Here is a 227,001-nt window from a genome sequence, read left to right as displayed (position 1 = left end):
GCTGCACGCGCGCCGGGCGGCGCAGGCCCGGCGGGGTGACGATGTGCAGCGCGATCGGCTCCACCTGCCAGTCGTCCATCGCCGTTTCCAGGCGGCCGGCGCGCAGGTCGTCCCAGACCATGAACTCCGGTTGCAGGGCGAGCCCGAGCCCGCCGCGCAGTGCGGCGGCGAACACTTCGGCGTTGTTGGCCTGCAACTGGCGCGGCACGGTCTGCGCGTACTCGCCGTGGCGGGGATGGCGGAAGCGCCAGGTGTTGCCGCCGCGCGTGTAGCTGTACTGGAAACCGCGGTGGCCGGCCAGGTCGCGCGGATGCTGCGGCCGGCCGTGTTCGGCGAAGTAGCCCGGCGCGCCGACCAGCAGGATCCGCACCTGGCACAGGCGGCGCGCGCGCAGGCTGGAGTCGGCTAGGGTGGAAATGCGCAACGCCAGGTCGAAGCGCTCGGCCACCAGGTCCACCTGCGCGTCGCTGAGCTGGATGTCCAGTTCCACGTCCGGATGCGCGCGCATGAATGCGGGTAGCAGCGGCGCCAGCTGCGCCACGCCGAACGACATCGGCGCAGCCACCCGCACCAGCCCGCGCAGCGTGGTCGAGCGGTCGGCGACCTCGGCCTCCACCGCCTCGCCCTCGTCGAGGATGCGCGCGGCGCGCTCCAGCGCCGCGGCGCCGGCATCGGTCAGCGACATGCGCCGCGAGGTGCGGTGGAACAGGGTGGTGCCGATGCGCGCTTCGAGCCGGGTGATGGCCTTGGACACGGTGGCCTGCGACAGCCCCAGCGCTTCGGCCGAACGGGCGAAGGAGCCGGCCTCGGCGACCCTGGCGAAGATGGCCCAGGCTTCCAGGTCGGGCAGTTGGCTCATGGCGGAGACCGCGGGGGGAGGAGATTGGATCATGGCATAAATGGAAAGAATGTCTTTTCATTCCTTCCATTCCGAATGTAAAGGCGCGTGCCTAGACTGGCCCCCATCGCAACCACCCCGCAGGACAGGACCATGATCGAGCGTCGCCCGTTTGCCACCCTTGGCGGAGCCAACCACGGTTGGCTGGATGCCAGGCACCACTTTTCCTTTGCCGGCTACCACGACCCGGCGCGCGTCCACTGGGGCGCCCTGCGGGTGTGGAACGACGACACCATCCAGCCCGGCACCGGCTTCCCGCCGCATCCGCATGCGGACATGGAGATCGTCACCTATGTGCGCGAGGGCGCCATCAGCCACCAGGACGACCAGGGCAACAAGGGCCGTACCGAGGCCGGCGATGTGCAGGTGATGAGTGCCGGCACCGGCATCCGCCATGCCGAGTACAACCTGGAGCCGGGGGTGACCCGCATCTTCCAGATCTGGATCATCCCGGATGCGCGCGGCGGCGCCCCGGCGTGGGGCACCAAGCCCTTCCCCAAGGGCGGGCGCCCCGGTCGCTTCATCGCCCTGGCCAGCGGCATGCAGGGTGACGAGGAGGCCCTGCCGATCCGCGCCGATGCCCGCGTACTGGGCGCGTCGCTGAAGGCCGGCGAGAGCACCGAGTATCACTTCCGCGACGCCACCCGCCACGGCTACCTGGTGCCCAACACCGGCAAGGTGGAAGTGAACGGCGTGCTGCTCGAAGCCCGCGACGGCGCCGCCATTGCCGGCGAGGGCAGCATCACCGTCCGCGCGCTGGAAGATGCCGAACTGGTGCTGGTGGATACCGCCACCTGAGCGGCGGGACCGCTTGATGATCGACGCAAGGGCGCGGGCGACCGCGCCCTTGCCGTCGTCCGCGAAGGCAAGCCGGATGCAGGAGCGACGCAAACACCCGTGCCTTCCGGTAAAACCCGGGCGCCACTGCCGCTGCGGATTCGCCGTGACATTCCAGGCGCCGCGCGGGTTCTCCCCTGCATGACGTATGAACGCGGCCGCGTCAGCGCATCGCTTCGCGACGACGGGTCGGAGGCGACCGGCCTGCGCATGCGCGGACAGCGCCGGGCCGTGCAACCGCAGGAAGCAGGCCCCTCGTCCGCCGATCCGTGCATGGCGCCACAGGCAGCGGTTGCGCTTGCCGCCATACTGCGGATTGGCCGGCCACGGTACCGCGACGACATGCGTGACTTCCTCTACTACTCGTTCCTGCTCCTGCTCGGATTCGCCTGGTACCGGTTCGGGCAGAAACAGCTGCGCAAGGCGCCGTTCGACGAGAACGGCGCGCCCACCCAGGGACTCGTCGGGCCGGTAGGCTTCCTGATGAGCGTCGGCGTGGGCGGGGCCATCGTGTTCTTCATCCTGCGCGCGCTGGCGCGCGGCGAAGTGCCGTGCGTCGGCAAGGGCTGCGCCGGGCAGGTGTATACCCTGGCCGCGCACGCGAGCGCCTACTGGGCCAATGTCCTGTTCCTGGTGTGGCTGGCGCTGGCGCTGGGCTATGCGCTGTACGTGACCCTGAAGATCTGGTTCCGCTGATGGTCCATCGTGGGCTTTGCGGGTAGCGCCGGCACCGGCAATGGCGGCATGCGCGGTCCCTGCCTAGACTGCTTTCCTTGCCAACCCGGGAATCCCGTCATGCAGGCCAAGGGCGAGTTCGACATCACGCGCGTCCCGCAGGAATCGCTGGACATCGGCGGCGGCGCGGTCGTCGGCCATGTGCGTTTCGACAAGCGCTTCCATGGCCCGTTGGACGCCAGCAGCGTGGTGCACATGCTGGCGATGATGTCGCCGGTATCCGGCTCCGGCGCCTACGTCGCCCTCGAACGCATCGAGGGCACCCTCGACGGCCGCCGCGGCAGCTTCCATGCCCAGCACAACGGTGTCATGGACCGCGGAGCGCCCCGGCTCGACCTTACCGTGGTGCCCGACAGCGGCACCGGCGAGCTGGCCGGCCTGCACGGCCGCATCGCCATCGACATCGTCGACGGCAGGCATTTCTACACCTTCGATTACGGCTTCCGCGATACCTGAGGCCGCCGCAAAACCCGGCCCGGCCGGACGCGGGAAGAAGGCGCGCCAGCCGATCCCGCGCTGGCAGGCCGGTGCGTCGCGGGGTCGTCCGTGCGGGCCTGCAGGCGGAAGACCGCGGCGCTGGCAGGCCTTTCCGCCTCAACGCGTCCTGTGCGCCGCATAGGTCCCCGCGCCGCGGACCAGGTCGAATCCCGCGATCGTGCCGGCACCGTCCTGCCGGAAGCGGATGCGCATGTCCTGGGCGGTCATGAAAAAGGAATCCTCCGACTCGCGGAACAGTTCCATCCGCCCCGCGCCGAACAGATCGCTCTGGAAGTAGAGGCGTTCGCCTTCGGCGACGACGTGGGCGGGCTGGTCGAGCAGCCGATAGTCGCCGGCCAGCAGCCGGTTGGTCGCCACGTCGGTGGGAATGGCCGTCTTCTCGACGACCTGGAACTCGGGCCAGCCGTACTCGGCGGCGATGCTGCACAGGATCTCGTCGATCAATGCGGCGCCGTTGATGCTGTTGGTCATGATCACCGCGCCCTGCCCGGAGCGGGTATAGCCATAGAGCTGGGAGCGGAACCCCTCGGTGCCGCCGCTGTGGCTGAAGCTGGTGCGGTCGCCCAGGTCCTCGACGAAGAAGCCCAGGCCGTACTCGCCCAGGCCGCGCGTCAGCATGGTCGAAACCATGTCGCGCGACAGGATGCTGCCAGGTCCGCCCGCCTCGGCCCGCTGCACTTCCAGGATCACCTGCGCCAGGTCGCTGGGGGTGCTCCACAGGCCAGCGGCGGCGGATTCGGGGTACAGGCGCCACCGGCCGGCGAGGACCTGGCCGTTGCCGTCGTGGGCGGCGCCCGCCTGGCTGGCCACACTTTCCGGCGGCGGCACGGCATAGGTGCTGTGCGCCATGCCCAGGGGCTGCAGGACCGCCGTTTCCAGGTACCGGTCGAACGGTTGCCCGCTGGCTTCGGTCATCATCAACTGCACGATGCTGTAACCGCCGCCCGAATAGCGCCAGGCGCTTCCGGGCGCGATATCGACGCGGACCGGCTCGGAGTTCGCCGGCGCGATGCCATCGAGCACCTGCAGCAGCGTGGGCAACGGCTGCCCCGGTGCGTAGCCGTCATAGCCGTGCACCGTCACCCCGGCGCTGTGGTTGAGCAGCCTGCGCAGGTTGATCGTGCCGGCGCGGGTGAACGCGCTCTGCGGAATCTTCCACGAAGCCAGCTGGCCGTTCGCGTCCGCGTCCAGCGAGAGCCGGCCCTGCTCGACCAGGCGCAGCGCGCCCAGGGCGCTGAGCGGTTTGCTGATGGAGCCGGCCTGGAAGCGCGTGGTGGTGGTGGCGGGCTGCTGGCTGGCGGCATCGGCCACGCCATAGGCGCGCGCCCACGCGATCCGGCCCTGGTCGATGAGCGCGATGCTGACCGCCGGCACCCGGTGGAAGGCCATGCGTTGTTCCAGCGCCATCCTCCGCTCCGGCGAACCCTTGACCACGATGCGCGTGGAAAGCCCCTGCTCGACTCTGGAAATGCGCGCCTGGAGCGTGGATGCCGGCGCCGCGGTGGACGCGGACGCCGCGGCCGGCTGGGCGGCAGCGCACAGGCTCCACAGCAGGAGTGTCGTGCAGGACAGCAACGCAGGGTTCTTCATGGAAGTTCTCGCCATCGTGGCAGCGTTGCCGGGCCAGGGAAGCAGTGTGACGGACATGTGCCGGCTGATGTGACAACCCATGGCACGGGAGCGGACAGGTGCGGCCTACTTCTTCCTGCGTCCGCCCGTGCGTGCGGGTCTGCGCGGAGTGGCCGCGCCATCGGCGTCGCCGCCGGTGGCCGCGCTGCCGCCGAGCTGTTCCAGCCACGACAACGCGTCGGTGTAGGCGACGAAATGCTGCAGGTAATCCGGGCAGACCTCGCGCATCAGCGCCATGGCGCGGTAGGTGAGCACGCTGGAATGCAGCGGGCCGGCGTCCTCGGGCAGGCCGTCGAGGCAGTGCCGCAGCAGGCCGTCGATGCGGATGCGGGTCCACAGCTGCTGGAACTCGTCCAGTACCGGCATCGGCGCGGCCAGATCGACGACCGGCGCTGCGTCGCCGGCATCGCCCGCTGCGCCGGGCGCAAGCGGGGCGACGGCCTGCGCGGGTGCATCCACGGGCCGCGCATGGCCGAACCGGTCCAGCAACTGCCGCAAGGGGCTGGCCTCGGCCGCGTGCGTGGGTGCCCGCGCAGCGCCCGGCGGCGGCAGCGCGGCATAGGCATCGGCCAGCGCCTGCAGGCGCGCATCCAGGCGCTGCCGCAGCGCGCCGTCGTGGCGCGCCGCATGCCGCGCCAGCGCGCGCATCACCGCGAAGCGCAGCGGATCGATGCGGTCGGCACCGTCCCGGTGCCAGGCCTCCAGCCGCGCGTGGACGTCGCCGGTTTCAGCGGGCATGGGCCTTGCCATCGGGCGTGTGACGCGGGATCGGCGCGATCTCAACGCGGCGGTTCCGGGCGCGGCCGGCTTCGTCGTCGTTGGCGCTTACCGGCTGCTCGGCGCCGAACGCGGCGGCGAACACCGACGCGGACGGCACGCCGTCGGCGATCAGGGTGCGGGTGACGGTGAGCGCGCGCGCCGCCGACAGTTCCAGGTTGTCGGCGAAGCGGGCGTTGGCCGCGCGCACCGGCTGGTTGTCGGTGAAGCCGCTGACCATCAGGATCTCGTCGCGCGCGGCCAGGTAGTCGCGCAGCGGCGCGGCGATGCTCTGCAGCAGTTCGCGGCCTTCGGGCTGCAGCTGGTCGGAGTTGAGCGCGAACAGCACGCTGCCGCTGATGCCGATGCGGCCGTCGATCACAGTCACCCGGCCGGCCGCCAGTGGCGCGGCCAGCGCCTGTTCCAGGGTCTTCAGCCGCGCGGCCTCGGCCTGGCGCTGCTTCACTTCCTCGTCCAGCCGGTTGTGCAGCAACAGCTGGATGCCGATGACGCTGGCCAGGATCAGTACGAACGCGCCCAGCAGCACCGACATCAGGTCGCCGAACGCGGCCCAGGTGGTGGCGCTGGATTCGGCATCGAACTCGATCTCGTCGCTCATGCGCCGGATGCCCCGTCGCGGCTGCCGGCCAGTTGCTGCAGCTGGCCGATGATCTGCTTCTGCGACAGCATGCTCAGCTCGATCACTTCGCGCGCCTGCGCCACGTAGTAGGCCAGCTGCTCGTCGCTGCGCGCCAGCGATTTCTCCAGCGCCGATTCGATGCCCTGCAGGCGTTCGTTGAGGCTGCCGGTGGCGTCGCCGAACGCCTGCACCGCGCCGCCGAACGCCTCGCCCAGGCTCGCCACTTCCAGCGCGCTGCCGCTGACGTGCGCGGCGGCGGCGTCGAGCCGGCCAGCCTCGCCTTCGACCTGCGCGCTGAAGCGGCTGCCGACCCGCTCCAGCAGCTCGGCCGAGGTCGAGACCAGTGCGTCGATGGCGCCGCGTTGCTCGCGCGATGCATGGTTGACCGCGTCGAGCAGGGTCTGCAGGGTTTCCAGCAGGCGCCCGCGCTCTTCCAGCATCGCGGTATCGCGCACCATGCTGTCGGACAGCTTCTGGCGCAGCTCGGCGACCACTTCGGCGGCGGCACGCGGCGCTTCGGAGGCGGTGGCGACCAGCCGCTCGATCTCGGCCAGGGTATCGCGTGCCTGCGCCTGCGCCTGCGCGTGGATCGCCTGGGTGGTCAGCGCCAGCGTGTCGCAGACCTGCTGCTGCTGCGCGGCGACCTGGGCGCTGCTGTGTTCCCAGCGCTGGCCGAACTCGCCGGTCAGGGTGGCGAAGGCGTCGCGCCATTGCGCCAGGCGCTGCGCGTCGCGCGCCTGCAGTGCGTCCTGCAGTTCGCCATGCGAACGCTGCAGGGCGTCGATCATGGCCTCGCTGCGCAGGGCGAAGGCGGCGGCCGCGTCGGTCAGCGCCTGGGCGTTGCCGGCGATGCCCTCCAGCGCGCCGCCGGCCGCGGCCTGCAGCTGCGCCGAGACCTCGCCCGCGGTGCGGGCCAGCGCGTCGCAGACCTGCTGCTGCTGCTGCGCGACCTGCGCGCCGTTGCGCTGCCAGTTCTCCTCCAGCGTGGCCAGCATCGCCGCCAGCGACTGCGACCAGTGCGCCAGCCGCTGTTCGTCGCGCGCGGCCAGTGCCGACTGCAGTTCGGCGTGCGCCTGGCCCAGGCTGTCGACCAGCGCGTGCGCATGCCGGTCGAAGTGGTCGGCGGCGGCAACCAGCGCCTGCTCGTTGCGCTGGGCCAGCGCCGCCTGGGCGTCGAGCTGGCGTGCCAGCGCGCTGTTCCAGGCATCGGCGGTCCGGCGGGTGCTGTCTTCCAGCCGCGTCGCCACGCCATCGACCAGCGCGTCCGAACGCTGCCCGAAGGTGGCGGCGAACTGCTGCAGCGCCTGCTGCAGGCCGTCGGCCAGTGCGGCGTTAACGCGCTGCTGCTCGGCGACGGCGGCGCTCCAGCTGTCGCGGGCGGCGCTGGCCGCACCCTGCACGGCACTGTCCAGGCCGTCGAGCTGGCGGCGCACGGCCTGTTCGATGGCCGCATGCAGGTGCCCGGATCGGTCCGCCAACCCGGCCATGGTGGTATCCACCACCGGCTGCAGCGCGGCACCGACGGCGTTGGCCTGCTGGGCGATGCCGTCGCGCAGCGCCTGCTGCAGCGACGCGGCCAGTTGCGTCCACGCGGCCTCGCTGCGCTGGTGGAACTCCTGCTGGCTGGACTGCAGGCGTTGCCCGGCGTCGTGCTGCTGGCGTTCCAGGGTGCCGGCCAGGGCCTGCAGGCGCTCGACCAGTGCCGGCATCAGCGCGTTCTGTTCCTGCAGCAGGCGGAAGGTCTCGCGGCGCTGGACCGCGTGCGACAGGTGCCCCAGCTGTGCGGCGATGCCCGCATCCAGCTGCTGCACGGCCTGCGCGCGCTCGCGCCGCAGCAGCGCCGACAGCAGGCCCAGCGCGGCCGAGCTGGCGACGCCGGCGATCGAGGTGCCGAAGGCGAAGCCCAGGCCCTTGACCGGTGCGGCCAGCGAACTGCGGATGGCGTCCAGGTCGGTGGCGCTTTCCAGGGCCAGCCCGGTGCCGCGCAGGGTCGCCATCATGCCCAGCAGGGTGCCGAGCATGCCCAGCAGGACCAGCAGCCCGACCAGGTAGGGGGTCAACGCCGGCGCCGGCAGGCCGACCCGGTCGCCCTCGATGCGCAGCCGCACGCCATTGCGCAGGCCCGGCTGCAGCCGCGACAGCCAGCCGTCGAGGTCGCCGGCGGCCTCGCCGAGCGATGGCAGCGCCTGTACCAGCGTGGCGGTGGCCTGCCGGTAGCGCAGCAGCTCGAAGGCGCCGGCCAGGTAGCAGGCGGCGATCAGCGCGGCGACGGCGGTGGCCAGCGGGTGGCTGCCGAGGTAGCCGATGCCGATCCAGCACACGGCCAGCAGGCCGGCAAGGAACACGACGGGAACGATGGGATTTCTGGACATGGAGATGCGGTTACCGGGTGCGCAACGCGGCGAGCAGGCCGTCGATGGGGTGGAAGCGGACTTCCAGTTCGGCCAGCAGCGCGGTGCGCATGTCCTGGCGGAACCGTGCCAGCCAGGGGCCGGCGGCGGGAGTGGCGGGGGTGTCGTCCGGCGCCTCGGCGCCGGTGGATTCGGGCAGAGCGGCGTCGCGCAGGCGCTGGTAGTGCAGGCCGAGCAGGCCCGGCACGACGGCCAGCAGGGCCTGTTCGCGCGGGCTGAGCGTGGCTTCCATCACCGCGTCCACCTCGGCCAGCCGCGCCTTGGCCGGCGATTGCAGCGCCAGCATGTCGCGCAGGCGGCCGCGCAGCAGGCCGGTGGCCGCCTGCATCGCGCGCTGCATGGCCAGGCAGTGCTGGCGGTAGGGCAGGTAGCCGGGGTCGACCGCGGCGGCGCTGGCGTCCTTGCGCCGCGGCGCGGACAGGTCGACGTCGGCGTCGATGGCCTCCCGCAGCGAACGCCGCAGGCGTGCGCATTCGGTTTCCTGGGCGTCGTCGAAGCCGGGGCCGTCGGCCGCTTCGGGCAGGCGGTTGTCCAGCGCGCGCGACAGGGTGATGGCGCGGTTCCAGTCGAACCACTGCGCCAGCCGCTCGGTCAGCACCGGTGGCGTGCGCGGGAGGTCGGCGTCGCCGAAGCGGGCCAGCAGGCGAATGAACGCCGGGCCCAGCACGGGCGCCCGTGTGGAAGCTTTCGCCATGGTCCTGGCCGAAAAATCGGGCATTTTACATGGCCCGCCAAGGGGTGCCCCGGCGGCCCGCATTCATGCCCGGCGGGCGGCCAGCGCGGGCTTCAGCGCGCGTGGCGCTTGAGCAGTTCCAGCAGCACCCCGGCCTCGTCCGCGCGCCGCGCCGGGTCGGGCTCGGCGACGACGTGGTCGCTGAGGTGGCCGGCCATCACTTCCAGCATCAGCCCGTGCATGGCGCCCTTGGCCGCGGCGATCTGCACCAGGACCGCATCGCAGTCGTCGCCGGCTTCCAGCGCCTGTTCCAGCGCCGCCACCTGGCCGGCGATGCGGCGCACCCGGGCAAGCAGTTTCTTCCTGTCGCGCTGGATGTGTGCCATGGCGCTTATCGTATACCCTATGGGGGTATCTGAGAAGGCCGCCACGATGAACCTCGAAACCCTTGCCGTGTCCCGCCGGCACAGCCATGTCTTCAGCCAGGGCAACCCGATGGCGGAGAAGAACACCCGCCGCGCCATGATCCTGACCGTGCTGATGATGGGGGTGGAGATCGCCGGCGGCTGGTGGTTCAACTCGATGGCGGTGCTGGCCGACGGCTGGCACATGAGCTCGCATGCGCTGGCGCTGGGGCTGGCCGCGTTCGCCTACGCCTGCGCGCGGCGCTACCGCGACGATCCGCGCTTCGCCTTCGGCACCTGGAAGATCGAGATCCTGGCCGGCTACACCAGTGCGATTCTGCTGCTGGGCGTGGCCGGGCTGATGGCGTTCGAGTCGATCGCGCGCGTGTTCAAGCCCAGCCCGATCCACTACCAGCAGGCCATCGCCATCGCCGTGGTGGGGCTGGCGGTGAACCTGCTGTGCGCGTGGTGGCTGCGCGACCAGCACCACCACGGTCACGGCCACGGCCACGGCCATGACCATGGCGATCACCACGACCACGGCCACCATCACCACCACGGCCATCACCAGCATGACCTCAACCAGCGCTCGGCCTACCTGCACGTGCTGGCCGATGCGGCCACTTCGGTGCTGGCGATCATCGCCCTGCTCGGTGGCCTGTACTTCAACGCGTCCTGGCTGGATCCGCTGATGGGCATCGTCGGCGCGGTGCTGGTGTCGGTGTGGGCGTGGGGCCTGATCCGGCAGACCGGGCGGGTGCTGCTGGACGCGGAGATGGACGCGCCTGTGGTGGCCGAGATCCGCGAAGCGGTCGAACAGGGGCCGGTACCGGCCCGGATCAGCGACCTGCATGTCTGGCAGGTCGGCCGTGGCCGCTTCGCCTGCGCGATGGAGGTGGCGACCGCGCCGGGCGTGGAGGCCGAGGTGTTCCATCGCGCGCTGGCGATCCACGAGGAGATCGTGCACGTCACCGTGGAGGTACGCAGCGCCGCCTCGTGAGGGCGACGGCGCTCAGATGATGCGCAGGGTGATCGCCTTGAGCACCGCGCGGGTGCGGTCGCGGGTATCGAGCTTGTCGAGGATGGCCGAGACGTAGTTCTTCACCGTGCCCTCGGCCAGGAACAGGCTGCCGGCGATCTCGCGGTTGCTGTAGCCGCCGGCCATCAGCCGCAGCACGGCCACCTCCTTCTGGCTGAACAGCTCCCTGGGCGCATCGTCGGCGTGGTAGCGATAGCGTTGCCGCACCGGGTCGGTGCTGACCGGCTGCAGCAGGGCCTGGCCGGCGACGATGCGGACGATGGCCTCGCGCAGGTCTTCCGGCGCGGCGTCCTTGAGCAGGAACCCCTGGGCGCCGGCCGCGGTGGCGCGCAGCAGCAGGTCGCTGTCGTCGAAGGTGGTCAGGAACAGGCAGGGCGTGGCGTCGCCGCGCGCGCGCAGCGCCTGCAACGCCTGGATGCCGTCCATGCCCGGCATGCGGATGTCGGAGACGACCAGTTGTACCGGCTGCAGCGCCAACCGGGCCAGCAGTGCCTCGCCGCTGTCGGCTTCGAACACGATGTCGATGCCCTGCTGCTGCAGCAATGCGCGCAGCCCGGCGCGGATCAGGGCCTGGTCGTCGACCAGGGCGATGCGTGGGGCGCCGCTCACGCCGCGAACTCCGCCTGGATGTGCAGCGCGCCGGATGCGTTGCGCTGCAGTTGCAGCCTGCCGCCATGCTCGGCGACCCGTTCGCGCATGCCGGTCAGGCCGTTGCCCTCGTGCAGTTCGCCGCGCAGCCTGCCGTCGTCGTGCATGTCCAGCAGCAGGTGCCCCTCGTGCCGCCGCAGGGCGACGTGCAGCACCTGTGCTTCGCCATGGCGCGCACTGTTGGTCAGCGCTTCCTGCACGCAGCGCAGTACCGCCTCGGCCAGCGCGGTGTCGTGCAGCTGCACGTTGTCGTCCAGCTGCAGGTGCAGGCGCGGCCGCGGCAGCGGCGCGGCCAGCGCGTGCAGGGCGGTGGCGATGTCCAGCCCGTCGCTGTCGCGCAGCGACTGCACCACCGCGCGCAGGTCGCCCAGCAGTTCGGCGGACAGCCGTTCGCACAGTGCCAGCCCGGCGGGCGCGCCGGCCTCGCCGGCCAGCGCGCGCAGCTGCAGCCGCAGCGCGGTGAGCTTGTGCCCGGCGACATCGTGCAGTTCGCGCGACAGGCGCAGGCGTTCGGCATCGCGCGAACTGTCGGCCAGCAGCGCGCGGGTGGCCAACAGGTCGGCGTTGACCTGCGCCAGCCGGTCGCGGGCCTGCTCGGCGCTGCGTGCGTAGTGCGTGGTCAACATCGCGAATGCCTGGAACCCGGCGAAGATCAGCACCACCACGCCGGCATGCCCGTTGACCTCGCGCAGCACGAGGTACATGCCCAGATCGAGGGCGGCGACGGCCACCACGGCGCTGCGTGGCGGCCAGCTGGCGGCGACCTGCGCGGCCAGCATCACCAGCAGTGCCGGCGCCACCCCGCTGTGATGGGCCAGGCGGACCAGCGCCAGCGCCGCGGCGGCTTCGACCAGCAGCAGCGTGGCCCGCTGCCAGGACGCCCGCGGCAGTGCGGTTGCCAGCAGGAACGCGGCCAGGAACACCAGCGCACTGCCCCAGCGCCATGGCTGCGATGGGGCGTCGCCGTAGGGCAGGGTGAAGGCCACCGCACACCAGGTGAGCAGTCCGGCCAGATTGAGGGGGTGGAGAAGTCCGCGCCAGCGCGACTGCGAGCCGAGTTCCATGTGTGCATGCTGGTGGGCGCGCCGGCCGGCGGCAAGGGGGACGCCGCAGAAAGTGACTTCCGGCAGGGTCCGGAGGTGACCACGGCGACTGCCGTGGCCGGCGCCGTTCAACGAACCTGTGCACGCGCCGCCGCATTCCGCCGGCCGCCATCGGAGGAGGTCACATGCCTGGGTACTCGTTGTTCGTCGCGCTGCACGTGCTGGCCGGGGTGGTCGCGCTGGCCGGCTTCTGGTCGGCGGCGCTGATGAAGAAGGGCTCGCCGCGCCATCGTGCGCTGGGCAAGGTGTACCTGCTGGCCATGGCGGCGATCGTCGCCACCGCGCTGCCGATCACCGTGGAGTACGCCGTGTTCCGCCGGCAGCCGCTGTCGGCGCTGTTCCTGGCCTACCTGATGGCCCTCACCGGCAACGCCGCCTGGCTGGCCTGGCGCGCGGTCACCGACAAGCGCGACTGGAAGCGGCTGGTGGCGCGGATCGGCTGGAAGCTGGCGCTGTGGCCGATGCTGCTGCTGGCGCTGGCCACGCTGCTGGTGGGCATCGGCATGCGCCAGCCGCTGTTCCTGGGTTTTGCGACGATCGGCCTGTGGGTGGGCTGGCGCATGTGGAAATTCGCCCGCCGCGGCCCGTCGCGTGCGGACTGGGCACTGCGCCAGCACTACCAGTCCATGCTGGGCGCGGGCATCGCCACCCACGTGGCCTTCCTCGGCATCGGCATGCGTCCGGTGTGGCAGTGGCTGCAGGCGCACGCCGCGGTGCCGCCGCTGCTGGTCGAACTGTTCCCGTGGACGGCGCCGCTGGTGGTCGCGGTGGCCATCGGCATCCGCCTGGACCGCCGCTACGGCCGCCGCCATGCACCGGCCGCCACCCCGCCGGCGCCTTGAGCGACCGGTTCCGGGAGCGTCAGCAGAAGAGCCGCCCGCGGGCGGCTCTTTCACTTTGGGTGTGCTGCGATACGCCGGTTCAGACGTCGCCGCCGGCGGCCCAGCCTTCGCCGCTGCCGCGCTGGAACACGCGGTCGCCGTCCTGCACGTCGCCGGCCGGCAGGTGCGCCTGCCCGGCGAGCCGCGCGTAGATCGGGGTGAAGTCCGGTTCGGTCGCCGCCATCAGCTGCTCGAAACTGTCGATGACGAAGTAGGTCTTCTGGAAGGTATCGATGCGGTAGCGGGTGCGCATGATCCGCTCCAGGTCGAAGCCGATCCGGTTCGGCGCCGCCGATTCCAGCGAGTACAGCGATTCGCCCTTGGAGGAAACGATGCCGGCGCCGTAGATGCGCAGGCCGTCGGCGGTATCGATCAGGCCGAACTCCACCGTGTACCAGTACAGGCGGGTGAGGTTCTGCAGCGCGTCCGGGCCGATGGCGTGGGCCTTGACCCCGCCGCGGCCGTAGGCGGCCATGTAGTCGGCGAATACCGGGTTCATCAACAGCGGCACGTGGCCGAACAGGTCGTGGAACAGGTCCGGTTCGGCGATGTAGTCGATCTGGTCGGGGCGGCGGATCCACCACGTCACCGGGAACCGGCGGTTGGCCAGGTGCTCGAAGAAGTCCAGTTCCGGCAGCAGCCCCTCCACGCCCACCAGGGTCCAGCCGGTGGCGGCACCGAGCACCTCGTTGAGCTGGTCGAAGCGCGGGATCATGTGCTCGCTCATGCCCATCTCGTCCTGGGCATCGAGGAACTCGCGGCAGGCGCGGCCGACCAGCAGCTCGCGCTGGCGCCGGTACAGCGTGCTCCAGGTGGCATGGTCGTCGGCGCTGTAGCCGTCCCACGGCTGCTCCACCACGGCGGTGGTGTAGACCGGCACATATCCCTTGTCGGTCTGCTGGTGCTCTACGCGGCGCGGGGACGTGTCCATGGGGCGGTTCCGGAAAGTAGATCGCCTTGATGGTAGAAATCCGCACGCGCAACAGGTGTGCGAAATTGCGTCGAGCGACTGCCTTGACGCAAGATTGTTGCGTCGATTCGATGTTGCGAGGCAACAAAATGAATGCCATCTCCCTCGACCGCACCGATCTGCGCCTGCTGGCGGAAATCCAGCAGCATGGCCGCGCCACCAATGCCGAACTGGCCACGCGGGTGAATCTCTCGCCGTCGGCCTGCCTGCGCCGCGTGCAGCGGCTGGAAGCGGACGGGGTGATCGCCGGTTACGGCGCGCGCCTGGAGCCGCGCGCCATCGGCCTGGGCCTGCAGGCGTTCGTACGCGTGCAGCTGTCCAAGCACGGGCAGGCGGCGATCGGCCATTTCGTCGAGGCGGTGCAGCTGTGGGACGAGGTGGTGGCCTGCCACGCGCTCACCGGCGACATGGACTACCTGCTGCACATCTACGTGCGCGACCTGGATCACTTCTCGGCGTTCCTGCTCGACAAGCTGCTCGACGCCACCGGCGTGGCCGACGTCAATTCCAGCTTCGTACTGCGCACGGTCAAGGAGTTCCGCGCGCTGCCGCTGTCGCAGCTCGGGCGCGGTTGACCGGCCACGCCGCCTCGGCGGCGGCAGGGTGATGTAGCGGGCTTGATCCAGGTCAATGCCATTCAAATGAGAATGGTTATTGTTACGTTGACTCTCATCGGCCGCCACCCGCCGGCAGCGCGGCTTCATTCCAGAGGAAACACGGACCATGACTCCACGACACTCCCGGCGCGTGTCGGGCGCCCGCACGCGCCTGTCCGCCGGTATCGGCCTGGCATCGATGCTGGCGCCGGGCATCGCGCTCGCCGCCGCCAACTCAGCCGCCGTTCCCACCGACCTTGATGCGGTGGTGGTCACCGCCACCGCCAGCGAGCGCAGCGTCGAACGTGCGCCGGCCAGCGTCACCGTCGTCAGCGGCGAGGAACTGCGCACGCGGCCGGCGCGCGACGTACTCGATGCGATCCGCGACACGCCCGGGCTCAACATCCGCGCCGTCGGCAGCCTTGGCCGCCGCGTGGTCAGCGTCCGCGGCATGGAGAGCCGGCATACGCTGGTGCTGGTCGATGGCGAGCGCATCGCCGCCACCGACCAGGTATTCGGGTTGAGCGACCTGCAGTTCGGCTGGATCCCGCTGGAGGCGATCGAGCGGGTCGAGATCGTGCGCGGGCCGCTGTCCTCGCTGTACGGGTCCGATGCGCTGGGCGGGGTCATCAACATCATCACCCGGGGCCCCGGCACGCAGTGGGGCGGCGCGCTGCGCACATCGCTGGGTCTGTTGCCCGAAGACGATGGCGGCCGCTTCCAGCAGGCGGCCGCGCATCTGGCCGGGCCGCTGGGCAAGACCTTCGCGCTGGCCGTGGATGGCGCATGGCAGAAGCAGCAGCCGGTGCCGGAGCCGGACCAGCCGCGGCTGGACCAGCGCGAGGGCCAGGAGCAGGCCACGCTGCGCGCGCGCCTGCAATGGCAGCCGGCGCAGGGCCAGCGGCTGGCATTCACCGCGATGAAGAGCGACGAGGACCGCTGGTACGGCACCCGTACCGGCACCGGCCTGTTCCATCGCCAGTCCTATGATTTCGACCGCACCCAGATCGGACTGGGCTACGACGGCGGGATCGGCGGCGGCCAGCTGCGCCTGGCCGCGCAGGTCGCCACTATCCACCAGCGCCAGCGCAACACCGGCGGTGTGGCGCCTTCGCCCGAGCAGGAAGCCGGCGAGGCTTCGCTCAACGGTCATTACGGCATCGCGCTGGGCCGCAGCCACCGCCTCACCAGCGGCTTCGAGGCGCGCGAGGAACGGCTCGAACACCCTTCCTTCGCCGGCGGCGAGGAAACGGCCAGGCAGTACGCGCTGTTCCTGCAGGACGAGTGGGCGCTGACCGGCAGCGTGGACCTGGTGTACGGCGCGCGGGTGGACAAGCACGACCTGTTCGGCAGCGAGGTCAGCCCGCGCGCGTACGCGGTGTGGCAGCCGGCCGACCGCTGGACGGTGAAGGGCGGCTACTCGCGTGGCTTCAAGGCGCCGATGCTCAAGCAGATCTCGCCGGACTACCGCTTCGACGGCCCGCACAGCTTCATCGGCAACCCCGGCCTGCAGCCGGAGAAGAGCGACAACCTGGAGCTGTCGGTCGGCTACGCCGGCCAGCGCCACTGGTGGCGCGCCACGGCCTTCCGCAACACGGTGCGGGACCTGATCGACTCGGTCTGCCTTGAACGCTGCACCCTGCCGCTGCGGCGCCTGTACCGCTACGAGAACGTGGACGACGCGCGCATCCGCGGTGCCGAGCTGGAAGCGGGCGTGGAACTGCCGGCAAACCTGCGCCTGGCCGGCAACTACAGTTACAACGACGCGCGCGACGAAGCCGACGACAGGCGCCTGGCCGAACGGCCGTTGCAGAGCGGCAACGCGCGGCTGGGCTGGAGCAGCGACGACCGCGGCTGGCAGCTGGAACTGCGCTACGACCATGTCGGCCGCCAGCTCACCGCCGCCAGCGTGCCGCAGGAGCAGCCGTCCTACGGCCTGTGGGGCGCGTCGGTGAAACGGCGCCTGCCCGGCCGGGTGGACCTGCAGCTGGGCGTGGAGAACCTGGCCGACCACCGCGTCGAGGACCACGGCATCTACAACTACCGGGAGCGCGGGCGCTACCTGTACGCGATGCTCGGGATCGGGTTCTGAGCATGGCCGGTTGGCGATATGCGATCTGCGGGCTGCTGCTGGGCATGGCCGGCATGGCGACGGCCATTGCCGCAGCGGCGGCGGATGCGGCCGTCCAGGATGCGGAGCCGGCGCGGCTGGCGCTGGTCGGCAGTGGCTTCTTCGCGCAGGGCAAGCTGGCGCTGTACCGCCAGCTTGCCGCCGATGAAGGCGTGGCGCTGGACTACGTGGCCGCACCGCTGGGGCCGGACGCGCTGGCCACGCTGGCGGGCGCCGACCTGGTGCTGGCCGAGCTGCCACCGGTGCAGATGTACCGCGACGAAAAGCTGCCCGGGCAGCTGGCCCTGCTGCCACGGAGCCTGCTGGTCGAACGCGATGGCGAGCGCGGTCGCGGCATGGATGACGGGCAGGCCGCGCTGCTGGCGGCGTATGCGCGCAACGGCGGCGAGCGCAACCTGCGCGGGCTGCTGCGCTACCTGCACCGATGGAAGGCGCAGCGCAGCCCGCCGGCCGATCCGCAGCCGCCGCTGGTGATGCCGGGGACCGGCATCTACCACCCCGACTACGGCGACCTGGCCTTCGCCACGCTCGACGACTACCTGCACTGGCTGGGGGCCAGGGTACGCCCGGGCCAGCCGGTGGTCGGCATCGCCATGTTCGCCTCGGCGATCGGCTCCGATTCCACCGCCCACATCGATGCGCTGGTACGCGAGGTCGAGGCGCGCGGCGGCATCGCCCTGCCGTTCTTCCGCGACACCGATGCCGGGGTGCCGGTGGACACGCTGCTGTCGCGCGACGGAAAACCCTTCGTCGACGTGGTCGCGAACTTCGAGATCCTCTACCGCAGCGATATCGGCGCCGACTACGCGCGGCTGGGCGTGCCGGTACTGCAGGCGATCACCTACTGGGACGGCGTGGAGGCGGCGTGGCAGGCCGACCGCCAGGGCATATCGCCGGGCGCGACCTCGTTCTACCTGGCGTTGCCCGAGCAGGCCGGATTCATCGACCCGCTGATCGTAGCCGCCGGCAGGTCGCGCACGCCGCCGCAGCCGATTCGTGCACAGATCAAGGCGCTTGCCGACAAGGCGTTCAACTACGCGGCGCTGCGGCGCATACCCGCGGCCGACAAGCGCGTGGGCATCGTGTTCTACAACTACCCGCCGGGCGAAAAGAACCTCGGTGCCTCGGGCCTGAACCTGCCGCGCAGCCTGCACGCCACCCTCGTCGCGCTGCGCGAGGCCGGCTACGGCGCCGATCTGCCCACCGAGCCGGCCCTGCTGGAAACGCTGCAGCGGCTGCTGGCGCCGGCGTACCGCGGCAGCGCGGAACTGGACGCGCTGCTGCGCGATGACCTGGCCGGCTGGCTGCCACTGCACGACTACCGGCGCTGGTTCGATGCGCTGCCGGCGGCGGTACGCGCGGACATCGTCAGCGCGTGGGGCGAGCCCGACGCCAGCCCGTGGCTGCGGCGGCGCGGCGGCGAAGCCGGCTTCGCCATCCCGCGCCTGCGCCTGCGCAACGTGACGCTGCTGCCGCAGCCCACGCGCGCATCGCCGGGTGCCGACAGCACCGGCAGCGCCGGCTACCACGACATCAAGCGCCCGGTGGATCACTTCTATCTCGCCGCGTACCAGTACCTGCGCGAACAGGCCGGGCGCGACGCCATCGTCCACTTCGGCACCCACGGCACGCAGGAGTGGAGCTACGGCAAGGAGCGCGGGCTGTCGGTCTACGACAACCCCATGCTGCTGGTGGGCGACGTGCCGGTGGTCTATCCCTACATCGTCGATGACGTGGGCGAGGCGCTGCAGGCCAGGCGCCGTGGCCGCGCGGTGATCGTCAGCCACCAGACCCCGGCGTTCGGCAGCGCCGGCCTGCACGGCGAGCCGTTGCGCCTGCACCAGCTGATCGAGGAGTACCAGCAACTCGACCGGGGCGCGGTGCGCGACACCGCCGCGCGCCAGTTGCGTGAACTGGCCGCCAGCAGCGGCATCGCCGCCGACCTGCAATGGGATGCGGCGCGGATCGCGGCCGATCTCGATGGCTTCCTCGTCGAACTGCACGCCTACCTCGACGCGCTCGGTGGACAGCCGCAGCCACAGGGCCTGCACGTATTCGGTACCCGCGCCGACCCCGCGCGCCGTGGCGACACGCTGCGGCTGATGCTGGGCAGGCGCATCGACCAGGCGCTGGGGCTGGGCAACGATCCGCACGCCGCATCGGCCGAATACCGTGCACGCGGCGACGAACCTGGCCGACGCTGGCTGCAACGTCACCTGTACGACGGGCAGCCATTGCCGGACGACGCACCGCCGGCGCAGCACGAACTGCTGGACGCCGCGCGCCGTGCCGATGCCACGCTGGATGCCGGCAGCGAACTGACCGGGCTGCTCGATGCGCTGGCCGGGCGCTATTCCACGCCGGGGCTGGGGGGCGACCCGCTGCGCACGCCCGAGAGCCTGCCGACCGGCCGCAACCTGTACGGCTTCGATCCGATGCGGGTGCCGTCGCGCGCGGCCTGGGACGCCGGCCAGGTGGCGTTGCGGCAGCTGATCGACAGCTACCGCGATACCCACGCCGGGCAGTACCCGGACAAGCTCGCGTTCTCGTTGTGGGGGGTGGAGACCATGCGCCACAACGGCATCCTCGAAGCCCAGGTATTCGCCGCGCTGGGCGTGCGCCCGGTGTGGGACGAGGGCGGGCGCATCGGGAAGGTGGAACTGATCCCCGCCGCCGAGCTGGGCCGGCCGCGGATCGACGTGGTGCTGTCGGCCACCGGCCTGTACCGCGACCAGTTCGCCACGCTGATGCAGCGGATGAACGAAGCGGTCGCACTGGCCGCCGCCGCCGAGAACGGCGACAACCCCATCGCCCGCCACACCGCCGGCGTGCGCGCGCGGCTGCTGGCGCAGGGACTGGCCGAGGACCTGGCCGACCGCTATGCGCGCACCCGCATCTATTCCAGCGCGCAGGGCAGTTACGGCAGCGGCCTGGGCGGCACGGTGCTGAAGACCGGCCAATGGGATGCCGACACCGAGCTGGCGCAGCGCTATCTGGCGCAGATGCAGTACGGCTACGGACCCGATCCGGCGCACTGGGGCGAGGTTCCCGCCGGCGTGAACGCCTACGCCGAGCACCTGCGCGGCACCCGCGCCGCGGTGCTGTCGCGCTCGTCCAACCTGTACGGAATGCTGACCACCGACGACCCGTTCTCCTATCTGGGCGGGTTGTCGCTGGCGGTGCGCCACCTCGATGGCGCGGCGCCTTCGCTGTACATCTCCAACCTGCGCGACCCGGCCGGCAGCCGCGTGGACGCCGCCGCGCGTTTCCTCGCCGCCGAACTGCAGACCCGCCAGTTCCACCCCGGCTGGATCACGCAAATGCAGCAGGAAGGCTATGCGGGCACCCTGGAGATCGTCGCCTCGATGGACAACTTCTGGGGTTGGCAGGCGGTCGATCCGGGCATGGTCCGCGACGACCAGTGGCAGAGCTTCCACGATGTCTACGTCGCCGACCGCCTGCAGCTGGGCATGCGCGATTGGTTCGAGCGCGCCAATCCGCATGCGCTGGCGCAGATCGTCGAACGCATGCTCGAGGCGCAGCGCAAGGGCTACTGGAACGCAGACGAAGCGACCCTGCGCAGCCTGGTGGACACCTGGACCGAACTGGATGCGCGCCACGGCGTGCTGCCGGGCAGCGACAAGCTGCGCCCGCACGTCGCGCGGCTGGCCGCGGCGTTCGGCCTGCAGCCGCGCGGCGCAGCGCCGCCGGACGCGCCGGTGCCGGCGTCGCCCGCTGCCACTGCATCGCCACCGGCAACAGCGCCCGCCAACGCCCCGCCACCGCCGGTTCGCGCTCCGGCCAAGGTCAGCGGCATGCAGCTGCAGCGCGTGCCACCGCCGGCGCCGCCGGTACCCGGCGCATGGTGGCTGGCGCTATGGCCGGCATTGCTGGCGTTCGCCGGCGGCGGCTGGCGACAGGCGCGCATGACCGCCTGATTTCCCTTCCCTCCTCGAACGAAGAACCGACATGAACCTGATCGAATCCCTGTTGCACCAGCTTTCCGGCTGGTTTCTCGCGCCGGTGCTGCTGCTGATCCTGGCGCTGTTCCTGTACGCCTGCTACGCGCTGGGCATGTTCGCGGTGGAGGCCGTGCAGCGCCGCGGCGACCGCATGCATGCGATGGAGCGGCACTGGCGCCGCAACGGCGGCGGGCTGGAAGACATGGAACTGTGGACGCTCAAGCGCCTGGAGCCGCTGCGCATCGGCAGCCGCACCGCGCCGATGCTGGGGCTGGTGGCGACCATGATCCCGATGGGGCCGGCGCTGGCCGGGCTGTCGGACGGGCGCATGGATGAGGTCGCGCGCCACGTCGGGGTCGCCTTCGCCGCGGTCATCGTGTCGCTGCTGGCGGCCTCGGCGATCTACACCGTGCTGGTGGTGCGGCGGCGCTGGCTGCTGCAGGACCTGCGCCGGATCGAGCTGGCCATCGCCGGCGCGGAGGGCTGAACCATGCGCCGTCGCTATCTCGACGAGGACGACCAGGACGATCCGGTACTGTCGGTCGTGAACCTGATCGACGTGTTCCTGGTGATCGTGGCGATCCTGTTGATCGCGTTGATCCGCAACCCGCTCAATCCCTTCAGCCACGACAAGGTGGTGATGGTCGCCAACCCCGGGCAGGCCGACATGGAGATCGTGGTCAAGGACGGGCGCACGCTGGACCGCTACAAGGCCAGCGGCAGCATCGGCGAAGGCGAGGGCACCCGCGCCGGCACCGCTTACCGGCTCAAGGACGGCAGCATGATCTACGTGCCCGAAGGCGGTGACGGGAGCGAAGCCGCCGCGTCTGCGGAACAGGGACAGCGCTGACCGCGTGGCTTGACCGGCGTCATGGTGGTCGCGGGGGGCGGCGCGGAGGATGGCGCCATTCCCCCAAGGAGCATCCGCCATGACGATCCGCCTCCTCCATGCCCTGCCGCTGTTGCTGGTCGCCGCCCCGGTGCTGGCCGCCGATGCCGGTGGCGCGCCACTGCTGGACCTGCGCTACCGCTACGAGCACGTCGCGCAGGATGGCTTTGCCCGCGACGCCGACGCCAACAGCGCGCGCCTGCGGCTGGGCTATCGCACCGCGCGCTGGCATGGCTGGTCGGCGCTGGCCGAGGCGGACGGCGTCGCGCACCTGGGCGGGGAGCGGTTCAACGACACCCGCAACGGCCGCACCGGCTACCCGACGGTGGCCGACCCGGACTACGCCGAACTGAACCAGGCGCTGCTGCGTTACGACGGCAGCCGTGCCAACGTGCAGTTCGGCCGCCAGCGCATCAACCTGGGCAACCAGCGTTTCGTCGGCGGCGTGGGCTGGCGCCAGAACGAGCAGACCTATGACGGCGCGATGATGGAACTGGCGCCGGACGCGCGCTGGAAGCTGACCTACGCCTACGTGGCCAACATCAACACGGTGTTCGGCCCCGATGAACCCAAGGCCCCCAGCCTCACCGCGCCGGCCAACATCCACGGTGACAGCCACCTGCTGCAGGCGCGGTTCGCGCCCGGCCCGGCACTGGCGCTCACCGGCTACCACTACCGCCTGGACCTGGAGAACGTGGCGGTGGCGGCGGGCGCGCCGCGCGGCACGCTGTCGGGCAACACCACCGGCCTGCGCCTGCAGGGCAGCCACGGCGCTTTCGGCTACGTGCTGGAACATGCGCGGCAGGTCGATGGCCGCGGCAACCCGTGGTCGCTGGACAGCCGCTACTGGCTGGGCGAGGCCAGCCATGCCGCAGGCGAAGTGAAAAGCACGCTCGGCTACGAAGTGCTCGGCGCCGGCGAGGGCGGGCCCGGCAACCGTGCGTTCCAGACGCCGCTGGCGACCAAGCATGCGTTCCAGGGGTGGGCCGACCAGTTCCTGACCACGCCCGCCGATGGTCTGCGCGATGCGTATGCGGGCGTGGTGGTGCCGCTGGCCGGCGGCAAGGCGCAGGCGTGGTACCACGACTTCCGCAGCGATCGCGGCAGCTACCGCTACGGGCGCGAGTTCAACCTGTCGTGGGAGCGCGCCGTTCCGCAGCTCAAGGGCCTGAGCGTGCTGCTCAAGGCCGCGCGCTACCGCAGCAGCGACGAGCTGCGTACCCGCGATGCCGACAAACTCTGGGTGCAGCTGCAGTACACCCGGTCCTAGCCGCGTCGCGGCGGCAGCGCGGCTTCAGCGTACCGGTGCCGCGCAGCTGCCTTCCTTGCCGCGCAGCTTGTCCAGCCGCGAGCGGCCGTCCAGGCAGCGCTGGTAGGCCTCGGTCGCGGCCGCGCTGGCCCTTGCATCGGCGTTGCGCGCGCTGGCCGCATGCGCCTGCTGCAGGCGGGCGATGCCGGCGCGGATCTGCGGCATCGCCGCCATCGCCGCCTTCTCGCCTTCGAGGATGGCGCGGCCGCGCTGCTCGAAATCGGCCGCGCCGATGTCCAGCACCTGCGGCCGGATCACCACGTCGGCGCGCGCCAGCTCCTGCTCGCCCAGGCGCTGGCCCATGATGGAGATGGACTGGTTCAGCGTGCCCAGCAGGCCGCTCGGGCGCTGGCCGCTGGCCTTGCTGGAAATGTCCACGGCGATGACGAACTCGGCGCCGAGCTGGCGCGCGGCATCCACCGGCACCGGGCTGACCACGCCGCCGTCGACGAAGGTCTTGCCGCCGATGGTGACCGGCTCGAATACCCCCGGCACCGAGCTGGACGCCCGCACCGCCTGGCCGACGTTGCCGCGCACGAACACCGCGCGCTCGCCGGTCTCCAGCTGGGTGGCCACCGCCGCGAACGGCTTCTTCAGCTGCTCGGCAGGCTTGTTGCCGACCTGCGCGTTGACGTAGTCCTGCAGCTTCTGGCCCTGGATCAGGCCGCCGGAGAACAGGCGCACGTCGCGGATGCTGGCCTGGTCCAGCGAGACCGCCTTCTGCTGCATGTCGAAGGCGTTCATGCCGCTGGCGTACAGGGCGCCGACCACGCTGCCGGCACTGGTACCCGATACCACCACCGGCTCGAACCCGTTGGCCTCCAGCATCTTGATCACGCCGATGTGGGCGAAGCCCTTGGCCGCGCCGCCGCCCAGGGCCACGCCGATCTTCACCGGCTTGGCCGCGGTGACCGGCCGGCTCGCGGCCGGCGCCGCGGGCTTCACGTTCTCGCCACCGCATGCGGCCAGCAGGCCGGACAGGGACAGGGACAGCAGCAGGCGGGCGGTGCGCGGCTTCATGATGAACGGGCAGGGGTGTTGAAAAGGGCGCCAGCATAGCGCTTTGCGCCGGGCACGGGCCGCGCCGGCCGCGCGGCCGTTTAGGCGCCACTTCGTTGCCGCCGCGTGGTGGCGGTCAGGCGTCGCCGGTCAGCAGCACCAGGCTGGCCAGCGACATCAGCCAGAACAGGCCGCCCGGCACCAGCCAGAGCCAGTTGGCCACCGTCAGCCGCGCATTCGCCGCGCCCGTGGCGTCGCCGCTGGCCAAGTTGGCCGCGCGCTGCGCGTGGACCATCGCCAGGGTGCCGCCGGCCAGGCTCAGTACGATCAGCCCGAAACCCGGCCCGAATGGCAGCACCGAATCGGGGAGGCGGCTGATGATGCGGCCGGTGATCGCCGAGACCACGAACAACGTGGCCCAGGCGCCGGGTGACCAGGCATGGCGGCTGCCGGATCGTTGCAGCCGCTGGTCGATTTCGCGGTTCAGCCCGTGGGCGAAGAAGATCGAGAAGAGGGCGCGCGGGACCGGCCAGATGTCGAGCTTCCTGTCGAGCTTGTGCAGTTTCCAGTGACGCCAGAACCAGTACAGCGAATACAGCCCCACAGTGGCGAACGAGAGCAGTACCAGCTTGGTGACGGACACCACGTAGAACGGCGGCAGGCGCGGCCGTTCCGTGGGAGCGGCGACCAGCGCCGCCCGTGGTGCCGCGTAGACATCGTCCTGCGCGTCCATGCCACCCATCCATCCCTGCAGGTGATTGCGGCGAGTATGCGAGGGCCCGCGCACGCCGACAAGCGGCGCCGGCCCGCGCGCCGGGCGGTCCTGCAGCGCCGGCCGCGTGCCCGGGCGCTGCGCGCCGCGGTGGCTCAGAAGCGGTTGTCGCCGTCCAGGATGCGTCCCAGCCCGCCCAGCACCGAGCCTTCGCCGCGGCTCTGGCCGCCGCCCTGCGGCGCGGCCGCGTACATGCGTCCGGCCAGGCGCGAGAACGGCAGCGACTGCAGCCACACCTTGCCCGGTCCGGTGAGGGTGGCCAGGAACACGCCCTCGCCACCGAAGAACATGCTCTTGAGCCCGGCCACGCGGCGCACGTCCATGTCCACGCCGGCGTGGTAGGCGACCACGCAGCCGGTATCCACGTCGATGCGCTCGCCGGCCGCCAGTTCGCGTTCGACCACGCAGCCGCCGGCATGCACGAATACCCAGCCGTCGCCTTCCAGCTTCTGCATGATGAATCCCTCGCCGCCGAACAGGCCGGTCATCACCTTGCGCTGGAGATGCACCCCGACCTGCACCCCGCGCGCACCGGCCAGGAAGCTGTCCTTCTGGCAGATCAGCTTGCCGCCATGCTCGTCGAGCTTCATCGGCAGCACGGTGCCGGGGTAGGGCGCGGCGAAGGCGACCCTGGCCTTGCCCTGGCCGCCGTGCGTATAGAGCGTGGCGAACAGGCTTTCGCCGGTGATCACGCGCTTGCCGGCCGACAGCAGCTTGTCCATGAAGCCGGCGCCCTCGCTCTCGTGGCGGCCATCGCCGAACACGGTATCCATCCGCACCGCGGCGTCCTTGTACATCAGCGCGCCGGCCTCGGCGATGGCGCTTTCGCCCGGATCCAGCTCGATCTCCACGAACTGCATCTCGTGGCCGACGATGCGGAAGTCGATGTCATCGGCGCGGTTGCGGCGCCCGCCCACCGGCGGCGGCATCGGCGGCGGCGACGCCTGGCCGCCGAGCTCGGGCAGCGAGCCGGCCGGCTGCCAGCCCTGCAGGCCCTCGCGCCAGGCCAGCGCATCGCGGTGCAGCTGGGCGTGGCGGCGGGCGGCCTCGTCGTCGAGCGGGCCGATACGGTCGGCGTGTCCGGGGGTGTGGAAGTACCACTGGCTCATGGGTGCGCCTGGCGGGAAGAAGGCCACCAGTCTATGACGCGGCGCCGCTGCCGGGCATGACCCGGCGCGGCATCCGCGCAGGTGGCGGCCAGGGTGTGTCGCGTCGCCGGGCGCGGGTGGCCGCTCAGCGCGCGTCGGGCAGGCCGGTCGCCAGCGCCGCGGCTTCGGCGGCGCAGTCGCGTGGCAGCGGCCGCGGGTGCACGCGCGCGGCGGCGAGCTCGCGCCGCGCCGCGCCCAGGTCGGCGACGAACCCGGGGTTGTCGTGCAGGCGCGCGACCGTGGCCGCACCCAGCGTCTGGGCCTGCTGCACGTCGCTGTACCAGTGCACGTTGCACACCAGCCGGCTTTGGCCGTAGTTGCGCCCGCGCTCGAGCAGCGCGGTGGCGCGCTCCGGGGCGATCTCCGACAGGATCAGCGCCCATGCCCAGCCGATGGCGGTGTGGCCGGACGGGTAGGAGCCGCTGCCGCGCAGGTGCGGCTCGTCGTCCGGGGTGCAGGTCGGCTGGCCGTTGACCATGAACGGGCGGGGCCGCCGGTAGTGGTTCTTGGCCGCGCGGGTGGCCGCGCTGGCGTCGATCAGGCTGCGCTGCAGCAGGCGGTACAGGGCCGGAGTGTGTTCGCTGTCCACCGCAACCCCCAGCGCGCAGCTGAACTGCCCGGCGCCGGCGGGAAAGCGCAGGTCGGCGTCGGCGCCCGCCTGCGCGAAGCGCGCGCTGCCGCGCAGTGCGGTGGCCTGGCGGGCGATGGCCTCGTCCAGCGCCGCCCAGGCCGAGCCCGGTGCCGGTGGTGGCGGGCTCAATGCCTGGCTGTCGGGAATCGCCGCGCCCTGCAGGTAGCCGGTCGGTGCCGGCTCGGCGGGCGCGCCGTGGCCGCGGGCAACGGGGGCGGGCGTGCTGGCGCAGGCCGCGAGCGCGGCGGCCAGGACGGAGGCCGCGCCCAGGCGCAGCGGAAACGGGGAACGGGACATCGTGCAGGCGTGGATCGGCGGAACGGGCCGGCATCATCGCACCGATGCCCCGGCCCACCTAGATGGCGCGGACCCACGCGCTGAGCCGGCCGTCTTCCTCCCGCACCTCGATCGGGCCACCGAACACTTCGGACAGCGGGCCGGCGCGCAGCAGCTCGCCCCGCCTGCCGTCGGCGAAGATGCGGCCGCCCTTCATCAGCACCACCCGCTGGATCTCCGGGATCACTTCCTCGATGTGGTGGGTGACCAGCACCAGGGTGATGCCCTGCCCGGCGAGGTGGCGCATGGTGTCGATCAGGTGCTGGCGCGATACCAGGTCCAGGCCGGTGGATGGTTCGTCGAGCAGCAGTGCGCGCGGCTGGTTCACCAGTGCGCGGGCGATCAGCACGCGGCGGGTCTCGCCGGCGGACAGTTCGGCGTAGCTGCGGCCGAGCAGCGGCAGGGCGCGTGCCAGCCCCAGCGCGTGGCGCGCGCGGGCGCGCATGTCGTCGCTGACGTCGCGGTGCGCCGGCACCACGTAACTGGCGAAAAAGCCGGAGATCACCGCCTCTTCCACACCCAGCCCCGGCATTTCGGCCAGGCTGCCGGACAGGTCGCCGCTGACGATGCCCAGCTGCGAGCGCAGCCGGTCCACCTGCCAGCGGGTCTGGCCCAGCACCTTGACCGGCACATGGCCATCGGCGCGCGCCAGCGGGTACAGCTCGCGGGTGATCAGTTTGATGAAGGAGGATTTGCCGCAGCCGTTGGGGCCGAGGATGGCGGTGTGCTGGCCCTGCTCGATGCGCAGGTCCAGTTCGTGCAGGACCCGGACCTGGCCGCGGATGACGCAGGCGTGGTCCAGTTCGATCAGGGGAGCCGCGGCGGCGGCAGGGGCGGTGGGCATCGTTCAGGCGGGAGCGGGGCAAGGGGCGCGCAGCTGAAGGATTGGACCAAAGTCGGGCGCCGGGTGGATGAAGTTTGCCGCTGCAGGCCCCATCATGTGTATCCACAGTTTCATATGCCACCGAACGGCCTGGAGTTCCGCGATGTCCGACACCCTCCTCGACTTCCTCACCGGCGGCGTCGCCGGCCTGGGCTGGTGGGGCATGCTGGCGGTGCTGCTGGTGTTCACCCAGCTCACCATCTTCGCGGTCACCCTGTACCTGCACCGCAGCCAGGCCCACCGCGGCGTGGATTTCCACCCGCTGATCGCGCATTTCTTCCGCTTCTGGACCTGGCTGACCACCTCGATGATCACCCGCGAGTGGGTGGCGATCCATCGCAAGCACCACGCCAAGGTGGAAACCGACGAGGACCCGCACAGCCCGGTGACCAAGGGCATCGGCCGCGTGTTCTGGCGCGGCGTCGAGCTGTACCGCGAAGCCCGCGCCCAGCGCGCGGACATCGAGCAGTACGGCCGCGGCGCGCCCGAGGACTGGATCGAGCGCCACCTCTACACCCCGCACGCCAACCTCGGCCCGGTGGTGCTGTTCGCGCTGGACTTCGCGCTGTTCGGCCTGCCCGGCATCGCCCTGTGGGCGATCCAGATGGCGTGGATCCCGTTCTGGGCCGCCGGCGTGGTCAACGGCCTGGGGCACTGGTGGGGTTACCGCAACTTCGAATCGGCCGATACCTCGACCAACCTGACCCCGTGGGCGTTCTGGATCGGCGGCGAGGAGCTGCACAACAACCACCACGCCTTCCCCAGCTCGGCGCGTTTCTCGATGCGCCGCTGGGAGTTCGACATCGGCTGGCAGGCGATCCGCCTGCTGCAGGCGCTGGGCCTGGCCAAGGTGCTGCGCGTGGCGCCGACCATGGACATCCGCCCGAACATCGCCGTGCCCGACACCGACACGCTCAAGGCGCTGCTCTCGCACCGTTTCCAGGCCATGACCGACTACCAGCGCAACGTGTTCGCCCCGGCCCTGCGCGAAGAGGCCGCCATCGCCGGCGCCAAGCTGCGCAAGATGCTGCCGCGGCGCATGCGCAAGGGCCTGGTCAACGATGGCCGCTGGCTCAAGCCGGCCTGCCGCGAACAGCTGCAGCAGTGGGTGAGCCAGCGCCCGCGCATCCAGCTGCTGGTGGAACACCGCGCGCGGCTTTCGGCGCTGCTCGAGGCACGTACCCACGACGCCGCCGAGCGCCTGCGCCACCTGCAGCAGTGGTGCCACGAGGCCGAGGCCAGCGGCGTGGCCGCCCTGCAGGCGTACGCGGCGCGACTGAAGGGTTACTCGCTCAGCGCGGCATGAGCGCCCGCGCCGCCGCACCGGTCACGGGACGCCGCTTCGCGCGGCGCCTGCCGGTGCTGCTGGCGGCGCTGCTGCCATGGACCGCGACGGCGCAGGTGCAGGACGCCGGCGACTACCTGCGGCGCATGGACCTGGACGGCGACGGCCGGGTCGCGCCGGACGAATACCAGCGGTGGATGCGCTACGCCTTCGAGCGCATGGACCGCGACGGCAACGGTGTGCTGGAGCCGGCGGAACAACCCGGCGGCCGCGGCCGGCCGATCACCCGCGAACAGCACGGGCAGGTGATCCTCGAACGCTTCCGCAGGCAGGATGCCAACGGCGACGGCTACCTGGACGCGCGCGAGCTGATGGCGCCACCGCGTTGACGCGCTGCCGGCGTACGACCGCAATGGCGCACCCGAACCATCTGGGACATCGGCGATGAAGCCCTTGTCCGTACCATTGCCGGCCACCACGTCGTTGCGATTGCCGGGAGCCGCGCTGTCGCTGGCGCCGGGCAACCAGCCCATGTGGCGCTTTTCCAGTTGCGCGTGGGCCGCTTCGGCTGCATGCGCGCGCGGCCAGGCCCGCCCGGACCCGCGTTCCGGGGGGCGCGAATAACAGGATCGAGCGATGCCGGAACTGCCCGAAGTAGAAACCACCCGCCGCGGCCTGGAGCCGCACCTGCAGGGGCGTCGCATCCACGGCGTGATCCTGCGCCGGCCGGACCTGCGCTGGCCGATTCCGCCGGACATCGAGCGGGCGCTGCCCGGCCAGCGCATCGCCGCGATCCGCCGCCGCGCCAAGTACCTGCTGCTCGATACCGATGCCGGCAGCGCGCTGCTGCACCTGGGCATGTCCGGCAGCCTGCGCGTGCTGCCCGGCGACACCCCGGTGCGTGCCCACGACCACGTCGACATCAGCCTCGAGGATGGGCGCCTGCTGCGCTTCAACGACCCGCGCCGGTTCGGTTGCCTGCTGTGGCAGCCGCCGGGCGAAACCCACGAACTGCTGCGCGGGCTCGGCCCCGAGCCGCTGGACGCGGCGTTCGACGGCGACTACCTGTTCGCGCGCAGCCGCGGCCGCAGCGCACCGGTCAAGAGCTTCCTGATGGACCAGCGCATCGTCGTCGGCGTCGGCAACATCTACGCCGCCGAAAGCCTGTTCATGGCCGGGATCAACCCGCTGCGCGAGGCCGGCAAGGTGTCGCGCGAGCGCTACCAGCGCCTGGCCACGGCGGTGAAGGACATCCTCGGCTACGCCATCACCCGCGGCGGCACCACCCTGCGCGATTTCATCAGTCCCGACGGCGCCCCCGGCTACTTCGAGCAGGAGCTGTCGGTATACGGCCGCGAGGGCCAGGCCTGCGTGCGCTGCGGGCGCCCGCTGCGGCATGCCAGCATCGGCCAGCGCGCCAGCGTGTGGTGCGGCCACTGCCAGCGCTGAGCGGCCGCGGCGGGCCGGCGCGCGGCCGGGTCGGCCTTCACCCGCGGCTTACCTTCGTTCACCCGCCGCTGCCTATCATCCGCCCACCCCTTACCGGACGACCGCATGGATCGACGCGACTTCCTCCAGCGCGCCTCGCTGGCCCTGGCCGCCTTCGGACTGCCGGCGCTGCCGGCCTGTGCCGCCGCCGAACGGCAGTTGGGCCTGCGTCGCATCGGCCAGCCGCAGCCGTTCGACTTCGCCGCGCTCAAGGGCCAGGCGCGCGCGCTGTCGCAGGCGCCGTACCGCAGCCACAAGCGCACCCTGCCGCCGGAAGTGGAGGCGCTGGACTGGGACCAGTACCAGTCCATCCGCTACCGCCAGGACCACGCGCTGTGGGCCGACCAGCCCGGCAGGTTCCAGGCCAGGTTCTTCCACCTGGGCCTGTATTTCCATTCGCCGGTGCGCATGTTCGACGTGGTCGACGGCAAGGCGCAGGAGCTGGCCTACGACGGCGCCGCGTTCGATTACGGCAACAGCGGCATCCACGGCGGGCGGCTGCCGGCGGACCTGGGCTTCGCCGGCTTCCGCCTCAACACCCGCAGCGATACCGAACGCGACTTCGCCGCGTTCCTTGGCGCCAGCTACTTCCGCGCGGTGGGCAAGGAAGGCCAGTACGGCCAGTCCGCGCGCGGGCTGGCGATCGACACCGGCACCGGCAGGCCCGAGGAGTTCCCGGACTTCATCGCCTACTACCTGGAGCAGCCGGCGCGCGACTCGGACACGGTGGTCGTCCATGGGCTGCTGGATTCGCCGAGCGTGACCGGTGCCTATCGCTTCGCCATCACCAACGGCGACGTGCTGCTGATGGATATCGACAGCGCGCTGTACCCGCGCCGGGAGATCGAGCGGCTGGGCATCGCCCCTTGCACCAGCATGTACCAGGTGGGCGAGAACGACCGCCGCATGGGCTGGGACTGGCGCCCGGAGATCCACGACACCGACGGCCTGTCGATGTGGAGCGGTGCCGGCGAGTGGATCTGGCGCCCGCTGTGCAACCCGGCGCAGTTGCGCTTCAACATGTTCGTGGATGACAACCCGCGTGGCTTCGGCCTGCTGCAGCGCGACCGCGACTTCGACCATTACCAGGACGACGGCGTGTTCTACGAGAAGCGCCCGTGCCTGTGGGTCGAGCCGAAGGGGCAATGGGGCGAGGGCTCGGTGCAGCTGGTGGAGATTCCCACCGTCGACGAGACCTTCGACAACATCGTCGCGTTCTGGAACCCGAAGCAGAAGCCGCAGCCGGGGCAGGAACTGCTGGTCGGCTACCGGCTGTACTGGGGCGCGCAACCCCCGGCACGGCCGCCGCTGGCGCACTGCGTGGCCAGCCGCACCGGGCTGGGCGGGGTGATCGGCAAGAAGCGCGAGTACTTCTCCTGGCGCTTCGCGGTGGACTTCGAAGGCGGCGAACTGGCCGGCCTGATCGACAAGGCCGAGGTCGAGGCGGTGGTGGAAGCCAGCAGCGGGCGGGTGGAGGTGGTGTCGGCGCGCCCGTTGCGCGAGATCAACGGCTACCGCGCCATGTTCGACCTGGTGCCGCCCGACGGCGGCACCGGGCAGATCGACATCCGCCTGTACCTGCGCAGCGGCGGCAAGGCGCTCACCGAGACCTGGCTGTACCAGTACAGCCCGCCGCCGGCGGACCAGCGCACGCTGTACTGACGCGCCGCGTCCCGGCGTGTCCGGCAGCGCGCGGCCGGGGGCTGCGGCGCAACGGCCGGGCCGTCGGCCGGCGCCGTGCACGCGCGCTGACCGGTGCATCGGCAGGCATCCGTTGACAGCATCGCCGGATCGCGCCTAAAACGGCCGACGGTCCGTCATCGCCCGCGTGTGCGTGTGCGTGTGCGCGTGGCGTGGCGGGACCGCGCACGGGGCATCCCGTGGGTCCGCAGGGGACGGGCGCGGCGCGCCCGCAGTGACGACGACAACGAGACCGGGATGCCATGACGCAGAAAACCCGCTGGTCGCAGTTCGGTGTGCTCATCACGGTGTTCTTTTTCTGGGGCTTCGTCGCCGCCAGCAACGACATCCTGATCCCGGTCTTCCAGAAGGCCTTCGACCTCAGCCACGCGCAGAGCCAGCTGGTGTCGTTCGCGTTCTACATCGCCTACACGGTCGGCTCGCTGGCCTATTTCGGCATCTCCCGGCTCGCGGGCCAGGACCTGCTCAACCGCATCGGCTACCGCAACGGCATCTGCCTGGGCCTGCTGGTGTCGGCGCTGGGCACGCTGCTGTTCTACCCGGCGGCCAACAGCGGGTCGTTCGTGCTGATGCTGTCGGGCCTGTTCATCGTCGGCCTGGGATTCTCGCTGCAGCAGATCGCGGCCAACCCGCTGGCCATCGTGATGGGCAATCCGGCCACCGGCGCGCAGCGCCTGACCCTGGCCGGCGGGGTCAACAACTTCGGCACCACCATCGGCCCGCTGCTGGTCAGCGTGGCGATCTTCGGCAGCGTGGCCAGCGGCAACACCGAAGCCAGCATCGAGAGCGTCAAGATGCCCTACCTGGTGCTGGGCGTGGCATTCGTGCTGGTGGCGCTGTTCCTGAGATTCTCCTCGGTGCCCAACCACATCGACCTGGAGGGCGTCGCCCGCAGCGAGGCGCAGGACACCGGCAGGCTCCCGCACAAGGCGTCGGCGTTCGCCTACCCGCAACTGCTGCTGGGGATGGTGGCGATCTTCCTCTACGTCGGCGTGGAGGTGTCCACCGGCGCGCACCTGCCGGCCTACATGCGCGAACACCTGGGCGTGGATACCTCGGCGGTCGCGCCCTACGTGTCGCTGTACTGGGCCAGCCTGATGATCGGCCGCTGGACCGGCGCGGCCGGCGCGTTCGAGATCGGCGCCGGTGCCCGGCGCATGCTGACCCTGGTCCTGCCGTTCGTCGCCTTCGGCGTGTTCCTCGCGGTGAACGCGGCGCTGCGCCACGAGGTGGCGCAGTTCTACGGCTATGCCGGAGTGATCGTGGTGATGATCGCCGCCACCCTGCTCAGCCGCGGCAATCCGGCGCGGATGCTGCTGTACTTCGCGCTGTGCGGCATCGCCGCGCTGCTGGTGGGCATGTTCAGCGACGGCAAGACCAGCGCCATCGCCTTCATCAGCTCCGGACTGTTCTGCAGCACCATGTGGCCGTGCGTGTTCGCGCTGGCCATCGCCGGACTCGGTCGCCACACCAACCAGGGCAGCAGCCTGCTGGTGATGATGATCATGGGCGGCGCGCTGGTGCCGCTGCTGCAGGGCGTGCTGGCCGATACCGCCGGCATCCACATGAGCTTCTGGGTCGGCGTGGCCTGCTTCGCCTACCTGGCGTTCTACGCGCTGCGCTCGGCCGCGCTCCTGCGCCGCCAGGGCATCGACCTGGACCGGCTGGCAGCCGAAGGCGGGCATTGAGCCACCCGGCGGCGGCCGCCACCGCGGCGGCGCCCGCTACAGCGGCAGCGGCGCCTGCATCGGGTCGATCCGGCCTTCGCCGCGGGTGATCTTCTTGAACTCGGCGCGGCTGACCGACACGTAGCGGTCGTTGCCGCCGATCTCCACCTGCGGGCCGTCCTGCACGGCGAAGCCGTTCCCGTCCACGCGCACGGTCATGGTCGCCTTCTTGCCGCTGTGGCAGATGGTCTTGATCTCCTGCATCTCGTCGGCCCAGGCCAGCAGGTACTGGCTGCCCTCGAACAGCTCGCCGCGGAAATCGGTGCGCAGGCCGTAGCACAGCACCGGGATGCGCAGCTGGTCGACCACCTCGCTCAGCTGCCACACCTGCGCCTTGGTCAGGAACTGCGCCTCGTCCACCAGCACGCAGCCCAGCCGCCCGTGCGCGGCGATGTCGCCCTCGACCAGCCGCTGCAGGTCGGTGTCGTGGTCGAAGGCGGTCGCCTCGGCCTGCAGGCCGATCCGCGAGGCGACCACGCCGCTGCCGGCGCGATGGTCCAGGCGCGGGGTCAGGATCGCCACGCGCATGCCGCGTTCGCGGTAGTTGTGCGCCGATTGCAGCAAAGTGGTGGTCTTCCCGGCGTTCATCGCCGAGTAGTAGAAGTAGAGCTTGGCCATGGAGCTGGGAACGAGTGGAAAGGGGCGGGTCGAGGCAACGGCCGACCCTGAGGGGTGACAGAATACCCGCCGCCGGCCCACCCGGGCTTCTCACGTTTCTGGTTCCCGTCCCTTCGTTCCCATGCTGGATTCCCTCAATCCCCCCCAACGCGCGGCGGTGCTGCACACCGAAGGCCCCCTGCTGGTGCTGGCCGGTGCCGGCAGCGGCAAGACCCGCGTGATCGTGGAGAAGATCGCCCACCTGATCGGCAGCGGCCGCTACAGCGCCCGCCGCATCGCCGCGATCACCTTCACCAACAAGTCGGCCAAGGAAATGCGCGAGCGCGTGGCCAGGCGCCTGCAGGGCGGCCAGGCCGAGGACGTGACCATCTGCACCTTCCACGCGCTGGGGCTGAAGTTCATGCAGATCGAGCACGCCGCGGTGGGCCTGAAGCGCGGCTTCTCGATCTTCGACGCCGACGACGCGGCCGCCCAGGTCAAGGACCTGCTCGGCGGCGGCAACGCCAAGCCCGACGACATCGAGGACATGAAGAACCTGATCTCGCGGGCCAAGAACGCCGGGCTCTCGCCCGAACAGGCGATGGCGGCCGCGCGCAGCAACCGCGAGAAGGACGCGGCGATGGTCTACGCGCTGTACCAGGCGCGGCTGACCGCGTTCAACGCGGTCGATTTCGACGACCTGATCCGGCTGCCGGTGCAGGTGCTGGAAGAGAACCCGGACATCGCCGCGGCCTGGCGCGAACGCATCGGCTACCTGCTGGTGGACGAATGCCAGGACACCAACGATGCCCAGTACCGGCTGCTCAAGCAGCTGGCCGGCGCGGCCGGCAACTTCACCTGCGTGGGCGACGACGACCAGTCGATCTACGCCTGGCGCGGCGCCAACCCGGAGAACCTGCAGAACATGGCGGTGGAATACCCGTCGCTGCAGATCATCAAGCTCGAGCAGAACTACCGCTGTTCCAACCGCGTGCTGCGCGCGGCCAACGCGCTGATCGCGCACAACCCGCACGAACACCTGAAGACGCTGTGGTCCGACCAGGCCGACGGCGAGCGCATCCGCGTGTGGGAGTGCCGCAACAGCGAGCACGAGGCGGAAAAGGTGGCCGCCGAGATCCAGTTCATCGCCACCAGCCGGCGCGTGCCGTGGAGCGATTTCTGCATCCTGTTCCGCGGCAACTTCCAGAGCCGGCCGCTGGAGAAGGCGCTGCAGATGGTCGGGGTGCCCTACCACCTGACCGGCGGCACCGTGTTCCTGGAACGGCAGGAAGTGAAGGACACCCTGGCCTGGCTGCGGCTGCTGGTGAACCCCGATGACGACACCGCGTTCATGCGCTCGGTGCAGGCGCCCAAGCGCGACGTCGGCGCCGGCACCCTCGCCAAACTCGCGGAGCTGGCCTCGGACAAGGGCATGTCGATGGCGCAGGCGGCCGAGGCGATGGGCGCGCTGGCGCAGCTGCCGCCGCGCGCGGCCAACAGCCTGAGCCGCTTCACCGACATCCTGCGCGCGCTGCGCATGGACATGCGGCAGATGTCCTCCGGCGACCTGGTGCGGCGGGTAGCCAAGGATTCGGGCCTGCTCGCCGAACTGCGCCACCAGGCCAAGGACACCGCCGGCTATGAACGCCGTGCCGCCAACCTGGAGGAGCTGGCCTCGTGGTTCGAGAACGGCCCGCGTGGCGCCAGCGCCGCGGACATGGCCGCGCAGCTGGCGCTGATCTCGCGCAGCGACAAGGACGACGGTGGCAACCAGGTGCGGATGATGACCCTGCACGCCTCCAAGGGCCTGGAATTCCCGTACGTGTTCATCGTCGGCTGCGAGGACGGCGTGCTGCCGCACCAGGTCAGCCTCGACGAGGGCAACCTGCAGGAGGAGCGGCGCCTGCTGTACGTGGGCATCACCCGCGCCAAGATCCAGCTGTGGATGAGCTACAGCCGCCTGACCCGCAAGTTCGGCGAGCACGTGCGGCTCAAGCCCAGCCGTTTCTTCGACGAGCTGCCGGCGGCCGAGATCCAGCGCGACGGCGCCGACCCGGTGGCCGACGCCGTGCACAAGAAGGAGCGCGCGCAGGCCGGGCTGGCGGCGATCCAGGCGCTGTTCGACTAGCCGCCAGCGGGCTTGCGCCTATGCGTGCGTGGAGCGACCCTGCATGGCAACGACCGCGGCGGGGCAGGCGATGCTGATCGAAACCGAACGACTGCGCCTGCGCCCGCTGCGCGATGACGACGGCGATGCCGCGGCGATGCTGGAGCTGCTCAACGAGCCGGGCTTCCATCGCTACATCGGCGACCGCGGCATCCGCACGCTGGAGCAGGCGCGCGGCTGCATCCGCGACGGCCCGCTGGTGAGCTATGCGCGGCACGGCTATGGCATGTATGTGGTCGAGCGCCGCAGCGACGGGGCCTGGCTGGGCAATGCCGGGCTGGTGCACCGGGCCGCGCTGCCGCATGCCGATGTCGGCTATGCCCTGCTCGAGCGCCATACCGGCCAGGGCTATGCGCTGGAGGCGGCCCGGGCGGTGCTGGGCCATGCGCGCGATACGCTGGGGCTGGGCGCGCTGTGCGCGATCGTGACGCCGGGCAACGCGCGTTCGGTCGCATTGCTGGAAAAACTCGGGTTCCGGGCCAATGGCAGCGTGCGTCTGCCCGGCAAGGACGAGGACCTGCTGCTGTTCATCAACGAGCCTGCAACCGGTTAGCCCGGGTCATACCCGGGACCCGCCAGTGCGGCGGGACGTGCATGCCGGAGGCATGGCCGCGGCATGCATCGCTGCGCAGGCGACGGGCCCTGGCCCTCGCGGGGCATTCCGGCGATGCCCCCGCGGGGCAGGCCCCGCAGCTGCGCCGGCTCAGTCGTCCAGCCGGGACTGCAGCCGCGCCAGCTGTTCCTGCAGCGCCGCCACCGCCGCTTCGAGCTGCGCCACGCGTTCTTCCAGCGCGCCGTTGTCCGCGGCCGCGCCCGCGGGTGCGCGGAACTGCGCCGCCAGCGCGTCCACGTCCACCGGGCCGCCGAGCAGGTGCATGTAGCGATCCTCGCGCTGGCCGGCCGCGCGTGGCAGCTGCACCGCCAGCCCACGCTGGATCAGGCGCCCGAGCTGGTGGCGCAGGTCCTCGGCGTCGGCGAACTTGGCCATCCGCTCGCTGCGCGTGGCCAGTTCGCCGGCGGTCTGCGCGCCGCGCAGCAGCAGCAGGCCCAGCAGCGTGACCTGCTGCCGCGGCAGGTCGAGCTTGGCGCCGAGCAGGTGTTCGTAGCGCTCGGCGCGCGCGGAGAAATGCTGGCGGGCCAGGCCCATCGCCTCCAGCTGGCGCAGTGCGTGCTGCACGGTACCGGCGTCCAGGTTCATCACCGGATCGCGTGCGGTCTTCTGGTTGGCCGCGGTCTGCGCGGCGTTGACCGTCAGCGGATAGGTCTCGGGCGTGGTCGCTTCCTTCTCGACCAGGCAGCCGAGCACCCGCATCTGCGCGGCGTCGAGCACGGGAACGGGCAAGGGGGCAGGGGTGTCGGTCATCGTCGGCGTCCGGTCGCGCGAGGGGGGCGCAAGCATAGCCGAGGGCCCGACAGAACCGGGGTCGGAGTCGGCTTGCCGCAAAACCGACGCCGCCCCTGGTTTTGCCTGCTCTCGGCGCGGGCCGGGTGGGGAGCCGGTAAACTTGCCGGGTTTTCGTTCTGTCCGGTAGCCGTGCCCATGTCCCGAATCCCCCCCTCCCTCCTGCTCGCCGGCGCGCTGTTGTCGCTGGCCGCGTGCAGTACGTCCCGCCCCCTGGTCCACGGCGAGCCCGCCGTCCCGGCCCCGGCTACGGCGACGGTCGCCGTCGAGGGGGCCAACGACAACCTGAATGCGGTGCTGTGGATGCAGCGTTCGCAGGAATACCGGGCCAATGCCCTGCAGACCTGGCGCGCCGCCGCCGCGCAGCTGGATCGCGCGCTGGCCGACCGCTCGTGGACCGCGCTGCTGCCGCAGGAAGGCGGCAGCCAGCAGTCGGCCAGGTTGAAGCCGGCGGTGGTGGTGGACGTGGACGAAACGGTGCTGGACAACTCGCCCTACCAGGCGCGGCTGGTGCGCAACGGCGGCAGCTACGACGACGTCAGCTGGGACGCCTGGGTGTCCGAAGGCAAGGCCGGTGCGGTGCCGGGTGCGGTCGAGTTCGCGCAGGCCGCGGCGGCCAAGGGCGTGACCATGATCTACATCACCAACCGCACCGAGCACATGAAGGACGTCACCCTGGCCAACCTGCGCCGGCTCGGCTTCCCGGTCGCCGGCGACGACGTCTACCTGGGCCTGGACAAGTACGTGCCGGGCTGCGAACAGGAAGGCAGCGAAAAGGCCTGCCGCCGCCAGCTGGTGGCGCAGCAGTACCGGGTGCTGATGCAGTTCGGCGACCAGCTCAGCGACTTCGCCGCGATCGGGGTCAATACCCAGGCCGGCCGCGATGCGCTGCTGCAGGCCCACCAGGGCTGGTTCGGCCAGCGCTGGTGGATGCTGGCCAACCCGACCTATGGCGGCTGGGAGCCGGCGCAGTTCAACAATGCCTGGTCGCTGCCCGAAGCCGAGCGCCGCGCCGCCAAGCGCGCCGCGCTGGACCTCGCCCAATGAGCCGCGGCCCGCTGCCGCTGCGCACCGACGAGCGCCTGATCTTCGCGCTGGATGTGCCGGGGCGTGCCGAGGCCATCGACTGGGTCGAGCGGCTTGGCGACGCGGTGTCGTTCTACAAGATCGGCATGGAACTGCTGGCCTCGGGCGAGTACTTCGCGGTGCTCGACGAACTTGCCAGGCGCGACAAGCGCGTGTTCGTGGACCTGAAGTTCTTCGATATTCCCGCCACTGTCGCCGGCGTCATCCGGCGCCTGTCGCAGTGGCCGGTGAGCTACTGCACGATCCACGGCTGGCACCCGGCGATGATGCAGGCCGCGGCCACGGCCAACACCTCGGACATGCGCCTGTTGGCGGTGACCGTGCTGACCTCCATGGGCCGCCCCGACCTGGCGCAGATGGGCATCGACCGCGAACCGGTGGAGGTGGTGGTCGAACGCGCACTGGCCGCGCAGCGCGCCGGCATCGACGGCGTGATCGCCTCCGGCCAGGAGGCCGCGCCGATCCGCGCCGCCACCGGCAGCGGCTTCTCCATCGTCTGTCCGGGCATCCGTCCCGGTGGCCCGGTGGGTGACGACCAGCAGCGCACGGTCGGCGTGGCCGAGGCGTTCAGCGATGGCGCTGACGCCATCGTCGTCGGCCGGCCGATCCGGCTGGCCCCGGATCCGCGGGCGGCGGCGCAGGCGATGCAGCGCGAAATTTCAGATTTCTTTCATTAAAAATCAATAACTTATATATTGATTCATGAAGTGTTGCATTAACTGAAGCGGGCGCGTAGGCTGTGCCCGTCCCGGCATTGCCGGCGATGTGTCACATGTCCCCGGCTCCGCCGGCTTGAGGAGGTTCGCCACCGGCAACGGGGCGGCCTCTTTTTTTTTGCGCGCAGACCGGCGCCGCTTGCCGCTGTCACCTTGCTGGCCGCAAGATGCCACGGCCCGGGGGAGGACCAACGACGCCATGCCACGCCGTTCATCTCGCAGCCGTTCGCGTCTCGTCTTGCTGTCGCTGTGCGCGGTGGTCGTGTTTGCCGCTGGCTGCCGGCGCTCGCAGGAGCCCTTGCCGGGCGCTGCCACCGAGCCGGCCGCGGCCGTGCGCCAGCTGGTCCAGCACCTGCACGACAACGACCTGGCCGGCTACGCCCGCGCGGCGGTGCCGCCGGCGCAGTACGCGGAACTGGAGGCGGCCTGGGCCCAGGGCCACAGCCGCTGGCCACTTGACCAGCTGCCGCTGCACGACAAGCTGCCGGCGCTGCTGGCCACGCTGTCGGCCGCCGACGCCGAGACCCGGCTGCAGCGCGCATTCAAGGCGCAGATCGCCGGGCAGGCGGCCGGCGTGCGCCAGGCCGCGCACTCGCTGGGCCTGTTCGGCGAGCAGTACATCAGCCGCCAGGGCGACTACAGCGACGACGAGCGCGCCCACTACGTGCAGCTGGTCAAGGCGCTCAGTGCCTGGGCACAGGCCGCGCCGCTGTCCGATCCCAAGCTGGCCCGCTCGGCCATCACCACCTTGACCACCGCCGCGCGCGCCACCGGCCTGGACAGCGACGCCGCGCTGCAGGCCGCGGGCATGGGCGGCAGCCTGCAGCGGCTGTCGCCGTTCGCCGCGGCCAGCAAACTGGTGCTGGCCAGCTACGGGTTGTCGCTGGACGAGAGCGTCGCGCAGATGCGCACCGGCCTGAGCAGCCAGGACGGCGACCACGCCGTCGTCCACGTGCAATACCCGCTGGCGGGCCACGACATCGACCTGCAGGTGGCGCTGCAGCGCCGCCAGGGGCACTGGTACCTGGCCCGCACCCTGGCCGAAGTGGATGCCGTGCTGGCCGCCGCGCGCGCCGCCGCCCCGCCGCCGGTGGAGGGCGAGGCGCCCCGGTCCGGCTCCGGTTCCGGTTCGGGCAACGACGCAACCACCGGCACCAGCACCGGGGACAGCCTGGCGGCGGCAGCTAAGCCATAATGTCGCCGATGTCGAAACAGAACCCACGGCCCGAACAGGGCGAACTCCTGCCGTCGGGCGAGGCCAGCGCCCCGGCCGCCTCCCCCCTGCCAGCCCAGGCCGGTCGGCCGCCCGTACGCCCGGGCCGGCGCCCGCTGTGGGCGCGCCTGCTCGGCCGCCTGATCGAGCCGTGGCTGGGGCTGAAGATCGAGCCCGAGCAGCTCCAGCACGACCCGGCGCAGCCGGTGGTCTACGTACTGGAGGACTACGGCCTGTCCAACGCGCTGATCCTGGACAAGGCCTGCCGCGACGCCGGGCTGCCGTCGCCGCTGGTCCCGCTGGCCGGCGACCCGACCGGGCGCAAGCGCGCCTATGTCGCGCTGTCGCGGCGTTCCAGCAACAACGCGCTGATCCCCGAGCAGCGCGGTGCCCGTACCCATTCCGACTCGCTGGCGCGGCTGCTGCAGGCGCATCGCGCCAATCCGGCGCTGGACGTGCAGCTGGTGCCGGTGTCGATCTTCGTCGGCCGCGCGCCGGACAAGCAGAGCGGCTGGTTCGCGGTGCTGTTCTCGGAAAACTGGGCGCTGGTCGGTCGCTTCCGCCGCCTGCTGGCGGTGCTGCTCAACGGCCGCGACAGCATCGTGCGCTTCGCCGCGCCGATTTCGCTGCGCGAGACCGTGGAAGAGGGGCTGGAGCCCGAACGCACCGTGCGCAAGCTGCAGCGCGTGCTGCGCGCGCACTTCCGCCGCATCCGCGAATCGATCATCGGCCCGGATCTTTCCACCCGCCGCCTGCTGGTGGACAAGGTGCTGGAAGCCGAGCCGGTGCGCGAGGCCATCGCCGCCCAGGCCAAGCGCGACAACTCCAGGCCGGCCGATGCCTGGAAGAAGGCGCAGGGCTACGCCTGGGAGATCGCGGCCGACTATTCCAGCCCGGTGGTGCGTTCGGCCAGCTTCATGCTGACCCACGTCTGGAACCGCATCTACGCCGGCGTGCTGGTCCACCACCTGGACAAGTTCAAGGAAGCCGCGCCCGGGCACGAGGTGATCTACGTGCCCAGCCACCGCAGCCACATGGACTACCTGCTGCTGAGCTACCTGCTGTACGACCGCGGCATCGTGCCGCCGCACATCGTGGCCGGCATCAACCTCAACCTGCCGGTGGTCGGCACGCTGCTGCGCAAGGGCGGCGCGTTCTTCATCCGCCGCAGCATCCGCGGCAACGCGCTGTACTCGGCCGTGCTCAGCGAGTACGTCGCGCAGCTGGTGGCCGGCGGCTACTCGATCGAGTACTTCGTCGAGGGCGGGCGCTCGCGCACCGGGCGCCTGCTGCAGCCCAAGGGCGGCATGATCTCGATGACGCTGCGCGCGTTCCTGCGCCAGCCGCGCAAGCCGGTGCTGTTCCAGCCCATCTACATCGGCTACGAGAAGCTGATGGAGGGCAACAGCTACCTGGACGAACTGTCCGGGCGGCCCAAGGAAAAGGAATCGATCTGGGCGCTGCTGTGGGGCATCCCCAAGGTGCTCAAGCAGAATTACGGCCAGGTGGTGGTGAACTTCGGCGAGCCGATCGCGCTGAACGACGTGCTGGCCGAGAAGGCGCCGGAGTGGGATGGCCAGCCGGTGTCCGAGGACGAGAAGCCGTCCTGGCTGTCGGGCACGGTCGATACCCTGGCCGAGCAGATCCAGGTGCGCATCAACGGCGCCGCCGACGTCAACCCGATCAACCTGCTGGCGCTGGCGCTGCTGTCCACGCCCAAGCACGCCATGGGCGAGGCCGACCTGGTCGCGCAGATCGAGCTGTGCAAGAAGCTGCTGGTGGAACTGCCGTATTCGGACCGGGTGACGGTCACCCCGCATTCGCCCGAGCGCATCATCGCCCACGCCGAGGAGATCAACGTCCTCACCCGGGTCAAGCATCCGCTGGGCGACGTGCTCAGCGTCAGCGGCGACACCGCGGTGCTGCTGAGCTACTTCCGCAACAACGTGCTGCACCTGTTCACCGCGTCTTCGTGGGTGGCCTGTTGCTTCCAGAACAACCGCCGCATGAGCCGTGCCGGCCTGCTGCGGCTGGGGCGCGGACTGTACCCGTTCCTGCAGCAGGAGCTGTTCCTGCCGTGGACCGAGGACGAATTCGCAGCGCGCATCGAGCAGACCATCAACGTGTTCGTGCGCGAAGGCCTGCTGCAGCAGGTGGGCGAGGACGAGGGCGGCATGCTCGCGCGCAGCACCGGCCAGACCGACGAGGTATTCCGCCTGCGTGCCATCGGCCATTCGCTGCAGCAGGCGTTCGAGCGTTACTACATCGCCATCTCGGTGCTGGTGAAGAACGGCCCCGGCGTGCTCGGCGCGGCCGAACTGGAAAGCCTGTGCCAGCAGGCCGCGCAGCGCCTGAGCCTGCTCTACGCCCCGGCCGCGCCGGAGTTCTTCGACAAGACCCTGTTCCGCGGTTTCATCCAGAAGATGCGCGAACTGCGCCTGGTCTGGCCGGACGAGAACAGCAAGCTGCTGTTCGACGAGCGCCTCGATGCCTGGGCCAAGGACGCCAAGTTCATCCTCGGCCGCGAACTGCGCCACACCATCGAGCGGGTGAGCCCGGAAGCGGTCAAACCGGAGGAACCGGCGGCGGGTTGAAGCTTCCCAGGCACCGGACAACGGAGGGCAGGGTGATGTGGCAGACAACGTTCTTCGCGTCGGTGGCGACCCTCTGCGTGCTTGCCGCGGTGCACGCCATGCGCCGCAAGCCGCGCGATGTTTCCGCCTTGCCCGACCCGTCGGACGCGGTGAAGGCGCTGCTGCGCAGCGGGAACAGGATCGCCGCGATCCGGGCCTGCCGCCGGCAAAGCGGTGCATCGCTGCTGGAAGCGAAGCGGGTCATCGCCCGCCACGCGGCCTGAGTGGCGGGCGTGGCGGCGCTGCGGTTCAGGCCGGCTCGTCGGGAATCAGCATGCTTTCCAGGCGGGCGATGCAGTCCTTGAGCTGCAGCCTGCGCTTCTTCAGCCGCTTCGCGTCCAGTTCGTCATCCGGGTTGGCGGCGAGCCTGCCGATGCGTTCGTCCAGGCTGCGGTGCTCGGACCGCAGTTCGGCGATGCGCTGGCTGATCTCGGCGAGGGACGGCAGCTCGGACATGCCGCCAGCTTAGCCGGTCAGCGGGGCCAGTTCACGTACACCGGGTTGCCCAGCATCAGCAGGCTGCCGTCGCCATCGCGCGCATCCACGCGCAACCAGTGCCGCTTGCCATCCGAGCGCCAGCGCAGGCTGGCCCGGTGGCTGCCGTCCGCGCCGGTTTCCACCGTGGCGGGGTGGCGCTGGCCGTCGATGACGAACTCGACGCGCAGCGGGCGGGGATAGTCCAGCTCTGCGTGCACGGTGGCCCACTGTCCGGCGGCCAGGTCCCGTTGCTGGCCCATCCCGGTGCTCTGGCCGTCCTCGCCGCGCAGCCACAGGTCCAGCCGGCTGCCGGCGACGTTGCGCACGTCCACCACCACCCGCCCCTGCCTCAGCGCGGCCAGGATGGCGTCGCGCGACAGTGCCGGGGCATGCACCAGGGTGGCCGGCAGACCGATCGGCGAAGGACCCTCGGCCGCGCCCGGATCATGGCTGTCGCTGCCGCCGATGGCGGTCATGCGCCGGCCCTGCTGCAGCTGCTGCTCCCAGAAGCCGACGCCCGCGCGTGGGCCGTCGGCCTGGCTGGCGTTGACCACCTCCACCGCGGCGACCGCGTCCATGTCCACCGGTTCGGCGGGGGTCCAGCCGCAGCCCATGCACGCCTCGCCGGAGGCCAGCGCCGGGTGGTTGATCGACAGCAGCGCACCGCTGTCGTTGACCTGGCGCAGCAGCGGGTTCCAGTCGGGCAGGGTGTCGCCGAGCCGGAACGGCAGCGGCCCGTTGATGCCGAAGACGTTGGCGTGGCCCTGGAAGGTGGTGACTTCCATGCCCGGAATCAGCAACAGGCGATCGAACCAGGGCTGGTGGCGGGCGAGCTCCTCCAGGTGCGAGGCCGTGTTGTGCTCGGTGACGGCGACGAAATCCAGGCCCTGGCGTGCCGCGGCCTGCAGGCTCAGGAACAGCGGGCAGGGCACCTTGTTGCCCTGTTGGCTGCTGCAGCTGCCGTCGCTGTGGGTGCTGTGCATGTGCAGGTCGCCGCGGTACCACGCCGGCCCCTCGCGCAGCACCTGCGGCGCGCGGTCCCTGCCGGCCTGCACTTCATCCTCGTCCCACAGGGTCACGCCGACGGTGTAGGGCGTGCGTGCGCCGGCACGGATGTTGGGAATGCCGAGCAGCACCTTCCACTGGCCTGCCGGCAATGCGCCGGGCAGGTAGCCACCGCTGGCGTCGTAGCGGGAAACCGTGACCGCGCGGCGCGAACCGCCGCTCCAGCCGCGAAAGCCATGCGTGTCCAGCAGGCCGAGGTCGATGACGGTACGCTCGCCGGCGCCGTCATGCCGCAGCGTGACGTCCACCCTGGCGGTGCCGTCGGGCACCGTGAACGGCAGTTCCAGGTACCGCTGATGGTCCTTGCCGCTCAGCGTGCCCTGCAGTTGCAGGGTCTGCGCAGCGTGGGCGCAGGGGCTGGCGGCAAGCGCCGCCAGCACCACCGGGAACAGGGCGCGCATCAGAACCGGTACATCAGGGCCAGGCGGTAGTTGCGGCCCAGCAGCGGCCGCGCGATGAAGGCGCTGGCGCCCGCGTCGCTGCTCGCGAGCTCGCCGGCACGCGGATTGCCCTCGGTCAGGCCCAGCGAGTTGGTGACGTTGTCGACGTAGCCGTACATCGACACGCGCTCGCTCAGCTCGTAGCGCGCGCTGAGGTTGAGCAGCTGGTAGGACGGCAGGCGCACCGAGTTGGCGGTGTCCACGTAGCGCTCGCCCTGGTGCTCGGCGGCGGCCTGCAGGCGCAGGCGCTGGTCGAGCAGGTTGATGCCGGCGACCACGCGCGCGCCCAGCTCCGGCACGCGGATCAGCTGGTTGCCGACGAAATCGCGCAGCACCGGCGCGCCATTGACCAGCTCGCTGTAGCGCAGGTCGCGGTACTGCGCATCCTGCCAGGTGGCGTTGACGCGCAGGTCGAACCAGTCGGCGGGGTACCACGCCGTCTCCAGTTCCAGGCCGAACGTGCGGGTACTGGCATAGCCGGCTTCGCGGGTGGACACGCCGGTGTCCGGGTTGAAGCGGTAGTTGCTGAAGCCGACGTTGTCGTACTTGGTGTAGAACGCCGTGGCGTAGGCGCTGAACAGCGGGTTGGCGAACTTGAAGCCGACTTCGGCCAGGTCCATCGTCTGCGTGTCGGCCGCCTTGCCGTTGGCGGATGCGCAGGCGGCGACGGTCGCGGCCGAGGTCGCGTCGCAGTTGTCGTTGCGGGTGATGTAGTTGCCCAGGCTGGGCAGGCGGAACGCCGAGGTCCAGCGGCCGAACACGCCCATGCCATCGTTGAACTGCCAGTTGGCGCCGATCGACCAGCCCAGGTCGTCCGACTCCAGGTCGTGGTTCACGTACAGGCCGGAACCGGCAAGCATCTGCGAGGTCGCCAGGGTGCCGCCGTCGACGCTGCGGCGCACCTCGTTCCAACCGCTGCTGCTGGCCTTCTCCCAGCGCAGGCCGCTGTCGATGCGCAGCCTGTCGTTGACCTGCCACTCGTCGCTGACATAGAAGGCCTGGGTCTTCTGTTCGCCCGAGGCGTTGTTCCATTCGTAGCCATAGCGCCACACGCCGTTGTCGCTGAGCGTACGCACCACGTTGCCGTTGGCATCCAGTGCGACCAGGTCGAGCAGGCGGGCGTTGTCGGTGGCGTCCATCAGCACCGAGGACGAGTAGCGGGTGTAGTCCTCCCGGGTCGAGGCCAGGTAGTAGCCCAGGGTCAGGTCGTGCTGCTGGCCGCCGAGCGCGAAGCTGCGCATCAGCCGCGTGTCGCTGACGAACTCGCGCACCGGGATGTCCAGCCCGCGCAGGCCGCCGATCACCAGCAGGCCATTGCCGTTCTGGCTGGCGCTATCGAAGCCGCCGCTTCCATTCACGTAGCGCAGGCCCAGCGCGGTGGCGCCCGGCACCGACGCCAGCAGGTTCTTCTGCCCGGCGAGGAACGTGGCCGCCGGCGTCAGCGAGTTGGGGAACACGCCGTTGCGGATGGTGTCGGTGCGGCTGAAGCGCGCCGATTGCGCCAGTTCCCAGTCGCCGCCCAGCCCGGTTTCCAGCTTGAACGTGAGCTGGTCGCGCTTCACATGGGTGCCTTCGCTGTTGTCGAAGTCCCAGCCGCGGCCATCGGCGGTCTTCATCGACAGGTAGCGGGTTTCCGGACCGGCCAGCGTCCCGTGGTTGCCATCGAAGCCGGGCACCGCGCGGATGTCGCCGTTGCCGTTGGTGTACATCGGGATGCCCAGGTACAGGGCGACGCGGTCATCCATGCGCTTGGCGTCGATGCTGAAACGCCCGCCCTCGAACTCCCTGGCCAGGTTGAGGCGGAACTGGCCGCCATCGTTGCTGTTGAAGCCGGGATCGCGCACGCCGTCCTCGACCCGGTAGAAGCCACCCAGCAGCAGCTTCCAGCCATTGGCCAGCGGGCTGCCGTAGGCGAAGTCCAGGCGGTTCAGGCCGTTGTCGCCGACGGTGTACTTGAATACGCCGCTGGCGTCCTCGCCGACCTGGCGCGGGATGAAGTTGATCGCGCCGGCCGGGGCGTTGGAGTACATCACCGATGCCGGTCCGCCGCGTACCACCTCGATGCGTTCGATGGTCTCGTCCAGGCGGAATGCCTGGTCGCCGTTGAGGTAGCCCAGCGCCGGGTCGTGCACCACCGGGATGCCGTCTTCCAGCAGGGTGACCGAGCCGAAGCCGTCGACCGGGATGCCGCGCGCGCGGATGTTGCCGCTGGCCTCGCCGCCGGAGGCTTCCACCCAGAACCCGGGCACCGACTTGAGCGCCTCGGTCACGCTGGTCGGCGCCTGCATGCGCAGCTGCTCTTCCTCGATGTTGGTGATCGAGTAACTGGTCTCGGCCTTGGTGCGCACGCCGGTGCCGCTGCGGCCGGTGACGATGACCGTATCCAGCTCCTTGGCGGAGGAGCGGGAAGCGTTGGCCGCATCCTGGGCAAGCACGGAAGCCGGGGCAAGGGCGGAGGACAGCAGCAGCGCACGGCAGACGGCGGAAGCGAGACGGTTATCGAGCACGATGGACCCAGGGGCTGGACGGGGGAGCCCGGGATGCTGTCAGTGCGGCGTGACGTCGCCATGACGCTTTTGTGCCAGCCCATGTCACCCGCCGCTGTGGAGCGCGGGGCCAGCCGGTAGAATGCACGCGATGAGTGCCGTCATTCCCCTTCCCGATCCCGCGCCGCGCGCCCGCGACCCGCGCGTGGCCGAACGCGAACACCACAAGCTGGGCAAGCGCCTGCGCCGCCAGGTCGGCCAGGCCATCGCCGACTTCGGCATGATCGAGGCCGGCGACAAGGTCATGGTCTGCCTGTCCGGCGGCAAGGACAGCTACACCCTGCTGGACATCCTGCTGCAGCTGCAGAAGAAGGCGCCGGTGCCGTTCGAGCTGGTGGCGGTGAACCTGGACCAGAAGCAGCCCGGATTCCCCGAGCATGTGCTGCCCGGGTACCTGGCCGGCATCGGCGTGCCGTACCACATCATCGAGCAGGACACCTATTCGGTGGTCAGCCGGGTGATCCCGGAAGGCAAGACCATGTGTTCGCTGTGCTCGCGGATGCGTCGCGGTTCGCTGTACAGCTACGCCGAGGAGAACGGCTTCACCAAGATCGCGCTGGGCCATCACCGCGACGACATGGTGGCCACGTTCTTCATGAACCTGTTCCACCACGCCAAGATCTCCGGCATGCCGCCGAAGCTGCGCAGCGACGACGGCAGGCACGTGGTGATCCGCCCGCTGGCCTACGTGCGCGAGAGCGACATCATCGACTACGCGGCGGCGCGGCGGTTCCCGATCATTCCGTGCAACCTGTGCGGCAGCCAGGAGAACCTGCAGCGCAAGCAGGTCGGGCTGATGATGAAGCAGTGGGAAAAGGACCACCCCGGACGCATCGAGCAGATCTCGCGCGCGCTGGGCGACATCCGCCCCTCGCAGCTGGCCGATCCCAACCTGTTCGACTTCATGGCGCTGGGCCGCCGCGACGACGCGCCGCTGCCCGACGCGCATGCCTGGCTGGCCGGTGGCGACCCGCAGGGCGTCCCGCAGCCGGAAGAAGACTGAGGCGGCGCGGCCACCCTGATTCCGGCGCCGCGTCGCGGCGTCTTTTCCAGGCGGGAGGCATGTTCCCGCCGATCACGTATTCCCCAGGACCTCCATGTTTTTCAAGAACCTCACCCTGTTCCGCTTCCCCACCTCGGTCGATTTCTCCGAAGTCGATACCCTGCTGCCGCACGTCGTGCTCAAGCCGGTCGGCGCGCTGGAAATGAGTTCGCGCGGCTTCATCTCGCCCTTCGGGCGCGAGGAGAAGGCGCAGTTCTCGCACCGCATCGGCGATGCGCTGTGGCTCACCGTCGGCGGCGAGGAGAAGATCCTGCCCGGCGCGGTGGTCAACGACCTGCTGGCGCGCCGGCTGGAGGAAATCGAGGAAAAGGAAGGGCGCAAGCCCGGCGGCCGCGAGCGCAAGCGGCTCAAGGACGACCTGCTGCATGAACTGCTGCCACGCGCCTTCGTCAAGAGCTCGCGCACCGACGCCTTCCTCGACCTGCAGCACGGCTACGTCGCGGTGGACAGCTCCAGCCGCAAGACCGGCGAGAACGTGATGAGCGACATCCGCGGCATGCTCGGCAGCTTCCCGGCGATGCCGTTGAACGCCGAGGTCGCGCCGCGCGCGATCCTGACCGCGTGGATCGCCGGCGAGCCGCTGCCCGAAGGCCTGAGCCTGGGCGAAGAGTGCGAGATGAAGGACCCGGCGGAAGGTGGCGCGGTGGTCAAGTGCCAGCACCAGGAACTGCGCTGCGACGAGATCGACAAGCACCTGGACGCCGGCAAGCAGGTGACCAAGCTGGCGCTGGTGTTCGAGGACAACCTGTCCTTCGTGCTCGGCGACGACCTGATCGTGCGCAAGCTCAAGTTCCTCGACGGCGCCCTGGACCAGCTCGAACACATCGACGAGGAAGGCCGCCGCGCCGAGCTCGACGCCCGGTTCGCATTGCAGAGCGGCGAGATCCGGCGCCTGTTCCTGCTGCTGGAGCAGGCGTTCAAGCTGAGCAAGGCCGACAGCTGAACGGGCGATCCATCGACCCGCCCGGCGCGCGGGCAGGGACTATGCTGGACACATGGCCAACCTGTTCCGCCGCCTGACCGCACCCGCCGCGCCCGTTATCCAGCGCGACACCGTGCGGCTGCGCCTGGACGATGCCGAGATCGACGTGCTGCGCGTGCGCGACCCGCGTGCGCGCCGGCTCAAGCTCAGCGTCGATGAGCGCGGCGCGCGGCTGACGCTGCCGCTGCGCGCCAGCCTGGCATCCGGCGAGCGCTTCCTGCAGGCCAACCGGCAATGGCTGCAGCAGCAGCTGGCGCGGTTCGATGGCGAGGGCCTGCTGGCGCCGCCGCTGGCATTGCGCGAACCCGGCGTGCTGCCGCTGCGCGGGGCGTTGCTGCCGGTGCGCTGGCAGGAAGGCCGCTTCACCCGGATCGAGGTGGATGCCGAAGGCGCCTGCATCCAGCTGCCGGCGCGGGCCGGCGATGCCTCGCTGCGCCGGGTGCTGCGCGAGTTCTACGAAGCGCGGATGCGCGCCGACGTCGGCCGCTGGCTGCCCGCTTACCTGCCGGGGCTGCCACGCGCGCCCGCGCGGATGCGGTTGAAAGTGATGTCCTCGCAGTGGGGTTCGCTGGCGCCGGACGGTTCGCTGGCGCTGGACCTGGCGCTGGCCTTGGCACGGCCGGCGGCGTTCGAGTACGTGCTGGTCCACGAGTTGTGCCACCTGCTGCAGGCCAACCATTCGCCGGCCTTCTGGGCCGAGGTGGAGGCGCGCTTCCCGCAGTGGCGGCACGAACGCTACTACCTGCGCGAGGAAGGCCGCCGGCTCAAGGCGACGCTGCGGCAGCTGCTGCGCGGCGCCTGACGCACCGGTGGTACCGGGCGCGATCCGGGCCGCCCGCCCCGCGCCCCCGCGGTTGCGCCGGCGCGCGTGCGGGTACCTGCCCCGGCATCAATGGCGCGGAACCGTACCGAGGAAATCGCGGACCACCGCCGCCACCGCTTCGGGCTGGTCCATGTGCAGGTGGTGGTGGCCGGGCAGCGTGTGCAGGCGGCCATGCGCCAGCAAGGCCGCGCGCTGGCTGCGCCCGGGCTCGGGAAAGTAGGGCTGCGCCGGCGTGGCGTAGATCACCTGCGCCGGGCATTGGATGGCGGCCAGCACGTCGCGCACCTGGTCCTCGGTCATGCGTACCGCGGTGGGCAGCATCAGCCGCGGATCGCTGCGCCAGCTCCAGCCGCCGGCGACCGGACGCACGCCACGCTCGACCAGCAGCCGCGCCGACGGCTCGTCCAGCTGGTTGGCCAGCATCCGCGCGCGCACCGGCGCGGCGATATCGGCGAACACGCGCAGCTGTTTGTCGCTGAACGCGGCCAGCGCCGCCACGTGCGCGCGCAGGCGTTCGACCGTCTGCGAGGCGGGTGCGGCAAGGCCGCCGAGCGCCTCGATGGCGACCAGCGCCTGCGCCCGCTGCGGCGCCACCGCCGCCACCAGGCTGGTGATCGCCGCACCCATCGAGTGGCCCAGCAGCACGCAGCGCTCCCAGCCCAGCGCGTCCATGATCGCCAGTACCTGCACGATCGCCTGCGGCGTGGTGTAGGCCGCGTCGGCAGGCAGGGGGTCGCTCAGGCCGTGCCCGGGCAGGTCCACCAGCGCCCAGTCCAGCTCCGGCAGCCGCGCCGCCAGCGGGACGAAGCTGGCGGCGTTGTCGAGCCAGCCGTGCAGCGCCAGCACCGGCATGCCGCCACGGCGGCCGGCGCGGAGCCCGGCCACGCGCAGGCCGCCGGCATCCAGTTCGAACGGCGTGGTCATGCGTCCTGCGCGGTGGCCAGCGCAGCCAGTGCGCGGGCATGGGCAGGGCTGTCGTTCAGGCAGGGGATGTAGCGCATGGTGGCACCGCGCTCGGCGACGGTGGCGGTGAAGCCCATCGCCACTTCCTCCAGCGTTTCCAGGCAGTCGGTGGCGAAGCCCGGGCAGACCACGTCCAGCGTCCGTACGCCGCCTTCGGCCAGTGCCCACAGCGTGGGCTCGGCATAGGGCTGCAGCCAGCGCTCGCGGCCGAAGCGCGACTGGTAGGCCAGCTGCCAGTCGCCGTCGCCCAGTTCCAGCGCCGCGGCGATCGCGCGCGCGCTGGCCTCGCAGCGCTGCGGATACGGATCGCCAGCGTCCGCCAGCCGCTGCGGGATGCCATGGAAGGAGAACACCAGCCGGTCGCCACGGCCGTGCGCCTGCCAGTAGTCGCGGATCGAGCCGGCCACCGCCGCCACCCACTGCGGGTCGTCGGCGTAGTCGCGGATGGTGTGCACCTGCACGTCGCGATGGCGGGCCTGCCACTGCTGCACCTTGTCCTCGACCGAAGCGGTGGTGGTGGTCGAGTACTGCGGGTACAGCGGCAGCACCACGATGCGCCTGGCACCGGCCGCGGCCAGCGCGTCCAGTGCCGGCTGCAGTGCCGGCTGGCCATAGCGCATGGCCTCGCGTACCTGCCAGTGCGGCAGTTCGCGGGCGATGTTGGCCACCAGGCGGCGGGTATGTACCGCCAGCGGCGAGCCCTCCGGCATCCACACCTGCGCGTACTTGTGCGCGGAGCGGCCGCCGCGCAGCGGCAGGATCAGGCCGTACAGCAGCGGCTTCCACAGCAGGGGGGGAATCGAGACCACGCGCGGGTCGCCGAGGAACTCGGCCAGGTAGCGACGTACCGCCGGGGCGGTGGGTGTCTCGGGCGTGCCTAGGTTGACCGCGAGCAGTGCGGTAGTGGGTGCGTCGGACATGCGCGCATTGTGGCAGAAGGCAGTGACCGGTTTGCAGTGGCCGGCAGCCGCGAACGGGCCCGGGTCGCGGCCACGCCGGCTGACGCGCGCGGGTACGGGCCGGCGCCGCTCACTCCCTATTCATGGCGTCGCTTCCAATCTCCAGTGCTTGCCGTATCTTTCCGTGCATCGACCTGTGGAGTCCGCCATGCGCCGCCTGCCGTACATCGCCCTGCTGCTGTCCGCGAGCCTGTTGTCCGCCACCGCCCTGGCCGGGCCGCAGGAGGACCAGCGCGCCCGCAACGCCGTGCGCGTGCTCGGCGAGATCCAGGAGATTCCCGAGCAGGCCATTCCCGACAAGCTGCTCGACGAGGGCCGCGCGATCATCGTCATCCCCGATACGATCAAGGCCGGCCTGGTGCTCGGCGGCCGCCGCGGCCATGGCCTGATGTCGGTGAAGATGCCCGACGGCAGCTGGTCCAACCCGGTGTTCGTCAAGCTCACCGGCGGCAGCATCGGCTTCCAGGCCGGCGTGCAGTCCTCCGACGTGATCCTGGTGTTCCGCAACAACCGCAGCCTGGACAACATCGTCAACGGCAAGTTCACCCTGGGCGCCGACGCCGGCGTGGCCGCCGGCCCGGTCGGCCGCAGCGCCGCTGCCGCCACCGACGGCCAGCTCAAGGCCGAGATCTGGTCGTGGTCGCGCGCCCGCGGCCTGTTCGCCGGGGTGGCGCTGGACGGCGCGGTGCTGTCCATCGACGATGCCGCCAACCTCGACGCGTACGGCCAGGGCACCACCCCGCGGATGATCCTCGAGGGCCGCCTGAATGCGGCACCCTCCAGCGACGTGGTCGCGTTCCGCGACCGCCTCGAGGAATCCACCTACGCAGCGCGCGAGAAGCGCGGTACCCAGGGCGGCACCGCGCCGGTGGCCGCGTCCGCGCCGCGCGCGCAGGCGGTCACCGTGTCCGCCGGCACGCCGCAGCAGGGCGCCGAGGCGACCACCCAGCCGCTGCAGCCGGCCACCGCCGAGCCTGCGCCGCAGCAGGGGTTCCAGCCGGTGTCCGAAGGCGAAATCCGCACCGAGTCGCTGGACGGCGGCAACTGACCTTCGGCAGGGGCGTCCGGCGGGGCCGGGTGCGTTATGCTCACTGACCTCCACACCGAATAACGCGAGCGGATCATGGGCAGTTTCAGCATCTGGCATTGGTTGATCGTGCTGGTCATCGTCGTGCTGGTGTTCGGCACCAAGCGGCTGACGAGCGGCGCCAAGGATCTGGGCAGCGCGGTCAAGGAATTCAAGAAGGGCATGCGCGAGGACGACACGCCGCCGGCGCGCCTGAACGACGAATCGCGCGAACGCGAATCCAGCCGCGACACGCAGGCCGAGCGCGACCGCGAGACGCGCTGAACCGAAGGTTCCACGCGTGTTCGATATCGGCTTCAGCGAACTGCTGCTGATCGGGGTGGTGGCGCTGGTGGTACTGGGCCCCGAACGGCTGCCCAAGGCAGCGCGCTTTGCCGGGCTGTGGGTGCGCCGTGCGCGCAACCAATGGGATTCGGTCAAGCAGGAGCTCGAGCGCGAACTGCAGGCCGAAGAGCTGCAGCGCAACCTGCGCAGCGTGCGGCAGTCGGTGCAGCAGGCCGAACGCGACCTGCAGGAAGGCGCCACCCAGCTGCGCGGCGACGTGGATGCGCTGCGCAGCGAGGTCGATGCCGTTGCCGCCCCCGCACCGCCCGCTGCCGATGCAGGCGATGAGCGCACGGCGCAGGCGCTGCCGGCGCCCGAAGCGGCCCCCGCGCAGGCCCCTGCGCCGGAGATGACCGAAGCGGCGGCGTCGCCGGCCCCCACGGAGCGCGCGCCATGAGCGAGGACTTCAACGAAAGCCCGTTGATCGAGCACCTGGTCGAGCTGCGCGCACGCCTGGTGCGCGGCCTGCTGGGGCTGGGCGTGGTGCTGCTGGCGCTGCTGCCGTTCGCGCGCACGCTCTACAACCACCTGGCGACGCCGCTGATATCGCAGCTGCCCGCCGGGCAGTCGATGATCGCCACCAATCCGGCCGGCGCGTTCTTCGCGCCGCTCAAGCTGACGTTCTTCACCGCCGTGTTCATCGCCGTGCCCTGGCTGCTGTACCAGGCCTGGGCATTCGTGGCGCCGGGGTTGTACGCGCGCGAGAAGCGCCTGGCCGTACCGCTGCTCGCCTCGGCGGTGGCGCTGTTCTACATCGGCTGCGCGTTCGCCTATTTCCTGGTGCTGCCGGCGGTGTTCCATTTCCTGACCACCTTCCGCCCGGAAGTGATCGCCATCACCCCGGACGCCAACGCCTACCTGGATTTCGTGCTGGCGATCTTCTTCGCCTTCGGCGCCAGCTTCGAGCTGCCGGTGGCGATGGTGATCCTGGTGCTGCTGGGCTGGGTCACGCCGCAGCAGCTGCGCGAGGGGCGCGGCTACGCCATTGTCGGCATCTTCGTGCTGGCCGCGGTGCTGACCCCGCCGGACGTGGTCTCGCAGCTGATGCTGGCGATCCCGATGTGCGTGCTCTACGAACTGGGCATCCACGCCTCGCGCTGGCTGCAGCCGCGCAGGCAGCCGGCCTCCGAGCCGTAAGCACGGCACCCGCCCGATCGGGGCGCCGCAGCCGCCTGCGTGCCGCCCGGCGGGGATGCCGCACCGCCGCCGCGGCGCGGCTCAGGCTTCGATGACGTGCATGTCCGGCGATGATGCCGCCGCGGCCGCGGTCGGGCCCAGCATCTGCTTCCAGGCCGCGTACACCGCGCCGGCGAACACCGGCATCAGCACGGCCATCAGCAGCAGCTGCGCCACCGCCATGGCCGCGGTCTGGCCGGCGACCAGGCCGACGATGACCGCCAGGATCATCACCGCGAAATAGATCGCGAAGATGGCGATGAAGGCCAGCACGAAGAACACCAGCATCGCCGGCAGGTTGTGCAGGCTCGAACGCAGGCTGCGGCGCAGCGCGTGCCAGCCACCGGTGCGCTGGAACATCACCTGCGGCGGCATCACGAACAGCGCCAGGGTCAGCGCGGCGAAGGTGGCCAGCATCAGCAGCAGCCACAGCAGGATGCGACCGGCCGGCAACGTCGCCACCAGCGCCTCGATCTGCGCCGGGTCCGGCTGCGCGCCGGACTGGCTCAGCTCGTTGATCCGCAGCATCACGTCCGACAGCCGCTGCAGGCCGTCGCTGCCCACCAGTACCAGCAGCAGCGTGCCCAGCAGCAGCGCCGCCACCAGCTGCGGCAGCAGCGCCACCAGCAGGTGCGGGGCGCGGCCTTCGCGCACGCCCTCGAGCAGGTGCGCCGGACGCGCCGGGCGGTTCTGGTCCACTTCGCGCACGGCCCACAACAGGCCGCCCATGAACAGCGGCCCGGCCAGCAGCAGCAGGAACTGCACCAGGGTGCCCAGTGCCGGCACCAGCAGGGACAGCGACAGCACCAGCGAGGCGCCCACGCCCCAGAGGATGCCCAGCGAGCCCAGCGCCAGCGGCGCGCGCCTGAGCAGGCCGAAGCCGGCCAGCAGCCATTCCGCGCCGGCGGAGGCCGGCACCTTGCGAATATCGCCCATTGCAGTTCCGAGAAGGGGGAGCGCCGGCACCACGCCGGTGTGGGCGGATTATCGCCCGAACCCGGCTGACGGGCGAGTCGCGCCACGGGAACCTGTATTCCGCCGCCGGGTGCGCTGCCGGCAGCGCGCGGCGCCGGGCGCCGGCGCGGTTACAGCGTGCGGGCGTGGCGCACGAAACGGCGCAGCAGCTGGCGCGCCTGCGGCGCGGCGCTGACCTGGCGCGACACGGTGCGCGCGCAGCCGCCGTGGCGGGCAATGCAGTCGGCGCGGGCGCGCACGTAGCCGCGCATGTGGTGGGTGGCGAATTCCGGGTGGAACTGCAGGCCCCAGGCGTTGTCGCCCCAGCGGAACGCGTGGCAGCCGTCCTGTGCCGAGCGTGCCAGCACGGTGGCGCCCGCCGGTGCCCGGAGCACGGTCTGCAGGTGGGTGGCCTGGGCCGGGAAACTGGCCGGCAGCCCGCCGAACAGCGGATCGCCGGCGGCGGCCGGGTCCAGTTCCAGGCGGATGGTGCCCGATTCGCGCCCGGCCGGGTTGTAGTCCACCTGCCCGCCGAGCGCGTGCGCCAGCAGCTGGTGGCCGTAGCAGATGCCCAGCAGCGGCATGCCGGCGTGGGCGGCCTCGCGCAGCCAGTCGGCGCTGCGCTCGCTCCACTCGGCGCGGTCGGTGACGAAGGCCGCCGAGCCGGTGACGATGGTGGCGGCGAAGCCGTGGCGCGCGGGCAGGCGCTCGCCGTGCTCGACATTCACCACCACGGTCTCGGCCTGCTCCAGCCCCGCGGCGACGCGGATCCAGTGCGGGAAGCGGCCGTAGCGGCGCAGGCTCGGGAACGGTTGCCCGGTTTCGATGATGAGGAACGGCGGGGGTTTCATTCCGCTGGGGGCAGGACCGACAGGACTTCCTCGATTGTAGTCAGCCCCTGCGCCACCTTTTCAAGCCCGGTACGGCGCAGCGTGCGCAGTCCGTCGGCACGCGCGGCGTGGCTGAACCCGGCCAGGTCCATGTCCGCGCGGATCAGCGAACGCAGCCGCGGGCCCAGTGGCAGCAGCTCATACAGGCCGATCCGGCCCAGGTAGCCGGTGCGCCGGCACTCCAGGCAACCCACCGGCGCACAGGCGTGGATGGCATCAGGTAATGCCTCATTGCCATCACGCAGCGGCGCCCAGTCCTCGTCGTCGAGCACGTCGGCGCGCTTGCAGTGCGGGCACAGCGTGCGCACCAGGCGCTGCGCCAGCACGCCGTTGACGGTGGAAGCGATCAGGTAGTGCGGTACGCCCAGGTCGAGCAGGCGGGTGATGGCCGAGGGGGCGTCGTTGGTGTGCAGGGTGGACAGCACCAGGTGGCCGGTCAGCGAGGCCTGCACCGCCATCTGCGCGGTCTCCAGGTCGCGGATCTCGCCGATCATGATGATGTCCGGGTCCTGGCGCAGCAGGGTGCGCACGCCGCTGGCGAAGTCCAGGTCGATGTTGGTCTGCACCTGCATCTGGTTGAACTCGGGCGCGATCATCTCGATCGGGTCCTCCACCGTGCACACGTTGACGTCCGGGGTGGCCAGCCGCTTGAGCGTGGAGTACAGGGTGGTGGTCTTGCCCGAGCCGGTGGGGCCGGTGACCAGCACGATGCCGTGCGGGCGCGCGACCAGCTCGTTCCAGCCGGCGGCTTCCTCCGGGCTGAAGCCCAGCTGCTCGATGCTCTTGAACGCCGCGTCCGGGTCGAAGATGCGCATCACGCACTTCTCGCCGAACGCGGTGGGCATGGTCGACAGGCGCATCTCGACCTCGCGCCCGCCCGGGGAGCGGGTCTTGATGCGGCCGTCCTGCGGGCGCCGGCGCTCGGCCAGGTCCATGCGCCCGAGCACCTTGATGCGGCTGATCACGGCGGTCATCACCGCCGGCGGCAGCTCGAACACCTTGTGCAGCACGCCGTCGATGCGGAACCGCACCCGGCCCATGTCGCGGCGCGGCTCCAGGTGGATGTCGCTGGCGCGCTGCTCGTAGGCGTACTGCAGCAGCCAGTCGACGATGCTGACCACGTGGTGGTCGTCGGCGTTGACGTCGCCGGCACGGCCCAGTTCCACCAGCTGCTCGAAGCTGGGCAGGCTGCCGCCCTCGGTGCGCGCGTCGCTGCGGGCATTGCGCACCGAGCGGGTGACGCCGAAGAACTCCATCGAGTAGCGGTGCAGGTCCAGCGGGTTGACCAGCACGATCTCGACCCGGCGCCGGGTCAGGTGCTGCAGGTCGGGTATCCAGTCGCGCGCCATCGGCTCGCTGGTGGCCACCAGCACCCGCTCGGCGTCCATCGCCAGCGGCAGGATCCGGTGGCGCCGGGCATAGGCGTGCGAAACCACCGCGGTGGCGTTGGCCACGTCCACCCGGGTCGGGTCGATGCGCAGGTAGCGGACCCCGGTGCGGGCGGCCAGCCATTCGGTCAGCCGCTCCAGCCCGAGTTCGCCGGAGGCCGGGGGCGCCGCGGACAGCTTGAGGTTGGCCAGCAGCACCAGCGGGTGCACCTCGCTGGCGTTGCGCGCGCCCTGCGCGGAGAAGCGGATGCGCTCCTGGTCGTGCGCGGCCACCAGCCCGTCGCCGAGCGCCGCGGCGGCAATGTTGGAGAACTGCAGCCGGCCCGGGGCGATGGCCACCGGGGACGGCGGGGTCGGGACGCTCGGTGCGGCCGGGTGTTCCACCTGAAACTCCTTGCTGGCGCGGCCGCCGCGCGGTCGCTCGCTATACTAGCGCACCCATCCGTACGGCCCAGGCAGCATGTCCGCGACTCCCACCGTTCCCATCACTTTCCAGGGCCTGATCCAGACCCTCAACGACTACTGGGCGAAGCAGGGCTGCGTGCTGATCCAGCCGCTGGACCTGGAAGTGGGCGCCGGCACCTTCCACCCGGCCACGTTCCTGCGCTCGATCGGCCCGGAAAGCTGGAACGCCGCCTACGTGCAGCCCAGCCGCCGCCCCACCGACGGCCGCTATGGCGAGAACCCCAACCGCCTGCAGCGCTACTACCAGTACCAGGTGGCGATGAAGCCGAGCCCGGACAACATCCAGCAGCTGTACCTGGATTCGCTCAAGGCGCTGGGCATCGACCCGCTGGTGCACGACCTGCGCTTCGTCGAGGACAACTGGGAATCGCCGACCCTCGGCGCCTGGGGCCTGGGCTGGGAAGTGTGGCTCAACGGCATGGAGGTCACCCAGTTCACCTACTTCCAGCAGGCCGGCGGCCTGGAGTGCAAGCCGGTGCTGGGCGAGATCACCTACGGCCTGGAGCGGCTGTGCATGTACCTGCAGAACTGCGACAACGTCTACGACCTGGTGTGGACCTACGGTCCGGATGGCACCCCGGTCACCTACGGCGACGTCTACCACCAGAACGAGGTGGAGCAGAGCACCTACAACTTCGAGCATGCCGACGTGGCCGAAATGTTCCACCGCTTCGACGCCTGCGAGCAGGAAGCGCAGAAGCTGGTCGAGGCCGGGCTGCCGCTGCCGGCCTATGAGCAGGTGTGCAAGGCCAGCCATTCGTTCAACCTGCTGGACGCGCGCCGCGCCATCTCGGTGACCGAGCGCCAGCGCTACATCCTGCGCGTGCGCGCGCTGGCCCAGGCGGTGGCCAGGTTGTACGAGGCCAAGCGCCTGGAAGCGGTGGCGGCCAGGGAGGTGCAGGCATGAGCATGCAGCCGCTGCTGATCGAACTGGGTGTGGAAGAACTGCCGGTCAAGGCGCTGCCGGGCCTGGCGCAGGCGTTCTTCGACGGCGTGGTCGACGGGCTGGCCCGGCGCGGGATCGCCTTCGAGCGCGACGACGCCAAGCCGCTGTCCACCCCGCGCCGGCTGGCGGTACTGCTGCCGGGCGTGGAAACCGAGCAGCCCGAGCAGCACTCGGAAGTGTTCGGCCCGTACCTGAACATCGCGCTGGACGCCAACGGCGAACCGACCAAGGCGCTGCAGGGCTTCGCCGCCAAGGCCGGCATCGACTGGACCGCGCTGGAGCGCACCACCGATGCCAAGGGCGAGCGCTTCGTGCTGCGTTCGGTGACGCCGGGCGCGAAGACCGCCACGCTGCTGCCGGAGATCGTGCGCGAGGCCATCGCCGCGATGCCGATCCCCAAGCCGATGCGCTGGGGCGCGCACGAGTACGCCTTCGCCCGCCCAGTGCACTGGCTGGTGCTGCTGCACGGCAACGAGGTCGTCGACGCCGAGCTGCTCGGGTTGAAGTCCGACCGCTTCAGCCGCGGCCACCGCTTCATGGCCGACAAGCAGGTGTGGCTGAGCCACCCGTCCGACTACATCGAATCGCTGAAGGCGGCGTACGTGCTGGTCGACGCCGACGCGCGCCGCGAGCGCATCGTGCACGAGGTCAACGCCGCCGCGGCGCAGGCCGGCGGCGTGGCGCGCATCACCGACGACAACCTGGAGCAGGTGGTCAACCTGGTCGAATGGCCGTCGGCGGTGCTGTGCAGTTTCGAGCGCGAATTCCTGGCGGTGCCGCAGGAAGCGCTGATCGAGACGATGGAGATCAACCAGAAATTCTTCCCGGTGCTGGATGCCGGCGGCAGGCTGACCGAGAAGTTCATCGGCATCGCCAACATCGAATCGAAGGACGTGGGCGAGGTGGCCAAGGGCTATGAGCGGGTGATCCGCCCGCGTTTCTCCGATGCCAAGTTCTTCTTCGACGAGGACCTCAAGCAGGGCCTGGCGGCGATGGGCGACGGACTGAAGACCGTCACCTACCAGGCCAAGCTGGGCACGGTCGCCGACAAGGTGCAGCGCGTGAGCGCGCTGGCGCAGCGCATCGCCGGGCAGGTGGGTGCCGACCCGGGGCAGGCAAGGCGCGCCGCCGAGCTGGCCAAGAACGACCTGCAGTCGCGCATGGTGGGCGAGTTCCCGGAACTGCAGGGCATCGCCGGCCGCCACTACGCCGTGGCCGGTGGCGAATCGCCCGCGGTCGCACTGGCCATCGACGAGGCCTACCAGCCGCGCTTCGCCGCCGATGACATCGCCGCCTCGCCTCTGGGCAAGGTGCTGGCCATCGCCGAGCGCCTGGACACCCTGGCCGGCGGCTTCGCCGCGGGGCTCAAGCCGACCGGCAACAAGGACCCGTTCGCGCTGCGCCGCAATGCGCTGGGGCTGGCACGCACGATCATCGAGTCGGGGTTCGACCTGGACCTGCCGGCGCTGCTGGCCGCCGCCAATGCCGGCCTGGCCGGACGCGAGGTGCAGGCCGACACCGGTGAGCTCTACGACTTCATCCTCGACCGCCTGCGCGGCTACTACGCCGACAGGGGCGTGCCGGCCACGCACTTCAACGCCGTGGTCGAACTGAAGCCGGCCTCGCTGTACGACTTCGACCGCCGCATCGACGCCATCGGCATCTTCGCCCAGCTGCCGGAAGCCGAGGCGCTGGCCGCGGCCAACAAGCGCATCCGCAACATCCTGCGCAAGGCCGAGGGCGACATCCCGGGCATGATCGACCCGGCGCTGCTGCGCGAGCCGGCCGAGAGCGAACTGGCCGAAGCGGTGGCCGCGGCCATCGACGACACCGGCGCGGCGCTGGCGCAGAAGGACTACGTCAGCGTGCTGGGCCGCCTGGCGCGCCTGCGGCCGCAGGTCGACGCGTTCTTCGACGGGGTCATGGTCAACGCCGAGGACCCGGCGCTGCGTGGCAACCGCCTCGCGCTGCTGCGTACCCTGGGCGACCGCCTGGGCAGCGTGGCGGCGATCGAGCACCTGTCCGGCTGAGGCATGGACGTGGCCGCCTCCTGGCAGTCCGCGCAGGCCGCACTGGCCCGGCGCGACATGCCGGAGGCGCGCCGGCACCTGCTGGCGGTGTTGGAACGGCAGCCCGCGCACGCGTACGCGCGGGTGATGCTGGCCGGCACGGCACTGGCCCAGGGGCGCCTGCGCGAAGCGGTGCAGCAGCTGCAGCTGGCAGCTGTGCAGGAACATGACGATCCAGTGCTGCTGCTGCGGGTGGCGCAGGCGCTGCTGCGCGTGGGCGACAGCGAAGGCGTGGCGGCGCTGATGCGGCAGGCGTGCGTGGCGCGCTGCGACGATGCCTCCACCCTGGCGGCGCTGGCCCACGTGCTGCAGTCGCTGGGCCTGCACGCCGATGCGCTGCGACTGATGCGGCGCGCCGCCGCGGCCGGCTTCGACAACGCCGACTTCCAGTACTTCCTTGGCGTGCAGCTGCAGTTCAACGGCGAACTGGACGCGGCCGGGCAGGCGCTGGCGCGCTGCCTGCAGCTGCGCCCGGGTCATGGCCGCGCCGCGCTGACGCGCGCGCGCCTGCGCCGCTGGGACGCAGGCGACCACCATGTCGACGCGCTGCGCCGGCAGCTGCAGGTGGTCAACGCCGACGGCGAGGACGCGGCGGCGTTGTGCTTCGCGCTGTACAAGGAACTGGAGGACCTGGGCGACCTGGACGGCGCCTGGAACGCGCTGCGCCAGGGCAATGCGGTGATGTGGCGGCGGCTGCGCCACGACCCGCAGGCCGACGGCGCCCAGCACGCCGCCATGGCGCGGCTGGCGGCCGGCGGTGTCTTTGCCGCGGCCGATGGCGTGGAGGACGACGGCGGCGCGCAGCCGATCTTCATCATCGGCATGCCGCGCTCGGGCACCACGGTGCTGGAGCGCATGCTCGGCAACCATTCGCAGGTGGCGTCGGCCGGCGAACTCGGCGATTTCGCCCAGCAGCTGCGCTGGGCCGCCGACCAGGCCGGACGCGCGCTGCTGGACCCGCCGCTGCTGCAGGCACTGGCGACACTGGATTACCGCGGCATCGGCCAGGGCTATCTACGGCAGGTGCGTTGGCGGCTGGATGGGCAGCGCCGCTTCATCGACAAGCTGCCGCCCAACTACCTGCTGGCCGGGCCCATCGCGCGCGCACTGCCGCAGGCGCTGATCGTGTACGTGCGCCGCGACCCGATGGCGGTGTGCTTTTCCAACTACCGGGCGATGTTCGGCGACTCCTATGGCTACAGCTACGACCTTGATGCGCTGGCCGCGCATCACCACGCCCACGCGCAGCTGATGCGCGCCTGGTGCCGGGAACTGCCCGGGCGGGTGCTCGAGATCGAGTACGAAGCGATGGTGCGCGATCCCGATGCGGCGCTGGCGCAGGTGCTGGGCCGCTGCGGCCTGGCTGCGGAGCATGGCGCCAGTGACCTGACCCGCAACGCCGCGGCTACCGCCACGCTGAGCAGCGTGCAGGTGCGCGAGCCGGTGCACGCGCGCAATGTCGAGGAATGGCGGCGCTATGCCGACCGGCTCGCGCCGCTGCGCGAGCGCCTGCAGGCGGACGGGTGAAAAGAACAGGGGCGGCCGTGGCCGCCCCCGTTCCTTCCCCTGGCCGCGAGGGCTACTGGCTGCGCCCGAAGCGCCAGTTCACTTCGAGCATGTAGGAGCGGCCGTAGCCGTTGTAGTTGAAGATGTTGTAGTACGGATAGCTGGTGTAGGTACGGTCGCGCGGCGGCCGTTCGCCGGTCAGGTTGTTGGCGGTCAGGCTCAGTGAAACGTCGTCGGTCACCGCGTAGTCGACGGTCAGGTTGAAGGTGGTCCACGCCTTGACCCGGCCGGCGTTGTTGGCGGCATAGCCCTGGGTGCTGTCCTGTGCGGCGAAGTTCGGCGTGCGCCCGTAGCGGATGCCGTACAGGGTGGTGGTCCAGTCGCCCATCTGCCAGCCCACGGTACCGCTGAAGATGTTCTTGAACTCGGACGAATAGTACGGATCGCGCAGCAGGTCGATCACCGGGTCTTCCGGGTACTGCTGGCTCTCGTGCTTGAGGGTGACGTTGTAGCGCGCCCCCAGCATGAAGCTGCCCCACGCATCGGTGGCCCAGCGGTAGTCCATGTTGGCGGTGATGCCGCTCACGTCCTCCTTGGCCACGTTGATCGGGTTCACCGCCACCGTGTTGATCTGGTTCGGCTGCGGTGCGTTGGCCCCGGCGCGGCCGATGCGCTGCAGGGCATCGACGCAGGTGGGCGAACTGGCGTCCAGCTGGCCCTGGCGGCAGGCCGCCTCGTTGCGCAGCAGCAGGTCCAGGTCGAGATCGGCGACCTTGTTGTCGATCTTGATGCGGTAGTAGTCGGCGCTGACGGTGAACTGCGCATTGGGCGACCACACCACGCCACCACCCCACGACTTGGCGGTGATCGACTTCAGGTCGGGGTTGCCGGCGCGCGAGCCGCGCACCTGTTCGTCGTTGTAGGAGCACTGGCTGATCGGGACGCCGGGTTCTTCGGTGGCGCAACGGTAGTAGTCGGGCACGAAGGTGTAGAAGCCACTGTCGCCGGCGAACACGTAGGCCATGTCCGGCGACTTGAACGCAGTGGCGTAGTTGGCGCGGAACAGCAGCGAATCCAGCGGCCGGAACTCCAGCGCCGCCTTCCACGTCGCGCGCGAATCGCTGCCGCCGCCCTTGTTCTTGTAATCGTCGTAGCGCCCGGACAGGCTGGCGGTGAGCCGGCTGAAGACCGGCACGCGCAGTTCCACCGCCGCGGCCCAGTTGTCGCGCTTGCCGGCGCCCTGGGTGCCGCTCAGGCCCCAGAACTGGTCGGTGACCACGCGTGGGTCGGTGGGGTTGCTCCAGGATTGCTGGCCGGCCTGCAGCACGCCGGCGAAGCCGACGTCGCCGGCCGGCAGCGAGAACAGCGAGGTGTTGGTGAACTGCAGGTTGACGTTCTGGGTCCAGGTCTTGGACTTGGTGCGGATCTCGCCCTGGAAGCTGCGGTACTGCTCGGGCGTCAGCGGCGTGTAGAAGCCGGCGTCGTTGGGCTCGTAGATCGGGTAGCCGTAATAGTCGCCCAGCTGCGGCCCCAGGAAGTGCTCGCGGAAGAAGTCCTCCATCTTGTCCTTCAGCGGCCACCACTGGCGGCTGTCGATGTGGTACTCCGAACGCGCGTAGTAGGCGTTGTAGTCCCAGTTGGACTGGCCCACGGTGCCCTTGATGCCCAGCGCGACGTTGTAGGAGTCGGCGGTCTGGCGCTCGTTGTTGAAGTCGCGGTCGCCGGTTTCCTCCGGCGAGAAGATGCGCTGGTAGCTCTCCAGGTCGCCGGTGAGGTTGTTGAAGATGTAGCCGCTGGTATCGATCGATGGCTGCCAGAAGCGCGAACCGGAGTTGCTCTCGTTCTTGGTGCGGTTGAGCAGCACGGTGGCGTAGAGGTCGGTGCTGTCGTTGAGCGCATAGTTCAGGTTGGCGTAGCCCGATGCGCTGCGCTCCTTGTTGAGGATGGTCGAATAGCCCGGCTCGTAGCGGCTGCCGCAGTAATTGCCGCGACCGGGACGGGTGTCGTAGATGGTGGTGCCGCCGAACAGGCCGGACAGCGGCGCGCAGGCGGCGGCGCCCGGGTCGATGTAGGCACCGTTGCTGGCGCTGTGGACGAAGGTGCGGCTGCCGTAGCGCGCGGCCGCATTGGGGTTGTCGTTGGTGGAGTCGAAATCCTTGCGGTTGAAGCCGTAGATCGGGTCCTGGTTGCTCAGCTGCAGGCCGGCGGTCAGGTCCAGCTTGTCCCAGCTGTGGCCGCTGGTCAGCTGGAAGCGCTGGTTGCCGCCGCCGCCGCCGTCGTAGCTGCCCATGCGGAAGCTCATCTGGGTGCCGTCCAGCCGCTTCTTCAGGATGATGTTGACCACGCCGGCGATGGCACTGGAGCCGTAGATCGACGACTGGTTGCCGGGCGCGATGTCGATGCGCTCGACCATCGAGGTGGGGATGCTGGCCAGGTCGACGAAATTGCTCTGGCCGTTGTACAGCAGCGGGTAGTCGGCCATGGGGCGGCCGTCGATCAGGACCAGGGTGAAACCCGGATCCAGCCCCAGCAGGCTGATCGGCTTGGCCCCGGGGGTGAAGCCGCCGGAGAACTGGCTGTCCTGCACCGCGCCGGTGGCCAGCGGCTGCGAGCGCAGTACCTCGTAGACGTCCTTGAAGCCCTGCTTCTGGATGTCCTGCGCGCTGATCGAAGTGATCGGCGTGGCCGTCTCGACCTGTACCTGCGGGATCAGCGAGCCGGTGACGGTGATGCGGTCGAGGGTCTCGACGCCCTTCTTGCCGCCGCTGTCGTCGGACTGGGCGAAGGACAGCGGTGAGTAGGCGGTGATGGCGGCGCAGATCGCGGCGCTCAGCAGCTGGCGTTTCATCGGATGGATTCCTGGCTCATGGCGGGTGGACGGTGGAACCCAGTCGGACCGGCGCTCTTCCATGAGCGGGCTCGCCCGCGGCGGTGCCGCGGCGACGCATGCATGACCGGAGGGGCTGGATGCGTTCACGATAATTTAACCGTCCAGGTGAAACCGCCGTGATGATTCCGGCCTTCACGAGCGCCCGGTATGCTGTCGCTATGCTGCCCAAGACCCCCGCATTTGCCCTGTTTCTGGCCACGTTCGCCGCCGTTCCCTTCGCCCATGCCCGCGGCACGATCGAGAAGGTCCAGATCAAGGGGCTGGACAAGGGCGACGACGCGGCGATCATCGAGAACATCGAGGTGTCGCTGTCGCTGTACGACACCATCGGCAAGGCGCAGGGCGAGTCGCGCCTGGAGTACCTGCTGTCGCAGGCCGAGCGGCAGACCCGGCAGGCGCTGGAGCCGTTCGGCTATTACAACCCGACCATCACCGTGGAGGCGCCGCGCGAGGGCGACACGGTGCGGGTGGTGATCGAGGTGCACAAGGGCGAGCCGGTGCGGGTGCGCCAGTCGGAGGTGGTCATCACCGGCCCGGCCGCGCGCGACCGCTACCTGCAGCAGGACCTGGAGGGTTTCCAGCCGCGCGAGGGCGAGCCGTTCGACCACAGCACCTACGAGGCCAGCAAGGTGGTCATCACCCGGCGCCTGTCCGAGCGCGGCTATTTCGACTCGGACTTCACCCAGCGCAAGGTCGAGATCACCCGCGCGCAGGACGCGGCCGACATCTTCCTGAGCTGGGACAGCGGCCGCCGCTACAACATGGGCCGGATCAGCTTCAACCAGGACTATTTCCGCCCGGGGCTGTTCGACCCGCTGGTGTACTGGGAGCAGGGCAGTTACTGGCACGAGGGCAAGCTCGACCGCCTGCGCGAATCGCTGACCAAGCTGGACTACTTCAGCACCATCGACATCCAGCCGCGCCCGGAAGATGCCTATGGCGACGGCGAGGTGCCGGTGGACGTGAACCTCACCCTGGCCAAGCGCACCATCTACACCGCCGGCCTCAGCTACGGCAGCGAGAGCGGCCCGGGTGTGCGCGGCGGGGTGGAGCGGCGTTACGTCAACAGCCGCGGGCACAAGCTCAACACGCAGCTGGACTACGCGCAGAAGCGCAAGAGCCTGGTCACCAGCTACCGGATACCCGCATTCCTCTGGCTCGACGGCTGGTACACCTTTGCCATCAGCGCCTACGACGAGCAGACGCGCTATCTGGACATGCGCAACTTCAAGCTCATCGGCAGCCGCAGCGGCGAGATCAACGAGTACTGGACCGCGATCGCCTCGGTCAACGCGCTGCGCGAGCGCTGGCGCTACAGCTCCGGCGACCCGTTCAGCGATGCGGTCTACCAGTACTCGACGCTGGTGTACCCGCAGCTGACCGCCGACTACGTGAACGTGGACGACAAGGCCTTCCCGCGCCGCGGCTTCAGCGGCAACGCCACGCTGCGCGGCGGCATCCAGGGCGCCGGTTCGGACACCAGCTTCATCCAGGCCGACGCCACCGTGCGCTGGTACATGCCGCTGGGCGACAGCGACCGCCTGATCCTGCGCGGCCAGGCCGGCACCACCTGGACCGGCGACCTGGTGGCGATGCCGCCGAGCCTGCGCTACTTCGCCGGCGGCGACCGTTCGATCCGCGGCTATGCGTGGCGCGAAGTGGGCCCGCGCACCCCGGCCCCTGACAAGTACGCGCTCGGCGCCAAGCACCTGGTGGTGGGCTCGGCCGAGTACGAGCACTACTTCGGCGGCGGCCCGTGGGGCGCGGCGGTGTTCGTCGATACCGGCAGCGCCTTCGACAACACCATCGACCTGCATACCGGCGTGGGCCTGGGCGTGCGCTGGAAATCGCCGGTCGGGCCGGTGCGCATCGACATCGCCCATGGCCTGAACCAACCCGACTCGCAGTTCCAGCTGTACCTGAACATCGGAGCCGACCTGTGAGCCGCCGCCCCGACGACATCACCCCGGAGGAGCGCGAGGCGCGCATCGCCGAACTGCGTGCGCGGCGCCGCGCACGGATGCGCACGCTGGCGATCCGCAGCGGCATCAGCGTGGGCGTGCTGGTGGTGCTGGCGTCGCTGGCGCTGTACTGGCTGCTGCAGACCGTGGCCGGCCGCGACGTGCTGCTGGCGCAGGTGGTGGCACGGCTGCCGGCCGGTTCCTCGCTGACCTGGAGCAAGGTCGAAGGCCCGCTGGCCGGGCCGCTGGTGCTGCACGACCTGGACTTCCGCTACCAGGACATCCACTTCAGCGCCGCCCAGGCCTACCTGGACCCGGACATCCGCCCGCTGCTGGGGCGCAAGCTGCGCCTGGACCTGCTGCGCATCGACAACGCGCAGCTGGAGCTGGGGCCGCTGGAGGACAAGCCGTTCGAGCTGCCGCGCTGGCCGGACGTATTGCCGGCCATCACCCTGCCGCTGGCGTTGCAGGCCGACACCATCGAGATCGATGGCCTGCGCATCGTCCAGCAGGATGCGCCGCCGATCGACATCACCCGCATCCGCGGTGGCCTGGAAGCCGCCGACGGCGAGTTCCGCGCCACCGGCCTGCAGGTGGACGGCAACCTGGGCGACTTCCGCATCGACGGCCACTACCTGCCGCGCCAGGATTACCGCACCGACCTCACCGTGCGCGCGCTGATGCCGGCGCGGCCGGGCCAGCCACGGGCGCGGCTGGGGCTGGTCGCGCGCGGCGACCTGGCGCACATGGAGGTGGCGCTGGCCGGGTACGCGCCCAGGCCGCTGCATGCCAGCCTGGTGCTGGATGGCCGCAGCGACCCGGTGTGGAGCGTGGCCGCGCGCAGCGAGGAACTGGATCTGGGCCAGCTGGTGCCGGCACAGTACCTGGCGCAGGCGCCCGCGCCGCTGGCGCTGGACTTCAACGCGCGCGGGCGCGGCGGCAGCGCGCGGCTGCAGGGCCGCGTGCGCCAGGGCGACCAGGAACTGGTGCTGGCGCCGTCCAATATCGTCATCGACAACCAGGTGCTGACCGTCTCGCCGCTGGTGGCCGAGGCCTTCGGTGGCGAGCTGCGCCTGCAGGGCAGCGCCGACTTCAGCGACACGCAGAACCCCGGCTTCCGCTTCGCGGTGGTCGCCAACCGGCTGACCTGGACCCCCGCGCCCGATCCGTCGGCGCCCGGCATCACGCCGGTGCCGCTGCACCTGAAGGAAGCGCGGCTCGGCGTGGCGGGCACGCTGAAGAACTGGGCGGCGATCGGCAAGGCCGAGGTCGCGCGCGAGGCGCAGGACGCCCGCCTGGACTTCGACCTGCGCGGCAGCGACCAGCAGGCGCGCATCGAGAAGCTCGCGGCGAGCACGCCCGGCGGCTCGCTCGATCTCACCGGTTCGGCGGCCTGGCAGCCGGCGCTGTCGTGGGACGTGGATGCGCGCCTGGCCAGCTTCGACCCGGGCTATTTCGTGCCGGGCTGGGAAGGCAGGCTGTCCGGCACGCTGGCCTCCCGTGGCAAGCAGCTGCCGCCGCCGGCCGGCACCGCGGACATGCGGTTCGAGGCCAGCCTGGACGTGCCGCAGCTCAAGGGCAGGTTGCGCGGCCGCAGCGTCGACGCGCGCGCCCGGCTGGCCTTGCAGGGCACCCAGGGCGAAGGCGACGTGCGCCTGCTGATGGGTGACAGCCGCATCGAGGCCAAGGGCACGGTGGGCGACCGCCTCGACGTGGATGCGCGGCTGCAGCCGTTGCACCTGTCCGACCTGCTGCCCGGCGCCAGCGGCAGCCTGGCCGGCACCCTGCAGTTGCGGGGCACGCCGGCCCAGCCGGACGTCACCGCCGACCTGCGCGGCAACGGGCTGCGCTGGGATGACTGGAAAGCCGGCCAGGCCAGCATCAGCGGCCACCTGCCGTGGAAGGGCGACAACGGAGCGTTGCAGGTACAGGCCAGCGCGGTGGAAGCGGGCATGCTGCTGGACAGCGTGCGCATCGATGCGCGTGGCAGCGTGCAGAACCTGCGGCTGGAGGCCGACACCCGCAACGAACTGGGCGCGCTTGCCGTGGGCGGCAGCGTGCGCCAGGCCGGACAGGCATGGCGCGGCGAGCTGGCGGCGTTGCGGGTAGCGCCGGTCAAGGGCGCGCCCTGGCAGCTGCGCCAGGCCGCGGCCTTCAGCGTGCAGGGCGGCAACTTCACCCTGGCCGACACCTGCCTGGGCTCGGACACCGGCGGTGCGCTGTGCGTGGGCGCCAACTGGCCGCGCGAGGGCCTCCGGCTGCGCGGCGATGCATTGCCGCTGGCGCTGGTGCAGCCGTGGCTGCCGCCGAACGCGGGGCGGCGCATCTACCTGCGCGGCGAGGTCACCATCGATGGCCAGCTGCGCCCGCGCGGCAAGGCCTGGGAAGGCAGCTTCAAGGTCGCCTCGGCCGAAGGCGGCATCCGCCTGGGCGACAACGCCCGCGGCGAACTGGTGCGCTACGACCACTTCTCCATCAACGTGGACATGCAGCCCGGCGGCATCAACGGCTACCTCGGCGTCGGTTTCCAGGGCGACGGCTTCGTCGATGCCAAGGTGCGGACCGGCTGGGAGCCGAACGCCGCGCTCAACGGCGAGCTGTACCTGAACATGTCGCGGCTGTACTGGATGGAGCTGTTCTCGCCCGACCTGGTACGGCCCAAGGGCCTGGTCGAAGGCCATGTCAGCCTGCGCGGCACGCGTGCCCAGCCCTCGCTCGGCGGCGAGGCCAGGCTCAGCGATTTCAGCGGCGAGTTCCCGGCGCTGGGGCTGGCCCTGAGCGAAGGCAAGGGCAGCTTCACCGCGCAGCCCGACGGCTCGGCGCGCATCGCCGCCGAGGTCAGGACCGGTGGCGAGGGCGCGCTGCGGGTCGACGGCGGCCTGTCCTGGTTCGGCGACGCGCAGCCGCTGCGGCTGCACATCGGCGGCGACAAGGTGCTGGTATCCAACACCAGCGAACTGCGCGTGGTCGCCAACCCCGACCTCGACTTCACCCTGGCTGGCACCGCCATGGAACTGCGCGGCAGCGTGCATGTGCCCGAGGCGGCGATCGACCTGGAGCGCCTGGACCGCGGCACCTCGGTATCCGAGGACGTGGTGGTGCTCGATCCGGTCGATCCGGAGGAATCGCGCTCCTCGCCGCTGGACATGGACTTGGCGGTCAGCCTCGGCGACAAGGTGAAGATGAGCGGCTTCGGCCTGAAGGGCGCGCTCACCGGCAAGATGCAGGTACGCGCGCGTCCCGGCCGCGAGATGACCGCCAACGGCGGGCTGGAAGTCAGCGGCCGCTACAAGGCCTACGGCCAGGACCTGACCATCACCCAGGGCCAGCTGCTGTGGAACCACGGCATCGTCTCCGATCCGCGCATCAACATCCGCGCCCAGCGCGGCATCGGCGAGGTCACCGCCGGCATCGTCGTCACCGGCCGCGCGCAGCAACCGCGCGTGGACGTGTGGTCCGATCCGGCGATGTCGCAGTCCGAGGCACTGTCCTACCTGGTCCTCGGCCGCAGCCTGAGCATGGCCAGCAGCGACCAGGCGCAGCAGGTCAACGCCGCCTCCGCGGCGCTGTCGGCCGGCAGCGGCCTGCTCGCCGCGCAGGTCGGCGCCAGGCTCGGCCTGGACGACGCCGGGGTCAGCCAGTCGCGCGCACTGGGCGGTGCGGTGATCGGCGTGGGCAAGTTCATCACCCCCAAGCTCTATGTCGGCTATGGCGTATCGCTGATCGGCAGCGGCTCGGTGCTGACCCTCAAGTACCTGCTGCGTCGCGGCTTCGACATCGAGGTCGAATCGAGCACCGTGGAGAACCGCGGCTCGGTGAACTGGCGCAAGGAGAAATAGCCGGGCCCGCGCCGGCGCATCCGTGGCGGGCGCCGGGCGGATCCGGCGTTCACCACCGCATCATCCGGGCGCGGCCAGGCCGGTTCACGGCGCGGGCGCGGGCGCGGCGGGCAAGGACGAGACGACCGCGCCGCGCAGCACCGGTTTGCCGGCGACCACGTCGGTCCACACCAGTCGCGCGCTGCCGCGGTCGGCGAGCAGGCGCGGGAAGCCGGTACCGCGCCCGCGGCCCTGCAGGATCGCAACCTGCAGGCGGCCGAGCTCGCGCTCCAGAGCAGGGCTGTAGCGGGCAAGCCACAGCGATTGCCCGCGCCCGTCCTCGCGCAGCCAGGCCAGCCACAGGCCATCGGCATCGGCGGCTACCTGCACCCGGCCCTGCACCCCGGCGCCCCGGTCCGGCGCGCGCGGCGCGCCGAAGCTGGCGCCGCCATCGCTGCTATGGGCCAGGCGCAGCAGCGGTTCGCCCTGCGGCGCGGTGTACCACGCCACCCAGGCATGGCCAGCGTATGCGGTGACCGCCGGGCCGTTCACCGGGCAGGCCGGCATGACCCAGTCGTCGGCATGGACCCGCCGTGCCGGTTGCCAGCCGGCGGCCGTGCGGCGGCGCAGGTGGATGTCGCGGGTCTCGGCGGCGTCGCGGCCGCGATACACCAGCAACACCCCGCTGGCGTCGGCGTGGGCTCCGGTCTGGCAGCAGTCGCAGGTCATCGGGTCCAGCTCCTGCTCGTCGTGCTTGCCCAGCCGGGCATCGAAGCGGGCGCTGCGCAGGGTCATCGCGCCGTGGCCGTGGCCGTCGCCGTGCCCGGTACCGGCGGTGCGGCGCCCGTCCAGCCAGGCGATGCCCATGCCGTCGGCGCCTTCCGGCCACAACGAAACGAAACCGTGTTCGGTGGCGGTGGCGTCATCGTGCACGGTGACCGGCGCCGACCACTGCCGGCCGTCGGCCGAGCGCGCCAGCTGCACGTCGTAGGCATACGGGGTAGCGGCGGACCTGCGCAGCCATTGCGCCCACAGCGCGCCATCGGCACTGGCGCGCAGGTGCGGCGTGTCGGCCCAGTTCACGAACCAGTCGTCGCCACGCGCGATCTGCCGGGCCGGCTGCCAGCGGCCACCGGAAAAGCGCGCGTAGCGCAGCTGGTGGCCCTGTGCGTCCGGGGCCAGCCACGACAGCAGCAGGCTGCCGTCGGGCGCGGCCACCAGGTCCGGCTGCGCGGCGCTGGCGTCGGCCGCCAGCGGCCACGGTTCGGCATGCAGGCGCAGGGCCTGGCCGGCAGCCGCGGCAGCGGGCGCCGGCCCATCGCCGGAGCAGGCGCCGAGCAGCGCACATGCCAGCGCGAGGGAAACGGGGAAGATGCGCATGCGCGCAGGATAGCGGCATCGTGACCGTTGGCGGTTGCCCCCCCACCGGTGCCCGGCTACTGTCGCCCCCTGTTCTGTACCTGCTGGAGTTCCGATGAAGCGCACACCGCTTGCAGCCGCCATGGCGCTGGGCATGAGCCTGGCTGCCGCCGCCAACGCCAACGAGGGCATGTGGATGCCCACGCAGCTGCCTGGACTGGCGAAGACGCTGAAGGAGGCCGGCTTCAAGGGTGACCCGTCGGCGCTGGCCGACGTCACCGCGCCGCCGTTGAGCGCGGTGGTAAGGGTGGGCGGCGGCACCGGTGCGTTCGTGTCCGGCGACGGCCTGCTGCTGACCAATCACCACGTCGCCTACGGGGTGATCCAGTACAACGCCAGCAAGGAGCACGACACCATCAACGACGGCTTCATCGCCCAGGGCCGCGATGACGAGCGCGCGGCCAACCCGGACTACCGGGTGCTGGTGACGGTGGGCTTCGACAAGGTCACCGACGAGGTGCTCAAGGAGGCGCGCGGCAAGAACGGGCGTGCCTACTACGATGCGGTGGAGAACGCGCGCAAGCGCATCGTCGCCGACTGCGAGGCCGAGGGCGGGGTGCGCTGCTCGGTGGCCAACATGTACTACGGCAGCGATTTCTACCGCATCCGCCAGCTGGAGCTGACCGACATCCGCCTGGTCTACGCGCCGCCGCGCGCGATCGGCAATTACGGCGACGAGATCGACAACTTCATGTGGCCGCGCCACACCGGCGATTTCACCCTGCTGCGTGCCTACGTCGGCAAGGACGGCAAGCCGGCGCCGTACAGCAAGGACAACGTGCCGTACCACCCGCCGGCACACCTGAAGATATCGCTGGACGGCCCGAAGGAAGGCGACTACGCGATGCTCGCCGGCTATCCGGGCACCACCTACCGGCTGCGCACCGCCGCCGAGTTCGCCAACCAGATCGACACGGTGCTGCCGCGCCGCGTGGAGGTGTTCCAGCAGCTGATCGACGTGATCGAGGCGCAGGGCAAGGGCAATGCCGACGCGCGCACCCGCTACGCCTCGCAGCTGCAGTCGCTCAAGAACAACCGCAAGCGCGCCGCCGGCGAACTGGAAGGCCTGCTGCGCAGCGACGCCAAGGCCCAGCGCGCGCAGGACGAGCAGGCGATGCTGGCCGCCACCGACGCCCGCTACAAGGCCGACATCGACGCGTTGTCCGCCTCGCTGGCCGCCGAGCGCGACGCCGGCGCCGGTGACTTCCTGGTGACGCTGATGTCCAGCCAGACCCAGCTGCTGCGCTCGGCCATGCTGCTGGAGCGCCTGCGCATCGAATCGGCCAAGCCCGACGCCGCGCGCGAGAGCGGTTACCAGCAGCGCGACCAGGCGCTGATCGAAGGCGTGCTCAAGCAGGTGCAGCGCCGCTACGACCCGGCCGTGGAGAAGGCCCTGCTCACCGCGCTGCTCACGCGCTACCAGCAGTTGCCCGACGCCCGTCGCGACGCGCGCTACGACGCGCTGTTCGGGCGCACCCCGGAGCAGCTGCGCAAGGCACTGGATACCCTGTACGCGGCGACCCGGCTGGGCGACGAGGCGCAGCGCCTGTCGCGCTTCGAGGCGGCCCGCAAGGGCGGCGCGCTCGAAGCCGATCCGCTGCTGGCGGCGGCTGCCACCCTGGTGGCGGCGCAGCTGGACACCGAACGCGAAAGCAAGGAGCGCGAGGGCGAACAGCTGCGCCTGCGCCCGTCCTACATGCAGGCGCTGTTCGCCTGGCGCGCCAGCCAGGGCCGCGCCGTTTACCCGGACGCCAACAGCACGCTGCGCATCAGCTACGGCAAGGTCGAGGCGCTGCATCCGCGCGACGCGGTCAGCTATTCGCCGGTGACCACGGTGGCCGGCATCGTCGAGAAGAACACCAGCACGGTGCCGTTCGACGCGCCCAGGCCGCTGCTCGATGCCATCGCCAAGGGCGATTTCGGCAGCACCGCCGACCCGGTGCTGAAGACGCAGACGGTCAACTTCCTGACCAACCTCGATACCACCGGGGGCAACTCCGGTTCGCCGGTGCTCAATGCGCGCGGCGAGCTGATCGGCCTGAACTTCGACTCCAACTGGGAGTCGGTGAGCGCCAGCTGGTGGTTCGACCCGCGCTACAAGCGGGCCGTGCACGTGGACATGCGCTACCTGCGCTGGCTGCTGGCCAAGGTCTACCCGGCGCCGGCGCTGCTGGCCGAAATGGGCCTGCCGCGGGAGTAGGCGCCTGCACGGCCGGGGCCGGCATCGTGTCTGCCGGGCCCCGGCTCCGTCCCGTCCGGTGTGCGTGGCCGGGCGGCAGCAGGACGCCACTGGCCTAGAATGGCCGGGCGAACAGGGCGGGACAGGTCGTGGGGAAGCACTGATGCAGGTGGATGGGGAACGGCCGGCAGGCGATGCCGGTTGCCGGCTGGATGGCGTACGGATCTGGGTCGTCGAAGATGATCCCGAGTGGCGCGGCATGGTGGTCGAGGAGCTCGAGTACCACGGTGCCGACGTGCGCGGCATCGACAGCGTCGAGGCGCTCTACCGCGAACTGGCGGTGGACCGGTGCGACATCCTCGTGCTGGATGTCGGCCTGCCGGGCGAGGATGGATTGAGCGCCACCGGCCACCTGCGGCGGATGGACGGCATGGGCATCGTGCTGGTCACCGGGCGCAGCGGCACCGCGGACATGGCGCACGGGCTCTCGCTCGGTGCCGATGTCTACCTGCCCAAACCGCTGGAGCTGCCGGTGCTGGTGGCCGCGCTGCACAGCCTGCACCGGCGCATGTCGCAGTCCTCGCCCGCCGTGGCCGCCCCCGGCGAGGCCATCGCCGCATGGAACCTGCGCTCGGACGGATGGGACCTGCATGCCCCCAATGGCAGGGTGCTGACCCTGACCGCGGCCGAACGCGGCTTCCTGCGCGAACTGTTCGCCGTTCCCGGCGAGGCGGTCGACCGCGAGCGGCTCATCGCCGCGGTCACCGACCAGCCCTGGGATTTCGACCCGCACCGGCTGGAGGTGCTGGTGCACCGCCTGCGCACCCGGGCACGCAATGCCACCGGCACCCTGCTGCCGGTGCGCGCGCTGCGCGGCATCGGTTACATGCTGGTCTCCGAGCCGACCCCTGTCGCCTGAAGGCGGCAGAACCGGTTTCCGCTGCCGGCACGGGTGCCGGTGAATTCCGGAGAGCAATGGAGATGGTTTGATACTGCCGCGTTGCCGGCAGCTGTCGAGAATCCCACCCCGCCGTCGGGGCCGCGCATCGTGTGGCCGGCGTGCATGGGGACCGGTATTGGAAACGAATCAGGAAGGGCCGCCGGCATGCGCGCCGCCGCCGTTGCAGGGCGTACGCATCCGGGTGGTGGAGGACGACCCGGAGTGGTGCGCGCTGGTGGTCGATGAACTCGCGCGGCAGGGGGCTGCGGTCCGCGGCATCGGCAGTGTCCAGGCCCTTTATCGTGAACTGGCGGTGGCCGCCTGCGACATCGTCGTGCTCGACATCACGCTGCCGGGCGAGGACGGGTTCAGCGCGACCCGCCACCTGCGCCGTACCGGCGACATGGGCATCGTGCTGGTCACCGGGCGCGGCAGCGCCGCCGACATGGCGCACGGCCTGTCGGCGGGAGCCGATGTGTACCTGCCCAAACCGCTGGAGCTGCCGGTGCTGGTGGCGGCCCTGCACAGCCTGCACCGGCGCATGGCCGCCCGCAGCGGTGCCGCGCCCGACCCGGTAGCGGAGCCCGCCGCCGCGCCGGCGCAGCATGCCGGCAACGACTGGAGCCTGCGCGCCGGCGGCTGGGAGCTGTGGTCGCCCGATGGCCGCGTCCTGGCGTTGTCCACAGCCGAGCGGGCGCTGCTCCACGAACTGCTCTCGTGCCCCGGCACGCCCGTGGGCCGCGAACAGCTGATCGCCGCGCTCACGTCCACGCCATGGGATTTCGACCCGCACCGGCTGGAAGTGCTGATGCACCGCCTGCGTGCGCGTGTCCGTGCTGCGACCCCGTTGGCCTTGCCGGTGCGCGCCCTGCGCGGGGCGGGCTACCTGTGGGTACCCACGCAGTCGTGATCCGGGTTCCGCCGGGGCAGGTCGCTGCCTGGTGATTCGAGAGCAAGTGTGAGCAAGCGTCAGGGACTGCTACTGCCTTGACCGCGCCAGCTGCCGAGAATGCGGCCCGAATGCCCTGAACGGGTGTTCCGCGCCTGCCCGCAACGGCAGGCACCGACGACACGCAAGGCCCGGGCCGCCAGGCCGCCGGGTGGGGCGCAACAGCTGCAACGCAGGGGAAAACCCGTGTACCAAACTCACGATCAGGCCGCTCGCGCGACGTCTTCGCGCGCGCATGCAAATGGATTTGCCGTCCGCGCAATGAAGCTCGCCGGCCTGTTGGCCGCGATCGGATTCATGGTGCCGGCCGCCAACGCCGCCGTGACCGCGACGCAGGTGACCACGGCCGCGGACATCGGCATCGGCCAGGACGTGAACGTCACGGTCGACTGGACGCGTACCAGTGCCGGCGGCGACACCATCACCGTCGTCATCCCCGCCCAGCTCGGTGCCAACCCGCCCGCGCCCCCGGCCGGTTGTACCTACACCGCGCCGAACATGGTGTGTTCGACCACTGCCGGCAGCAGCGGCACGGTGACCTTCCCGGTACGCGGCGTGACCGCCGGCGGTTTCAACCTGACCGCCACCGGCACCTCGGGTCCGTCCGCCGCCTTCTCCGGCAACGTGCGCAACGCCGGCGACCTCACCGTAGGCAAGGCCATGACCGTGCCGGCCAGCGGCAGCCCGCTGACCGGTGGCAACAGCACCTTCCGGCTGACCCCGAACATCGCCGCCGGCGGCAACAACGTGCCGGTGGGCGGCAGCATCGTCATCACCGACAACCTGCCGGACAGCGCGGCCACGGGCTTCGTGGCGACGGCAATCAATTTCGGCGGCCCGCTGACGCCGGCGTGCACCGCGGTGGCCACGGCCAACAGCAGCCGCGTGCTGACCTGTACCTATGCCGCCGGCGGCTCGGCGATCACCGCCGCGCAGCTCAACAGCAGCTGGATCGAGGTCAGTGGCACCACCCGCAGCTACGGCAGCTTCGTCAACACGGCGTCCATCAGTTCCGCCAATACGCTCTATATCGACCTGGCCGCGGGCAACAACACCACCAGCCTCAACTACAACACCGAGCCGGCCACCGACCTGGTGGCGACCATCAGCAGCTCGCTGAGCAACAGCTCGGCCTCGCCCTCGTCGGGCCTGAGCAACCAGACCATCACCCTGGGTGTGACCAACAACGGCCCCATGGCGTCGGCCGCCGGTGCCGTGATCGAGACCATCGTTCCGGCCGGTTTCACCATCGGTGCACTGCCGCCGGGTTGTACCTCCGTGCCGGCCAGCAGCCTGACCATCGCCCCGCCGGTGAGCGGCGGCACCCAGACCGGAACCTGGAACGGCACCAAGGTCAGCTGCATCGCGGGCGCGTTGAACGTGGGCCTGTCCGCCTCGTTCGTCATCCCGGTGACGCTGGACAACGTGCGCCGCACCGGCGAGTACCTGCCCGCCGTGCTGACCCTGCCGCCCGGACAGGATGATGGCCAGCCGAACAACAACAGCGCCACCCGCCGTTACTGGATGGCGCCGTCGGCGGCCGACCTGGGGCTGAGCAAGAGCAAGCCCGGCAAGGTGGCGCCGGGACAGACCATCAGCACCACCCTGACCGTCACCAACCGTGGTCCGGAAACGGTCAGCTGGAGCGCCTCGCAGCCGCTGCGCGTGGTGGACTGGCTGGATCCGCGCGAAATCACCAATGCCTCGGTCACCGCCACCAACGGCTGGGTGTGCACCGTCACCCCGGCCTCGCCGCGAACCGATGGCGCCAACCCCGCGCAGACGACGCAGGTCTCGTGCGAGCTGCCCGTCCCCGGCACCATGAGCGTCGGCCAGTCGCGTTCCTTCAGCTTCGCCCACACCATCGCCGACGCCGCGACCCTGGGGCCCAACCCGGTAACGTTGACCAACATCGCCTGTACCGGCAGCGAGGTGCTGCGCCTGCTGGGGCTGGACGCGAACAACGGCCCGCAGCCGGCAGACCCCGAGGATGCCGGCGCGACCGGCGGCATCGGCGAGAACGGTACCAACGGCCAGGACTGCCAGGCCGCCAACGGCATCGGCACCACCATCGAAGACGTCCGCGTGGGCATCCGCAAGGAGTCCTCGGTGGACGGCACCACCTGGCACGATGACGTCGCCGACGCGCCGACGCTGGCCGCCGCCGACAACGACATGCACTGGCGGATGACCATCACCACCGCCGCGGCGCAGGCGACGATCCCGAACCTGCAGGTGAAGGACGTCTACAACGGCCTGATGCGGGCCGTCGGGCAGACGCCGAACTACACCACGCCGAACATCAGTTTCACCTACGACCTGAGCCAGGCCACGGGCGCGACGCACAGCTGCCCCGCCAGTATTTCCGGCAATCCAAACTCGTACGGCCAGGGCGGCAGTACCGTCGAGTCCGGCAGTACCTACGAGCAGACCTGCAATTTCAGCAACGTGCCGGCCGGCGCCACCATCGTGGTCACGGCCACGCTGTCGCGCCCGCTGGGGGCGCCCACCGGCCAGCTGAACAATACCGCCACGCTGGATTCGACCAACGCGTTCCTGAAGGACCTGTCCGGCGGCAACGTGATGAGCGACAGCGCGCGGGTGCTGGTGCTGCCGCGTGCCGACGTGGCCATGACCAGCAAGACGGTCACGACCAGCATCCCGGCCAGCGGCGGCAACAATCCGATGGCATCGGTCGGCGAGACCGTGCTGTTCACCCTGGTCGCCCGCAACCAGGGCCAGGACCACATCGCCGCCGGCAACTTCCGTATCACCGATAGCCTGTTCACCGGTGCGGCGACGCTGGCGACGCCGGCCTTCGAGGTGCTGGAAGTCAAGCCGGCCGATGCGGCCAAGATGAGCTGCGCGGCCAGCAACCTGGCCAGCGGTTCCATTTCCTGCGTCAACGTCACGACCATCTCCCGCCATGAAGTGCAGACGGTCACCGTGCGTGCGCGCGTCAAGAAGCCGCCGAGCTACACCGGCGCGCTGGGCGACAAGCTGTACGAGAACGTCACCAACACCGCCCAGGTCCACCTGGACAACATGTGCGAGTACCGTTTCGACGGGGTCGCCAACTCCAGTGCCTGCGGCGACGCCAACGCGCAGGCGAACAACACCGCCTCGGCCGTGTTCGACGTCACCGTGCCGTCGTTCGACCTGCAGCAGGGCAAGGTGCCGGTGTTCCCCGCCGGCCAGAGCGAGTTCCGCGCCGGCGACGACCTGCGCTACCGCTTCAGCGTCCGCAACGCCGGCCCGTCGATCGCCGAAAACATCGAAATGACCGACACCCTGACGGTGCCGTCAGGGTTCAGCCTGGCGCTGCAGGGCACGCCGCAGAACATGAACGCGGGCGCGGCAAGCGCCGGCTACACCCTGGCCAGCAAGACCGTTGTCTGCGCCCAGGCATCGCCGAACGCCGCGACGGTGTGCACGTTCGGCATGCTGGACGTGAACGAGGAAGTGAATTTCGAACTGGTGTTCCGGCCCACCGGCGTGTCCGCCGCCCCGGTGATCTTCGGCAATGCCGTGCACGTCTGCGCCGACGAGACCAACAGTTACGAATCCTCCGGCAAGTGCACCGCCGATCCGCTCCAGGCCGGCAACAACCTGGCCGCGATCAACAACGTGCTGTTCCCGAGCACCGACCTGGAAGTGGTGAGCAAGACCGCCATGGTCTCGCCGGTCGACGTCGGCCAGGCCGTGCCGTGGCAGATCGTGCTGCGCAACAACGGCATTTCCACCTCCACCCAGATGCGCGTGGTGGACACGCTGCCGTCCGGCTTCGAGTGGATTCCCGGCACCGCCCCGGGCGTGGGCACCGCCACCGGCGGCGCCACGCTGGCCGCGGCCGGCGGCACCCTGGCCGTGCAGCCCGGCCCGCCGGCGCCGGACGCGGCGGACGTCTGCTATGTCTCCAACGGCGTCGCCAGCGTCACCAGCGCGACCCCGGTGCAGCAGGTGACCTGCCACGTCAACGGCAATTTCCCGGCGGGCAGCGGCTACACCCTGACCCTGCATGCGCGTCCCAAGGCGGGCGTGTATGCCGGGCCGTGGCTGACCGACGTGGACAACCACGCGGCCGTGCAGCCGGGCAAGGACGCGGCCAACGAGGACCTGGCCAAGGACAGCAATCCGAACAACAACGAGCAGGACGGCCCGGTGCAGGTGCGCAATGCCAGCATCGGCGGCCGCGTGTTCCTCGACCAGAACAACAACGGCGATACCGACGCCGGCGACAACGGCCTGGCCAACGTCGCCGTGCGCCTGACCGGTACCGACGTCTACGGCAACGCGATCGACGTCACCGTCACCACCAATGCCGACGGCGACTACGTGTTCAACGGGCTGGCGCCGTCCGATGCTGCCGGTTACACCATCAACCAGGACCAGAGCACCGTGTCCGGCGGCTACAACAACGGCCTGCCGCAGCCCAACAGCACGCGCACCGTGCGCAACGGCACCAGCACCGGCGTGACCGACAAGGGCACCGCCGGCATCGTGGCCAGCGGTGGCGTCATCAGCGGGGTGGTGCTCGGCAGCGGCGGCCAGGGCGTGCAGTTCGACTTCCCGGAAGTCACCCTGTACACGCTGTCCGGCCACGTGTTCCTGGACAAGAACGTCAACGACGTGCGCGACCCGGCCACGGATGAGCCCATCGCCGGCGCCACCCTGGAACTGCTGGAGCTGGTCGGCGGCGACTACGTGCCCGTCACCGGTCCGACCGGGACCGCGCTCACCGACGCCAACGGTTTCTACAAGTTCGTCGGCCTGGACCCGGCCAAGACCTATGCCGTGCGCGAAGTGCTGCCGGCTGGCCACCTGAACCGGCCCAGCGCGGTGAAGCCCGGTACCTGCGGCGGTGCCGGCTGCAGCGCCGGCAGCGCGCAGACCGGCGTGGCCGGCGATGCGCCGACCACCGACCGCATCAGCGGCATCCGCCTGACCGGCAACGGCGAGAACTACGATTTCGGCGAACAGGAAGGCGCCGAGATCCATGGCCGCGTGTTCATGGATTACGACAACGACGGCGTGCAGAACGGCAGCGACGGCGGCATCGGTGGCCAGACCATCGAGCTGCGCAACGCGGGCGGCACGGTGGTCGCCACCACGACGACCGCCAACGACGGCACGTTCTCGTTCACCCAGCTGCTGCCGGGCACCTACATCCTGCACCAGCCGAACCAGCCGGCGGGCACCGCCAACGGCATCACCACCGAAGGAACGGTCGGCGGCATCGCCACCGGTACCGCGACCGGCGTGAACACCACCCCGTCGCAGATCACCGGCATCACCGTGGCCCCGGGCCAGAAGTCGCTGGAGAACCTGTTCGCCGAGATCCCGACCCGCAGCACCATCGCCGGCCGGGTGTGGCTGGACAACGACGACAACGGCGTGATCAATGCGGGCGAGCAGGGCATCGCCGGCGTCACGGTCGAACTGACCGGCACCGACGTCAATGGCAACGCGGTCACCCGTACCACCACCACCGGCAACGACGGCAGCTACCTGTTCGCCGACCTGCCGGCGGGCACCTATGCCGTCACCGAGCCGAACCAGCCGCCGCTGACGCTCAATGGCAAGACGGTACCGGGCAACATCGGCGGCGTGCCGATGGCGGGCGCCACCGCGACCGGCAAGGCCACCACGCCGTCAGCGATCGGCAACATCGTGCTGGGCGAGAACCAGCACGCGGTGCAGAACAACTTCGGCGAGATCCCGATGAACGGCTCCATCGCCGGCCGGGTGTGGCTGGACCGCAACAACGATGGCGTCATCGCCGCTGACGAGAACGGCATCGCCGGCGTCATCGTGCGCCTGACCGGCACCGACATCCAGGGCAACCCGGTGGTGGCCGAGGTGAGGACCGACCAGAACGGCGACTACCTGTTCGACGGACTGGTGCCCGGCACCTATACCGTGACCGAGCCGGAACAGCCGGCGGGCACGTTCAACGGCCATACCCGTGCCGGCAGCCACGGTGGCGACGCCACCGCGGTGACCACCACGCCGTCGGCGATCAGCGGCATCGTGCTGGGCGCCAACGAACACTCGGTGGCCAACAACTTCGGCGAGATCCCGCCGGCATCCATCGCCGGCCAGGTGTGGTACGACGACAACGACAACGGGCGCATCGACGCCGGCGAAACCGGCATCCCCGGCCAGGAGATCGTGCTGGAGGGCGTCGACGACCTCGGCAACCCGGTCCGCACCACGGTCGTCACCGACGGCGATGGCCGTTACCACTTCCCGAACCTGCGCCCGGGCCGCTACAAGGTGACCCAGCCCAACCAGCCGCCGCAGACGCAGAGCGGGCAGACGGTGCCGGGTACCACCGGTGGCGACGGCACGCCGAAGAGCGAGCCGGTCTCGGTGATCAGCTGGCTGACGCTGGAGCCGGGCATCCACTCGCAGTCCAACAACTTCGGCGAGCTCAACACCGACGTGCCCGACCTGCGGGTCAGCAAGTCGGTGGATCCGGCGACCCTGGTCACCGGCAGCGCCGCGACCTACCGCATCGTGGTGCGCAATGCCGGCCTGGCCGCGACCAGCGGCGAGTACGAGGTGCTCGACCGCCTGCCGCAGGGCGTGACCCTGGCCGATGTCCCGACGGGTGACGGCTGGAGCTGCACCGGTGCGGCCGGCGACACCCGCTTCAGCTGCCGCAGCAGCACCGTGCTGGCAGCCGGGCAGAGTGCGACGGCGGTCATCAGCGCGTTGGTGCGCGTGGGCGCCGATGCCAGCGCCGGTACCGTCAACAATGCCGTGCTGGTCGCCGGCGGCGGCGAGCCGGAATCGCGCCGCCCGACGCCGGAAGAACAGCAGGCGCTGGAAGGCGGCGACGTCGGCATCCTGCCGGTGTGCGAGGCCGAGGTGGTGCACAACGCCTGCCGCCTGCCGAGCGAACTGGTGAAGGCATGGCCGGACGTGGTGGTCAGTAAGGCCGCCGACAGCGCCGTGTTCACCGTTGGCCAGCAGGCCAGCTACCTGATCCGCGTGCGCAACATCGGCGAGCGCGCCACCGACGCCGAGTACGTGGTCAGCGAACACCTGCCGGCCGGCATCGTGCTGTCGGGCCTGCCCGCCGGCGATGGCTGGACCTGTACCGGCAGCGCGGGCGAGCGCCGCTTCGAGTGCGCCAGCGCGCGCGAACTGGCGGCCGGTGCGACCCATCCGGGGGCGATCAAGGTGCCGGTGGACGTGCTGCCGGAAGCCGTGCGCCAGGGCACCGTGAACAACGCGGTGGTGGTGTCCGGCGGCGGCGAAGATCCGCAGCGCAAGCCGGGCGAGGAACAGTGGAAGCAGTTCGAGGAAACCCCCGGCCAGCTCGACCTGTGTGACCCGCAGATCAGCCAGAACCTGTGCCGGGTGCCGAACGAGGTGCAGGAAGCGCCGGAAGACACGCTGCTGGTGATCAGCAAGCGTGGCGACCGCGCCATGGCCGAGATCGGCGACACCGTGCAGTACACCATCGAGGTACGCCACGTGTCCGGCAGCGCCGCGCGCACGGTGAACATCGTCGACGTGCTGCCGCGCGGCTTCACCTACATCGACGGCACCGCCCGCGTCGACGGCCGCGTGCTGGACGAACCGCTGGGCAGGCCGGGTCCGCGCCTGGGCTTCGACCTGGGCCCGATCGCCGCCGGTGGCCAGCGGGTGCTGACCTACCGCGTGCGCATCGGCGTGGGCGCGCTGCAGGGCGATGGCATCAACCGCGCGCAGGCGCACGGCTGCTCGATCCCCGGCGGCTGCATCGATCCGGTGGGCCTGAACCCGCTGCCGGGTTCGACCCCGTCCAACCACGCCCAGTACCGCGTGCGCGTCACCGGCGGCGTGTTCACCGACGAGGCCTGCGTGCTGGGCAAGGTGTTCGTGGACTGCAACAACAACCACGTGCAGGACCCGGAAGAACTGGGCATCCCCGGGGTGCGCCTGTACTTCTCCGACGGCACCTGGCTGGTCTCCGACTCGGAGGGCAAGTACAGCTACTGCGGCCTGCCGCCGAACAGCCACACGCTGAAGGTCGATCCGTCGACCCTGCCGGTCGGCGCACGCCTGACCACCAGCAGCAACCGCAACCTGGGCGACGCCGACAGCCTGTTCCTGGACCTGAAGAACGGTGAGCTGCACCGCGCCGACTTCGTCGAGGGCAGCTGCGCCAACCCGGTGCTGGAGCAGGTCAAGGCGCGCCGTACCCAGGGTGAGGTGCGCGCACCGGAGAGCGAGCCCGGCCAGTCGCCGCTGCGTTTCGAAAGCAAGCCCGTCCGTGCGCCGCAGCAGGCCACGGATACGGCCAACCAGAGACCGATCGTGGATCCCAGACCCAACCCGCCCCCGGCATCGGCCGCGCAGGAGGTGCAGCCATGAGCCGCCGCGACTTCCCGCGTACGCCGCCGCGCCTGAGCCTGCTGGCCTGCGCGCTGGCTGCCGTTGCCGTACCGGCGATGGCCCAGAGCGTGGGCACCAGTACCCGCTTCACCCCGGTGCTGGGCGATGCCAGCACCCTGTACCCGCGCTCGCCGGCGAGCGTCGATGCCGCACCTGAAGCGGTGCCGGCGCGGCCGGGCCAGGTCGACTACGCCCTCAACCGCGGGGTGGACCTGGTCCGCGTCGAGGTCGACCGCGACGGCGTGCCGGCCGACGGCCAGACCCCGGTGCACGTGCGCGTGCAGCTGCTCGACGGCGAAGGCAAGCCGCTGGCCGGCCGCGCCTACGCCACCATCGAGAACAGCGGCGGCCGCGTGCGCCTGCCCGGTTCGCGTACCGATGAGTTCGGCCCCGGTGCCGGCGATGCCGACAAGGTCACCCCCGGCGTGCAGCTGGTGGTGGAGGATGGCGTGGCCGAGTTCGACCTGCTCGCGCCGCACGAGCCGCAGGACGTGGTGCTGCGCATCACCGCCGGCGGCCACACCGCCGAGGGCGTGATCGGCTTCCTGCCGGAAATGCGCGAACTGCTGGCCACCGGCCTGATCGAGGGCGTGCTCAATTTCCGCAACAGGTCCAATGCCGGGCTGATCTCGCCGGTGCAGCACCACGACGCCTTCGACCGCGACATCCGCCGCTGGGAGAAGCAGTTCAACAACGGCAAGGCCAATGCCGCCGCGCGCACCGCGTTCTTCGTCAAGGGCCGGATCAAGGGCGAGTACCTGCTCACCGCCGCCTACGATTCGGACAAGGACGTGCGCGGCCGCCTGCTGCGCGACATCCAGCCGGAGGAGTTCTACCCGGTCTACGGCGATGCGTCGCTGCGCGGCTTCGACGCGCGCTCGGCCGAACGCCTGTACGTTCGCATCGACAACAAGCGCAGCTACCTGCTGTACGGCGACTTCCAGACCGGCGACACGCTGGCCACGGTCACCGGCATCGGTGGCAGCGGGCCGATCCCGCAGCGCAGCCTGAGTGCCTACAACCGCACCGCCACCGGCCTGGGCTGGCACTTCGAGAGCGCGCGCGCACGCGGCAACGTCTTCGCCATCGAGGACTCGCTGCGCCAGGTCATCGAGGAGTTCCGCAGCCAGGGCAGTGGCCCGTACGCGCTGCGCAACAACACGGTGCTGGAAGGCAGCGAGCGGGTGGAAGTGATCGTGCGCGACCGCAACCAGCCGACCCGCATCGTATCGGTGCGTCCGCTGGCGCGGCTGGTGGACTACAGCTTCGAGCCGTTCTCCGGGCGCATCCTGCTCAACCAGTTCATGCCGTCCTTCGACAGCGACCTGAATCCGGTGTCGCTGCGCATCACCTACGAGCTGGACCAGCAGACCGAGAAGTTCTGGGTGTTCGGCGCCGACGGCCAGTTCAAGCTGACCGAACGGCTGGAGGTGGGCGCCTCGGCGGTGGAAGACCGCAACCCGTACGCCGAGTTCCGCATGGGCAGCGCCAACGCCGGCTACCGGTTCGGCGAGAACACGATGCTGGTCGCCGAGTTCGCGCGCACCCGCAGCGAGGTCAACACCAGTTCGCTCAACCAGGTCGCCTCGCAGGGCCTGAAGGACGTGGTCGGCGAGGTCGAGGGCGACGCCTGGCGCGTCGAATTCGCGCATGACGGCGACAGGTTCGATGCACGCCTGTTCGCCGCGCGCACCGATCCGGCGTTCAACAACCCGGCATCGCCGTTGTATGGCGGCCGCGGCGAGTACAACGCGCGCCTGGGCTATGCGGTGAGCCCGCGGCTGGAGCTGTATGTCGAAGCCCTGCGCAGCGAAGACCGCAATCCCGATGGTGGCGAGCGCGAGGCCGGCGGTGCCGGCGTGCGCGTGGGCGCCACCGGGCGCCTGACCCTGGACGTGGGCCTGCGCAGCGTGCGCGAGACCATCGGCGTGACCTCGCCGTGGTCGATGGGGTCGCCGTTCGGCCAGGCCGGCGGCCTGACCGGCGGCTTCGCCACCGGTGCCGGCGGCGGCGCGCTGGGCTATGGCCAGCAGGCGCTGGACCCGGCCACCGGGCTGATGGTCATCAATGGCCCGTCGTCCGGCAGCCTGATCACCAGCGACCTGCCGGTCGGCACGAAGCTGGAATCGGACAGTGCCCGCATCGGCCTGGGCTACCGTTTCAGCGAGAAGTTCAGCGGCGGTGCCGAGGTCGAGCAGAGCGTCAACGGCGAGGACCGCAACCGCGTGGCCGCCGGCGTCGACTACCAGGTGTTCGAGCGCAGCCGCCTGTATGGCCGCTACGAGAAGCAGACCGGCCTGACCAGCGCCTACGGCATCACCACCACCGACCGCCAGGCCGATGCGCTGGTGTTCGGCGTGGACAGCACCTACCTGCGCGACACCCAGGCATTCAGCGAGTACCGGCTGCGCGATGCGATCAGCGGCCGCGACGTGCAGGCCGCCTCGGGCATCCGCAACAACTGGGACATCCGCGAGGGCCTGCGCCTGAGCAGCTCGGCCGAACGGGTCAACGTGATCGCCGGCGACACCGGCGACAGCACCGGGCTGGCGCTGGCGCTGGACTACAGCGCCAACCCGCTGTGGCGCGGCGCGGTGCGCGTGGAGCACCGCATCTCCGAAGACGTGGCGCACACCGAGGCCAACGAGGCGTTCGACACCACGCTGCTGCAGTTCATGCTGGCGCGCAAGCTCAGCCGCGACTGGACCCTGCTGGGCCGCAACTACCTGCTGGCGACCAACTACAAGGAACGCGGCGACGTCCTGCAGGACCGCTTCCAGCTGGGACTGGCCTACCGCGACACCGACCGCAACCGGGTCAACGCGCTGATGCGCTACGAGTACAAGCTCGAACGCGACGAAAGCGGATTGACCCTGCTCGACGGCCAGGTGGTCAACGGCACCAGCCAGGACGTGCGTACCCGCGCCCACATCGTCTCCTCGCATGCCGACTGGCATCCGTCGCGGCCGTGGTGGCTGACCGGACGCGTGGCCGGCAAGTGGCAGCGCGACCAGTTCGCCCTGGCCGACGGCGCCCGCGTCAACAGCAGCTTCCGTGCGCTGCTGTTCTCCGGCCGCATCGTCTACGACATCACCGAGAACTGGGACGTCGGCGTGCTCGGCTCCACCTTCCGTGGCCAGTCCGGCGGCAACCAGTACGCCTACGGCGTGGAAGTGGGCCGCCTGCTGCGGCAGAACCTGTGGTTGTCGGCCGGTTACAACTGGACCGGCTTCGAGGGCGACCGCGACCTCAACGGCTACGAGTACACCCAGCAGGGCCTGTTCCTGCGCCTGCGCTTCAAGTTCGACGAAGACCTTTTCCGCCGTGACCCGGTGCGCTACCGCGACCCGGCCCGCTGAGGACGACCCGATGACTCTCCCGCATACCCGTTCCACCCTGTCCCGCGCGCTGCTGGCGACCGCCCTCCTGTCCGCCCTGGCCGGCACTGCCGCCGCCCAGCAGACCCGGCTCAACCCGCAGGAAAAACGCATCACCGACGAGGCCATCCACGCCGACCTGCAGGGCTACGAAGCCACGCAGGGCCGCATCCAGGCGCTCAACGACGCCGGCCGCCCGGTGCGCGACTACCACCTGTCCAAGGCGCAGTGCTGGCTGGACGTGTCCTTCCACGAATACACCCGCAACGACCGCAGCGCGTTCCCGCAGCAAGCGCTGACCGAGTCGGAGAAGCTGATCGTGGCCATGGAGAACGGCGTCTCGCCGATCCCGACCGATACGCCCCTGGTCAACAACGCCAAGTACCTGCGCGACGACCTGTGGCAGCGCCTGAAGGCGATCCACGGCACCCCGGGCTTCAGCTGCGCGCAGCAGGCCGTGGCCTGCGGCGAGGTCGAGCTGGTGCACGCCGGCAATGAATTCAACCAGCAGCAGTGGCGCCATTCCAAGCCGTACATCCAGATCGCCGAAGACCTGGTCAACGACGCCGAGGCGTTGGCACGCCAGTGCGCCGTGGCGCCTGCTGCCGTGGCGCCGACGCCCGGCCCGCTGATCGCCAACGTGCTGTTCGAGTTCGACCGCGATGGCCGCAAGGACATCCGTACCTACTCGCTGGAGAGCATCGACCGCGCGCTGGCCACCCTGGCCGGGGAGCAGCGCGAACTGGCCGGCGTCACCCTGGTCGGGCATGCCGACCGCATGCAGGGCAAGGGCTTCGACTACAACCAGGGCCTGTCGCAGCGTCGCGCGCAGACGGTTCGCGAGCTGCTGATCGGCCGCGGCATCGCCGCCGACCGGATCCGCTACGAATACCGTGGCGATACCCAGCAGGTGCAGCAGTGCGATGGCGTCAAGCCGCGCGCCGCGCTGCTGGAATGCCTGCTGCCCAACCGCCGGGTCGAAGTGCGCTTCGAGCTGGCCCGGTAATCGCCGCGTCGCGTGAAAAACAGGGCTCGGAGTCGGCTGTCGCGTGCGCGTGGCCGCCGGATCCCGGGTTCAAGGCAGATGGGAAATCCGACTCTGGCCCCGGTTTTCGTCCCGCGCTGGCGGGGCACCGACGTCGCGCGGCGGTGCCCACGACATCGGCCGGCCGCCGCCGATCATGATCCAGCCCTGCGCCAGCGCATGTTCCGGATCGCGCAGGATGCTGTACAGGTCGACGTTGCGGCCCTCGGCCAGGCCCCACAGCCCGGCCCAGGTGCCGATGCCGCTGCGGCGCGCCACCTGCAGCGCCCGGCTGGCCGCACGCAGGGTCTCGGCATGGCTGGCGGCGGTCCCCGGGAACAGCGGATGCGGGGCCACGCCGGCGGACATGCTGGGGGTCAGGCACTGGCCCGGCGCGACATCCACCTGCAGCCGCTCGATGCAGCGGCACAGGTGCGCGGCCAATGCGAACGCCGCGGCCTGGGTGGTGTTGGCGCGGATCACCACGAAGGTCGCCCCGCCCCAGCGCGCCACGTGGTCGTGCTGGTCGCTGCCGCGCACCAGTTCTTCGGCCACCGCGCGCAGCAGCAGGTCGCCGGCGTCATGACCGTGCAGGTCGTTGAGGGCCTTGAAGCCATCGATCTCCAGCAGCAGCACCGCGCTGCGCGTGTCGCCGGTGCGCACTGACATGGTGGCGTCCAGCAGGCGTTGCGCCTCGCGCCGGTTCGGCAGCCCGGTGAGCGCGTCGATGGTGCCGAGCCTGCGCAGCCGCCGCTGCTGGCGGCGCATGCGCAGGTACAGGCCGCCGCCGCCCAGCAGCAGGACCGCCACCGCGGCCAGCGCGGCATTGCGCAGCAGGCGGTCGCGGCTGGCCTCCTGGACGGCGTTGATGCGGATCGGGTCCAGCGCCTGCTCGGCCGTGGCCTGCAGCCTGGCCAGGCGATTGAGGTTGTCGCCTTTCATCTGTGCCTGGTCGATCTGCCTGGCCTGGCGCAGGTAGTCGCGCGCCTGGGCGGTATTGCCGAGTGCCACGCTGGTCTCCGCCAGCAGGTCCAGGCTGTCGCGCGCGCCTCCGGGGAACTTGCCGGCTTCGGCCAGCGCCAGCGCCTTCTCGCCGAGATCCCGGGCCTGCTGCGGTTGCGCCTGTTCCAGTGCGATCCGCGCCAGCCGCTGCAGGGTGACGATCTGCCCGAGCGGATCGTTCTGCGCCTGCCACGGCAGCACGGCCAGGAACTGCGCCCGGGCCGCCTCCAGGTGCCCGCCGGCACGCTGGATCTCGGCCCGGTGGCTGCGGATCCGGTGCAGCATCACGTCCTGGTTGGACACGCGGTTGGCGATCGACTCGGCACGCGCGAAGGCGCGCTCCGCCTCGTCATGGCGCCTGAGCCGCAGCAGCGTATAGCCGTGGTTGTAGTGCAGCATCACGTCCTGCGGCAGCGGCGGCCGGCGCAGGTGGTCGGACAGCGCCAGCGCCTGCTGCTGGTAATGCAGCGCCCCCTCGGGGTCGTCCATCTGCTCGGCGCGGATCAGGGCGATGCCGCTCAGCGCGGTGATCTGGCTGCCTACGTCGCCTTCGGCGATGCCGCGTTCGAGCATCGACTCGAGCAGTTGCAGGCCCTCGGCGGTCTGGCCATTGCGCTGCAGCAGCGTGGCCGCCATCTGCATCGCCCGGCTGCGTTCGATGGTGGGCAATTCCGCCGTCTGCAGCAACGCCTGCACCCGCGCCGCCGATTCCAGGCTGGCGTCGCCCTGGCCGAGCAGCTGCCGGGCGAAGCCGCGGCAACCTTCGGCGCCTATCTCCACCACCGCCGGCAGCGCCGGTGTGGACAGCAGCTTCGTGGCCATCGCCAGCGCTTCGCGCGGGGCACCGTGCACCATCGTATGGCAGCGCATGACCTGGTCCATCAGCCGTATGTCGGCGTCCGTGCCCTGGGCACCCGCGGGGCCGGCCAGGGCCGTTGCCAGCACCGCCCAGGGCAACAGGCAGCGGAATCGAATGACACGAAGCGGTGGGAGCATGGCGTCCGGTGTTTCCTGGCGGGGGAAAGTCCGGCCGGGCGGCGGCGCGGAAGGTCCGGCAACGGACGTCGCTAATATAGCCGCACTCCCTGCGCGCCGGGCGCCGCATCGCCCCGCCGCCGCGGCTGCGGGCCGTCCCCGGCACGCGCGTGGGCGCTTGGACGACGGTGGGTCCGTAATATAGCGGCGTCTTTCCATGTATCGCGCGGCAACCCGCCGTGCCGGGGATTCCGCCCGATGCCTTCCCGAACTACCCGGCCCGAAGACCAGGCCACGTCGCGCCGCGCCACCGACCGTCGCGGGCCGCCGGCCGTGGTCGACGCCACCGAGGCCCGCGCCATGGCGATGCTGCAGCGCCTGCTGCTCGCCGTGGCCGGCTACCAGTTGCTGCTCCTGCTGTGGGGTCCGCCGGGGAGCGGGGGGCTGGGGCAGGTGCTGGGCGTGGCCGGCATGCTGGCCTGCCTGGCTTCGCTGGAGCTGCTGCGGCGCCGGCGCCTGCACCTGTCGGTGATGGTCTTCGTGGTGCTCAACCTGGTGCTGAGCTCGGTGGCCTATGGCTACTGGGGCCTGCGCGCGCAGATGCACGGGCAACTGCTGCAGCTGCTGCCGGTGCTGCTGGCCGGTGCGCTGCTGGGCCGCCGGGCGCTGTGGCTGGCCACCGCCTGGCTGGCTGCGCTGCTGGTGCTGGGCGCATGGCTGGACGCGGCCGCCGCCTTCTACCTGCCCGCGCGCGTGGAGCTGGCGTTGCGCGACCTGGTGCTGGCCGGCTTCGGCACGCTGGTGGTGGCGTTCGTGCTGGACCAGTCGCTGTCCGCGCTGCGCGACAACCTGCGCATCGCCCGCCGCCGCGGCGCCGACCTGGCGCGCAAGCGCGACGCGCTGCAACTGGAAATGCAGGAAAAGGAGCGCTCGCGCGAGCAGCTGGTGCACGCGCTGAAGATCGAGAACGTCGGCCGGCTGGCCAGCGGCGTAGCGCACGATTTCAACCATCTGCTGGCGCTGATCATGGGATATGCCGGCAAGGGCCGTCGCAGCGACGATCCGGCGGAGCTGAAGGCGGCGCTGCAGGGCGTGGAGTCGGCGGCACGGCGCGCCGGCGCGGTCACCCGCCGGCTGCTGGATTTCAGCCGCCAGGACGTGGCGCGGCCGCAGCTGCTGGACGCGGCGCCGACCATCGCCGCGATGGAGCCGATGCTGCGCCAGCTGTTCGACACGCGCATGGTGTTCGAGCTGGACACCGGCCAGGTGCAGTGCCAGATCCATTTCGACCCGGCGCAGCTGGAGCTGGTGCTGTTGAGCCTGGCCGCCAATGCGCGGCAGGCCATGCCCGACGGCGGCACCTTCCGGCTGGCGTTGTCCTGCCCGGAGCCGGGCAACGAACTGCGGATCGAAGTGAGCGACAGCGGCCATGGCATGAGCGAGGAGGTGCGGCTGCGCTGCATGGAGCCGTTCTTCACCACCAAGCCCAGCGGCCAGGGCACCGGCCTGGGCCTGGCGGTGGCGGTCAACCTGATCGCCGCGGCCGACGGCCGCATCGAAGTGGACAGCGCGCCGGGCGAAGGCACCCGGTTCCATCTGTACCTGCCGGCGCGGGCGTTGTCCGTCGAGCCGGCGGCGCCGGCCGGGGGCGGCGAAACGATCCCCTGCTGAGCCGCGCCGCACGGCCGCCACGGTGCGGGCCGTGCAGCGGCTACACTGCGGCACGGCCCGTCCGGAAACGCGTCCTTGGTCTCAAGCTGGATCCTGCTGCTGGTTTCGCTCGGCTATGCCGCGCTGCTGTTCGGCGTGGCGTGGTGGGGCGACCATCGGCCGATGTACCCGGACCGGCCGTGGCTGCGGCCGGTGATCTACAGCCTGGCGCTGGCGGTGTACTGCTCGTCGTGGACCTTCTACGGCGCGGTCGGCACCGCGGTGCGCTACGGCATCGGTTACCTGCCGATCTACCTGGGGCCGCTGCTGCTGCTGCTGTTCGGCTGGCGCATCATCGAACGGCTGGCGCTGATCGCGCGCAGCGAGAACGTGGTCTCCATCGCCGATTTCATTTCCTCCCGCTACGGTCGCTCGCGGCGGCTGGCCGCGCTGGTGGCGGTGATCGCGCTGATCGGCGTGGTGCCGTACCTGGCGCTGCAGTACAAGGCGGTGGCGATGAGCCTGCAGGTGCTCACCGGCGACAGCGGCGGCGGCGGCGTGCTCACCGATCCGGCGCTGTACGTGGCGCTGCTGATGGCCCTGTTCGCCACGTTGTTCGGCACCCGCCAGGTGGACGCCACCGAGCACCACCACGGCATGATGCTGGCCATCGCCCTGGAATCGATGATCAAGCTGCTGGCGATGGTGGCGGTCGGGGTGTTCGCCTACGTCTGGCTGTCCGACCGCGGCACCGCGGTGGTGGCGTCGGCACGCACCCTGTTCGAGGGCACGCCGCCGGTGGGCTTCGTCTCGCAGACCCTGCTCAGCTTCCTGGCGCTGATCTGCCTGCCGCGCCAGTTCCACGTGGCGGTGGTGGAATGCGGCGACGTCGGCGACGTGCGCCGCGCGCGCTGGCTGTTCGGCGGCTATCTGGTCCTGATCTCGCTGATGATCGTGCCGATCGCGGTGGCCGGCAACGCCCTGCTCGGCGGCGGCGGCGTGGTCGACGACGCGCTGGTGCTGGCGCTGCCGATGAGCAGCGGCAACACCGCGCTGGCGCTGGTCGCCTACGTCGGTGGCTTCTCCGCGGCGACCGGCATGGTGATCGTCTCCTCGATCGCGCTGGCGACCATGATCAGCAACGATCTGGTGATGCCGCTGCTGCTGCGCCGCAGCGGCGACCACCGCGAGGCCGCCGACGTCGCCTCGCGCGTGTTGTGGATCCGCCGCCTGGCGATCCTGCTGCTGGCGCTGGTGGCGTACGGCTACTACCGCGGCAGCAACAACGACACCATGCTCGCGACCTACGGGCTGATGGCGTTCGCCGCGGTGGCGCAGTTCGCCCCCGGCCTGATCGGCGGCCTGTACTGGCGCGGCGCGAGCCGCCGCGGCGTCGGCACCGGCATGGCGGTGGGCTTCGCGTTGTGGATCTACACGCTGCTGCTGCCGGCGCTCTGCCATGGCGGCTGGCTGGACGTGGGGCTGGTCGAGCGCGGCCCGTTCGGCATCGGCTGGCTGCGGCCCGAACAGCTGTTCGGCCTGCGTGGCTGGGACCCGCTGACCCATGGCACGTTCTGGTCGCTGCTGCTCAACACCGCCACCATGCTGCTGGTGTCGATGCGCTGGCGCCCGGGGGTGGCCGAACGGCTGCGCGTGGCGCCGTTCCTGGAGCCGTACGCGCGGCGCCCGGCGGTGGCCGGCGACTGGCCGGCGCACGTCAAGGTGCGCGACCTGCTGGCGCTGGCCACGCGCGTGGTCGGCGACGTGCGCGCGCGGCGCGCTTTCGTCGAACAGGCGCAGGCGCTGCAGCGCGAGTTCCAGCCGGCCGCCGCCGCCGACCGCGCCTGGGTGCAGTTCACCGAGCGCCTGCTGGCCGCGTCCATCGGCGCCGCCTCGGCGCGCCTGCTGCTGACCAGCCTGCTGCGCGGTTCGGGCATGGACCTGGGCGAAGTGGTGGCGGTGCTGGACGAGGCCGGGCAGGAGCTGCGTTTCAACCGCGAGATCCTGTCCACCACGCTGGAGAACATCAGCGCCGGGGTCAGCGTGGTCGATCCGGACATGCGCCTGACCGCGTGGAACCGCCGCTACCAGCAGATGTTCGGCTATCCCGATGGCATGCTTTACGTCGGCCGCCCGGTCGCCGACCTGATCCGCTACAACGCCGAGCGCGGCGAGCTGGGCGAAGGCGACATCGAGATGCAGATCAACCGGCGCATCGGCCACATGCGCGCCGGCACGCCGCACGTGTTCGAGCGTACCGGCGCCGACGGCAAGGTGATCGAGCTGCGCGGCCAGGCCCTGCCCGGCGGCGGTTACGTCACCAGCTACAACGACATCAGCGACTTCAAGCGCGCCGAGCAGGCGCTGCTGGAGGCCAACGAGACCCTGGAGCAGCGGGTGGCCGAGCGCTCGCAGGCGGCCGAGGCGGCGCAGCAGTCCAAGACCCGCTTCCTGGCCGCCATCAGCCATGACGTGCTGCAGCCGCTCAACGCCGCGCGCCTGTTCGCCTCGGCGCTGCGCGACGGCCTGCAGGAAGGCGACGAGCAGCGCCACCTGGCCGAACGCGTGGACGCCTCGCTGCGTGCGGCCGAAGAGCTGCTCGACGGCCTGCTCGACGTGTCGCGGCTGGATGCCGGCGGCCTGCGTCCGACCGTCACCGATTTCGATGCCGCGGTGCTGGTGCGCGAACTGGCCGCGCAATACACCCCGGTGGCGGCCGGGCGGGGGCTGCGCCTGCACGTGTTCGCGCGCCAGGCGTGGGTGCGCAGCGACCGCCGCCTGCTGCGCCGGGTGCTGCAGAACTTCATGGCCAACGCGCTGCGCTACACCCGCAGCGGGCGCATCGTACTGGCGCTGCGGGTGCGTGGTGGCCAGGTCGAGCTGCAGGTGTGGGATACCGGTCCCGGTATCCCCGAGCACCACATGCAGCAGATCTTCAACGAGTTCCACCGCTACCAGCAGCCGTTCGACTGGGGCGAACAGGGCCTGGGCCTGGGCCTGTCGATCTGCCAGCGCATCTCGCGGCTGCTCGGCCATGGCCTGGATGCACGCAGCCAACCCGGCCGCGGCAGCATGTTCTCCATCACCCTGCCGCGCGTGCCGACGCCTGCGGTGGCGCCGCCGCCGCGCGCCATGCCGGCGTTCGGCGGCGACGAGGCGCTGGCCGGCCTGCGCGTGCTGTGCGTGGACAACGACCAGGAGATCCTCGACGGCATGCGCGCGCTGCTTGGCCGCTGGAAGGTGCAGGTGATCGCGGCCAGTACCGTGGACATGGCGCTGGAGAAGATCGCCGAGCGGCCCGACGTGATGCTGGTGGACTACCACCTGCACGACCGCATGGACGGGCTCGACGCGCTGGTCGCGCTGCGCGGGGCCGCCGGCCGCCCGCTGCCCGGCGCGCTGCTCACCGCCGATGGCCGCGACGAGCTGAAGCGGCTGGCGCGCGAGCGCGGCTACCGGGTGCTGACCAAGCCGGTGAAGCCGGCCTCGCTGCGCGCCTTCCTGACCGCGCTGCGCTGAGGCCGGCGCGCTGACGGACCTGCCGGCGGGGCGATGCCGCCGGCGTGCCCGGCCGCCGCCGCGGTCCTGCGCTCAGGCCGCGCCGTGCAGGTGCTCGTACAGGATGCTGGCGCCGATGACGATCAGGATCACGCCGCCGACGATCTCCGCGCGCTTGCCGACCAGCGCCCCGAGCACGCGGCCGAGCATGATGCCCAGGGTCACCATGACCAGCGTGCACAGGCCGATGACCAGCGCCACCACGCCGATGTGCACGTCCAGGAAGGCCAGGCTCACGCCGATCGCCGCCGCGTCGATGCTGGTGGCCAGGCCGGTGGCGGCCAGCGTCCAGAAGCGGTGGTGGCGGTTGTCGCCGGGTTCCTGGGTTTCCTCTTCGGCATCCGGGCGCAGCCCGGCGACGATCATGTGCACGCCCAGCGCGCCGAGCAGCACGAACGCGATCCAGTGGTCGAACGCTTCGACGTACTGCGAGGTGGCGCGGCCCAGCAGCCAGCCGAGCAGCGGGGTGATGGCTTCGATCACGCCGAAGATCAGGCCGGCGCGCAGCGCGTCGGGCAGGCGCGGCCGGCGCATCGCCGCACCCTTGCCGATCGCGGCGGCGAAGGCATCGGTGGACATGGCGAAGCCGATGAGAAGGATGGACAGAGGGGACATCGGGTTTTCCTGGCCGGGCGGACACGGACGGCACGCGGCGCGCCCGACCTGACGTTGCGCTCGCATGCCGTTGGTCTCGCCAACCGTGGAACCGGTCGCACGCGCCACGACGCAATGGTCGAGTGTGTTGACGCGTGCGCTTCCAGACGCTGGAAGCAGGCTACTCCCCAAGGGAGCGCGGATTCTAGCACGCCGTCGCGGCCGTCGCCGTGCAGGCGGGGACGGGCGTGGGCGGGGCTGACATGCAGCTGTCATCACCCGCTGGCTTCATTGCGCCGCGCGCGGCGACCGGCACGCCCCCCGCTCGCGAAACGTCCTAAAGGTTGTGCGCCGGCGGCCGATCCAGAGGCGTCCCCACGCCCGGAGTCGTGCAATGAAGTTCCCGCTTGGAATCGCCCAGAAGCTGCGGCTGAGCCTGCTGGCGCTGGTGGTCGGCCTGGCCGTCATCGGCTCGGCCTATGCCTGGCTCAGCGCCGGCACCCGCGCCGCCGACCAGCGGCTGCAACGCTACCAGCAGGACGCGGCGCGGCTGGAGCGCCTGGCCCGGGCCTTCGCCGAGACCCGGCGCGCGCAGGCCGAGTATGCCATGTCGTTTTCGACCACCGCCGGGCAGGCTTTCGGCAAGGCGCGTGCGCAGCTGGGCCAGGCATTGGCGCCGGTGCCCGGCGCCGAGCCGTGGCCGCCCGCGCTGGCTGCCGCGCTGCAGGCCTACCTGGAATCGGCGCGCCTGCTGGACGAGCGCATCGGCGAGCTCGGCCACGATGCCGACAGCGGCATGCAGGGCGAGCTGCGCGCGGCGGTGCATACCGTGGAGAACCTGATCGGCGATTACCGCGAGCCGGAGCTGCAGGTATCGATGCTGAGCATGCGCCGCTACGAAAAGGACTTCATCGCGCGCCGCGAACAGAAGTACGCCGACGAACTGGGGGCCGAGGCGATGCCGTTCGAACTGCTGCTGCAGCGCGCACGCATGCCGGAGCCGGTGCGCGCGCAGGTGCGCGAGGCGATGCAGCGCTACCAGGGCGCGTTCCTGTCCTATGCGGCGGCGCGCTTCGGCGTCGACAGCGAGACCCAGGCGCTGGACGAGCATGCCGCGCAGGTGGACCCGGTGATCCTGCGCCTGCAGCGCGACCAGCGCAGCGCGCTGCAGCGGCAACAGGCCGGGCAGGCTGCCGCGCGCAGCTGGATGAACGCCGCCTTCGCCGCCACCGTGCTGATCGTGGGCGTGCTGCTGGTGACGCTGCTGGTGCTGCTGCTGCGCGCCATCGACCGCCCGCTGGCCGCGGCCGCGGCCTTCGCCGGGGCGATCGCCGACGACCACCTGGATGGCACCCTGGTGGTGCGCAACCGGCACGACGAGATCGGCCGCCTCGCCACCGCACTGATGCAGATGCAGGCGCGCCTGCGCGAACGCATCGCCAGCGAGCGCATCGCCGCGCTCGCCAACCAGCGCGTGCGCCGGGCGCTGGACGTGGCGCGCGCCGCGGTGCTGGTGACCGATGGCGAGGGCTGCGTGGTCTACGCCAACGATGCCCTGCGGCTGACCTTCGCACGGGCCGGCGTCGAGATGCCGGCCGGAACCGGCGCCGCGGTGGCCACGCTCGGCCCCGACGTGGCCGCGGTGCTGGCCCGGGTGCGCGACGGCGGCGGCACCATCGACGCCGAGGTGGAGCTGGGCAACACCGGGTTCTGGCTGCGCGCCAGCCCGGTACTCGAGCAGGAGCGGGTGCTGGGAATGGTGATGGAATGGCAGGACCGCCGCCTGGAGCGGGTGATCGCCAACGAGGTCGCGGCGGTGGTCGCCGCTGCCGCCGGCGGCGACCTGGAAGGCCGCATCGAACTGGCCGACAAGCAGGGTTTCGTGCTGGAGCTGGGCGGGCGCATCAACGCGCTGCTGGACAGCGTGCAGTCGCAGGTCGGCGACGCCACGCGCGTGATCGGCCACTTCGCCCGCGGCGACCTGAGCGCGCGCATGCGCGAGGATCGCGGCGGCATCTACGCGCGGCTGCGGCAGGGGCTGGAAGTGGCGATGCGCCAGGTCGGCGCTATCGTCTCCAGCATCCAGCAGTCGGCCGGCAGCGTGCAGGCGGCGGTGGCCGACATGGCCGGCGGCACCCGCGAACTGTCCGCCCAGGTCCAGCAGCAGGTCGATGACGTGCACGACGCGTTGCAACGCGTGCGCTCGGTGGCCGGGGAGGCGCGCGAGAATGCCGACAGCGCGCGCCACAGCGCCGAGGTCTCCGAGGCCGCCAGCATCGCCGCCGAGCGCGGGCGCGAAGCCACCGCCGCCGCGGTGTCGGGCATGGAGCGGCTGCGCGCGTCCTCGCGCCACATCCGCGAAATCGTCGCCACGGTGGACAGCCTGTCGTTCCAGACCAACCTGCTGGCGCTCAATGCGGCGGTGGAAGCGGCGCGCGCCGGCAGCCACGGCCGCGGCTTCGCGGTGGTCGCCGGCGAAGTGCGGCAGCTGGCGCAGCGCTCGGCCGAAGCCTCGCAGCAGATCCGCGCGCTGGTGGATGCCTCGCTGCAGCAGGTCGAAGCCGGCGCCCACCTGGTCGACAGCAGCGGCGAGGCGATGCAGGACATCGGCGGCCGCGTGCAGCAGGTGGTGACGGCGATGGCGCGCATCGACGCGGCGTCGGCGCGCCAGGTCAGTGCGGTGGACGACGTCGAACGGCTGCTGCGGCGTATCGGCGAGGGCACGCGCCAGAGCGACAATGTCGCCCGGGCCTCCTCGCAGGCGGCGCTGGCCATGCGCGAGCAGGCGCAGGACCTGGCGGCGGCGGCGGAAACATTCGTGCTGGGCGGCCACGACGCGCCGCCGCCGGCACGCGTGGCCTGACGCCGGGCGCGGCAGCGGGGCGGCGGCAGGCCGCTCCGCCGTCGCCACGCCGGTGTCGGCTCAGTCCTCTTCCGGCGGCAGCACGATGCTGTCGTCGTCGATGGCCAGCTTGCCTGCCATCAGCACCGCCTGGGTGCGGTTGGTGACGCCGAGCTTGCGCAGGATCGCGGTGACATGCGCCTTGATGGTGGCCTCGGACACGTTCAGGTCGTAGGCGATCTGCTTGTTGAGGCGGCCGGCGCCGAGCATCTGCAGCACCCGGAACTGCTGCGGGGTCAGCTCGCGCAGGCGCTGGCCCACCTCGCGCTCCTCATGGTCGGTGGGCGGCACGTTGTGCGCCTCCGCCGGCGCCCAGCGCTCGCCATCGAGGATGGTGCCCAGGGCATGGCCGATGGTGTCCGAATCGGCCGATTTGGGAATGAAGCCGAATGCGCCGTGGTCGAGCGCACGCCGCATCACCGTCGGCTCCTCGCGCGCGGACACCACCACGATCGGCAGCTGCGGATGCAGCGAGCGCAGGTGCACCAGCGCGTTGAACCCCTGTGCGCCGGGCATGTTCAGGTCCATCAGCACCAGGTCCGCGTCGGGGTGCTGCTCGGCCAGCGCATACAGCGCCTCGACGCTGTCGGCCTCCAGCAGCTGCACCCCCGGAATCACCCGCTGCACCGCCCCGCGCAGCGCTTCGCGGAACAGCGGGTGGTCGTCGGCGATGAGCAGGGTGGGCATGGGGGCGGGAGGAGTCGGCAAGCGGGGGTCGGGGACGTGCATCGGCGGGGCGGGCGGTGGAACGTGAGGGACGGGGGGCGATGCGGGCAACGCTGTCGCCGTCGCGCCGTGCCGGCCCCCACGTGGTGCCCGCACGCCGGTTCAGCGCACCTTGCGCTCGTCCACCAGCGAGGCCACGACCGACGGATCGGCCAGGGTCGAGGTGTCGCCGAGCTGGTCCGGTGCATTCTCGGCGATCTTGCGCAGGATGCGGCGCATGATCTTGCCCGAACGGGTCTTGGGCAGGCCCGGCGCCCACTGCAGGTGGTCCGGTGCGGCGATCGGGCCGATCTCCTTGCGCACCCACGCCACCAGCTCCTTGAGCAGTTCGTCGGTCTGCGCCTCGCCCGCCACCAGGGTGACGTAGGCGTAGATGCCCTGGCCCTTGATGTCGTGCGGGAAGCCGACCACCGCCGCCTCGGCCACCTTCGGGTGGCTGACCAGCGCGCTTTCCACTTCGGCGGTGCCGATGCGGTGGCCGGAGACGTTGATCACGTCGTCGACGCGGCCGGTGATCCAGTAGTAGCCGTCCTCGTCGCGGCGGCAACCGTCGCCGGTGAAGTAGCTGCCCGGGTAGGTGCGGAAGTAGGTGTCGATGAAGCGCTGGTGGTCGCCGTAGACGGTGCGCATCTGGCCCGGCCACGAGTCGCGGATGATCAGGTTGCCCTCGGTGGCGCCTTCCTGGATCTCGCCGTCGGCGTTGACCAGCGCCGGCTGCACGCCGAAGAAGGGCAGGGTGGCCGAGCCGGGCTTGAGGTCCATCGCGCCCGGCAGCGGCGAGATCAGGATGCCGCCGGTCTCGGTCTGCCACCAGGTATCCACGATCGGGCAGCGCGCCTCGCCGACCACGTCGTGGTACCAGCGCCAGGCTTCGGGGTTGATCGGTTCGCCGACGCTGCCGAGCAGGCGCAGGCTCCTGCGCGAGGTGCGCTTGACCGGCTCCTCGCCGTCGCGCATCAGCGCGCGGATCGCGGTGGGCGCGGTATAGAAGATGGTGACCTGGTGCTTGTCGATCACCTCCCAGAAGCGCGAGGTGTTGGGGTAGTTCGGTACGCCCTCGAACATCACCGAGGTGGCGCCGTTGGCCAGCGGGCCGTAGACGATGTAGCTGTGGCCGGTGACCCAGCCCACGTCGGCGGTGCACCAGTAGATGTCGTCCTCGCGCAGGTCGAACACCGCTTCGTGGGTGTAGGCGGCGAACAGCAGGTAGCCGCCGCTGGTGTGCAGCACGCCCTTGGGCTTGCCGGTGGAACCGGACGTGTAGAGGATGAACAGCGGGTCCTCGGCGTTCATGCGCTCCGGCTCGCACTGCGCCGGCTGGGTGTCGACCACGTCATGGAACCAGCGGTCGCGCGGGGCCTGCATGTCCACCGCCGCACCGGTATGGCGCACCACCAGCACGGTTTCCACGGTGTGGGTGCCGGGCAGCTTCAGCGCGGCGTCGACATTGGCCTTCAGCGGCACCTTGCGGCCGCCGCGCAGGCCTTCGTCGGCGGTGATGATCAGCTTGCTGCCGCAGTCGCCGACGCGGTCGGCGATGGAATTGGCGGCGAACCCGCCGAACACCACCGAGTGGATCGCGCCGATGCGCGCGCAGGCCAGCATCGCCACCGCGGCATCGACGATCATCGGCAGGTAGATGGTGACGCGGTCGCCCTTGCCGACGCCGAGGTTGCGCAGCGCGTTGCCGAGCCTGCACACGCGTTCGTGCAGCTCGCGGTAGGTGACCTTCTGCGCCGGCGCGTCGGGGCTGTCCGGTTCGAACAGCAGCGCGGTCTTGTCGCCGCGGGTGGCGAGCTGGCGGTCCAGGCAGTTCACGCTGACGTTGAGTTCGCCGTCCTCGAACCACTTGATGCGGAAATCATCCAGCTGGTAGCTGACGTTCTTGATCCGGGTCGGCCGGGTGAACCAGTCCAGGCGCTCGGCGGCCTTGGCCCAGAACGCATCGGGATGCTCCACCGATTCGCGGTACTGCTGCTGGTACGTGGTCTTGTCGATCCGCGCCCGGGCGGCGAACGCGGGATCGACGGGATAGAGATCAGCCATGGCAATACCCTCACCTTTGCACTTGTAACCAATGGAGGAGCCGCATCCTGCGACGCGGCCGCGACCTCCCAAGTGTGCCGCATCACCCCAGTCGCGCGCTGCCCCGCGGCTTAGACGATGGTCGAATACCCGCCCGCTTTCGACTAATGGCGAATAGCCGCCTGCGGCGAACGCCGCGCACCCTGCCGTTGACCGTGCGACCGACGCGGCCGTCAACGCCAGCCGGAGAGAGGCAGACCTGATGAACAGACACGTGTTGAAACCAGCGGGCCGCGCGTTCCCGGCCGCTGCGACGATGGTGCGCCGGCCACTTGCCGCCGCGTTGTTCGTGGCGCTGCTGGCGCCGGGCATGGCCTTTGCCGGCACCGCCAGGGAACAGGTGCTGGAAGCCCGCGTCGCCGAACTGGAGCGCCAGGTGCAGCTGCTGCTCTCCACCCAGCAGCAACAGCAGGGCGCCATCGCCCAGGCCCAGGGCGATGTGCAGCAGGTGCGTGCCGAACAGGCGGCCACCGCCGCCGCGCCGGCCAGACCCGTGGTGCCGGCCGGCAAACAGCCGATCCAGGTGACCAGCATCACCCCGGGTGCCACGCCGGGCACCACCTTCAAGTTCGGCGGCTTCATCAAGGCCGATTTCCTCGCCACCCGCACCGGCGACGGACAACTTGCCGACGACGCCACCGGCCGCTCGCTGTACCTGCCGGGACAGACGCCGGTGCACGGCGCAGGCGGCTCGGGCAAGGCGTCGAGCGTGGACTACAACGCCCACGCCAAGTTCTCGCGCTTCAACCTGGGCGTGGACCACGTGGCCGAGAACGGCGACAAGGCCGGCGCGCTGGTGGAGATGGATTTCTTCGGCAATGCGCTGGGCAACCAGACCGCGACCAACACCTACGGCGTCACCCTGCGCCATGCCTACATGTACTGGAACAACTGGCTGGCCGGCCAGACCTGGTCCAACTTCATGGACGCGGCCTCTATTCCCGAGGCGGTGGACTTCGTCGGCCCGACCGACGGCGTGATCTTCGTGCGCCAGGCGCAGGTGCGTTACACCAGGGGCGGCTTCAGCGCATCGCTGGAGAATCCGGAAACCACCCTGGTCGGCGCCACCAGCTCCGACCGCGGCGCGCTGCCCGACCTGACCGCGCGCTACGGCTGGAAGGGCGACTGGGGCACTTTCGGCGTGGCTGGCCTGCTGCGCCAGCTGAAGGTGGACAACCAGGCCACCGGCGCGCACGCCACCGCCACCGGCGGCGGCCTGACCCTGGGCGGCAAATGGGTGATGGGCGGCAGCGATTCGCTGCACTACCAGCTCACCGGCGGCCAGGGCATCGCCCGCTACATCGGCCTGGGCATCACCGGCGACAGCGCCTGGGACGCGGTGCGCGACGAGCTCGACCCGACCGGGGTGATCGCCGGCTACGTCGGCTGGCGCCATGCCTTCACCCCGAAGCTGCGCACCAACCTGATCTACGCGCGCAGCGACTACGACAACGACGCCTCGATCACCGGCCAGCTGGTGACGAAGAGCGTGCAGTCGATCCGCGGCAACGTGTTCTACACGCCGATGCCCAAGGTCGATATCGGCGCCGAGCTGATGTACGGCGTGCGCGAGATCGAGAACGGCCGCAAGGGCGACATCAGCCGCGTGCAGTTCACCACCAAGTACAGCTTCTGAGTGCCCGGCAGCGGCGTCGCGACGGCGCCGCTGCCACCGCAGGAAACGCAGTACGCACCATCTCCCTACCCCCACGGGGAGCACTCATGCCCGCACCGGCGCGCACTGCACGCCTGCGTCCGTATTCCCGAAATCTGGAGAATCCCGATGAATGCTTCCGTCGATCCCCGTGTTGAGCGGATCGCCTCCCACCCGGCCTACCAGCGGCTGCGCCAGTCGCGCAACCGCCTGGGCTGGATCCTCACCGCGCTGATGCTGCTGGCCTACTACGGCTACATCGGCCTGATCGCCTTCGACAAGGCATTCCTCGCCACCCCGCTGGGCGAGGGCCGGATCACCACCATCGGCATCCCGATCGCGCTGGGGCTGATGGTGTTCACCATCCTGATCACCGGCTTCTACGTGCGCCGCGCCAACAAGGAGTTCGACCAGTTGACCCAGCAGATCGTGGAGGACGCGCAATGACCCGTTCGTTCCTGCGCCCGGCCGCGCTGCTCGCCCTGCTGGCCGCCAGCGGCGCGGCCCTGGCGGCCGGCGGCGACATCGGCCAGACCGTGCGCCAGCCCACCAACTGGACGGCGATCGTCATGTTCGCCGTATTCGTGCTGGCGACCCTGGGCATCACCAAGTGGGCCGCCGCGCGCACTCGCTCGGCGTCCGATTTCTACACCGCCGGCGGCGGCATCACCGGCTTCCAGAACGGCCTGGCGATCGCCGGCGACTACATGTCGGCGGCATCGTTCCTGGGCATCACCGCGGCGGTGATGGCCAACGGCTACGACGGCCTGATCTACGCCATCGGCTTCCTGGTCGGCTGGCCGATCCTGACCTTCCTGATGGCCGAGCGGCTGCGCAACCTCGGCCGCTTCACTTTCGCCGACGTCGCCGGCTACCGCTTCGCGCAGAAGCCGATCCGGCTGTTCGCCGCCTCCGGCACGCTGGTGGTGGTGCTGTTCTACCTGATCGCGCAGATGGTCGGCGCCGGTGCGCTGATCAAGCTGCTGTTCGGCCTGGACTACTGGATCGCGGTAGTGCTGGTGGGCGTGCTGATGATGGTCTACGTGCTGTTCGGCGGCATGACCGCCACCACCTGGGTGCAGATCATCAAGGCCTGCCTGCTGCTGTCCGGCGTGACCTTCATGGCGCTGATGGTGATGTGGCAGTTCGGCTTCAGCTTCGAGAAGCTGTTCTCCACCGCGGTGCAGGTCAAGGCCCAGATCGCCGCCAACGGCGGCAAGAGCGCGGAGGAGGCCGCCGCGGCCGGCCTGTCGATCATGGGGCCGGGCGGTTTCGTCAAGGATCCGATCTCGGCCATCTCCTTCGGCATGGCGCTGATGTTCGGCACCGCCGGCCTGCCGCACATCCTGATGCGCTTCTTCACCGTTCCCGATGCCAAGCAGGCGCGCAAGTCGGTGTTCTGGGCCACCACCTGGATCGGCTACTTCTACATCCTGATCTTCATCATCGGCTTCGGCGCCATCGCCCTGGTGCTGACCAACCCGGCGTACGCCGACCCGGTCACCGGCACCATCCAGGGCGGGCCGAACATGGCTGCGGTGCTGGTCGGCAAGGCGGTGGGCGGCAACCTGTTCATGGGCTTCATCTCCGCGGTCGCGTTCGCCACCATCCTGGCGGTGGTGGCCGGGCTGACGCTGTCCGGTGCCTCGGCGGTGTCGCACGACCTGTACGCCACGGTGATCATGAAGGGCAGGCCGCCGGCGGGCACCGAACTGCGCGTGTCGCGCGCCACCACCCTGGTGCTGGGCGTGATCGCGGTGCTGCTGGGCATCGCCTTCGAGAAGCAGAACGTGGCCTTCATGGTGTCGCTGGCCTTCGCCATCGCCGCCTCGGCCAACTTCCCGGTGCTGATCCTGTCGCTGCTGTGGAAGGACTGCACCACCCGCGGCGCGGTGATTGGTGGCTTCCTCGGCCTGGCCTCGTCGCTGCTGCTGACGCTGCTGTCGCCGTCGGTGTGGGTGGATACGCTGGGCAATCCGGCCGGCAGCGCGCCGTTCCCGTACACCAGCCCGGCGCTGTTCTCGATGACCATCGCCTTCGCCGCCATCTGGCTGTTCTCGGTGCTGGACAACAGCGCGCGCGCCAAGGCCGAGCGTGCGGCCTACCCGGCGCAGCAGGTCCGCGCCGAGACCGGCGTCGGCGCCAGCAAGGCCGCCGACCACTGACGCTCGCCCGTTCCTGATGTGTGTGCAGACAAGGGCCGCTCCGCACAGGGCGGCCCTTGTCGTTCCATCCGCCCCACGCGGGGCACGGCCGATGGTGTCCGGTGCTCAGCCGCCGGTTTCCCACCAGATGAAGGCCCAGCGGCACGTAGGAGCCGGCCCGAGCCGGTTGTCGGGGGACGCCGCGTGCCAGTCGCACAGCGATTGCCGCTCCGTGGCGGTGAGTTCGCCGAACAGCGCTTCGGCCTGTTGCAGCAGGTCAGCCGCCTCCGTGTCGGCAGCGGGCACCGGCACCGGAAGGTAGTCCACGCGCGGCAGGCGGCCCATGTCCAGCAGCAGGTTGACCGGGTAGCGATGGTCCGGCATCGGCGTCCACGTGCGCCGCAACAACGCGGCCAGCTCGCCGGCGCCGGTGCGCGGGCCGGTGGCGAAGGTGATGCAGGCGCGCCGGCGCGCGTGCGCGTCCAGCTTCGCCAGCGCCTGTGCCAGGTCCGGCACCATCAACGAGCGCGAGGCGATGGCGACATCGCAGCGCGGCACCGCGCTCCAGTCGTCTTCCCAGGACAGCTGCCACGGCTGGATGTTGCCGACGCCGGCGCGGGCGATCGCCGCGCGCAGGCCATCGAGCATGCCGCGGCTGTAGTCCAGCGCATGCACCTGCCGCACCCGCGCGGCGATGGGCAGGCTGAGCAGGCCGGGGCCGCAGCCGATGTCGAGCACGCTGTCCACGCCGTCCAGGTCCAGCCGCGCGAGGAAGGCGTCGCTGTAGTCGTCGTGGCGTCGTTTCCAGCCCGGTTGCGCCGCCCGCGCATCCCACGCGCTGGCCGGTTTGGGCGCGTAGCCGCAGGCCTGCAGGTGCTGGCGGTAGCGGGCGGCATGGTCGATCGGCGGGGGCAGGGCGGTCATCGCGGCATGGCTCCGGTGGCGGGAAGGGAGGCGGCGATGCGCGCGGCGTCCACGCCATACAGCGTGGCCAGCCGGGCGGGCGTGGCGACTTCGTGCGCCGGGCCCAGCGCCTGCAGGCTGCCACCGGCCATCAGCGCGATGCGGTCGGCCACCTGCAGTGCATGCTGCGGCTGGTGGGTGGACAGCAGCACGCCGATGCCGCGTCCGGCCAGCGCGCGCACGGTGTCGAGGATGCGCAGCTGGTTGCCGAAGTCGAGACTGGCGGTGGGTTCGTCCATCACCAGCACCCGCGCCTGCTGGGCCAGCGCCCTCGCGACCAGCACCAGTTGCCGTTCGCCGCCGCTGAGGGTATCCACCGTGCGCGCGGACAATGCGGCGATGCCCAGTTGCTGCAGGCAGGCGTCGGCGATCTCTTCATCGGCGCGGCCCGGCGCGGCCAGCAGGCCCAGGTGCGCGGCGCGGCCCATCGCCACCAGCTCGCGCACGCGCCAGGCGAACGGCAACGGCGCAGCCTGCGGCACGTAGCCGAGCAGGCGCGCGCGCTGCGCGCGGTCATGGCCGCGTAAGGGCCGGCCATGCAGCCGCACTTCGCCGGCCACCGCCGGCAGCAGGCCCAGCAGGGTACGGAACAGCGTGGTCTTGCCGCAGCCGTTGGGGCCGAGCAGGCACACCACTTCACCGGCCTGCAGCGACAGCGCCAGCGGCGCACCCAATGCGACGCCGGCATGGCCGATGGCCAGCGCGCGCGCTTCCAGCAGCGGGGTCGCGGCGTTCATGCGCGGCCTCCGCTGCGGGCCAGCACCCACAGGAAGCACGGCACGCCGACGCAGGCGGTGAGGATGCCCAGCGGCAGTTCGATTGGCGCCAGCGTGCGCGCCAGCGTGTCGGCGGCCAGCAGGAAGCTGGCGCCCAGCAGCAGGCTCGCCGGCAGCTGCCGGCGAAAGTCGGCGCCGACCAGCAGGCGCGCGATGTGCGGCACCACCAACCCGACCCAGCCGATGATGCCGGCCAGCGACACCGCTGCTGCGGTGCACAGCGTCGCCGCCGCGATCAGCGTCCAGCGCAAGGGAACGACCGCCACGCCGAGCGCGCCGGCCTCCTCGTCGCCCAGCGCCAGCAGGTTCACCCGCCAGCGCAGCAGCACCAGCGGCAGCAGGCCGGCCAGCAGCAGCGGCGCGCTGACGCGCAGGTCGTCGCCGACCACCGCGTTCAACCCGCCGAGCAGCCAGAACGTGATCGACGGCAGTTGCGTGTACGGGTCGGCCAGCAGCTTGAGCAGCGAGATGCCGGCGCCGAGCAACGCCGATACCGCCACGCCGGCCAGTACCAGCACCAGCACCGGCTCGTGGCGGCGCACCAGGGCGGCGACCAGGCACACCAGCGCCACCGCCGCCAGCCCGCCGGCGAAGGCGAAACCCTGTACCAGCAGCATCGGCAGGCCGAGGAACAGCGCCAGCGAGGCGCCCAGCCCGGCACCGGCGGAAACGCCGAGGATGTCCGGTGATACCAGCGGGTTGCGGAACATCGCCTGGTAGGCGGCACCCGCAGCCGACAGCACCGCGCCGATCAGTACCGCCGCCAGTACCCGCGGCAGGCGGATGTGCCACAGCGCCGCATGCACCGTCGGCGGAACCGGCTCGCCGATGCCGAACAGCTGCGATCCCAGCGCCTGCAGCAGCATCGTCGGCCGCACCGGGAACTGGCCGACGGCGAAGGCCAGCAACAGCATCGCCAGCAGCAGGCCCCAGCCACCGGCGTGCCAGGCCCAGCGCGGCACCGCACCGGCTCTCACCGGCCAGGCTCCAGCGCATCGGCGATGCCGGCCGGCAAGCGCGAGCCCCACAGCAGACGGTGCAGTGCGTCGATGCGCGCCCGCAGCGCGGCCGGCGCCAGCGCCGGGGTAGCGCCGGGGTGCAGCCGTGCCAGCAGCCATGCCAGCCCCGGCAGGCGGTTGATGCCTGGCGGGCCGTCGAGCCAGCCGAACGGCAGGGTCGGCGCGCAGTGCAGGCGTCCGCTGCGCACCGCGCGCAGGCTGCGCCAGCGCGGGTCCTGCGATGCGCTGGCGGCGAATGCCGCATCCTGGGTCAGGATCACGTCCGGGTCCCACGCCAGCAGTTGTTCCAGCGATACCCGTGCCAGCCCGCCGCTGCCGACGGCGGCGGCGACGTTGCGGCCGCCGCAGAACTCGATGACCTCGGTATTGATCGAACCGGCAAGCCCGCTCTCCAGCCCGTCGCCGCCGCGGCCGTAGTAGACCGTCGGCCGGGCGTCGGGCGCGCGCGTGGCCAGTACCTCGCGGACCAGCGCCAGCTGCGCCTCGGCGGCCTGCGCCAGCGCTTCGCCGCGCGCGGCCACGCCGAGCCGCCGGCCGACGTGGCGCAGTTGGGTCGGGTGGTCGGGCAGGCGCCCGGCCACCAGTTCGATGGGAATGCCGGTCTGCTGCCAGACCCGTTCGGCGGAGGAGCGGTAGTTGGCGTCGAAATCGCCGGCATCCAGCACCAGGTCCGGCTGCATCGCCAGCAGCCGTTCCAGGCTCACCGTGCTGCCACGCCCCGCCAGCCGGCCAATCACCGGACGCGCGCGCAGCGGCGCGGGCAGCAGCGCCAGCGCCTCGGGCGCCATCTGCATCGGCCAGCCCAACAGGCGTTCCGGCGCCAGCGCGGCGATCAGCACGGCCGCCGGAGCGCCGGCGGCAAACACCCGTGCGGGGACGCCCCTGGGCTCCCCCAGGCGCAGCACGCGCTGCGCCGGCATCGCGCGCAGCGGGCCGTTGCCCGCCGCCAGCAGCGGCGCCAGAGCCAGCGCCTGCAACAGCGCGCGGCGCTTCATCCCGCCACCGCCGGCGTGGCGCGGCATGCATCCCACCAGCGTTGCAGGGCGTCGTCGCGGGGAGGCAGTTCGCGTGCCTGCCCACCGGTGAAATCGCGCCATGCGGCCAGGTAACGCGCGTTCACCACGGTGAGCAGCGGGATGCCGGCCAGCATCAATGCCAGCAGTTCGTCGGCCATGCCCCGTCCCTGCGCTTCCAGCGTGCCGAAACGGTTGGCGATGGCCAATTCGGCCGGTTCCCGCACGGCCCGCCGCAGTACCCCGCTGGCATCGGCGATGCCGCGCGGGTCCAGGTTGCAGCCGCAGGCGGCCGCTCCCAGCGCCTGGCTGATCGGGTAGCGGGCGGTGCGGTCGGCCACGTCCATCAGCACCATGCGCTTGCCGTTGGGCGCGGCCTCGTGTGGCAGCGCCACCAGCCCGCGCACGCGGTGGCCGGCAGCCAGTTGCCGCGTCGCAAAGGCTGCCAGCACCGCGTCCGGGTCCGGGCCGTCGCCGGCATCGTGGACCAGCGCGGCAATGCGTACGGGAATGCGCTCGGCCATGCTCAGAATCTCCTGTTGACGTTGACGAACCAGGTACGGCCCGGCATCGGGTAGCCGTCGGCCAGTTCATACCACTTGTCGCCGACGTTGCGGACGCCCAGGTCCAGGCCCAGTCCGTCGCGCGGCATCCAGCTCGCCTTCACGCCCACCGTGCCGAAGCCTGGCAGCTCGCGCACCGGGGCGGCGGCATTGGCGTAGCTGACCCGGCGGCCCTGCTCGGCCTCCAGCGTGGCCTGCAGGCGCAGCTGCGGCAGCGCGGCCCAGCCCAGCACCAGGAACAGGCGCTGGCGCGGGCTGTCCAGCAGGGCCACGTTGCGGTTCTCCAGATTGGTGCGGCGCAGCCAGGCGTAGCTGCCCTGCAGCTCCCAGTCCCCGGCCAGCTGCTGTTGCAGGCCCAGTTCGACGCCGAGGTGACGGGCGCGGCCGATGTTCTGCGCGCGGTTGCAGGTGCTGCCGCCGCAGGCCGTGGAGGCGACCACCTCGTTCTGGATCAGGTCGTCGATCAGGCTGTGGAATACCGCAGCCTGTACCTGCGCGCCCTCCCACCAGCGGCCGCGCAGGCCGAGTTCGAGATGGGTGGCATGTTCTGGCGCGAGGTCCGGGTTGGGCAGCGCCGCGCCCATGCGCGCCGAATAGCGGTCCTTGATGGTCGGGAAGCGGGTGCGGCGCGCGGCGCTCGCGTACCACTGCCGGTCCGGTGCCAGCTGCTGCACGTATTCGAGCACGGCGTTGGTGGCGTCGGCGCTGCCGGTGGGCCAGTAGTAGACGCGCCGGGCCTCGCGGCGGTCGTGGCCGAGGCCGAAGCGCAGGTGCGAGGCAGCGGTCAGGGCGAAGCGGTCCTCCACCGCCACCGAGGTGGTGACGTCGCGGTAGTCCTTGGTCGGCGCGTTGCGGTTGCGGTCGCTGTGCCGGTCGTCCTTGTAGTGGATGGCCAGCTGCAGTTCGTGGCGCTCCAGCGCGCTGCCGGCCAGGGTCACCGAGCCGCCGACGGTGCGGTCGTCGTAGACGCTGGGGAAGCTGCTGTTGTCCAGCCCGGTTGCGTAGCTGCCGTCGGTATAGGCCTCCAGGCCGTTGCCGTAGGTGTCGCGGTACACGCGGGTGCGCAGCGTGGCGTGCCGGCCCAGCCGGGTGTTGCCGACGAAGTACAGGCTGTCCTTGTCCCACCACGGCCAGCGCCAGTAGCGGATGCCGCCGCGCGCGCTGCCGGTATAGACCGGATTGCCCTTCTCCCCGTCCTGGCGGGCGTAGCCGAGGGCGTACTCGTCGCCCTCGCGCGGGGTGTAGCCGAGCTTGAACGACAGCCGGCGGTCGTCGCGATCGGCGTTGCGGCGGTCGTCGCCGGTATCGGTGGGCACGCTCTTGTAGTCGCGGAAGCCATCGGGCAGCGGGAACGCGTCCGCCTTCAGCTGCGACCAGCCGAGCTGGTAGTACCAGTCGCCCCGGCGGCCGCCGAGGTTCAGCGCGGCCTTGCGCTCGCCGCCATCGGCGATGCCCAGTCGCAGGTTGCCTTCGAACGGGCGCTCGGGGCGGCGGCTGACCAGGTTGATCGCGCCACCGAGGATGTTCGGCCCGTACAGCAGCGAGGCGCCGCCGCTGGCGACCTGGATCTGCGCCAGGTCGAAGGTGGTGAAGCGGCCGAAGTCCACGTAGCCGTCGTACGGGACGTACAGCGGGACGCCGTCGAGGAAGACCGGCACCTGCCGCGGGTCGAAGCCGCGCAGGTAGAGCATGTCCTCGTTGCGCGAATTGCGCGACAGGCTCGCACCGGGCAGTACGGCGACTGCCTCGCCGACCGTGTCGCGGTCCAGCTGCTGGATGCGCGCGGCATCCAGGGTGTGCTCGGCGACGGTGGCCGAGCTGCCGCGGCGGGCATGGACATCAACGCTGCCCAGGGTGAACACCGGGGCGGAAGACGGGGCGTTGGCGGCGAAGGCCGACAACGGCAGGAACAGCGCGGACAGGGGCAGAACGAAACGGCGGGTACGCATCTTGGCGGTCCTCGGATTCCGTTATATCCAGAATGATATAGCGGTGGGCACGACCAACTCCCACGGTCGACCCGGTCATCGATTCTTGCCCCGCGCGTCCTGGCCGTCCTTGACGAAGGTCAAGCACGGCCGATGTAGCTGCCGCCGTACACTGCACGCTCCCGCAGCGTGATGGACGAGCAACCGCGACATGGCCGATTCTCCCCTGCATGCCGCTGTCGAGCCGCACGGCCACCTGTGGCTGAGCGTGGACGGGAAAAGCCTGGGCGGCCGCGGCCGCTTCGCTCTGCTGGGCCTGATCGATGCCTGCGGCTCGATCAGCCAGGCCGCAAGACGCATGGGCATGACCTACAAGAACGCGTGGGACGCGGTGGACGCGATGAACACCGCCGCCGGCGAACCACTGGTCGCGCGTACCGTGGGCGGACGTGGGGGCGGTGGCGCCCGGCTCACCGAGCGCGGCCGCCAGCTGATCCGCCACTTCGAGCAGCTCGAACGCGAGCACCGGCGCTTCCTGCATTCCCTCCAGTCCCTGCCGGGGCTGGGCGACGATTTGGCCCTGATACGGAGGATCGGCATGGTCACCAGTGCGCGCAACCAGTTCCACGGGCATGTCCGCGGCATCGTGGCCGGTGCGGTCAACGACGAGGTCCTGCTGGAAGTGACCCCGGGACTGCGGGTCGTGGCCACCATCACCCGCGACAGCGTGCACAGCCTCGGGCTGGAGGTGGGGACACCGGCCTTCGCGCTGGTCGACGCGTCGTCGGTGATCGTCGCCCGCGACGTGGAGGGCGCGCGCTATTCGGCGCGCAACCGTTTCAGCGGCACGGTCGGCCGCATCAGCCAGGGCGCGGTCAACGACGAAATCGTCGTGGACGTGGGCGATGGCTGCAGCATGGTGGCGATCATCACCCGGGAAAGCGCGCGGGCGCTGGCGCTGGAGCCGGGAATCGTGGTCACGGTCCTGTTCAAGGCATCCAGCGTCATCGTCGGCGTACCCCACTGAGCCGCGCGGCCGGTTTGACCGCCCCGTGCATTGGGCGCAAGCTCTCGCGAGGCATGACACGGGACAGAGCACCATGACCGCAGCGACTTCGATGAGCGCACCGGATGGCAAGTCTCCACCCTCGCACCTGTGGCGCGTGTTCTGGCTGCAGGGCGTGATTCCCAGCAACCTGCTGTGGGCGGCGGCGCTGTGGGCGCTGGCGCAAGGCATGACCGAACTGCTGCTGGGCCTGTTCGTGGTGCTGCTGCTGTATACCGGCTGGATCATCCCGGCGGTGTGGCGCGCCGCACCCTCCGCGCGCAACCCCAACTATGGCGTGGCCGCACGCGGGCTGACCGTGGTGTGGGGCCTGAACACCGTGCTGGTGGTGTTCTTCCTGACCCTGCAGCTGGTGGCTCAGTAGAACTGGACCGGTTCGCCGGCGCGGTCGAAGGCCGCGAAACGGCTGACCTGCCCGTCGTTGATCGCGTTGACCATCAGCCGCAGCGGCTGCGCCGCTTCGTCGGGGGACGGGGCGACGCCGGCGCGGCCTTCCAGCGCGGCGACGAACACCAGGTCCCACGCCATGCCGGTGGCGGTGGATTCGGCGGCCAGCGCGGCGAACGAGGCGACTTCGCGCGGCGCCTTGTCCACGCACAGCACCGGCGCCAGCGTGCCGCCCTCGCCGGCGGCATGGCGCGCGTGCTGGTCGCTGCTGGGGGACTCGGGAAGTTCCGCGCGCACGAATACGAACAGCAGGCGCTGCGGCTCGGCCTGTTGCAGCGCGGCACGCAGCAATCCATCGAAATCGCTCAGCATCATGGCATCGTCACGGTAAAGGAACGCGGTTGCCGCATGCTGCCATACCTGTCCGGCGCATGATTGATCCATGTCATGTCGGCGCCGATGTGCGACAAGGTAGGCTGGCAACCCATTGACGCAAGTGGGAGTATCCCGGCGAACCGGGCCAGTGGACGACGGTGGAACCGCCATGAGCCAGCTCACCGACGGCTTCGGTCGCAGCTTCCCCTACCTGCGGCTGTCGCTCACCGAGGCATGCAACTTCCGTTGCAGCTATTGCCTGCCCGATGGTTACCACGCCGACGGCCGGCCGCGCTTCCTGGCGGTGGAGGAGATCGCCCGGCTGGTGCGCGCGTTCGCCACCCTGGGCATGCACAAGGTCCGCCTGACCGGCGGCGAGCCGAGCCTGCGCAGGGACCTGACCCGGATCATCGCCACGGTGGCGCGGGTGCCGGGGATCCGCAAGGTCGCCATCACCACCAACGGCACCCGGCTGCCGCGTTACCTGCCGGACTGGCACCGGGCCGGACTCACCGCGCTCAACGTGAGCGTGGACAGCCTGCAGCGCGAGCGCTTCCATGCCATCACCGGCCACGACCGGTTGCCGGAGGTGCTCGAAGGCATCGCCATGGCGCAGGCGCTGGGGCTGCAGTCGGTCAAACTCAACGCGGTGCTGCTGCGTGACCGCAACGACGACGAGCTGCCGGCGTGGATGGAGTTCCTGCGCGAGCGTGCGCTGAGCGTGCGCTTCATCGAACTGATGCGCACCGGCGACAACGGCGACTATTTCCAGCGCCACCACCTGCGCGCCGACGTGCTGGTGGAGCAGCTGCAGGCCGCCGGCTGGAGTCTGCGCCCGCGCGTTGCCGACGCCGGGCCGGCGCGCGAGTACGTGCACCCGGCCTATCGCGGCAGCATCGGCATCATCGCGCCGTACTCGCGCGATTTCTGCGCCGGCTGCAACCGCCTGCGGGTCACCGCCCGCGGCGACCTGCGGCTGTGCCTGTTCGGCGATTTCGGGGTGGCGCTGCGGCCGTTGCTGCAATCCGACGCCGACCACGACGCGCTGCTGGCGCGCATCACCACCCAACTCGGCCTGAAAGCGGCCGGGCACGGATTGCACCAGGGCCGGACCGGGTTGACCCCGCACCTGGCCTCGATCGGAGGATGAGCAGCACGATGAGTGGTCAGATGAATGCGGCATTCCACATGGCCGACGTCCGCGACAAGCGCGTTACCCGCCGCCGCGCGGTGGCGGTGGGCGAACTGCACGCCGGGCCGGTGGCCTACCCGCTGATCGTCGAGCGCCGCCTGTCCAAGGGCGATGCGCTGGTGATGGCCGAGATCGCCGGCCTGCAGGGCGCGAAGATGGCATCGGCACTGATGCCGCTGTGCCACCCGCTGCCGCTGGAGCTGGTGCACGTGTACTGCGCGCCGGTGCCCGAGCGGCAGGCGATCCGGGTGTGGTGCGAATGCGCCAGCGAAGCGCGTACCGGCGTGGAGATGGAGGCGCTGGCCGGGGTCAACGCGGCCCTGCTGACCCTGTACGACCTGAGCAAGCCGGTGGAACCGGCGCTGCGCATCGAGGGCATCCGCCTGCTGTTCAAGGAAGGCGGCAAGAAGGGCCTGTGGCTGCACCCCGACGGCATGGACGAGGCCGAGCGGGCCCGCTTCAGGCCACGCCCGCCACAGGGCCTGGGCGGCGCCGCGTGCGCGGTGCTGACCCTGAGCGACCGCGCCAGCCAGGGCATCTACGACGATGAATCCGGCCCGCGCCTGGTCGCCGGACTGCAGGCGCTGGGGGGCGAAGTCGTGGCCACGGAACTGCTGCCCGACGGCGTCGAGCCGCTGGCCGGCCGCCTGCGCGCGCTGGCCGCTGCCGGCGTGCGCCTGTGCCTGTGTACTGGCGGCACCGGGCTGGGGCCGCGCGATCTGGCGCCGGAGGCGCTGCAGTCGCTGGGCGCGCGCCGGGTGGACGGGCTGGCGCAGATGCTGCGTGCGCTCAGCGCGCAGCACACGCCGATGGCCTGGCTCAGCCGCGCCGAGGTGGTGCAGCTGGACGGCATGCTGGTGTTCGCGCTGCCCGGCAGCCCGCGTGCGGCGGCGCAGTGCCTGGACATCCTCGCGCCGGTACTGGGCCACGCGCTGGCGATGGCGGGCGGCGCTGGCCACGGGAGCGCGGGATGATCGCCTATGACGAAGCGCTGCGGCACCTGCTCGACGCCGCCGCGCCGCTGCCGCCCGAACGGGTGCCACTGGAACGGGCCGAAGGGCGGGTGCTGGCCAGCGACGTGCTCAGCGCGCAGTCGCTGCCGCCGTTCGACAATTCGGCGATGGACGGCTTCGCCCTGCATGCCGGCGGCACGCCGCTCGATGCCGGCATGGAGTTTTCCGTCCGGGGTTGGCAGGCGGCCGGCGACCCCGGCAGCGCCGCCGCGCGGGACGCTGGCGGCGCATGGGAAATCATGACCGGTGCGCGCATGCCCATCGGGCTGGACAGCGTGGTGCCGGTCGAACAGGTCACCCTCCTCGACAGTCGCGACGGCAGGCCCACCCGCATCGCCCTGGGCGCGCAGGTCAGGCCCGGCCAGCACGTGCGCCTGCGCGGCGAGGACGTGGCCGAAGGCGAGCGCGTGCTGCGCGCCGGCCAGCGCCTGGATCTCAACGCCTGCACCCTGCTGCATGCCATCGGCGTGGGCGAACTGGCGGTCGCCGCGCGGCCGCAGGCCGCAGTGATCGCCACCGGCAAGGAGCTGGTCACCGACGCGGCGCAGGCATTGGACTCCGGGCAGATCCGCGACAGCAACCGGCCCTACCTGGTCGGCCGCCTGCGCGCGGCCGGTGCGCAGGTGGCGTGGCAGGGCACGGTCGGCGACGACGTGGCCGCCTTCGATGCGGTGCTGGACCAGGCGCTGGCGGCCGGTGCGCGGGTGCTGGTGAGCACCGGCGCGGTGTCGCAGGGCCGCTACGATTTCATCCCCGATGCCCTGCGTGCCCGTGGCGCGCGCATCGTTTTCCACAAGGTGGCCATCCGCCCGGGCAAGCCGCTGCTGTTCGCGGTGCTGGCCGACGGCGCGTTGTACTTCGGGCTGCCCGGCAACCCGGTGTCGGCGGCGGTCGGCCAGCGCTTCTTCGTCGAGCCGGTGCTGCGCAGGATGCTTGGCATGGACGCGGAGCCGGCGCTGTACCTGCCGCTGCTGGCCGACGCGCGCAAGCCGCCGGGCCTGCGCTTCCATGCGCGCGCGCGGGTCGAGGCGGATGAACGCGGGCAACTGGGCGTGCGACTGCTGGCGGGTCAGGAATCGTTCCGCCTGATGTCGATGCTGCACGCCAATGCCTGGGCGGTGCTGGAAGGCGACGCCGGTCTTGCCGCGGCCGGCACCCATGTACGCGTGCAGGGTCCCGGGCACCACGACCCGGTGCAGCTGATGGGCGGAGTGCCGTCATGAAACAGGTGAACCTGCAGTTGTTCGGCGCCTTCTCCGAGCTGGAAGCTTCGCGCGAGATCGTGGTGGACGTGGCCGGGGACCACGTGGCCGACCTGCGCCAGGCGCTGCGCACGCTGCTGCCGCAGCGCTGGCCGCAGTTCCGCGCCGGCCTGCTGGACTACTCGGTGTTCGCCGACCAGCAGAGCGTGCTGCGCGAGCACGAGCGGCTGCCCGAAGATGGCCGCGTGGCGATCCTGCCGCCGGTGAGTGGAGGTTGAGATGGGCAACGACGTGTTCATCGGCAAGGTGCTGGACCGCACCAGCGCCGCCATCGACCCGGCCGAGGCGATCGCCGCGGTATCCGATCCGGGCTTCGGCGGCATCGACGTGTTCATCGGCAAGGTGCGCGACCTCAACCAGGGGCGCGCGGTGCACGGCATCACCTACGACCTGTTCGAGCCGCTGGTGCTGAACGAGTTCCAGCGCCTGGCCGCGGAGGTGGAGGCCGCCTTCGGCCCGCGCGTGAAGCTGTACGTGGCCCACGCCCGCGGACGGCTGGCGGTGGGCGAGGTGGCGGTGGTGGTCGCCGCCGGCAGCCCGCACCGCGACGAGGCGTTCCGCGCCTGCCGGCAGTTGATCGAGGCGGTGAAGCACCGTTGCCCGATCTGGAAGCAGGAACATTACGAGGACGGCGACAGCCAGTGGAGCGAAGGCTGCGCGTTGTGCCATGGCGAAGGCGGCGCGGCGCATGGCCACGATCACGCCGATTAACCGGCCAGCGCCGGCCGGCATCGTGCTGGCCGGCGGCCGCTCCAGCCGCATGGGCCGCGACAAGGCGCTGCTGCCCTGGCACGGGCGCACGTTGCTGGAACACATGCGCGGACTGCTGCGCCAGGCCGGCGCGCAGCGGGTCTGGGTCAGCGGCGCGTATCCGGCCTTCGCCGGCATTCCCGACCGGATCGCGCATTGCGGCCCGCTGGGCGGGCTGTACAGCGTGGCGATGGCGATGCCCGACGGGCCGGCCTGGGTGGTGGCGGTGGACATGCCGCGGTTGACCCCGGCGCTGCTGCAGCGGCTGCACGCCGCGCACCGCGGCGGCTGCACGGCGCTGGCCGGGCATCCATTGCCGATGCTGCTGGATATCGATGCGGACTGCCGCGCACTGCTCGCGGCGATGCTCGACGACCCGCATGGCCCGCGTTCGCTGCATGCCCTGCAACAGCGCCTGGCCACGCGGCGGCTGCCGTTGGCGCCCGGTGACGAGGCCTGCCTGTTCAACTGCAACACGCCCGTGCAATGGCAGGAGGCTGCATCGTGAAGGTCCAGTTCCGGCAGCAGTCGCTGCGCCTGCGCGTGGATGAAGATGAGCTGGCGCGCCTGCTGGCCGGTGAGACGGTGACCGATACGCTGCGACTCGGCGCCGGTGCGGGCTGGTCGCTGGCGTTGCGCCTGAATGCGGGCGCGGCCGTCGTTTCCGCCACGGCCGGTGATTGCCAGGTGGCGCTGCCGATTGATGCGGTGCGGGAACTGCAGGCCCGTTTGCCGAGCCGTGAAGGGATCTGCTTCGAATCGAGCGCCGGCAGCGACAGCGTGCGTCTGCAGCTGGATGTGGACGTGCGCGACAGCATGCGGCGGCGTGATGCAGTACGCCCGGTCAAGCCTTCGGCTTGACATTTGTCATGGAGAGATCGAAAACCGGCGTGGATTGATCGAAATCAAAACCGGCTCGACCCGCCTGCTGGCCTAATCGCGGACCAGACAGGTACTGCCTGAATCTTTGTACCTACACGTCGTCATCTGCAGCCTTGGAGCCATGCATGACCGCCGGTAGAGAAGTGATGCAACGCAGCAACGCAGGTCCCGGCCGGACCATCGGCGACTGGCAGCCGGAAGACGCCGGCTATTGGGAGCGCACGGGCCGGCGGGTTGCCACGCGCAACCTGGTGATATCGATCCCGGCACTGTTGCTGGCCTTCTCGGTCTGGGTGCTGTTCTCGGCGGTGTCGATCAGCCTGCCGCGCATCGGCTTCGACTTCAGCACCGACCAGCTGTTCTGGCTGGTGGCGCTGCCCAGCCTGTCCGGCGCCACCCTGCGCGTGGCGTATTCGTTCGTGATCCCGATCTTCGGCGGGCGCCGCTGGACCGCGCTGTCCACCGCCTCGCTGCTGCTGCCCACGCTGTGGCTCGGTTTTGCGGTGCAGGACCCGGCCACGCCGTACTGGGTATTCGTGCTGATCGCGATCCTGTGCGGCTTCGGCGGCGCCAACTTTTCCTCGTCGATGTCCAACATCTCCTTCTTCTACCCCAAGCAGAAGCAGGGACTGGCGCTGGGCCTGAACGCCGGACTCGGCAACGTCGGCGTGTCGGTGGCGCAGGCGGTGGTGCCGCTGGTCATCACCGTAGGCGCATTGGGCATGCTGGCCGGGCCGCCGCAGGCACTGGTCGATGGCAGTGGCCACCTGTTCCTGCAGAACGCAGGCTTCATCTGGGTGCCGGCCATCGCGCTGGCCGCCCTGGCTGCGTGGTTCGGCATGAACGACCTGACCAGCGTGCGCTCCTCGTTCACCGAGCAGGCAGTGATCTTCCGCCGCAAGCACAACTGGCTGATGTGCTGGCTGTATATCGGCACGTTCGGCTCGTACATCGGCTTCTCCGCCGGTTTCCCGATGCTGGTCAAGAGCCAGTTCCCGGAGGTGAACCCGATGACCTACGCCTTCATCGGCCCGCTGCTCGGCGCGCTGATGCGCTCGGTCGGCGGCAGCCTGGCCGACCGCTGGGGCGGGGCGCGGCTGACCTTCTGGGTGTTCGCGCTGATGGTCGCGGCGGTGTTCGGCGTGCTGCACTTCCTGCCCGACAAGGGCCAGGGCGGCAACTTCTTCGGCTTCCTGGCCGCGTTCATGGCGCTGTTCGTGCTCAGCGGCATCGGCAACGGCACCACCTTCCGCATGATCCCGGTGATCTTCCGCACCCTGCACGAACGCCTGTCGGCCGGTGCCGATGCGCAGGGCAAGGCCGACGCCAGCCGCCAGGCCGGGATCGAGTCGGCCGCCGTGGTCGGCTTTTCCGGGGCCATCGGCGCCTATGGCGGCTTCTTCATCCCCAAGAGCTACGGCTCGTCCATCACCTTGACCGGCAGCCCGGACATGGCGCTGTACGGCTTCATCGCCTTCTACATCACCTGCCTGGCCGTGACCTGGTGGTGGTACTACCGGCGCGGCGCGGAGGCGCCCTGCTGACAACCCCGGCACGCACCGCAGCCATGAACGCCACAGCCACGATGCAGATGTCCGCAAAGGGAGATCCACGATGAGTTATTTCCTCGATCGCTTGCAGTTCTTCAAGCGCGACCCGCAACCCTTTGCCGATGGACACGGCTTCAGCAAGAGCGAAGGCCGCGACTGGGAGAACAGCTACCGCGCCCGCTGGCAGTACGACAAGATCGTGCGCTCCACCCATGGCGTGAACTGCACCGGCTCGTGCAGCTGGAAGATCTACGTCAAGAACGGACTGGTGACCTGGGAAACCCAGCAGACCGACTACCCGCGCACGCGCCCGGACCTGCCCAACCACGAGCCGCGCGGCTGCCCGCGCGGTGCCAGCTATTCCTGGTACCTGTACAGCGCCAACCGGCTGAAGTACCCGCTGGTGCGTGGCACGCTGCTGCGCCTGTGGCGGCAGGCGCGCAAGACGCTGCCGCCGGTGGAGGCATGGGCCAGCATCGTCGAGGACAAGGAAAAGGCGCGCGCGTACAAGAGCCGCCGCGGCATGGGCGGCTTCGTGCGCCTGCGCTGGGAGGAGGCCAACGAGATCATCGCCGCCTCCAACCTGTACACGGTCAAGCAGTACGGCCCGGACCGCGTGGTCGGCTTCTCGCCGATTCCGGCGATGTCGATGGTGTCCTACGCCGCCGGCGCGCGCTACCTGTCGTTGCTCGGCGGCGCCTGCCTGTCGTTCTACGACTGGTACTGCGACCTGCCGCCGGCGTCGCCGCAGGTATGGGGCGAGCAGACCGACGTGCCCGAATCGGCCGACTGGTACAACAGCCGCTACATCATCGCCTGGGGCTCGAACGTGCCGCAGACGCGCACCCCGGACGCCCACTTCTTCACCGAGGCGCGCTACAACGGCACCAAGACGGTGGCGATCACCCCGGACTATTCCGAGGTGGCCAAGCTCACCGACCACTGGCTGCATCCCAAGCAGGGCACCGACGCGGCGCTGGCGTTCGCCTTCGGCCACGTGATCCTGCGCGAGTTCCATGTCGATTCGCCGTCGCAGTACTTCCAGGACTACTGCCGCCAGTATTCGGACATGCCGCTGCTGGTGCGGCTGGAGCGCCGCGCTGATGGCCGCCTGGTGCCGGGCCACTTCCTGCGCGCCAGCGAACTGGGCGGGCTGGGCGAGGCCAACAATCCGGAATGGAAGACGCTGGCGTATGACGAGGCCAGCGGCCAGATCGTCGTGCCCAACGGCTCGATCGGCTTCCGCTGGGGCGAGAAGGGCAAGTGGAACATCGAGGAAAAGGCCAGCAGCGGCGCCGCCACCCGCCTGCGCTTGAGCCTGGCCGATGGCAACGACGGCATCGAGCCGGTCAGCTTCCCCTACTTCGGCGGCATCGAGACCGACGGCTGGACCGCCGCGCCGGCCGAGGAGGTGCTGGAACGCAACATCCCGGTGCGCCGGCTGGCGCTGGCCGATGGCGGCGACGCGCTGGTGGCCACGGTCTACGACCTGCTGCTGGCGCAGTACGGCGTGGACCGCGGTTTCGGTGGCGGCAACGTGGCGGCGAGCTTCGACGACGACGTGCCGGGCACCCCGGCCTGGCAGGAGCGCATCACCGGGGTGCCGCGCGCGGAGGTGGTGGAGATCGCCCGCGAGTTCGCGCGCACCGCCGACAAGACCCGCGGCCGCAGCATGATCATCGTCGGCGCCGGCATGAACCACTGGTTCCACAACGACATGAACTACCGCGGCCTGATCAACATGCTGGTCATGTGCGGCTGCGTGGGCCAGACCGGTGGCGGCTGGGCGCACTACGTGGGCCAGGAGAAGCTGCGCCCGCAGACCGGCTGGCAGCCGCTGGCCTTCGGCCTGGACTGGAGCCGGCCGCCGCGGCAGATGAACGGCACCTCGTTCTTCTACTTCAACACCGGGCAGTGGCGCTACGAGAAGCTGCAGGTGGACGAGCTGCTGTCGCCGCTGGCCGATGCCTCCAAGTACGCCGGCAGCCTGGCTGACCTCAACCTGCGCGCGGTGCGCATGGGCTGGCTGCCGTGCGCGCCGCAGCTGGACCGCAATCCACTGCAGCTGGTGCGCGAGGCCGAGGCGGCCGGGGTGGCGCCGGCCGACTACGCACTGGGCAAGTTCAAGGACGGCTCGCTGGACTTCGCCTTCGCCGACCCGGACGCCAGCCAGAACCACCCGCGGATGATGTTCATCTGGCGCTCCAACCTGCTGGGCTCCTCCGGCAAGGGCCACGAATACATGCTGCGGCACCTGCTGGGCACGCGCCACGGCCTGCAGGGCAAGGACCTGGGCGAGATGGGTGCGCTCAAGCCACAGGAAGTGAAGTGGCGCGACGAAGCGCCGGAGGGCAAGCTCGACCTGCTGGTCACGCTCGACTTCCGCATGTGCACCACGGCGCTGTACAGCGACATCGTGCTGCCGACCGCCACCTGGTACGAGAAGGACGACCTCAACACCTCGGACATGCACCCGTTCATCCATCCGCTGTCCAAGGCGGTGGACCCGGCGTGGGAGTCGCGCAGCGACTGGGAGATCTTCAAGGGCGTGGCGCGCACGGTCAGCGACATGGCGCCGGGCGTGCTCGGCGTGGAGAAGGACCTGGTGCTGGTGCCGACCCTGCACGACACCCCGAACGAACTGGGCATGCCGTTCGGCGTGGCCGACTGGAAGAAGGGCCAGTGCGAGGCCATCCCCGGCCAGACCATGCCGGGCATGGCGGTGGTCGAGCGCGACTACCCGAACCTGTACCGCAAGTTCACCTCGCTGGGCCCGCTGCTGGACAAGCTCGGAAACGGCGGCAAGGGCATGAGCTGGGACACCCGGCACGAGGTGGAATTCCTCGGCCGGCTCAACCACACCGTGCGCGAGGACGGCGTCAGCCACGGCCGCCCGGCGATCGAATCGGCCATCGACGCGGCCGAAGTGATCCTGCACCTGGCGCCGGAGACCAACGGCCACGTCGCGGTGAAGGCGTGGGAATCGCTGGGCGGCTTCACCGGCCGCGAGCACACCCACCTGGCGGTGGGCAAGGAGCACGAGGCGATCCGCTTCCGCGACATCCAGGCGCAGCCGCGCAAGATCATCTCCTCGCCGATCTGGTCGGGACTGGAGGATGAGAACGTCAGCTACAACGCCGGCTACACCAACGTGCACGAGCTGATCCCGTGGCGCACCATCACCGGCCGCCAGCAGTTCTACCAGGACCACGAGTGGATGATCGATTTCGGCGAGGCCTTCATGGGCTACCGGCCGCCGGTCGACACGCGCACGGTGCAGCCGCTGCTCAACCAGCGCCCGAACGGCAACCGCGAGATCGTGCTGAACTGGATCACCCCGCACCAGAAGTGGGGCATCCACAGTACCTACAGCGACAACCTGATCATGCAGACGCTGTCGCGCGGCGGCCCGATCGTGTGGATCAGCGAGGACGACGCGCGCAGCGCCGGCATCGAGGACAACGACTGGATCGAGCTGTTCAACGTCAACGGCGCGATCGCCGCGCGCGCGGTGGTCAGCCAGCGGGTGATGCCGGGCATGGCGATGATGTACCACGCCCAGGAACGCATCATCAACGTGCCGGGTTCGGAGATCTCCGGCACCCGCGGCGGCATCCACAACTCGGTCACCCGCGTGGTGCTCAAGCCCACCCACATGATCGGTGGCTATGCGCAGCTGGCCTACGGCTTCAACTACTACGGCACCTGCGGCACCAACCGCGACGAGTTCGTGATCGTGCGCAAGATGGACAAGGTCGATTGGCTGGATGGCGAGACCGCTGCGGTCGCCGCCGGGGAGGTGGTGTGATGAAAGTGCGCGCACAGATCGCGATGGTGCTGAACCTGGACAAGTGCATCGGCTGCCATACCTGCTCGATCACCTGCAAGAACGTGTGGACCTCGCGCGAGGGCGTGGAGTACGCCTGGTTCAACAACGTGGAGACCAAGCCCGGCATCGGCTACCCGAAGGAGTGGGAGAACCAGGACAAGTGGAACGGCGGCTGGGTGCGCACCCGCGCCGGCAAGCTGGTGCCGCGCGCCGGTGGCCGCTGGCGCATGCTCGCCAAGATCTTCGCCAACCCCGACCTGCCGCAGATCGACGACTACTACGAGCCGTTCGACTTCGACTACCAGCACCTGCACGATGCACCGGAGGTCAAGCACCAGCCGACCGCGCGGCCGCGCTCGCTGATCAGCGGCGAGCGCATGCAGAAGATCGAGTGGGGCCCGAACTGGGAGGAGATCCTCGGCACCGAGTTCAGCAAGCGCGCCCGCGACTACAACTTCGACCAGGTGCAGAAGGAGATCTACGGCGCCTTCGAGAAGACCTTCATGATGTACCTGCCGCGCCTGTGCGAGCACTGCCTGAATCCGGCCTGCGTGTCCGCCTGCCCGTCGGGCGCGATCTACAAGCGCGAGGAGGACGGCATCGTTCTGATCGACCAGGACAAGTGCCGTGGCTGGCGCATGTGCGTGTCGGCGTGCCCGTACAAGAAGATCTACTACAACTGGAAGAGCGGCAAGTCCGAGAAGTGCATCTTCTGCTACCCGCGCATCGAGATGGGCGAGCCGACCATCTGCTCGGAAACCTGCGTCGGCCGCATCCGCTACCTCGGGGTGATGCTGTACGACGCCGACCGCATCGCCGAGGCGGCCGCGGCGCCGGCCGAGAAGGACCTGTACCAGGCGCACCTGGACATCTTCCTCGATCCCACGGACCCGGCGGTGATCGCCGCCGCGCGCGCCGAGGGCATTCCGGACAGCTGGCTGGACGCGGCCAGGGCGTCGCCGGTGTACAAGCTGGCGATCGACTGGAAGCTGGCGCTGCCGCTGCACCCGGAATACCGCACCCTGCCGATGGTCTGGTACGTGCCGCCGCTGTCGCCGATCCAGAACGCGGCCGAGCGCGGCCGCATCGGCATGAGCGGCGAGCTGCCGGACGTGGCCTCGCTGCGCATCCCGGTGCGCTACCTGGCCAATCTGCTCTCGGCCGGCGACGAGGCACCGGTGGTACGCGCGCTGGAACGGCTGATGGCGATGCGCGCCTGGCGCCGGGCCAGGAACGTGGACGGCATCGAGGACACCCGCGTGCTCGAGCAGGCGGGGCTGAGCGTGGCCCAGGCCGAGGACATGTACCGCTACCTGGCCATCGCCAACTACGAGGACCGCTTCGTCATCCCCACCGGCCACCGCGAGTACGCCAACGACGCGTTCGGCGAGCGCGGCGGCTGCGGCTTCACCTTCGGCAACGGCTGCAACGGCGACAGCCCGGCCGACCTGTTCGGGCAGCGCAAGACCACCGCCTACGCGGTTCACCCGAACCGGCAGCACCGGCATGAGGTGGTCGAATGAGCCTGCTCAAGCTGATCGGGGTATTGCTGGACTACCCGCGCGACGAACTGTGGGAGCACGGGCCTGAGCTGCTGGCCGCGTGCGACGACCCGGCCCTTGCGCCGGCGCGCCAGCGGCAGCTGCGCGGCTTCGTGCAGGCGCTGCTGGACAGCGATCCGCTCGATGCGCAGGCGCGCTGGCTGGGCAGTTTCGATCGCGGCCGCTCGATGAGCCTGCTGCTGTTCGAGCATATCCACGGCGAATCGCGCGACCGCGGCCAGGCGATGGTGGACCTGGTGGATACGTACCGCCGCAACGGCTTCGAGCTCGACGCGCGCGAGCTGCCGGACTACCTGCCGCTGCTGCTGGAATTCCTTGCCCACCGGCCGCAGGCCGAGGCCCGCGACTGGCTGCACCACGTCGGCCACATCGCCGGCATGCTCGCCGCGCGCGCGGCCGAGCGCGAGCTGCCGCACGCGGTGCTGCTGGAGATCCTGGTCGAGGCCGGCGACGGCAAGGTCAACCTGGCGCTGCTGCGCCAGCGCGCGAGCGAGGAAGCGCGCGATGACACCCGCGAGGCCATGGACCGGCTGTGGGAAGAGGAAGCGGTCCGCTTCGGCAGCGATGCCCCCGCGCAGGATTGCGCGCCGCCCCGGCGTTCCCCGGCCCGTCCTTCGCATCCAGAGGTGCAGCCATGAACCATTACCTCCACCAGTTCGCCTTCCAGTTCTATCCGTACATCGCCGTGGCGGTGCTGCTGATCGGCAGCTGGGCGCGCTACGACAAGGCCATGTACACCTGGCGCACCGGCTCCAGCCAGCTGCTGTCGGACAAGGGCATGCGGATCGGCAGCAACTGCTTCCACATCGGCGTGCTGGCGATCCTCGGCGGCCACCTGGTCGGCCTGCTCACCCCGCATGCGGTGTACGAGCAGTTCATCACCTCCTCGCAGAAGCAGTTGCTGGCGATGGTGGTCGGCGGCCTGTTCGGCGCGCTGTGCTTCGTCGGCATCGTCATCCTGCTGGTGCGCCGGCTGACCAATCCGCGGGTGCGCGCCACCGGCAGCTTCGGCGACACCCTGGTGCTGGTGCTGCTGTTCGCGCAGCTGTGCCTGGGCCTGTACAGCATCCGGATCTCGGCCGGCCACCTGGACGGCGGGGTGATGGTGCTGCTGGCCGAATGGGCGCAGCACATCGTCACCTTCCGTGCCGGCGCGGCCGATTTCATCGAGGGCGTGCACTGGGTCTACAAGCTGCACATCTTCCTCGGCCTGACCCTGTTCCTGATCGCGCCGTTCACCCGCCTGGTGCATGTGTGGAGCATTCCGCTCAGCTACCTGTGGCGGCCCTACCAGGTGGTGCGCCGCCGCCAGGCCGCGCTGCGCTACGGGCCGCGGGAGTAGACGATGAACGTGCAGACGCGGATCCTGCCGATCACCGTGATCGATTCGGCGCAGCCGGTACCGGCCGAGGCCGGCCACCATCATGACGCCGACGCCGAAGGCCCGCGCTCGCTGGGGCAGCCGGCACCGTGCCGTCTGTTCGTGGACGACACCGCGATCAGCGAAGCCGACATCGCCCGCGAGATGCAGCACCACCGCGCGATGCGTCCCGAGCAGTCGCGCGCCGATGCCGCGCGCGCGCTGGTGGTGCGCGAACTGCTGCGCCGCGAAGCACGGCGGCTGGGCCTGCAGGCGCCGGCCGGCGGCACGGTCAGCGACGAGGAGGCGTTGATCCAGCAGCTGCTGGAGCAGGGCGTGGAGGACCGCGTGCCGGACGAGGACGCGTGCCGGCGCTACTTCGAGCAGAACCCCGAACGCTTCCGCGCGCCCGACCGGGTGCACGTGCGCCACATCCTGCTGGCGGCGCCAGCCGACGACGTGGCCGGGCGCCTGGCCGCGCGCAGCGAGGCCGAGCGCCTGCTCGCCCAGCTCAAGGACCACCCGCACCTGTTCGCCGATTTCGCCCTGCGCCATTCGCGCTGCCCCTCCGCCAGCGATGGCGGCGACCTGGGCTGGCTGCAGCGCGGCCAGACCACGCCGGAGTTCGACCGCCAGGTGTTCCGCCTGCGCGAGGGCCTGGCCGGCTTCCCGGTGGAGTCGCGCTGGGGCTACCACGTGGTCCGCGTGGAGGCCTGCGCCCCCGGGCAGCCGCAGGCGTTCGAGGTGGTGCATACGCAGATCCGCGATTACCTGGAGCTGCAGGTACGCCAGCGCGAAATCCAGGCCTACCTGCTGCAGTTGCAGGAACGCTACCCGGTCCGTGGCCTTGAGGAGATAGAGGCCGAGGCCGGCTGATCCCCATTTCCCCAAGGAGGACTCCCATGAACCAGGCCCTCGCTCCCGCCAGTGCCGGGCAGCAGCAGCGTGCGCTGTGGCTGAGTACGTTCGCCTTCACCGTGTGCTTCGCGGTGTGGATGATCTTCGCGATCATCGGCATCCAGATCAGCAAGCAGCTGGGCCTGAACGACACCCAGTTCGGCCTGCTGATCGCCACTCCGGTACTGACCGGCTCGGTGATCCGCGTATTCCTCGGCATCTGGTCCGACCAGTTCGGCGGGCGCAAGGTGATGACCCTGGTGATGCTGTGCGGCGCGGTGGCGACATGGCTGCTGACCTATGCGCAGACCTACCCGCAGTTCCTGCTGGCGGCGTTGTTCGTGGGTATCGCCGGCGGCAACTTCTCGGTCGGCGTGACCTACGTGTCCAAGTGGTTCCCGCCGGAGAAGCAGGGCACGGCGCTGGGCATCTTCGGTGCCGGCAACATCGGCTCGGCGGTGACCAAGCTGCTGGCGCCGATGGTGATGGTGGCCGCGGGCTGGATGATGGTGGCCAAGCTGTGGGCGGTGGGGCTGGCGGTCACCGCCATCGTGTTCTACCTGTTCAGCAAGGAAGACCCCTCGCTGGAAGAGCGCCGCCGCAGCGGCGTCAAGCCGATGCCGTTCGCCGAACAGATGGCGCCGCTGAAGAACCTGCAGGTGTGGCGCTTCTCGCTCTACTACTTCTTCGTGTTCGGTGGCTTCGTCGCGCTGGCGCTGTGGCTGCCGCACTACCTGGTCGGCGCCTACGGCATGGACGTGGGCACCGCGGGCATGCTGGCGGCCTGCTATTCGATCCCGGCCAGCCTGTTCCGCGTGGTCGGCGGCTGGCTGTCCGACCGCATCGGCGCGCGCCGGGTGATGTACTGGACGCTGGGCGTGTCGGCCCTGTGCACCTTCATCCTCGCCTATCCGGACACCCGCTACGTGGTGCAGGGCGTGCATGGCGAGATCACCTTCCACCTGGCCATCGGCGTGACCCTGTTCACCGTGCTGGTGTTCGTGCTGGGCTTCTTCATGTCGCTGGGCAAGGCGGCGGTGTACAAGCACATCCCCGTCTACTACCCGCAGCATGTCGGTGCGGTGGGCGGCGTGGTCGGCATGATCGGCGGCCTGGGCGGCTTCATCCTGCCGATCGTGTTCGGTGCGCTGAACGACGTGATCGGCATCTGGAGCAGCTGCTTCATGCTGTTGTTCGTGCTGGTGTCCAGCGCGCTGGCGTGGATGCACTTCGCGATCCGCCGCATGGAACGCCGCCGCTTCCCGCAGATCGACCGCGAAACCGATCTGCCGGAGGCCATCGACGCGGCCGCGGCCGACGGCCGGCGGCACGGTTGAGGCGGACATCGGCGCAGCGCGTGATGCGGGGGCAGGGCGTACCGGCGCTACCATGACGGTGCGCCGCCCCGCCGCCTTTCCCCGCCACGCGGTCCGTGCGCCCGGAATCCCGCCATGAACAAGTCCTGGATACTGCTGTTGCTGCTGCACGTCCTCCCGGTCTCGGCCGCGGAGCTGACGGTGTCGGCGGCGTCCAGCCTGACCGAAGGCTTCCGCGAGATCGCCGGCGCCTACGCCGCGCGCCATCCGGACGCCCGGGTCGATTTGAACTTCGCCGCGTCCGGGGTGTTGCTGCAACAGGTCGCGCGCGGCGCGCCGGTGGACGTGCTGGCCTTCGCCGACCAGGCGACGATGGACCAGGCCGCCCGCCGCGGGCTGGTGGACCCGGCGACCCGGCAGGTGTTCGCCCGCAACGCGCTGTGGGTGGTGGTGCCGCCGCGCACCGCCGCCCCGCCGGCCTCGCTGGCGGCGCTGGCCGGGCCGGCGGTCACCCGGGTGACGCTCGGCAACCCCGACAGCGTGCCGGCCGGGCGCTATGCGCGGCAGGCGCTGCAGCAGGCCGGGCTGTGGCCATCGCTGCAGCCCCGGCTGATCCTGGCGCAGAACGTGCGCCAGTCGCTGGACTACGTGGCGCGCGGCGAGGTCGATGCTGGCTTCGTCTATGCCACCGATGCGCTGGCCATGCCCGGCCGCGTGCAGCGCGCGTTCGAGGTGCCGTTGCCCGGCGGCATCCACTACCCGCTGGCGATGGTCAAGGGCAGCCGCAACGCCGACGAGGCGCGGCGCTTCATCGCCTTCGTGCGCTCGCCCGCCGGCCAGGCCATCCTGCGCCGGCATGGTTTCGGAAGCCCTTGATGCTCGACCTGGACTGGAGTGCGCTGTGGCTGTCGCTGAAGGTGGCCGGCTGCGCGACCGCGATCAACCTGGTGCTGGGCATCGCGCTGGGCGGGCTGCTGGCGCGGCGCCGCTTTCCCGGCCGCGAACTGCTGGACACGCTGTTGACCCTGCCGATGATCCTGCCGCCGACCGTGCTGGGCTATTACCTGCTGGTGCTGATCGGCAGCAACGGGCCGCTGGGCGCATGGCTGCAGCGCAGCTTCGGCATCAACCTGGTGTTCACCTGGCAGGCGGCGGTGATCGCCGCGGCGGTGGCGTCGCTGCCGCTGGTGTTCAAGCCGGCGCGGGCCGCGTTCGAAGGCGTGGACGGACAACTGGAGCAGGCCGCGCGGACACTGGGCGTATCCGAGCCGGCGCTGTTCTTCCGGGTCACCCTGCCGCTGGCCTGGCGCGGCATCCTCGCCGGGCTGCTGCTGGCGTTCGCGCGGGCGATGGGCGAGTTCGGCGCCACCATCATGGTGGCCGGCAGCATCCCCGGCCGTACCCAGACCCTGTCCATCGCCATCTACGAAGCGGTGCAGGCGGGCAACGACGGCCGCGCCAACCTGCTGGTAATGGTGTCCTCGGCGGTCTGCATCGGCGTGCTGCTGGTCGCCGCCCGGCTGGTTGGCCGCCCTTCCGGCGATGCGCGCGATGTGGCTTGAACTGGACATCCACTGCCAGCTGCAGGCCGCCGGGCAGCGCTTCCGGCTGCAGGCCGCGCTGCGTTGCCGGCAACCGCGGGTGGTGCTGTTCGGCCCGTCGGGCGCGGGCAAGAGCCTGACCCTGAAAGCCGTGGCCGGCCTGCTGCGGCCGGACGCCGGCAGCATCCGCATGCACGGCCAGCCGCTGTTCGATGCCGCTGCCGGCATCCACCTGTCCCCGCAGCAGCGCCGGATCGGCTACGTGTTCCAGGACTATGCGCTGTTCCCGCACCTGAGCGTGCGCCAGAACGTCGCCTTCGGCCTGCGCCGGGGCTGGCGCAATCCGCCGCGCGGCTGCCGCATCGCCGCGGTGGAGCACTGGCTGCAGGCATTCGGCATCGACACCATCGGCGACCTGCTGCCCGCGCAGATCTCCGGCGGCCAGCGCCAGCGCACCGCGCTGGCCCGCGCGCTGGTCACCCGGCCGCAGGCGCTGCTGCTCGACGAGCCCTTCGCCGCCCTCGACCACGCCCTGCGCGCGCACCTGCGGCGCGAGCTGGAAGGCGTGCTCGCGGAGACCGGCATCCCGCTGCTGCTGATCAGCCACGACCCCGAGGACGTGGCGCTGTTCGGCCAGCAGGTCGTGCACATGGCCGATGGCCGCATGCAGGCGTGAGCCGGCGGCGCGCGCCGCTTTCGGCGATGACGGAAGGCAGCGGATCGAGCGGGTAGAATCGCGCCATGAAAATCGCCTCGTGGAACGTCAACTCGCTCAATGTCCGCCTGCCGCACCTGGAACAGTGGCTGGCCGGCTTCGCCCCGGACGTGGTCGGCATCCAGGAAACCAAGCTGGAGGACCACAAGTTCCCGGATACGCGCCTGCTGGAGCTGGGCTACCGCAACGTGTTCGCCGGGCAGAAGACCTACAACGGCGTGGCGCTGCTGGCGCGCGACCCGATCGAGGACGTGCAGATCGGCATCCCCGGTTTCGACGACGAGCAGAAGCGGGCGATCGCCGGCACCATCAATGGCGTGCGCGTGATCAACCTGTACGTGGTCAATGGCCAGGACGTGGGCACCGACAAGTACGCCTACAAGCTGCGCTGGCTGGAGGCGGTGCATGACTGGGTCGCCGCCGAGTTGTCCAGGCACCCGCGGCTGGTGGTGCTGGGCGACTTCAACATCGCCCCGGACGACCGCGACGTACACGACCCGGCGGTGTGGAACGGCGACCATATCCTCACGTCCACCGCCGAGCGCGGCGCGCTGAACAAGCTGCTGCAGCTGGGCCTGCACGACGGCTTCCGCCTGCACAACGATGCGGCCGGGGTGTTCAGCTGGTGGGATTACCGTGCCGCGGGGTTCCGCCGCGACCTGGGCCTGCGCATCGACCTGACCCTGGTGTCCGAGGCACTGCGGCCGACGGCGGTGGCCGCCGGCATCGACCGCGAACCGCGTACCTGGGACCGTCCCAGCGACCATGCCCCGGCATGGGTGCAGCTGGCGAAGGACTGAGACGACGAAGCCCGGCCGTTACCGGCCGGGCTTCGCCAGGCGCGGCTCCGCCGCTCAGCGGATGCTCTTGCGCGTGAACAGGTTGACGATGGCCAGCAGGATCACTGCGCCGAGCAGCGACAGCAGGAACGAGCGCAGGGTGATGGCGCCGTTGATGCTGCCGCCGCTGAACAGGAAGCCGGCGATCATCGCGCCGATGATGCCCACCACGATGTTCAGGATGATGCCCTGCTGCGCGTCGCGGCGCATGATGAGGCTGGCCAGCCAGCCGACAACGCCGCCCACGATCAACCAGATGATGATGCCCATGCCGATGTCTCCTTTCGTGCGTGCACCCGGAGCGGTGCGACCGGTGCAGTCAAGACGATCGGGCGTGAAGCGCCTGTGGACCGGGGGCGGGCGTTGATCCAGCCGCTGCAGGCGTGGCGGTTCGGGCAGGTGAGGGTGTGGCACCTGCCGCACCAGCCCGGCGCCCGTGGCGAGCCGCAGGCGCGCGAACTGCTGGCGGCCGAGCTCGGCGACACGCCGCAGTCGCTGCCGCTGACCCGCGACGAGCGCGGGCGGCCCTGGCTGATCGGCGAGCTGGCCCATTACGGCACCGGCTGGAGCCACAGCGGCGGCCACCTGCTGGTGGCGCTGGGCGAACACGCCCGGCTTGGCGTGGACCTGGAGCAGCAGCGCCCGCGCCGGCAGATGCGGCAGGTGATCGCGCGCTTCTTCCATCCCGACGAGATCGCCTGGCTGGACAGCCTGGACGATGCCAGCCGCGAGCACTGGTTCTTCCGCGTGTGGTGCGCCAAGGAAGCCCTGCTCAAGGCGCACGGCCATGGCCTGTCCTTCGGCCTGCACCGGTTGTGCTTCGCTCCCGGCGCGGACGATGCCCTGCACCTGGCCTGGTGCGATCCCGGGCTCGGCGAGGCCGCGCGCTGGCACCTGCACGAATGGCAGGCCACGCCGGACTTCCGCGCCGCGCTGGCCTGGTACCCGTTCTGAACCGCTCTGCGATAATCCGCCGATGAACGACACATCCCTCCCGCCCGGCGTGGCCGACGAACTGCAGGCTGGCCTGCAGGCCATGGGCCTGGACGCCGCGCTGGCGCCGCCGCTGCTGGCCTATCTGGCGCTGCTGGTGCGCTGGAACCGCACCTACAACCTCACCGCCATCCGCGACCCGCACGAGATGGTCACCCGCCACCTGCTCGATTCGCTGGCCATGGTGCCGCACGTCGAATCCGGCACCCTGGCCGACCTCGGCACCGGCCCCGGGCTGCCCGGCATCCCGCTGGCCATCGCCCGCCCGCAACTGCAGGTGACGCTGGTGGAGAGCAACGGCAAGAAGGCGCGTTTCCTGCGCGAGGCGGTGCGCCAGCTCGGCCTGGGCAACGCCCGCGTCGCCGAATCCCGCGCCGAGGCGCTGGACGAGCCGGCCGCCTACGACAACCTCACCGCGCGCGCCATGGACACCCTGGCCGGCATCGTCGCGGTCGGCGGCCACCTGCTGCGCCCCGGCGGCCACCTGCTGGCGATGAAGGGCGTATACCCGCACGAGGAAATCGCCGCGCTGCCGGCCGACTGGCACGTGCTCGACGTGCGCCCGCTGCAGGTGCCGGGGCTGGTCGGCGAGCGCCACCTGGTGGTGTGCAGCCGCAGCTAGGGCCCGCTCCCTGCCGGCCAATGAGGCCGTCGCGGCTGGCGAGACACCCCGCTCGGCGTCCGGCCGGCGCCGCCGTGCGCGCTGCGGGCCGCCCCGTCCGGGGCGGGAGGCGCACGGCCACATGCGGCAAGGCCGGGATTTCCCCGATCCGGTCCCCAGCCCGCATAATGGCCAGTCCCAACCTTCCAGCCCATGAGGCCCATCCGCATGGCTCGCATCATCGCCATCGCCAACCAGAAAGGCGGCGTCGGCAAGACCACCACCGCCGTGAACCTGGCCGCCGCCCTTGCCGCAGCGCCCCGGCGCGTGCTGCTGGTCGACCTGGATTCGCAGGGCAACGCGACCATGGGCAGCGGCGTGGACAAGCGCGAAGTCGCGGCATCGACCTGCGACCTGCTGCTGGGCGAGAGCGCCGCGGCCGACATCCGGGTGAAGGCGCCGGAGGGCTACGACCTGCTGCCGGGCAACATCGACCTGACCGCGGCCGAGATCCAGCTGATGGAGCAGGAAGGCCGCGAGCAGCGCCTCAAGCGCGCGCTGGCGCCGATCCGCGGCGAATACGACTTCATCCTGATCGACTGCCCACCGGCACTGTCGCTGCTGACCCTCAACGCGCTGGCCGCCGCCGACTCGGTGCTGGTGCCGATGCAGTGCGAGTACTACGCGCTGGAAGGCCTGAGCGCGCTGGTGGAGACCATCGAGGCGCTGCGCGCCAACCTCAACCCGGCGCTGGAGATCGAAGGTGTGCTGCGCACCATGTTCGACGTGCGCAACAACCTGGCCAACGCGGTATCGGCCGAGCTGACCGAGCATTTCGGCGACCGCGTGTTCCGCACCATCGTGCCGCGCAACGTGCGCCTGGCCGAGGCGCCGAGCCATGGCCAGAGCATCGTCGGCTACGACCGCACCTCGCGCGGCGGCGTGGCCTACCTCGGTCTGGCGGGCGAGCTCATCCGCCGCACCGATGAACGCAACAGGGCCGCCAGGGCCATGGAGGCTGTCTGATGAGTGCTGCAAAGAAACGCGGCCTGGGCCGTGGCCTTGACGCGCTGCTGGGCCCCAAGGGCGCGGTGACGCCGGTATCGGTGGCGGCGGTGGCCGAACCGCAGCCGGGCGAGGTGCTGCGCAAGCTGCAGATCGACCTGCTGCAGCCGGGCAAGTACCAGCCGCGCCGCGAAATGGACGAGGCCAAGCTGTCCGAGCTGTCCGAGTCGATCAAGGCCCAGGGCGTGATCCAGCCGATCCTGGTGCGCCAGGTCGAGGGCGGCAGGTACGAGATCGTCGCCGGCGAACGCCGCTGGCGCGCCTCGCGCCTGGCCGGGCTGGACGAAGTGCCGGTGGTGGTGCGCGAGCTGGAAGACCGCACCGTCATCGCCATGGCGCTGATCGAGAACATCCAGCGCGAGGACCTCAACCCGCTGGAGGAGGCCGAGGCGCTGCAGCGGCTGATCTCCGAGTTCTCGCTGACCCACGCCGAAGCCGCGCAGGCGGTGGGCCGCTCGCGCGCCTCGGTATCCAACCTGCTGCGCCTGATCGACCTGCCCGCCGGCGTGCGCGTGCTGCTGGAAAGCCGCCGCCTGGAAATGGGCCATGCCCGCGCGCTGCTGACGCTGGCGCCGGAGCTGGCGACCAAGCTGGCGCAGGACGCCGCCGACGAAGGCTGGTCGGTGCGCGAGGTCGAACACCGCGCCCAGCAGTTCGCCGCCGGCAAGGTGCCGGGCGCGCGCAAGGCCAAGCCGGCGCCGAGCGCGCCGCAGGCCGACATCGCCTCGCTGGAGACCGAGCTGTCCGAATCGCTGGGCACCAAGGTCGCCATCAACCACGGCCGCGGCGGCAAGGGCAAGCTGGTCATCCACTACACCGACCTGGACACGCTCGACGGCGTGCTGGAAAGGCTGCGTACCCGTCAGCACGGCTGACGTCCCGTCCCACCCCCGAGGTGCATGCAAGGCAATGAACCCCACCAAGGTCGACCGCAATCACCTGTTGCGTCTGACCGACCTGCCGAATGTCGGGCCGGCCTGTGAAAAGGATCTCCGTCTGATCGGGATCCGGGTTCCCGCGCACCTGCGCGGGCGTGATCCCTACGACATGTACGCGCAGCTGTGCCTGAAGACCGGCGTGGTGCACGACCCCTGCGTGATCGACGTGTTCCTGTCGGTCGTGCGCTTCATGGAAGGCGGCGATCCGCAGCCCTGGTGGGCCTTCAGCCGGGAGCGCAAGGCCGCGCTGGCGCGGGACCCGTTGACGCTGTGAGCCGGCGTCCCCGTCCACGCCGGCAGGCGCGGCGGCGACAATGGCCGCTGCCGGCAACGCCGCCCGGCATGGCCGGGCGTGCAGTGGCGGCCGCCTCGATGCATGCCGGGCATGCCGGCGCCCGCCGTGGTGCCGGCCCCGATGCCTCTTCCCCGTGGAGAGGCGCTTGACCCCGTACTTTTCCGGATCCGACAGATGACCGTTCTCGTCACCGGCGCCGCCGGCTTCATCGGCGCCTACACCTGCCAGGCACTGGCCACGCGCGGCGAGCGTGTGGTCGGCCTGGACAACTACAACGACTACTACGACCCGCAGCTCAAGCGCGACCGCGTCGCCGCGCTGTGCCCGCAGGTCGACATCCGCACGCTGGACCTGACCGACCGCGACGGCCTGGCCGCGCTGTTCGACGAGATCCGCCCGTCGCGGGTGGTCCACCTGGCGGCGCAGGCCGGGGTGCGCTACTCGCTGCAGAACCCGCACGCCTACGTCGACAGCAACCTGGTCGGCTTCGTCAACATGCTGGAGCTGTGCCGCCACCGCGGCGTGCAGCACCTGGTCTATGCGTCCAGCAGCTCGGTCTACGGCGATTCGGCCACGCCGCCGTTCTCCGAGGACCAGCGCGTGGACCAGCCGCGCTCGCTGTACGCGGCGACCAAGGCCGCCAACGAGCTGATGGCGCATACCTATGCGCAGTTGTACGGCCTGCGCGCCACCGGCCTGCGCTTCTTCACCGTGTACGGCCCGTGGGGCCGGCCGGACATGGCGCCGCTGCTGTTCTCGCGCGCGGTGCTGGCCGGGCGGCCGATCGAGGTGTTCAACGAAGGCCGCATGCGCCGCGACTTCACGCATGTTTCCGACATCGTCGCCGGTATCCTCGGCGCACTCGACCACCCTTCGGAGGCGCCCGTGCCGCATCGGGTGTTCAACCTCGGCAACCACACCCCGGTGGAGCTGGAGCGCTTCATCGAGGTGATCGCCACGGCCGCCGGCCGCCCCGCGCAGAAGGTCTACAGGCCGATGCAGCCGGGCGACATGGTGGAGACCATGGCCGACACCGCGCGCGCGCGCGCTGCCTTCGGCTTCGAGCCGGTCACGCCGATCGAGGCCGGGCTGCCGCCGGTGGTGGCCTGGTGCCGCGATTATTTCGGCGCCGCCGCCTGACCGATCTTCCATCCAGCCGCGTACCGGAAAATGCGCGGTCTTTTTTCCTACTGCACGAACGGATCCCGCGATGAGCCAACCCGCACTTTCGGTGGTCGTCCCCGTCTTCAACGAACGCGACAACGTCGCGCCCCTGGTCGGCGAGATCACCGCCGCGCTGCGCGGCCGGGTGGATTTCGAGATCGTCTACGTCGATGACGACTCCAGGGACGACACCCTGCAGGTACTGCGCTCGCTCAAGGCCGCCAACCCCGAGCTGCGCGTGCTGCACCATGTCAGCCAGAGCGGGCAGAGCACCGCCGTGCGCACCGGGGTCAAGGCCGCGCGCGGGCCGTGGATCGCCACCCTCGACGGCGACGGCCAGAACGACCCGGCCGACATCCCGAAACTGCTGGCCGCGCGCGACGCCGCCGCGCCCGGGGTGAAGCTGTTCGCCGGCTGGCGGGTCAACCGCCAGGATTCCGGGTCCAAGCGCTGGGCCAGCCGCTGGGCCAACCGCATCCGCGCGCGCATGCTGCGCGACGACACGCCCGACACCGGCTGCGGGATCAAGCTGTTCGAGCGCGCGGCGTTCCTCGACCTGCCGTATTTCGACCACATGCACCGCTACCTGCCGGCGCTGATGCAGCGCGCCGGCTGGCAGACGGTGAGCGTGCCGGTCAACCACCGCCACCGCACTGCCGGGGTGTCCAAGTACAACAATCTCGGCCGTGCCCTGGTCGGCATCCGCGACCTGCGCGGCGTGGCCTGGCTGATCGTGCGCAGCAGGCGCACCGCGGTCGAGGAGGTCTGAACATGGACTTCATGAGCCAGCCGCTGCCGTGGCTGGAGTGGACCGGCGTGCACATGTCGCCGTGGAAGCTGATCGGCCTGACCGGCACCTTGATGTTCGGCGGCCGCTGGCTGGTGCAGTTCATCGCCAGCAAGCGCCAGGGCAAGCCGGTGATCCCGCGCCTGTTCTGGTACATGAGCATCCTCGGCAGCCTGATGACGCTGAGCTACTTCGTGTTCGGCAAGAACGACGCGGTGGGCATCCTCGGCAACCTGTTCCCCACCTTCACCGCGCTCTACAGCCTGTACCTGGACATCCGCCACCGCGGCTGGAAGCGGGACAAGGCCGGGCACTGAGCCGCCGGCAACACCGGCGACGCGCGGCAGCGCCTTTCCCGCCCGCGTCCCGGCCCGCGCCGGTGCCTGCGGGCAGGACTTTCGAACCATGCACGGCCGGGCCGCCGGTGACATGATCGGGGTCTGTTTCCCGAAGAGTCCGCCGTTCGTGAAAACCTCCCTGTCCGTTGCCCTGCTGCTCGCCCTTGCCCTGCCGGGCGCCGTCGTCCACGCCGCACCCGCCAGGACCTCCGCCCCTGCGGCGCTGGCCGTGCAGGATGCCGATGCGCAGTTCAAGGCGATCTACGCGAAGGAATGGGCCTGGCGCCAGGCCGGTGGCGGCGAGGCCAGCGAGGACGAGGACGCCCCGGCCAACGCCACCCGCCTGCCGGACGTCGGCCCGGAGGCGCAGGCCGCGCGCCTGAAGGTATGGGACGAGGTGCTGCAGCAGCTCAAGACCATCGACCCGGCCACGCTCTCGGCCGAGAACCAGGTCAACTACGCCATCTACAAGTACCAGGTGGAGAGCCTGGCCGACGCGGTGCGCCTGCGCGCCTACGAGATGCCGTTCAATTCGGATTCCTCGTTCTGGTCGAACCTGGGCTTCATGGCCCGGCGCGAGATGAAGACCGCGCAGGACTACCGCAATTACATCGCGCGGCTGAACGACGTGCCGCGCTACTTCGACCAGCAGACCGCCAACATGCGTGCCGGCCTGGAGCGCGGCTTCAGCGTGCCGCGCGCGGTGCTCGACGGCCGCGATGTCTCGATCTCGACCGTGGCCGAGCTGAAGGACCCAGGCGAATCGCCGCTGTATGCGCCGTTCCGGAAGCTGCCGGCCAGCATTCCGGCCGATGAGCAGCAGAAGCTGCGCGAGGAGGCGCGGCAGGCGATCGGCGGCAGCGTGATCCCGGCGTTCGGCAAGCTGCTGGCGTTCTTCCGCGAGGAATACGTGCCGCAGGCGCGCACCACCCTGGCCGCGGAAAAGATGCCCGGCGGCAAGGCGTTCTACCGCCAGCAGATCCGCGAGTACACCACCCTGGACATGAGCCCGCAGCAGATCCACGCGCTGGGCCTGAGCGAGGTCAACCGCATCCAGCAGGAGATGAACGCGATCATCGACAAGGTGGGGTTCAAGGGCAGCAGCGAGCAGACCCGCTTCGCCGACTTCCTCGAGTTCCTGCGCACCGACCCGCAGTTCTACGCGAAGACCCCGGAAGAGCTGTTGTGGCGCGCGGCCTGGATCTCCAAGCGCGTCGACGGCGTGATCGGCAAGTTCATGACCCTGCCGCGGGCGCGCTTCACCATCGTGCCGGTGCCGCCGGACATCGCCCCGTTCTGGACCGCCGGCCGCGGCGGCATGGGCACCTACTGGGTCAACACCTACAACCTGCCGGCGCGCCCGCTGTACAACCTGCCGGCGCTGACCCTGCATGAATCCGACCCGGGCCATGCGCTGCAGGGCGCGCTGGCCGCCGAGCAGGGCGAGCAGCCGGACTTCCGCCGCGGCGCCTACATCTCCGCCTACGGCGAGGGCTGGGGCCTGTACAGCGAGAAGCTCGGCATCGAGATGGGCATCTACGAAACCCCGTACGAGGATTTCGGGCGGCTGACCTACGAGATGTGGCGCGCCTGCCGCCTGGTCATCGACACCGGCGTGCACCACTACGGCTGGAACCGCGAACGCGCCATCGCCTACCTGCGCGACCACACCGCGCTGAGCGAGCACGAGGTGACCACCGAGGTCGACCGCTACATTTCCTGGCCGGCGCAGGCGCTGAGCTACAAGCTGGGCGAGATCACCATCGTCAAGCTGCGCGCGCAGGCCGAGAAGGAGCTGGGCGACAAGTTCGACGTCAAGTCCTTCCACGACGCCATCCTCAGGCAGGGGTCGGTGCCGCTGCCGGTGCTGGAGCGGCAGATCAAGGCCTATATCGAAGAGCGCAAGAAGGCCTGACCCGGCCTGCCAGGCGGACGCGCCGGCGCGACGAGATTGTGTAACGCGGCATGTCGCGGCTACCCTGCCGCGCATGATCGCGTTCCTGCGCCGCCGTCCGCCGTCGCTGCTGCTCCGCCTGCTGGTGCTGGCGGTGATCGCGTTTGGCACCGCCGGCGGCGCACTGGCCTCGGCGCTGGGCGAGCTGCATGCGATGACCCACGCCGATCACCCGGCCGCCGCGCACGACCCGGTACTGGAAGCGGACACCGGCCACGACGAATCCGACGGTGGCGCCCGCCTGCTGCACGCGCTGGTGCATTGCGGCCACTGCCACGGCCACGGCGGCGTGCTGCCGTTCGCCGCCGTGACCTGGGACCTGGCGATGCCGCCGGCCGCCACCGCCACCACCCCGCACGACACCCGCTGGCGCCCGGCGCCACTGGAAAGCCTGCTGCGTCCTCCGATTACGGCCTGATGCCGCGTCCGCCGCGCGGACGTCCCGATCCTTTGCCGAAATCCGGAGATTCCCCATGTGGAAACGCCTGGCCGCGCTTGCGGCCCTGGCGATCGCACCGTGCGCCTTCGCGCAGGTGTCGTCGCCGCCTGTACCTTTGACCCTGGACGAGGCGGTCAGCCGCGTCGCCCGCACCCATCCCGACCTGCGCCTGCCCGTCCTGCAGCGTGCCGCCGCCGAGGCCCGCTACGAGGGCGCCGGTTTCAAGCCACCGCTGGTGTTCGGCGTCGATGTCGAAAACGCCCTGGGCACCGGCGCCAACCGCGGCTTCGATGCCAGCGAAGTCACCGTTTCGCTGGCCGGCGTGCTCGAGCGCGGTGGCAAGCTCGATGCCCGCCGCGCGCTGGCCCAGGCCAACATCGACGCGATCGCGCCGCAGCGCGAGATCACCCGCCTGGACCTGATGGCCGAGGTGGCGCGCCGCTACCTGGCCGTCACCGCCGCGCGTGGCCAGCGCCGGATCGCGATGGACGACATCGAGCAGCGCCGCCGTGCGGTTGCCGCCGCGCGGGTGCGCATGCTGGCGGGTGCGTCGCCCGCATCGACGCTGATGACCGCGCAGGCGGCATTGGCCCAGGCCGAACTCGACCGCGACCGCGCCGAGCAGGCCGAGCGCGCCGCGCGCATGGCCCTGGCGGCGTTGTGGAACGCGCGCGAAGCCGACTTCACCGAGGTCAGCGGCGAGCCGCTGCAATTGCCGGCGCTGGAGGATTTCCAGCAGCTGGCGACGCTGCTGTCCGATACGCCGGAACTGGCGGTCATCGCCGGTGAGGCGCGCGTGCGCGAGGCACAGCTGCAGCTGGCGCGCAGCGAACTGCGCGGCAACCTGTCCTGGCAACTGGGCGTGCGCAACAGCCGCGCCAGCGGCGACAACGGACTGGTCGGTGGCTTCAGCATGCCGCTGGGCACCGCCCGCCGCGCCGGGCCTGAGATCCGTGCCGCCGAGACCGAGCTGGCGATGAGCGCGGTGCAGCGCGAATCACGCGCGCTGCAGCTGTACTCGACGCTGGCCGAGGCCCACGGCCGTTACGGCACCGCGCGACTGGAAGTGGCGCGCATGGACAGCGACGTGCTGCCGCAGCTGCAACGCGCCGAGAAGGCCGCCGAGACCGCCTGGCGCGCCGGCGCCATCAGCTACATGGAGTGGGGCCAGCTGCAGGCCATGCGCATCGAGGCGCGCCAGCGCCAGCTCGATGCCGCGCTCGCCGCGCAGACCGCCCTGATCGAAATCCAGCGCCTGACCGGGCAGCCCCTGGTCACCACCGCTTCCGAAGGAAACACGCCATGAAGGCTTCCCCGCATCTCTCCCCCCTGTTCCGCCTGGCCGCGCTGGCCGTACTGGCCGCCGCGCTTGCCGGCTGCGGCGACAAGCCCGCCGCTCCCGCCGAGGCAGCGGACGCTGCCGCGCAGGAAGAACCCGGGCATGCCGATGACGACGGCCACGCCGACGCGGATGGCGGCCCCGAGCAGACCACCATTCCCGCCGAGCGCGCCAAGGCGGCCGGCATCGTCAGTGCCGTCGCCGGCGCCGGCACCATCGTCGACGAGCACGAGGTACAGGGCCTGCTGACGCCGATCGACGGCCGTACCGCGCAGGTCACCGCGCGTTTCCCCGGCCCGATCCGCGCGCTGCTGGCCAACGTCGGCGACCGCGTGCGTGCCGGCCAGCCGCTGGCCAGCATCGACAGCAACCTGAGCCTGACCACCTACGGCGTCAGTGCACCGATCTCCGGCGTGGTGCTGTCGCGCCAGGCGCGGGTAGGCGGCATCGCCGCCGAAGGCCAGCCGCTGTTCGAGATCGGCGATCTGTCGCAGCTGTGGGTGGACCTGCACATCTTCGGTGCCGATACCCAGCACATCACCGCCGGCGTGCCGGTGACCGTCACCCGCATGGCCGACGGCGCCAGCCAGACCACCCGCCTGGAGCGGGTGCTGCCGGGCACCGCCACCGCCAGCCAGAGCACGGTGGCGCGCGCCACCGTGGACAACAGCGACGGCCTGTGGCGGCCGGGCGCGGCGGTGCGTGCGCGCATCGTGGTGGCGAGCGCGCCGGCGGCCATCGTGGTGCCGTTGACCGCGCTGCAGACCATGGACGGGCGCGACGTGGTGTTCGTGCGCAAGGGCGATACCTACCAGGCGCGGCCGGTCACGCTCGGCGCGCGCGACGCCCGCCAGGTGGCGGTCAGCGCCGGCCTGCAGGCCGGCGAGGACGTGGTCGTGGAGCAGAGCTACACGGTGAAGGCCGACATCGGCAAGGCGGGGGCAGGCCATGAACACTGATGCCACGCCGCGCGCCGGCCTGCTCGAACGCATCGTCGCGGCCGCCATCGCCCATCGCTGGCTGATGCTGCTGCTGACCGGTGCGCTGGTGCTGATTGGCGCCTGGAGCTTCACCCGCCTGCCGATCGACGCCACCCCCGACATCACCAACGTGCAGGTGCAGGTCAATACCGCCGCGCCCGGCTACTCGCCGCTGGAGACCGAACAGCGCATCACCTTCCCGGTGGAGATGGTGCTGGCCGGGCTGCCGAAGATGGACTACATGCGCTCGCTGTCGCGCTACGGGCTGTCGCAGGTGACGGTGGTGTTCGAGGACGGCACCGACATCTACTTCGCCCGCCAGCAGGTGGCCGAACGCCTGCAGCAGGCGCGCTCGCAGATACCGGACGGCCTCGACCCGCAACTCGGGCCGATCGCCACCGGCCTGGGCGAGATCTTCATGTACACCATCGACGCCGACCCCGAGGCGCGCAAGCCCGATGGCACCCCCTACACCGCCACCGACCTGCGCACCCTGCAGGACTGGGTGATCCGGCCGCAGCTGCGCAACGTCCCCGGCGTTACCGAGGTCAATACCATCGGCGGGTTCCAGCGCCAGGTGCACATCACCCCGGACCCGGCCAAGCTGCGCGCGCTGGGCTTCACCCTGGAGGACGTCGCTGCCGCGGTCGAGGCCAACAACCAGAACGTGGGCGCCGGCTACATCGAGCGCAACGGCCAGCAGTTCCTGGTGCGCATCCCCGGCCAGGTCGCCGACCTGGAGCAGATCGGCAACATCGTGCTGGACCGCCGCGAGGGCGTGCCGATCCACGTGCACGACGTGGCCAACGTTGCCGAAGGCCCGGAGCTGCGCAGCGGCGCGGCCACCCAGAACGGCCATGAAGTGGTGATGGGCACGGTGGTGATGCTGATCGGCGCCAACAGCCGTGACGTGTCCCAGGCCGCAGCGGCACGGCTGGAACAGGCGCAGCGCAGCCTGCCCGAAGGCGTCACCGTCACCGCCAGCTATGACCGTACCGCGCTGGTGGAGCGCACCGTCGAGACCGTGGCCCGCAATCTGCTGGAGGGCGCGCTGCTGGTGATCGTGGTGCTGTTCCTGCTGCTGGGCAACTTCCGCGCGGCGCTGATCACCGCCGCGGTGATCCCGCTGGCGATGCTGTTCACCCTCACCGGCATGGCGCGCGGCGGCGTGTCGGCCAACCTGATGAGCCTGGGCGCGCTGGACTTCGGCCTGATCGTGGACGGCGCGGTGATCATCATCGAGAACTGCCTGCGCCGCTTCGGCGAGCGCACGCATGCGCTGGGCCGGGCGATGACGCACGCCGAGCGTTTCGCCGAGACCGCGGCCGCCACCGCCGAGGTGATCCGTCCCAGCCTGTTCGGCCTGGGCATCATCACCGCCGTGTACCTGCCGATCTTCGCCCTCACCGGGGTGGAAGGGAAAATGTTCCACCCGATGGCGATCACCGTGGTGCTGGCGCTGAGCGGGGCGATGCTGTTGTGCCTGACCTTCGTGCCGGCGGCGATCGCGCTGTTCCTGGGTGGCCGCGTGCAGGAGAAGGAGAACCGGCTGATGGCGTGGCTGCGCCGGCGCTACCAGCCGCTGCTCGACCTGGCCATGCGCCGCGGCAGCTGGATGGTGGCCGGCGCGCTGGCCCTGGTGATCGGCTGCGGCCTGCTGGCAACCAGGCTGGGCAGCGAGTTCGTGCCCAACCTCGACGAAGGCGACGTGGCGATGCAGGCCATGCGCATCCCCGGCACCAGCCTGACCCAGTCGCTGCAGATGCAGCGGCAGATCGAGCTGCGCCTGCTGCAGTTCCCGGAGGTGACCAAGGTGTTCTCCCGGGTCGGCACGGCGGAAGTCGCGTCGGACCCGATGCCGCCATCGGTGGCCGACACCTTCATCATGATGAAGCCGCGCAGCCAGTGGCCGGATCCGCGCAAGCCGCGCGCCGACCTGGTGGCCGAGCTGGAGCGGGCGGTGGAGGAAATGCCGGGCAACAACTACGAGTTCACCCAGCCCATCCAGATGCGCATGAACGAACTGATCTCCGGCGTGCGCGCCGACGTGGCGGTGATGCTCTACGGCGACGACCTGGACACGCTGACGGAGGTCGGGCGCCGCATCGAGAAGGTGGCCGCGGGCGTGGCCGGTGCCGCCGACGTGCGGCTGGAGCAGACCAGCGGCCTGCCGCTGCTCACCGTTACCCCGGACCGGCAGAAACTCGCCGGCTATGGCCTGAACCCGGGCCAGGTGCAGTCCACGGTGGCCACCGCGGTGGGCGGGCAGGTGGCCGGGCAGTTGTTCGAGGGGGACCGCCGCTTCAACATCGTGGTGCGCCTGCCGGAGGAACTGCGGCAGGATCCAGCGGCCCTGGCGGACCTGCCGGTGTCGCTGGAAACCGCGCTGGCCAGCGGCAATGCCGATGAACTGAGCCGCGGCGGTGCCGCCGGCGTGTTCACCGGCAACCCGCGCACGGTGCCGCTGCGCGAACTGGCGAGCATCGAAGCCAGCGAAGGTCCCAACCAGATCAACCGCTACAACGGCAAGCGTCGCATCGTGGTCACCGCCAACGTGCGCGACCGCGACCTGGGCAGCTTCGTCAGCGAACTGCAGCAGGCCATCAACACCCGCGTACAGCTGCCGGCCGGCTACTGGATCGACTACGGCGGCAGCTTCGAGCAGATGATCTCGGCCAGCCAGCGGCTGGCGGTGGTGGTGCCGGTGACGCTGACCCTGATCTTCGCGATGCTGTTCTGGGCGTTCGGCTCGGGCAGGGATGCGGCCATCGTGTTCAGCGGGGTGCCGCTGGCGCTGACCGGCGGCGTGCTGGCACTGGCCCTGCGCGGCATCCCGTTGTCGATCTCCGCGGGCGTGGGCTTCATCGCGCTGTCCGGCGTGGCGGTGCTCAACGGACTGGTGATGATCAGCTTCGTGCGCAGCCTGCGCGAGCAGGGGCGGCCACTGCTGGAGGCGGTGCGCGAAGGCGCGCTGGGCCGCCTGCGGCCGGTGCTGATGACCGCGCTGGTGGCGTCGCTGGGCTTCGTGCCGATGGCCTTCAACGTCGGCGCCGGTTCGGAAGTGCAGCGGCCGCTGGCCACGGTGGTGATCGGCGGCATCGTGTCCTCGACCCTGTTGACGCTGCTGGTGCTGCCGGTGCTGTACCGCTGGCTGCATCGCCGCGAGTCGTGAATCCGGCCCCGGTCCACGCCTTCGGCGTGGGCCGGGGACGCTGCGCTGCGGGGTGCGCTGCAATCGGTGCCCGCCGGTGGGAAAATGGGCCCGGGCATCGGGTCTGGAAGCGGAATGAGCGATTGTTGCGGCTGTGGCCGAACCCTGGAGGTCGGGCGCATGCAGGCCCGCCAGCGGCGTGTGCTGGTGTGGGTGCTGGCGATCAACCTGCTGACCTTCGTGATGATGATGGCCGCGGCCTGGCACAGCGGTTCGGCTTCGCTGCTGTCTGGCAGCCTGGACAACCTGGGCGACGCGCTGACCTACGCGCTGAGCCTGGCGGTGGTCGGTGCCGGCCTCGCCGCCAAGGCGAGGGTTGCCCTGCTCAAGGCGGCCTTCATCCTGTGCGCGGCCATCGCGGTGGCCGTGGGCATCGGCTGGAAGCTGGCCCATCCGCAGCTGCCGTTGTTCGAGAGCATGGGCATCGCCGCGCTGCTGAACCTCGCCGCCAACCTGCTGTGCCTGCGCCTGTTGTGGCCCTACCGCCAGGGCGACATCAACCTGGCATCGGCCTGGGCGTGCTCGTTGAACGACGTCTACGAAGGCGGCGCGGTGATCCTGGCCGCGCTGGCGGTGTGGGCGTTCGGTGCCGGCTGGCCGGACCTGCTGATCGCGGTGGCCTTGCTGCTGCTGTTCCTGCGCTCGGCCTGGAAGGTGGCGCGCACGGCCTGGCGTGAACTGCGTGGCGCGCAGGCGCGCGCGTCCTGATTTGATCTGCACCTGCCGGGCTGGCTAGAGTCCGGCGGTACCTCCAGGGAGCGGACCCATGCGAGCGCGCCATCTTGCCGTGCCCATCCTGTTGTCGCTGTGCGGCGCGGCCGCCGCGCAGGACAGTGGCATCTACATCGAGCTCCTGTGGTCCAGGCCCCGGCTGACGCGCTTGCCCGCCAGCAGACCCGGCAGTTCGTCATGACCGGCGATCAGGAGCACCAGATCTGTGTGGCCGCCACTGCCGCGACCGGCGATGTCGGCGGCCTGCAGCTGGAGCTGCGCGATGCCGACGGCACGCCGGTGTCCCTGCAGCGTCATGACGACTACCGTGGCGCCAAGCGGTGCTATCGGGCCGACCTGGGCAGCGGCGGCCGGCCGGGAGACTGGACCGCGCATGTGGTCCTCGGCGACGGTGGCAGCAACACGGCGACGATCCGCGTCGATCCACGGTTGGAGGACGCGCCATTGTTCCAGCAGCGCGACGTTCCCTATGTTGCCGGGCGCCCGAACTACGATGCCTCGATCGCCCCGGAACAATGGGCGGGCCGGCTGGTCTGGGCGATGGACGTCGATCCGCAGGGCAAGGTCACCCATGTGGAGGTCGAAGTGGCCGAAGGCGTGGGTGAACGCCTGCGCGACCGCGCCATCGCCGCCGGCTACCTGAGCCTGTTTCCGCCGGACCCGGGCCGGGCCGGCACGCCGCTGCGCTGGCGCCGGAGCCTGGATTTCGCGCCCCGCTAGGGCCGGCCGCGGCCGGCGGTTTGCACTCGAGGCCCTGGCCCGGCATAATTGCCGGCTCGCTGTGTCCGGAAACCTCCGGATCGGTGGTCGGGAACGTGTCATCCGCCCACCCTCGTCAGCGTAACCCTTTGATTCCCATGACACGTGGCGGGCAACCGCCGGGGCCGCCCTCTTCCTGGCCAAGGAAGAGACAACCGACATTACCGAGGTGCGCAATGTCCCGAGTTTGCCAAGTTTCCGGCAAGAAGGTGCAGACGGGTAACAACGTCTCGCATGCCAACAACAAGACCCGTCGTCGTTTCCAGCCGAACCTGCACGAGCGTCGTTTCTGGGTCGCCAGCGAGAACCGCTGGGTCAAGCTTCGTGTTTCCGCGCATGCACTGCGCACCATCGACAAGAACGGCATCGATTCCGTTCTGGCTGAGCTGCGTGCGCGCGGCGAAAAGGTCTGAGGAGTAAACCATCATGGCAGGTAAGCGCGATAAGGTCCGTATGATTTCCTCGGCCGGCACTGGCCACTTCTACACGACCGACAAGAACAAGAAGAACACCCCGGGGAAGATGGAATTCCTGAAGTACGACCCGGTGGTCCGCAAGCACGTGATGTACAAGGAAGGCAAGATCAAGTAATCCGCAAGGATTGCCTGGATCACCGTTCCACACCGGACCCGCCGCAAGGCGGGTTCCGTGTTTCAGGGCCATGGGCAGGCTGTCGGCAGGCCATCGGCACCACCATCAGCACATGCGCCGGCGGCATCAGGCAGTGGTGGCGGCATCGCCTACAATCGGCGCATGACAGTTTCCGACCAGACGCAGGCCTGCGACATCGCGATCATCGGCGGCGGTGCCGCCGGCGTGCTCGTGGCGATCGGCGTGCTGCGCGGCGCCACCCGCGCGCTGCGCGTGGTGATCGTCGAGCCGCAGCTGCCGCTCGGCCGCGGCGTGGCCTACGCCACGCGCCACCCCGCGCACCTGCTCAACGTGCCGGCCGGGCGGATGAGTGGCTTCCCCGACCGTCCCGACGACTTCCTCGATTACCTGCTCGCGCAGGACGCGTTCCCCGGGGTCGAGCGCGAGGTGCTGGCGCGTGCCTTCGTCGCCCGCCACCACTACGCGGCGTACCTGCGGCAGCGCCTGCAGCAGGCAGTGGACGCCAGCCCGGCGTTGCTGGACGTGCGCGCGGCGCGGGTCCAGGCGCTGGAACGCCACGCCGCCGGCATTGTGCTGCAGCTGGATGCGGGCCCGGCGCTGCTGGCCGGATCGGTGGCGCTGTGTACCGGCAACGCGCTGCGCCCGCTGCCGGCCCGCGGCGCCAGCGCGGTGCCGCCCGGCAGGCGCATCGAGGCCTGGGATTACGACGCGCTGCAGGACGTCGCCGCCAGCGCCGACGTGGCCATCGTCGGCTCCGGGCTGAGCATGGCCGACAGCGTGGCGTCGCTTGCCGCCTGCGGGCATCGCGGGCAGGTGCACGTGCTTTCGCGCCATGCGCTGCTGCCGCTGCCGCATGCGCAGGGCCCGGCCGCCGACTACGATCCCGAGCCGTTGCTGGCCATGGGCCTGCGCCAGCGCGTGCGCGCGCTGCGCCGGCATGCGGCCGAGGCCGCGCGGCGCGGCATCCCGTGGCAGAACGTGATGGAACGCATCCGGCCGCTGGGCCAGGCGTTGTGGCAATCGCTGTCGCTGGACGACCAGCGCCGCTTCCTGCGCCACGTGGTGCGCTACTGGGACGTGCACCGGCACCGCATCGCCGTGCCGGTGCATGCGCAGTTGCTGGAACTGCAGCGGCAGGGCCGCCTGCACCTGCACCGCGGCCGCCTGGAAACCGCCATCGCCGAAGGCGCCTGCGTGCGCCTGGGCGCGCTCGACCGGCGGCGGCAGCCGTTCCAGATCGATGCGCACTGCGTGATCAACGCCACCGGCGTGGAGATGCGCGCGCAGGCCATGCGCAATCCGCTGCTGCAGCAGATGCTGGGCAGTGGCGTCGCCCGCCCCGGGCCGCACGGCATCGGCATCGACAGCGCGCCGGACGGCAGCCTGCTCGATGCGGACGGCGTGGCCGAGCCGCGCATACAGGTGCTCGGCAGCCTGCGCATCGGCCGCCTGTGGGAGAGCCTGGCGATACCCGAACTGCGCGTGCAGGCGCAGCAGGCGGCCGCCCGGCTGCAGCCGCCGCTGGGCTGAACGCACGGTGCCGCCGGGGCCTTTCCCGTAGAATGCGCCGATGGATGTTTCCCACCTGCTCGATGGGCTGAACCCGGCCCAGCGCGAGGCCGTTTCCGCTGCCCCCGGCCACTACCTGATCCTTGCCGGCGCCGGCTCCGGCAAGACCCGCGTGCTCACCCACCGCATCGCCTGGCTCAACGAAGTGCACGGCGTGCCGACCCACGGCATCTTCGCGGTGACCTTCACCAACAAGGCCGCCGGCGAGATGCGCCAGCGCATCGACCTGCAGCTGCGCAACGGTGCGCGCGGCATGTGGATCGGCACGTTCCATGGCCTGGCCCACCGCCTGCTGCGCCTGCACTGGGCCGATGCCCGGTTGCCCGAAGCGTTCCAGGTGATGGATTCGGACGACCAGCTGCGGCTGGTCAAGCGCGTGGTGCAGGCGCTGGAGCTGGACGACGGCAAGTTCCCGGCCAAGCAGATCGCGTGGTGGATCAACGCGCAGAAGGACGAAGGCCGGCGCCCGCAGCACATCCAGCCCGAGCCGCACGATGCCTGGCTGGAAACCATGCGCCAGGCCTACATCGAGTACCAGGCGCGCTGCGACCGCGCCGGGCTGGTGGATTTCGCCGAACTGCTGCTGCGCGCGCACGAACTGCTGCGCGACAACCCGGCGCTGCTGGCCCACTACCGCGCGCGCTTCGGCGAGATCCTGGTCGACGAGTTCCAGGACACCAATGCCATCCAGTACGCCTTCGTGCGCGTGCTGGCCGGCGACTCGGGCCACGTGTTCGTGGTCGGCGACGACGACCAGGCCATCTACGGCTGGCGCGGCGCCAAGGTCGAGAACGTGCAGCGCTTCCTCAAGGATTTCCCGGGCGCGCAGACCATCCGCCTGGAGCAGAACTACCGCTCCAGCGCCAACATCCTCAACGCCGCCAACGCGGTCATCGCGCACAACCCGGACCGCATCGGCAAGCAGCTGTGGACCGACAGCGGCGACGGCGAGCCGATCGACCTGTATGCCGCCTACAACGAGATGGACGAGGCGCGCTACCTGGTCGAGCGTGCGCGGCAGTGGGGGCGCGACGGCGGCAGCTACGGCGACATCGCCGTGCTTTACCGCAGCAACGCGCAGTCGCGTGCCTTCGAAGAGGCGCTGCTGTCCGAACAGGTGCCGTACCGCGTGTACGGCGGCATGCGCTTCTTCGAGCGCGCCGAGATCAAGGACGCGCTGGCCTACCTGCGGCTGCTGACCAACCGCAACGACGACGCGGCGTTCGAGCGCGCGGTGAATACGCCGGCGCGCGGCATCGGCGAGCGCACCCTGGACGAAGTGCGGCGCGTCGCGCGCGCGCAGTCGCTGTCGTTGTGGGAGGCGGCGATGCTCGCCACCCAGGGCGGCGACCTCGCCGCGCGTGCCAGGAACGCGCTGGCCGGATTCCTCAACCTGGTCCAGCAGATCGGCGGCGAAACCACGCAGATGACCCTGGCCGAGCGCATCGACCACGTGCTGGTGCGCTCGGCGCTGCGCGAACACTGGAGCAAGGAGAGCCGCAACACGCTCGACTCCGAATCGCGCAGCGACAACCTCGACGAACTGGTCTCGGTGGCCTCGCGTTTCGTCCAGCGCGACCAGGACGAGGAGGGCGCCGCCGACATGAGCGAGCTGGTTGCCTTCCTGTCCTACGCCTCGCTGGAGGCCGGCGAAGGCCAGGCCCAGGCCGGCGAGGACGGCGTGCAGCTGATGACGCTGCATTCGGCCAAGGGCCTGGAGTTCCCGCTGGTGTTCCTGGCCGGGCTGGAGGAAGGGCTGTTCCCGGGCGCGCGCTCGCTGGAGGAAAGCGGCCGGCTGGAAGAAGAGCGCCGGCTGGCCTACGTCGGCATCACCCGCGCCCGGCAGAAGCTGGTGCTGGGTTACGCCGAGTCGCGCCGCATCCACGGCCAGGACAACTACAGCCTGCCGTCGCGCTTCCTGCGCGAGATCCCGCGCGAACTGCTGCACGAAGTGCGGCCCAAGGTGCAGGTCTCGCGCCCGGCCTCGCTCGGCAGCAGCCGGGTGACCGGCCATGCCGCGCTGGAGGCGCCGGCGATCCGCCTGGGCGCCAGCGTCAGCCACCCCAAGTTCGGCGAGGGCGTGGTCACCGACTATGAAGGCAGCGGCGCGCATGCGCGGGTGCAGGTCGAGTTCGCCGAGGCCGGCAGCAAGTGGCTGGTGATGGCCTACGCCAACCTGAACGTGCTCTAGGCGCCGCAGCGCGGCGGTCGCCCGCGGCCGGCCGTTTGATCAGGCTCAATGCGCCGGGGCGGGCGCGGGTGTGTAATGCTCTCCTGCCACCCTTGCCAAGGAACACCGCCATGTACAAGCGCATCCTGATCGCGACCGATGGTTCCGAACTGGCCATGAAGGGCCTGCAGAAGGGCCTGGAACTGGCGGCGCAACTCGGCGCCAGGGTCGACATCGTCACCGTTTCCGAGCCGTGGGCCGTGGGCATGTACGACGCCATGGGCTGGAGCGCCGGCTACGAAGCCAGCCCCGAATACAAGCAGGACCGCGAGGCTGCGGCGCAGAAGATCCTGCAGCCGTCGCTGGACGCCGCGCGTGCGGCCGGCGTGGCCGAGGTGATCGGCCACCACGTGCTCGACCGCTATGCGGCCGACGGCATCATCGAGACCGCCGATGCCTGCGGCAGCGACCTGCTGGTGATGACCTCGCACGGCCGCCGCGGCATGACCCGGGTTCTGCTCGGCAGCCAGACCGCCGAAGTGCTGGCGCGCAGCAAGGTGCCGGTGCTGGTGATCCGCTGAGGTCGCCGCGCCGGCGCTGATCGATCCGGGGGAGGGCGCCTGCGCCCTCCCACCGGCGAGGCTGCCGCCCTTTTCCGTTTTCAGCGTACCCCCTTCAATGCCATTGTTGCCGAAGGGGGCTTTTCCGTGTCCGCCGGTGCCGGCCGCGGCAGGCCATGCCCGCCGCGGCGGCGAAGGCGATCACCAGCTGTACAGCTTCCAGTAGACCGGCGACACGCCGTCCTTGTCGTTGTCCATGCGGCCGTCGCCATTGCGGTCGTAAAGGTAGAACGGCGCCCCGCGTGCGGGAGTGACCTTGACCATGCGCAGCTGGCTGCCGACGCGGTATTCCTCGATGGTGTCGCCGTTGTCGAGGCTGCGGCGGGTGACATCGGCGCCGGTCACGTCCACCGGCGGCGCATCGGCGTCCCGGCCCATGCTGGCGCAACCGGCCAGGGCAAGCAGGGGAATCAGCAGCAGGTGTTTCATGACGGCGGCTCCTCGCATCGGTGTCCCCCGATTATGCCTGCCTGCGGCCGGTGCGCGCGTCGTGCCGGGGGAGGCCGCGTAGAATCGCCGCATGAGCAGATTAGTCCTGATCGACGGGTCCAGTTACCTGTACCGCGCGTTCCACGCGTTGCCGCCGTTGTCCAATGCCGCCGGCGAGCCTACCGGCGCGCTGTTCGGCGTGGTCAACATGCTGCGTGCCACGCTGAAGGAAAAGCCCGACTACGTGGCCTTCGTGGTCGACGCCCCGGGCAAGACCTTCCGCGACGACCTGTACGCCGAGTACAAGGCCAACCGCCCGCCGATGCCCGATGAACTGCGCGCCCAGGTGCAGCCGATGTGCGACATCGTGCACGCGCTGGGCATCGACATCCTGCGCGTGCCCGGCGTGGAGGCCGACGACGTGATCGGCACCCTGGCCCTGGCCGGCGCCGCCGACGGGCTGGAGGTGACCATCTCCACCGGCGACAAGGATTTCGCCCAGCTGGTGCGCCCGGGCGTGATCCTGGTCAATACCATGACCGGCAGCCGGACCGATTCCGATGCCGCGGTGATGGACAAGTTCGGCGTGCGCGCCGACCAGATCGTGGATTACCTGGCGTTGATGGGCGACGCCGTGGACAACGTGCCCGGCGTGGACAAATGCGGCCCCAAGACCGCGGCCAAGTGGCTGGCCGAGTACAACGACCTGGACGGCGTGATGGCCGCCGCGGCCGCCATGAAGGGCAAGATCGGCGAGAACCTGCGCGCGGCGCTGCCGCGGCTGCCGCTCAACCGCGAGCTGGTCACCATCCGCACCGACGTGGCGCTGGAGCAGGGGCCGCGCGACCTGCGCCTGCGCGAGCAGCACGTGGACAGCCTGCGCGAACTGTACGGCCGCTACGGCTTCACCCAGGCGCTGCGTGAACTGGGTGGCATCGCGGCGCCGGCCGCGGCCGACGAGGCCAAGGTCAGCCTGCGCGGCACCGCCGCCGGCTTCGCGCGTGGCGGGGACGGCCCGGCGCCGCCCGTGACCGACCCGGCGATGGCGGGCAAGGGCGAGTACGAGACCGTGCTCACCGATGAACGGCTGCGTGCCTGGGTCGAGCGCCTGCAGGCGGCGCCCGAATTCGCCTTCGACACCGAGACCGATGCGCTGGACGCGATGCGCGCGCGGCTGGTCGGCGTGAGCCTGGCGGTCGAGCCGGGTACCGGTGCCTATATCCCGGTCGGCCACGACTACCCGGGCGCGCCCGCGCAGTTGCCGTCGGCGCAGGTGCTGGACGCATTGCGGCCGCTGCTCGAGGATGCCGGCAGGCGCAAGCTCGGCCAGCACGGCAAGTACGACATGCACGTGTTGCGGCGCCACGGCGTGGAGGTGCGCGGCTATGCCGACGACACCATGCTGGAGAGCTTCGTGCTCAATTCCACCGCCACCCGCCACGACATGGATTCGCTGGCGCAGCGCTACCTGGGCTACACCACGACCAAGTTCGAGGACGTCGCCGGCAAGGGCGCCAAGCAGATCTCGTTCTCGCAGGTCGGCATCGACGAGGCCGGCCACTATGCCGCCGAGGATGCGGACATCACCCTGCGCCTGCATCGCGCGCTGGCGCCGCAGCTGGCCGCCGAACCGGCGCTGGAAAAGGTGTACCGCGAGATCGAGATGCCGCTGGTGCCGGTACTGGCGCGCATCGAGGCCAACGGCGTGTGCATCGACAGCGCCGAGCTGCGGCGGCAGAGCGCCGACCTGTCCGCGCGCATGCTCGCCGCGCAGCAGAAGGCCACCGCACTGGCCGGGCGCAGTTTCAACCTGGATTCGCCCAAGCAGCTGCAGGCGGTGCTGTTCGACGAGCTGGGCCTGCCGGCGCTGGTGAAGACGCCCAAGGGCCAGCCGAGCACCAACGAGGAGGCGCTGGAAGCCATCGCCGAGCAGCACGAGCTGCCGCGCGTGATCCTGGAATACCGCGGCCTGGCCAAGCTGCGCAGCACCTATACCGACAAGCTGCCGGAGATGGTCAATCCCGACACCGGCCGCGTGCATACCAGCTACCACCAGGCGGGCGCCGCCACCGGGCGGCTGTCCTCGTCCGATCCCAACCTGCAGAACATTCCGATCCGCACCGACGATGGCCGCCGCATCCGCAAGGCCTTCGTCGCGCCGCCGGGACGCAGGCTGATGGCCTGCGACTATTCGCAGATCGAACTGCGCATCATGGCGCACCTGTCCGAGGACCCCGGCCTGATCCGCGCCTTCGAGCAGGGCGTGGACGTGCACCGCGCCACCGCCGCCGAGGTGTTCGGCCGCAAGCTGGAGGACGTCAGCGCGAACGAGCGCCGCGCCGCCAAGGCCATCAACTTCGGCCTGATGTACGGCATGAGCGCGTTCGGCCTGGCCAAGAACCTGGGCATCGACCGCGGCCAGGCGCAGGACTACGTGGCGCTGTATTTCAGCCGCTACCCGGCGGTGCGCGACTTCATGGAGCGCATGCGCGTGCAGGCGCGCGAGCAGGGCTACGTGGAAACCCTGTTCGGCCGCCGCCTGTACCTGAACGACATCCATGCGCGCAACCAGGGCCTGCGCGCCGGCGCCGAGCGCGCCGCGATCAACGCGCCGATGCAGGGCACCGCCGCGGACATCATCAAGCGCGCGATGGTCAGCGTGGACGACTGGCTGGCCGGCCACCGCGCGCGCGCGCAGATGATCCTGCAGGTGCACGACGAACTGGTGTTCGAGGCCGATGCGGATTTCATCGACACGCTGCGCGCGGAAGTGGAATCGCGCATGGCCGGTGCGGCCCGCTTGCGGGTGCCGCTGGTGGTCGATACCGGCGTCGGCGACAATTGGGACGAAGCGCACTAGGCAGCGTCCGCCGTGCTTCACCGGCGCCGCGTGGCGGCGCGGTGGAGGCACTGCAGGCGCTGGCGTGCCCGGGATGCGGGCGCCACGGACGCGAGGCTGCGGCTGCCGGGCCCCTGGTTTCACGATATCGAAACTATTTACGCGTCGAATGGCAGCCAGTGCGTTTCCTGATGCATGCCATCCGGTCTGCGATCGGCAGCACGGATTTGCAGTGAATCCACCCATTGCTGGAACGTTGCGTCGTGCGTGTCGTATGCAATCGCGCGTCCTGCGTTTTGCGGATGAATCACTCCTTAATCATCCGGAAATAAATAGCCATTCTTCACGAACCATCAATGTACGCGGTGGTCATATAGCCCGTGACAGGTGCAACGCCTGTCGCGGATCTCTCCCATCCCCTGGAGCAGATCTCGGAGCGGGGATTCCTCCCCAAATCGCCGCTCCTCCCGCCCCGTCGACCCCCCCCTGGTCGGCGGGGCTTTTTTTTTGTGCGCGCGCCGGCGCATCCATCGTGCGCGGGCGCGGCGGGCCATGCATCATGGCGGGACGGACAGGAAGGGGTGCAGGCCGATGTCGGACATGTTCGCGCTGGCGATGCCGTGGTGGGAATTCATCCTGCGCGCGGTGGTGGTCTATGTCGTGGTGCTGGGCATGGTGCGGCTGAGCGGCAAGCGCGCGCTGGGGCAGATCACGCCGTTCGACGTGCTGCTGATCGTGCTGCTGGGCAATGCGGTGCAGAACGCGCTGCTCGGGCAGGACACCTCGCTGGCCGGTGGCCTGCTGCTGGCCGCGACGCTGATCACGCTCAACTATGCGGTGGGCTGGCTCGCCACCCGCAGCCGGCGCGTGGAGCGCCTGGTCGAGGGCGAGCCGGTACTGATCGCGCGTGATGGCCGCCTGCTGGACTCGGTGCTGCGGCGCGAGCTGATCACGTCTTCCGATTTCGATGCGGCCATGCGCCAGCAGGGATGCGGTGGCATCGAGGAGGTCGAACTGGCGCTGCTGGAAACCAACGGCCACATCACCATCGTGGCGCGCCGCCAGGACGGGCAGGGGCCCGGCTGACGGCCGCCGGCTACGCGCCCGGCCGTGCCGCGGTCACAGCCATTCGCGCGGAACCAGGTACGCGGCCAGCCGCGCCTCGTCGCTGCCGGCCTCGGGCTGGTAGCCATATTCCCAGCGCACGCGCGGGGGCAGGCTCATCAGGATGCTCTCGCTGCGCCCGCCGCTCTGCAGGCCGAACAGCGTGCCGCGGTCGTAGACCAGGTTGAACTCGACGTAGCGGCCGCGCCGGTACAGCTGGAACTCGCGCTCGCGCTCGCCATACGGGGTGTCCTTGCGGCGCGCGACGATCGGCAGGTAGGCGTCTAGGAAGCCGTCGCCAACGGCGCGCATGTAGGCGAAATCAGCCTCGAAATCGCCCTGCAGGTCGTCGAAGAACAGGCCGCCGACGCCGCGGGTCTCGTTGCGGTGCTTGAGGAAGAAGTACTCGTCGCACCAGCGCTTGTGCGCGTCGTAGCGCCCGGCGCCGAACGGCGCGCACACGTCGTGCGCGACCTGGTGCCAGTGGCGCACGTCCTCGTCGAACGGATAGAACGGGGTCAGGTCGAAACCGCCGCCGAACCAGGCCGCGACCGCCTTGCCGTCGCGTTCGGCCTGGAAGTAGCGCACGTTGGCGTGGGTGGTGGGCAGGTAGGGGTTGAGCGGATGGAACACCAGCGATACGCCGCAGGCGCGCCACGAGGCGCCTGCCAGTTCCGGGCGGTGGGCCGAGGCCGACGGCGGCAGGCGGGTGCCGGAAACGTCGGAGAAGCCGATGCCGGCCTGTTCGAACACCGCGCCGTCGCGCAGCACTCGGGTGCGGCCGCCGCCGCCAAGCAAGGGGCTGGCAGCGGTGGCGGGCGCGCCGGGATGCGTGCCGGGGTCGGCGCGCTGCCAGCGGTCCTCGACGAAGCGGGCGCGGCCATCGGCGGATTCGATGGCCTGGCAGATACGGTCCTGCAGACCGGTGAGGTAGTCGCGTACGCGTTCGAAATCGTCCATGCGCGTACTGTAGCGCAGGCGCTCAGCGGAACAGTGCGCGGACCTCGTCGCGGCACAGCCTGACCACCAGCCAGGCGTGCAGGCCGGCGAACGCCAGCGCGGTGACGCCGGCGCTGATCAGGGCGGTCCAGCGGCTGGCCTGCATCTGGGCCATCGCGTGGCGACCGTCGGGCGAGTCGTGGAAGCCGGGCGGCAGGATCGCCTGCATCGCGGTGAACATGCCGTCCACCAGCGGCAGCATGGCGAAGTTGGCCAGGGCCACCCCCACCAGGAACACGATGAAGCCGATCCGCCCCCATTCGTAGCGTCGCAACATTGCCCACGACACCGCGAGCAGGGCCACGCACAGCAGCAGCATCAGCCCGGTCAGCGACAGCGCATGCTGCGCGGTCCACTGCAGCGCCGCCGGCACCGGCAGCCCCTGCCGCTGCAGCCAGTCCAGCGGGTCGAGCCGATCCAGGAGAGCCACCAGCAGCAGCTGCAACAGGCTCCAGGCGATGGACAGCACGGCCATCGCCAGCGACAGGCGGGCGGTGACATCGATGAAGCCGGCGGCCGACGCGGACGCGGGACGGAGAGGCGGCGGGACGGACTGGATCACGCGAGGCGCTGGTGGTGGCAGTGGGCGCACTATCGCCGGCTTCAGCCGGGTTGCCCAGTCCCCAGCACCCGCCATGCCGCCGGCAGTACGTGGCGTTCGCTCAGCGGCGCCAGCTTCACGCCGTAGGGGGGACGCACGGGGATCCAGGCCAGTTCGGCGATCTCCGCCTGCGCACGTGGCGTGCCGTCCACCTGCACCAGGAACGACTCGCCCTGCACGCGCCGCCCCGGTTCGTTGACCGCATCGTCCTCGAAGTGGCCCAGCGCCCGTACCGGGGCGTGGCGCAGCGTCACGCCCAGCTCTTCGTGCAGTTCGCGCGCCAGCGTGTGCAGCGCGTCCTCGCCGGGTTCGCGCTTGCCGCCAGGCTGGATGAAGGTGTCCGAGCCGTGCTTGCGGACCACCAGCACGCGGCCGGCGTCGTCGAGGATCACCGCGGTGACGATGCGGATGGGAGGCACGGCCGGTTCCTGTCGCGGCAGATGCCCGGGGAGCGGCGCCGGCGGCAGGCTGCCGGCAACTGCCGCTCCCGCGGAGCGGGAGCCAGGGCGGCCGAGGGCCGCCGCGGCCGCTTACTTCAGCGTTTCCTCGAACAGCTTGAGGATGCGCTTGTACTGGTCCAGCCAGGAATCGGCGCGGGTGTAACCGTGGCGTTCCAGCGGGTACGGCGCGATCGACCAGTTGTCCTTGTGCAGCTCGATCAGGCGCTGGGTCATGTTGACCGAGTCCTGGAAGAACACGTTGTCGTCCATCATGCCGTGGGCGATCAGCAGGTGGTCCTGCAGGCCTTCGGCATACTCGATCGGCGAGGACACGCGGTAGGCCTCCGGATCGATGTCCGGCGTGTTGAGGATGTTGCTGGTATAGCCGTGGTTGTACTGGTGCCAGTCGCCGACCGGGCGCAGCGCGGCGCCGGCCTTGAACGTGCCCGGTGCGCGGTACAGCGCCATGAAGGTCATGAAGCCGCCGTAGGAGCCGCCGTAGATGCCGGCGCGGTCGCGGTCGCCCTGCTGGGTATCCACCAGCCACTCCAGCCCGTCCAGGTAGTCCTCGAGTTCCGGGTGGCCCATGTTGCGGTAGATCGCGGTGCGCCAGTCGCGGCCGTAGCCCTCGCTGCCGCGGTAGTCCATGTCCAGCACGATGTAGCCCTTCTGCACCAGCAGGTTGTGGAACATCTGCTCGCGGAAGTAGGTGGGATAGCGCTGGTGCACGTTCTGCAGGTAACCGGCGCCGTGCACGAACATCACGATCGGGTACTTCCTGCCCGGCTCCTTCTGCGCCGGGCCGTAGTACTTGGCCCAGACCACGCCGGCGCCATGCCGCGACGGCACCGCCACCAGCTGCGGCTGGATCCACTGCCGCGCCTTGAACTCGGCGCTGCGGGTGTCGGTGAGCACGCGCGCGCTGCCGCCCGTGGCCGGCACCACCGCCAGCTGCGCCGGCAGGTAGGCGCCGGAGTAGCGCACCAGCAGCTGCTGGCCGTCGGGCGAGAGCGAGAAATCCTCCACGCCGTCGAGGTTGGTCAGCTCGCGCACCTGGCCGCTGGCCGCATCGACGCCGCAGACCTCGTAGTCGTGCGGCGCCTGCCGGTTGCACAGCACGTAGAAGCCCTTGCCATCGGCCGACGGCACCGGCGCGGAGGCCTCCCACTTGCCGCTGGTCAGCGCGCGCGGCCGCGCGGTCCCGGCCTGGGTGTACAGGTGCGAGAAGCCGGACTCTTCGGACAGCAGCCACAGCGTGCGGCCGTCGGCCATCCAGCCGAAGTCGTTGAAGCCCCAGTTGATCCAGCCCGGATCGGTGAGGCGGTGGCGGTTGTGCAGGCCGCCGTCGTCGCCGACGCTGACGATCCAGCGGTCCTTGTTGTCGTTGGCGCGCAGCATCACCGCCGCCTGTGTGCCGTCGGCGCTCCAGCGGATGCCGCCGCCCATGAAGTCGCCCATCACCTGCACGCTGCGGTTGCCCTTGAGCGGTTCCTTGCCGGCGGCCTTGCGCAGCGCGGCCAGCGGATCGGTGCCGATGCCGGGCAGCGCGTCCAGCGGCAGCGGCCGGACCTGGCCGCTGCGGGCGTCGGCCAGCCACAGCGCGTGCGGCGCGAAGCCGTTGCGGCCGACGCGGGTCCGGGTGTCCTCGGTTTCCTCGTAGCCGGATTCGGTGACGTACAGCGGCATCTTGCCGCCGCGGCCGTCCTCGAAGTTCTTCGGCTTGGTCACCACGACCAGGTGGGTGGCGTCGGGCGACAGCGCGCTGTCCACGATCTCCACGTCCGCACCCAGGTAGAGCGGGCCCGGCGCGCGGGTCGGATCGGCCTGGCGCCAACGCTCGCCCTGCTCGCGCAGCGCGTCGCGCTGCGCGCGGTCGCGGCGCAGGGTCTCCAGCGTGCGCATCTGCTGGTCGCGCAGCACGTCGGCCTTGGGCGCGTCGGCGGGGTTCTTCTCGGCCTTGAGCTGGGCGACCAGGGCGATGCCGCCGGTGCCGGGGGTCCAGTGGTACCAGCTGTTGCCGACGCTCCAGATCACCCCGCCATCGGTGGCGAAATCCACGCCCGAGGCGCGCTCGTTGCCGCGGGTGAGCTGGGTCAGCGCGCCGCTGCGCAGGTCGCGCACGAACACGTCGCCGTTGCGCACGAAGGCCATGCGCTGGCGCTGGCGGTCGTAGACCCGGCCGGCCGCGTCCAGGGTGCCGCGCTGGTCGTCGGCGACCTGCTGCGCCGCGCCGCCGGCCACCGGCTGGCGGAAGGTGTCGCGCACCGGGCTGCCCTTGCGCTTGAGCGCGTACTCGACCTGGGTGCCGTTCCACGACCACCAGGCCGACTCCACCGGCGGCCCGATCCAGTCCGGGTCGGCCATCGCCTGTTCGATGGTGATCGGCGTGGGTGCGGCATGGGCACCGCCGGCGGCGGCCAACAACAGCAGGGACAGGGGCAGGAATCTGGACATCGCGGGCACCGGTGAAGAAAACCGGCAAAGCCTAGCAGCCCGGTCCGCCGCAGGGCTGGGCCACAGGTCATGGACGTGCCGGCAAGCCGTGGCTGCGGCGGGTGCGGTGGCCGCCCGGTGCCGCCGTCGCGTTTGTCCGGCTTCCGCCAGCGGCTATGCTGGGCGCCGGCCGCATCCCTGTTCCGCGGCGGTTTTCCCCCAAGGTTGTCCCGCGTGCCCGCCGCCCATCCGATGTCCGCCTGCCTGCACCCCCTCGCCATTGGCGCCCCCGCACGACCGCTGGCGGCGGGGGCCGGCGCGCGGATCGACCTGGCCACGTTCCTGGAGCATGTGCGCGGGGTGGCGGCGCTGCTGCCGCCCGGGCGCCACGCGGTCAACCTGTGCGAGGACCGGTATCGCTTCCTGGTCGGCTTCTGCGCGATCGCCCTGCGCGGCCAGGTGAACCTGCTGCCGCCCTCGCGCGCGCCGGCGGTGGTGGCCGACGTGCAGCGGCGCCATGACCAGGCCTGGTGCCTGGGCGACACCGCGCCCGATCCCCTGCCGGACGGCTGGTTCGCGTTGCCCGAGGTGCTGCCGCGGCTGCCGGGCGAAGCCCCGCTGCTGGATGCGGCGCAGCGGGTCGCCATCGGCTTCACCTCGGGCAGTACCGGCGCGCCTGCCGCCAACCCCAAGACCTGGGGCGCGTTCGTGACCAGCACCGCGCAGAACCTGCAGGCGCTGGGCGACCTGTGGGGCGGATGCACCCCGGCGGTGGTCGCCACGGTGCCGCCGCAGCACATGTACGGCATGGAGATGTCGGTGCTGCTGCCGCTGCTGGCGCCGGCGGTACTGCATGCCGGCCGCCCGTTCTTCCCGCAGGACGTGGCGCAGGCGCTGGCCGAAGTGCCGGCGCCGCGGCTGCTGGTCACCACTCCGGTGCACCTCAAGGCGCTGGTCGAATCGGGCGTGGCGCTGCCACCGCTGGCCGGCATCGTCACCGCCACCGCGCCGCTGCCGCAGGCGCTGGCCGCAGCGGCCGAAGCGTGCTTCGCCACGGAAGTGCGCGAAGTGTTCGGTTCCACCGAGACCTGCATCTTCGCCCGCCGCCGCACCGCCCGCGAACAGGCGTGGACGCTGCTGCCGGGCGTGCGCCTGGTTGCGGGGGAGGACGGCACCCAGGTCCATGCCCCGCACCTGCCCGGCCCGGTAGTGCTGGCCGACCTGGTCGAGCTGCTGCCGGAAGGACGCTTCCTGCTGCGCGGCCGGCGTGCGGACCTGCTGGAGATCGCCGGCAAGCGCGCCTCGCTGGGCGACCTGACCCGTCGCCTGCAGGCAGTGTCCGGGGTGCGCGACGCGGTGGTGGTGCAGCTGGATCCGGAGCCGGACCAGCCGGTGGGCCGCATCGCGGCGCTGGTGGTGGCACCGGAGCGTGAGGAGGCGGACATCCTGCGCGAACTGCGCGCGGGCATGGATCCGGTGTTCCTGCCGCGGCCGTTGCGCCGGGTGGCGTGCCTGCCGCGCAACGAGACGGGGAAGTTGCCGCGGGATGCGGTGCTGGCGTTGCTGCGCGGCGGGGAATAGTTCTGCCGTTGCCGTTGCCGTTGCCGTGATTTTGCTTTTGCCCTGGCTTTTGACTACCGGGTCCCCTTCCGCAGCGACGGAGCCGGCGGGAATAACCCGAAGGGCGACGCGCATGGATGCGCATCGTTTTTCGACGAGACAGGGATGTCGCGTCGAAAAATCCCGCCGGCGGAGTGGACCCGGCAGTCAAAAGCGGGGAGCAACGGCAACGGCTACCGCAACCGCGGTCAGGCGCCGTGGACCCCGTCGATCTCCACCCGCAGGTCGCGCCGGCAGACTTCGGCGTGCAGCACGATGTACGCCACCTCCGGCGGCAGATGCCGCGCCAGCGCCTGCCGTATCGCCGGGATCTCGGCCGCATCGCGCACGTACACCTTCAGCCGGCTGCCCGCGCCGAAATGCGCCGGCAGAGACGGCAGGCGCGCGCGCGCGGTGCCGACCAGCGCATCGAGGTTGGCGAAGGTCTCCTCCAGCTGCCGCAGCGTGTCCTCGCCGTGCAGGGTGGCGTGGCCGACCACGCTGGCAGTGCCCGACAGCAGCAGCGGCAAGCTGCTGCCCGGTGCGGCCAGCATGCCGCGGGCGAAGCTGGGCGACTGCGGGCCGTACTGGCGCGGATAGCGCCAGGCGCTGACCTGGCGCGGGTTTTCCAGCGGCGTGCCCGGCTCGCGTGCGGCCAGCCAGTAGACCTGCAGCACGCGCACGCCATCGAGGCGGCCGATGGCGGTCGCTGCAGGCAGGGTGCCGGGATCGATGGTGCCGATGCCGCGCGCGCGGCCCACGCAGAACTGGCGGTAGCGCTCGTCGTCGCCGTCGCCGTCGGTGATCGCGTCCAGGTAGTTCCAGATCCGCAGCAGGTGCGGATAGCCCTGCCCGGGCAGGGCCGACAGCAGCCGCGCATAGGCGTGCTCGCCGGCCTCGAGGATGCCGCCGTGGCGCGATTCGTCGATCTGCAGCGCGCCGAACATCAGCGCGCCGTCGCTGGCCCAGGCCAGGCCGTCGGCCTCGCGGCCGCTGCGTACCGTACCGGTGCTGCGCCAGACCTCCAGCCGCGGCGCGCCGTCCGGCTGCAGGCCGACCTGCAGGTAGCGCGGGTCGTCGCTGGCGGGCGCGCCGTCGCCGGCCTGGAAGCCGAATACCGCCAGCACCCGCGGATCGGCCAGCAGCACCGGCAGCTGCGCCGGGTCGGCGTAGTCCACCTCCAGCCCGGCGGCGGGCACGAAGCCGGAAACCGCGTTCATCGCGCGCTCCGGCGGCCAGGGCGACCGGCAGCGGGGGCGAACGTGGGAGCGGGAGCGGTGCAGGGGAGCAGGGACGTCATCGTGCGCGCGGATCGGTGCTGCAGAAACCGTCATGATACCGCGCGCGCCGTCGTGGCCATGGTTGCACCGCGGGCGGCGATACCGGATCGTTGCGCATCAATCTCTTCATGGAAGTGGCAATGTCGCAACAAACCGAGGCCGAGCGCGAGCTGGCCGAACTGCTGGTCGAGAGCCTGAACCTGGAAGACGTGGATCCCGCGGCGATCGACCCGGAGGCGGCGCTGTTCAACGACGGGCTGGGCCTGGACTCGATCGATGCGCTGGAACTGGCCCTGGCCATCGGCAAGCGCTACGGCTTCCAGTTGCGTTCGGACAACGACGACAACCGCCGCATCTTCGCCTCGCTGCGCGCGCTGTCGGCGCACGTGCAGGCCCACCGCACCCCCTGAACGCCATGAACGGTGCCGGCCACGCGCCCGGCCACGGGGCGGCCGCCCAGCTGTTGCGGCTCCTGCTGCTGCTTGCCTATCCGGTCCTGTCGCACGTGGCCAGCCTGCGCAGCGAGGGCGGCTGGGCCGCGCTGGCGCTGTTCGGGCTGGTGCTGCTGTGCCTGCTCGATGCGCTCGCACGCCGCCTGCCGCTGGCCTGGGCCGCGCTGCTGGCGTCGGCACTGCTGCTGGCCTGGCTGGGGCGTTCGCCATGGGCCTGGATGCTGCTGCTGGCGCCGCCGGTGGTGTTCCCGCTGCTGGTGGCCTGGGGGTTCGCGCGCTCGCTGCGGTCCGGCCGGGTACCGCTGATCACCCGCATCGTGCAGGCGCTGCATGCACGCGCCGGGGTGCCGGTCGAGCCGCCGCTGGAACGCTATGCGCGGCGCCTGACCGCGGCCTGGGCGCTGCTGCTGGCGCTGCTGGCGGCGATCAACCTGGCGCTGGCGATGAGCGCGGTGCCCGATGGCCTGCTGGCCGCGTTCGGCCACCAGCCGCGCTGGCCGCTGAGCCACGCGCAATGGTCGTGGTGGGCGAACGTCGCCGATTGGGGCCTGATCGGCGGCTTCTTCGTCGCCGAATACGCGCTGCGCTGCCGGTTGTTCCCGCACCGGCCCTACCGCAGCGCCGGCCAGTTCGTGCGCCAGATGGGGCAGCTGGGCCCGGCGTTCTGGCGCGACCTGCTGCGCTGAACCGGCGGGGCCGCGGGTATCCTGTGGCCCCCGCCGCCACCCACCCTGCCATGCAGTTCAGCATCCGTCCCGACCATCCCTGCCTGCCCGGCCATTTCCCGGGGCGGCCGCTGGTGCCGGGTGTGGTGGTGCTGGAACAGGTCCTGCGCGCCGTCGAGGCCGCGGCCGGGGGACCGCTGGGCGCGCTGCGCCTGCCGCAGGTGAAGTTCATGGCGCCGCTGCTGCCCGGGCAGGAGGCACGGATCGAACTGGACGGCGGTGCGCCGCACTGGAAGTTCCGGGTGTGGCGTGGCGACGAACTGCTTGCACGCGGTGAGCTGGTGGCCGGCGGCGGACCGGCGGCATGAGCGATGCCGACTGGAAGCGCCGCCCCGAGGGCGGTGGCCGCGCCGCGATCCGCCTGATCGCGGCCATCGCCCGCCATGGCGGGCGCGGCGTCGCCCGGCTCTGCCTGTATCCGATCACCGGTTACTTCCTGCTGGTACGCGCCAGCGAGCGCCGCGCCTCGCGCGCCTACCTCGGCCGCGTGCTGGGCCGCCGCGCCCGGCTGCGCGACGTGGCGCGCCACATCCACACCTTCGCCGCCACCATCCTCGACCGGGTGTTCCTGCTCGGCGGGCGCATGGACCTGTTCGACATCCGCACCGAAGGCACCGGCGAGCTGCTTGCGCGGCTGGACGAAGGCCGCGGCGTGCTGCTGTTCGGCTCGCACCTGGGCAGCTTCGACGCGCTGCGCGCGCTGGGCCGGCAACGGCCGGACCTGAAACTGCGCGTGCTGCTGGACCGTGGCCACAATGCCGCCATCACCGAACTGCTGGCCGAGCTCGACCCCGGCCTGGCCGCGGGCATCATCGATGCCGGGCAGGGCGGGCCGGCGGTGGTGCTGGCGATCCAGCAGGCGCTGCAGGAAGGGGCGATGGTGGCGTTGCTGGTGGACCGTGCGCGGCCGGGCGAAACCGCGCTGGCCGCGCCGCTGCTGGGCGCGCCGGCACCGTTCCCGACCGCACCGTGGCTGATCGCCAGCGTGCTCAAGGCGCCGGTGATGCTGGCCTTCGGCCTGTACCGCGGCGGCAACCGCTACGATCTGCTGTTCGAGCCGTTCGCGACCGCGGTCGACGTGCCACGCGCGCAGCGGGCCGAGGCTCTGTCGGCGCTGGTTCACCGTTATGCCGGCAGGCTCGAACACCACCTGCGCGGCGCTCCCTGGAACTGGTTCAATTTCTATGATTTCTGGCATTCCCAAGCCTCACTTCCTGCGCCGCCTGACGGCAGCGGCGCTGCTGGCCGCCTGGGCCAGCGCGCCGGCGATGGCGGCCGACGTTGACGCGGGGTGGATCCTGCGCCGGTTGGCGCAGCCGGCGCCCAGCCAGACCGGCTTCGTCGAGCTGCGCGGCTCGGCGCTGCTGAAGGAACCGTTGCGGGTCGAGGGCCGCTACCGCCGCCCTGACACGGCCACGCTGGTGCGCGAAGTGCGCGTGCCCTATGCCGAAACCACCACGATCGCCGATGGCAAGGTCAGCATCGCCCGCGCCGGCAAGCCGCCGCGGGTGTTCTCGCTGCAGCGCGTGCCGGAGCTGTCGGACCTGCAGGCCAGCTTCGGCGCGCTGCTGTCCGGCGACCTGGCCGCGCTCGAACAGGCCTACCGCCTGCAGGCATCGGGCACCGCGCAGCGCTGGCAGCTGGTGCTCACGCCCAAGGCCCAGGCGCTGGCGGCGCGGGTGCGTGCGGTGACGCTGCGGGGGCGCGACGGCGAGCTGCGCTGCATCGAAACGCAGCCGGCGCGGGGCGAACTGCAGCGTACCCTGCTGGGCGCGGCGGCCACTGCCGCCGATGGCGTGCGCCAGGCCGATGCGCTGGCCGCGCTGTGCCATGACGGCGCGCAGGCCGGTTCCGTCGCCGCTCCGGGCCCGGACGGGAGCCGGCGTTGAAGCTGACCCCGCGCCTGCGCATCGGCCTGGCGATCACCTGGTTGCTGCTGCTGGGCCTGCTCACCGCCTGGCTGAGCGGGCGCATGCAGGTCAGCGGCGACCTGCGCAAGTTCATGCCCGATGCGCGCACCCCGGCACAGAGGCTGCTGCTCGACGAACTGGGCGAAGGCCCGGGCGCGCGCCTGCTGCTGCTGGCGCTGTCCGGTGCCGCGCCGGAACAACTGGCCGAGCAGTCGCGGCAACTGCACCAGGCGCTGGCGGACGACCCGCAGTTCGAGCTGGTCGCCAATGGCGGCCAGGCCGGGCTGGAGGCCTTCCCCGAGCGGCTGCTGCCCTATCGCTACCTGATCGACGCGCTGCCCGCCGATGCGTTCAGCGCCGATCGCCTGGGCGAGGAACTGCAGGCACGGCTGCAGGACCTGGGCTCGCCGGCGGGGGCGCTGGTCGAGCCGCTGCTGCCGTCCGATCCCACGTTGCAGGTACTGCGCGTGGCCGAGGCGCTGCAACCGGCCAACGCGCCGCAGCGCATCGACGAGGTCTGGTTCGACCGCAGCGGCCACCAGGCGCTGCTGCTGGTGCAGACGCGCGCGGCCGGGTTCGATCCCGGCGCGCAGCAGCAGGCGGTGGACACCATCACGGCCGCGTTCGCGGGCATCGCCGGCGACAGCGGCAGCCGCCTGGAGATGAGCGGGCCGGGCGCGTTCTCGGTGAAGATCGGCAACCGCACCGCGCGCGAGGCCGGCACCATCGGCACCATCGACACGCTCGGCATGATCCTGCTGCTGTGGATCGCCTACCGCAGCTGGAAGATGCCGATCCTGGGTTTCCTGCCGCTGGCCAGCGCCGGCCTGGCCGGGCTGTCGGCGGTGGCGCTGGCCTTCGACGGCGTGCACGGCATCACCATCGCCTTCGGGTTCACCCTGATCGGCGTGGTGCAGGATTACCCGATCCATTTCTTCAGCCACGAACGCCCCGGCCGTTCGCCGTGGGACAACGTGCGCGCGCTGTGGCCGACCCTGGGCACCGGGGTGGTCGCCACCTGCATCGCCTACCTCACTTTCCTGTTCTCCGGTGTCGATGGCCTGAAGCAGTTGTCGGTGTTCACCATCACCGCGCTGGCCACCGCGGCGCTGGCCACGCGTTACCTGCTGCCGGCGCTGGTCGACCCGGCCACCCGCGACTTCGCCGATTCGGCGCGGCTGGCGCGGCTGTGGCGCCATACCCGGCGGCTGCCGCGCCCACGCCGGTCGCTGGCGGTACTGGCGGTGGCGGCGCTGGCGGTGCTGGTGTGGGCGCCGGGGCCGTTCTGGCAGAACGACCTGGGCAAGCTGACGCCGGTGGATCCGGCCGACCTGCAGCGCGATGCGCAGCTGCGCGGCGAACTCGGCGCGCCCGACGTGCGCTACGTGATCACCGTGCGGGGCGCCGATGCGCAGGCGGCGCTGGCCGCCAGCGAAGGCCTGCGGCCGGTGCTGGAGCAACTGGTCGCCGACGGTGCGCTGGACCGCTACGACATGGCCGCGCGCTACCTGCCCAGCGCCGCGCTGCAGCGCCAGCGGCAACTGCGGTTGCCGGACGAAGCCGCGCTGCGCGGCGCGCTGGCCGCGGCGGTGGCCGCAACCCCGTTCCGCGATGACGCCTTCGAGCCGTTCATCGCCGACGTGCAGCGTGCCCGCGGCGCGCCGGCGCTGCAGCCGCAGGACCTGCACGGCACGCCACTGGCCACCGCGGTCGATGGCCTGCTGCTGCAGGGCCATGGCCACGCCACCGCGCTGGTGTCGCTGAGCGGACTGCACGACGTGGCCGCGGTGGCCACCAGCGCGCGCCTGCATGGCGCCGAACTGCTGGACCTGAAGCATGCCTCCGAATCGCTGGTGGCCGAGTATCGCGGCCGCGTGCTGATGGCGCTGGCGGTGGCGGTGCTGCTGTTGTCGGCCACGGTGTGGGCGGCGCTGCGCTCGCCGCGGCGCGCGCTGCGGGTGCTGCTGCCGATGCTGCTGACCACGCTGGTGGTGCTGGCGCTGCTGCGCGCCAGCGGCGTCGAACTGAACCTGTTCCACCTGATCGGGTTGATCCTCGCCGCCGGCCTGGGCCTGGACTACGGCCTGTTCTTCGAGCACGCCGGCGACAGCCTCGACGACCAGCTGCGTACCCTGCACGGGCTGCTGGTGTGCAGCGCGATGACGCTGCTGGTGTTCAGCCTGCTCGGGCTGTCCTCGATCCCGGTGCTGCGTGCGATCGGCACCACGGTGGCGCTGGGCGTGGTGTGCAACTTCGTGCTGGCGCTGCTGATATCGCGCCATCCCTGGCAGGAGGCCGCCGATGCTGGCGCGTGAGGACATCCTGCAGCTGGTGCCGCACCAGGGCGACATGTGCCTGTGGGACGAAGTGCTGGCGTGGACCGCCACGGACATCGTCCTGCGCGCGCGCAACCACCGCGACCCGGCGCATCCGCTGCGCAGCGACGGCCGGTTGCGCGCGATCCACCTGTGCGAGTACGGCGCCCAGGCGATGGCGGTGCATGGCGGCCTGCGTGCGCGCCAGCGCGGCGGCGCGGTGGTGCCCGGGGTGCTGGTGGCGCTGCGCGACGTGCAGCTGCACGTGGCACGCATCGACGATCTCGATGGCGCCATCGAGGCGACCGCACAGGTGCTGGCCGAGGCCGAAAGCAGCCAGCAGTACGGCTTCCGCATCACCCATGGCAGCCGCGTGCTGGCCGCAGGCCGGGCCGCGGTGATGCTGCAGCCGGGGCCACTTCCCGGACAGGACTGACCCAGCCGCGGGCGCGGCGGTCGTGCCTCAGTCGCGCGCGTCGTCGCCCAGGCCCAGCGCCAGGGCCCGTGTCAGCAGCGTGCGCAGCCGCGCGGTGTCCATGTGCGGATCGTGGATCGCATGCACGGCCAGGCCGTTGATGAAGCAGCGCATGAACACCGCGCGCAGCGCCGCGTCTTCCGGGTCGAGGGCCACGCCACGGGCATCGGCCCGGCGCTGCAGCCACTGCACCAGGTCTTCGCACGATTCGCGCTCGAAGCGGTTCAGGACCTCCGCCACCTGCGCGTCGCGCAACCCCAGCGCGCTGATCTCCGACAGCAGACCGGCATGCCGCATGTCCGGCGCGCCGCGGCCCCACGCCGCGTAGGCGGTGATGAGTTCACCGACGAAGTCGGAGGTGACCGGCACCTTGTCCAGGCCCTGCCGGTCCTCGTCCAGCTGCATCTGCACCATCGCCAGGATGATGGCGCGCTTGTTGGCGAAATACCGGTACAGCAGGCTGATGCTGATTCCCGCTTCGGTGGCGATGTCGGCCATCGAGGTGGCTTCCAGCCCATTGCCGATGCAGCACCTGCGCGCGGCCTCGAGGATGCGGCGGCGTTGCTGTTGCGCGTACTCGGAGGGCGGCCTGGCGGCCGGACGTGCGGTCGGACTCATCGGTTCTGCATGGCCCTGGGAGGGTTCTGGCCGCGCAGGGTAACCGAATCCATGACAGGTGAACGGTCATTCACCTGTCATTTCCGGCCACCAGAATCCGTCGCGCCTCCTACCTACGACGAGTACCCAGACCATGACCCATCCTCTTTCACGAGCGGTGGCCGGCGTGCTGCATACCCGTGCCGCGGTGCTGTTGGCCGTTGCCTCGGCGGCGCTGCCGGCGTTCGCCGACGAGCGCCCGGAAGACGCGCCCGCCGCCGGCCTCGAAGCGATGGCGGCCACCACCCTGGATTCGGTGGTGGTCAGCGCGCAGAAGCGCGAGACCAACCTGCAGGAAACGCCGATTTCGGTATCGGTGGTCGGTGCCGAAGCGCTGGCCGACCGCCATGCGATCTCGCTGGCCAGCCTGGCCGACGGTTCGGTGCCTTCGCTGCGGGTGGCGCCGTTCGCCACCCGCTCCTCGGCGCTGAACATCGGCATGCGCGGCATCGGTGCCTCGGGCGATGCCAACCAGCCGGCACGCGACGCCGGCGTCGGCGTGTACGTGGACGGCGTGTTCCTGGGCCGCTCGCAGGGCCTGGGCATGGCGCTGTACGACGTGGAGCGGATCGAAGTGCTGAAGGGCCCGCAGGGCACGCTGTTCGGGCGCAACACCGAGGGCGGGGCGATCAGCGTGATCACCCGCCAGCCGACCGGCGAATTCGGCCTGAAGGCGACCGCCGGCGTGTCCAACTACGGCGGCTACAACGCCGGCGCGCACCTGGACCTTCCGCGCGTGGGCGATTTCAGCTTCAAGCTGGACGGCGTGCTCGACGCGCGCGGCGGCACCACCGACAACCCGATGCGTGGCCAGCGCGACTTCAACGCCTACGACAAGCGCGGCCTGCGCTTCACCACGTTGTGGCAGCCCAGCGCCGACTTCCAGGCGACCTATGCCTACGACTACTCCTACGACGCGACCACGCCATACCACGCGCAACTGTTGGTGGCCGGCCCGTATGCCAGCCAGGCGCAGCGCGAAGGCGCGTCGACCGGGCGCCGCGACGGATCCATCTTCGGCGGCCCGCAGGAAGACAGCGTCGGCAAGACCGACGGACACCTGCTGGTGATGGACTGGATGCTGTCGGACGCGCTGCAGCTGAAATCGATCAGCGCGTACCGCGAGCTGCGGCAGAGCCAGTTCGACCAGGGCCTGGTCGATGTGATCTCCACCTTCGCGCCCAATGGCGAGTTCGGACGCTACAGCCTGGCCCAGCTGTGGCAGCACCAGTACAGCGAGGAACTGCAGCTGATCGGCAACACCGACACCCTGGAATACGCGGTGGGCGCGTTCTACTACAGGGAAGCGGTGGCCGACAACGCGCAGACGCCCAACACCCTGCGCTGGAACGCCGACGGCAGCGGCTACACGGTGATCAACGCGCCGCTGGACCTGGGCAAGGTCCGCATCGACCGCGCCAGCAAGGCGTGGACCGACAGCCTGGGCATCTTCGGCCAGGCGACGTGGACGCCGGCCGCGTTCGACAGGCTGCACCTGACCGCGGGTGGCCGCTGGACCCGCGACGAGAAGGAAGGCGTGCTGCGCACCCTGAACGACGCGCCGTCGGACCTGGCCTTCGACGGCAAGTGGAGCCGTTTCGACCCGATGGTCAACATCGCCTACGACCTGGGCAGGGACGTGATGGTCTACCTGCGCTACAGCACCGGCTTCAAGGCCGGCGGCGCCAACTCGCGCTCGTTCAGCTACCGCGCCTTCGCGCCGGAGGAAGTGAGCGCGTTCGAGCTCGGCCTGAAATCGCAGTTCTGGGACAACCGCGCGCGGCTGAACCTGGCGCTGTTCGATTCGCGCATCGAGAACAAGCAGATGGATTTCTACCTGCCGCTGGCGCCGGGGCAGAGCCGTACGGTTTCCGACACCACCAATGCCACCACCACCGGCACCTCGCGCGGCGCGGAAGTGGAGCTGAACATCGTGCCGCTGGACTACCTGACGCTCAGCCTGAACTACGCCTACACCGACATCGGCGCGCTGCAGGCACCCAATCCCTATGTGGAGGGTAACCCGGTGGTGACCGTGTTGCCGCTGTACGCGCCGAAGAACGCCGGCAGCCTGGCGGTGGACTACCTGCTGCCGCTCGGCGCCGCGGCGCTGAAGTTCCATGTCGATGGCAACTGGTCCGACGGCTTCTACACCAGCGAAATCGAGCAGACGCTCACCGACAGCTCGTTCGTGGTCAATGCGCGCGTCGCGCTGATCGACGTGCCGCTCAACGGCACCGGCGCGACCGCCGAGTTCGCGTTGTGGTCGCGCAACCTGCTCGACGAGCAACACCTGTTCTACAAGAGCAGCAGCACCTCGCTGGGCAGCTACGGCATTTTCAACGACCCGCGCACCTTCGGCGCGGAAATCAGCATCCGCTTCTGACCGACGGGAGAACCCACCCCATGCAATGCAGGAAAACCGCCCTGGCGCTTGCCCTGGCCTCGCTCGCCGCCGCCGCGCACGCCCGCCTGCCGGCCGACGTGCAGATCGAACGCCTTTCGCCGACGCGTATCGCCGTGGTCTGGAGCGGTGCGCTGGTGCCTGCCGAGAAGCTGGACGTCGGCCTGGCCGCCGCGCCGGGCAAGCCGGTGGACGGCGCCACGCTGCGCGATGACGTGGCCGGCAGTGCCGGTCGCGTCGAACTGGAGCACGCCAGCGGGGTACGTCCCTACGTGTGGATCGGCGACAACAGGGGCAACGAGACCACCCTGGGCGAGCGCGTGCTGCCGCTGCAGGGCGGGGTGAACTTCCGCGACCTGGGCGGCTACCGCACCGATGATGGCCGCAGCGTGCGCTGGGGCCGGCTGTACCGCAGCGGGGTCATGGCCGACCTGACCGACAGCGACTATGCCTACCTGCAGCGGCTGGGCATCACGGCCATCTGCGACCTGCGCGACAGCCGCGAGCGCAGCCATTCGCCGACGCAGGCCGGGCGCATCGCCCGCGGCGGGCGCTACATCGCCTGGGATTACCAGCAGGACTTCGACGTGAAGGCGTTCGCAGGCGCCTTCGCCATGGGCGGCGACCCGCAGGAAACCGCGCTGCGGTTGATGGCCGCCTTCTACCGGCAGATGCCGGCCGCGTTCGCCGCGCGCTACCGCGAGGCGTTCGACGTGCTCAAGCAGGGCGACGGACTGCTGTTCAACTGCAGCGCCGGCAAGGACCGGACCGGCCTGCTCGCCGCACTGGTACTGACCGCGCTGGGCGTGGCCCCGGACGTGGTGGTCAACGACTACGCGATGAGCCAGCGCGTGCCCAGCCTGCAGCGCCTGCGTACGCGCATGGATGCCTCCGGCACGCAGGACCCGGGCATGAGCGCGTTGTCGCGCCTGCCCGAGCCGGCGCTGCGTGCGCTGATGGGCACCGATCCGATGTACCTCAGCGCCGCCTTCGACCAGATCCGTGCCGACCATGGATCGATCGATGCCTACCTGGAACAGCAGCTCGGGGTCGGCGCCGCCGACCGGGCGCGGCTGCGCGCGCTCTACCTAGAGCCGGCACCGGCATCGACCGGGACCGCCGCGCGCTGACCGCGGCTGCATCGATGCCTCCGCCCGTGCGCGCGGCGCCGGGGGCGTCCGCGCCGGCTTGCCCTGCCCGCCGCTTTGCGACAGGCTGCGCGCTCGCAGCGGAAGTGGAACACCGGCATGGCCGACATCGACAACAAACGACGCGCGCTGGTGACCGGCGGCAGTGGCGACCTGGGCGGGGCGATCTGCCGGCGGCTGGCAGCGGCCGGCGCGCACGTGATCGTGCATGCCAACGGCAACCTGGCGCGCGCGCAGGCCGTGGCCGCGGAGATCGCCGCCGCCGGGGGCAGTGCGCAGGCGGTTGCCTTCGACGTGGCCGACGGCGAGGCCACCGCGGCGGCGCTGGACGGCCTGCTGGCCGACGGCCCGATCCAGATCGTGGTCAACAACGCCGGGGTGCACGACGACGCGCCGATGGCCGGCATGGACGCGGCGCGCTGGCGGCGGGTGATCGACGTGTCGCTGCACGGTTTCTTCCACGTCACCCAGCCGCTGCTGCTGCCGATGGCGCGCACGCGCTGGGGCCGCATCGTCAGCGTCTCGTCGGTGGCGGCGGTGCTCGGCAACCGTGGCCAGACCAACTACGCGGCGGCCAAGGCGGCGCTGCACGGCGCCTCGAAGTCGCTGGCGCGGGAGATGGCCAGCCGCGGCATCAGCGTCAATGTCGTCGCCCCGGGCGTGATCGAAGGCCGGATGGCCGGCGATGCGTTTCCGCCGGAGCTGATCAGGCAGACCGTACCGGCCGCACGCGCGGGCCGCCCGGAGGAAGTGGCGGCGCTGGTGGCGTTCCTGTGCAGCGACGACGCCGGTTACATCAACGGCCAGGTGATCGGCATCAACGGCGGCATGGGCTGAGCCGCCGGCGGATGCAGCCAGCGGCCGGCGGCGCGGCTCACCCGCTCGGGGTGTCGTCGATGAGCGGCGGGTTGGCGCGGATGCTGCGGTGGACCCTGCGCACGTCGCCGTGGCGCAGCGCCAGCCGCACGATGTGCACGGTGATCCGGGTGAGGTCGCGCAGCGGGCGGAAGTGGCTGGGGCGGAAGCACTCGTCGCGGTCGGCGCTGCGGTAGCGCGATTCGATCGGCACCGACACGCAGCGCGTGCCCAGTTGCCGTGCCGCCGAGATCAGCACCTGCGCCTCGAACACGAAGTCCTCGCCGGGCACGTCGCGCATGGCGATCACCCCGGCCGGGTAGAAGCGCTGCCCGCTCTGGCTGTCGGCGACCTGGTAGTGCGTACCCCAGGCCACGCCCCAGTCGCCGAACTCGTTGGCCAGGCGCCGCAGCAGCGGCTGCGAGGCGCGCTTGCGCAGCCGCGCGCCGATGATGATGCAGCCGGGGTGGCGGTTGGCGCTGGCCAGCAGCCGTGGCAGGTCGGTCGCCGCGTGCTGGCCGTCGCCGTCCATGGTCAGCACGCCGCGCAGGCCACGCCGCACGGCTTCGGCGAACCCGCTGCGCAGCGCCTGGCCCTTGCCGCCGCGGCGCGCGTGGCGCAGCACGGTGACCGGCAGGTCGGCGATGCACTCGACGGTGCCGTCGTCGGAGCCGTCGTCGACCACGATCACATGCGGGCAGAACGCGAGCGCGCCGCTCACGACCTCGCGGATGCGCAGCGCTTCGTTGAGCGCCGGGATCACCACCGCCACGTCGTCCGGGCGCAACATGCGGGAATCAGCCATGGCCGATGTCGATCCGCAGCGCCAGGTCCGGGCTGGCCGGCAGCAACACCTGCGTGCGTTCCAGCGCCAGCGCCTCCAGCAACGGCAACGCCGGCTGCATCGCATTGCCGGCCAGCCGCCGCGACAGCGGCCCGGCATCATCGGCGGCGTCGGTGCCGGCGCAGGGCTCCAGCGCCACGCGCAGCGTCGGCAGCCCGGCGCAGGGCGTGCGCGACAGCACCAGGGCGACGCCGAGCAGGCCTTCGCTGGGGGCCACTTCGCCGAGCGGCCCGCACGCCGGGCCGTCGTAGGCGACCAGCAGCACCGCCTCGCTGCCGGCGGCCAGCTGCGCCATCGCCTCGACCAGGCCCTGCGCGAAGCTGGCGCGGCCGGCGCTGATCGCGGTGGCCGGTACGTGCGCGCCGGTGCCGATGGTCCAGTACCCGGCGGCGGCGTTGTGCACCGAGTTGTGGAAGCGGGTCGGCGATACCGCGCGCGGGTCGCTGGCCAGCGTCGTGCACATGTAGTCGCTGATCGACATCTCGCCATGGGTGGAGGTGAACACCGACGGCAACTCGGCCGCTTCGCGCCCGGCCGCCTCGCAGGCGGCGAGTGCCGCTTCCAGCGCCACTGCGACGGTGGCCGGTGCGCGGCGGCGCTCGTTGGCGGCCAGCAGCATCGGCGCAGGCCGCGCCGGCACCTGCGCCGGCTGCACGCCCGCCCGTGCCCAGGCGCACGCCGCGTCCCAGTCGGGCAACCCGCTGCCCCAGAATCCGATGCCTTCGACGACCGCTTCGCGCATGCGCCTCATCCCACCTTGCCGAACACCAGCGAGCAGTTGTTGCCGCCGAAGCCGAAAGAGTTGTTCATCGCATGGCGGATATCCGCCTGCGCATTGTCGAACCGGATCTGCGGCCCGCAGGCCGGATCGGGAACCGTGCTGTTGAGCGTGCCCGGCAGCAGTCCGTCGGACAAGGCCAGCAGCGCGAACACCGACTCGACGATGCCGGCCGCGCCCAGGGTGTGGCCGGTCCAGCCCTTGGTCGAGCTGGCATGCAGCGACGGCGGGAACAGCGCCGCCACTGCGGTGGCCTCGATGCCGTCGTTGGCCGGGGTCGAGGTGCCGTGCAGGTTGAGATATCCCAGCTGCGCGGGATCGAGTCCGGCGCTGTGCAGCGCCTGCTGCATCGCCAGGCGCGCGCCCAGCCCCTGCGGATGCGGCGCCGACATGTGGTGGGCGTCGCTGGATTCGCCGTAGCCGCTCAGCTGCAGCGCGGTCTCCGGGCCGGCGCCGGCGCGCTCCAGCACCGCATAGCCGCCGGCCTCGCCCAGCGACAGCCCGCTGCGGCGCGCGTCGAACGGCTGGCACGGCGCAGTGGCGACCAGCTGCAGCGAGTGGAAGCCGAACAGCACGCTGCCGCACAGGGTATCGACCCCACCGACCAGGGCGGCATCGGCGAAGCCGGCATGGATCAGCCGCGCAGCCTGCGCGAACACCTTGGCGCTCGACGAGCAGGCGGTGGCCACGGTCACGCAGGGGCCGCGCAGCCCGGTGGCGGCGCGGACGAAATCGCCCAGCGCATGCGGGGTGTGGATGCGCGGGCGCTGCAGCTCCGGCGGGAAATGCGCCACGCCGGCGCTGTCGGTGTGCAGGCGCGCGTACGCCTCCTCGGTGGCGCCGATGGCGGAAGTGGAGGTGCCCATCACCACCGCCACGCGGCGGGCGCCGTGGCGGGCGACGACCGCGGCCACGGCGTCGAGCAGGCCGTCCTGCTGCAGCGCCAGCCACGCCAATGCGTTGTTCCGGCATTCCAGGCCGGCCAGTGCCGGCGGCAGCGCCACCTCCTCCACGCCGTCGACGCGGCCGATCCAGCAGTCCAGCGGGTCGGCGCCGAAATCGTTGCGGCGCAGGCCGCTGCGGCCGTGCGCCAGCGCCTGGCGCTGCGCATCCAGCCCGGCGCCCAGCGCGGTGGTGGCGCTGTGCGCGAGGATGTTCAGCGGGAGCAGGCGCGGTGGCGAGGCGGCGGTCACGCGGTCTTCCGGGCATTGGGCGGGGCGCGAGTATATCGGGGCGCCCGTCCACCGTACGGTGTCCCGGCAGGGTGATGGCGTGCGCATTTCTTGATGAAAATGAATGAAGCCCCGGCAAAGATGCGGACGACGGCGTACGGCAATGCCTTTCACCGGCGTCGGGTTTCCGACACAATCCCCTGCATTCCCAAGCAGGGCAACGCCCGCGGGCATGCAAGCCTACGTCTACAAAAGCCAACGCAAGCAGGACACCTACGTCTACCTTGCCAAGCGCGACGACTTCGACGCGATCCCGGCCACGCTCGGCGCCGCCCTGGCGCCGTTCGCGTTCGTGCTGGAAGTCGCGCTGACCCCGGAACGGCGGCTGGCCCAGGCCGACGCCGCGCTGGTGCGTGACAACCTGGCCGCGCACGGGTTCCATCTGCAGCTGCCACCGCAGCCCCTGGCGCCGGTGAAGATCGCCCGCATCGACGGCCGCGATGACTGACGCCCGCCGTACCCGTGCCTTCGGCGCGCTGGCGCTCGGCGCGCTGCTCGCGCTCGCTACCGGGTTCGGTGGCGTGGTGGCCGCCGCGTGCGGCCTGCTGGCGCAGCCCGCGTTCGCGCTGGCGGTGGCGTGGTGGCGGCGCACGCGTGCCCCAGCGCCGCTGTCCGCGCTGCCACGGCAGGACCTGCCGGGCCTGCTTGCGGTGTGGACCGCCGGCACGCTGCTGCTGGCATTGCTGGTGTCCTGGCCGCTGGCGGCGCTGCACGACAGCGGCAGCCTGCAGGCGGTACTGGCCCTGTGCGTGGCGCTGAGCATCGCGGTGGCGGCGCTGTGGCGCACCTGGCCGCTGTGGCAGGCGCTGGAACGCGAGGGCGGCACCCTGCGCGCGCAGGGACAGGCACTGTCCTCGCGGGCCATGGATTCCTGGCATGGCGTCGGCGCGGCGCTGGTGCTGTGCCTGCTGTGCGCGGCGGTGGTCGCGCCGGCCTGGCCGGGCCTGGTCGGCGACAGCCTGCGCTGGCCGCTGGCCATCGCCGTCGCCCTGCTTTCGCCGCTGCTGCACGCCGCGCTGCAGGCGCTGCCGGCCGCGGCGCCGGCCGCGCCGGTCGTGGCGGTGCAGGCCTTCGATCCGTTCGCCGAGGCCCTGGCCGAACCGGCACCGCTGGAGCCGATGGCGCAGCACGAATGGGTGCCGCAGCTGTACGAGGCCGCGCGCGCCGGGCGCGTCGACCGCGCCCTGCAGCTGCTCGATGCCGGCGCCGATCCGCACGCGCCGCCGCCGGCCGATTCGCGCGACCAGCGCAGCCTGGTGGTGCTGGCCGCGGTGCTGCCCGACCTGCGCCTGCTGCGCGCACTGATCGGCCGGGGCGTGGACGTGAACCTGGCCCATCGCGGCATGACCCCGCTGCTGGCGGCGACCCGCGACAGCTGGCATGGCCGCCCCGAGGCGGTGATGACCCTGCTGGCCAACGGCGCCGATCCGCGCGCCACCGACGCCGACGGCAACACCCCGCTGCACCACGCCGCACGCAGTTCCGACCCCGGCGTGGCCGCGCTGCTGCGCGATGCCGCCGCCGAGATCGACGCGCTCAACCATGAAGGCCACAGCCCGCTGGCGGTGGCCTGCCAGGCCGGCAACTGGCGGCTGGCGCGGTTCCTGCTCGAACGCGGCGCCCGGGTCGAACCCGCCGATGGCGTACCGGTGCTGATTCCCGCCGCCGCCACCGAAGACGACGATGCCGCCGGCGTGCAACTGCTGCTCAAGCACAAGGCACGGCTGGACGCGCGCGACCGCCGCCGCCGCAGCGCGCTGCACGAGGCCGCCGCGGCCGGCCACGGCGACATCGTCGATGCGCTGCTCGCGGCCGGCGCCAATGTCGAGCCGCGCGATGCCGCCGGCCGCACGCCATGGCTGGACGCTGCCGCGCATGGCCATGCCGGCGTGCTCGAACGCCTGCTCGCGCACAAACCCGATGTCACCGCGGTCGACGGCGAGGGCTGCAATGCCGTGCTGCTGGCCTGCCGCGCCGAGAACGTGACCGCGGCGCTGGTGCGCCGCCTGCTGGAGCTGGGCATCGCCGCCGATGTGGTTGCCGCCGATGGCCGCCGTGCCATCGACCATGCCGCCGCCGCCGGCCGCTGGAGCATCGTCTCGCTGCTGGATCCGGCGTATCCGCTGCCGGCCGCGGTCAGCGACGCGCTTGCCGGCGGCGATGCCGGCGATGGCGCGGCCGCGCCGCCGCAGCTCAGCGACCGCCCGCCGCTGGCGCTGCTGCGCGAGGCGCTGGCCTTCGGCAACACCGAGGGCATGGCACCGCTGGCACGGCTGTGCTCGGCCCGGGAACTGGGCACGCTGCTGCACGACGTGGAGCTGGCGCTGCAGCCGCGCGTGGTCGACTGGCTGCTGGCGCACGGTGCCGATGCCGAGGTGCTCGATGCCTGCGGCGACACGCCGATGTTCGCGCTGCTGGCGCGCGGCGTGGATGCCATTCCCACGCTGCAGGTACTGCTGCGGCACGGGGTTTCGCCCGCCGGCCGCGGCGGCCTGGGGCGCCTGCTGGCTGCCTGCGTGCAGCACGACCAGGGCTCGCGCGGTACCGAGCAGTTCGTGCTGGAGCTGCTCGACCAGGGCGCCGACCCGTTCGGCGCATCGCCCGCCGGCGATCCGCCGCTGGCGCTGGCGGTACGCCTGGGCTGGCTGAAGGTGCAGCACTGGCTGCTGGTGCATGGGGTCGACCGCGAGGCGCGCGACAGCCACGGCATGACCGCGCTGCACCTGGCCACCGCGCTTGCGCGTGAGGCCTCGCTGAAACAACTGGTGATGCATGGCGCCTCGCCGGACGCCCGCGCCGCCGACGGGCAGACGCCGCTCGGCGTGGCCCTGTCCAGTGGCCGCCGCGACCTGGCCGACTGGCTGGACTGGCGCGGCTGGCCGTTGCCGCTGCGCGCGCTGCGCGAATCCGACGTGCCGGCCGCGGCGATGGCCGGCGACGCCGACGCGGTGCGCCGCCTGGTCGAACTCGGGCTGCCGGTGGATGCGGTCGATGCCCAGGGCTGCACCGGCCTGCTGCGTGCGGCCGGTGGCGGGCACGTGGCCACGGTGGACCTGCTGCTGGCGCGCGGTGCCGACCCGCAGCACGCGGCCGCCAGCGGTGCCACGCCGCTGTCGGCGGCGGTGAGCATGCGCCAGGCCGCGATCGTCACCGCCCTGCTCGACGCCGGTGCGCGCATCGACCACCGCCTGCCGGGCGGCGTCACCGTGCTGATGCTGGCCGCGGCGCTGGGGCTGCCGGACATCGCCGCCAAGCTGCTGACCGCCGGCGCCGACGTGCATGCCGGCGACGACCAGCAGCTGGCGCCGCTGCACTGCGCCGCGCTCTACGGGTTCACCGCGCGCGACCGCACGCGGCTGCTGGCGCTGCTCGACACCCTGCTGCTGGCCGGCGCCGAGCCGGACCAGGCCTCGGCCGGTACGGTCACCCCGTTGCTGCTGCTGCTGGGCGCGCGCGCCGAGCCGGGCACCGCCTGCGACGAGCACGTGGTGCTGGCCGCGGTCGAACGCCTGCTCGACGAAGACGTGGCGCTGGACGTGCGCGATCCGCGTGGCTTCGGCCCGCTGCACCTGGCCGCGCTGCATGGCCTGCCGTTGCTGGTGCAGCGCCTGCTGCGCGCCGGCGCCGACCCCGAGCTGCGCGACGCGCTGGGCCGCAGCCCGCGCGAGATCGCGGTCATGCGCGGCTTCATCGACGTGGCCGGCGAGTTCGAACCGGCGGTGCCGGGCGTCTCGTCGATGGCCCGGTTCCTGCGCGACCGCGGCTGACCGCGGTCGCCTTCCGCACCTGCCGGCAGCTGCCGCTGCCGGATGCCGCAGCGATGCGGTAGCTTCAACCGCCGCCGGTGCCGCGTGCGCGCGTCACTCGCGGTTCGCCGTCGGCCGCTGCGGCGAACCGCCGTCCTCGTCGTCGCCGGCGTCGGCCTCGAACAGGTGCATCAGGTCGGCGCGCGCGTCGCGCGAGGTCTGCATCACCGCCGCTTCGTCGTCGTAGACCAGGTGCTGGGCCTTGAGCAGCTTCTCGTCATGCTCGCGGAAACGGCGCACGTGCTCGCGCGCGGTGTTCTCGGCGATGCCCAGCGCGGTCAGCACCCGTTCGCTGATTTCCAGGCTGGAGCCGAACACTTCGCGGAACGGCTCGGCCGACATGTCCATCAGTTTCCATGCGTGTTGGCGGTTGCGTGCGCGTGCCAGCACCTTGGCGTGCGGGTACAGCCTGCGTACCAGCCGCACCGCGCGCAGGTTGGTATCCGGGTCGTCCATGGCCATCACGAACACCCGGATCTGGTCGCCGCCGGCCGCGCGCAGCAGGTCGGGGCGGGTGGGATCGCCGTAATAGAGGTGGTTGCCGAAGCGGCGCAGGTCTTCCACCGTGCCCGGGTCGGCTTCCAGCGCGACGAACGGGATGCGCTGCGCGGTGAGCAGGCGCGCGACGATCTGGCCGAAGCGGCCCATGCCGGCGATCAGTACCTGCGGATGCTGGGCCTGGGCGTCGTTCATGTTGTCCGGGGCGCGTTCCGGGCCCAGGTTCGGGGCGCGCGGCCGCACCAGCTGCTTGAGCCCGATCATCAGCAGCGGGGTCAACGCCATCGACAGGCTGACGATGGCCACCAGCCTGTCATGGTTGATGCGCCCCAGCAGGTTGACGCGCTCGGCCTCGTTGAACACGACGAAGGCGAACTCGCCGCCCAGCCACAGCACGCTGCCCAGCATCAGCGCGCTGCGCAGCGGCATCCGCGCGGCCAGGCCGATCAGCACCAGCAGGCCGAACTTGACCGCCAGCAGCACACCGACGCCGATGGCGATCACGGTCGGCTCGGCGGCGATGCGCGCCAGGTCGATGCTCATGCCCACGGCGATGAAGAACAGCCCCAGCAGCAGGCCCTTGAACGGCTCGATCTGCGACTCGATCTCGTGGCGGAACTCGGAGTCGGCCAGCAGCACGCCGGCCAGGAACGCGCCCAGGCTGGGGCTCAGCCCGGCCGTCTGCATCAGCCACGCCGTGCCCAGCACCACCAGCAGCGCGCTGGCGGTGAATACCTCGGGCATGCGCGTGCGCGCGACCATGCCGAACAGGTGGCGCAGCACCGGCCGGCCCAGCAGGATCACCACGGCCAGCGCGCCAACGGCGGTGGTCACGTTCTGCCAGGTCAGGGTTTCGTTGCGGATCCCGCCCAGCAGCGGGATCGCCGCCAGCAGCGGGATCGCGACCAGGTCCTGGAACAGCAGGATGGCGAAGCCGAGCCGGCCGTAGTCCGTGTTCAGGGCCTTGTGCTCGGACAGCAGCTGCAGGCCGATGGCGGTGGAGGACAGCGCCAGCGCGGTGCCGATCACCAGCGCGCTCTTCCACTGGAAGTTGTAGAGCAGCAACAGCCCGCCGAGCACTCCGGCGGTGACCAGCACCTGCAGCGCGCCGCCGCCGAACACCGTGCGCCGCATCACCATCAGCCGCGACGGCGAAAGCTCCAGCCCGATCACGAACAGCAGCATCACCACGCCGATCTCGGCGGCGTTGAGGATGCGGTCGGCGTCGTGCACGAACGCCAGCACGTGCGGGCCGAGCACCACGCCGGCGGCGAGATAGCCCAGCACCGCGCCCAGCCCGAAGCGCTTGAACACCGGCACGGCGATGACGGCCGCCAACAGCAGCACCAGGGCCAGTTCCAGACCGCCGCCATGCATCGGGATCACGCTCGGAGAAAGTGAAGGGGAAAGTGAAGGGGAAAGGCGGAGCCGTGGCCGGGGCGGGCGCATGCGGGTGCCTGTACGAAAGAGTACCGCGCGCCTGCGGCCTTGGAAAATTTCACGGCACGCCGCTTGACCCCGCCGCGCGCCGGTCGCAGACTCGCGCAGCCGCCGGCCCGTGCCGCGCGGTACTTCCTTCGGAGTCCCACCCATGCCCAGCGACAGTAGAAGTCGATCTCGTCCGACGTCGGTGACGGCCAACGCCTGAGTGGGTGTTTCGCCGCTGCCGGCGTTGCGCCCGCAACCCAGCAGCCGACCCGGTCGGCAAGGCGAAACACGATGAACCAGAAGCAACTCCTGCGTCCGGCAGCGGACGCCAGCGCCCTTGGCGCACCCCTGGCCGAGTTCAACACCGCCGACGCGGTGGTCCATCTCAACCAGCTCGAACAGGCCGCTGCCGGCGCGGTGCTGGCGGCATTGCCGTTGCCGCGCGCGGTCAAGCTGCTGGAAGCGCCGGAGCTGCAGCATGCCGGCGAGCTGGTGGCGTCGATGCCGCCGGCCCGGGCCGCCGCCCTGCTCGGGCTGATGGCCGACGACCGCGCCACCGACATCGTCCATGAGCTCGACGAGGCGCAGCGCGCGCGGCTGATCCCGCTGCTCGACCCGGAGGCGCGCCGCTCGATCCAGCTGCTGCTCAGCTACCCGCCCAACACCGCCGGCGCGCTGATGACCACCGAGTTCGTCAGCGTTCCCGCCGACTGGACCGTGGCGCGGACGCTGCAGCACATCCGTGAGGTCGAGCGCACCCGCGAGACGGTCTACGCGATCTACGTGCTCGACCCGCGCACCCGGCAACTGCTGCAGGTGGTGACCATGCGCCGGCTGATCACCGGCGCGCCGTCCGACTCGATCCTCGACGTGGCGCAGGTCAACCCGCCGGTGAGCGTCGGCCCGGAACTGGACCAGGAGGAAGTGGCGCAGCTGATCCGCCGCCACGACCTGCTGGCGATCCCGGTGGTCGACGCGCAGCAGCGCATGCTCGGCATCGTCACCGTGGACGACATCCTCGATGCCCTGATCGACGAGTCGACCGAGGACGTGCACAAGTTCGGCGGCGTCGAGGCGCTGGACCGTCCCTACATGCAGATCGGCTTCTTCGACATGATCAGGAAGCGCGCCGGCTGGCTGAGCGTGCTGTTCCTCGGCGAAATGCTCACCGCCAGCGCGATGCAGCATTACGAGGACGAACTGGCGCGTGCGGTGGTGCTGACGCTGTTCATCCCGCTGATCATGAGCTCGGGCGGCAACTCGGGCTCGCAGGCGACCTCGCTGCTGATCCGCTCGCTGGCGCTGCACGAACTGCGCCTGCGCGACTGGTGGAAGGTGGCACTGCGCGAACTGCCGACCGGCGCGGTGCTGGGCGCCATCCTCGGCCTGCTCGCCATCCTCCGCATCAGCGTCTGGCAGCTGGCCGGCCTGCACGACTACGGCGAGCACTGGAAGCTGCTGGCGGTGACCATCGGCGCGGCGCTGGTGGGCATCGTCACCTTCGGCTCGCTGTCCGGGTCGATGCTGCCGTTCGTGCTCAAGCGGCTGGGCTTCGACCCGGCCAGCGCTTCGGCGCCGTTCGTGGCGACCCTGGTGGACGTCACCGGCCTGGTCATCTACTTCAGCATCGCGGCGATGATCCTGGGCGGAACGCTGCTGTAGCGCGGTGGCGGCCGGTTGGCGGGCGTCTGGCGCGCGGCTGGCGTGGCATCATCGACCGCGCGCCCTACAGTCGTGGCTCCCCGGCACAGGTGCCACAGCATGGAGCAGGACATGAAACTGAATCCGTCGATCGTCCGCCGCCTGCGCGAGGCCAGGCACTGGTCGCAGGAGCAGCTGGCCGCCGCCGCGGGCCTGGGCCTGCGGACCGTGCAGCGGGTGGAGGCCGACGGCGTCGCCTCGCGCGAGACCCGGGTCTGCCTGGCGGCGGCGCTGGATACCGACGTGAGTGCGATGCTGGACGCCGGTCCCGGTCCCGGTCCCGGTCCCGGCCCGGTCGCCGCGGCCCGCTGGCAGCCGTGGATGCTGCTGGTCATGGCCGGCGTGCTGGTGTTCGCCGCCGGCACGACGCTGGGGGCGCCGAGGGTCGTCGATTACGTCGCGATCCTGCTGGTTTCGGTCGGCGTGCTGGGCCGTTCGCTGACGCGCTGAGGACCGCGGCATGGCCGCCGCGGCCGCTTGATCCTGCTCATGCCGCGGGCACCGCGACGCGTGTACCTTTGACCGGGTTCCCGTTGCCGGCATCGCGATGAGCACCTATCACCTGCAGACCGTGTTCCGTCCCCGTTCCGTGGCCGTGGTCGGCGGCAGCCCGCGCGAGCGCTCGGCCGGGCGCGCGGTGGTGCGCAACCTGCGCGCGGGCGGCTTCGCCGGGCAGATCGGCTGGGTCAACCCGCGCCACGCCGAGATCGACGGCATGCGCACGGTCAAGCGGCTCAAGGACCTGCCGTGGATACCGGACCTGGTGGTGGTGACCACGCCGGCGGCGATGGTGCCGCAGGTGGTGGCCGCCGCCGCCGACCTGGGGGTGGCCGCGGCCATCATCCTCACCGCCGGGCTCGGCCGCGGCCCCGGCTCGCTGGCCGCGCAGGTGGAGGCGGCGGCGCGGCCGAAGGGCATGCGCATCCTCGGCCCGCACTGCCTGGGGGTGATCGCGCCGCACGCGCGGCTCAACGCCTCCATCGCCGCGCATACCCCGCAGGCCGGCGACCTGGCGCTGATCTCCGAATCCAGCGCGATCGCTGCCGCGCTGGTGGAATGGGGCGTGGCGCGTTCGATCGGGTTCTCCGCGGTGGTGTCGCTGGGCGATGCGCTGGACGTGGATTTCGGCGACCTGCTCGACTATTTCGCCGCCGACTACCGCACCCGCGCGATCCTGCTCTACGTCGACCAGATCAGCGACGCCCGCAAGTTCATGTCGGCCGCGCGCGCGGCGGCGCGCGCCAAGCCGGTGGTGGTGGTCAAGTCCGGGCGCCAGCCGCGCAGCGCCGGGGCGCGCGCCGAGACCCATGCGCAGACCCTGGCCGCATCCGATGCGGTGTACGGTGCGGCGTTCAACCGCGCCGGCCTGCTGCGGGTGAACGCGCTCGACGAACTGTTCACCGCCGCCGAGACCCTGGGCCGGCTCGGCACGTTTCCGGGCAACCGGCTGGCGATCCTCAGCAACGGCGGCGGCATCGGCCGGCTGGCGGTGGACCAGCTGCAGGCCCTGGGCGGCACCCTGGCGGCGCTGTCGCCGGCCACCGTGGCGCACCTGGACCAGGCATTGCCGCAGGGCTGGTCGCGCGACAATCCAGTGGACATCATCGTCGATGCCGGCGGCGACCGTTACGCCGCCGCGGTGGAGGCGCTGCTGGCCGACGAGGCCAACGACGCGCTGCTGGTGGTCAACGTCCCCACCGCGTTCACCTCGTCGGCCGATGCGGCGCAGGCATTGACCCGCACCCTCGGGCTGCGCTCGCGGCAGCTGCGCGACAAACCGGTGTTCGCGGTGTGGCTGGGCAACGACGAGCAGGCCACCGCCACCCTCAACACCGCGCGGGTGCCCACCTATCCCAGCGAGGCCGAGGCGGTGCGCGGATTCCAGCACCTGGTGCGCTACCGCCAGGCGCAGGCGGCGCTGATGGAGACGCCGCCGAGCCTGCCGGCCGATTTCGTGGTGGACGCCGCGGCCGCGCGCGCGCTGGTGGAGTCGGCGCTGGCGCATGGCCAGCACTGGCTGGACCCGGTGGCCACGCACGCCCTGCTGCAGGCCTACGGCATTCCGTCGCTGGCGGTGATGGTGGCGCGCGACGCGCACGAGGCGATGGAGCTGGCGCAGCCGCTGCTCGAGCGGGGTGCGACCGTGGCGGTCAAGGTGCTGTCGCCGGACATCCCGCACAAGTCCGACGTCGATGGCGTGCGCCTGAACCTGGGCACGCTGCAGGCGGTGCACATGGCGGCGACCTCGATCCTGCAGCGCGCGCGCGAACTGCGCCCGGAGGCGCGCATCGAGGGCGTGCTGCTGCAGCAGACCCTGGTGCGGCCCAAGGCGCGCGAGCTGATCGCCGGCATCGCCGACGATCCGGTGTTCGGGCCGGTGCTGGTGTTCGGCCGCGGCGGCACCGCGGTGGAAGTGATCGACGACAAGACCCTGGCGCTGCCGCCGCTGGACCTGCGCCTGGCGCACGAGGTGATCGGCCGCACCCGGGTCTCGCGCATCCTCAAGGCCTACGGCGACGTGCCGGCCGCCGACGAACGCGCGGTGGCGCTGGTGCTGGTCAAGCTGGCGCAGCTGGCCGCCGACATCCCCGAGATCCGCGGCCTGGACCTCAACCCGCTGCTGGCCGACCGCGACGGGGTGATGGCGCTGGACGCGCGCATCGCCATCGCCCCGGTGCGGCGGCTGCACAAGGGCCGCGGCCATCCGCGTTTCGCGATCTTCCCGTATCCGACCGAATGGGAACGCACCATCGAACTGTCCGACGGTGCGCGGGCCTTCGTGCGCCCGGTGCGGCCGGAGGACGACGCGCTGTTCCGCGCGTTCTTCGCCCGCGTCACCGACGACGACCTGCGCCTGCGCTTCTTCCAGTCGGTCAAGCACTTCAGCCACGAGTTCATCGCGCGCCTGACCCAGCTCGACTACGCCCGCTCGATCGCGCTGGTGGCCATCGACCCGAAGAGCGGCGACATGCTCGGCGCGGTGCGCCTGCACGCCGACGCCGACTACGACCGCGGCGAGTACGGCATCCTGATCCGCTCCGACCTCAAGGGCCACGGCATCGGCTGGAAGCTGATGCAGATCATGATCGAGTACGCCGGCTGGCAGGGCCTGAACGTGGTCGAGGGCCAGGTGCTGCGCGAGAACAGCACCATGCTGGCGATGTGCCGCACGCTCGGCTTCAAGGTCAAGCCCGACCCGGACGACCCGGCGATCATGAGCGTCACCCTGCCGGTGCATTGCAGCGGCGACGGTACCGGCTGAGCGCCGGCGGCGCGACAATGGCGCCATGCAAACCGCCACCGCCGGGAACCCGCCCGGGAAAACCCCGCTGCTGTTGCTGCCGGGCCTGCTCAACGACGCCGAACTGTGGCGCGCGCAGATCGCAGACCTGTCCGACGTCGCCGACTGCATCGTCGGCGACCAGACCCGTGGCCAGACCCTGCAGGCGGTGGCCGCCGACGTGCTGGCGCAGGCGCCGCCGCGGTTCGCGCTGGCCGGGTTCTCGCTGGGAGGCTTCGTCGCCCAGCAGATCCTGCGCGTCGCCCCCGCGCGGGTGCAGCGGCTGGCATTGATCGGCGCCTCGATCCACGCCGATTCGCCGGAGCGCGCAGCGCAGCGCCGTGCCCAGCGCGCCAGCGTGCGCCTGCCCGGCACCTTCCACGGGTTCGGCGACCGGCTGATGCGCAGCTACATCGACGCCTCGCGCCTGCACGACCAGGCGCTGGTGCACCGCGTGCGCGCGATGACCACGCGCCTGGGCGCGGAGGTATTCCTGCGCCAGAGCGCGCTGGAACGGCTGGACGGCCGCGACGTGCTGGCCGCCTACCGCGACCCGCTGCTGATCGTGTGCGGCGCCAACGACCGCATCACCCCGCCGGCGGTCAGCGGGGAAATGCACGCGCTGGCACCGCATTCGCGGTTGCTGCTGCTGCCCGGCTGCGGGCACCTGGCGCCGATGGAAAAGCCGGCCGAAGTCAGCGCGGCGCTGCGCGACTGGCTGCTGGCACCGGCCTGATCCCGCGCGCCCGGATGCAGGGAACGCGCCTGCCCGGGGTGATGCCAGGCAGGGCGTACCCGCCGGTGCGCCGCGTCCCATGGCATCGCCAGCGCATGCCGGTGATGGCGGCCCCGAAACACGCGGTGGCGCTGCGCCAGCACGCCATCTCCGCGTCCCCATCGAGGTTGCGACGGTCGGCAGTGTGCGGGGGCGCACGAGCGGCCGCGGTTCGCGGTTCGTCCCGTGCAGGCTGGACGTCGCGTCCGGGCCGGCGCCGCGTTCAGCCCCCGGCGCTGGCCGCGTCGAGCTGGGCGATATCCGCTGCCGACAGCGACAGCCGCGCGGCGTCGAGAACCTCGCGCAGCTGCGCCACGCCGGTGGCGCTGACGATCGGGGCGGTGATGCCGGGCCGTGCGATCTGCCACGCCAGCGCGACCTGCGCCGGTGTCGCCCGGTGGCTGGCGGCGATGTCGTCGAGCGCGCCGAGGATGCGCAGCCCGCGCGGGTTCAGGTAGCGCGCGACCACCCGCGCGCCCCGCGCGCCGCTCTTGCCGGCGTCGGCCGCGTCGCGGTACTTGCCGCTGAGGAAGCCGCTGGCCAGCGCGTAATAGCCGAGCACGCCCAGCCCGTGTTCGCGTGCCAGCGGTTCGAGCGCGGCTTCGTAGCCGGCGCGGTCGTAGAGGTTGTATTCGGGCTGCAGGCTCTCGTAGCGCGGCAGGTGGTAATCGGCCGATACCTTCAGCGCGTCGCGCAGGCGCGTGGCGCTGTAGTTGGAGGCACCGATCGCGCGTACCTTGCCGGCTTCGACCAGGCGCGCGAAGGCGCCGAGGGTCTCCTCCAGCGGCACCGACGCGTCGTCCTCGTGCGCCTGGTACAGGTCGATCACGTCGGTCTGCAGCCGGCGCAGCGAATCGTCCGCGGCGGCGTGGATGTTGGCGGCCGACAGCCCGGGGCGTTCGGACCATTTGCCGACCTTGCTGGCGAGCACCACCTTGTCGCGCTTGCCGCCGTGCCTGAGCCAGCGGCCGATGATGGCTTCCGATTCGCCGCCGCTGTTGCCCGGCACCCATGCCGGGTAGACGTCGGCGGTATCGACCAGGTTGAAGCCGGCCTCGACGAACGCGTCGAGCAGGGCGAAGGCGGTCTTCTCGTCCACGCTCCAGCCGAAGACGTTGCCGCCGAAGGCGATGGGGCCGACCTGCAGGCCGGAACGGCCGAGTTCGCGTAACCGGGTCATGCGCAGCTCCTTGGGATCGGCGCCCCAGCATAGACGCAGCGCCGTCCGGTTCCATTGCGCAGCGGTGAAAACAGCGTTCCGCATGCCCTGCGCGCGGCGCCGGGGCGCGGTGCGCGCATGCTAGGCTCGCCGGACTCCAACCGTGGAACCTCCCGATGAAGACGACCGCCCCGCTGGTTGCCGCCTGTCTGTTGTTCGCCGCCCTGCCTGTCGCCGCGCAGGCCCCTGCACATGCCGGCCACGACCACGCGGCCATGCACGGCGCACCGGCCGCCGCCGCGTCCGCGCAGTTGCAGGCCGCGGTGGGCGGGGACTGGCGCAGCCCCGCCAACGCTGCGCGCGATGCGTACCGGCATCCGCTGCAGACCCTGGAGTTCTTCGGCGTGCAGCCGCAGCAGACCGTGGTCGAGATCACCCCGGGCGGTGGCTGGTACGCCGAGATCCTCGCGCCCTACCTGCGTGGCCACGGCCACTACGTGGCCGCGGTGGTCGACCCGATGGCGCTGCCGGCCGGTAGCGGTCGCGACTACCAGCAGCGCACCCGCGACGGGCTGGAAAAGAAGTTCGCCGCCGCGCCGGCGCTGTTCGACAAGGCCACCGTGGTCGCCTACGACCCGGCGGCCCCGGTGCTCGGCAAGCCGGGTTCGGCCGACGTGGTGCTGACTTTCCGCAACGTGCACAACTGGCGCGCGGCCAACCAGGCCGAAGGCCTGTTCCGTGCGTTCTTCGCGGTGCTCAAGCCCGGTGGCACGCTGGGCGTGGTCGAGCACCGCGCCAAGGCCGACGTCGCGGCCGACGACAAGAGTGGTTACGTCGGCCAGGCCCAGGTGATCGCCATGGCCGAAGCCGCCGGCTTCAAGCTGCAGCAGAGCAGCGAGATCAACGCCAACCCGCGCGACACCAGGGATCACCCCAATGGCGTGTGGACGCTGCCGCCGTCCAACAACCACGACGCCGCCGATGCCGCCCGGTACAAGGCGATCGGCGAGAGCGACCGGATGACGCTGCGCTTCGTGAAGCCCTGACCGGGGCTGAAGGCAGGGCAGGGCGCGTGGACGCCCGCGCGGCGCGCCTTGCCGGCGGCCGCGCGCCCTGCCGTTGCGGCCGGTTGCGCAGCGCGGGGTGACGCCGCGACTGCGGGCCATCCCAGTTCGCCGTCGCCGTCGTCATCGTCATCGTTCTGCCCCGCCGCCATGCTCATCGCCTTCAACAAACCCTTCAACGTACTGTGCCAGTTCACCGACCGCAGCCAGCCGCCGCGGGCGACGCTGGCCGGTTTCGGCCTGCCCGGGAACGTGTACCCGGCAGGGCGCCTGGACTACGACAGCGAAGGCCTGCTGCTGCTCACCGACGACGGTGGCCTGGCGCATCGCCTGACCGATCCGCGCCACAAGCAGGACAAGACCTATTGGGTGCAGGTGGAAGGCGTGCCGACCCGGGACATGCTGCAGGCGCTGCGCGACGGGGTGCTGCTCAATGACGGGCCGACGCTGCCGGCGCGGGTGCAGCTGCTGGAGGCGCCGCCTGCGCTGTGGCCACGCGATCCGCCGGTGCGGTTCCGCAAGACCGTGCCCGACGCCTGGCTGGCGATCACCCTGCGCGAAGGACGCAACCGCCAGGTGCGGCGCATGACCGCCGCGGTAGGCCTGCCGACGCTGCGGCTGGTGCGGGCCGCGATGGGCGCGCATGCGCTCGACGGCCTGCAGCCCGGGCAGTGGCGGCTGCTGCAGGGTTAGGAAAGGGGCGGGCGCGCACCGCGGCGCGCGCCCGCAGGCATCAGGCGTCGCTGCCGATGTCGCTGGTCTCGTCGACCGTGGTCTGCGCGCGGCGGCGCTGGGCGATCTGCTGCGACTTCGCTTCCAGTGCGGCGTTGTCGCGCTTGTTCTTGCGGTAGATCGCGTAGCCGATCAGCCCCAGCCCGACCGCAGCCACGGCGATGGTGGCGGTGGGGTTGCGCCGCGCCACCCGGCCCACGGCGCGGCCGCCGGTCTTCATGGCGCCGATGGCGGCCCCGGCCTTGAGCCAGTCGGCGGCATTGGAGCCGCCGTGCTTGAGGCTGTCGCCGGCGTGGCCGGCCAGTTCCATGGCCCGTTCCAGGGCCGATCCGGTGATGTCGCTGAACTTGCTCATGGGGGAGTCCTCGGTTGCAGGGGCTGGCATGCAGTGTCGCGGCACGCGCGTGCAGGAAATGTTAGTCGCGCGCCGTGCATCGCATCATGCAGCAATGCCACGCCACTTGGGGGGGCCGTCCGCGCCGTGGCAGTGTCACGGGCGGTGGGCGTTCACGTCCCGCGGGGTTTTGCGCGGTGCGTGGCGGTTGCGCTCCAGGGGTCGTCCGGCCATGGATGCCGGGGGTACCGCCCCTTCATCTCCTTCCGCACTTCCGCATAGGTGTTCTCCCAGAAGTTGCGCAGGTCGCCGGTGACCTGCAGCGGCTTGCCGCCGGGCGAGAGCAGATGCAGCAGCAGCGGCACGCGGCCATCGGCGATGCGCGGGGTGTCGGCCAGGCCGAACAGCTCCTGCAGCTTGACCGCCAGTACCGGCGGGCGCGGGGTCGATCCATCGTCGTCCATCGCGTAGTCGATGGCGCGGTCCATGCCCGACGGTACGCTGATCCGCACCGGCGCATGGCGGTCGATCTGCTGGCGCAGGTTCCAGTCGATGCCCGACTTCAGCGCTTCACCCAGCTCCGGTTCGCCGAGGGCATCGAGCCGGGTCTTGCCGGCGAAAGCCGGCAGCAGCCAGGTGTCGAGCGTGTCCAGCAATGCCGCGTCGGACAGGTCCGGCAGGCCCAGTTCCGGCATCCACTGGCGCAGTCCCTGCACGCGGTGGCGCCACTGCCGCAGCGCGCCGGTCCATGGCAGCGCGTCCAGCCCCAGTTCGCGCACGGCGTCGGTGAGCGCGCGCGCGGCCTGTGCCGGATCGACCCTGCCGGCCGGGCGGCTGTCCAGCACGATGCGGTCGAAGCCGGATTCGCGCCGTGCCTCCAGCGCGCGCCGCTCGCCGTTCCAGCGCACCACGTCGCGCTGGTGGAAGCGCTGCGGGAAATCGGTACGCAGGCGCGCCTCGTCCACCGGCGCGGCGCGCAGCAGCAGCGCGTCGCGTGCCTCGAAGCGCAGCTCGCTGATCACCAGCCAGGGCTCGCCGCGCAGGTCGCTGTTGTCGTGCAGGCGCGCGCTGCGGCCGTTGGCCAGCTGGTAGCGCAGCGGGTCGGACGGATGGCGTGCGGCGATGCGGTCGGGAAAGGCGTGGGCGAGCAGGTCGCCGAGCGCGTGCGCCTCGATGTCGTCCGGGGGCGTGGCGTCGCAGCGCAGGCGCCGCCGCCACTGCCGGCTGGCCGCATCGATGGCGGCCAGCGCGCCGCGGCTGGCGTCGTGCGGCACGTGGCCACCGCGCATCGCCGCCAGTGCGCGCCAGCGCGCGGCCAGCGCGTCGCCACCCTGGCGCAGTGGGTCGCGTGCCTCCAGCAGCGCGGCCAGGTCGGCCGCCAGCGCCTGCTCGCGCGGACCGGCCGCGGCGATCAGCATCGCCGCCAGCCGTGGGTGGGTACCCAGCGCCAGCATGCGCCGCCCGGTACCGGTGATCGTGTTGCCTTCGAGCGCACCGAGCCGCTGCAGCAGTTCCCGCGCGGCAGCGAGCGCGCCGGCCGGCGGTGGATCGACGAAGCGCAGCGCGTCGCTGCCCCAGGCAGCCAGCTCCAGCGCCAGCGCGGCCAGCTCCACCTGCGCCATCTCCGGGCGCCGCTGCGGCTCCAGCCGTTGCGACTGCGGCCACAGGCGCAGTGCCCAGCCAGAGGCCACGCGCCCGGCGCGGCCGGCACGCTGGTCGGCCGACGCCTGCGATATCGGCACCGCGTCCAGCCGCGAGAAACCGCTGTTGGGGTCGTAGCGCGGCTCGCGCGCCAGGCCCGCGTCGACCACCACGCGCACGCCGGGCAGGGTCACCGAGGATTCGGCGACGTTGGTCGCCAGCACCACGCGGCGGCGCCCGTCGGGGTCGGGCTGCAGCACCCGTGACTGCTGTTCCACCGGCAGTTCGCCGTGCAGCGGCAGGACGTCGGTACCGGCCGCGCGCACCGCGTCCAGCGCGGCCTGCACGCGCGCGATCTCGCGCTGGCCCGGCAGGAACACCAGCACGTCGCCCGGATACGCCGCCAGCGCATGTTCGACCGCGCGCCGCGCCTGCGCTTCCAGCGCCTCCTCGCGCCGTGGCGGGAAATGCGCGATCTCCACCGGAAAGCCGCGGCCCTGGCTGGACAGGCGCGGCGCGTCGAGGAACGCGGCCAGGCGCTCGCCGTCGAGGGTGGCCGACATCACCACGATGCGCAGGTCCTCGCGCAGCCCGGCCTGTACGTCCAGCGCCAGTGCCAGGCCGAGGTCGGCCGACAGGTGGCGCTCGTGGAACTCGTCGAACAGCAGCGCGCCGACGCCGTCCAGCAACGGGTCGTCCTGCAGCATGCGGGTGAGGATGCCCTCGGTGACGACCTCGATGCGGGTACGCGCGGAGATCCTGTTCTCGAAGCGGATGCGGTAGCCGACGGTCTCGCCGACCGGCTCGCCGAGCTGCCGCGCCATGAACTGTGCGGCGCTGCGCGCGGCGACGCGGCGCGGTTCCAGCATCACGATCCGGCCGCCCTGCAGCCACGGCGCGTCGAGCAGCGCCAGCGGCACCTGGGTGGTCTTGCCGGCGCCGGGCGGGGCTTCGAGTACCAGCCGCGGGTGCGCGGCCAGGCTGTCGGCGATGGCCGGCAACAGCGGGGAGATGGGGAAGTCGGGGCGTGCCATCGCGCAAGGATACGGGTTCGCGCCGGCGCGACCGCCTACAATGCGCGGTTTCCGTATCCGCATCCCTGCCCACGGCCATGCAACTGATCGACATCGGCGCCAACCTCACCCACGAATCCTTCGCCCGCGACCTGGACGCGGTGCTGGAGCGCGCGCGCGCGGCCGGCGTGGTGCAGATGGTGGTGACCGGCGCCAGCCGCGAGCACTCGCCGATGGCGCTGGCGCTGGCGCAGCAGCACCCGGGCTTCCTGTACGCCACCGCCGGGGTGCATCCGCACCACGCGGTCGAGTACACCGACGAATGCGACGCGCAGATGCGCGCGCTGCACGCGCACCCGGAAGTGGTCGCGGTGGGCGAGTGCGGGCTGGACTACAACCGCGATTTCTCGCCGCGCCCGGCCCAGCGCCGCGCGTTCGAACGGCAGCTGCAGCTGGCGGCGGACCTTGCCGTCGATGGCGTGGGCAAGCCGCTGTTCCTGCACCAGCGCGACGCCCACGACGACTTCCTGGCGATGATGCGCAACTTCGATGGCCGCCTGGGCCCGGCGGTGGTGCACTGTTTCACCGCCGATCGCCGCGAGCTGTTCGACTACCTGGACCGCGACTGGCATATCGGCATCACCGGCTGGCTGTGCGACGAGCGTCGCGGCGCACACCTGCGCGAGCTGGTCAGGCACATCCCGGCCGGGCGGTTGATGATCGAGACCGACGCGCCCTACCTGCTGCCGCGCACGCTGCGGCCGTTGCCCAAGGACCGCCGCAACGAGCCGGCGTTCCTGTCGCACATCGTCGAGGAGCTGGCACGCGACCGCGGCGAGGAGGTGACGCTCACCGCGGCCAATGCCACCGCCGCCACCCGCGCGTTCTTCCGCCTGCCCGATCCCGCCGCCTGAGCGGCGGCACCGGGCGTGGCCCGGTTGCTGCCGGGCCGCGGGCCGCGCATCAGCGCTTGACCAGTTCCACCCGGCGGTTGCGCGCGCGGCCTTCTTCGCCGGCGTTGTCGGCGACCGGCGTGTCGGCACCGAAGCCTGCCGGTTGCAGGCGGCCGGCATCGATGCCCTTGCCGGCCAGGGCCGCGACCACGGCCCGGGCGCGCGCCTGCGACAGGCTGCGGTTGTGCGCGGCGTCGCCGGTGGCGTCGGTGTGCCCTTCGACCGCCAGCTTCAATGCCGGGTCGGCGCGCAGCAGGTCGAGCACCTGCGCCAGCTGCGGTTCGGAGCTGGGCAGGATGTCGGCCTTGTCGGTGGCGAAGTTGACCTGGATGGCAACGCGTCCGTCGCTGTCCAGCTTCTGCTTCAGCGCCGCGGCCGGCAGCAGCGTGGCGGTCTGCACGAAGCCGGTGCGCTCGCTCACCACCCAGCCGGCGCTCAGGTACTCCAGCCGTGCATGCACCCAGACCTGGCGGCCATCGGGCAGGTCGGCGCGATAGACGACCAGGTCGAAGTCGTCCCAGCTGTAGCCGGCGGCCTGCGAGTAGGCCGAACGCAGCGCTTCGGGCACGGATTCGGCCTGCTCCCTGGGGATGCGCCCGTCGAACACCTTGGTGGCGTCGACCGTGGCCATCATCGCTTCGAGATTGCGGCGTACCTCGTGCATCGAGTACTCGCGCTCGCCCTTGTCGAAATCGGCCGCCCAGGTGCGGCCCTCGACCTCCTCGAAGCGGTCGCCGGTCCAGAACGGGAAGCGGTCGAAGTCGCGCTGCTGCGGCGTGTTGCGGTCACGGTAGCCGGCCGGCAGCGACAGGTGCGGGAAGGCCTCGTTCCAGTGCGCGCTGGGCTGGAACGGCACTTCCTCCAGTACCGTCATGCCCGCGCCGTTGGCGTCCATCGCCAGCTGCACCCAGACGTTGCGCTGTGCCTGGCGTACCACGTACACCGCGGTCGGCGCGTCCTGGCCCATGTTGACCGCGTCGATGAAGCCGCCGCCGATCTCGTCCTCCAGCTGCGGGCCGTAGTAGATGTCGCGATGCAGCGGGCCTTCGAACACCTTCCTGCCGCCGGCCGCGTCGATCAGGTTCTCCAGGTTGCGCTGCAGCTCCAGCGCGGAGAACCCCTTGTCGCCCTCGGCGACGATGCGCGCCGACCAGCTCGGGCCTTCCACCCAGTGGATGCCGTCGCCGATGCGGAACGGGAAGCGCGCCCAGGCGCGCGGATAGGGACGATTCTGCGGTGCATAGCCCTGCGGCAGGCCGAAGAACGGCATCGCACCGAGCGCGGCCTGGCTGGTCGGGATGCTGGCGACATCGAACGGCAGTACCGCCACCGGCTTGCCGTCGCGGTCGACGATGGCGCCTGCCACCGGCTGCGCGGCCGCGGCGGCCGGTGCATCCGCGCCGGGAAGCGTGGGTTGCTGCGCGTCACCGGCCGCGGCAGCGGCGGTGTCCGTGCCGGGTGCGGCGCCACACCCGGCCAGCAGCAGCGCCACCAAGCCATAGCCCGACATCCTGCCGTTCCTGCGCACGCTGATCTCCTGGGTCGGGGGAGCGCCGAGCATAACGGAGGCCTGCTGCCGCATCCCACTCAGGCGCGGTGGCGGTCGGCCCGCTCGTCAGTGCGCGGGCATGACGCCGTCGCCCGCTTCCCAGGCATCCGCCAGGCCTTCGCGATAACTACGGAAGCGCGGTTGCCACTGCAGCGCCTGGCGCGTGCCGCGGCTGTCGATGCGTTTGTTGCTGGCGTGGAAACGACGCAGCAGCGGGTCGAGCCCCGGGTCGTCCCAGGCCAAGGCCGGCGGCAGGGTGAAGCCGCCGAGCCGTGCGGCATGCGCCAGCACGTCCTGCGGCGGTGCCGGCTCGTCGTCCGCCGGCAGGTACAGCGCGTCGCGGACCGGGCGGCGCATCGCCGTCACCACCGCTTCGGCCAGGTCGTCGACGTGCAGCCGGTTGAACACCAGCCCGGGCCGCACGACATGGCGCGCGTTGCCTTGCGCCAGCCGCACCAGCGCGTTGCGGCCGCGGCCGTACAGGCCGGGCAGGCGCAACGTCGCCGAGGCGATGCCGCGCGCATCGGCCAGCGCGCGCCACTGGGCTTCGGCCTGCAGCCGGCGCAGGGCGACGGGGTCCCGGGCATCGGCATCGGAGTGCGCGTCGACCCAGCCGCCGCCGCGGTCGCCATACACCCCGGTCGAGGACAGGTAGCCGACCCAGCGCAGCGCCGGGCTGGCCTGCAGGGCGGGACCGAGCAGGCGCAGCGCGGGGTCGCCTTCGGCATCGGGCGGCACGCTGCACAGCACCGCATCGGTTCGGGCGATGGCTTCCAGCAACGCGGTGTCGGGGGCGTGGTCCGGATGCAGGCGGTGGCGCGCGATGCCGTCGCCGGGCGCGGTGGCCGGATCGCGCACCGTGCCCGCCACGGCGACACCCAGCGACCGTAGGTGCAGCGCAAGCGCGCGCCCGGCAAAGCCCAGCCCCAGGATCAGCACCCGCTGTGGCAGCTCCGCGGCGGTGGTCATGCGCGCCGCTGCGCCTCGTAGGCCTGCAGATGGCAGTACGTAGCGTGCAGGTGCGGCGCGGGGTGTCCGGCGGCGAGTGCGCGGTCGAGCATGTCGCCGACGATGTGCGCCGCTTCCACCCGCTGCCCGGCTTCCAGGTCGCGCAGCATCGACGCCTTGATCGGCGAGCCGGCCCTGGTCAGCGCGGACAGGGCGGTCTCCTGCGCCTTGGCCGGTATCGGCTGGCCGGCGTGCACGGCCGCGGCCAGGCATTCGCCGTACAGCGCCTGCAGGAACGCGATGCCGTGGTCGGTGGCGACGATGTGGCCGATGTCGGCGCGCATCAGGCAGGTGGCGGCCGCCAGCGTGGCCAGGAAGGTGTACTTGATCCACTGCTCGCCGGCGATGTCGTCCGTGGCGAGATGGTCGATGCCCGCTGCCCCGCAGGCAGCCGCCAGTGCGGCCACGCGTGCGCTGGCACTGGTACGGTCGCGCTCGCCGAAGGTCAGCCGCGCCGGCCGGTCCAGGTGCACGATGGCGCCGTCCGCGGCCTTGGTCGCACTGATGAAGCACAGCCCGCCGAGCACCGCCCCGCGGCCGAAACGGGCATCCAGCGCAGGGTAGTGGCGCAGGCCGTTGAGGATCGGCAGCAGCGTGGTGCCCGGGCCCATCGCCGGTGCGATGGCCTCGATCGAGCTGTCCAGGTCGTAGGCCTTGCAGCTGAGCACCACCAGGTCGAACGGCCGTGCCGCGGCCAGTGCCGGCAGCGCATCGGCGGTGACATGCGCCACCGGGAACGCCGCGTCGCCGAGCGGGCTGCGGATCACCAGCCCGTCGCGCTGCAGCTGCGCCGCGCGGGCCGGCCGCACCAGGAAGGTCACGTCGATGCCGGCCTGGGCCAGGCGGCCGCCGAAATAGCCGCCGGTACCGCCGGCGCCGAGGATCAGGATGCGCATGTTGCCGGCTCCATCGGGATCAGGGAAAAGATCGGCTGCGCTCAGCTGCGCAGGCCGACGCCGCGCCGCAGCAGCCACAGCGACAACGCGGTAAGCGCGGCGACGAACCCGAGCATCAGCGCGTAGGACACCCACAGCGGCACGTCGCTGGTGCCCAGCAGGCCATAGCGGAACGCGTTGACCATGTAGAAGATCGGGTTGGCCTTGGTCAGCGCCTGCGCCCAGCCGGGCAGCAGCGTGACCGAGTAGAACACGCCGCCCAGGTAGGTCAGCGGGGTCAGGATGAAGGTCGGCACGATGGCCACGTCGTCGAACTTCTTGGCGTACACCGCGTTGATGAAGCCGGCCAGCGAGAAGATCGTCGACCCCAGCAGCACCGTGCTCAGCGTCACCAGCGGATGCGGCACGTGCACGCGGGTGAAGAACATCGCGATCATCAGCACGATGGCGCCGACCATCAGCCCGCGCAGCACCGCACCGGCGACGTAGCCCCACAGGATCACCCAGTTCGGCATCGGGCTGACCAGCAGCTCCTCGACGTGGCGGCCGAACTTGGCGCCGAAGAACGAGGAGCTGATGTTGCCGTAGCTGTTCTGGATCACGCTCATCATCACCAGCCCGGGCACGATGAACTGCATGTAGCTGTAGCCGCCCATGTCGCCGATCTTCGAGCCGATCAGGCCGCCGAAGATCAGGAAGTACAGGGTCATGGTGATGGCCGGCGGCACCAGGGTCTGGCCCCAGATGCGCAGGATGCGGTTGACCTCGCGGCGGACGATGGTGCCCAGCGCCACCCGGTTGCGGGCGCTGTCGGTCAGGGGAGCGGGCGTGCTCATGCGGCGGTGTTCTCCAGGTTGCCGGTGAGGCGCACGAACAGCTCCTCCAGGCGGTTGCTCTTGGTGCGCATCGAGCGCACGCGGATGCCGGCGGCACCCAGCGCGTCGAACACGCGGTTCAGGTCCATCGCCCGCGGCATGTCCAGGTCCAGGGTGTGCGCGTCGACCGCGGCCAGCTGCGCGCCCTCGATGTGCGGCAGCTGCGCCGGCAGCTCGCCGTCGATGTCGAGCACGAACCCTTCCACGTCCAGCTTGGCCAGCAGCGCGCGCATCGGGCCCTGCTCGACGATGCGGCCGTGGTTGATGATGGCCAGGTTGCGGCACAACTGCTCGGCCTCTTCCAGGTAGTGCGTGGTGAGGATGATCGTGGTGCCGGCGGCGTTGATCTCCTGCAGCGTCTTCCACATGTCGCGGCGGATCTCGATGTCCACGCCGGCGGTGGGTTCGTCCAGGATCAGCAGGCGCGGGCGGGTCATCATCGCGCGGGCGATCATCAGCCGCCGCTTCATGCCGCCGGACAGCGTGCGGCTCATCATCTGCGCCTTGTTCCACAGGTGCGCGCGCTTGAGTTCCTGCTCGGCGCGGGCCTCGGCCTCGGCGCGCGGGATGCCGTAGAACCCGGCGTAGTTGACCAGGATGTCGAAGGGCTTTTCGAACAGGTTGAAGTTGATCTCCTGCGGCACCAGCCCGATCAGGCGCATGGTCGCGCTGCGTTCGGCCACCAGGTCGGTGCCGAACACCTGCACGTCGCCCGCGCTCAGGTTCACCAGCGACGAGACGATGCCGATCAGGGTGGACTTGCCGGCGCCGTTGGGGCCGAGCAGGGCGAAGAAGTCGCCCGGGGCGACCTCCAGCGAGACGCCCTTGAGCGCCTCCACGCCGTTGTCGTAGGTCTTGCGGAGATCGTGGACGCGCAGTGCCGGCGCGACGGGAGGAATTCGGGAGTCCAAGCTCGGGCCTTCGCGCCGGGGTGACGGCGCCGGATGAGTGCGAGCGGCTATTATAGGAGGCCCCGTGGCGCCAGCCCGGCTACACACTGTTTCCCGTTCGTGCCTGTCCAATTCCCCCTCAAGCTGGTCGGTCGCCGCATGCTGGCGCCCACCGTCGGCCACTACCAGTTCGTCCGCGACGACGGCCAGCCGCTGGATTTCCAGCCCGGGCAGTTCATCCAGGTGCACTTCGACTACGCCGACGGCACCGCCACCAAGCGCAGCTATTCGCTGGCGACCCTCCACGACCACGCGCTCGGCCCGGGCGACGCGGTGGACATCGCGGTCAGCTTCGTGCCCGGCGGTGCCGCCACCGCCCTGTTCGAGGGCCTCGAGACCGGCCAGTGCATCACCGCCAGCGGCCCGTTCGGGCGCTTCTGCCTGCAGCCGGGCGACCATAACGGCCGTTACCTGCTGATCGCCACCGGCACCGGCGTCACCCCGTACCGCTCGATGCTGCCGTTGCTGGCCAGGGCGATGGCCGGGCGCGGCGTGGAAGTGGTGCTGCTGCAGGGCGCGCGCACCCCGGCCGAGCTGCTGTACGCCGATGATTTCCGGGCCTTTGCCGACGCCCACCCGGGCTTCCGCTACATGCCATGCCTGTCGCGCGGGCTGCCGGCCGACCCGCACCCGGACGTGCGCAGCGGCTACGTGCAGCAGCAGCTGGCCGAGATCGCCCCGGACCCGGCCCGCGACATCGCCTACCTGTGCGGCAACCCGGTCATGGTCGATGCCTGTTTCGAGGCGCTCCGGGCGGCCGGCCTGGCGCTGCCGCAGCTGCGCCGCGAGAAGTACGTCAGCAGCAAGTAGGCTTGCCCCCCGCGCCACGGGGCGTGATGATCCGGCAGACTGCTCCACACGTGGCGATGCCGCCCGACGCAAGGATCCCGGGCATGACTACGCTGGACTTCCCCACCATTGCCGCCATCGGCCTGCTGCTGAACATCGGCCTGGCGGCCGGCTTCTCGTTGATCCTGCTGGTACTGCGCAGCCAGCCGGTGCCCAGGCTGTGGGCCGCCAGCCTGTGGGCCGGGGCGGTCAGCACGGTGCTGGTCAGCGTGCCGCTGCCGCTGCCGACGGCGGTGGGCATCCTGGTGCGCAACGGGTTCGCGGTACTGGGCAGCATGCTGATGCTGTTCGGCGTGGCCCTGCATGTCGGCCGCCGCGCGCCGCTGCGCCCGGCCCTCGTGCTGGGGGGCGGCTACCTGCTGGCGATCGCCTGGTTCAGCGTGGCCCGGCCCGACCTCGGCATCCGCCTGGCGCTGTACAGCGTGCTGATCATCATCTGGAAGACCTGGGAGGCCTGGCTGCTGCTGCGCCATGCCCCGGCCGACGTCCGCCGCAGTTGCCGGCTGGCGGCGGGGGTGTTCCTGCTGGATGCGGTGCTGTTCCTGGTACGGGCTTTGATCCCGGTCGCGCCCGGTGCCGACGGCGACATCCTGCGCGCCGGCCTGTCGATGAACGTCACCTACGTCGGTGGCATGTTCGTGATGCTCGGCCACACCTTCGCCCTGGTGCTGATGATCGTCGAGCGGCAGATGGTGGACCTGCGCCGGCTGGCCCGTCGCGATGGCCTGACCGGCCTGCTCAACCGCACCGCGCTGATGGGCGACGGCGAGGAGCAGCTGGCGCAGAGCCTGCACCAGCAGCAGCCGTTCGCGGCGATGCTGCTGGACCTGGACCACTTCAAGCGGATCAACGACACCCGCGGCCACCCGGTCGGGGACGAGGTGCTGCACCATGCCGCGCGGACCCTGCAGCGTTCCCTGCGTGGGCGCGACTGGCTGCTCGGCCGCTATGGGGGCGAGGAGTTCGTGCTGCTGCTCGCGGACACCGGCATGGAACAGGCGATGGCCCTGGCCGAGCGCCTGCGCGCCACCCTGGAGGCCAGCCCGCTGCACCGCGAGGGTGGCCCGATCGTCATCACCGCCAGCATCGGCGTGGCCGTGGCCGATGCGGCGTCCGGGCTGGAGAGTCTGCTGGCGCGCGCCGATGCGGCGCTCTACCGGGCCAAGGCCGCCGGCCGCAACCGTGTTGCCTGCGACCTGGGAGTGGAGCCGGCACCGGTGCCCTGAGCGCCCGGCCGCGTCGGCCCGGCGACGGGGCCCTCGATGCCGGCGTCCGCGCCGTACCCGCCTGTAAAGCTCGCTTGACAGATGCCGGCGACCCCTTCATCCTCCTGTAAAGCTTGCTTGACAGGGTGGGGCCATGGGAGACGAGGGCATGAACGCAGCAGGAAGCCGGGCGCGCACCGGCGCCGCGTGGCTGGGAATCGGCGCGGCCTTCATGGGCGTCGCGGCGACCGGCCAGGCCGCGTTCGTCGGCGTGGGCACGGCCGCCTTCGCGCTGGGCCTGGTCATGCTGGCGCGTGCGCGCGGAGGATGCTGAGCCATGGCGCGCGCACTCGACCGCTGGATCATCGCCGCCGCCTTCGCCACCGCCGCGGCCGGTCTGGCGCTGCTGCGGCTGGTGCCGGGCGACAGCACCGACATGCTGGGCGGGATCTGCATCGGCGTGGCCGTGGGCCTGTCGTTCGTGCTGCTGCTGCGGCGGCAACTGCCCAATGCCTGCGACACCGCGCCGTTGGCGCTGCGCCGGCGCTACAGCCGCGAGATGATGATCGCGATGGGCGCCTACGTGGTGCTGCTGGTGTTGTCGATCCTGCTGCTCAAGCGCGTGGAGGGCACCGCGCTGCGCGCCTGCATCGCGCTGCTGCCGGTGCCGCCGATCGCGATGACGCTGCGGGCGATGATCCGCTACATCCGCGACGTCGACGAACTGCAGCAGCGCATCGAGCTGCAGGCGGTCAGCTTCGCCGCGGCGTTCGTCTCGCTGCTGTATCTCACCGGTGGCCTGCTGCAGTCGGCGCGGGTGCTGGACGTGGCGGCCAGCGCGGCGATGATCTGGGTGTTCCCCCTGGTATGCCTGACCTATGGCCTGGCCAAGATCGTCGTTTCGCGCCGCTACGGTTGAGCCCGCATCCATGGACAACCGCCTGCGCGAACTGCGCGAAGCCCGGGGCTGGTCGCAAGGAGAACTGGCCGAGCGGCTGGAGGTCTCGCGACAGACCGTCAACGCGCTGGAGACCGGCAAGTACGATCCCAGCCTGCCGCTGGCGTTCCGCATCGCCCGCCTGTTCGACGCCAGGATCGAGGATATTTTCTTTCCCGCTGTCACATGACGCCGCCAGCCGCGTCTTGGGCTGGCAGGACCCAACCCGTTCCATCAACCACAAGGGGCTGTTCCGATGATGTCCCGCAAGACCCGTACCCTCCTGGCGGTGGCCGCACTTGGCGCCGTGCTCGGCTACCGTGCGCTCAAGCCCGCACCCGATGAGGCAGAGGCCGCCAAGGCCCCGCTGCCCGCCGCCGAGGCGGAGGTCAAGCCGCTGATGCTCGGCAGCCTCGCGTTCCGCCCGTGCACCCTCGATTCGCCGAACAGCCGCGACAGCCTGGAAGCCCAGTGCACCACCTTCGAGGTCCCCGAGGACCGCGGCAACCCGCAGGGCCGGAGAATCGCGCTGAACATCGCGCTGCTGACGCCGGACAAGCCCGAAAGCGCGCAGCCGGACCCGGTGTTCTTCCTGGCCGGCGGCCCCGGCCAGTCGGCGACCCAGAGCTATCCGCAGATCGACCCGGCCTTCGCCGAGGTGCGCAAGCGCCGCAACGTGATCCTGGTCGACCAGCGTGGCACCGGCAAATCCAACCTGCTGTCCTGTGAGCCGCCGGAGGACGACGACGCCAGCATCGAGACGATGCAGGCCAGTGCCGTCGCCTGCGCGGCGACGTTGTCGGGCAAGGCCGACCTGCGCCACTACACCACCACCGACGCGGTGGCCGACCTGGACGCCGTGCGCCAGGCCATCGGCGCGGCGCGCATCAACCTGATCGGTGTCAGCTACGGCACCCGCGTCGCGCAGCAGTATGCGATGCGCCACCCGGACAGCACGCGCAGCATCGTGCTCGACTCGGTGGTGCCCAACACCCTGCAGTTGGGCAACATCTTCGCCCGCAACCTGGACGATGCGCTGGCGCTGCAGTTCGCCCAGTGCACCGGCAACCCCGCGTGCAAGGCCGCGCTGGGCGACCCGCGCGTCGAACTGGACGCATTGCTGGCCGCACTGCGCGCCAACCCGGTGACGGTGCGCTACCGCGATGCCAGCACCGGGCAGGAGCACGAGGACGTGCTGCGCGCCGATACCGTCGCCGGACTGGTGCGCATGTACGCCTACATGCCGGAAGCCGCCGCGCTGCTGCCCAAGCTGATCCACGAGGCGCGCAACGGCCGCTACGGCGACCTGATGGCGCTGGCGAAGATGCTGCAGGGAGGCATGAAGGACAGCATGGCCATGGGCATGCAGCTGTCGGTGATCTGCAGCGAGGACGACGAGGGCATGGTCGCGCGCGCCGAGGACGCGGACACCGTGCTCGGCAACCGCATGGCCGATGGCCTGGCGGCGATGTGCAGCACCTGGCCGAAGGGCAGGATGCCGGCCGATTTCCACAAGCCCCTGGCCACCGCGGTGCCGGCGCTGGTGCTGGAAGGCGAGTTCGACCCGGTCACCCCGCCGCGCTATGGCGAGGAAGTGGCCAAGAGCCTGCCCAACGGCCGCCTGTTCGTGCTGCGCGGCCAGGGCCACGCGGTCGTCGGCGCCGGCTGCATGCCCAAGCTGTTCGCCCAGTTCGTCGACACCACCGACGCCGCCGCGCTCGATGGCACCTGCCTGGAAAAACTGAACTACGTGCCGCCGTTCACCAGCTTCAATGGCTGGGAACCGTGACCGTCCACGCATCACTGAGGAATCCGCTTCCATGATCGTTGCAGAACGACTCCGCAAGACCTTCCCCGGCAAGGGCAAGGACAAGACGCCGGTGATCGCCGTGGACGACGTCGGCTTCACCGCCCACGACGGCCAGATCACCGGCCTGCTCGGCCCCAACGGCGCCGGCAAGACCACCACGCTGCGCATGCTCTACACGCTGATGACGCCCGAGACCGGCAAGGTCGTGGTCGACGGCGTGGACGCCGCGGCCGACCCCGACACGGTGCGCCGCAGCCTGGGCGTGCTGCCGGACGCGCGCGGCGTGTACAAGCGCCTGACCGCGCGCGAGAACATCGAGTACTTCGGCCAGCTGCATGGCATGGATGCGGCGGCGATCGCCGCGCGCATCGCGCGCCTGGCCGCGGCGCTGCAGATGGAGGACTTCCTCGACCGCTCGACCGAAGGCTTCAGCCAGGGCCAGCGCACCAAGACCGCCATCGCCCGCGCGCTGGTGCACGACCCGAAGAACGTGATCCTCGACGAACCGACCAACGGCCTGGACGTGATGACCACCCGCGGCCTGCGCGGCTTCCTCAAGGAACTGCGCGCCGAAGGCCGCTGCGTGATCTTCTCCAGCCACATCATGCAGGAGGTGGCGGCGCTGTGCGACCGCATCGTCATCGTCGCCCATGGCCGCGTGGTGGCGCAGGGCACGCCGGACGAGCTGCGTGAGCATGCCGGCGAGAGCAACCTGGAAGACGCGTTCGTCAAGCTGATCGGCAGCGAAGAGGGCCTGCACGCATGAACAAGACCGGATTCATTGGCAGCATGTTCACGGTGATGCGCAAGGAGCTGCGCGATTTCGCCCGCGACCGACGCACCTTCTTCCTGACCCTGTTCATCGCGCCGCTGCTGTACCCGCTGCTGTTCCTGGGCATCGACAAGCTCAGCAACCTGCGGGTATCGAACCAGCTGGAAAAGGACATGGCGCTGTCCGTGGTCGGCATGGAACGCGCCCCCAACCTGATGGCGTTCCTGGCCAGCCAGGGCATCACCCCGCGCGAGGCACCGGACGACTACGAAGCCCGCATCCGCGCCCAGCGCGAAGACGTGGCGCTGGTGGTCGCGCCGGATTTCGCCGACGACTGGCACGCCGGCAAGCCGGCCAAGGTCGAGGTCGTCGCCGACACCACCCGCCGCACCAGCGACGTGCAGGTGGCGCGCGTGCGCAAGGTGCTGGCGGCCTACGGCCAGCAGGTGGGCGCGCTGCGGCTGATGGCGCGCGGCGTCAATCCCGCGGTGGCCATGCCGGTCGGCGTGGGCACGCGCGACCTGGCCACCGCCGAGGCCAAGCGCGGCATCCTGCTGTCGGTCATCCTGCCGATCCTGCTGATGATGTCCGCCTTCATCGGCGGCTCGCACCTGGTCATGGACACCACCGCCGGCGAGCGTGAGCGGCAGTCGCTGGAACCGCTGCTGGCCACCCCGGCGCCACGCGGCGCCCTGGTCAGCGGCAAGATGCTGGCGTCGACCCTGGTCGGGTTGACCGCGATCCTGCTGATCCTGCTGTCGTTCAAGTTCAGCGCCAGCATCGGCCGTGGCGTGGGCAGTTCGCTGGACGTGAGCTTCATGGCGATGGGCAAGCTGCTGCTGGTGCTGCTGCCGCTGGTGCTGATCGGCACCGCGCTGCTGACCTGCCTGGCTGCCGGCGCCAAGAGCATGAAGGAAGCGCAGAGCCACATCGTCTGGCTGATGATGATGGCGATGATGCCCGGCTATGCGCTGATGGCCTATCCGCTGAAGGACACCCAGCTGTGGCAGTACGCGGTTCCGTTCCTGTCGCAGAACCAGATGCTGGTGAAGGTGACCCGCGGCGAAATGCCGGTTGCCGAGCAGTGGGGTGTCTACCTGGGTGCCTCGCTGCTGCTCACCGTGGTGCTGTGGGCGATGGCGGTGTGGCGCTACAAGCAGGAGAAGCTGGCGATCTCGGGCTGAGCCCCGGGTCGCCACGCCGGTAACGAAAAGGCCCGGAGCGATCCGGGCCTTTTCCTTTTCCTTCCGCTGCGGTCCGCAGTGCGCCGCGGGTGCGGCCTGCCGCGTTACTGGTTGGGCTGGAATGCCAGCGTGCGACGGGTGGTGGTCGGGCTGGAGATCGGCTCGAAGCGCCAGCGCCTGACCGCATTCAACGCCTCGCGGTCGAACACCCGCGGCGGGTTGGCGCGCAGCACGCGGGCGTCGGTCACCGAACCGTCGGTACCGACGGTCAGCTCCACCAGCACTTCGCCGGAAGTACCGGAACGCAGCGCGTCGGCGGGGTAACGCGGGGCCGGCGTGCTTACCGCGCGCAGGCTCGGCGCGGTCGCGGCCGGCTTCGGTGCGGCGGCGACCTGCTGCGCGGCGGCACGGGCGTCGGCTTCGCGCTTGGCCGCGGCTTGGCGTTCGGCTTCCAGCCGCTCGCTTTCCTTGCGTGCCGCCTCCTGTCGTGCCGCCAGCTGCTGCGCGGCGGCAGCCTCGGCGGCCTGCTGCTGGGCCAGGCGCTGCTGCTCGACCAGCTGCTTGGCGCGGTCCTCGGCATTCTTCTTGACCTGGTCGGTCTCTTCCTGGGTGCGCTTGACCGCCACTTCCATGCCGCGGGTGATGCCCTGCTTCAGGCGCGGCAGCGCCGGCGCCGATGGGTCCACCTTCTCGATCAGCGCGACCAGGCGCTGCGCCTCGGGGAAGTCCTCGCGTGCCAGGCTCTGCTCGGCGGCGATCAGGGTGTAGGGCTGCAGGTCGGTCAGCGCGCTCTTGACCGCCGCATCGTCGGGCAGCTTGTCGCGCAGGGCCAGGTAGTACTCCATGGCGTTGTCGCCGGCCGGCGCGTACATGCGGTTCTCGCGCAGCGCGGTACTGGCAGAGTCGCGCAGCTGGTCGGTGCCCATCGACTGCACCTTGGCCGAAACCGCAGGTTCGGGCGCGGTGGCAGCGGGGCTGGCGGGCGTGCCGGCGGCAGCCGCCGGGGCGGAATCGTCCTTGCCCGAACAGGCCGCCAGGGCGACGGCCAGCAGGGTGGGCGCCAGCAGGCGCGCTTTGCCGTGGATCGTGACGTACGACATCAATCTTCCCCTTGAATCGACGAACGCGAATGGTTGGTCGCCCGGGCCGTCATGGATGCGCGGCGTTTCCCCACGCCGGCCGGATCCGGGCGAAGGGAGAATCTAGCATTGCCGCCCCGGTTGCACGAGGCGGGGGCGGCTGGCGCCGCCCGCGCCGCTGGCCGCCACGTGGTGGCGATGAGCGGCCCCTGCGAGGGCGGATCAGTGCCCGTTCTGTTTGGAATGCCCGTTGGACATCAGTTTGTCGGTCCAGGCGATGCCGACCGCCGACAGGATGAACACGCAGTGGATGATGGTCTGCCACATCACCCCGGTGGAGGTGAACTTGGTACACGCAACGCCCGTGGCCACTTCCGGTCCGCACAGCGGCAGCCCCAGCTGCCCGGCCTCGATGAAGGTCTTGAGCAGATGGATCGAGGAGATGCCGATGATCGCCATCGCCAGCTTCACCTTCAGCACCGAGGCGTTGACGTGGCTCAGCCACTCCGGCTGGTCCGGGTGACCCTGCAGACCCAGGCGCGAGACGAAGGTCTCGTAGCCGCCGACGATCACCATCACCAGCAGGTTGGAGATCATCACCACGTCGATCAGGCCGAGCACGATCAGCATGATCTGCTGCTCGCCCAGGGCGTTGGCGTCGTGGATCAGGTGCCACAGTTCCTTGCCGAACAGGAACACGTAGACGCATTGGGCAACGATCAGGCCGAGATAGAGCGGCAGCTGCAGCCAGCGCGAGGCGAAGATCAGGGCCGGGAGGGGGCTGAGCGGTTTGTGTTCGGACATGGCAGGAATGCTGCGTTGCGGGAAGGCGGCAGGTTAACGGTCGTCCGCCAGGCTGCCAAGCGTTACCGTATCGGTCCCGGTGACCGTTCCCCCGCGGAGACGCATTCATGATCGAACTCTATTACTGGCCCACTCCCAATGGCCACAAGATCACCCTGTTCCTGGAAGAGGCCGGGCTGCCGTACCGCCTGGTGCCGGTCAACATCGGCAAGGGCGACCAGTTCCAGCCCGACTTCCTCGCCATTTCGCCGAACAACAAGATGCCGGCCATCGTCGACCATGCACCGGCCGACGGCGGCGCGCCGCTGAGCGTGTTCGAGTCCGGCGCGATCCTGCTGTACCTGGCCGAAAAGACCGGCCGTTTCCTGCCGACCGACCTGCGCGGCCGCGCCACCGCGCTGGAATGGTTGTTCTGGCAGATGGGCGGACTGGGGCCGATGAGCGGGCAGATGGGCCACTTCAACGTCTATGCGCCCGAGCGCATCGCCTACGCCATCGAGCGCTACGACAGCGAGGTGCGGCGCCTGCACCGGGTGATGGACAAGCGCCTGTCCGGGTCGGCGTACCTGGGCGGCGACGAGTACGGCATCGCCGACATGGCCAGCTACCCATGGATCGGCGCCTACAGCAAGTTGCCGGCCGACTTCGACGCCTTCCCGCACCTGCACCGCTGGCACCAGGCCATCGCCATGCGCCCGGCCACGCAGCGCGCCTACGCGCTCGGCCCGACGGTCAACCCGGACGCCGGCAAGCCGCTGAGCGAGGAGGAGCGCAGGCAGCTGTTCGGCCGGCGCTGAGCAGCGGGCGCATCCCGGCAGTGCACGACGCTGCCGGCGCGCACTCGAAACGGGTGTGAGGTAGTGTCCCCCCGGCAAGGCCATGGGCCTGGCGGGCGTGCCGATTGATCCAACGCAAGGCCGGCCGCGGACGGTACCCCTACGCTGCGTGCATCGACAAACGGCACGGGGAGGGGACGATGCATCCGATACTGCGCGACATGCTGACGCAACCGGTGGGCTGGCTGACGATCTGCGGGGCGTTGATCATCCTGGGGATTCCGGTTTTCACGGTGTTCTTCATCCGCCGCCGGCTGCGCGAGGAGCAGCGCAACCAGCGCTGAGCCGCGGGCGGGACTGAAGGCAGGGGGCAGGCGCGGGCGGGCTCGGCTAGGATGGTGCGATCCATGCTGTCCATGACAGGAAGCCCATGCGCCCCTTGTTCCTCGCCCTTGCCATGATGCTCGCCACGCCCGCCGTCCACGCCGAAAAGCTCACCCTGGAAGCCATCACCGGCAGCGCGCCGCTGTCCGGGCCGACGCTGATGAAGCCCAAGGTGGCGCCGGATGGTTCGCGCGTGACCTTCCTGCGCGGCAAGGACAGCGACCGCAACCAGCTGGACCTGTGGGAATACGACATCGCCAGCGGCCAGACCCGGCTGCTGGTCGATTCCAAGGTGGTGCTGCCCGGCACCGAGACCCTGAGCGACGAGGAAAAGGCGCGGCGCGAGCGCCAGCGCATCGCGGCGATGACCGGCATCGTCGATTACCAGTGGTCGCCCGATGCGAAGACCCTGCTGTTCCCGCTCGGCGGCGAACTCTACCTGTACGACCTGGGCAGGCAGGGCCGCGACGCGGTGCGCCAGCTCACCCACGGCGAAGGCTTCGCCACCGACCCGAAGATCTCGCCCAGGGGCGGGTTCGTCAGCTTCGTGCGCGAGCGCAACCTGTGGGTGATCGACCTGGCCAGCGGCAAGCCGCTGCAGCTGACCCGCGACGGCAGCGCCACCATCGGCAACGGCGTGGCCGAATTCGTCGCCGACGAGGAAATGGACCGCCACACCGGCTACTGGTGGGCGCCGGACGACTCGGCGATCGCCTTCGCCCGCATCGACGAATCGCCGGTGCCGGTGCAGAAGCGCTATGAGATGTACGCCGACCGCGTGGAGATGATCGAACAGCGCTACCCGGCGGCCGGCGACCCCAACGTGCGGGTCAAGCTCGGCGTGGTCGCACCGCGTGCCGGTGCCGCGCCGAAGTGGGTCGACCTGGGCAGGGAGCAGGACATCTACCTGGCCCGCGTCACCTGGCGCGACCCGCAGCGCCTGACCTTCCAGCGCCAGAGCCGCGACCAGAAGACGCTGGAACTGATCGAGACCACGCTGGCCGACGGCCGCCAGCGCACCCTGGTCACCGAGAGCAGCCGGACCTGGGTACCGCTGCACAACGACCTGCGCTTCCTCAAGGATGGCCGCTTCGTGTGGTCGTCCGAGCGCAGCGGCTTCGAGCACCTGTACCTGGCCAGCGAGGACGGCGCCACGCTGACCCCGCTGACCTCCGGCGCCTGGCCGGTGGACGAACTGCTGGCGGTGGACGAGGAGGCCGGCAAGGTCTATTTCCGCGCCGGGGTCGAATCGCCGCTGCGCAGCGAGATTCATGCCGTGCCGCTGGCCGGCGGCGCGCCCGTGAAGCTCTCGCACGCGGCGGGCATGCACAGCGCCGCGTTCGCCAACAACGCCAGCGTCTACGTGGACAGCTGGTCCAACAGCACCACGCCGCCGCAGATCGAGCTGTACCGCGCCAATGGCGAGAAGATCGCCACGCTGCTGGACAACGACCTGGCCGATCCGTCGCACCCGTATGCGAAGTACCGCGACGCGCAGCGGCCGGTCGAGTACGGCACGCTTGCCGCTGCCGATGGCCGCACCGAACTGCACTACAGCCTGATCAAGCCGGCCGGCTTCGACCCGGCGAAGCAGTACCCGGTGGCGGTCTACGTGTATGGCGGCCCGGCGTCGCAGACGGTCACCGACAGCTGGCCCGGCCGCGGCGACCACCTGTTCAACCAGTACCTGGCGCAGCGTGGTTATGTGGTGTTCTCGCTGGACAACCGCGGCACGCCGCGCCGGGGCCGCGATTTCGGTGGCGCGCTGTATGGGGTGCAGGGCACGGTGGAAGTGGCCGACCAGCTCAAGGGTGTGGAATGGCTGAAGCAGCAGCCGTGGGTGGACGGCGCGCGCATCGGCGTGCAGGGCTGGTCCAATGGCGGCTACATGACCCTGATGCTGCTGGCCAAGGCGTCGGACCATTACGCCTGCGGCGTGGCCGGCGCGCCGGTCACCGACTGGGGCCTGTACGACACGCACTACACCGAGCGCTACATGAACCTGCCGGCGGCCAACCCCGACGGTTACCGCGAAGGCCGCATCCTCACCCACATCGATGGGCTGACCTCGCCGCTGCTGCTGATCCATGGGATGGCCGACGACAACGTGCTGTTCACCCACTCGACCCACCTGATGAGCGCGCTGCAGAAGCGCGGCCAGCCGTTCGAACTGATGACCTACCCGGGCGCCAAGCACGGCCTGTCCGGCAGCAACGCACTGCACCGCTACCGCGTCGCCGAGGACTTCCTCGCGCGCTGCCTCAAGCCCTGAGCCGGACAGGAGGACACGGATGTCGTCACCGCCACCTCCCTTGCCGGGCGCGCGTCCGCCCGGCCTGCGGCCACCCCGCAACTGGCTGCAGCGCAACCTCAAGTGGGCGTTGCCGCTGTTCGTGCTGCTGATCGTCGGCGGCTGGTCGCTGACCTACTGGATGGGCCTGCGGCAGATGGCCGCGCCGCTGGAAAGCAGCGAGCCCTACCGCGAGGCGCTGGCGCGCGCCGGCCGCAACCCGGAAGTGGCCGCGGCGCTCGGGCAGCCGCTGCGGGCCAAGCCGTTCCCGTTCGGCAGCATCAACCAGTTCGGCGATGGCGGCGGCGCCGACATGGTGATCCGCATCCAGGGGCCGCACGGCAGCGGCAAGCTCGACGTGCGCGCGCAACGCAGCCAGGGGCGCTGGTCCTATCCGCGGCTGCAGGCCGAGCTGCCGGGCCGGCATGCGCCGGTGGACCTGCGCGACGAACGCGACCGCGACTGCGCGATCTTGCCGGGTTGCCGCTGACTGCGTAGGGTCACGGCTCCACCCCCGGAGCCGCGCGCATGAAACCGATCGTCCTCGCCGTCGCCCTTGCCCTTGCCCTGGCCGCGCCGGCGCCGCTGGCCGCGGCCACCACGCCGCCGTCGCCGGCATCCGCGCCCGCGCCGGCCTGGGTGGCGCACAGCAACGCGCTGGCGCAGATCCTGCTGCGCGCGCAGGCGCCGTTCCGGCCGGAAATGGCCAGCTTCTTCGGGGTGCCGGGGTATGACGACAAGGTCGTCGACCTGGGCCCGGACAATGCCGCGCGCTACCGCGCCGCGCTGGAACAGGCGCGTACCCAGCTGCGCGAAAAGCTCCAGCTCGAACGCGATCCCAACGTGCGCCAGGACCTGGAGATCATGATCGCCGCGGCCGGCCGCGGCATCGAGGGCAGCACGCTCGAGGAACAGCACCTGATGCCGTGGGTGGACGTACCGCAGAGCGTGTTCGGCGGCCTCAACGGGCTGCTGTCCGACCAGGTGCCGCCGGAACGCCGGGCCAGGGCGCTGGACCGGCTCAAGGCCTACATCGGCCAGGCCCCCGGCAGCCAGCCGCTGGCCACCCTGGCGCGGCAGCGCTATGCCGAGAAGAGCGGCACCCCGGGCCTGCTGCAGCCGACCCGGATCGAGGTCGAACAGGCGCTGGCCAACGTCGACACCTACATCGACGGCATCGGCAAGCTGTTCGCAACGTACGACATCAAGGGCGCGGACGCGGCGCTGGCCACCCTGGCCACGCAGATGAAGGAGTACATCGAATGGACGCGCCGGGACGTGCTGCCGCAGGCGCGTACCGATACCCGCCTGCCGGCCGCGCTGTATGCCTTCCAGCTCAAGGACGTGGGCGTGGACATCGACCCGGCGCTGCTGATGCAGCGTGCGCAGCTGGAGTACATGGAAACCCGCGCGATGATGCGCCAGCTGGCGCCGCTGGTGGTGCAGGCCAGGGGCCTGAAGGTGGATGATGCCAACGACCATGCCGCGGTGATCCGCGCGCTGAAGCGGGACACGATCGGCAACGACCGCCTGGAGGCGCACTACCGCGGCATCATCGACGCCATCGATCCGATCATCCGCCGCCAACGCATCGTCGATGTGCCGCAGCGCCCGCTGCAGATGCGCCTGGGCAGCGCGGCTGAAAGCGCCGCGTCGCCGGCGCCGCATTACCTGCCGCCGCCGCTGGTCGGCAATACCGGGCAGCAGGGCACCTTCGTGCTGCCGCTGGGCAACCCGGCCTCGGGCGGCAAGGCGCAGTACGACGATTTCAACTTCGGTTCGGCGGCCTGGACGCTGAGCGCGCACGAAGGCCGCCCGGGCCACGACCTGCAGTTCGCGGCGATGGTCGAGCGCGGCATCTCGCTGGCGCGCACGCTGTTCGCGTTCAACTCGGTCAACGTCGAAGGCTGGGCGCTGTACGCCGAGGCCGAGCTGGTGCCGTTCGAGCCGCTGGACGGGCAGATGATCGCGCTGCAGTTCCGCCTGCTGCGCGCCGCCCGCGCCATGCTCGACCCGATGCTCAACCTCGGCCTGGCCGACCGCGAGCAGGCGCGCAAGGTGCTGGTGGAAGGCGTCGGCCTGTCCGAGGCCATGGCCACCCAGGAACTGGACCGCTACACCGTGCGGGCTCCGGGCCAGGCCTGCAGCTACTTCTACGGCTATACCCGGATCATGGAACTGCGCATGCGCACCGAGCTGGCGCTGGGCGACCGCTTCGACCGCCTGGCCTTCAACAACTTCCTGCTCGACCAGGGGCTGCTGCCGCCGGACCAGCTGGCCACCGCGGTGGACGAGGTCTTCATCCCGGCGCAGCGCCGCAGGTGACGCCATGGGCGCCGGGTGGCGCCCGTGCCGGGCGGCCCCGGCCGCGAATGAGGGCCAGGGCACGGCATGCCGCCGCCCGCACCACCACGGCCGTGGCCGGACTTACCTGGCCGCGCCCGGCGGTACCCAGATCGCCACGCCGGCGGCGCGCTTCTGCTGGGTCGGGATGCCCACGCTCAGGCCACCGCCCCCATGCCGGCCGTAGCTGCCGGCGCCGACCGACATGCCCACCGGCGAGCCGCCGGCGCCCACGCCCATCAGGATCACGCCGTTGGCGCCGAGTGCCGCGGCCTCGCGCTTGAGCCGGGCAATGGCCGCATCGGTCTGGCCCTGGGTGCCGAAGCCGACCGCGCTGGAGGCTTCCAGCTGGGCGATCTCCACCGCCCCGGCCGGTGGCGTGGAATAGATCTGCACGCTGGCCGGGTCCACCGGCGCGCGCGCCTGGCCGAGCATGACCCGGGAGGTACTGGCGCAGCCGCCGGTGGCCAGGGCCAGGCCCAATGCGATGGCGAGCGGGAATTTCATGGGTTCACTCCCGGGTGGGTGATGGCTGGATCATCGGTGTGCGTGCGTGAATCGGCCGCGAACCGCGTGGAACATTTGATCGCGGGGATTTCCGGGCTATCTTGCGCGCATCAACCAGTGGAGGGAACGACATGGGGCTGATCAGCCTGGTCTGGGGCATCGTGGCGCTGTTGTGGATGGTGTTGGCCTTCATCCCGCTGCTGGGCTGGGGCAACTGGTTCCTGATCCCGTTCGCCGCGGTCGGTGCGGTCATCGCCGCCATCGGCCTGCTGTTCACCCGCGAGGGCAACCGCGGCCGCGCCAAGGCCGGGCTGCTGCTCAACGTGGCGGTGATCGTGGTCGGCGTGATCCGCCTCGGCCTGGGTGGCGGTTTCGTCTGACCGGCAGGCGTAGAATTGCGGGCCCTGCCGGCACCCGGGCCCGGCGCACGGGGCCCGCCGCCGGCGCGACCTTCCACCGATGATCATCCGACCCCGCCCCCGCGGCTGGCAGCTGCTGTACATCCTGCGCGGTTCGATCGTGCCGGCCATCGCCCCGCGGGTGCTGGCGATCGGCGTACTGGCGGTGGCCGTGGCGCTGCTGGCCAAGCTGCATCATCCGTTCGCCGCCGATGGCCTGGCGGTGGCGCCGTTCACCCTGCTGGGGCTGGTGCTGTCGATCTTCCTGAGCTTCCGCAACAACGCCTGCCACGAGCGCTGGTGGGAAGGCCGCAAGCTGTGGGGCCAGCTGCTGATCGAGACCCGCAGCTTCGTGCGCCAGGGCAACGCGCTGCTGGCCGACGATGCGCCGCTGCGCCGGCGGGTGTCGCGGCTGCTGGTGGGTTTCGCCCACGCGCTGGCCGCGCGCCTGCGCGGTCGCGACGAGGCCGCCGCGGCCGCGCCGTGGCTGGCGCCGGGGCAGCAGGCGCTGCTGCAGCGGCAGAACATCCCCGACGGCCTGCTGGCGCTGGTCGCCGCCGAACTGGCGGTGCCGCTGCGCGGCGGCCGCCTCGACCCGTACCTGTACGCCTGTTTCGAACAGCGCCTGCATGCGCTGTCCTCGGTGCAGGCAGCGTGCGAGCGCATCGCCGGCACGCCGCTGCCGTTCGCCTACACCCTGCTGCTGCACCGTTGCGCGTGGCTGTTCTGCGTGCTGCTGCCGTTCGGCCTGGCCGGCGCGCTGGGCTGGGCCACGCCGGTGGTATCGATGCTGCTGGCCTACGCGTTCTTCGGCCTGGACCAGCTGGGCGAGGAGCTCGAGGAGCCGTTCGGCCTGGAACCCAACGACCTGCCGCTGGACGCCATGGTGCGCACCCTCGAGATCGACGTGCTCGACGCACTGGGCGAGCACCCGCTGCCCGAACCGCTGCAACCGCAGGGCTACCTGTTGCAATAGCCATTCCCCCCATCCGGAGTCCCGCCATGTTCCACCCCCGTTACCGCCCGCGCCGCATGCGCCACGATGCCTTCTCGCGCCGGCTGATGCGCGAGAACACGTTCACCGCCGACGACCTGATCTGGCCGGTGTTCGTGCACGAGCTGGCCGGCCGCGCGCCGGTGGCATCGATGCCGGGCGTGGAGCGCCTGTCCATCGACGAACTGCTGCGCGAGGCCGAGCAGGCGCTGGAACTGGGCGTGCCGGTGATCGATCTGTTCCCGGTGGTCGACCCGTCGTGCAAGTCGCTCGACGCCGCCGAGGCCTGGAACCCCGACGGGCTGGCGCAGCGCGCGGTGCGCGCGCTCAAGCAGCGCTTCCCCGAGCTGGGGGTGATGACCGACGTGGCCCTGGACCCGTTCACCGTGCACGGCCAGGACGGCATCATCGACGACCGCGGCTACGTGCTCAACGACGTCACCGTCGATGCCCTGGTGAAGCAGTCGCTGTCGCATGCCGAGGCCGGCGTGGACATCGTCTCGCCCTCGGACATGATGGACGGGCGCATCGGCGCGATCCGCCAGGCGCTGGACGACGCCGGCCACATCCACACCCGCATCATGGCCTATTCGGCCAAGTACGCCTCGGCCTTCTACGGCCCGTTCCGCGATGCGCTGGGCAGCGCCGGCAACCTCGGCAAGGCCGACAAGCACACCTACCAGATGGACCCGGCCAACAGCGACGAGGCGCTGCGCGAGATAGCGCTGGACCTGGACGAAGGCGCGGACATGGTGATGGTCAAGCCGGGCATGCCGTACCTGGACGTGGTGTACCGGGTGAAGCAGGAGTTCGGCGTGCCGACCTTCGCGTACCACGTCAGTGGCGAGTACGCGATGCTCAAGGCGGCCGCGGCCAATGGCTGGCTGGACGAGCGCCGCTGCGTGATGGAAACCATGATCGGCTTCAAGCGCGCCGGCGCCGACGGCGTGCTGACCTATTACGCGCCGCAGATCGCGCGCTGGCTGCGGGAAGGCTGAGATGGACGCACCCGGCATGCAGCCCTGGCAATGGGCGGTGTGGGTGGTCGGCGTGACCGCGTTCGCGGTGGCGATCGGGCTGGTGATCGCCGCCGCGGTCCGCGCCGCGCGGCGTCCGCCGGAACTGCCCTCGGCCGCGCAGCGGCTGCAACGGCAGTCGCCGCCGTCGCCGGAGGTCGAGGCGCAGCTGCGCGAACTGGCCGGCCTGCAGCAGGCCGGGCGGATCGGCGAAGTCGAGTACGAGCGGCGGCGCGCCGAGGTACTGGCCGGCAACCCGGCTCCCGGTAACGACCCCCAACCGTAGATGCGGGGTCCGCCCCGCATGTGGCCGTCCCGGTGAAGCCCGTGCCGGGCGAGCCCGGCACCTACGGGGCCTGCTGCCACAACCCATGCACTCCGTAGATGCGGGGCTCGCCCCGCATGGACCTTGACCGCCCTCACCGCCGCACGTCGCACGCGCGGTGCCGGGGCGTTGGCTCCCGCTAGCGGCAGTCGCCGCTGCCGTCGCTGGCCGGCGCGCGCATCCGGTACAGGTCGAAGCCACCGGCACGCGGCGCGCGCGCATGGCCGCTGACCAGCAGTTCGCCCGGGGTGCTGGCATCGACCAGCGCCGCCCGGGTATCGCCCTCGGCGCTGTTGAACGACAGCGCCAGCGGTTGCGCCGCACTCCAGCGGCCATGGCGGCAATGCGACAGCTGCAGCTGCGCGCCGCCGTTGCCGTTGCCGCGCGCGAACACCACCGCGCGCCCGCCGGCCAGCCAGGCGCCGTCGAATTCGTCGCCGGCGTTGTTGAGGCCGGTCATCGGCCGCGGTGCGGCGAAGCCGTCGCCGGTACGGTGCGCGCGCCACAGGTCCCAGCCGCCGGCCCCGCCAGCGCGGTCGCTGGCCAGCAGCAGGCTGCCGTCCTGGTCATGCACGGCCGGCGAGCGTTCGTGGTCGGCGCCATTGATGGCCGGGCCGAGGTTCTGCGCAGGGCCGAAGCCGCCGTCGTCCCGCAGCGCCGCGCGGTACAGGTCGAAGCCGCCATGGCCGCCCTTGCGGTTGGAGGCGAAGTACAGCCAGCGACCGTCGGCATCCAGGAACGGATCGACTTCATCGGCCGCGGTGTCCAGCGGCAGCGGGCGCGGGTCGCTCCAGCGCGCGTCCTGCCAGGTGGCCTGCCACAGGTCCCAGCCGCCGGCGCCGCCGTCGCGGTTGCTGGCCCAGACCAGGCGCCGGCCATCGGCCGAGCGCGTGGCGCGCAGTTCGTCGGCACGGGTGGATACCACGCCGATGCCTTCGATGCCGAACTCCGCCAGTGCCGTCACCCGCGGTGCAAAGAGTAGACTCATGGACAGCGCGAGCAGCAGCGATCGGGTCCGCATGGAGGTTCCGCAAGCCAGGGATCGCGCCAGTCTAGGTCATGCAGAGGATCACCATGAGCGTTGCCCGCTACGCCGTCTTCGGCCACCCCATCGCCCATTCGCAGTCGCCGCGCATCCAGGCCGCCTTCGCCAAGGCGCAGGGAATCGAGATCGATTACCGCGCCATCGACGCGACGCCGCAGGATTTCGCCGCGGCGCTGGACGCCTTCGCCGCCGACGGCGGGGTGGGCGCCAACGTCACCCTGCCGCACAAGGAAGCGGCGTTCGCGCTGTGCGCCACCACCACCTCGCGCGCGCAGCGTGCCGGCGCGGTCAACACCCTGCTGCGCAAGGGCGAGCGCTGGCATGGCGACAACACCGACGGCATCGGCCTGGTGCGCGACCTCACCGGCCGCAACGGGCTGGACCTGCGCGGCCGCCGCGTGCTGCTGCTCGGCGCCGGTGGCGCCGCGCGCGGCGTGGCCCCGGCGCTGCTCGACGCCGGCATCCTCGAACTGGTGGTGGCCAACCGCACCCCGGAGCGTGCCGACGCCCTGGTCGATGCGATGAGCGAGCCGGGCCGCGTCATCTCGGCCTATTGGGATGCGCTGCGCGAGCAGGGCGACTTCGAGCTGATCATCAACGCCACTTCCGCCGGTCGTGGCGACGGTGCGGTTTTCAACCTGCCGCTGTCGCTGGTCAACAGCCTGACCACCGCGGTGGACCTGAACTACGGCGAGGCGGCGATCCCGTTCCTGGCCTGGGCGCGCGCGGCCGGGTGCCGCAATGAGTTCGACGGGCTGGGCATGCTGGTCGAACAGGCCGCCGAGAGCTTCCAGCAGTGGCATGGCGTGCGCCCTGAAACCGACGCGGTCTACGCCGCGCTGCGCGAACGCGCCGCCACCCTGGTCACCGCGGACTGAGCGGCATGGACCAGGCGCAACTGCTGGGCTCGCTGCTGGTATCGGTCGGCTACCGCCTGCCGGTGATGATCGCGCTGGGCGTGGCGCTGGTACTGCTGTTGGGGGCGCCGAAGGCGGTGGCGCGCAGCGCCGCGCTGTGGGCGCTGGCGATCCTGATGGCGACGACGCTGTTCGGGGCGGTGCTGGCGGTGTTGCCGCTGCTGTTGATCGCGGCGGGCAACTTCGATGGCATCGCCGCGCTCAATACCGCCCTGGGCATCGGCCACTTCGCGTTGTCGCTGCTGGAAGCCGGCGGCTTCGTGCTGCTGGCCTGGGCGCTGGCCCGGGCGCTGCGCGCGAACGCCGCCGCGCCCGGCTGAACCGGCGCGGGTCGGCGCCCGCGCGCCGGTATGGGAAAATGCCGGCCATGAACGGAGCAGGCGGCAGGTTGGCGTGACGGAGAAAGTGGAAGCGCCGCGTGCGTTGACCGAGGAAGTGAAGACGGCCATCCGCGACGCCTACGCGAAGCTGCAGGCCAACACGCCCGGATTCAGCACGCGGCGCTCGCAGAGCCAGATGATCGGGGTGGTCTCGCGCGCGCTGGCCAGCGGCGGCGTGGGCGTGGTCGAGGCGCCGACCGGGGTCGGCAAGAGCCTGGGCTACCTGACCGCCGGCGTGCCCATCGCGCTGGCCTCGAAGAAGAAACTGGTGATCAGCACCGGCACGGTGGCGCTGCAGTCGCAGCTGGTCGAACGCGACATCCCCAATTTCCTCAAGGCCACCGGCCTGCAGGCCACGGTGGCGCTGGCCAAGGGCCGCACCCGCTACCTGTGCACGCGCAATGCCGCCGAAGCGCAGGGCGAGGGCGCGCAGGAGAGCATGTTCGGCGACGAAGTGCTGCTCTACGAGCGGCCGCTGGCGCCGATCGAGATGGACGTGGCCGGCAAGCTGATGCGGGCCTTCACCGAAGGCCGCTGGAACGGCGACCTGGACAATGCGCCCGAAGCGGTGACGCCGGGCCTGCGCCCGCGCATCACCACCCCGGCCTCGGGCTGCGCCGGGCGCCGCTGCGCCTATTCCACCCAGTGCCCGGTGCTGCGCGCGCGCAACGAGGTGCGTGAGGCGCAGATCGTGGTGACCAACCACGCGCTGCTGCTGTCGGCGCTGTCCATCGGCGAATCCGACAACGGCCAGCCGCTGATCGCCGCGCCCGCCGACATGCTGCTGGTGCTGGACGAAGGCCACCACATCGGCAACGTCGCCATCGACCAGGGCGCGGCAAGCCTGCCGCTGGACGACATGGCGCGGCGCACCGGGCGCCTGCAGATCATCATTGCCGGTGCGTATCGCGCGGTGGACAAGGACAAGATCGGCAACCTGCTGCCGAACGAGGCCATCGACGCCGCGGCGCGCGTGGCCAAGCTGCTCAAGGCATTCGCCGACGGCATCGCGCAGGTGTGGACGCCGGCGCCGGACGAACGCGAGCCGCTGTGGCGCGCCGCCAACGGCCGCCTGCCCGAGGCATGGCGGCAGCCGATCGAGGAACTGGCCGACGAGACCCGCACCCTGCTGAACTGGGCCACGGCCGCCGCCGCGCAGGTGGCCAAGGGCAAGCCCGAGGATGCCGGCCACGAGCGCCTGCAGCGCAGCCTGGGCATGGCGCTGGAGATGATCCAGCAGCAGTACGACCTGTGGGCCGGCTGGCGCCGCGAGGACAAGGAAGGCCAGCCGCCGATGGCGCGCTGGATCACCCTGACCCGCGACGGCGAGCACGTGCTGCACTGCTCCCCGGTGTCGGCGGCGATGGTGCTGCGCAAGCTGCTGTGGGACGAGGTGGATTCGGTGGTGATGACCTCGGCCACGCTCACCGGCGGCGGCGACTTCCAGGCGCTGGCCATCGACAACGGCATCCCCGAAGAGGCGGAGATGGTGTCGCTGGCCTCGCCGTTCGACCTGCCCAACCAGGCGCAGCTGGTGGTGCCGCCGTTCCCGGTGACGCCCGACGACCGCGAGCGCCACCCGAAGGAGGTGGCGAAGTACCTGGCCGCCGAACTGGACTGGGACAAGGGCAGCATCGTGCTGTTCACTTCGCGCTGGAAGATGGAGAAGGTGGCCGAACTGATGCCGGCCACGCAGCGCAGGAAGGTGCTGGTACAGGGCGAGGGCGCCAAGCAGAAGATGATCGACGAGCACCTGCGCCGCACCGCCGCCGGCGAGGGCTCGGTGCTGTTCGGGCTCAATTCGTTCGGCGAGGGCCTGGACCTGCCGGGCGAAGCCTGCACCACGGTGGTCATCACCCAGGTGCCGTTCGCGGTGCCAACCGATCCGCAGACCTCGACGCTGAGCGAGTGGTTCGAGAGCCGCGGGCTGAATTCCTTCAACCTGATCGCGATCCCGCACGCGCTGCGCACGCTGACCCAGTTCGCCGGGCGCCTGATCCGCACCTCCACCGATACCGGCCGCGTCGTCATCCTCGATTCGCGGCTGCTCACGCGTCGCTACGGCAGGCGCATCATCGACGCGCTGCCGCCATTCAGGCGGGTGATCGGCTGACGCCGCCCGCCGCGTGCGGGTGCCGCCTGGGTGGCACCGGCGCTGCGCCGCGAACGGTGCGCCTCATTCCTCGCGCTTGTTCAGGGCCGAGGTCACCGCCGCGGCGTCTTCGCGCGACAGGAACAGGTATTCCAGCTCGCAGCCGCCGAACTTGTCCTCCAGTTCCTGCATGCGCAC

Annotated in this window: 192 protein-coding genes and 1 riboswitch (2 of these 193 cut by a window edge); of the genes, 129 read left to right on the top strand and 63 right to left on the bottom strand. The window is 70.9% G+C overall.

The window, feature by feature from the left end:
• On the bottom strand, window positions 1-859 hold the 5' portion of the coding sequence (locus F0P95_RS03460) for a LysR family transcriptional regulator (protein ID WP_182335710.1). It extends 71 nt beyond the left edge of the window; the window shows 859 of its 930 coding nt (coding positions 1-859); the start codon lies at window positions 857-859; its stop codon lies beyond the left edge, outside the window.
• A 132-nt stretch (window positions 860-991) separates the two neighbouring features.
• Here F0P95_RS03460 and F0P95_RS03455 point away from each other — a divergent pair, with 132 nt between their 5' ends.
• The 3 genes from F0P95_RS03455 to F0P95_RS03445 all read left to right on the top strand — a co-directional run bounded on the left by F0P95_RS03455 (window position 992) and on the right by F0P95_RS03445 (window position 2,926).
• Window positions 992-1,696 carry a pirin family protein gene (locus F0P95_RS03455; RefSeq protein WP_182335709.1) on the top strand — a complete coding sequence of 235 codons (705 nt, stop codon included), beginning with the start codon at window positions 992-994 and terminating at the stop codon, window positions 1,694-1,696.
• Between the two features lie 381 nt (window positions 1,697-2,077).
• A complete protein-coding gene (locus F0P95_RS03450) occupies window positions 2,078-2,431 on the top strand; it encodes a hypothetical protein (protein ID WP_182335708.1) in 354 nt (117 codons plus the stop codon).
• 99 nt (window positions 2,432-2,530) lie between these two features.
• Window positions 2,531-2,926 carry a DUF3224 domain-containing protein gene (locus tag F0P95_RS03445; RefSeq protein WP_182335707.1) on the top strand — a complete coding sequence of 132 codons (396 nt, stop codon included), beginning with the start codon at window positions 2,531-2,533 and terminating at the stop codon, window positions 2,924-2,926.
• Window positions 2,927-3,064: 138 nt separating this feature from the next.
• Here the strand turns inward: F0P95_RS03445 and F0P95_RS03440 are convergent, their stop codons facing one another.
• The 6 genes from F0P95_RS03440 to F0P95_RS03415 form a co-directional block, all read right to left on the bottom strand.
• Window positions 3,065-4,558: a serine hydrolase domain-containing protein gene (locus F0P95_RS03440; protein ID WP_182335706.1), complete on the bottom strand. Its 1,494-nt coding sequence runs from the start codon at window positions 4,556-4,558 to the stop codon at window positions 3,065-3,067.
• Window positions 4,559-4,663: 105 nt separating this feature from the next.
• A complete protein-coding gene (locus F0P95_RS03435; protein ID WP_182335705.1) occupies window positions 4,664-5,335 on the bottom strand; it encodes a DUF2894 domain-containing protein in 672 nt (223 codons plus the stop codon).
• Window positions 5,325-5,972: an OmpA family protein gene (locus F0P95_RS03430; protein ID WP_182335704.1), complete on the bottom strand. Its 648-nt coding sequence runs from the start codon at window positions 5,970-5,972 to the stop codon at window positions 5,325-5,327. The genes F0P95_RS03435 and F0P95_RS03430 overlap by 11 nt, the downstream gene beginning before the upstream one ends.
• Window positions 5,969-8,365 (bottom strand): DUF802 domain-containing protein, encoded by a 2,397-nt coding sequence (locus F0P95_RS03425; protein ID WP_182335703.1) that lies wholly within the window; start codon window positions 8,363-8,365, stop codon window positions 5,969-5,971. The genes F0P95_RS03430 and F0P95_RS03425 overlap by 4 nt, the downstream gene beginning before the upstream one ends.
• 10 nt (window positions 8,366-8,375) lie before the next feature.
• The gene (locus F0P95_RS03420) at window positions 8,376-9,098 is read right to left on the bottom strand and encodes a DUF3348 domain-containing protein (RefSeq protein ID WP_182335702.1); all 723 of its coding nucleotides are present in this window, start codon (window positions 9,096-9,098) and stop codon (window positions 8,376-8,378) included.
• 92 nt (window positions 9,099-9,190) lie between these two features.
• On the bottom strand, window positions 9,191-9,463 hold the full coding sequence (locus tag F0P95_RS03415; protein WP_054668485.1) for a metal/formaldehyde-sensitive transcriptional repressor: 273 nt from the start codon (window positions 9,461-9,463) through the stop codon (window positions 9,191-9,193).
• A 46-nt stretch (window positions 9,464-9,509) separates the two neighbouring features.
• Between F0P95_RS03415 and dmeF the strand changes: the two genes are divergently transcribed.
• The gene (gene dmeF, locus F0P95_RS03410) at window positions 9,510-10,481 is read left to right on the top strand and encodes a CDF family Co(II)/Ni(II) efflux transporter DmeF (protein ID WP_182335701.1); all 972 of its coding nucleotides are present in this window, start codon (window positions 9,510-9,512) and stop codon (window positions 10,479-10,481) included.
• 12 nt (window positions 10,482-10,493) lie between these two features.
• Here the strand turns inward: dmeF and F0P95_RS17460 are convergent, their stop codons facing one another.
• Together F0P95_RS17460 and F0P95_RS17455 are read right to left on the bottom strand one after the other, a co-directional pair.
• Window positions 10,494-11,129 carry a response regulator transcription factor gene (locus F0P95_RS17460; RefSeq protein WP_232528752.1) on the bottom strand — a complete coding sequence of 212 codons (636 nt, stop codon included), beginning with the start codon at window positions 11,127-11,129 and terminating at the stop codon, window positions 10,494-10,496.
• Window positions 11,126-12,232, bottom strand: a complete 1,107-nt coding sequence (locus F0P95_RS17455; RefSeq protein WP_232528751.1) for a sensor histidine kinase — start codon at window positions 12,230-12,232, stop codon at window positions 11,126-11,128. The genes F0P95_RS17460 and F0P95_RS17455 overlap by 4 nt, the downstream gene beginning before the upstream one ends.
• 164 nt (window positions 12,233-12,396) lie before the next feature.
• Between F0P95_RS17455 and F0P95_RS03400 the strand changes: the two genes are divergently transcribed.
• Window positions 12,397-13,113 (top strand): hypothetical protein, encoded by a 717-nt coding sequence (locus F0P95_RS03400; RefSeq protein WP_182335700.1) that lies wholly within the window; start codon window positions 12,397-12,399, stop codon window positions 13,111-13,113.
• Window positions 13,114-13,192: 79 nt separating this feature from the next.
• On the opposite strand, the gene phhA is transcribed toward F0P95_RS03400, so the two are convergent.
• Window positions 13,193-14,083, bottom strand: coding sequence for a phenylalanine 4-monooxygenase (gene phhA, locus F0P95_RS03395; protein WP_182335699.1), 891 nt, complete (start codon window positions 14,081-14,083; stop codon window positions 13,193-13,195).
• A 128-nt stretch (window positions 14,084-14,211) separates the two neighbouring features.
• Here phhA and F0P95_RS03390 point away from each other — a divergent pair, with 128 nt between their 5' ends.
• From F0P95_RS03390 to F0P95_RS03365, 6 genes are all read left to right on the top strand, one after another.
• Complete coding sequence (locus F0P95_RS03390; protein WP_054668479.1) at window positions 14,212-14,697, top strand: Lrp/AsnC family transcriptional regulator; 486 nt, start codon at window positions 14,212-14,214, stop codon at window positions 14,695-14,697.
• A gap of 148 nt (window positions 14,698-14,845) precedes the next feature.
• On the top strand, window positions 14,846-16,810 hold the full coding sequence (locus tag F0P95_RS03385; RefSeq protein WP_182335698.1) for a TonB-dependent receptor plug domain-containing protein: 1,965 nt from the start codon (window positions 14,846-14,848) through the stop codon (window positions 16,808-16,810).
• A gap of 2 nt (window positions 16,811-16,812) precedes the next feature.
• Window positions 16,813-20,787, top strand: coding sequence for a cobaltochelatase subunit CobN (cobN, locus tag F0P95_RS03380; RefSeq protein ID WP_182335697.1), 3,975 nt, complete (start codon window positions 16,813-16,815; stop codon window positions 20,785-20,787).
• Between the two features lie 31 nt (window positions 20,788-20,818).
• On the top strand, window positions 20,819-21,298 hold the full coding sequence (locus F0P95_RS03375) for a MotA/TolQ/ExbB proton channel family protein (protein WP_056932205.1): 480 nt from the start codon (window positions 20,819-20,821) through the stop codon (window positions 21,296-21,298).
• Window positions 21,299-21,301: 3 nt separating this feature from the next.
• Window positions 21,302-21,661 (top strand): DUF2149 domain-containing protein, encoded by a 360-nt coding sequence (locus F0P95_RS03370; protein WP_182335696.1) that lies wholly within the window; start codon window positions 21,302-21,304, stop codon window positions 21,659-21,661.
• Window positions 21,662-21,740: 79 nt separating this feature from the next.
• A complete protein-coding gene (locus F0P95_RS03365) occupies window positions 21,741-22,970 on the top strand; it encodes an alginate export family protein (protein WP_182335695.1) in 1,230 nt (409 codons plus the stop codon).
• A 24-nt stretch (window positions 22,971-22,994) separates the two neighbouring features.
• Here F0P95_RS03365 and F0P95_RS03360 read toward each other — a convergent pair whose 3' ends face one another.
• The 5 genes from F0P95_RS03360 to F0P95_RS03340 form a co-directional block, all read right to left on the bottom strand.
• Window positions 22,995-24,029, bottom strand: coding sequence for a patatin-like phospholipase family protein (locus F0P95_RS03360; RefSeq protein ID WP_054668473.1), 1,035 nt, complete (start codon window positions 24,027-24,029; stop codon window positions 22,995-22,997).
• A 115-nt stretch (window positions 24,030-24,144) separates the two neighbouring features.
• Window positions 24,145-24,741: a hypothetical protein gene (locus tag F0P95_RS03355; protein WP_182335694.1), complete on the bottom strand. Its 597-nt coding sequence runs from the start codon at window positions 24,739-24,741 to the stop codon at window positions 24,145-24,147.
• A gap of 134 nt (window positions 24,742-24,875) precedes the next feature.
• Window positions 24,876-25,889: a TIGR00266 family protein gene (locus F0P95_RS03350; protein WP_182335693.1), complete on the bottom strand. Its 1,014-nt coding sequence runs from the start codon at window positions 25,887-25,889 to the stop codon at window positions 24,876-24,878.
• A 124-nt stretch (window positions 25,890-26,013) separates the two neighbouring features.
• On the bottom strand, window positions 26,014-26,856 hold the full coding sequence (locus F0P95_RS03345) for an acid phosphatase (protein ID WP_182335692.1): 843 nt from the start codon (window positions 26,854-26,856) through the stop codon (window positions 26,014-26,016).
• A 58-nt stretch (window positions 26,857-26,914) separates the two neighbouring features.
• Complete coding sequence (locus F0P95_RS03340; protein ID WP_182335691.1) at window positions 26,915-27,739, bottom strand: ABC transporter ATP-binding protein; 825 nt, start codon at window positions 27,737-27,739, stop codon at window positions 26,915-26,917.
• A 142-nt stretch (window positions 27,740-27,881) separates the two neighbouring features.
• Here F0P95_RS03340 and F0P95_RS03335 point away from each other — a divergent pair, with 142 nt between their 5' ends.
• The 5 genes from F0P95_RS03335 (at window position 27,882) to F0P95_RS03315 (ending at window position 33,940) form a co-directional block, all read left to right on the top strand.
• A complete protein-coding gene (locus tag F0P95_RS03335) occupies window positions 27,882-29,084 on the top strand; it encodes a DesA family fatty acid desaturase (RefSeq protein ID WP_182335690.1) in 1,203 nt (400 codons plus the stop codon).
• Window positions 29,081-29,452, top strand: a complete 372-nt coding sequence (locus F0P95_RS03330) for an EF-hand domain-containing protein (RefSeq protein ID WP_182335689.1) — start codon at window positions 29,081-29,083, stop codon at window positions 29,450-29,452. The genes F0P95_RS03335 and F0P95_RS03330 overlap by 4 nt, the downstream gene beginning before the upstream one ends.
• Before the next feature lie 247 nt (window positions 29,453-29,699).
• Window positions 29,700-30,512: a bifunctional DNA-formamidopyrimidine glycosylase/DNA-(apurinic or apyrimidinic site) lyase gene (gene mutM, locus F0P95_RS03325; RefSeq protein ID WP_054668464.1), complete on the top strand. Its 813-nt coding sequence runs from the start codon at window positions 29,700-29,702 to the stop codon at window positions 30,510-30,512.
• 105 nt (window positions 30,513-30,617) lie between these two features.
• Window positions 30,618-32,213, top strand: a complete 1,596-nt coding sequence (locus F0P95_RS03320) for an OpgD/OpgG family glucan biosynthesis protein (protein WP_182335688.1) — start codon at window positions 30,618-30,620, stop codon at window positions 32,211-32,213.
• A gap of 281 nt (window positions 32,214-32,494) precedes the next feature.
• Window positions 32,495-33,940 carry an MFS transporter gene (locus F0P95_RS03315; protein WP_182335687.1) on the top strand — a complete coding sequence of 482 codons (1,446 nt, stop codon included), beginning with the start codon at window positions 32,495-32,497 and terminating at the stop codon, window positions 33,938-33,940.
• A gap of 36 nt (window positions 33,941-33,976) precedes the next feature.
• Here F0P95_RS03315 and F0P95_RS03310 read toward each other — a convergent pair whose 3' ends face one another.
• Complete coding sequence (locus F0P95_RS03310; RefSeq protein WP_054668461.1) at window positions 33,977-34,597, bottom strand: thymidine kinase; 621 nt, start codon at window positions 34,595-34,597, stop codon at window positions 33,977-33,979.
• Window positions 34,598-34,721: 124 nt separating this feature from the next.
• On the opposite strand from F0P95_RS03310, the gene F0P95_RS03305 reads away from it, so the two are divergent.
• Window positions 34,722-36,704: a UvrD-helicase domain-containing protein gene (locus F0P95_RS03305; RefSeq protein WP_182336734.1), complete on the top strand. Its 1,983-nt coding sequence runs from the start codon at window positions 34,722-34,724 to the stop codon at window positions 36,702-36,704.
• A gap of 43 nt (window positions 36,705-36,747) precedes the next feature.
• Window positions 36,748-37,296, top strand: a complete 549-nt coding sequence (locus F0P95_RS03300) for a GNAT family N-acetyltransferase (protein WP_198422020.1) — start codon at window positions 36,748-36,750, stop codon at window positions 37,294-37,296.
• A gap of 150 nt (window positions 37,297-37,446) precedes the next feature.
• On the opposite strand, the gene F0P95_RS03295 is transcribed toward F0P95_RS03300, so the two are convergent.
• Window positions 37,447-38,106, bottom strand: coding sequence for a YceH family protein (locus tag F0P95_RS03295; protein WP_182335686.1), 660 nt, complete (start codon window positions 38,104-38,106; stop codon window positions 37,447-37,449).
• 177 nt (window positions 38,107-38,283) lie between these two features.
• On the opposite strand from F0P95_RS03295, the gene F0P95_RS03290 reads away from it, so the two are divergent.
• The 5 genes from F0P95_RS03290 (at window position 38,284) to F0P95_RS03270 (ending at window position 44,017) form a co-directional block, all read left to right on the top strand.
• Window positions 38,284-39,192, top strand: coding sequence for a 5'-nucleotidase, lipoprotein e(P4) family (locus tag F0P95_RS03290; RefSeq protein WP_182335685.1), 909 nt, complete (start codon window positions 38,284-38,286; stop codon window positions 39,190-39,192).
• Complete coding sequence (gene pyrF, locus F0P95_RS03285) at window positions 39,189-39,908, top strand: orotidine-5'-phosphate decarboxylase (RefSeq protein ID WP_182335684.1); 720 nt, start codon at window positions 39,189-39,191, stop codon at window positions 39,906-39,908. Before F0P95_RS03290 ends, pyrF begins: the two co-directional genes overlap by 4 nt.
• A 337-nt stretch (window positions 39,909-40,245) precedes the next feature.
• On the top strand, window positions 40,246-41,142 hold the full coding sequence (locus F0P95_RS03280) for a hypothetical protein (protein WP_182335683.1): 897 nt from the start codon (window positions 40,246-40,248) through the stop codon (window positions 41,140-41,142).
• A gap of 8 nt (window positions 41,143-41,150) precedes the next feature.
• Window positions 41,151-43,754 (top strand): glycerol-3-phosphate 1-O-acyltransferase PlsB, encoded by a 2,604-nt coding sequence (gene plsB, locus F0P95_RS03275; RefSeq protein WP_425515901.1) that lies wholly within the window; start codon window positions 41,151-41,153, stop codon window positions 43,752-43,754.
• Between the two features lie 35 nt (window positions 43,755-43,789).
• The gene (locus F0P95_RS03270; protein WP_182335681.1) at window positions 43,790-44,017 is read left to right on the top strand and encodes a hypothetical protein; all 228 of its coding nucleotides are present in this window, start codon (window positions 43,790-43,792) and stop codon (window positions 44,015-44,017) included.
• Between the two features lie 25 nt (window positions 44,018-44,042).
• Here F0P95_RS03270 and F0P95_RS03265 read toward each other — a convergent pair whose 3' ends face one another.
• From F0P95_RS03265 to F0P95_RS03255, 3 genes are read right to left on the bottom strand one after another with little or no spacing between them, the layout of a single operon-like run.
• Window positions 44,043-44,249: a YdcH family protein gene (locus F0P95_RS03265; protein WP_182335680.1), complete on the bottom strand. Its 207-nt coding sequence runs from the start codon at window positions 44,247-44,249 to the stop codon at window positions 44,043-44,045.
• Window positions 44,250-44,266: 17 nt separating this feature from the next.
• Window positions 44,267-45,736 carry a CehA/McbA family metallohydrolase gene (locus F0P95_RS03260; protein ID WP_182335679.1) on the bottom strand — a complete coding sequence of 490 codons (1,470 nt, stop codon included), beginning with the start codon at window positions 45,734-45,736 and terminating at the stop codon, window positions 44,267-44,269.
• The gene (locus F0P95_RS03255) at window positions 45,736-48,282 is read right to left on the bottom strand and encodes a TonB-dependent receptor (protein ID WP_182335678.1); all 2,547 of its coding nucleotides are present in this window, start codon (window positions 48,280-48,282) and stop codon (window positions 45,736-45,738) included. Before F0P95_RS03255 ends, F0P95_RS03260 begins: the two co-directional genes overlap by 1 nt.
• Before the next feature lie 130 nt (window positions 48,283-48,412).
• Between F0P95_RS03255 and ttcA the strand changes: the two genes are divergently transcribed.
• From ttcA to F0P95_RS03240, 3 genes are all read left to right on the top strand, one after another.
• Window positions 48,413-49,324: a tRNA 2-thiocytidine(32) synthetase TtcA gene (gene ttcA / locus F0P95_RS03250; protein WP_182335677.1), complete on the top strand. Its 912-nt coding sequence runs from the start codon at window positions 48,413-48,415 to the stop codon at window positions 49,322-49,324.
• A gap of 94 nt (window positions 49,325-49,418) precedes the next feature.
• Window positions 49,419-50,327 carry a recombination-associated protein RdgC gene (locus F0P95_RS03245; protein ID WP_056932225.1) on the top strand — a complete coding sequence of 303 codons (909 nt, stop codon included), beginning with the start codon at window positions 49,419-49,421 and terminating at the stop codon, window positions 50,325-50,327.
• A gap of 52 nt (window positions 50,328-50,379) precedes the next feature.
• Entirely contained in the window at window positions 50,380-51,168 is a 789-nt protein-coding gene (locus tag F0P95_RS03240) for a M48 family metallopeptidase (protein WP_182335676.1), read from the top strand.
• 87 nt (window positions 51,169-51,255) lie between these two features.
• Here F0P95_RS03240 and F0P95_RS03235 read toward each other — a convergent pair whose 3' ends face one another.
• Both F0P95_RS03235 and hemH read right to left on the bottom strand, forming a co-directional pair.
• Window positions 51,256-52,113: an alpha/beta fold hydrolase gene (locus F0P95_RS03235; protein WP_182335675.1), complete on the bottom strand. Its 858-nt coding sequence runs from the start codon at window positions 52,111-52,113 to the stop codon at window positions 51,256-51,258.
• Window positions 52,110-53,072 (bottom strand): ferrochelatase, encoded by a 963-nt coding sequence (hemH, locus tag F0P95_RS03230; RefSeq protein ID WP_054668446.1) that lies wholly within the window; start codon window positions 53,070-53,072, stop codon window positions 52,110-52,112. Before hemH ends, F0P95_RS03235 begins: the two co-directional genes overlap by 4 nt.
• Before the next feature lie 187 nt (window positions 53,073-53,259).
• Between hemH and F0P95_RS03225 the strand changes: the two genes are divergently transcribed.
• The 4 genes from F0P95_RS03225 to tatC all read left to right on the top strand — a co-directional run bounded on the left by F0P95_RS03225 (window position 53,260) and on the right by tatC (window position 55,659).
• Entirely contained in the window at window positions 53,260-54,159 is a 900-nt protein-coding gene (locus F0P95_RS03225) for a lipid-binding SYLF domain-containing protein (RefSeq protein WP_182335674.1), read from the top strand.
• A 75-nt stretch (window positions 54,160-54,234) separates the two neighbouring features.
• Window positions 54,235-54,462, top strand: coding sequence for a Sec-independent protein translocase subunit TatA (tatA, locus tag F0P95_RS03220; RefSeq protein ID WP_182335673.1), 228 nt, complete (start codon window positions 54,235-54,237; stop codon window positions 54,460-54,462).
• 16 nt (window positions 54,463-54,478) lie between these two features.
• Window positions 54,479-54,919, top strand: a complete 441-nt coding sequence (gene tatB, locus F0P95_RS03215; RefSeq protein WP_182335672.1) for a Sec-independent protein translocase protein TatB — start codon at window positions 54,479-54,481, stop codon at window positions 54,917-54,919.
• Entirely contained in the window at window positions 54,916-55,659 is a 744-nt protein-coding gene (gene tatC, locus F0P95_RS03210; protein WP_182335671.1) for a twin-arginine translocase subunit TatC, read from the top strand. Before tatB ends, tatC begins: the two co-directional genes overlap by 4 nt.
• A gap of 81 nt (window positions 55,660-55,740) precedes the next feature.
• Here the strand turns inward: tatC and F0P95_RS03205 are convergent, their stop codons facing one another.
• From F0P95_RS03205 to F0P95_RS03195, 3 genes are all read right to left on the bottom strand, one after another.
• Window positions 55,741-56,634, bottom strand: coding sequence for a BPSS1780 family membrane protein (locus F0P95_RS03205; protein WP_182335670.1), 894 nt, complete (start codon window positions 56,632-56,634; stop codon window positions 55,741-55,743).
• Window positions 56,635-56,783: 149 nt separating this feature from the next.
• Window positions 56,784-57,503, bottom strand: coding sequence for a glutamine amidotransferase (locus F0P95_RS03200; RefSeq protein ID WP_054668440.1), 720 nt, complete (start codon window positions 57,501-57,503; stop codon window positions 56,784-56,786).
• On the bottom strand, window positions 57,500-59,269 hold the full coding sequence (locus tag F0P95_RS03195; protein WP_182336730.1) for a GspE/PulE family protein: 1,770 nt from the start codon (window positions 59,267-59,269) through the stop codon (window positions 57,500-57,502). Before F0P95_RS03195 ends, F0P95_RS03200 begins: the two co-directional genes overlap by 4 nt.
• 121 nt (window positions 59,270-59,390) lie before the next feature.
• Between F0P95_RS03195 and glyQ the strand changes: the two genes are divergently transcribed.
• The 3 genes from glyQ to F0P95_RS03180 are packed head-to-tail and all read left to right on the top strand — an operon-like array spanning window position 59,391 to window position 63,937.
• Window positions 59,391-60,302 (top strand): glycine--tRNA ligase subunit alpha, encoded by a 912-nt coding sequence (gene glyQ / locus F0P95_RS03190; protein WP_182335669.1) that lies wholly within the window; start codon window positions 59,391-59,393, stop codon window positions 60,300-60,302.
• Window positions 60,299-62,371: a glycine--tRNA ligase subunit beta gene (gene glyS / locus F0P95_RS03185; protein WP_182335668.1), complete on the top strand. Its 2,073-nt coding sequence runs from the start codon at window positions 60,299-60,301 to the stop codon at window positions 62,369-62,371. The genes glyQ and glyS overlap by 4 nt, the downstream gene beginning before the upstream one ends.
• A 3-nt stretch (window positions 62,372-62,374) precedes the next feature.
• Window positions 62,375-63,937 carry a tetratricopeptide repeat-containing sulfotransferase family protein gene (locus F0P95_RS03180; RefSeq protein WP_182335667.1) on the top strand — a complete coding sequence of 521 codons (1,563 nt, stop codon included), beginning with the start codon at window positions 62,375-62,377 and terminating at the stop codon, window positions 63,935-63,937.
• A 52-nt stretch (window positions 63,938-63,989) separates the two neighbouring features.
• On the opposite strand, the gene F0P95_RS03175 is transcribed toward F0P95_RS03180, so the two are convergent.
• The gene (locus F0P95_RS03175; RefSeq protein ID WP_182335666.1) at window positions 63,990-66,764 is read right to left on the bottom strand and encodes a TonB-dependent receptor; all 2,775 of its coding nucleotides are present in this window, start codon (window positions 66,762-66,764) and stop codon (window positions 63,990-63,992) included.
• Between the two features lie 200 nt (window positions 66,765-66,964).
• On the opposite strand from F0P95_RS03175, the gene F0P95_RS03170 reads away from it, so the two are divergent.
• Together F0P95_RS03170 and F0P95_RS03165 are read left to right on the top strand one after the other, a co-directional pair.
• A complete protein-coding gene (locus F0P95_RS03170) occupies window positions 66,965-68,749 on the top strand; it encodes an autotransporter assembly complex protein TamA (RefSeq protein ID WP_182335665.1) in 1,785 nt (594 codons plus the stop codon).
• Window positions 68,750-68,826: 77 nt separating this feature from the next.
• A complete protein-coding gene (locus F0P95_RS03165) occupies window positions 68,827-72,606 on the top strand; it encodes a translocation/assembly module TamB domain-containing protein (protein WP_182336728.1) in 3,780 nt (1,259 codons plus the stop codon).
• An 84-nt stretch (window positions 72,607-72,690) separates the two neighbouring features.
• On the opposite strand, the gene F0P95_RS03160 is transcribed toward F0P95_RS03165, so the two are convergent.
• Complete coding sequence (locus tag F0P95_RS03160) at window positions 72,691-73,965, bottom strand: hypothetical protein (protein WP_182335664.1); 1,275 nt, start codon at window positions 73,963-73,965, stop codon at window positions 72,691-72,693.
• A 94-nt stretch (window positions 73,966-74,059) separates the two neighbouring features.
• Here F0P95_RS03160 and F0P95_RS03155 point away from each other — a divergent pair, with 94 nt between their 5' ends.
• The 6 genes from F0P95_RS03155 (at window position 74,060) to F0P95_RS03130 (ending at window position 90,843) form a co-directional block, all read left to right on the top strand.
• Window positions 74,060-76,204, top strand: coding sequence for a S46 family peptidase (locus tag F0P95_RS03155; protein ID WP_182335663.1), 2,145 nt, complete (start codon window positions 74,060-74,062; stop codon window positions 76,202-76,204).
• Between the two features lie 142 nt (window positions 76,205-76,346).
• Complete coding sequence (locus F0P95_RS03150) at window positions 76,347-77,102, top strand: response regulator transcription factor (RefSeq protein ID WP_182335662.1); 756 nt, start codon at window positions 76,347-76,349, stop codon at window positions 77,100-77,102.
• A gap of 157 nt (window positions 77,103-77,259) precedes the next feature.
• Window positions 77,260-78,033, top strand: a complete 774-nt coding sequence (locus F0P95_RS03145; protein WP_182335661.1) for a response regulator transcription factor — start codon at window positions 77,260-77,262, stop codon at window positions 78,031-78,033.
• Window positions 78,034-78,333: 300 nt separating this feature from the next.
• Window positions 78,334-86,439: an SdrD B-like domain-containing protein gene (locus F0P95_RS03140; protein ID WP_182335660.1), complete on the top strand. Its 8,106-nt coding sequence runs from the start codon at window positions 78,334-78,336 to the stop codon at window positions 86,437-86,439.
• Window positions 86,436-89,819: an Ig-like domain-containing protein gene (locus tag F0P95_RS03135; protein ID WP_182335659.1), complete on the top strand. Its 3,384-nt coding sequence runs from the start codon at window positions 86,436-86,438 to the stop codon at window positions 89,817-89,819. The genes F0P95_RS03140 and F0P95_RS03135 overlap by 4 nt, the downstream gene beginning before the upstream one ends.
• Before the next feature lie 10 nt (window positions 89,820-89,829).
• Entirely contained in the window at window positions 89,830-90,843 is a 1,014-nt protein-coding gene (locus F0P95_RS03130) for an OmpA family protein (RefSeq protein ID WP_182335658.1), read from the top strand.
• Between the two features lie 69 nt (window positions 90,844-90,912).
• On the opposite strand, the gene F0P95_RS03125 is transcribed toward F0P95_RS03130, so the two are convergent.
• The gene (locus tag F0P95_RS03125; RefSeq protein ID WP_182335657.1) at window positions 90,913-92,733 is read right to left on the bottom strand and encodes a GGDEF domain-containing protein; all 1,821 of its coding nucleotides are present in this window, start codon (window positions 92,731-92,733) and stop codon (window positions 90,913-90,915) included.
• A gap of 363 nt (window positions 92,734-93,096) precedes the next feature.
• Between F0P95_RS03125 and F0P95_RS03120 the strand changes: the two genes are divergently transcribed.
• Both F0P95_RS03120 and F0P95_RS03115 read left to right on the top strand, forming a co-directional pair.
• The gene (locus F0P95_RS03120) at window positions 93,097-94,509 is read left to right on the top strand and encodes a sensor histidine kinase (RefSeq protein ID WP_182335656.1); all 1,413 of its coding nucleotides are present in this window, start codon (window positions 93,097-93,099) and stop codon (window positions 94,507-94,509) included.
• A gap of 75 nt (window positions 94,510-94,584) precedes the next feature.
• Window positions 94,585-98,007: a hybrid sensor histidine kinase/response regulator gene (locus F0P95_RS03115; RefSeq protein WP_182335655.1), complete on the top strand. Its 3,423-nt coding sequence runs from the start codon at window positions 94,585-94,587 to the stop codon at window positions 98,005-98,007.
• Window positions 98,008-98,079: 72 nt separating this feature from the next.
• On the opposite strand, the gene F0P95_RS03110 is transcribed toward F0P95_RS03115, so the two are convergent.
• Window positions 98,080-98,661 (bottom strand): manganese efflux pump MntP, encoded by a 582-nt coding sequence (locus F0P95_RS03110; protein WP_182335654.1) that lies wholly within the window; start codon window positions 98,659-98,661, stop codon window positions 98,080-98,082.
• 8 nt (window positions 98,662-98,669) lie between these two features.
• A riboswitch (yybP-ykoY riboswitch) is annotated at window positions 98,670-98,832 on the bottom strand.
• Between the two features lie 202 nt (window positions 98,833-99,034).
• Between F0P95_RS03110 and F0P95_RS03105 the strand changes: the two genes are divergently transcribed.
• Complete coding sequence (locus F0P95_RS03105) at window positions 99,035-101,503, top strand: methyl-accepting chemotaxis protein (RefSeq protein WP_182335653.1); 2,469 nt, start codon at window positions 99,035-99,037, stop codon at window positions 101,501-101,503.
• 60 nt (window positions 101,504-101,563) lie between these two features.
• On the opposite strand, the gene F0P95_RS03100 is transcribed toward F0P95_RS03105, so the two are convergent.
• Both F0P95_RS03100 and acs read right to left on the bottom strand, forming a co-directional pair.
• A complete protein-coding gene (locus tag F0P95_RS03100) occupies window positions 101,564-102,229 on the bottom strand; it encodes a response regulator transcription factor (protein ID WP_054668422.1) in 666 nt (221 codons plus the stop codon).
• A 141-nt stretch (window positions 102,230-102,370) separates the two neighbouring features.
• Entirely contained in the window at window positions 102,371-104,314 is a 1,944-nt protein-coding gene (gene acs, locus F0P95_RS03095; RefSeq protein WP_182335652.1) for an acetate--CoA ligase, read from the bottom strand.
• A gap of 241 nt (window positions 104,315-104,555) precedes the next feature.
• On the opposite strand from acs, the gene F0P95_RS03090 reads away from it, so the two are divergent.
• The 3 genes from F0P95_RS03090 to F0P95_RS03080 all read left to right on the top strand — a co-directional run bounded on the left by F0P95_RS03090 (window position 104,556) and on the right by F0P95_RS03080 (window position 108,172).
• On the top strand, window positions 104,556-105,989 hold the full coding sequence (locus F0P95_RS03090; protein ID WP_232528749.1) for a DcaP family trimeric outer membrane transporter: 1,434 nt from the start codon (window positions 104,556-104,558) through the stop codon (window positions 105,987-105,989).
• 147 nt (window positions 105,990-106,136) lie between these two features.
• Window positions 106,137-106,454, top strand: coding sequence for a DUF485 domain-containing protein (locus tag F0P95_RS03085; protein ID WP_054668419.1), 318 nt, complete (start codon window positions 106,137-106,139; stop codon window positions 106,452-106,454).
• Window positions 106,451-108,172: a cation acetate symporter gene (locus tag F0P95_RS03080; protein ID WP_182335651.1), complete on the top strand. Its 1,722-nt coding sequence runs from the start codon at window positions 106,451-106,453 to the stop codon at window positions 108,170-108,172. Before F0P95_RS03085 ends, F0P95_RS03080 begins: the two co-directional genes overlap by 4 nt.
• 105 nt (window positions 108,173-108,277) lie before the next feature.
• On the opposite strand, the gene F0P95_RS03075 is transcribed toward F0P95_RS03080, so the two are convergent.
• From F0P95_RS03075 to F0P95_RS03050, 6 genes are read right to left on the bottom strand one after another with little or no spacing between them, the layout of a single operon-like run.
• Window positions 108,278-109,075 carry a class I SAM-dependent methyltransferase gene (locus F0P95_RS03075; RefSeq protein WP_182335650.1) on the bottom strand — a complete coding sequence of 266 codons (798 nt, stop codon included), beginning with the start codon at window positions 109,073-109,075 and terminating at the stop codon, window positions 108,278-108,280.
• The gene (locus F0P95_RS03070) at window positions 109,072-109,851 is read right to left on the bottom strand and encodes an ABC transporter ATP-binding protein (RefSeq protein WP_182335649.1); all 780 of its coding nucleotides are present in this window, start codon (window positions 109,849-109,851) and stop codon (window positions 109,072-109,074) included. The genes F0P95_RS03075 and F0P95_RS03070 overlap by 4 nt, the downstream gene beginning before the upstream one ends.
• Window positions 109,848-110,867, bottom strand: coding sequence for a FecCD family ABC transporter permease (locus F0P95_RS03065; RefSeq protein WP_232528748.1), 1,020 nt, complete (start codon window positions 110,865-110,867; stop codon window positions 109,848-109,850). Before F0P95_RS03065 ends, F0P95_RS03070 begins: the two co-directional genes overlap by 4 nt.
• On the bottom strand, window positions 110,864-111,931 hold the full coding sequence (locus F0P95_RS03060; RefSeq protein ID WP_232528747.1) for an ABC transporter substrate-binding protein: 1,068 nt from the start codon (window positions 111,929-111,931) through the stop codon (window positions 110,864-110,866). Before F0P95_RS03060 ends, F0P95_RS03065 begins: the two co-directional genes overlap by 4 nt.
• Window positions 111,901-112,446, bottom strand: a complete 546-nt coding sequence (locus F0P95_RS03055; protein WP_182335648.1) for a DUF2478 domain-containing protein — start codon at window positions 112,444-112,446, stop codon at window positions 111,901-111,903. The genes F0P95_RS03060 and F0P95_RS03055 overlap by 31 nt, the downstream gene beginning before the upstream one ends.
• Window positions 112,447-112,448: 2 nt before the next feature.
• Complete coding sequence (locus tag F0P95_RS03050) at window positions 112,449-114,434, bottom strand: TonB-dependent receptor plug domain-containing protein (RefSeq protein ID WP_182335647.1); 1,986 nt, start codon at window positions 114,432-114,434, stop codon at window positions 112,449-112,451.
• A gap of 190 nt (window positions 114,435-114,624) precedes the next feature.
• On the opposite strand from F0P95_RS03050, the gene F0P95_RS03045 reads away from it, so the two are divergent.
• The gene (locus tag F0P95_RS03045; protein ID WP_182335646.1) at window positions 114,625-115,440 is read left to right on the top strand and encodes a TOBE domain-containing protein; all 816 of its coding nucleotides are present in this window, start codon (window positions 114,625-114,627) and stop codon (window positions 115,438-115,440) included.
• Window positions 115,441-115,513: 73 nt separating this feature from the next.
• Window positions 115,514-115,843, top strand: a complete 330-nt coding sequence (locus F0P95_RS03040; protein ID WP_054668411.1) for a hypothetical protein — start codon at window positions 115,514-115,516, stop codon at window positions 115,841-115,843.
• On the opposite strand, the gene F0P95_RS03035 is transcribed toward F0P95_RS03040, so the two are convergent.
• On the bottom strand, window positions 115,837-116,241 hold the full coding sequence (locus F0P95_RS03035) for a ribonucleotide reductase subunit alpha (RefSeq protein ID WP_182335645.1): 405 nt from the start codon (window positions 116,239-116,241) through the stop codon (window positions 115,837-115,839). The genes F0P95_RS03040 and F0P95_RS03035 overlap by 7 nt on opposite strands.
• 169 nt (window positions 116,242-116,410) lie before the next feature.
• Between F0P95_RS03035 and moaA the strand changes: the two genes are divergently transcribed.
• The 18 genes from moaA to xth all read left to right on the top strand — a co-directional run bounded on the left by moaA (window position 116,411) and on the right by xth (window position 134,910).
• The gene (gene moaA / locus F0P95_RS03030) at window positions 116,411-117,391 is read left to right on the top strand and encodes a GTP 3',8-cyclase MoaA (protein ID WP_182335644.1); all 981 of its coding nucleotides are present in this window, start codon (window positions 116,411-116,413) and stop codon (window positions 117,389-117,391) included.
• An 8-nt stretch (window positions 117,392-117,399) separates the two neighbouring features.
• Complete coding sequence (gene moaCB / locus F0P95_RS03025) at window positions 117,400-118,407, top strand: bifunctional molybdenum cofactor biosynthesis protein MoaC/MoaB (RefSeq protein WP_182336720.1); 1,008 nt, start codon at window positions 117,400-117,402, stop codon at window positions 118,405-118,407.
• A complete protein-coding gene (locus F0P95_RS03020; RefSeq protein ID WP_182335643.1) occupies window positions 118,404-119,669 on the top strand; it encodes a molybdopterin molybdotransferase MoeA in 1,266 nt (421 codons plus the stop codon). The genes moaCB and F0P95_RS03020 overlap by 4 nt, the downstream gene beginning before the upstream one ends.
• Entirely contained in the window at window positions 119,666-119,926 is a 261-nt protein-coding gene (locus tag F0P95_RS03015) for a MoaD/ThiS family protein (protein WP_182335642.1), read from the top strand. Before F0P95_RS03020 ends, F0P95_RS03015 begins: the two co-directional genes overlap by 4 nt.
• A gap of 1 nt (window position 119,927) precedes the next feature.
• The gene (locus F0P95_RS03010; RefSeq protein WP_182335641.1) at window positions 119,928-120,419 is read left to right on the top strand and encodes a molybdenum cofactor biosynthesis protein MoaE; all 492 of its coding nucleotides are present in this window, start codon (window positions 119,928-119,930) and stop codon (window positions 120,417-120,419) included.
• Window positions 120,397-120,966, top strand: coding sequence for a molybdenum cofactor guanylyltransferase (gene mobA, locus F0P95_RS03005; RefSeq protein WP_182335640.1), 570 nt, complete (start codon window positions 120,397-120,399; stop codon window positions 120,964-120,966). The genes F0P95_RS03010 and mobA overlap by 23 nt, the downstream gene beginning before the upstream one ends.
• Window positions 120,963-121,319 (top strand): DUF7009 family protein, encoded by a 357-nt coding sequence (locus F0P95_RS03000; protein WP_182335639.1) that lies wholly within the window; start codon window positions 120,963-120,965, stop codon window positions 121,317-121,319. Before mobA ends, F0P95_RS03000 begins: the two co-directional genes overlap by 4 nt.
• A 146-nt stretch (window positions 121,320-121,465) precedes the next feature.
• Window positions 121,466-122,884, top strand: a complete 1,419-nt coding sequence (locus F0P95_RS02995) for a NarK family nitrate/nitrite MFS transporter (RefSeq protein ID WP_182335638.1) — start codon at window positions 121,466-121,468, stop codon at window positions 122,882-122,884.
• 70 nt (window positions 122,885-122,954) lie between these two features.
• Window positions 122,955-126,698, top strand: a complete 3,744-nt coding sequence (locus tag F0P95_RS02990; RefSeq protein WP_182335637.1) for a nitrate reductase subunit alpha — start codon at window positions 122,955-122,957, stop codon at window positions 126,696-126,698.
• The gene (narH, locus tag F0P95_RS02985) at window positions 126,698-128,242 is read left to right on the top strand and encodes a nitrate reductase subunit beta (protein WP_182335636.1); all 1,545 of its coding nucleotides are present in this window, start codon (window positions 126,698-126,700) and stop codon (window positions 128,240-128,242) included. The genes F0P95_RS02990 and narH overlap by 1 nt, the downstream gene beginning before the upstream one ends.
• Window positions 128,239-128,919, top strand: coding sequence for a nitrate reductase molybdenum cofactor assembly chaperone (gene narJ, locus F0P95_RS02980; protein ID WP_054668391.1), 681 nt, complete (start codon window positions 128,239-128,241; stop codon window positions 128,917-128,919). The genes narH and narJ overlap by 4 nt, the downstream gene beginning before the upstream one ends.
• Entirely contained in the window at window positions 128,916-129,623 is a 708-nt protein-coding gene (narI, locus tag F0P95_RS02975; RefSeq protein WP_182335635.1) for a respiratory nitrate reductase subunit gamma, read from the top strand. The genes narJ and narI overlap by 4 nt, the downstream gene beginning before the upstream one ends.
• 3 nt (window positions 129,624-129,626) lie before the next feature.
• The gene (locus tag F0P95_RS02970) at window positions 129,627-130,517 is read left to right on the top strand and encodes a peptidylprolyl isomerase (RefSeq protein ID WP_182335634.1); all 891 of its coding nucleotides are present in this window, start codon (window positions 129,627-129,629) and stop codon (window positions 130,515-130,517) included.
• 26 nt (window positions 130,518-130,543) lie between these two features.
• On the top strand, window positions 130,544-131,875 hold the full coding sequence (locus F0P95_RS02965; RefSeq protein ID WP_182335633.1) for an MFS transporter: 1,332 nt from the start codon (window positions 130,544-130,546) through the stop codon (window positions 131,873-131,875).
• Between the two features lie 114 nt (window positions 131,876-131,989).
• Window positions 131,990-132,730, top strand: a complete 741-nt coding sequence (gene modA, locus F0P95_RS02960) for a molybdate ABC transporter substrate-binding protein (RefSeq protein WP_182335632.1) — start codon at window positions 131,990-131,992, stop codon at window positions 132,728-132,730.
• The gene (gene modB / locus F0P95_RS02955) at window positions 132,730-133,416 is read left to right on the top strand and encodes a molybdate ABC transporter permease subunit (protein WP_182335631.1); all 687 of its coding nucleotides are present in this window, start codon (window positions 132,730-132,732) and stop codon (window positions 133,414-133,416) included. Before modA ends, modB begins: the two co-directional genes overlap by 1 nt.
• Window positions 133,406-134,071: a sulfate/molybdate ABC transporter ATP-binding protein gene (locus tag F0P95_RS02950; protein ID WP_182335630.1), complete on the top strand. Its 666-nt coding sequence runs from the start codon at window positions 133,406-133,408 to the stop codon at window positions 134,069-134,071. The genes modB and F0P95_RS02950 overlap by 11 nt, the downstream gene beginning before the upstream one ends.
• Before the next feature lie 65 nt (window positions 134,072-134,136).
• Window positions 134,137-134,910, top strand: a complete 774-nt coding sequence (xth, locus tag F0P95_RS02945) for an exodeoxyribonuclease III (protein ID WP_056932371.1) — start codon at window positions 134,137-134,139, stop codon at window positions 134,908-134,910.
• 54 nt (window positions 134,911-134,964) lie between these two features.
• Here xth and F0P95_RS02940 read toward each other — a convergent pair whose 3' ends face one another.
• Window positions 134,965-135,219, bottom strand: coding sequence for a GlsB/YeaQ/YmgE family stress response membrane protein (locus F0P95_RS02940; protein WP_182335629.1), 255 nt, complete (start codon window positions 135,217-135,219; stop codon window positions 134,965-134,967).
• Between the two features lie 96 nt (window positions 135,220-135,315).
• Between F0P95_RS02940 and F0P95_RS02935 the strand changes: the two genes are divergently transcribed.
• The 20 genes from F0P95_RS02935 to F0P95_RS02840 all read left to right on the top strand — a co-directional run bounded on the left by F0P95_RS02935 (window position 135,316) and on the right by F0P95_RS02840 (window position 155,476).
• Entirely contained in the window at window positions 135,316-135,903 is a 588-nt protein-coding gene (locus F0P95_RS02935; RefSeq protein WP_425515925.1) for a 4'-phosphopantetheinyl transferase family protein, read from the top strand.
• Window positions 135,904-135,925: 22 nt separating this feature from the next.
• Window positions 135,926-136,564 (top strand): 16S rRNA (guanine(527)-N(7))-methyltransferase RsmG, encoded by a 639-nt coding sequence (rsmG, locus tag F0P95_RS02930; protein ID WP_182335627.1) that lies wholly within the window; start codon window positions 135,926-135,928, stop codon window positions 136,562-136,564.
• A gap of 207 nt (window positions 136,565-136,771) precedes the next feature.
• Entirely contained in the window at window positions 136,772-137,569 is a 798-nt protein-coding gene (locus tag F0P95_RS02925) for a ParA family protein (RefSeq protein ID WP_182335626.1), read from the top strand.
• The gene (locus tag F0P95_RS02920) at window positions 137,569-138,483 is read left to right on the top strand and encodes a ParB/RepB/Spo0J family partition protein (protein WP_182335625.1); all 915 of its coding nucleotides are present in this window, start codon (window positions 137,569-137,571) and stop codon (window positions 138,481-138,483) included. Before F0P95_RS02925 ends, F0P95_RS02920 begins: the two co-directional genes overlap by 1 nt.
• Window positions 138,484-138,517: 34 nt before the next feature.
• Window positions 138,518-138,820 carry a helix-hairpin-helix domain-containing protein gene (locus F0P95_RS02915; RefSeq protein WP_054668371.1) on the top strand — a complete coding sequence of 101 codons (303 nt, stop codon included), beginning with the start codon at window positions 138,518-138,520 and terminating at the stop codon, window positions 138,818-138,820.
• Between the two features lie 195 nt (window positions 138,821-139,015).
• Window positions 139,016-139,981, top strand: a complete 966-nt coding sequence (locus F0P95_RS02910) for an SDR family NAD(P)-dependent oxidoreductase (RefSeq protein WP_182335624.1) — start codon at window positions 139,016-139,018, stop codon at window positions 139,979-139,981.
• Window positions 139,982-140,051: 70 nt separating this feature from the next.
• Window positions 140,052-140,774 carry a glycosyltransferase family 2 protein gene (locus F0P95_RS02905; RefSeq protein ID WP_056932369.1) on the top strand — a complete coding sequence of 241 codons (723 nt, stop codon included), beginning with the start codon at window positions 140,052-140,054 and terminating at the stop codon, window positions 140,772-140,774.
• Between the two features lie 2 nt (window positions 140,775-140,776).
• Window positions 140,777-141,109, top strand: a complete 333-nt coding sequence (locus tag F0P95_RS02900) for a lipid-A-disaccharide synthase N-terminal domain-containing protein (RefSeq protein ID WP_425515898.1) — start codon at window positions 140,777-140,779, stop codon at window positions 141,107-141,109.
• Between the two features lie 148 nt (window positions 141,110-141,257).
• Entirely contained in the window at window positions 141,258-143,045 is a 1,788-nt protein-coding gene (locus tag F0P95_RS02895) for a DUF885 domain-containing protein (protein ID WP_182335623.1), read from the top strand.
• A gap of 73 nt (window positions 143,046-143,118) precedes the next feature.
• The gene (locus F0P95_RS02890) at window positions 143,119-143,502 is read left to right on the top strand and encodes a hypothetical protein (protein ID WP_182335622.1); all 384 of its coding nucleotides are present in this window, start codon (window positions 143,119-143,121) and stop codon (window positions 143,500-143,502) included.
• 55 nt (window positions 143,503-143,557) lie between these two features.
• The gene (locus F0P95_RS02885; RefSeq protein WP_182335621.1) at window positions 143,558-144,829 is read left to right on the top strand and encodes a TolC family protein; all 1,272 of its coding nucleotides are present in this window, start codon (window positions 143,558-143,560) and stop codon (window positions 144,827-144,829) included.
• On the top strand, window positions 144,826-145,821 hold the full coding sequence (locus F0P95_RS02880) for an efflux RND transporter periplasmic adaptor subunit (RefSeq protein WP_056930983.1): 996 nt from the start codon (window positions 144,826-144,828) through the stop codon (window positions 145,819-145,821). The genes F0P95_RS02885 and F0P95_RS02880 overlap by 4 nt, the downstream gene beginning before the upstream one ends.
• Entirely contained in the window at window positions 145,811-149,014 is a 3,204-nt protein-coding gene (locus F0P95_RS02875) for an efflux RND transporter permease subunit (protein ID WP_425515897.1), read from the top strand. Before F0P95_RS02880 ends, F0P95_RS02875 begins: the two co-directional genes overlap by 11 nt.
• Before the next feature lie 114 nt (window positions 149,015-149,128).
• On the top strand, window positions 149,129-149,761 hold the full coding sequence (locus tag F0P95_RS02870) for a cation efflux transmembrane domain-containing protein (RefSeq protein ID WP_054668352.1): 633 nt from the start codon (window positions 149,129-149,131) through the stop codon (window positions 149,759-149,761).
• A 201-nt stretch (window positions 149,762-149,962) separates the two neighbouring features.
• Complete coding sequence (locus tag F0P95_RS17450; RefSeq protein ID WP_232528746.1) at window positions 149,963-150,505, top strand: hypothetical protein; 543 nt, start codon at window positions 149,963-149,965, stop codon at window positions 150,503-150,505.
• 215 nt (window positions 150,506-150,720) lie between these two features.
• Complete coding sequence (gene rpmB, locus F0P95_RS02860; protein WP_054668347.1) at window positions 150,721-150,957, top strand: 50S ribosomal protein L28; 237 nt, start codon at window positions 150,721-150,723, stop codon at window positions 150,955-150,957.
• Between the two features lie 10 nt (window positions 150,958-150,967).
• On the top strand, window positions 150,968-151,135 hold the full coding sequence (gene rpmG, locus F0P95_RS02855; protein ID WP_172675037.1) for a 50S ribosomal protein L33: 168 nt from the start codon (window positions 150,968-150,970) through the stop codon (window positions 151,133-151,135).
• 162 nt (window positions 151,136-151,297) lie between these two features.
• The gene (locus F0P95_RS02850; protein WP_182335620.1) at window positions 151,298-152,686 is read left to right on the top strand and encodes an FAD/NAD(P)-binding protein; all 1,389 of its coding nucleotides are present in this window, start codon (window positions 151,298-151,300) and stop codon (window positions 152,684-152,686) included.
• A 40-nt stretch (window positions 152,687-152,726) separates the two neighbouring features.
• The gene (gene uvrD / locus F0P95_RS02845) at window positions 152,727-154,916 is read left to right on the top strand and encodes a DNA helicase II (protein ID WP_182335619.1); all 2,190 of its coding nucleotides are present in this window, start codon (window positions 152,727-152,729) and stop codon (window positions 154,914-154,916) included.
• A 110-nt stretch (window positions 154,917-155,026) separates the two neighbouring features.
• Window positions 155,027-155,476: a universal stress protein gene (locus tag F0P95_RS02840; RefSeq protein WP_182335618.1), complete on the top strand. Its 450-nt coding sequence runs from the start codon at window positions 155,027-155,029 to the stop codon at window positions 155,474-155,476.
• Window positions 155,477-155,656: 180 nt separating this feature from the next.
• Here F0P95_RS02840 and F0P95_RS02835 read toward each other — a convergent pair whose 3' ends face one another.
• Entirely contained in the window at window positions 155,657-155,944 is a 288-nt protein-coding gene (locus F0P95_RS02835) for a DUF2782 domain-containing protein (RefSeq protein WP_161614598.1), read from the bottom strand.
• A gap of 91 nt (window positions 155,945-156,035) precedes the next feature.
• On the opposite strand from F0P95_RS02835, the gene polA reads away from it, so the two are divergent.
• Both polA and F0P95_RS02825 read left to right on the top strand, forming a co-directional pair.
• Entirely contained in the window at window positions 156,036-158,804 is a 2,769-nt protein-coding gene (polA, locus tag F0P95_RS02830) for a DNA polymerase I (protein WP_182335617.1), read from the top strand.
• 570 nt (window positions 158,805-159,374) lie between these two features.
• Window positions 159,375-159,869 carry a DUF421 domain-containing protein gene (locus F0P95_RS02825; protein WP_182335616.1) on the top strand — a complete coding sequence of 165 codons (495 nt, stop codon included), beginning with the start codon at window positions 159,375-159,377 and terminating at the stop codon, window positions 159,867-159,869.
• A gap of 33 nt (window positions 159,870-159,902) precedes the next feature.
• On the opposite strand, the gene hemF is transcribed toward F0P95_RS02825, so the two are convergent.
• From hemF to F0P95_RS02805, 4 genes are all read right to left on the bottom strand, one after another.
• The gene (hemF, locus tag F0P95_RS02820; protein ID WP_182335615.1) at window positions 159,903-160,847 is read right to left on the bottom strand and encodes an oxygen-dependent coproporphyrinogen oxidase; all 945 of its coding nucleotides are present in this window, start codon (window positions 160,845-160,847) and stop codon (window positions 159,903-159,905) included.
• 22 nt (window positions 160,848-160,869) lie between these two features.
• On the bottom strand, window positions 160,870-161,448 hold the full coding sequence (locus F0P95_RS02815) for a hypothetical protein (RefSeq protein WP_182335614.1): 579 nt from the start codon (window positions 161,446-161,448) through the stop codon (window positions 160,870-160,872).
• A 41-nt stretch (window positions 161,449-161,489) separates the two neighbouring features.
• Window positions 161,490-161,906: an NUDIX hydrolase gene (locus F0P95_RS02810; RefSeq protein WP_182335613.1), complete on the bottom strand. Its 417-nt coding sequence runs from the start codon at window positions 161,904-161,906 to the stop codon at window positions 161,490-161,492.
• A gap of 111 nt (window positions 161,907-162,017) precedes the next feature.
• Window positions 162,018-164,381: a S9 family peptidase gene (locus F0P95_RS02805; RefSeq protein WP_182335612.1), complete on the bottom strand. Its 2,364-nt coding sequence runs from the start codon at window positions 164,379-164,381 to the stop codon at window positions 162,018-162,020.
• 231 nt (window positions 164,382-164,612) lie between these two features.
• Here F0P95_RS02805 and F0P95_RS02800 point away from each other — a divergent pair, with 231 nt between their 5' ends.
• Complete coding sequence (locus F0P95_RS02800; RefSeq protein WP_182336714.1) at window positions 164,613-165,941, top strand: AMP-binding protein; 1,329 nt, start codon at window positions 164,613-164,615, stop codon at window positions 165,939-165,941.
• A gap of 227 nt (window positions 165,942-166,168) precedes the next feature.
• Here the strand turns inward: F0P95_RS02800 and F0P95_RS02795 are convergent, their stop codons facing one another.
• Window positions 166,169-167,179, bottom strand: a complete 1,011-nt coding sequence (locus F0P95_RS02795; RefSeq protein ID WP_182335611.1) for a chorismate transformation FkbO/Hyg5 family protein — start codon at window positions 167,177-167,179, stop codon at window positions 166,169-166,171.
• A 200-nt stretch (window positions 167,180-167,379) separates the two neighbouring features.
• On the opposite strand from F0P95_RS02795, the gene F0P95_RS02790 reads away from it, so the two are divergent.
• The 7 genes from F0P95_RS02790 to F0P95_RS02760 are packed head-to-tail and all read left to right on the top strand — an operon-like array spanning window position 167,380 to window position 173,077.
• Window positions 167,380-167,649 carry a phosphopantetheine-binding protein gene (locus F0P95_RS02790; protein ID WP_182335610.1) on the top strand — a complete coding sequence of 90 codons (270 nt, stop codon included), beginning with the start codon at window positions 167,380-167,382 and terminating at the stop codon, window positions 167,647-167,649.
• A 5-nt stretch (window positions 167,650-167,654) separates the two neighbouring features.
• Window positions 167,655-168,377 carry a ketosynthase gene (locus tag F0P95_RS02785; protein ID WP_182335609.1) on the top strand — a complete coding sequence of 241 codons (723 nt, stop codon included), beginning with the start codon at window positions 167,655-167,657 and terminating at the stop codon, window positions 168,375-168,377.
• A gap of 50 nt (window positions 168,378-168,427) precedes the next feature.
• Entirely contained in the window at window positions 168,428-168,724 is a 297-nt protein-coding gene (locus F0P95_RS02780) for an ApeI family dehydratase (protein WP_182335608.1), read from the top strand.
• A complete protein-coding gene (locus tag F0P95_RS02775) occupies window positions 168,721-169,701 on the top strand; it encodes a lysophospholipid acyltransferase family protein (RefSeq protein ID WP_182335607.1) in 981 nt (326 codons plus the stop codon). Before F0P95_RS02780 ends, F0P95_RS02775 begins: the two co-directional genes overlap by 4 nt.
• A complete protein-coding gene (locus tag F0P95_RS02770; RefSeq protein ID WP_232528745.1) occupies window positions 169,685-170,305 on the top strand; it encodes a LolA-related protein in 621 nt (206 codons plus the stop codon). Before F0P95_RS02775 ends, F0P95_RS02770 begins: the two co-directional genes overlap by 17 nt.
• Window positions 170,302-172,641: an MMPL family transporter gene (locus tag F0P95_RS02765; protein WP_232528744.1), complete on the top strand. Its 2,340-nt coding sequence runs from the start codon at window positions 170,302-170,304 to the stop codon at window positions 172,639-172,641. The genes F0P95_RS02770 and F0P95_RS02765 overlap by 4 nt, the downstream gene beginning before the upstream one ends.
• A complete protein-coding gene (locus F0P95_RS02760) occupies window positions 172,628-173,077 on the top strand; it encodes a hotdog family protein (protein ID WP_182335605.1) in 450 nt (149 codons plus the stop codon). Before F0P95_RS02765 ends, F0P95_RS02760 begins: the two co-directional genes overlap by 14 nt.
• A gap of 27 nt (window positions 173,078-173,104) precedes the next feature.
• Here the strand turns inward: F0P95_RS02760 and F0P95_RS02755 are convergent, their stop codons facing one another.
• Entirely contained in the window at window positions 173,105-173,734 is a 630-nt protein-coding gene (locus tag F0P95_RS02755; RefSeq protein WP_182335604.1) for a TetR/AcrR family transcriptional regulator, read from the bottom strand.
• 133 nt (window positions 173,735-173,867) lie between these two features.
• On the opposite strand from F0P95_RS02755, the gene F0P95_RS02750 reads away from it, so the two are divergent.
• The 3 genes from F0P95_RS02750 to fabG all read left to right on the top strand — a co-directional run bounded on the left by F0P95_RS02750 (window position 173,868) and on the right by fabG (window position 178,162).
• Entirely contained in the window at window positions 173,868-176,159 is a 2,292-nt protein-coding gene (locus F0P95_RS02750) for a TonB-dependent receptor (RefSeq protein WP_182335603.1), read from the top strand.
• A gap of 20 nt (window positions 176,160-176,179) precedes the next feature.
• Window positions 176,180-177,307 carry a tyrosine-protein phosphatase gene (locus F0P95_RS02745; RefSeq protein ID WP_182335602.1) on the top strand — a complete coding sequence of 376 codons (1,128 nt, stop codon included), beginning with the start codon at window positions 176,180-176,182 and terminating at the stop codon, window positions 177,305-177,307.
• A gap of 117 nt (window positions 177,308-177,424) precedes the next feature.
• Window positions 177,425-178,162, top strand: a complete 738-nt coding sequence (fabG, locus tag F0P95_RS02740; protein WP_182335601.1) for a 3-oxoacyl-ACP reductase FabG — start codon at window positions 177,425-177,427, stop codon at window positions 178,160-178,162.
• 37 nt (window positions 178,163-178,199) lie between these two features.
• Here fabG and F0P95_RS02735 read toward each other — a convergent pair whose 3' ends face one another.
• Genes F0P95_RS02735 through F0P95_RS02725 form a run of 3 tightly spaced genes read right to left on the bottom strand, consistent with a single transcriptional unit; the run spans window position 178,200 to window position 180,995 of the window.
• Window positions 178,200-178,985 carry a glycosyltransferase family 2 protein gene (locus tag F0P95_RS02735; protein WP_054668313.1) on the bottom strand — a complete coding sequence of 262 codons (786 nt, stop codon included), beginning with the start codon at window positions 178,983-178,985 and terminating at the stop codon, window positions 178,200-178,202.
• A complete protein-coding gene (locus F0P95_RS02730; protein ID WP_182335600.1) occupies window positions 178,978-179,766 on the bottom strand; it encodes a beta-ketoacyl synthase chain length factor in 789 nt (262 codons plus the stop codon). Before F0P95_RS02730 ends, F0P95_RS02735 begins: the two co-directional genes overlap by 8 nt.
• 5 nt (window positions 179,767-179,771) lie before the next feature.
• Window positions 179,772-180,995 (bottom strand): beta-ketoacyl-[acyl-carrier-protein] synthase family protein, encoded by a 1,224-nt coding sequence (locus F0P95_RS02725; protein WP_425515896.1) that lies wholly within the window; start codon window positions 180,993-180,995, stop codon window positions 179,772-179,774.
• Between the two features lie 211 nt (window positions 180,996-181,206).
• Between F0P95_RS02725 and F0P95_RS02720 the strand changes: the two genes are divergently transcribed.
• Together F0P95_RS02720 and F0P95_RS02715 are read left to right on the top strand one after the other, a co-directional pair.
• The gene (locus F0P95_RS02720) at window positions 181,207-181,482 is read left to right on the top strand and encodes a YcgL domain-containing protein (RefSeq protein WP_182335599.1); all 276 of its coding nucleotides are present in this window, start codon (window positions 181,207-181,209) and stop codon (window positions 181,480-181,482) included.
• A complete protein-coding gene (locus F0P95_RS02715; RefSeq protein ID WP_182335598.1) occupies window positions 181,475-184,801 on the top strand; it encodes an ankyrin repeat domain-containing protein in 3,327 nt (1,108 codons plus the stop codon). Before F0P95_RS02720 ends, F0P95_RS02715 begins: the two co-directional genes overlap by 8 nt.
• Window positions 184,802-184,894: 93 nt before the next feature.
• On the opposite strand, the gene F0P95_RS02710 is transcribed toward F0P95_RS02715, so the two are convergent.
• Window positions 184,895-186,715, bottom strand: a complete 1,821-nt coding sequence (locus tag F0P95_RS02710; RefSeq protein WP_182336708.1) for a monovalent cation:proton antiporter-2 (CPA2) family protein — start codon at window positions 186,713-186,715, stop codon at window positions 184,895-184,897.
• Window positions 186,716-187,057: 342 nt separating this feature from the next.
• On the opposite strand from F0P95_RS02710, the gene mgtE reads away from it, so the two are divergent.
• The 4 genes from mgtE (at window position 187,058) to F0P95_RS02690 (ending at window position 192,483) form a co-directional block, all read left to right on the top strand.
• Window positions 187,058-188,428, top strand: a complete 1,371-nt coding sequence (gene mgtE, locus F0P95_RS02705) for a magnesium transporter (RefSeq protein WP_182335597.1) — start codon at window positions 187,058-187,060, stop codon at window positions 188,426-188,428.
• 111 nt (window positions 188,429-188,539) lie between these two features.
• Window positions 188,540-188,917: a helix-turn-helix domain-containing protein gene (locus F0P95_RS02700; RefSeq protein ID WP_182335596.1), complete on the top strand. Its 378-nt coding sequence runs from the start codon at window positions 188,540-188,542 to the stop codon at window positions 188,915-188,917.
• Window positions 188,918-189,014: 97 nt separating this feature from the next.
• The gene (locus F0P95_RS02695) at window positions 189,015-191,729 is read left to right on the top strand and encodes a bifunctional acetate--CoA ligase family protein/GNAT family N-acetyltransferase (protein ID WP_182335595.1); all 2,715 of its coding nucleotides are present in this window, start codon (window positions 189,015-189,017) and stop codon (window positions 191,727-191,729) included.
• Window positions 191,730-191,754: 25 nt separating this feature from the next.
• Window positions 191,755-192,483, top strand: a complete 729-nt coding sequence (locus F0P95_RS02690) for an alpha/beta fold hydrolase (RefSeq protein WP_182335594.1) — start codon at window positions 191,755-191,757, stop codon at window positions 192,481-192,483.
• Window positions 192,484-192,745: 262 nt separating this feature from the next.
• On the opposite strand, the gene F0P95_RS02685 is transcribed toward F0P95_RS02690, so the two are convergent.
• Window positions 192,746-193,702, bottom strand: a complete 957-nt coding sequence (locus F0P95_RS02685) for an aldo/keto reductase (protein ID WP_182335593.1) — start codon at window positions 193,700-193,702, stop codon at window positions 192,746-192,748.
• 155 nt (window positions 193,703-193,857) lie between these two features.
• Between F0P95_RS02685 and F0P95_RS02680 the strand changes: the two genes are divergently transcribed.
• Window positions 193,858-194,727 (top strand): class I SAM-dependent methyltransferase, encoded by an 870-nt coding sequence (locus tag F0P95_RS02680; protein WP_182335592.1) that lies wholly within the window; start codon window positions 193,858-193,860, stop codon window positions 194,725-194,727.
• Window positions 194,728-194,895: 168 nt separating this feature from the next.
• The gene (locus F0P95_RS02675) at window positions 194,896-195,438 is read left to right on the top strand and encodes a pseudouridine synthase (protein WP_182335591.1); all 543 of its coding nucleotides are present in this window, start codon (window positions 194,896-194,898) and stop codon (window positions 195,436-195,438) included.
• 40 nt (window positions 195,439-195,478) lie between these two features.
• On the opposite strand, the gene F0P95_RS02670 is transcribed toward F0P95_RS02675, so the two are convergent.
• Window positions 195,479-195,832: a mitochondrial import receptor subunit TOM20 gene (locus F0P95_RS02670; RefSeq protein WP_182335590.1), complete on the bottom strand. Its 354-nt coding sequence runs from the start codon at window positions 195,830-195,832 to the stop codon at window positions 195,479-195,481.
• 152 nt (window positions 195,833-195,984) lie between these two features.
• On the bottom strand, window positions 195,985-198,486 hold the full coding sequence (gene hrpB / locus F0P95_RS02665) for an ATP-dependent helicase HrpB (RefSeq protein ID WP_182335589.1): 2,502 nt from the start codon (window positions 198,484-198,486) through the stop codon (window positions 195,985-195,987).
• 77 nt (window positions 198,487-198,563) lie between these two features.
• Here hrpB and F0P95_RS02660 point away from each other — a divergent pair, with 77 nt between their 5' ends.
• A complete protein-coding gene (locus F0P95_RS02660; RefSeq protein ID WP_056930956.1) occupies window positions 198,564-199,379 on the top strand; it encodes a TatD family hydrolase in 816 nt (271 codons plus the stop codon).
• A 49-nt stretch (window positions 199,380-199,428) separates the two neighbouring features.
• Here the strand turns inward: F0P95_RS02660 and F0P95_RS02655 are convergent, their stop codons facing one another.
• The 5 genes from F0P95_RS02655 to F0P95_RS02635 are packed head-to-tail and all read right to left on the bottom strand — an operon-like array spanning window position 199,429 to window position 204,657.
• Window positions 199,429-200,979 carry an OmpA family protein gene (locus tag F0P95_RS02655; protein WP_232528743.1) on the bottom strand — a complete coding sequence of 517 codons (1,551 nt, stop codon included), beginning with the start codon at window positions 200,977-200,979 and terminating at the stop codon, window positions 199,429-199,431.
• Between the two features lie 54 nt (window positions 200,980-201,033).
• Window positions 201,034-201,936 carry an NAD-dependent epimerase/dehydratase family protein gene (locus tag F0P95_RS02650; RefSeq protein ID WP_182335588.1) on the bottom strand — a complete coding sequence of 301 codons (903 nt, stop codon included), beginning with the start codon at window positions 201,934-201,936 and terminating at the stop codon, window positions 201,034-201,036.
• Window positions 201,933-202,871 carry a 2-dehydropantoate 2-reductase gene (panE, locus tag F0P95_RS02645; RefSeq protein WP_182335587.1) on the bottom strand — a complete coding sequence of 313 codons (939 nt, stop codon included), beginning with the start codon at window positions 202,869-202,871 and terminating at the stop codon, window positions 201,933-201,935. Before panE ends, F0P95_RS02650 begins: the two co-directional genes overlap by 4 nt.
• A 41-nt stretch (window positions 202,872-202,912) precedes the next feature.
• On the bottom strand, window positions 202,913-203,707 hold the full coding sequence (locus F0P95_RS02640; protein ID WP_056930953.1) for an ABC transporter permease: 795 nt from the start codon (window positions 203,705-203,707) through the stop codon (window positions 202,913-202,915).
• Entirely contained in the window at window positions 203,704-204,657 is a 954-nt protein-coding gene (locus tag F0P95_RS02635; protein ID WP_182335586.1) for an ABC transporter ATP-binding protein, read from the bottom strand. The genes F0P95_RS02640 and F0P95_RS02635 overlap by 4 nt, the downstream gene beginning before the upstream one ends.
• Window positions 204,658-204,756: 99 nt before the next feature.
• Here F0P95_RS02635 and F0P95_RS02630 point away from each other — a divergent pair, with 99 nt between their 5' ends.
• From F0P95_RS02630 to F0P95_RS02595, 8 genes are all read left to right on the top strand, one after another.
• Window positions 204,757-205,506 (top strand): FAD-binding oxidoreductase, encoded by a 750-nt coding sequence (locus F0P95_RS02630; RefSeq protein ID WP_232528742.1) that lies wholly within the window; start codon window positions 204,757-204,759, stop codon window positions 205,504-205,506.
• Window positions 205,507-205,589: 83 nt separating this feature from the next.
• Window positions 205,590-206,771: a GGDEF domain-containing protein gene (locus tag F0P95_RS02625; RefSeq protein ID WP_182335584.1), complete on the top strand. Its 1,182-nt coding sequence runs from the start codon at window positions 205,590-205,592 to the stop codon at window positions 206,769-206,771.
• A gap of 148 nt (window positions 206,772-206,919) precedes the next feature.
• Window positions 206,920-207,084 (top strand): hypothetical protein, encoded by a 165-nt coding sequence (locus F0P95_RS02620; RefSeq protein ID WP_182335583.1) that lies wholly within the window; start codon window positions 206,920-206,922, stop codon window positions 207,082-207,084.
• Between the two features lie 3 nt (window positions 207,085-207,087).
• On the top strand, window positions 207,088-207,669 hold the full coding sequence (locus tag F0P95_RS02615; RefSeq protein ID WP_182335582.1) for a hypothetical protein: 582 nt from the start codon (window positions 207,088-207,090) through the stop codon (window positions 207,667-207,669).
• A 10-nt stretch (window positions 207,670-207,679) separates the two neighbouring features.
• Window positions 207,680-207,877, top strand: a complete 198-nt coding sequence (locus F0P95_RS02610) for a helix-turn-helix transcriptional regulator (RefSeq protein ID WP_054668278.1) — start codon at window positions 207,680-207,682, stop codon at window positions 207,875-207,877.
• A gap of 66 nt (window positions 207,878-207,943) precedes the next feature.
• Window positions 207,944-209,476 (top strand): alpha/beta hydrolase, encoded by a 1,533-nt coding sequence (locus tag F0P95_RS02605; RefSeq protein ID WP_232528741.1) that lies wholly within the window; start codon window positions 207,944-207,946, stop codon window positions 209,474-209,476.
• 31 nt (window positions 209,477-209,507) lie between these two features.
• Window positions 209,508-210,263, top strand: coding sequence for an ABC transporter ATP-binding protein (locus F0P95_RS02600; protein WP_182335581.1), 756 nt, complete (start codon window positions 209,508-209,510; stop codon window positions 210,261-210,263).
• Complete coding sequence (locus F0P95_RS02595) at window positions 210,260-211,453, top strand: ABC transporter permease (protein ID WP_182335580.1); 1,194 nt, start codon at window positions 210,260-210,262, stop codon at window positions 211,451-211,453. Before F0P95_RS02600 ends, F0P95_RS02595 begins: the two co-directional genes overlap by 4 nt.
• Window positions 211,454-211,557: 104 nt before the next feature.
• On the opposite strand, the gene F0P95_RS02590 is transcribed toward F0P95_RS02595, so the two are convergent.
• Window positions 211,558-212,553, bottom strand: a complete 996-nt coding sequence (locus tag F0P95_RS02590; protein WP_182335579.1) for an energy transducer TonB — start codon at window positions 212,551-212,553, stop codon at window positions 211,558-211,560.
• Between the two features lie 201 nt (window positions 212,554-212,754).
• Window positions 212,755-213,336, bottom strand: a complete 582-nt coding sequence (locus tag F0P95_RS02585) for a TIGR00645 family protein (RefSeq protein ID WP_182335578.1) — start codon at window positions 213,334-213,336, stop codon at window positions 212,755-212,757.
• A gap of 107 nt (window positions 213,337-213,443) precedes the next feature.
• Here F0P95_RS02585 and F0P95_RS02580 point away from each other — a divergent pair, with 107 nt between their 5' ends.
• From F0P95_RS02580 to F0P95_RS02560, 5 genes are all read left to right on the top strand, one after another.
• Window positions 213,444-214,133, top strand: coding sequence for a glutathione binding-like protein (locus tag F0P95_RS02580; protein ID WP_182335577.1), 690 nt, complete (start codon window positions 213,444-213,446; stop codon window positions 214,131-214,133).
• A 104-nt stretch (window positions 214,134-214,237) separates the two neighbouring features.
• Window positions 214,238-214,456 carry a hypothetical protein gene (locus F0P95_RS02575; protein ID WP_182335576.1) on the top strand — a complete coding sequence of 73 codons (219 nt, stop codon included), beginning with the start codon at window positions 214,238-214,240 and terminating at the stop codon, window positions 214,454-214,456.
• 86 nt (window positions 214,457-214,542) lie between these two features.
• Window positions 214,543-216,768 (top strand): S9 family peptidase, encoded by a 2,226-nt coding sequence (locus tag F0P95_RS02570; protein ID WP_182335575.1) that lies wholly within the window; start codon window positions 214,543-214,545, stop codon window positions 216,766-216,768.
• A 19-nt stretch (window positions 216,769-216,787) separates the two neighbouring features.
• Window positions 216,788-217,276: a cytochrome c oxidase assembly factor Coa1 family protein gene (locus tag F0P95_RS02565; protein WP_182335574.1), complete on the top strand. Its 489-nt coding sequence runs from the start codon at window positions 216,788-216,790 to the stop codon at window positions 217,274-217,276.
• A 38-nt stretch (window positions 217,277-217,314) separates the two neighbouring features.
• On the top strand, window positions 217,315-219,111 hold the full coding sequence (locus F0P95_RS02560) for a DUF885 domain-containing protein (protein WP_182335573.1): 1,797 nt from the start codon (window positions 217,315-217,317) through the stop codon (window positions 219,109-219,111).
• A 102-nt stretch (window positions 219,112-219,213) separates the two neighbouring features.
• Here the strand turns inward: F0P95_RS02560 and F0P95_RS02555 are convergent, their stop codons facing one another.
• Complete coding sequence (locus F0P95_RS02555; protein WP_056930939.1) at window positions 219,214-219,636, bottom strand: hypothetical protein; 423 nt, start codon at window positions 219,634-219,636, stop codon at window positions 219,214-219,216.
• A gap of 131 nt (window positions 219,637-219,767) precedes the next feature.
• Between F0P95_RS02555 and F0P95_RS02550 the strand changes: the two genes are divergently transcribed.
• The 4 genes from F0P95_RS02550 to F0P95_RS02535 all read left to right on the top strand — a co-directional run bounded on the left by F0P95_RS02550 (window position 219,768) and on the right by F0P95_RS02535 (window position 222,330).
• Window positions 219,768-220,016, top strand: a complete 249-nt coding sequence (locus F0P95_RS02550) for a hypothetical protein (RefSeq protein ID WP_054668252.1) — start codon at window positions 219,768-219,770, stop codon at window positions 220,014-220,016.
• A 79-nt stretch (window positions 220,017-220,095) separates the two neighbouring features.
• Complete coding sequence (locus F0P95_RS02545) at window positions 220,096-221,010, top strand: bestrophin family protein (protein WP_056930938.1); 915 nt, start codon at window positions 220,096-220,098, stop codon at window positions 221,008-221,010.
• 26 nt (window positions 221,011-221,036) lie between these two features.
• Window positions 221,037-222,026: a porphobilinogen synthase gene (gene hemB / locus F0P95_RS02540; RefSeq protein WP_056930937.1), complete on the top strand. Its 990-nt coding sequence runs from the start codon at window positions 221,037-221,039 to the stop codon at window positions 222,024-222,026.
• 1 nt (window position 222,027) lies between these two features.
• Entirely contained in the window at window positions 222,028-222,330 is a 303-nt protein-coding gene (locus F0P95_RS02535; protein ID WP_232528740.1) for an SHOCT domain-containing protein, read from the top strand.
• 178 nt (window positions 222,331-222,508) lie between these two features.
• Here F0P95_RS02535 and F0P95_RS02530 read toward each other — a convergent pair whose 3' ends face one another.
• Window positions 222,509-223,390 (bottom strand): TolB family protein, encoded by an 882-nt coding sequence (locus tag F0P95_RS02530; RefSeq protein ID WP_182335572.1) that lies wholly within the window; start codon window positions 223,388-223,390, stop codon window positions 222,509-222,511.
• Window positions 223,391-223,443: 53 nt separating this feature from the next.
• On the opposite strand from F0P95_RS02530, the gene aroE reads away from it, so the two are divergent.
• From aroE to dinG, 3 genes are all read left to right on the top strand, one after another.
• A complete protein-coding gene (gene aroE, locus F0P95_RS02525; RefSeq protein ID WP_182335571.1) occupies window positions 223,444-224,292 on the top strand; it encodes a shikimate dehydrogenase in 849 nt (282 codons plus the stop codon).
• A gap of 5 nt (window positions 224,293-224,297) precedes the next feature.
• Complete coding sequence (locus F0P95_RS02520; RefSeq protein WP_182335570.1) at window positions 224,298-224,651, top strand: hypothetical protein; 354 nt, start codon at window positions 224,298-224,300, stop codon at window positions 224,649-224,651.
• 73 nt (window positions 224,652-224,724) lie between these two features.
• A complete protein-coding gene (gene dinG / locus F0P95_RS02515; RefSeq protein WP_056930933.1) occupies window positions 224,725-226,824 on the top strand; it encodes an ATP-dependent DNA helicase DinG in 2,100 nt (699 codons plus the stop codon).
• A 63-nt stretch (window positions 226,825-226,887) separates the two neighbouring features.
• Here dinG and F0P95_RS02510 read toward each other — a convergent pair whose 3' ends face one another.
• Window positions 226,888-227,001 carry the end of a hypothetical protein gene (locus F0P95_RS02510; RefSeq protein ID WP_054668240.1) on the bottom strand. 150 nt of this gene lie beyond the right edge of the window, so only the last 114 of its 264 coding nucleotides appear in the window; its start codon lies off the right edge, out of view — the gene reads right to left on this strand; its stop codon occupies window positions 226,888-226,890.

Source organism: Stenotrophomonas acidaminiphila, assembly GCF_014109845.1.
In the GTDB taxonomy this organism is placed as follows: Bacteria; Pseudomonadota; Gammaproteobacteria; order Xanthomonadales; family Xanthomonadaceae; genus Stenotrophomonas; species Stenotrophomonas acidaminiphila.
The sequence above is the reverse complement of the archived record's forward strand: the minus strand, read 5'-3'. Positions and strand labels throughout refer to the sequence as shown.

Excerpts from the sequence above, each read along its gene's own strand:
- F0P95_RS03455 (WP_182335709.1), top strand. The coding sequence starts at position 992 with ATGATCGAGCGTCGCCCGTTTGCCACCCTTGGCGGAGCCAACCACGGT.
- F0P95_RS03450 (WP_182335708.1), top strand. The coding sequence starts at position 2,078 with ATGCGTGACTTCCTCTACTACTCGTTCCTGCTCCTGCTCGGATTCGCC.
- F0P95_RS03445 (WP_182335707.1), top strand. The coding sequence starts at position 2,531 with ATGCAGGCCAAGGGCGAGTTCGACATCACGCGCGTCCCGCAGGAATCG.
- F0P95_RS03440 (WP_182335706.1), bottom strand. The coding sequence starts at position 4,558 with ATGAAGAACCCTGCGTTGCTGTCCTGCACGACACTCCTGCTGTGGAGC.
- F0P95_RS03435 (WP_182335705.1), bottom strand. The coding sequence starts at position 5,335 with ATGCCCGCTGAAACCGGCGACGTCCACGCGCGGCTGGAGGCCTGGCAC.
- F0P95_RS03430 (WP_182335704.1), bottom strand. The coding sequence starts at position 5,972 with ATGAGCGACGAGATCGAGTTCGATGCCGAATCCAGCGCCACCACCTGG.
- F0P95_RS03425 (WP_182335703.1), bottom strand. The coding sequence starts at position 8,365 with ATGTCCAGAAATCCCATCGTTCCCGTCGTGTTCCTTGCCGGCCTGCTG.
- F0P95_RS03420 (WP_182335702.1), bottom strand. The coding sequence starts at position 9,098 with ATGGCGAAAGCTTCCACACGGGCGCCCGTGCTGGGCCCGGCGTTCATT.
- F0P95_RS03415 (WP_054668485.1), bottom strand. The coding sequence starts at position 9,463 with ATGGCACACATCCAGCGCGACAGGAAGAAACTGCTTGCCCGGGTGCGC.
- dmeF (WP_182335701.1), top strand. The coding sequence starts at position 9,510 with ATGAACCTCGAAACCCTTGCCGTGTCCCGCCGGCACAGCCATGTCTTC.
- F0P95_RS17455 (WP_232528751.1), bottom strand. The coding sequence starts at position 12,232 with ATGGAACTCGGCTCGCAGTCGCGCTGGCGCGGACTTCTCCACCCCCTC.
- F0P95_RS03400 (WP_182335700.1), top strand. The coding sequence starts at position 12,397 with ATGCCTGGGTACTCGTTGTTCGTCGCGCTGCACGTGCTGGCCGGGGTG.
- phhA (WP_182335699.1), bottom strand. The coding sequence starts at position 14,083 with ATGGACACGTCCCCGCGCCGCGTAGAGCACCAGCAGACCGACAAGGGA.
- F0P95_RS03390 (WP_054668479.1), top strand. The coding sequence starts at position 14,212 with ATGAATGCCATCTCCCTCGACCGCACCGATCTGCGCCTGCTGGCGGAA.
- F0P95_RS03385 (WP_182335698.1), top strand. The coding sequence starts at position 14,846 with ATGACTCCACGACACTCCCGGCGCGTGTCGGGCGCCCGCACGCGCCTG.
- cobN (WP_182335697.1), top strand. The coding sequence starts at position 16,813 with ATGGCCGGTTGGCGATATGCGATCTGCGGGCTGCTGCTGGGCATGGCC.
- F0P95_RS03375 (WP_056932205.1), top strand. The coding sequence starts at position 20,819 with ATGAACCTGATCGAATCCCTGTTGCACCAGCTTTCCGGCTGGTTTCTC.
- F0P95_RS03370 (WP_182335696.1), top strand. The coding sequence starts at position 21,302 with ATGCGCCGTCGCTATCTCGACGAGGACGACCAGGACGATCCGGTACTG.
- F0P95_RS03365 (WP_182335695.1), top strand. The coding sequence starts at position 21,741 with ATGACGATCCGCCTCCTCCATGCCCTGCCGCTGTTGCTGGTCGCCGCC.
- F0P95_RS03360 (WP_054668473.1), bottom strand. The coding sequence starts at position 24,029 with ATGAAGCCGCGCACCGCCCGCCTGCTGCTGTCCCTGTCCCTGTCCGGC.
- F0P95_RS03355 (WP_182335694.1), bottom strand. The coding sequence starts at position 24,741 with ATGGACGCGCAGGACGATGTCTACGCGGCACCACGGGCGGCGCTGGTC.
- F0P95_RS03350 (WP_182335693.1), bottom strand. The coding sequence starts at position 25,889 with ATGAGCCAGTGGTACTTCCACACCCCCGGACACGCCGACCGTATCGGC.
- F0P95_RS03345 (WP_182335692.1), bottom strand. The coding sequence starts at position 26,856 with ATGTCCCGTTCCCCGTTTCCGCTGCGCCTGGGCGCGGCCTCCGTCCTG.
- F0P95_RS03340 (WP_182335691.1), bottom strand. The coding sequence starts at position 27,739 with ATGCCCACCGCCCCTGCCGCCGCCGCGGCTCCCCTGATCGAACTGGAC.
- F0P95_RS03335 (WP_182335690.1), top strand. The coding sequence starts at position 27,882 with ATGTCCGACACCCTCCTCGACTTCCTCACCGGCGGCGTCGCCGGCCTG.
- F0P95_RS03330 (WP_182335689.1), top strand. The coding sequence starts at position 29,081 with ATGAGCGCCCGCGCCGCCGCACCGGTCACGGGACGCCGCTTCGCGCGG.
- mutM (WP_054668464.1), top strand. The coding sequence starts at position 29,700 with ATGCCGGAACTGCCCGAAGTAGAAACCACCCGCCGCGGCCTGGAGCCG.
- F0P95_RS03320 (WP_182335688.1), top strand. The coding sequence starts at position 30,618 with ATGGATCGACGCGACTTCCTCCAGCGCGCCTCGCTGGCCCTGGCCGCC.
- F0P95_RS03315 (WP_182335687.1), top strand. The coding sequence starts at position 32,495 with ATGACGCAGAAAACCCGCTGGTCGCAGTTCGGTGTGCTCATCACGGTG.
- F0P95_RS03310 (WP_054668461.1), bottom strand. The coding sequence starts at position 34,597 with ATGGCCAAGCTCTACTTCTACTACTCGGCGATGAACGCCGGGAAGACC.
- F0P95_RS03300 (WP_198422020.1), top strand. The coding sequence starts at position 36,748 with ATGGCAACGACCGCGGCGGGGCAGGCGATGCTGATCGAAACCGAACGA.
- F0P95_RS03295 (WP_182335686.1), bottom strand. The coding sequence starts at position 38,106 with ATGACCGACACCCCTGCCCCCTTGCCCGTTCCCGTGCTCGACGCCGCG.
- F0P95_RS03290 (WP_182335685.1), top strand. The coding sequence starts at position 38,284 with ATGTCCCGAATCCCCCCCTCCCTCCTGCTCGCCGGCGCGCTGTTGTCG.
- pyrF (WP_182335684.1), top strand. The coding sequence starts at position 39,189 with ATGAGCCGCGGCCCGCTGCCGCTGCGCACCGACGAGCGCCTGATCTTC.
- plsB (WP_425515901.1), top strand. The coding sequence starts at position 41,151 with ATGTCGAAACAGAACCCACGGCCCGAACAGGGCGAACTCCTGCCGTCG.
- F0P95_RS03270 (WP_182335681.1), top strand. The coding sequence starts at position 43,790 with ATGTGGCAGACAACGTTCTTCGCGTCGGTGGCGACCCTCTGCGTGCTT.
- F0P95_RS03265 (WP_182335680.1), bottom strand. The coding sequence starts at position 44,249 with ATGTCCGAGCTGCCGTCCCTCGCCGAGATCAGCCAGCGCATCGCCGAA.
- F0P95_RS03260 (WP_182335679.1), bottom strand. The coding sequence starts at position 45,736 with ATGCGCGCCCTGTTCCCGGTGGTGCTGGCGGCGCTTGCCGCCAGCCCC.
- ttcA (WP_182335677.1), top strand. The coding sequence starts at position 48,413 with ATGAGTGCCGTCATTCCCCTTCCCGATCCCGCGCCGCGCGCCCGCGAC.
- F0P95_RS03245 (WP_056932225.1), top strand. The coding sequence starts at position 49,419 with ATGTTTTTCAAGAACCTCACCCTGTTCCGCTTCCCCACCTCGGTCGAT.
- F0P95_RS03240 (WP_182335676.1), top strand. The coding sequence starts at position 50,380 with ATGGCCAACCTGTTCCGCCGCCTGACCGCACCCGCCGCGCCCGTTATC.
- F0P95_RS03235 (WP_182335675.1), bottom strand. The coding sequence starts at position 52,113 with ATGACCACGCCGTTCGAACTGGATGCCGGCGGCCTGCGCGTGGCCGGG.
- hemH (WP_054668446.1), bottom strand. The coding sequence starts at position 53,072 with ATGTCCGACGCACCCACTACCGCACTGCTCGCGGTCAACCTAGGCACG.
- F0P95_RS03225 (WP_182335674.1), top strand. The coding sequence starts at position 53,260 with ATGCGCCGCCTGCCGTACATCGCCCTGCTGCTGTCCGCGAGCCTGTTG.
- tatA (WP_182335673.1), top strand. The coding sequence starts at position 54,235 with ATGGGCAGTTTCAGCATCTGGCATTGGTTGATCGTGCTGGTCATCGTC.
- tatC (WP_182335671.1), top strand. The coding sequence starts at position 54,916 with ATGAGCGAGGACTTCAACGAAAGCCCGTTGATCGAGCACCTGGTCGAG.
- F0P95_RS03205 (WP_182335670.1), bottom strand. The coding sequence starts at position 56,634 with ATGGGCGATATTCGCAAGGTGCCGGCCTCCGCCGGCGCGGAATGGCTG.
- F0P95_RS03200 (WP_054668440.1), bottom strand. The coding sequence starts at position 57,503 with ATGAAACCCCCGCCGTTCCTCATCATCGAAACCGGGCAACCGTTCCCG.
- glyQ (WP_182335669.1), top strand. The coding sequence starts at position 59,391 with ATGTCCGCGACTCCCACCGTTCCCATCACTTTCCAGGGCCTGATCCAG.
- glyS (WP_182335668.1), top strand. The coding sequence starts at position 60,299 with ATGAGCATGCAGCCGCTGCTGATCGAACTGGGTGTGGAAGAACTGCCG.
- F0P95_RS03180 (WP_182335667.1), top strand. The coding sequence starts at position 62,375 with ATGGACGTGGCCGCCTCCTGGCAGTCCGCGCAGGCCGCACTGGCCCGG.
- F0P95_RS03175 (WP_182335666.1), bottom strand. The coding sequence starts at position 66,764 with ATGAAACGCCAGCTGCTGAGCGCCGCGATCTGCGCCGCCATCACCGCC.
- F0P95_RS03170 (WP_182335665.1), top strand. The coding sequence starts at position 66,965 with ATGCTGCCCAAGACCCCCGCATTTGCCCTGTTTCTGGCCACGTTCGCC.
- F0P95_RS03165 (WP_182336728.1), top strand. The coding sequence starts at position 68,827 with ATGCGCACGCTGGCGATCCGCAGCGGCATCAGCGTGGGCGTGCTGGTG.
- F0P95_RS03160 (WP_182335664.1), bottom strand. The coding sequence starts at position 73,965 with ATGCGCATCTTCCCCGTTTCCCTCGCGCTGGCATGTGCGCTGCTCGGC.
- F0P95_RS03155 (WP_182335663.1), top strand. The coding sequence starts at position 74,060 with ATGAAGCGCACACCGCTTGCAGCCGCCATGGCGCTGGGCATGAGCCTG.
- F0P95_RS03150 (WP_182335662.1), top strand. The coding sequence starts at position 76,347 with ATGCAGGTGGATGGGGAACGGCCGGCAGGCGATGCCGGTTGCCGGCTG.
- F0P95_RS03140 (WP_182335660.1), top strand. The coding sequence starts at position 78,334 with ATGAAGCTCGCCGGCCTGTTGGCCGCGATCGGATTCATGGTGCCGGCC.
- F0P95_RS03135 (WP_182335659.1), top strand. The coding sequence starts at position 86,436 with ATGAGCCGCCGCGACTTCCCGCGTACGCCGCCGCGCCTGAGCCTGCTG.
- F0P95_RS03130 (WP_182335658.1), top strand. The coding sequence starts at position 89,830 with ATGACTCTCCCGCATACCCGTTCCACCCTGTCCCGCGCGCTGCTGGCG.
- F0P95_RS03125 (WP_182335657.1), bottom strand. The coding sequence starts at position 92,733 with ATGCGCTGCCATACGATGGTGCACGGTGCCCCGCGCGAAGCGCTGGCG.
- F0P95_RS03120 (WP_182335656.1), top strand. The coding sequence starts at position 93,097 with ATGCCTTCCCGAACTACCCGGCCCGAAGACCAGGCCACGTCGCGCCGC.
- F0P95_RS03110 (WP_182335654.1), bottom strand. The coding sequence starts at position 98,661 with ATGTCCCCTCTGTCCATCCTTCTCATCGGCTTCGCCATGTCCACCGAT.
- F0P95_RS03105 (WP_182335653.1), top strand. The coding sequence starts at position 99,035 with ATGAAGTTCCCGCTTGGAATCGCCCAGAAGCTGCGGCTGAGCCTGCTG.
- F0P95_RS03100 (WP_054668422.1), bottom strand. The coding sequence starts at position 102,229 with ATGCCCACCCTGCTCATCGCCGACGACCACCCGCTGTTCCGCGAAGCG.
- acs (WP_182335652.1), bottom strand. The coding sequence starts at position 104,314 with ATGGCTGATCTCTATCCCGTCGATCCCGCGTTCGCCGCCCGGGCGCGG.
- F0P95_RS03090 (WP_232528749.1), top strand. The coding sequence starts at position 104,556 with ATGAACAGACACGTGTTGAAACCAGCGGGCCGCGCGTTCCCGGCCGCT.
- F0P95_RS03085 (WP_054668419.1), top strand. The coding sequence starts at position 106,137 with ATGAATGCTTCCGTCGATCCCCGTGTTGAGCGGATCGCCTCCCACCCG.
- F0P95_RS03080 (WP_182335651.1), top strand. The coding sequence starts at position 106,451 with ATGACCCGTTCGTTCCTGCGCCCGGCCGCGCTGCTCGCCCTGCTGGCC.
- F0P95_RS03075 (WP_182335650.1), bottom strand. The coding sequence starts at position 109,075 with ATGACCGCCCTGCCCCCGCCGATCGACCATGCCGCCCGCTACCGCCAG.
- F0P95_RS03070 (WP_182335649.1), bottom strand. The coding sequence starts at position 109,851 with ATGAACGCCGCGACCCCGCTGCTGGAAGCGCGCGCGCTGGCCATCGGC.
- F0P95_RS03060 (WP_232528747.1), bottom strand. The coding sequence starts at position 111,931 with ATGCCGCGCCACGCCGGCGGTGGCGGGATGAAGCGCCGCGCGCTGTTG.
- F0P95_RS03055 (WP_182335648.1), bottom strand. The coding sequence starts at position 112,446 with ATGGCCGAGCGCATTCCCGTACGCATTGCCGCGCTGGTCCACGATGCC.
- F0P95_RS03050 (WP_182335647.1), bottom strand. The coding sequence starts at position 114,434 with ATGCGTACCCGCCGTTTCGTTCTGCCCCTGTCCGCGCTGTTCCTGCCG.
- F0P95_RS03045 (WP_182335646.1), top strand. The coding sequence starts at position 114,625 with ATGGCCGATTCTCCCCTGCATGCCGCTGTCGAGCCGCACGGCCACCTG.
- F0P95_RS03040 (WP_054668411.1), top strand. The coding sequence starts at position 115,514 with ATGACCGCAGCGACTTCGATGAGCGCACCGGATGGCAAGTCTCCACCC.
- F0P95_RS03035 (WP_182335645.1), bottom strand. The coding sequence starts at position 116,241 with ATGATGCTGAGCGATTTCGATGGATTGCTGCGTGCCGCGCTGCAACAG.
- moaA (WP_182335644.1), top strand. The coding sequence starts at position 116,411 with ATGAGCCAGCTCACCGACGGCTTCGGTCGCAGCTTCCCCTACCTGCGG.
- moaCB (WP_182336720.1), top strand. The coding sequence starts at position 117,400 with ATGAGTGGTCAGATGAATGCGGCATTCCACATGGCCGACGTCCGCGAC.
- F0P95_RS03020 (WP_182335643.1), top strand. The coding sequence starts at position 118,404 with ATGATCGCCTATGACGAAGCGCTGCGGCACCTGCTCGACGCCGCCGCG.
- F0P95_RS03015 (WP_182335642.1), top strand. The coding sequence starts at position 119,666 with ATGAAACAGGTGAACCTGCAGTTGTTCGGCGCCTTCTCCGAGCTGGAA.
- F0P95_RS03010 (WP_182335641.1), top strand. The coding sequence starts at position 119,928 with ATGGGCAACGACGTGTTCATCGGCAAGGTGCTGGACCGCACCAGCGCC.
- mobA (WP_182335640.1), top strand. The coding sequence starts at position 120,397 with ATGGCCACGATCACGCCGATTAACCGGCCAGCGCCGGCCGGCATCGTG.
- F0P95_RS02995 (WP_182335638.1), top strand. The coding sequence starts at position 121,466 with ATGACCGCCGGTAGAGAAGTGATGCAACGCAGCAACGCAGGTCCCGGC.
- F0P95_RS02990 (WP_182335637.1), top strand. The coding sequence starts at position 122,955 with ATGAGTTATTTCCTCGATCGCTTGCAGTTCTTCAAGCGCGACCCGCAA.
- narH (WP_182335636.1), top strand. The coding sequence starts at position 126,698 with ATGAAAGTGCGCGCACAGATCGCGATGGTGCTGAACCTGGACAAGTGC.
- narJ (WP_054668391.1), top strand. The coding sequence starts at position 128,239 with ATGAGCCTGCTCAAGCTGATCGGGGTATTGCTGGACTACCCGCGCGAC.
- narI (WP_182335635.1), top strand. The coding sequence starts at position 128,916 with ATGAACCATTACCTCCACCAGTTCGCCTTCCAGTTCTATCCGTACATC.
- F0P95_RS02970 (WP_182335634.1), top strand. The coding sequence starts at position 129,627 with ATGAACGTGCAGACGCGGATCCTGCCGATCACCGTGATCGATTCGGCG.
- F0P95_RS02965 (WP_182335633.1), top strand. The coding sequence starts at position 130,544 with ATGAACCAGGCCCTCGCTCCCGCCAGTGCCGGGCAGCAGCAGCGTGCG.
- modA (WP_182335632.1), top strand. The coding sequence starts at position 131,990 with ATGAACAAGTCCTGGATACTGCTGTTGCTGCTGCACGTCCTCCCGGTC.
- modB (WP_182335631.1), top strand. The coding sequence starts at position 132,730 with ATGCTCGACCTGGACTGGAGTGCGCTGTGGCTGTCGCTGAAGGTGGCC.
- F0P95_RS02950 (WP_182335630.1), top strand. The coding sequence starts at position 133,406 with ATGTGGCTTGAACTGGACATCCACTGCCAGCTGCAGGCCGCCGGGCAG.
- xth (WP_056932371.1), top strand. The coding sequence starts at position 134,137 with ATGAAAATCGCCTCGTGGAACGTCAACTCGCTCAATGTCCGCCTGCCG.
- F0P95_RS02940 (WP_182335629.1), bottom strand. The coding sequence starts at position 135,219 with ATGGGCATCATCATCTGGTTGATCGTGGGCGGCGTTGTCGGCTGGCTG.
- rsmG (WP_182335627.1), top strand. The coding sequence starts at position 135,926 with ATGAACGACACATCCCTCCCGCCCGGCGTGGCCGACGAACTGCAGGCT.
- F0P95_RS02925 (WP_182335626.1), top strand. The coding sequence starts at position 136,772 with ATGGCTCGCATCATCGCCATCGCCAACCAGAAAGGCGGCGTCGGCAAG.
- F0P95_RS02920 (WP_182335625.1), top strand. The coding sequence starts at position 137,569 with ATGAGTGCTGCAAAGAAACGCGGCCTGGGCCGTGGCCTTGACGCGCTG.
- F0P95_RS02915 (WP_054668371.1), top strand. The coding sequence starts at position 138,518 with ATGAACCCCACCAAGGTCGACCGCAATCACCTGTTGCGTCTGACCGAC.
- F0P95_RS02910 (WP_182335624.1), top strand. The coding sequence starts at position 139,016 with ATGACCGTTCTCGTCACCGGCGCCGCCGGCTTCATCGGCGCCTACACC.
- F0P95_RS02905 (WP_056932369.1), top strand. The coding sequence starts at position 140,052 with ATGAGCCAACCCGCACTTTCGGTGGTCGTCCCCGTCTTCAACGAACGC.
- F0P95_RS02900 (WP_425515898.1), top strand. The coding sequence starts at position 140,777 with ATGGACTTCATGAGCCAGCCGCTGCCGTGGCTGGAGTGGACCGGCGTG.
- F0P95_RS02890 (WP_182335622.1), top strand. The coding sequence starts at position 143,119 with ATGATCGCGTTCCTGCGCCGCCGTCCGCCGTCGCTGCTGCTCCGCCTG.
- F0P95_RS02885 (WP_182335621.1), top strand. The coding sequence starts at position 143,558 with ATGTGGAAACGCCTGGCCGCGCTTGCGGCCCTGGCGATCGCACCGTGC.
- F0P95_RS02880 (WP_056930983.1), top strand. The coding sequence starts at position 144,826 with ATGAAGGCTTCCCCGCATCTCTCCCCCCTGTTCCGCCTGGCCGCGCTG.
- F0P95_RS02875 (WP_425515897.1), top strand. The coding sequence starts at position 145,811 with ATGAACACTGATGCCACGCCGCGCGCCGGCCTGCTCGAACGCATCGTC.
- F0P95_RS02870 (WP_054668352.1), top strand. The coding sequence starts at position 149,129 with ATGAGCGATTGTTGCGGCTGTGGCCGAACCCTGGAGGTCGGGCGCATG.
- F0P95_RS17450 (WP_232528746.1), top strand. The coding sequence starts at position 149,963 with ATGACCGGCGATCAGGAGCACCAGATCTGTGTGGCCGCCACTGCCGCG.
- rpmB (WP_054668347.1), top strand. The coding sequence starts at position 150,721 with ATGTCCCGAGTTTGCCAAGTTTCCGGCAAGAAGGTGCAGACGGGTAAC.
- F0P95_RS02850 (WP_182335620.1), top strand. The coding sequence starts at position 151,298 with ATGACAGTTTCCGACCAGACGCAGGCCTGCGACATCGCGATCATCGGC.
- uvrD (WP_182335619.1), top strand. The coding sequence starts at position 152,727 with ATGGATGTTTCCCACCTGCTCGATGGGCTGAACCCGGCCCAGCGCGAG.
- F0P95_RS02840 (WP_182335618.1), top strand. The coding sequence starts at position 155,027 with ATGTACAAGCGCATCCTGATCGCGACCGATGGTTCCGAACTGGCCATG.
- F0P95_RS02835 (WP_161614598.1), bottom strand. The coding sequence starts at position 155,944 with ATGAAACACCTGCTGCTGATTCCCCTGCTTGCCCTGGCCGGTTGCGCC.
- polA (WP_182335617.1), top strand. The coding sequence starts at position 156,036 with ATGAGCAGATTAGTCCTGATCGACGGGTCCAGTTACCTGTACCGCGCG.
- F0P95_RS02825 (WP_182335616.1), top strand. The coding sequence starts at position 159,375 with ATGTCGGACATGTTCGCGCTGGCGATGCCGTGGTGGGAATTCATCCTG.
- hemF (WP_182335615.1), bottom strand. The coding sequence starts at position 160,847 with ATGGACGATTTCGAACGCGTACGCGACTACCTCACCGGTCTGCAGGAC.
- F0P95_RS02805 (WP_182335612.1), bottom strand. The coding sequence starts at position 164,381 with ATGTCCAGATTCCTGCCCCTGTCCCTGCTGTTGTTGGCCGCCGCCGGC.
- F0P95_RS02800 (WP_182336714.1), top strand. The coding sequence starts at position 164,613 with ATGTCCGCCTGCCTGCACCCCCTCGCCATTGGCGCCCCCGCACGACCG.
- F0P95_RS02795 (WP_182335611.1), bottom strand. The coding sequence starts at position 167,179 with ATGAACGCGGTTTCCGGCTTCGTGCCCGCCGCCGGGCTGGAGGTGGAC.
- F0P95_RS02790 (WP_182335610.1), top strand. The coding sequence starts at position 167,380 with ATGTCGCAACAAACCGAGGCCGAGCGCGAGCTGGCCGAACTGCTGGTC.
- F0P95_RS02785 (WP_182335609.1), top strand. The coding sequence starts at position 167,655 with ATGAACGGTGCCGGCCACGCGCCCGGCCACGGGGCGGCCGCCCAGCTG.
- F0P95_RS02780 (WP_182335608.1), top strand. The coding sequence starts at position 168,428 with ATGCAGTTCAGCATCCGTCCCGACCATCCCTGCCTGCCCGGCCATTTC.
- F0P95_RS02775 (WP_182335607.1), top strand. The coding sequence starts at position 168,721 with ATGAGCGATGCCGACTGGAAGCGCCGCCCCGAGGGCGGTGGCCGCGCC.
- F0P95_RS02770 (WP_232528745.1), top strand. The coding sequence starts at position 169,685 with ATGGCGGCCGACGTTGACGCGGGGTGGATCCTGCGCCGGTTGGCGCAG.
- F0P95_RS02760 (WP_182335605.1), top strand. The coding sequence starts at position 172,628 with ATGCTGGCGCGTGAGGACATCCTGCAGCTGGTGCCGCACCAGGGCGAC.
- F0P95_RS02755 (WP_182335604.1), bottom strand. The coding sequence starts at position 173,734 with ATGAGTCCGACCGCACGTCCGGCCGCCAGGCCGCCCTCCGAGTACGCG.
- F0P95_RS02750 (WP_182335603.1), top strand. The coding sequence starts at position 173,868 with ATGACCCATCCTCTTTCACGAGCGGTGGCCGGCGTGCTGCATACCCGT.
- F0P95_RS02745 (WP_182335602.1), top strand. The coding sequence starts at position 176,180 with ATGCAATGCAGGAAAACCGCCCTGGCGCTTGCCCTGGCCTCGCTCGCC.
- fabG (WP_182335601.1), top strand. The coding sequence starts at position 177,425 with ATGGCCGACATCGACAACAAACGACGCGCGCTGGTGACCGGCGGCAGT.
- F0P95_RS02735 (WP_054668313.1), bottom strand. The coding sequence starts at position 178,985 with ATGGCTGATTCCCGCATGTTGCGCCCGGACGACGTGGCGGTGGTGATC.
- F0P95_RS02730 (WP_182335600.1), bottom strand. The coding sequence starts at position 179,766 with ATGCGCGAAGCGGTCGTCGAAGGCATCGGATTCTGGGGCAGCGGGTTG.
- F0P95_RS02720 (WP_182335599.1), top strand. The coding sequence starts at position 181,207 with ATGCAAGCCTACGTCTACAAAAGCCAACGCAAGCAGGACACCTACGTC.
- F0P95_RS02715 (WP_182335598.1), top strand. The coding sequence starts at position 181,475 with ATGACTGACGCCCGCCGTACCCGTGCCTTCGGCGCGCTGGCGCTCGGC.
- F0P95_RS02710 (WP_182336708.1), bottom strand. The coding sequence starts at position 186,715 with ATGCATGGCGGCGGTCTGGAACTGGCCCTGGTGCTGCTGTTGGCGGCC.
- mgtE (WP_182335597.1), top strand. The coding sequence starts at position 187,058 with ATGAACCAGAAGCAACTCCTGCGTCCGGCAGCGGACGCCAGCGCCCTT.
- F0P95_RS02700 (WP_182335596.1), top strand. The coding sequence starts at position 188,540 with ATGAAACTGAATCCGTCGATCGTCCGCCGCCTGCGCGAGGCCAGGCAC.
- F0P95_RS02695 (WP_182335595.1), top strand. The coding sequence starts at position 189,015 with ATGAGCACCTATCACCTGCAGACCGTGTTCCGTCCCCGTTCCGTGGCC.
- F0P95_RS02690 (WP_182335594.1), top strand. The coding sequence starts at position 191,755 with ATGCAAACCGCCACCGCCGGGAACCCGCCCGGGAAAACCCCGCTGCTG.
- F0P95_RS02685 (WP_182335593.1), bottom strand. The coding sequence starts at position 193,702 with ATGACCCGGTTACGCGAACTCGGCCGTTCCGGCCTGCAGGTCGGCCCC.
- F0P95_RS02680 (WP_182335592.1), top strand. The coding sequence starts at position 193,858 with ATGAAGACGACCGCCCCGCTGGTTGCCGCCTGTCTGTTGTTCGCCGCC.
- F0P95_RS02675 (WP_182335591.1), top strand. The coding sequence starts at position 194,896 with ATGCTCATCGCCTTCAACAAACCCTTCAACGTACTGTGCCAGTTCACC.
- F0P95_RS02670 (WP_182335590.1), bottom strand. The coding sequence starts at position 195,832 with ATGAGCAAGTTCAGCGACATCACCGGATCGGCCCTGGAACGGGCCATG.
- hrpB (WP_182335589.1), bottom strand. The coding sequence starts at position 198,486 with ATGGCACGCCCCGACTTCCCCATCTCCCCGCTGTTGCCGGCCATCGCC.
- F0P95_RS02660 (WP_056930956.1), top strand. The coding sequence starts at position 198,564 with ATGCAACTGATCGACATCGGCGCCAACCTCACCCACGAATCCTTCGCC.
- F0P95_RS02655 (WP_232528743.1), bottom strand. The coding sequence starts at position 200,979 with ATGCTCGGCGCTCCCCCGACCCAGGAGATCAGCGTGCGCAGGAACGGC.
- F0P95_RS02650 (WP_182335588.1), bottom strand. The coding sequence starts at position 201,936 with ATGACCACCGCCGCGGAGCTGCCACAGCGGGTGCTGATCCTGGGGCTG.
- panE (WP_182335587.1), bottom strand. The coding sequence starts at position 202,871 with ATGCGCATCCTGATCCTCGGCGCCGGCGGTACCGGCGGCTATTTCGGC.
- F0P95_RS02640 (WP_056930953.1), bottom strand. The coding sequence starts at position 203,707 with ATGAGCACGCCCGCTCCCCTGACCGACAGCGCCCGCAACCGGGTGGCG.
- F0P95_RS02625 (WP_182335584.1), top strand. The coding sequence starts at position 205,590 with ATGACTACGCTGGACTTCCCCACCATTGCCGCCATCGGCCTGCTGCTG.
- F0P95_RS02620 (WP_182335583.1), top strand. The coding sequence starts at position 206,920 with ATGAACGCAGCAGGAAGCCGGGCGCGCACCGGCGCCGCGTGGCTGGGA.
- F0P95_RS02615 (WP_182335582.1), top strand. The coding sequence starts at position 207,088 with ATGGCGCGCGCACTCGACCGCTGGATCATCGCCGCCGCCTTCGCCACC.
- F0P95_RS02610 (WP_054668278.1), top strand. The coding sequence starts at position 207,680 with ATGGACAACCGCCTGCGCGAACTGCGCGAAGCCCGGGGCTGGTCGCAA.
- F0P95_RS02605 (WP_232528741.1), top strand. The coding sequence starts at position 207,944 with ATGATGTCCCGCAAGACCCGTACCCTCCTGGCGGTGGCCGCACTTGGC.
- F0P95_RS02600 (WP_182335581.1), top strand. The coding sequence starts at position 209,508 with ATGATCGTTGCAGAACGACTCCGCAAGACCTTCCCCGGCAAGGGCAAG.
- F0P95_RS02595 (WP_182335580.1), top strand. The coding sequence starts at position 210,260 with ATGAACAAGACCGGATTCATTGGCAGCATGTTCACGGTGATGCGCAAG.
- F0P95_RS02590 (WP_182335579.1), bottom strand. The coding sequence starts at position 212,553 with ATGTCGTACGTCACGATCCACGGCAAAGCGCGCCTGCTGGCGCCCACC.
- F0P95_RS02585 (WP_182335578.1), bottom strand. The coding sequence starts at position 213,336 with ATGTCCGAACACAAACCGCTCAGCCCCCTCCCGGCCCTGATCTTCGCC.
- F0P95_RS02580 (WP_182335577.1), top strand. The coding sequence starts at position 213,444 with ATGATCGAACTCTATTACTGGCCCACTCCCAATGGCCACAAGATCACC.
- F0P95_RS02570 (WP_182335575.1), top strand. The coding sequence starts at position 214,543 with ATGCGCCCCTTGTTCCTCGCCCTTGCCATGATGCTCGCCACGCCCGCC.
- F0P95_RS02565 (WP_182335574.1), top strand. The coding sequence starts at position 216,788 with ATGTCGTCACCGCCACCTCCCTTGCCGGGCGCGCGTCCGCCCGGCCTG.
- F0P95_RS02560 (WP_182335573.1), top strand. The coding sequence starts at position 217,315 with ATGAAACCGATCGTCCTCGCCGTCGCCCTTGCCCTTGCCCTGGCCGCG.
- F0P95_RS02555 (WP_056930939.1), bottom strand. The coding sequence starts at position 219,636 with ATGAAATTCCCGCTCGCCATCGCATTGGGCCTGGCCCTGGCCACCGGC.
- F0P95_RS02550 (WP_054668252.1), top strand. The coding sequence starts at position 219,768 with ATGGGGCTGATCAGCCTGGTCTGGGGCATCGTGGCGCTGTTGTGGATG.
- F0P95_RS02545 (WP_056930938.1), top strand. The coding sequence starts at position 220,096 with ATGATCATCCGACCCCGCCCCCGCGGCTGGCAGCTGCTGTACATCCTG.
- hemB (WP_056930937.1), top strand. The coding sequence starts at position 221,037 with ATGTTCCACCCCCGTTACCGCCCGCGCCGCATGCGCCACGATGCCTTC.
- F0P95_RS02535 (WP_232528740.1), top strand. The coding sequence starts at position 222,028 with ATGGACGCACCCGGCATGCAGCCCTGGCAATGGGCGGTGTGGGTGGTC.
- F0P95_RS02530 (WP_182335572.1), bottom strand. The coding sequence starts at position 223,390 with ATGCGGACCCGATCGCTGCTGCTCGCGCTGTCCATGAGTCTACTCTTT.
- aroE (WP_182335571.1), top strand. The coding sequence starts at position 223,444 with ATGAGCGTTGCCCGCTACGCCGTCTTCGGCCACCCCATCGCCCATTCG.
- F0P95_RS02520 (WP_182335570.1), top strand. The coding sequence starts at position 224,298 with ATGGACCAGGCGCAACTGCTGGGCTCGCTGCTGGTATCGGTCGGCTAC.